Origin of the sequence: Stenotrophomonas maltophilia (genome assembly GCF_004920835.1) — a bacterium.
Classification (GTDB): Bacteria; Pseudomonadota; Gammaproteobacteria; order Xanthomonadales; family Xanthomonadaceae; genus Stenotrophomonas; species Stenotrophomonas maltophilia_AQ.
The window spans coordinates 171,750-337,677 of the sequence record NZ_QFHO01000001.1 but is presented as its reverse complement, the minus strand read 5'-3'; the positions used below and the strand labels follow the sequence as shown (position 1 = coordinate 337,677).

The 165,928-nt window shown below is 66.9% G+C and carries 149 protein-coding genes and 1 pseudogene (1 of these 150 running past the window's edge); 91 read left to right on the top strand and 59 right to left on the bottom strand.

The window, feature by feature from the left end:
• Positions 1-87: 87 nt before the first annotated feature.
• The gene (locus DI041_RS01495) at positions 88-1,032 is read right to left on the bottom strand and encodes a FecR family protein (protein WP_136637853.1); all 945 of its coding nucleotides are present in this window, start codon (positions 1,030-1,032) and stop codon (positions 88-90) included.
• Complete coding sequence (locus tag DI041_RS01490) at positions 1,029-1,547, bottom strand: sigma-70 family RNA polymerase sigma factor (RefSeq protein WP_136637854.1); 519 nt, start codon at positions 1,545-1,547, stop codon at positions 1,029-1,031. The genes DI041_RS01495 and DI041_RS01490 overlap by 4 nt, the downstream gene beginning before the upstream one ends.
• Before the next feature lie 145 nt (positions 1,548-1,692).
• Here DI041_RS01490 and DI041_RS01485 point away from each other — a divergent pair, with 145 nt between their 5' ends.
• Positions 1,693-2,073: a VOC family protein gene (locus tag DI041_RS01485; protein ID WP_006372781.1), complete on the top strand. Its 381-nt coding sequence runs from the start codon at positions 1,693-1,695 to the stop codon at positions 2,071-2,073.
• Between the two features lie 195 nt (positions 2,074-2,268).
• Positions 2,269-4,248 carry a choline BCCT transporter BetT gene (gene betT, locus DI041_RS01480; protein WP_046987060.1) on the top strand — a complete coding sequence of 660 codons (1,980 nt, stop codon included), beginning with the start codon at positions 2,269-2,271 and terminating at the stop codon, positions 4,246-4,248.
• An 80-nt stretch (positions 4,249-4,328) separates the two neighbouring features.
• Here betT and DI041_RS01475 read toward each other — a convergent pair whose 3' ends face one another.
• Positions 4,329-6,953 (bottom strand): TonB-dependent receptor, encoded by a 2,625-nt coding sequence (locus DI041_RS01475; RefSeq protein ID WP_046987061.1) that lies wholly within the window; start codon positions 6,951-6,953, stop codon positions 4,329-4,331.
• A 223-nt stretch (positions 6,954-7,176) separates the two neighbouring features.
• Positions 7,177-8,154 (bottom strand): zinc-binding dehydrogenase, encoded by a 978-nt coding sequence (locus tag DI041_RS01470; RefSeq protein ID WP_136637855.1) that lies wholly within the window; start codon positions 8,152-8,154, stop codon positions 7,177-7,179.
• Positions 8,155-8,636: 482 nt separating this feature from the next.
• Here DI041_RS01470 and DI041_RS01465 point away from each other — a divergent pair, with 482 nt between their 5' ends.
• The 4 genes from DI041_RS01465 to DI041_RS01450 all read left to right on the top strand — a co-directional run bounded on the left by DI041_RS01465 (position 8,637) and on the right by DI041_RS01450 (position 12,855).
• Positions 8,637-10,949, top strand: coding sequence for a ribonucleoside-diphosphate reductase subunit alpha (locus DI041_RS01465; protein ID WP_248298409.1), 2,313 nt, complete (start codon positions 8,637-8,639; stop codon positions 10,947-10,949).
• Between the two features lie 74 nt (positions 10,950-11,023).
• Entirely contained in the window at positions 11,024-12,064 is a 1,041-nt protein-coding gene (locus tag DI041_RS01460; RefSeq protein ID WP_046987064.1) for a ribonucleotide-diphosphate reductase subunit beta, read from the top strand.
• Between the two features lie 13 nt (positions 12,065-12,077).
• Positions 12,078-12,557: a flavodoxin gene (locus DI041_RS01455; RefSeq protein ID WP_046987068.1), complete on the top strand. Its 480-nt coding sequence runs from the start codon at positions 12,078-12,080 to the stop codon at positions 12,555-12,557.
• The gene (locus DI041_RS01450; protein WP_136637857.1) at positions 12,529-12,855 is read left to right on the top strand and encodes a thioredoxin family protein; all 327 of its coding nucleotides are present in this window, start codon (positions 12,529-12,531) and stop codon (positions 12,853-12,855) included. The genes DI041_RS01455 and DI041_RS01450 overlap by 29 nt, the downstream gene beginning before the upstream one ends.
• Before the next feature lie 93 nt (positions 12,856-12,948).
• On the opposite strand, the gene DI041_RS01445 is transcribed toward DI041_RS01450, so the two are convergent.
• Positions 12,949-14,280 (bottom strand): Nramp family divalent metal transporter, encoded by a 1,332-nt coding sequence (locus DI041_RS01445; RefSeq protein WP_046987065.1) that lies wholly within the window; start codon positions 14,278-14,280, stop codon positions 12,949-12,951.
• Positions 14,281-14,396: 116 nt separating this feature from the next.
• Here DI041_RS01445 and mntR point away from each other — a divergent pair, with 116 nt between their 5' ends.
• Complete coding sequence (gene mntR / locus DI041_RS01440) at positions 14,397-14,867, top strand: manganese-binding transcriptional regulator MntR (RefSeq protein ID WP_014037494.1); 471 nt, start codon at positions 14,397-14,399, stop codon at positions 14,865-14,867.
• A gap of 68 nt (positions 14,868-14,935) precedes the next feature.
• Here mntR and DI041_RS01435 read toward each other — a convergent pair whose 3' ends face one another.
• From DI041_RS01435 to fabR, 3 genes are all read right to left on the bottom strand, one after another.
• Positions 14,936-15,496: a thioredoxin-like domain-containing protein gene (locus tag DI041_RS01435; RefSeq protein WP_136637858.1), complete on the bottom strand. Its 561-nt coding sequence runs from the start codon at positions 15,494-15,496 to the stop codon at positions 14,936-14,938.
• Positions 15,486-17,636, bottom strand: a complete 2,151-nt coding sequence (locus DI041_RS01430) for a TonB-dependent receptor plug domain-containing protein (RefSeq protein ID WP_136637859.1) — start codon at positions 17,634-17,636, stop codon at positions 15,486-15,488. Before DI041_RS01430 ends, DI041_RS01435 begins: the two co-directional genes overlap by 11 nt.
• 276 nt (positions 17,637-17,912) lie before the next feature.
• Positions 17,913-18,569: an HTH-type transcriptional repressor FabR gene (fabR, locus tag DI041_RS01425; protein ID WP_005409961.1), complete on the bottom strand. Its 657-nt coding sequence runs from the start codon at positions 18,567-18,569 to the stop codon at positions 17,913-17,915.
• A gap of 92 nt (positions 18,570-18,661) precedes the next feature.
• On the opposite strand from fabR, the gene DI041_RS01420 reads away from it, so the two are divergent.
• On the top strand, positions 18,662-19,732 hold the full coding sequence (locus DI041_RS01420; protein WP_046986156.1) for a ferredoxin reductase: 1,071 nt from the start codon (positions 18,662-18,664) through the stop codon (positions 19,730-19,732).
• A gap of 12 nt (positions 19,733-19,744) precedes the next feature.
• On the top strand, positions 19,745-20,893 hold the full coding sequence (locus DI041_RS01415; protein WP_046986157.1) for a fatty acid desaturase family protein: 1,149 nt from the start codon (positions 19,745-19,747) through the stop codon (positions 20,891-20,893).
• 5 nt (positions 20,894-20,898) lie between these two features.
• Here the strand turns inward: DI041_RS01415 and DI041_RS01410 are convergent, their stop codons facing one another.
• The 5 genes from DI041_RS01410 to DI041_RS01390 form a co-directional block, all read right to left on the bottom strand.
• A complete protein-coding gene (locus DI041_RS01410; RefSeq protein WP_046986158.1) occupies positions 20,899-21,234 on the bottom strand; it encodes a tetratricopeptide repeat protein in 336 nt (111 codons plus the stop codon).
• Entirely contained in the window at positions 21,234-21,809 is a 576-nt protein-coding gene (locus DI041_RS01405; protein WP_136637861.1) for a flavin reductase family protein, read from the bottom strand. Before DI041_RS01405 ends, DI041_RS01410 begins: the two co-directional genes overlap by 1 nt.
• Complete coding sequence (locus DI041_RS01400; RefSeq protein ID WP_136637862.1) at positions 21,806-22,435, bottom strand: superoxide dismutase; 630 nt, start codon at positions 22,433-22,435, stop codon at positions 21,806-21,808. The genes DI041_RS01405 and DI041_RS01400 overlap by 4 nt, the downstream gene beginning before the upstream one ends.
• Positions 22,436-22,785: 350 nt before the next feature.
• Positions 22,786-24,297 (bottom strand): thioredoxin family protein, encoded by a 1,512-nt coding sequence (locus tag DI041_RS01395; protein WP_136637863.1) that lies wholly within the window; start codon positions 24,295-24,297, stop codon positions 22,786-22,788.
• 147 nt (positions 24,298-24,444) lie between these two features.
• A complete protein-coding gene (locus DI041_RS01390; RefSeq protein ID WP_046986162.1) occupies positions 24,445-24,894 on the bottom strand; it encodes a GNAT family N-acetyltransferase in 450 nt (149 codons plus the stop codon).
• Between the two features lie 66 nt (positions 24,895-24,960).
• On the opposite strand from DI041_RS01390, the gene DI041_RS01385 reads away from it, so the two are divergent.
• From DI041_RS01385 to DI041_RS01340, 10 genes are all read left to right on the top strand, one after another.
• Complete coding sequence (locus DI041_RS01385) at positions 24,961-25,896, top strand: TIGR03571 family LLM class oxidoreductase (protein WP_136637864.1); 936 nt, start codon at positions 24,961-24,963, stop codon at positions 25,894-25,896.
• Between the two features lie 153 nt (positions 25,897-26,049).
• Positions 26,050-26,361: a DUF3817 domain-containing protein gene (locus tag DI041_RS01380; protein WP_136638053.1), complete on the top strand. Its 312-nt coding sequence runs from the start codon at positions 26,050-26,052 to the stop codon at positions 26,359-26,361.
• Positions 26,362-26,514: 153 nt separating this feature from the next.
• Positions 26,515-27,711 (top strand): MFS transporter, encoded by a 1,197-nt coding sequence (locus tag DI041_RS01375; protein ID WP_136637865.1) that lies wholly within the window; start codon positions 26,515-26,517, stop codon positions 27,709-27,711.
• The gene (locus DI041_RS01370) at positions 27,708-28,901 is read left to right on the top strand and encodes an isochorismate synthase (RefSeq protein WP_136637866.1); all 1,194 of its coding nucleotides are present in this window, start codon (positions 27,708-27,710) and stop codon (positions 28,899-28,901) included. The genes DI041_RS01375 and DI041_RS01370 overlap by 4 nt, the downstream gene beginning before the upstream one ends.
• On the top strand, positions 28,898-30,550 hold the full coding sequence (locus DI041_RS01365) for a (2,3-dihydroxybenzoyl)adenylate synthase (RefSeq protein ID WP_136637867.1): 1,653 nt from the start codon (positions 28,898-28,900) through the stop codon (positions 30,548-30,550). The genes DI041_RS01370 and DI041_RS01365 overlap by 4 nt, the downstream gene beginning before the upstream one ends.
• The gene (locus tag DI041_RS01360) at positions 30,550-31,182 is read left to right on the top strand and encodes an isochorismatase family protein (protein ID WP_136637868.1); all 633 of its coding nucleotides are present in this window, start codon (positions 30,550-30,552) and stop codon (positions 31,180-31,182) included. Before DI041_RS01365 ends, DI041_RS01360 begins: the two co-directional genes overlap by 1 nt.
• Positions 31,182-31,439, top strand: a complete 258-nt coding sequence (locus DI041_RS01355; protein WP_010485231.1) for a phosphopantetheine-binding protein — start codon at positions 31,182-31,184, stop codon at positions 31,437-31,439. Before DI041_RS01360 ends, DI041_RS01355 begins: the two co-directional genes overlap by 1 nt.
• Positions 31,436-35,326 carry an enterobactin synthase subunit F gene (locus tag DI041_RS01350; RefSeq protein ID WP_136637869.1) on the top strand — a complete coding sequence of 1,297 codons (3,891 nt, stop codon included), beginning with the start codon at positions 31,436-31,438 and terminating at the stop codon, positions 35,324-35,326. Before DI041_RS01355 ends, DI041_RS01350 begins: the two co-directional genes overlap by 4 nt.
• Entirely contained in the window at positions 35,317-36,075 is a 759-nt protein-coding gene (locus DI041_RS01345; protein ID WP_046986171.1) for a 2,3-dihydro-2,3-dihydroxybenzoate dehydrogenase, read from the top strand. The genes DI041_RS01350 and DI041_RS01345 overlap by 10 nt, the downstream gene beginning before the upstream one ends.
• Before the next feature lie 150 nt (positions 36,076-36,225).
• Positions 36,226-36,672 (top strand): REP-associated tyrosine transposase, encoded by a 447-nt coding sequence (locus tag DI041_RS01340; RefSeq protein WP_046986172.1) that lies wholly within the window; start codon positions 36,226-36,228, stop codon positions 36,670-36,672.
• Between the two features lie 64 nt (positions 36,673-36,736).
• On the opposite strand, the gene DI041_RS01335 is transcribed toward DI041_RS01340, so the two are convergent.
• From DI041_RS01335 to DI041_RS01310, 6 genes are all read right to left on the bottom strand, one after another.
• Positions 36,737-38,197 (bottom strand): esterase-like activity of phytase family protein, encoded by a 1,461-nt coding sequence (locus DI041_RS01335; RefSeq protein ID WP_136637870.1) that lies wholly within the window; start codon positions 38,195-38,197, stop codon positions 36,737-36,739.
• 21 nt (positions 38,198-38,218) lie between these two features.
• A complete protein-coding gene (locus DI041_RS01330; protein ID WP_136637871.1) occupies positions 38,219-40,537 on the bottom strand; it encodes a TonB-dependent receptor in 2,319 nt (772 codons plus the stop codon).
• 330 nt (positions 40,538-40,867) lie between these two features.
• Complete coding sequence (locus DI041_RS01325) at positions 40,868-41,305, bottom strand: DUF2894 domain-containing protein (RefSeq protein WP_136637872.1); 438 nt, start codon at positions 41,303-41,305, stop codon at positions 40,868-40,870.
• Positions 41,235-41,873: an OmpA family protein gene (locus DI041_RS01320; RefSeq protein WP_136637873.1), complete on the bottom strand. Its 639-nt coding sequence runs from the start codon at positions 41,871-41,873 to the stop codon at positions 41,235-41,237. The genes DI041_RS01325 and DI041_RS01320 overlap by 71 nt, the downstream gene beginning before the upstream one ends.
• Complete coding sequence (locus DI041_RS01315; RefSeq protein WP_136637874.1) at positions 41,870-44,134, bottom strand: DUF802 domain-containing protein; 2,265 nt, start codon at positions 44,132-44,134, stop codon at positions 41,870-41,872. Before DI041_RS01315 ends, DI041_RS01320 begins: the two co-directional genes overlap by 4 nt.
• 10 nt (positions 44,135-44,144) lie before the next feature.
• A complete protein-coding gene (locus DI041_RS01310; protein ID WP_136637875.1) occupies positions 44,145-44,798 on the bottom strand; it encodes a DUF3348 family protein in 654 nt (217 codons plus the stop codon).
• A gap of 145 nt (positions 44,799-44,943) precedes the next feature.
• Between DI041_RS01310 and DI041_RS01305 the strand changes: the two genes are divergently transcribed.
• Complete coding sequence (locus tag DI041_RS01305; protein WP_136637876.1) at positions 44,944-45,864, top strand: M14 family metallopeptidase; 921 nt, start codon at positions 44,944-44,946, stop codon at positions 45,862-45,864.
• A 40-nt stretch (positions 45,865-45,904) separates the two neighbouring features.
• On the opposite strand, the gene DI041_RS01300 is transcribed toward DI041_RS01305, so the two are convergent.
• The 10 genes from DI041_RS01300 to DI041_RS01245 all read right to left on the bottom strand — a co-directional run bounded on the left by DI041_RS01300 (position 45,905) and on the right by DI041_RS01245 (position 54,094).
• Positions 45,905-46,297 carry a diacylglycerol kinase gene (locus DI041_RS01300; protein WP_046986180.1) on the bottom strand — a complete coding sequence of 131 codons (393 nt, stop codon included), beginning with the start codon at positions 46,295-46,297 and terminating at the stop codon, positions 45,905-45,907.
• Positions 46,298-46,379: 82 nt separating this feature from the next.
• Positions 46,380-47,006: a hypothetical protein gene (locus tag DI041_RS01295; protein WP_136637877.1), complete on the bottom strand. Its 627-nt coding sequence runs from the start codon at positions 47,004-47,006 to the stop codon at positions 46,380-46,382.
• Between the two features lie 50 nt (positions 47,007-47,056).
• A complete protein-coding gene (locus DI041_RS01290) occupies positions 47,057-47,587 on the bottom strand; it encodes a Cif family virulence factor (protein WP_136637878.1) in 531 nt (176 codons plus the stop codon).
• Between the two features lie 35 nt (positions 47,588-47,622).
• Positions 47,623-47,991 carry a YbbD-related protein gene (locus DI041_RS01285; protein WP_248298387.1) on the bottom strand — a complete coding sequence of 123 codons (369 nt, stop codon included), beginning with the start codon at positions 47,989-47,991 and terminating at the stop codon, positions 47,623-47,625.
• A 70-nt stretch (positions 47,992-48,061) separates the two neighbouring features.
• Positions 48,062-48,256 (bottom strand): hypothetical protein, encoded by a 195-nt coding sequence (locus DI041_RS01280; protein ID WP_136637880.1) that lies wholly within the window; start codon positions 48,254-48,256, stop codon positions 48,062-48,064.
• Between the two features lie 862 nt (positions 48,257-49,118).
• Positions 49,119-49,466 carry an RcnB family protein gene (locus DI041_RS01265; protein ID WP_136637881.1) on the bottom strand — a complete coding sequence of 116 codons (348 nt, stop codon included), beginning with the start codon at positions 49,464-49,466 and terminating at the stop codon, positions 49,119-49,121.
• A 133-nt stretch (positions 49,467-49,599) separates the two neighbouring features.
• Entirely contained in the window at positions 49,600-51,036 is a 1,437-nt protein-coding gene (locus DI041_RS01260) for an efflux transporter outer membrane subunit (protein ID WP_136637882.1), read from the bottom strand.
• Complete coding sequence (locus DI041_RS01255) at positions 51,033-51,917, bottom strand: HlyD family secretion protein (protein WP_136637883.1); 885 nt, start codon at positions 51,915-51,917, stop codon at positions 51,033-51,035. Before DI041_RS01255 ends, DI041_RS01260 begins: the two co-directional genes overlap by 4 nt.
• Position 51,918: 1 nt before the next feature.
• Positions 51,919-52,128 (bottom strand): DUF1656 domain-containing protein, encoded by a 210-nt coding sequence (locus tag DI041_RS01250; protein ID WP_136637884.1) that lies wholly within the window; start codon positions 52,126-52,128, stop codon positions 51,919-51,921.
• Positions 52,129-52,132: 4 nt separating this feature from the next.
• Complete coding sequence (locus tag DI041_RS01245) at positions 52,133-54,094, bottom strand: FUSC family protein (protein WP_248298544.1); 1,962 nt, start codon at positions 54,092-54,094, stop codon at positions 52,133-52,135.
• A gap of 79 nt (positions 54,095-54,173) precedes the next feature.
• Between DI041_RS01245 and DI041_RS01240 the strand changes: the two genes are divergently transcribed.
• Positions 54,174-54,968, top strand: a complete 795-nt coding sequence (locus tag DI041_RS01240) for an AraC family transcriptional regulator (protein ID WP_136638054.1) — start codon at positions 54,174-54,176, stop codon at positions 54,966-54,968.
• Positions 54,969-55,003: 35 nt separating this feature from the next.
• Here the strand turns inward: DI041_RS01240 and DI041_RS01235 are convergent.
• Positions 55,004-55,389 (bottom strand): annotated as a pseudogene (locus tag DI041_RS01235) (alpha/beta fold hydrolase); the annotation flags it as partial.
• Positions 55,390-55,477: 88 nt separating this feature from the next.
• Here DI041_RS01235 and DI041_RS01230 point away from each other — a divergent pair.
• A complete protein-coding gene (locus DI041_RS01230; protein ID WP_136637886.1) occupies positions 55,478-56,488 on the top strand; it encodes an alpha/beta hydrolase family protein in 1,011 nt (336 codons plus the stop codon).
• 94 nt (positions 56,489-56,582) lie between these two features.
• Here DI041_RS01230 and DI041_RS01225 read toward each other — a convergent pair whose 3' ends face one another.
• The gene (locus DI041_RS01225; protein WP_136637887.1) at positions 56,583-56,957 is read right to left on the bottom strand and encodes a hypothetical protein; all 375 of its coding nucleotides are present in this window, start codon (positions 56,955-56,957) and stop codon (positions 56,583-56,585) included.
• Between the two features lie 578 nt (positions 56,958-57,535).
• On the opposite strand from DI041_RS01225, the gene DI041_RS01220 reads away from it, so the two are divergent.
• Positions 57,536-57,865: a hypothetical protein gene (locus DI041_RS01220; RefSeq protein ID WP_065723468.1), complete on the top strand. Its 330-nt coding sequence runs from the start codon at positions 57,536-57,538 to the stop codon at positions 57,863-57,865.
• Here DI041_RS01220 and DI041_RS01215 read toward each other — a convergent pair.
• Complete coding sequence (locus DI041_RS01215) at positions 57,859-58,263, bottom strand: ribonucleotide reductase subunit alpha (RefSeq protein ID WP_136638055.1); 405 nt, start codon at positions 58,261-58,263, stop codon at positions 57,859-57,861. The genes DI041_RS01220 and DI041_RS01215 overlap by 7 nt on opposite strands.
• 194 nt (positions 58,264-58,457) lie before the next feature.
• Between DI041_RS01215 and moaA the strand changes: the two genes are divergently transcribed.
• The 19 genes from moaA (at position 58,458) to DI041_RS01120 (ending at position 78,257) form a co-directional block, all read left to right on the top strand.
• Entirely contained in the window at positions 58,458-59,438 is a 981-nt protein-coding gene (moaA, locus tag DI041_RS01210) for a GTP 3',8-cyclase MoaA (RefSeq protein WP_008265266.1), read from the top strand.
• Between the two features lie 8 nt (positions 59,439-59,446).
• Positions 59,447-60,445 (top strand): bifunctional molybdenum cofactor biosynthesis protein MoaC/MoaB, encoded by a 999-nt coding sequence (gene moaCB / locus DI041_RS01205; protein WP_136637888.1) that lies wholly within the window; start codon positions 59,447-59,449, stop codon positions 60,443-60,445.
• A complete protein-coding gene (locus DI041_RS01200; RefSeq protein WP_136637889.1) occupies positions 60,442-61,695 on the top strand; it encodes a molybdopterin molybdotransferase MoeA in 1,254 nt (417 codons plus the stop codon). Before moaCB ends, DI041_RS01200 begins: the two co-directional genes overlap by 4 nt.
• Complete coding sequence (locus tag DI041_RS01195; protein ID WP_005416856.1) at positions 61,695-61,955, top strand: MoaD/ThiS family protein; 261 nt, start codon at positions 61,695-61,697, stop codon at positions 61,953-61,955. Before DI041_RS01200 ends, DI041_RS01195 begins: the two co-directional genes overlap by 1 nt.
• Positions 61,956-61,958: 3 nt before the next feature.
• The gene (locus DI041_RS01190) at positions 61,959-62,459 is read left to right on the top strand and encodes a molybdenum cofactor biosynthesis protein MoaE (protein WP_125895830.1); all 501 of its coding nucleotides are present in this window, start codon (positions 61,959-61,961) and stop codon (positions 62,457-62,459) included.
• Between the two features lie 33 nt (positions 62,460-62,492).
• A complete protein-coding gene (gene mobA / locus DI041_RS01185) occupies positions 62,493-63,041 on the top strand; it encodes a molybdenum cofactor guanylyltransferase (protein WP_136637890.1) in 549 nt (182 codons plus the stop codon).
• On the top strand, positions 63,038-63,403 hold the full coding sequence (locus tag DI041_RS01180) for a DUF7009 family protein (RefSeq protein ID WP_136637891.1): 366 nt from the start codon (positions 63,038-63,040) through the stop codon (positions 63,401-63,403). The genes mobA and DI041_RS01180 overlap by 4 nt, the downstream gene beginning before the upstream one ends.
• 144 nt (positions 63,404-63,547) lie before the next feature.
• The gene (locus tag DI041_RS01175) at positions 63,548-64,966 is read left to right on the top strand and encodes a NarK family nitrate/nitrite MFS transporter (RefSeq protein ID WP_136637892.1); all 1,419 of its coding nucleotides are present in this window, start codon (positions 63,548-63,550) and stop codon (positions 64,964-64,966) included.
• A gap of 72 nt (positions 64,967-65,038) precedes the next feature.
• A complete protein-coding gene (locus DI041_RS01170; protein ID WP_136637893.1) occupies positions 65,039-68,833 on the top strand; it encodes a nitrate reductase subunit alpha in 3,795 nt (1,264 codons plus the stop codon).
• Entirely contained in the window at positions 68,833-70,377 is a 1,545-nt protein-coding gene (gene narH, locus DI041_RS01165) for a nitrate reductase subunit beta (RefSeq protein WP_006371184.1), read from the top strand. Before DI041_RS01170 ends, narH begins: the two co-directional genes overlap by 1 nt.
• Positions 70,377-71,057, top strand: coding sequence for a nitrate reductase molybdenum cofactor assembly chaperone (gene narJ, locus DI041_RS01160; RefSeq protein WP_136637894.1), 681 nt, complete (start codon positions 70,377-70,379; stop codon positions 71,055-71,057). Before narH ends, narJ begins: the two co-directional genes overlap by 1 nt.
• On the top strand, positions 71,054-71,761 hold the full coding sequence (narI, locus tag DI041_RS01155; RefSeq protein ID WP_136637895.1) for a respiratory nitrate reductase subunit gamma: 708 nt from the start codon (positions 71,054-71,056) through the stop codon (positions 71,759-71,761). The genes narJ and narI overlap by 4 nt, the downstream gene beginning before the upstream one ends.
• Before the next feature lie 3 nt (positions 71,762-71,764).
• Positions 71,765-72,664, top strand: a complete 900-nt coding sequence (locus tag DI041_RS01150; RefSeq protein WP_136637896.1) for a peptidylprolyl isomerase — start codon at positions 71,765-71,767, stop codon at positions 72,662-72,664.
• Positions 72,665-72,687: 23 nt separating this feature from the next.
• Complete coding sequence (locus tag DI041_RS01145) at positions 72,688-74,019, top strand: MFS transporter (protein ID WP_136637897.1); 1,332 nt, start codon at positions 72,688-72,690, stop codon at positions 74,017-74,019.
• A gap of 127 nt (positions 74,020-74,146) precedes the next feature.
• Positions 74,147-75,361, top strand: a complete 1,215-nt coding sequence (locus tag DI041_RS01140; RefSeq protein ID WP_136637898.1) for an oxygen-independent coproporphyrinogen III oxidase — start codon at positions 74,147-74,149, stop codon at positions 75,359-75,361.
• An 11-nt stretch (positions 75,362-75,372) separates the two neighbouring features.
• Entirely contained in the window at positions 75,373-76,149 is a 777-nt protein-coding gene (locus tag DI041_RS01135) for a helix-turn-helix domain-containing protein (protein ID WP_012511268.1), read from the top strand.
• Positions 76,150-76,168: 19 nt separating this feature from the next.
• Positions 76,169-76,912 carry a molybdate ABC transporter substrate-binding protein gene (gene modA / locus DI041_RS01130; RefSeq protein WP_136637899.1) on the top strand — a complete coding sequence of 248 codons (744 nt, stop codon included), beginning with the start codon at positions 76,169-76,171 and terminating at the stop codon, positions 76,910-76,912.
• Between the two features lie 3 nt (positions 76,913-76,915).
• On the top strand, positions 76,916-77,599 hold the full coding sequence (modB, locus tag DI041_RS01125) for a molybdate ABC transporter permease subunit (RefSeq protein ID WP_049459011.1): 684 nt from the start codon (positions 76,916-76,918) through the stop codon (positions 77,597-77,599).
• Entirely contained in the window at positions 77,589-78,257 is a 669-nt protein-coding gene (locus DI041_RS01120) for a sulfate/molybdate ABC transporter ATP-binding protein (RefSeq protein WP_136637900.1), read from the top strand. The genes modB and DI041_RS01120 overlap by 11 nt, the downstream gene beginning before the upstream one ends.
• 138 nt (positions 78,258-78,395) lie before the next feature.
• Here DI041_RS01120 and DI041_RS01115 read toward each other — a convergent pair whose 3' ends face one another.
• From DI041_RS01115 to DI041_RS01090, 6 genes are all read right to left on the bottom strand, one after another.
• The gene (locus tag DI041_RS01115) at positions 78,396-79,925 is read right to left on the bottom strand and encodes a diflavin oxidoreductase (RefSeq protein WP_136637901.1); all 1,530 of its coding nucleotides are present in this window, start codon (positions 79,923-79,925) and stop codon (positions 78,396-78,398) included.
• Entirely contained in the window at positions 79,922-80,350 is a 429-nt protein-coding gene (locus tag DI041_RS01110; RefSeq protein WP_005409905.1) for a PAS domain-containing protein, read from the bottom strand. Before DI041_RS01110 ends, DI041_RS01115 begins: the two co-directional genes overlap by 4 nt.
• A gap of 134 nt (positions 80,351-80,484) precedes the next feature.
• Positions 80,485-80,958, bottom strand: coding sequence for a hypothetical protein (locus DI041_RS01105; protein ID WP_046986200.1), 474 nt, complete (start codon positions 80,956-80,958; stop codon positions 80,485-80,487).
• A gap of 380 nt (positions 80,959-81,338) precedes the next feature.
• Positions 81,339-81,920 (bottom strand): hypothetical protein, encoded by a 582-nt coding sequence (locus DI041_RS01100; protein WP_136637902.1) that lies wholly within the window; start codon positions 81,918-81,920, stop codon positions 81,339-81,341.
• 220 nt (positions 81,921-82,140) lie between these two features.
• Positions 82,141-82,455: an AzlD family protein gene (locus DI041_RS01095; RefSeq protein ID WP_005409898.1), complete on the bottom strand. Its 315-nt coding sequence runs from the start codon at positions 82,453-82,455 to the stop codon at positions 82,141-82,143.
• Positions 82,452-83,183, bottom strand: coding sequence for an AzlC family ABC transporter permease (locus DI041_RS01090; protein WP_136637903.1), 732 nt, complete (start codon positions 83,181-83,183; stop codon positions 82,452-82,454). The genes DI041_RS01095 and DI041_RS01090 overlap by 4 nt, the downstream gene beginning before the upstream one ends.
• A gap of 127 nt (positions 83,184-83,310) precedes the next feature.
• Between DI041_RS01090 and DI041_RS01085 the strand changes: the two genes are divergently transcribed.
• The 16 genes from DI041_RS01085 to DI041_RS01010 all read left to right on the top strand — a co-directional run bounded on the left by DI041_RS01085 (position 83,311) and on the right by DI041_RS01010 (position 111,377).
• Positions 83,311-83,775, top strand: coding sequence for an Lrp/AsnC family transcriptional regulator (locus DI041_RS01085; RefSeq protein WP_005409896.1), 465 nt, complete (start codon positions 83,311-83,313; stop codon positions 83,773-83,775).
• A gap of 564 nt (positions 83,776-84,339) precedes the next feature.
• Complete coding sequence (locus tag DI041_RS01080) at positions 84,340-85,020, top strand: STN domain-containing protein (protein ID WP_136637904.1); 681 nt, start codon at positions 84,340-84,342, stop codon at positions 85,018-85,020.
• A 16-nt stretch (positions 85,021-85,036) separates the two neighbouring features.
• Positions 85,037-85,567: an RNA polymerase sigma factor gene (locus DI041_RS01075; RefSeq protein ID WP_006370838.1), complete on the top strand. Its 531-nt coding sequence runs from the start codon at positions 85,037-85,039 to the stop codon at positions 85,565-85,567.
• 69 nt (positions 85,568-85,636) lie between these two features.
• Positions 85,637-86,617 (top strand): FecR family protein, encoded by a 981-nt coding sequence (locus tag DI041_RS01070; protein ID WP_136637905.1) that lies wholly within the window; start codon positions 85,637-85,639, stop codon positions 86,615-86,617.
• A 58-nt stretch (positions 86,618-86,675) separates the two neighbouring features.
• Positions 86,676-87,227, top strand: coding sequence for a hypothetical protein (locus DI041_RS01065; protein ID WP_136637906.1), 552 nt, complete (start codon positions 86,676-86,678; stop codon positions 87,225-87,227).
• Between the two features lie 120 nt (positions 87,228-87,347).
• Complete coding sequence (locus DI041_RS01060; RefSeq protein ID WP_136637907.1) at positions 87,348-87,932, top strand: hypothetical protein; 585 nt, start codon at positions 87,348-87,350, stop codon at positions 87,930-87,932.
• A gap of 57 nt (positions 87,933-87,989) precedes the next feature.
• Positions 87,990-88,427 carry a type II secretion system major pseudopilin GspG gene (gene gspG, locus DI041_RS01055; protein WP_136637908.1) on the top strand — a complete coding sequence of 146 codons (438 nt, stop codon included), beginning with the start codon at positions 87,990-87,992 and terminating at the stop codon, positions 88,425-88,427.
• A gap of 9 nt (positions 88,428-88,436) precedes the next feature.
• Positions 88,437-89,342, top strand: coding sequence for a type II secretion system minor pseudopilin GspK (gene gspK, locus DI041_RS01050; protein WP_136637909.1), 906 nt, complete (start codon positions 88,437-88,439; stop codon positions 89,340-89,342).
• Complete coding sequence (gspL, locus tag DI041_RS01045; RefSeq protein WP_136637910.1) at positions 89,339-90,502, top strand: type II secretion system protein GspL; 1,164 nt, start codon at positions 89,339-89,341, stop codon at positions 90,500-90,502. Before gspK ends, gspL begins: the two co-directional genes overlap by 4 nt.
• Positions 90,499-91,026 carry a type II secretion system protein M gene (gspM, locus tag DI041_RS01040; RefSeq protein ID WP_136637911.1) on the top strand — a complete coding sequence of 176 codons (528 nt, stop codon included), beginning with the start codon at positions 90,499-90,501 and terminating at the stop codon, positions 91,024-91,026. Before gspL ends, gspM begins: the two co-directional genes overlap by 4 nt.
• The gene (gspD, locus tag DI041_RS01035) at positions 91,023-93,404 is read left to right on the top strand and encodes a type II secretion system secretin GspD (protein WP_136637912.1); all 2,382 of its coding nucleotides are present in this window, start codon (positions 91,023-91,025) and stop codon (positions 93,402-93,404) included. The genes gspM and gspD overlap by 4 nt, the downstream gene beginning before the upstream one ends.
• On the top strand, positions 93,401-94,834 hold the full coding sequence (gspE, locus tag DI041_RS01030) for a type II secretion system ATPase GspE (protein ID WP_136637913.1): 1,434 nt from the start codon (positions 93,401-93,403) through the stop codon (positions 94,832-94,834). Before gspD ends, gspE begins: the two co-directional genes overlap by 4 nt.
• 7 nt (positions 94,835-94,841) lie before the next feature.
• Entirely contained in the window at positions 94,842-96,041 is a 1,200-nt protein-coding gene (gspF, locus tag DI041_RS01025) for a type II secretion system inner membrane protein GspF (RefSeq protein WP_107379712.1), read from the top strand.
• 254 nt (positions 96,042-96,295) lie between these two features.
• A complete protein-coding gene (locus tag DI041_RS01020) occupies positions 96,296-97,489 on the top strand; it encodes a substrate-binding domain-containing protein (protein WP_049403384.1) in 1,194 nt (397 codons plus the stop codon).
• A gap of 98 nt (positions 97,490-97,587) precedes the next feature.
• Positions 97,588-98,775: a substrate-binding domain-containing protein gene (locus DI041_RS01015; protein WP_136638056.1), complete on the top strand. Its 1,188-nt coding sequence runs from the start codon at positions 97,588-97,590 to the stop codon at positions 98,773-98,775.
• 206 nt (positions 98,776-98,981) lie between these two features.
• The gene (locus tag DI041_RS01010; protein ID WP_136637914.1) at positions 98,982-111,377 is read left to right on the top strand and encodes a filamentous hemagglutinin family protein; all 12,396 of its coding nucleotides are present in this window, start codon (positions 98,982-98,984) and stop codon (positions 111,375-111,377) included.
• 393 nt (positions 111,378-111,770) lie between these two features.
• Here DI041_RS01010 and DI041_RS01005 read toward each other — a convergent pair whose 3' ends face one another.
• Genes DI041_RS01005 through gspH form a run of 3 tightly spaced genes read right to left on the bottom strand, consistent with a single transcriptional unit; the run spans position 111,771 to position 113,187 of the window.
• Complete coding sequence (locus DI041_RS01005) at positions 111,771-112,385, bottom strand: prepilin-type N-terminal cleavage/methylation domain-containing protein (RefSeq protein ID WP_136637915.1); 615 nt, start codon at positions 112,383-112,385, stop codon at positions 111,771-111,773.
• Entirely contained in the window at positions 112,382-112,732 is a 351-nt protein-coding gene (gspI, locus tag DI041_RS01000) for a type II secretion system minor pseudopilin GspI (RefSeq protein ID WP_248298391.1), read from the bottom strand. Before gspI ends, DI041_RS01005 begins: the two co-directional genes overlap by 4 nt.
• An 8-nt stretch (positions 112,733-112,740) precedes the next feature.
• The gene (gspH, locus tag DI041_RS00995) at positions 112,741-113,187 is read right to left on the bottom strand and encodes a type II secretion system minor pseudopilin GspH (RefSeq protein WP_136638057.1); all 447 of its coding nucleotides are present in this window, start codon (positions 113,185-113,187) and stop codon (positions 112,741-112,743) included.
• A 115-nt stretch (positions 113,188-113,302) separates the two neighbouring features.
• On the opposite strand from gspH, the gene DI041_RS00990 reads away from it, so the two are divergent.
• On the top strand, positions 113,303-113,755 hold the full coding sequence (locus DI041_RS00990; protein WP_136637917.1) for a general secretion pathway protein: 453 nt from the start codon (positions 113,303-113,305) through the stop codon (positions 113,753-113,755).
• A 91-nt stretch (positions 113,756-113,846) separates the two neighbouring features.
• Here DI041_RS00990 and DI041_RS00985 read toward each other — a convergent pair whose 3' ends face one another.
• Positions 113,847-114,182, bottom strand: coding sequence for a hypothetical protein (locus DI041_RS00985; RefSeq protein ID WP_136637918.1), 336 nt, complete (start codon positions 114,180-114,182; stop codon positions 113,847-113,849).
• 201 nt (positions 114,183-114,383) lie between these two features.
• Between DI041_RS00985 and DI041_RS00980 the strand changes: the two genes are divergently transcribed.
• The 6 genes from DI041_RS00980 (at position 114,384) to DI041_RS00955 (ending at position 121,167) form a co-directional block, all read left to right on the top strand.
• Entirely contained in the window at positions 114,384-116,000 is a 1,617-nt protein-coding gene (locus DI041_RS00980) for a ShlB/FhaC/HecB family hemolysin secretion/activation protein (RefSeq protein ID WP_136637919.1), read from the top strand.
• Between the two features lie 38 nt (positions 116,001-116,038).
• Positions 116,039-117,823 carry a DUF2341 domain-containing protein gene (locus tag DI041_RS00975; RefSeq protein ID WP_136637920.1) on the top strand — a complete coding sequence of 595 codons (1,785 nt, stop codon included), beginning with the start codon at positions 116,039-116,041 and terminating at the stop codon, positions 117,821-117,823.
• A gap of 10 nt (positions 117,824-117,833) precedes the next feature.
• Positions 117,834-118,247 (top strand): ExbD/TolR family protein, encoded by a 414-nt coding sequence (locus DI041_RS00970; RefSeq protein WP_005409874.1) that lies wholly within the window; start codon positions 117,834-117,836, stop codon positions 118,245-118,247.
• Positions 118,248-118,286: 39 nt separating this feature from the next.
• Positions 118,287-118,952, top strand: coding sequence for a TonB family protein (locus DI041_RS00965; protein ID WP_136637921.1), 666 nt, complete (start codon positions 118,287-118,289; stop codon positions 118,950-118,952).
• Positions 118,953-118,994: 42 nt separating this feature from the next.
• Entirely contained in the window at positions 118,995-120,740 is a 1,746-nt protein-coding gene (locus DI041_RS00960; protein ID WP_136637922.1) for a putative porin, read from the top strand.
• Between the two features lie 97 nt (positions 120,741-120,837).
• The gene (locus DI041_RS00955; protein WP_005409871.1) at positions 120,838-121,167 is read left to right on the top strand and encodes a hypothetical protein; all 330 of its coding nucleotides are present in this window, start codon (positions 120,838-120,840) and stop codon (positions 121,165-121,167) included.
• Positions 121,168-121,298: 131 nt separating this feature from the next.
• On the opposite strand, the gene DI041_RS21500 is transcribed toward DI041_RS00955, so the two are convergent.
• From DI041_RS21500 to DI041_RS00930, 5 genes are all read right to left on the bottom strand, one after another.
• Positions 121,299-122,693 carry an ABC-F family ATP-binding cassette domain-containing protein gene (locus DI041_RS21500; protein WP_136637923.1) on the bottom strand — a complete coding sequence of 465 codons (1,395 nt, stop codon included), beginning with the start codon at positions 122,691-122,693 and terminating at the stop codon, positions 121,299-121,301.
• A gap of 126 nt (positions 122,694-122,819) precedes the next feature.
• Complete coding sequence (locus tag DI041_RS00945; RefSeq protein WP_032129425.1) at positions 122,820-123,209, bottom strand: OsmC family protein; 390 nt, start codon at positions 123,207-123,209, stop codon at positions 122,820-122,822.
• 116 nt (positions 123,210-123,325) lie between these two features.
• A complete protein-coding gene (locus DI041_RS00940; protein ID WP_136637924.1) occupies positions 123,326-123,967 on the bottom strand; it encodes a hydrolase in 642 nt (213 codons plus the stop codon).
• A gap of 54 nt (positions 123,968-124,021) precedes the next feature.
• Positions 124,022-124,702 (bottom strand): hydrolase, encoded by a 681-nt coding sequence (locus DI041_RS00935; protein WP_005409868.1) that lies wholly within the window; start codon positions 124,700-124,702, stop codon positions 124,022-124,024.
• A 71-nt stretch (positions 124,703-124,773) separates the two neighbouring features.
• Positions 124,774-125,640, bottom strand: coding sequence for a pirin family protein (locus DI041_RS00930; RefSeq protein WP_046986974.1), 867 nt, complete (start codon positions 125,638-125,640; stop codon positions 124,774-124,776).
• Between the two features lie 151 nt (positions 125,641-125,791).
• On the opposite strand from DI041_RS00930, the gene DI041_RS00925 reads away from it, so the two are divergent.
• The 11 genes from DI041_RS00925 to DI041_RS00875 all read left to right on the top strand — a co-directional run bounded on the left by DI041_RS00925 (position 125,792) and on the right by DI041_RS00875 (position 137,942).
• Positions 125,792-126,718, top strand: coding sequence for a LysR family transcriptional regulator (locus DI041_RS00925; RefSeq protein WP_136637925.1), 927 nt, complete (start codon positions 125,792-125,794; stop codon positions 126,716-126,718).
• A gap of 133 nt (positions 126,719-126,851) precedes the next feature.
• A complete protein-coding gene (locus DI041_RS00920; protein ID WP_006370408.1) occupies positions 126,852-127,355 on the top strand; it encodes an RNA polymerase sigma factor in 504 nt (167 codons plus the stop codon).
• 82 nt (positions 127,356-127,437) lie between these two features.
• On the top strand, positions 127,438-128,394 hold the full coding sequence (locus DI041_RS00915; protein WP_136637926.1) for a FecR family protein: 957 nt from the start codon (positions 127,438-127,440) through the stop codon (positions 128,392-128,394).
• 182 nt (positions 128,395-128,576) lie between these two features.
• A complete protein-coding gene (locus DI041_RS00910) occupies positions 128,577-131,699 on the top strand; it encodes a TonB-dependent receptor (protein ID WP_136637927.1) in 3,123 nt (1,040 codons plus the stop codon).
• 54 nt (positions 131,700-131,753) lie between these two features.
• A complete protein-coding gene (locus DI041_RS00905; RefSeq protein ID WP_046984627.1) occupies positions 131,754-132,518 on the top strand; it encodes a Slam-dependent surface lipoprotein in 765 nt (254 codons plus the stop codon).
• A 90-nt stretch (positions 132,519-132,608) separates the two neighbouring features.
• Complete coding sequence (locus DI041_RS00900; protein WP_136637928.1) at positions 132,609-134,063, top strand: surface lipoprotein assembly modifier; 1,455 nt, start codon at positions 132,609-132,611, stop codon at positions 134,061-134,063.
• Between the two features lie 136 nt (positions 134,064-134,199).
• The gene (locus tag DI041_RS00895) at positions 134,200-134,604 is read left to right on the top strand and encodes a response regulator (RefSeq protein ID WP_046984629.1); all 405 of its coding nucleotides are present in this window, start codon (positions 134,200-134,202) and stop codon (positions 134,602-134,604) included.
• A gap of 9 nt (positions 134,605-134,613) precedes the next feature.
• The gene (locus tag DI041_RS00890) at positions 134,614-136,200 is read left to right on the top strand and encodes a sensor histidine kinase (RefSeq protein ID WP_136637929.1); all 1,587 of its coding nucleotides are present in this window, start codon (positions 134,614-134,616) and stop codon (positions 136,198-136,200) included.
• Between the two features lie 70 nt (positions 136,201-136,270).
• Positions 136,271-136,612 carry a type II toxin-antitoxin system prevent-host-death family antitoxin gene (locus DI041_RS00885; RefSeq protein WP_136637930.1) on the top strand — a complete coding sequence of 114 codons (342 nt, stop codon included), beginning with the start codon at positions 136,271-136,273 and terminating at the stop codon, positions 136,610-136,612.
• Between the two features lie 3 nt (positions 136,613-136,615).
• Complete coding sequence (locus DI041_RS00880; protein WP_136637931.1) at positions 136,616-137,236, top strand: ATPase; 621 nt, start codon at positions 136,616-136,618, stop codon at positions 137,234-137,236.
• 79 nt (positions 137,237-137,315) lie between these two features.
• Positions 137,316-137,942 carry a hypothetical protein gene (locus DI041_RS00875; RefSeq protein WP_046984633.1) on the top strand — a complete coding sequence of 209 codons (627 nt, stop codon included), beginning with the start codon at positions 137,316-137,318 and terminating at the stop codon, positions 137,940-137,942.
• 84 nt (positions 137,943-138,026) lie between these two features.
• On the opposite strand, the gene proP is transcribed toward DI041_RS00875, so the two are convergent.
• The 3 genes from proP to DI041_RS00865 all read right to left on the bottom strand — a co-directional run bounded on the left by proP (position 138,027) and on the right by DI041_RS00865 (position 140,216).
• Positions 138,027-139,514, bottom strand: coding sequence for a glycine betaine/L-proline transporter ProP (gene proP / locus DI041_RS00870; protein ID WP_136637932.1), 1,488 nt, complete (start codon positions 139,512-139,514; stop codon positions 138,027-138,029).
• Positions 139,515-139,774: 260 nt separating this feature from the next.
• Positions 139,775-139,903: a hypothetical protein gene (locus DI041_RS21495; RefSeq protein ID WP_282567735.1), complete on the bottom strand. Its 129-nt coding sequence runs from the start codon at positions 139,901-139,903 to the stop codon at positions 139,775-139,777.
• 85 nt (positions 139,904-139,988) lie between these two features.
• Positions 139,989-140,216, bottom strand: coding sequence for a hypothetical protein (locus DI041_RS00865; protein ID WP_046984635.1), 228 nt, complete (start codon positions 140,214-140,216; stop codon positions 139,989-139,991).
• Positions 140,217-140,379: 163 nt separating this feature from the next.
• On the opposite strand from DI041_RS00865, the gene DI041_RS00860 reads away from it, so the two are divergent.
• From DI041_RS00860 to DI041_RS00850, 3 genes are all read left to right on the top strand, one after another.
• A complete protein-coding gene (locus DI041_RS00860; protein WP_136637933.1) occupies positions 140,380-140,796 on the top strand; it encodes a baeRF12 domain-containing protein in 417 nt (138 codons plus the stop codon).
• A 5-nt stretch (positions 140,797-140,801) separates the two neighbouring features.
• Positions 140,802-141,125, top strand: a complete 324-nt coding sequence (locus DI041_RS00855; RefSeq protein ID WP_136637934.1) for a thioredoxin family protein — start codon at positions 140,802-140,804, stop codon at positions 141,123-141,125.
• A gap of 103 nt (positions 141,126-141,228) precedes the next feature.
• Positions 141,229-143,580, top strand: a complete 2,352-nt coding sequence (locus tag DI041_RS00850) for a GH92 family glycosyl hydrolase (RefSeq protein ID WP_136637935.1) — start codon at positions 141,229-141,231, stop codon at positions 143,578-143,580.
• Between the two features lie 38 nt (positions 143,581-143,618).
• On the opposite strand, the gene DI041_RS00845 is transcribed toward DI041_RS00850, so the two are convergent.
• Complete coding sequence (locus tag DI041_RS00845; protein ID WP_136637936.1) at positions 143,619-144,998, bottom strand: sensor histidine kinase; 1,380 nt, start codon at positions 144,996-144,998, stop codon at positions 143,619-143,621.
• Positions 144,991-145,665 carry a response regulator gene (locus DI041_RS00840; RefSeq protein WP_049399744.1) on the bottom strand — a complete coding sequence of 225 codons (675 nt, stop codon included), beginning with the start codon at positions 145,663-145,665 and terminating at the stop codon, positions 144,991-144,993. The genes DI041_RS00845 and DI041_RS00840 overlap by 8 nt, the downstream gene beginning before the upstream one ends.
• 62 nt (positions 145,666-145,727) lie before the next feature.
• Between DI041_RS00840 and DI041_RS00835 the strand changes: the two genes are divergently transcribed.
• From DI041_RS00835 to DI041_RS00825, 3 genes are read left to right on the top strand one after another with little or no spacing between them, the layout of a single operon-like run.
• Positions 145,728-146,975, top strand: a complete 1,248-nt coding sequence (locus tag DI041_RS00835) for a TolC family protein (RefSeq protein WP_136637937.1) — start codon at positions 145,728-145,730, stop codon at positions 146,973-146,975.
• On the top strand, positions 146,972-148,144 hold the full coding sequence (locus DI041_RS00830; protein ID WP_136637938.1) for an efflux RND transporter periplasmic adaptor subunit: 1,173 nt from the start codon (positions 146,972-146,974) through the stop codon (positions 148,142-148,144). Before DI041_RS00835 ends, DI041_RS00830 begins: the two co-directional genes overlap by 4 nt.
• A complete protein-coding gene (locus tag DI041_RS00825; RefSeq protein WP_046984643.1) occupies positions 148,141-151,215 on the top strand; it encodes an efflux RND transporter permease subunit in 3,075 nt (1,024 codons plus the stop codon). Before DI041_RS00830 ends, DI041_RS00825 begins: the two co-directional genes overlap by 4 nt.
• 141 nt (positions 151,216-151,356) lie before the next feature.
• On the opposite strand, the gene DI041_RS00820 is transcribed toward DI041_RS00825, so the two are convergent.
• Positions 151,357-152,100 carry an SDR family oxidoreductase gene (locus tag DI041_RS00820; RefSeq protein ID WP_136637939.1) on the bottom strand — a complete coding sequence of 248 codons (744 nt, stop codon included), beginning with the start codon at positions 152,098-152,100 and terminating at the stop codon, positions 151,357-151,359.
• A 106-nt stretch (positions 152,101-152,206) separates the two neighbouring features.
• Here DI041_RS00820 and DI041_RS00815 point away from each other — a divergent pair, with 106 nt between their 5' ends.
• Positions 152,207-153,145 carry a LysR family transcriptional regulator gene (locus DI041_RS00815; RefSeq protein WP_136637940.1) on the top strand — a complete coding sequence of 313 codons (939 nt, stop codon included), beginning with the start codon at positions 152,207-152,209 and terminating at the stop codon, positions 153,143-153,145.
• 65 nt (positions 153,146-153,210) lie between these two features.
• On the opposite strand, the gene DI041_RS00810 is transcribed toward DI041_RS00815, so the two are convergent.
• The 5 genes from DI041_RS00810 to DI041_RS00790 all read right to left on the bottom strand — a co-directional run bounded on the left by DI041_RS00810 (position 153,211) and on the right by DI041_RS00790 (position 157,557).
• On the bottom strand, positions 153,211-154,578 hold the full coding sequence (locus DI041_RS00810; RefSeq protein ID WP_046982525.1) for a heavy metal sensor histidine kinase: 1,368 nt from the start codon (positions 154,576-154,578) through the stop codon (positions 153,211-153,213).
• Positions 154,575-155,273 (bottom strand): heavy metal response regulator transcription factor, encoded by a 699-nt coding sequence (locus DI041_RS00805; protein ID WP_136637941.1) that lies wholly within the window; start codon positions 155,271-155,273, stop codon positions 154,575-154,577. The genes DI041_RS00810 and DI041_RS00805 overlap by 4 nt, the downstream gene beginning before the upstream one ends.
• Positions 155,274-155,318: 45 nt before the next feature.
• On the bottom strand, positions 155,319-156,203 hold the full coding sequence (copD, locus tag DI041_RS00800; RefSeq protein WP_046982527.1) for a copper homeostasis membrane protein CopD: 885 nt from the start codon (positions 156,201-156,203) through the stop codon (positions 155,319-155,321).
• A gap of 10 nt (positions 156,204-156,213) precedes the next feature.
• The gene (gene copC / locus DI041_RS00795) at positions 156,214-156,591 is read right to left on the bottom strand and encodes a copper homeostasis periplasmic binding protein CopC (protein WP_046982528.1); all 378 of its coding nucleotides are present in this window, start codon (positions 156,589-156,591) and stop codon (positions 156,214-156,216) included.
• Between the two features lie 111 nt (positions 156,592-156,702).
• Positions 156,703-157,557, bottom strand: a complete 855-nt coding sequence (locus DI041_RS00790) for a helix-turn-helix domain-containing protein (protein ID WP_046982529.1) — start codon at positions 157,555-157,557, stop codon at positions 156,703-156,705.
• 187 nt (positions 157,558-157,744) lie between these two features.
• Here DI041_RS00790 and DI041_RS00785 point away from each other — a divergent pair, with 187 nt between their 5' ends.
• Positions 157,745-159,877, top strand: a complete 2,133-nt coding sequence (locus DI041_RS00785) for a TonB-dependent receptor (protein ID WP_136637942.1) — start codon at positions 157,745-157,747, stop codon at positions 159,875-159,877.
• A 57-nt stretch (positions 159,878-159,934) separates the two neighbouring features.
• On the opposite strand, the gene DI041_RS00780 is transcribed toward DI041_RS00785, so the two are convergent.
• Positions 159,935-160,411: a MerC domain-containing protein gene (locus tag DI041_RS00780; RefSeq protein ID WP_136637943.1), complete on the bottom strand. Its 477-nt coding sequence runs from the start codon at positions 160,409-160,411 to the stop codon at positions 159,935-159,937.
• A gap of 32 nt (positions 160,412-160,443) precedes the next feature.
• Here DI041_RS00780 and DI041_RS00775 point away from each other — a divergent pair, with 32 nt between their 5' ends.
• The 7 genes from DI041_RS00775 to DI041_RS00745 form a co-directional block, all read left to right on the top strand.
• On the top strand, positions 160,444-160,977 hold the full coding sequence (locus DI041_RS00775; protein WP_136637944.1) for a ZrgA family zinc uptake protein: 534 nt from the start codon (positions 160,444-160,446) through the stop codon (positions 160,975-160,977).
• Positions 160,974-161,669 (top strand): ATP-binding cassette domain-containing protein, encoded by a 696-nt coding sequence (locus tag DI041_RS00770; protein WP_046982533.1) that lies wholly within the window; start codon positions 160,974-160,976, stop codon positions 161,667-161,669. The genes DI041_RS00775 and DI041_RS00770 overlap by 4 nt, the downstream gene beginning before the upstream one ends.
• Positions 161,662-162,915, top strand: a complete 1,254-nt coding sequence (locus tag DI041_RS00765) for an ABC transporter permease (protein WP_136637945.1) — start codon at positions 161,662-161,664, stop codon at positions 162,913-162,915. Before DI041_RS00770 ends, DI041_RS00765 begins: the two co-directional genes overlap by 8 nt.
• A gap of 53 nt (positions 162,916-162,968) precedes the next feature.
• Positions 162,969-163,496 carry a DUF3299 domain-containing protein gene (locus DI041_RS00760; protein ID WP_136638058.1) on the top strand — a complete coding sequence of 176 codons (528 nt, stop codon included), beginning with the start codon at positions 162,969-162,971 and terminating at the stop codon, positions 163,494-163,496.
• The gene (locus tag DI041_RS00755; RefSeq protein ID WP_136637946.1) at positions 163,486-164,106 is read left to right on the top strand and encodes a DUF3299 domain-containing protein; all 621 of its coding nucleotides are present in this window, start codon (positions 163,486-163,488) and stop codon (positions 164,104-164,106) included. The genes DI041_RS00760 and DI041_RS00755 overlap by 11 nt, the downstream gene beginning before the upstream one ends.
• Positions 164,106-164,855: a hypothetical protein gene (locus DI041_RS00750; RefSeq protein WP_136637947.1), complete on the top strand. Its 750-nt coding sequence runs from the start codon at positions 164,106-164,108 to the stop codon at positions 164,853-164,855. The genes DI041_RS00755 and DI041_RS00750 overlap by 1 nt, the downstream gene beginning before the upstream one ends.
• 182 nt (positions 164,856-165,037) lie before the next feature.
• Positions 165,038-165,928 carry the 5' portion of an MFS transporter gene (locus DI041_RS00745; RefSeq protein ID WP_136637948.1) on the top strand. The gene runs 642 nt beyond the window's last position, so 891 of the gene's 1,533 nt are visible here — the first part of the coding sequence; its start codon is at positions 165,038-165,040; the stop codon falls past the right edge of the window.

The window sequence follows — 165,928 nt, the reverse complement described above, 5'->3', positions numbered from 1 at the left end:
GGGGCAGGGCAGTTTCATGGGGGCGGCAACATCCGCAATGGGTTCCCTTGTATTGCCCGGTGAGCGCACAGAAAGGGAACCGCGATTTCAAAGCGGACGCACGACGGTCCACCACGGCCAGCGCTGCTCGATGCGGATCGGCAGGGCGCGGGCCAACAGTTGCAGTGCCTGCATGCTGTCGAGTCGCGGCAGCACCGCCGTGGCTTTCAATGCAGCAAGCGCCGGATCACAACCGAGATAGCCCTGATGGTGACGGGCCAGCTCATCGATGATCCGTATCATGGGTGTGTCCTGCACCTGCAGGCGTCCCTCCTGCCAGTCACCGCGCAACGGATCCGCAGCCACCGGGGAGAGTCCACCCATCGGGCCGATCTGCACGGCACCGCCAGCACGTATGTTCAGCGCCGCGCCGAACAGCGGCAGGCAGCGCACGGCACCTTCAAATACATCCAAGCGGCTGCCCTGCGCCTCGCGACCGACCGCGAAGCGGGTGCCGATCGGCTGCAGGCGTGCGCCCGGCACATGCACGCTCAAGGGCATGTCGGCGAAGGCGGGGTGATGGCCGGTCTGCAGCAGCAGTTCGCCACGCAGCAGATGCAGGGCGCGGCGGTCGCTGCCGATGTCGATCGTGACTTCACTGTCGGCGTTGAGCCACAGCTGGCTGCCGTCTGCCAGTATCCAGTGCCCGGTATGTCCGGCGGCGGTGCGTTGTGTCTGCAGGCCACGTTGTGCCTGCAGGCCATGCAGGCCCAGCAGCGAGACCGCGCCGATGCCAAGTGCACCTCCGAGGCCGCGCAGAGCCTGCCGGCGGCGACGGCCTGCGGCATCCAGCGCTGTGGCAGCGGCTGCTGCTGACAGGGGGGCAAAGGACTGCCAGACCGACTCGACCCGACGCCACGCATCGGCGTGGCCGGCATCAGCCTGCAGCCATGCGCGCCAGCGGTACTGCTCGTCATCACTCCAGCCCTGCTCGCGCAGCGCGAACCATTCGGCGGCTTGCTCCAGTGCTGGGCTGGCCAGCGCGGTGCTCATGCTGTTGCGCCGCCGGACAGGCGCAGGCAATGCAGCATCGCCTGCGCCATGTATTTCTTGACCATGCGTTCGGACACGCCCAGCTGTTGGCCGATCTCCGCATAGCCCAGGCCGGACAGTCGTGCCATCAGGAACGCACGGCGTGGCCGCTCGGCCAGGCCGGACAGCATGTCGGCGATGGCATGCAGCAGTTGCAGTGCCTGCGTGCGTTCTTCGGCCGATGGATGCACCGGCTCTGGCTGCGCGGCCAAGGCCGTCAGGTAGGCGCGCTCCAGATCCGCACGCTGCCAGTGGTTGACCAGCAGCGCGTGCGCGATGGTGCTGAGATAGGCACGCGGCAGGCGCAGTTCGGTCGGATCGACGCGACGGCTGAGCAGGCGCACGAAGGTGTCCTGGGTCAGGTCGGCGGCGCAATCGGCGTTGTGGGTGCGGCGCCGCAGCCAGCCCAGCAGCCAGCCATGGTGTTCGCGGTAGAACCCCGCCAGCGCGGTGCTGGAGGCGGCGGGCACGGCCATCGGCATCGATCATTAATGAGAATGATTCCTATTATAGTGTGATCGAGCGGTGTACGACAAACCCTGCGCAGGGGGCAATGGCCAGGGCGTTTGCGATGACCGCCGGGCTCGCCGACACTGCGGTCTTTCCGCAGGGAGTGCCCGCATGTTCAGCCACATCACCGTTGGAACCAACGACATGGACGTCGCCCATCGCTTTTACGATGCATTGTTCACCGCCTTGGGCGCACGACCGGGCGTCTTCGATGACAAGGGCCGGCTGGTGTACTTCAAGGATGGCCGCATGTTCATCGTCACCGCACCGATCGATGGCGAGCCGGCCTGCCACGCCAATGGCGGCACCATCGGCTTCACCCTGGACAGTGCCGATGCCGTGCGTGGCTGGCAGGACGCAGGCGTAAGCCACGGTGGCACCGCCATCGAAGACCCGGCCGGTATCCGCAACATGGCCGGGCGGCAGCTGTTCCTGGCCTACCTGCGCGATCCGGATGGCAACAAGCTGTGCGCGGTGCATGTGATGTCGTGATTGGACAGTACGCGCGTGGCCGCGATGCACGCGGTCCGCGCGCGGCTGCGCTTGCAGGCGCGCTTCGGCGCGCGCGTGATAGCACGGAATGGTGGACCGGGCCTGTGACCGCAGGCTGCAACTTCATGCTCTGTCCACTGCGGTTCAGCCACAATCGGTCGGCTAACCCTTTGATCTACCGGAGAACGCCGCCCCATGGAAGTACTGGAGCCGCAACAATCCCCGGTGCGCACCCTTCGACCTGTGTTCGCCTTCGCGGCGATCGTTGTCGTGGCGTTCGCGCTGTTCGTCAGCCTGTTCCCGCTCGGTGCGGGCCGCCTTCTGGTCAAGGCGCAGGACTGGGCCGCCCTCAATGTCGGCTGGTACTACCTGCTGGCAATGACCCTGTACCTGGTGTTCGTGGTCGGCGTGGCGCTGTCCAAGTATGGCGGCATCAAGCTCGGCGCGGACCATGACGAGCCGGAGTTCAGCTATCTCTCCTGGGCCGGCATGCTGTTTGCCGCCGGCATCAGCATTACGCTGTTCTTCTTCTGCGTCTCCGAACCTCTGACCCATTACATGCAGCCGCCGCAAGGCGATCCGGCGGCCGGTGAGGCCGGTGCGCGCCAGGCCATGCAGCTGCTGTTCCTGCACTGGGGCCTGCATGGCTGGGGCGTGTTCGCGCTGGCGGCGATGGCGATGGCCTACTTCGCCTACCGGCACAATCTGCCGCTGGCACTGCGTTCGGCCCTCTACCCGCTGATCGGCAAGCGCATCAATGGCCCGATCGGCTACACCGTGGACGCGCTGGGCATTGTCGCCACCGTGTTCGGCATTGGCGCCGACATGGGCTTCGGCGTGCTGCACCTCAACGCAGGCCTGTCGCACCTGTTCAACATCCCGCACTCCAACCTGGTGCAGATCATCCTGGTGGTCGCCATGATGGGCGCAGCGGTGGCGGTGGCCGTTTCCGGGGTGGAAAAGGGCGTGCGCTGGATGGCCAACATCAACATGCTGCTGGCGATCGCGCTGGTGCTGTTCATGCTGTGCGCCGGCCCCACCCAGTACCTGCTCAGCACGCTGATGCAGAACCTGGGCGACTACCTCGGTAGCGTGGTGGGCAAGAGTTTCGATGTGTACGCCTATGGCGGCCGTCCCGAATGGCTGGGCGGCTGGACGGTGTTCTACTGGGCCTGGTGGATCGGCTGGGCGCCGTTCGTCGGCCTGTTCATCGCCCGCATCTCGCGTGGCCGCACCATCCGCGAGTTCGTGTTCGGCGTGCTGCTGATCCCGCTCGGCTTCACCCTGGCGTGGCTGTCGATCTTCGGCAACAGTGCACTGGACCAGGTGCTGCACCATGGCCAGCAGCAGTTGGCACAGCTGGCGGTGGATGACCCACCCACCGTGCTGTATGCCCTGCTGGATGGGTATCCGTGGAGCAAGGCGGTGATCGCGGTGACCGTGCTGATCAGCTTCATCTTCTTCGTGACGTCGGCGGATTCGGGGGCGGTGGTGTTGTCCACGCTGTCCTCGCATGGCGGTGCGCCCGAGGACGATGGCCCACGCTGGCTGCGTGTGTTCTGGGGCACGGTGATCGCGGTGCTGACCGCTGGCCTGCTGTTGGCCGGCAGCATCGATGCATTGAAATCGGCGGTGGTGCTGGCGTCGCTGCCGTTCTCGGCGGTGCTGTTGCTGATGATGTGGGGCCTGACCCGCGCCTTCAGCGATGAGTCGCATCGCAAACGCGCGCAGCAATACCGGCCTTCGCCGCTGATCGGCGACGACCGCCACCACCAGGGCTGGCGCCAGCGCCTGACCCAGGCCATGCATTTCCCGGTGCGCGACCAGGTCTACCGCTTCATGGACGACACCGTGAAGCCGGCGATGGAGGCGGTGGCCGAGCAGCTGCGAGGGCAGGGTTGGGATGTGGCCACGCGCTTCGAGGCCGGTGACATGGAGCTGTCGGTGAATCACGGCGAGCAGCAGGATTTCCAGTACCGGGTAATCCTCAGTGGCTACCTGACCCCGTCGTTCGCCGCACAGCAGCTGCGCAACCAGCGCTATTACCGCGCCGAAGTGCATCTGTACGAAGGCAGCCAGGATTACGATCTGGTGGGCTACAGCCGCAAGCAGATCATCAACGACATCATCAGCCAGTACGAACGGCACCTGCAGTTCCTGCATCTGAGCCGCTGATGCGGTGGGTGCGGTGGTAGTGCCGGCCGCTGGCCGGCAACGCGAACGGGGCGGCGCATCACCGCCGCCCCGTTACCGCTTCAGAACCGGTAGCGAGCGCCGAGCGAGACGAACTGCCCGCGCAGGTTGTACTGGCTGATGTCGAAGCCATTGGAGCCGCCGGCCGGATCGAACGGCGGGTCCTTGTCGGTCAGGTTCAGCACCGACAGCGACAGCGTGGTGTTGGCAATGCCTTCGTACGCCACGTAAAGATCCAGTTGGTGATAGGGCTTGATGCGGTCGCGCAATCCCGGGTTGCTGGTCGCCGTCGCTACGCGCTGGTCGTAGCCGCTCACGTACTGCAGGCTCAGCGTACTGCTCCAGTCGCCCACCGCCCAGTTCAGCGAGGTCGTGCCGCGCGTACGCGGCAGTGCGCCGTGGCGGTTGTTGCCGGCCCCTTCGTACGGCGCCTGGCCGGCCACCAGCGGTTGCTTGAAGCTGAGCAGATGGGTCCAGCTGCCGGCCACGGTGAAGTTGCCCCAGCCGTCGGTGCGGAAGGTGCGGCTGGCGTCCAGGTCCAGCCCCGAGGTGGTCAGCTCACCCTGGTTGGCGTACTGGTTGGTGATGAACTGGATGCGGCCGTTCTCGCGCTGCACCCGGCCCGGGAACAACTCTGGGTGATCGACGATGTATTGCGCGCTGTCCGGCTTGACCAGGTTGTCCTGCTCGATGCGGTACCAGTCCAGGCCGATGCTGGTATCGCCATCCGGCGACCACACGGCACCCACGTTGAAATTGCGCGAGCGCTCGGCCTTCAGGTCCGGGTTGCCGGTGCGGATGTTGGTCACGCCACGGCTGCCGCCGGGCTGCAGCGGATCCAGCGGATCGATCACCGAGCCGTAGCTGACGGTCTGGCCCGGCGCGATCTCCGGCAGCGACGGCGCGCGGAAGCCGCGTGAGAACGAGCCGCGCAGCAGCAGGCTGTCCAGCGGCTGCCAGCGCAGCGCCACCTTCGGCGAGAACGCCTTGCCGAAGTCATCGTAGCGGTCGCCGCGACCGGCCAGCTGCAGTTCCAGCGTGCGGTGCAACGGCACGCTCAGTTCGGCGTAGGCGGCACTGACCTGGCGCTCGCCGTTGACCACGTTGATGGCCGGGCGCAGTTCGGTGCCCGACAGCACCTGCGCACTGGTACGCGCATCCAGCGATTCCTTGCGGAACTCGGCGCCCCAGGCGAAGCCGACTGCACCGGCCGGCAGCTCCCACAGCGAGGTCGAGGCCTTCACGTTCAACGCGTGCAGCTTGTACCAGCCCGGGCGCTTGGTCTGCAGGCGCAGTGCATCCAGCGCCCCCGGCGTGCTGGACGGGTTGAGGAAGTTGTAGCTGCCATCGCGCAGGATCTGCTCGAACGCGTAGCGGTTGACGAAGTTATCGACGTACTCGCGCTGCGCGCTCTGCGAGGTCAGCGCTGCCACTTCCCAGTCCCAGCGCTCGCCGCTGCCGCGCACGCCGGCCAGGGCACGGTAGAACACCTGGGTGTTGTCCTTCAGTCGCGGGCCGAGATCGAAGAAGGTGTACTCGAACGGCAGCGGCGTGTTGCCCGGATTGTTCGGATGACCGACCGGCAGCACCGCCGGAACGTCGATCAGGGTGCCGGTGGCCGGGTTGTAGGCGCGCAGGCCGGGGCCAACGGTCAGCGGCGCGCTGAAGATCTGGTCGGCCTTGTTGTGGCTGTACAGGACGTCGGCGAACGCTTCGATGCTGTCATTGAAGCGGTAGGTCGCGCTCAACGAAGCCTGCAGGCGCTCGGCGCCGGGCTGCAGGGTCTTGAACGGCTGGGCATTGAAGGCGCAGGCCTGGCCGGGCAGGGTGCTACCGAAGTCGCTGTACGGACGCAGCTGGCTGCCGTCGGGGCAGTTGGCGAACGGCTGCGGTGCACGGGGGTTGCTCAGCCAGTTGCCACCGGCAGTGGACCAGCCGGCCAGGCGGCCACCGGGCTTGTCGCGGAAGTCACCACTGCGGGTATAGGCGCGGTCATCGCCATCGAGGCGGTCGCGCTTGAGCAGGTCCAGCCCGAACAGCACGTTCCAGCCCTGCTGTTCCAGATCACCGAAGCCGGCCAGCAGGTTGGCCTTGCGCTCGTCCAGTCCACCCTGGGTGGCGGTACCGAAACCACCGCCGACTTCCACGCCCTGGAAGTTCTTTCGCAGGATGATGTTGATGACGCCAGCGATGGCATCTGAGCCGTACACTGCCGAAGCGCCATCCTTCAGCACTTCGATGCGCTCGACCGCGCTGATCGGCAGTGCGTTGAGGTCGACGAAGGTGTCCTGGGTATTGAGTGCAAAGCCGAAGTTGGAGACGCGATAGCCGTTGACCAGCACCAGCGTGTTCTTCGGCGACAGGCCGCGCAGGCCGATCGACGCCGAGCCCGCGGCGAAGCTGCCGGTGTACTGCTCGTCGAAACTGTTGCCGGCGTTGGCCGACAGGTTGCGCAGCACGTCGGTGAGGGTGGAGCGGCCGGTCTGCTCGATCTGTTCGCGGCTGACGATCTGCACCGGGTTGGGCCCAGCGGTATCGCTGCGCTTGATGTTGGAGCCGGTCACAAGCACGGTGCCTAGGGTGGTGCTGTCCTTGCCGGAGTCGGCGGTTTCAGCGGCGCCGGCAGCGCCGGCGATGAGGCCCAGCGCGATGGCGCTGGCAAGCAGGTTCAGGGTGGTGCGGTACATGGAAGCGACAACGCCGAACGGGGGAGGAGCCGTCAGTACCGCACGCAGCCACGTGCGCCTTCCAATGACGAAAGCGCATTCAGTTATACATCACAGGTTCTTAACGAAAGTCTGCACCCTCGATGGGGCGGTCTGCGCTTCGGTGGGTGAGGACCGCTCTTTGGTGGGTGCGGACCGTTGGTCCGCACTCCTCCCAGGGATCTGACCCCGGTTGTCCAGCCCATCAAGGCCGCAGCAACACCTTGCCGTTACGGCCCGAACCCGCGCCGGCCTTCGCTGCCTGGGTGATGTCGTCCAGCGCGAAGATCTGCTCCACCGGCAGGGTCAGTTCGCCGCTCGCCGCACGCTTCAGCAGTTCGCCAACCAACCGCCGCTTGTCTTCCACCGCCATTGCCTGGCTGACCTTGCTGCCCCAGAAGCCCTTCACCGTGGCTTCCTTGTAGATCAGGCCGCCGGCGGGAATGCGCATCGGTTCGCCGCTCATCACACCGAAAGAGACCAGGGTGCCGTGGTGGCCGAGCAGGTCGACCAGGTCGCCGCTGGCATCGCCACCGATGGAGTCGACTGCAGCAGCGGCCTGCGCTTCGCCGGTGGCTTCGCGCACGCGGTCCTTCCAGCCGTCCACCGAGGTATCGAACGCGTGATCGATGCCCAGTGCCTGCAGTTGCGCCACGGCCTCGGCATTGCGCACCAGGTTGGCCACGTGCACGCCGCGCGCCTTTGCGAGCATCGCCAGCGATTTGCCGACGGCACCGTTGGCGGTGTTCTGCACGATCCACTGGCCCTGCTCGACGTGCAGGAATTCCAGCAGCATCAACGCGCTCAGCGGCATGGCGATCAGCTGTGCGGCCATTTCATCGGCGATCGCGTCCGGCATCGGGATCACCATCCGCGCCGGTGCGATGAACGCTTCGGCCCAGGTGCCGTGCACCGAGGCGGCGGCAACCCGCTGGCCGATCTGCAGGCCGTCGACGCCTTCGCCGAGCGCATCGACCACGCCCAGTGCTTCGCTGCCGCCGATCGCCGGCAGCGTCGGCTTGTAGCCATACAGGCCACGCACGGTCAGCAGATCGTGGTTGTGGATCGAGGCCAGCACGGTGCGGATGCGTACTTCGCCGGGACCGGGTTCGGGCAGGGGGGCATCGGCAACGGCGAGGACCTGGGCTGGATCGCCGAAGGAGGAGTACAGGGCAGCGCGCATGGGCGGTGTTCCAATGAAAGTTGAAGTTGTACCGAACTGGGGATGCGCTCAGCGTCGACAAGGCCGCGCACGTGCAACACGGCATCCTGCGACCGATGGTCGCGTTGGCGCGCGATCACCGCATCTTGTGTTGACGGCTCGGAACATCCCCACTATGTTGTGTCCGTCACTCCCGGTCAGCCGCCGCCGCCGGACATGCAGCAAACGTCCCGCGGCCCGCCCCTGAAGGCTTGCCGTGTCGACGCGGCCGCCACCGTGCGGACGCAGGTCGCCCCCACGGCCCGGATACCGGCCGCAGGCGCAGGCAGATGCCGACGACCTGTGTTCCCGCCCCTTGGCACTTCACCCGTTCGCCCCGTGCGCCGGTATCGCGTGCAGGGCCGCCATGGCATCGGGCGCCGACGCGCGCACGAGCCTGGAGTTCCACCACCATGACCGACAGTACCTTCCGCGTGGCCGACCTGGCCGGCGCCGGCGACGCCATGCGCGCCAGCGGCGAGCGCGTGCCGACCTGGATCACCAAGGAAGCCGGCAATCGTCGCCTGCCGTTCGATGCGGCGCGCCTGCTGCGCAGCATCGACACCATCCACGCCGAGCTGCCGCAGCTGGATGTGGCCGACTATCGCCGCGTGGTGCTGGCGATGGTCGAACGCAAGCCCAGCATCAGTGCCGATGATCTGGTGGATCTGCTGATCCGCGAAGCGGAATCGCGCGTGGACCTTGTCGCGCCGCAGTGGGAACAGTTCGCTGCACGCCTGTACCTGCGCCGGCTGTACAAGCGCGCCAGCCGCAACCGCTTCTACGATGTCAGCCTGAAGTACGGTTCCTACGTGGGCCTGCAGGAAAGCCTGGCCGACCGCGGCATCTACAGCAACGACATCCTGCGCTGCTATTCGAAGGAAGAGCTGCAGCAGGCCGGCGAGATGATCGACCCCGAACGCGATCGTCTGTTCGCCTACAACGGGCTGTACCTGCTGGCCACGCGCTACCTGGCTACCGATCGCAGCCGCGAGGTGTATGAGCTGCCGCAGGAGCGTTGGCTGACCATTGCCCTGTACCTGATGCAGGAGGAAAAGCCGCGTGAGCGGCGCATGCAGTTGGTCGGCGAGGCGTATTGGGCGCTGTCCAATCTGTACATGACGGTAGCTACGCCGACGTTGGCCAATGCCGGCAAGGTGGGCGGGCAGCTGTCGAGCTGCTTCATCGACACGGTGGACGACAGCCTGCAGGGCATCTATGACTCCAATACCGATATCGCGCGCGTGTCCAAGCACGGCGGCGGCGTCGGCGCCTACCTGGGCTACGTACGCAGCAGCGGTGCGCCGATCCGTGGCGTGGCCAACTCCTCCGGCGGCGTGGTGCCGTGGATCAAGCAGCTCAACAACACGGCGGTGTCGGTCGACCAGCTCGGCCAGCGCAAGGGCGCGGTGGCGGTGTATCTGGACATCTGGCACCGCGACATTGAAGCGTTCATGGACCTGCGCCTGAACAACGGCGACCAGCGCCTGCGTGCGCATGATGTGTTCACCGCCATCTGCGTGCCGGATCTTTTCATGGAGGCCGTCGAGCGCCGTGCCGACTGGTACCTGTTCGATCCGCACGAGGTGAAGCAGGCCAAGGGCTGGTACCTGCAGGATTTCTACGACGAGAAGCGAGGGCAGGGCAGCTTCCGTGACCGCTACGCCGAGCTGGTGGCCGACGAGCGCATCAGCCGTCGCACGGTGAAAGCGATCGACCTGTTCAAGCGGATCATGCTCAGCCAGCTGGAAACCGGCAACCCGTTCCTGTTCTACCGCGACGAAGTGAACCGCAAGAACCCGAACAAGCATGCGGGCATGGTCTATTCCAGCAACCTGTGCACCGAGATCCTGCAGAACATGAGCCCGACGCGGATGATCCAGGAGATCGTCAGCGGCGACCAGATCGTCACGACGCGTCGTGCCGGTGACTTCGTGGTCTGCAACCTGTCTTCGATCAACCTCGGCCGTGCGATCAGTGCACCGGATGACCTGTTGGCCACCGACGTGCTGGAACGCCTGATCCCGATCCAGGTGCGCATGCTCGACAACGTGATCGACCTCAACGCACTGCCGGTGCCGCAGGCCACGATCACCAACCGCAAGTACCGCGCCATCGGCCTGGGTACGTTCGGCTGGCACCACCTGCTGGCGCAGCAGTCGATCCAGTGGGAGTCGCAGGATGCCGAAGAGCTGGCCGACCGCCTGTACGAGCGCATCAACTTCCTGACCATCCAGGCCAGCGCGCAGCTGGCCAAGGAGAAGGGCAGCTATCCGATGTTCGCCGGCAGCGACTGGCACAACGGCAACTATTTCCGTGACCGCGATTACAGTGGCGCGGCCTGGGACAGTCTTGCGCGCGAGGTGGCCACCAACGGCCTGCGCAACGGCTGGCTGCTGGCGGTGGCGCCGAACATGAGTACGGCACAGATCGCGGGTTCCACCGCCTCGATCGACCCGATCTACAGCGCGTTCTACTACGAGGAAAAGAAGGACTTCCGGCGTCCGGTGGCCGCACCGGGCCTGTCGCTGGAGACCTGGCCGTACTACGAGAAGGGTGCCTACAAGGTCGACCAGTTCGCCAGTGTTCGCCAGAACGCGCGCCGCCAGCGCCATGTCGATCAGTCGATCAGCTTCAACCTGTACGTGCCCAGCACCATCCGCGCCAGCACGCTGCTGGAGCTGCACCTGAGCGCCTGGCGCGAAGGCCTGAAGACCACCTACTACGTGCGCTCCAACGACATCGATATCAGCGAATGCGAGTGGTGCTCGAGCTGACCAGCCCGACCCCTCGGTGGTAGTGCCGGCCGCTGGCCGGCAACCCGTCAGCAACAGAACGAAGGCAGAAGACCATGGCAACACCCCTGGACCGCATCAAGATCCTCGAACCGCGCCACCCCAACCGCAGCACCGGCATCATCAACGGCCGCACCAGCGGCATCCTGAACTGGAACGACATTCCGTACCCGTCGTTCTATCGCGCCTACAAGGAGCTGTCGACCAACTTCTGGATCCCCGACGAAGTGGACATGAAGGTGGATGCACGCCAGTACGGCGAGCTCAACGCGCGCGAGAAGAACGCCTACGATTCCATCATCGGCCTGCTGGCCACGCTGGATTCGCCGCAGACGCGCTTCATCTACAACGTCGCCGAGTACATCACCGATCCGGCCGCGCACGCCAACGCGGCGATCATCGGCCAGCAGGAGGTGATCCACAACGAGAGCTACAGCTACGTGCTGGCCTCGATCACCGACCTGCCCAACCAGAACCGCATCTTCGAGATCGCCCGCACCCATCCCACCATCATCAAGCGCAACGCGCCGATCATGGGGGCCTATGACGATTTCATGCGCGAGAAGACTGCCGAAACGCTGCTGAAGTCGCTGATCCAGTCCTCGATCCTGGAAGGCATCAACTTCTATTCCGGGTTTGCGTACTTCTACAACATGGTGCGGCAGAACCGCATGAATGGCACCGGCAAGATCATCAGCTTCATCAACCGCGACGAGCTGGCGCATACCAAGTTCATCAGCGAGCTGATCCGCGCCATCATCGGTGAGAACCCGGAGCTGCAGACCAACGAGTTGACCGCCTACGTGCACCAGTCATTCGAGCATGCCATCGAGCTGGAGACGCAGTGGTCGTCGGAGGTGCTGGATGGTATTGATGGCATCGACGTGGACGAGATGGTGCGCTACGTGAAGTACCGCGCCAACAAGATGGCCGGCATGCTCGGCATCGAGCGCCTGTACAGCGACACCACCGACAACGTGATGCCGTGGATCAAGGCCTACGCCGACAACTTCACCGAGACCAAGACCGACTTCTTCGAGATGCGCAATGCAAGCTACAAGAAGACCAACGTCGACAACGGCTTCGACGACCTCTGAGGGCGGCCCGGCGCTGCGCATCCTGATCGTGGTGGCGTCGCTCAGCGGCAACACCCGTGAGCTCGGCCGCCACATCGCCGCGCGTTGCCGGGCCGCAGGCCACGCCGTGCACTGGCAGGAGGCCGACGACCTGCGCCAGGGCCCGCCGTTGCCGGTGGATGAGGCCGACCTGGTGCTGCTGGGCTGCTGGACCGACAACGCCGGGCGCACGCCATCGGAGATGAAGGCCTGGGTGGCAGGCATCGCCGAGCGCGGCCAGCGGCCGCGGCAGGTGGCGGTGTTCGGCACCGGTGAAACGCAGTGGGGGCAGGAGTACTACTGCGGTGCGGTGCACCGGCTGATCCGCTATTTCCACAGTGGCTACCCGCCGCTGGAGATCGAACAGATGCCACATGGCCGGCGGCATGCCGCGGCCATCGATACCTGGACCGATGCGGTCCTGGATCACTACTGGAGTACCACCGATGCAGATCATCGACGCCACCACGCCTGAGCAGTTCCAGCAGTTGCTGGCCGACCATCCACGCGTGCTGGTGGACTTCCACAAGGACCAGTGCCCGGGCTGCCGGATGCTGGACATGTCGCTGCAGCGGGTGGCCAGCGGCACTGCAGGCCAGGGCACGACCCTGCTGCGGGTGCAGCTGGAGGTGGTGGGCGAGGCGTTCTTCCGCGAGCTGGGCCTGCGGCAGACCCCTACGTTGTCGCTGTTCCTGGACGGTGACGAGCGCATGCGCATGCCGGGTTTCCAGTCGCCGCACCAGATCGAAGCGGCCATCGCGGAGTTCCTGTAGCGCCGGTCATGCCACATCCACGCGTGGCGTGGATCTACTGCAGGTCGCCAGCGGTAGCGCCGGGCCATGCCCGGCGGATTCCCACCGCGCGGATCAACCAGCTGCGAACGTATCCACCAGCAGCTTCACGTTCAGCACCACGATCACCAGCGCGATCACCCACGCAATGCCGCCCAGCCAGCGCGGTGCCACCAGCGCGCCCATCGTCACTTTGTCGGTCACGATGCGTACCAGCGGGATGATCGCGAAGGGCAGCTGCATGGACAGCACCACCTGGCTCAGCACCAGCAGCTTCACCGCGCCCTGGTCGCCGAACAGCATGATGACCACCACCACCGGAATGATCGCCAGTGCGCGGGTGATCAGCCGCCGCAGCCACGGTGGCAGGCGCAGGCGCAGGAATCCTTCCATCACGATCTGCCCGGCCAGTGTCGCGGTCACCGTGGAGTTCAGGCCGGAGGCGAGCAGTGCCACCGCGAACAATGTCGAGGCCAGGCCGACGCCCAGCATCGGTGCCAGCAACTGGTGCGCCTGCTCGATGTCTTCCACGTCGAAACGGCCATTGGCATGGAACACCGCCGCTGCCAGGATCAGGATGCTGGCATTGATGAAGAGGGCCAGAGTCAGTGCAATGGTGCTGTCGGTAACCGCCCAGCGAAGCGCACTGCGGCGGCCCTCATCGGTGCGTGGGTAGGCGCGGGTCTGCACGATCGACGAATGCAGATACAGGTTATGCGGCATCACCGTGGCACCAATGATGCCGATGGCGATGTACAGCGCATGCGGATCGGTCACCACCTGCGCGCGCGGAATGAAGCCGCCCAGCACTGCCATCACCGGCGGCGCGGCCATCGCGATCTGCACCACGAAGCAGGCGAAGATCACCATCAGCAGCGCGATCACGAAGGCTTCCAGTGCACGGAAGCCGCGGTTCATCAGCAGCAGCACCAGCAGCGTGTCCAAGGCCGTGATCACCGCGCCCCACAGCAGCGGCAGGTCGAACAGCAGCTTCAGTGCGATCGCGGTGCCGATCACCTCGGCCAGATCGCAGGCGATGATCGCCGCCTCGCATAGCGCCCACAGCGCCAGGTTCACCGGCTTCGGGTAACGCGCGCGGCAGGCCTGCGCCAGGTCCATGCCGGTGGCGATGCCCAGCCGCGCCGACAGCGCCTGCAGGATCACCGCCATCAGGTTGGAAATGAGGATGACCGACAGCAGCAGGTAGCCGAAGCGCGAACCGCCGGCGAGGTCGGTGGCCCAGTTGCCCGGGTCCATGTAGCCGACCGAGATCATGTAGCCCGGGCCGAGGAAGGCCAGCAGGCGGAACCACCAGTGGCCCTTGTCGGGCACCGCCACCGAGGCGTTGAGCGCACCCAGGCTGGCCGCAGTGGAGGCCGAAGGGTCGCGGGGTGCCAGGGTGCTCATGGGTTCGAATATAGCTCCTGCTATAGTCATTAGCAATGTGAAACAATCGTCTTTATCGCGTTACTGGTCCAGAATTCAGGTTCAACACCGGAACTACCGGAAGGACAGGCGCAGGCGTGGGCAAGACCGACGATTCGACATCGCTGAAAAGCACCCCCTTGATCGAGGCCGAGCGCCAGGTCGAAAGCTTCCGGCAAGTGCGTGAGGCGCACCGTATGGAGCTGGTGGAGGACTATGTCGAGCTGATTTCGGACCTGCTGGCCGACGGCGGCGAGGCCCGCCAGGTCGACATCGCCACCCGCTTGGGAGTGGCTCAGCCCACCGTGGCGAAGATGCTGCGGCGCCTGGCCCGCGATGGCTGGGTGGTGCAGCGTCCGTATCGTGGCGTGTTCCTGACCCCGGAAGGCGAGGCGCTGGCGCATGCCAGTCGCCAGCGTCATCAGACCGTGGAGCGTTTCCTGCTGGCGCTGGGCGTGGACCCGGATACCGCCCGACGCGACGCCGAGGGTATCGAACACCATGTCAGCGAGCAGACGTTGGCGTTGTTCGAGGCGTTCGTGCGCAAGGCCGAGGGCGGGGCGCCGTAACGGCAGCGCCGGGCCATGCCTGGCGGCCGTAATGTGGCGTCACGCATTTCGCCGGGCATGGCCCGGCGCTACCGCGATTGGGTGCCGGCGTTGGGACAATGGGCCTGCTGCTGCGCGCACGCCCGGTTCGTCCATTCTTTCAACACAGGCTGCAGGCCTTGATAGCGTCGCCCGTGCCAGCCATTGGCCAGCACTTTGCCGTCGGCATCGATCAGCACCAGATTCGGCGGTGCCAGCCCGGCCAATGCCTGCAGTGCCGGCATGCGCGCGGCGCGGCGCGGGTCCAGCACCGGCCACGGCATGTCCTGCGCGTGCATGTAGCGGCGCAGCGCGCTGTCGCTCTCATCCAGGCTGACGTAGACCACTTCGGTATCGGCGCCGGCCTCGCGCAACGCGTCACGCACGCTGCGAAGGGTCGGTACGAAGGCATGGCAGGGCGCGCACCAGTCGGCACCGAAGTACAGCGCCACCAGTTTCGGCGGCGGTGACCACTGCATCGGCCGCAATGATCGCTGTTCCGGCCGCATCAACGAGGCCGAGACCTGAGCATGCAGGTCCGCGGCTATCGCCGGTGTGGCCAGCAGCACGGCACAGGCCAGCAACAGCGCTCGTAGTGGATCAGAACGCATAGCGCAGGTTGACGTACCACGAGCGCGCGAAACGCGGCCCGTAGACATAGTCGCTGTCACGCAGCGCGCCCACTTCCAGATCCTTCTGGCGCTGGTCGAATACGTTCTTGACGCCTGCGGCTACCGACACTTCCTGCTGCGCCTGCGCGCCCAGGTGACGGTGCCAACGCGCCCCGAGGTCGGTGACCAGGAACGAGCGCGTGCGGTGCAGTTCGCCCAGCCGGTTGTTCAGCACCGACATCGGGCCGGTGTGGCGCAGCGCGACGAAGGTTTCCCACGGTTCGGCCGGCATCCAGCTGAGCTGGGCCAGGCCGGTCCAGCGCGGCGTCTTCAGGTAGTCGCGGCTTTCGATGACGGTGTCGCCACCGTCGCCAGTGTCATCGAAGATGCGCTGCGGTTCGCGGAAGCGCGAGCGGTACCATGAGGCGCCTGCGGTCAGGCGCCACTGTGGCGATGGCTGCCAGCCGAGGTTGGTTTCCGCGCCCAGCACGTTGGAGCCGGAAGCGTTGTAGCGCAGCTGGCTCAATTGTCCGTCATCGCCGCGCTGGATCTCGCCCAGCGCGAAGGTGTCGCGGATGCGCGCATAGGAGGCAGTGGCATCCCAGCTCCAGACCGGATTCGCCGGGTCCGAGCGCCAGTCGAAGCCGAACAGCGTTGTCAACGCACGCTCTTCCTTCAAGCCGTCGGTATTGCGCACGCGCACCTGTTCCCCGCCAAGGGTATCGACATGCACGTCCTCGACGAAAATCTCCGGCGCACGGAAGCCGGTGGCAATGCCTGCCCGCCATTTCAGGTTCGGCGTGGCCTGCCAGGCCAGCGCGATGCGCGGCGAGAACACCGCGTTGTCCAGCTCCGAGCTCTTGTCCACGCGCGCACCCAATACCAGGTCGACGTTGTCGCGCAGGCTCCATTCGTCCTGGATGAAGGCCCCCAGGTTGTGGAAGGTAGCGTCCTCCAGAACCGCAAGGCGCTGGCCGTCACCGGTGCGGTTGTCGTCGCGCAGCGCCTCGTGCTTGTACTGCACGCCAAAGGCCAGCGCGTGCGCGCCCAAGCGCCAGTTCAACTGGCTGTCGATGTAGTGCAGCGGGTTGTGGGTGCGGCCGTACTGGCGCCACGAACGCGAGGCCGCGCTGCCGGTCACGTTCGGGTCCAGCTGCGACGGGTCATAGCCGGGCACCGACGGATCGGTGACGACGTCACCCAGACCGCCATAGAAACTGTCGCGGTCGATGTCAGCGAAGGCGTAGGCCAGGCGGAAATCGAGGTCGGCATTGATCTCCTGGTCCCACGACACGCTGCCTCGGCGGTACTTCGTATCCAGCGATTCGGCGATGTTGGCCAGATACTCGGGCTGGTCCAGGCGGTTGCCGCCGCGGCGGGTTTCATCGGTTACCTGCAGGTCCAGGCGCAGCCGCGTGCCCGGCGTGGGCGCGTACCAGGCCTGCAGCCCGCCGACCTTGAGGTTCTTGCGGGTGATTTCGGTATAGCCATCACCGTTGTAGTCGATGCCGCTGTTCCAGTTGCGCTGGGCAATCACCGATAGGCCGGCGTCTGCTTCCTTGGCCACCAGGTCCAGTCGCACGTCGGCATTCTTCTGCGGTGTGCCCTTCAGCACATCCACACCGGCCTGCACATGGCCACCGCTGCGCGCCGGCAGCGGGGGAATCAGGTTGATCACACCGGCCACCGCGCCCGGCCCATAGAGTGCCGAGCCGCCGCCCTTGACCACTTCGATGCGGTCGACGAAGCCGGCCGGAATCTGTTCCAGGCCGTACACGCTGCCCAGCGTGGACAGCAGCGGAATGCCATCGAACAACAGCTGGTTGTAGGCGCCGGGCAGGCCCAGCAGCTGTACTTCGCTGGTGTTGCAGTTCTGGCAGTTGCTCTCCACGCGCAGGCCGTTGATCAGCTCGGCGGCGCGCGAGAAGTCGGTAGCCGCGCGCAGCGCGATGTCTTCCTTGCGCAGCACCTCGGTGCGGATCGGCACGTCCGACAGCAGGCGTTCGCTGCGGGTGGCGGTGCTGACTTTGACCTGCACGCGGTCCAGCTCGGTCGGCTTCGGAGTGGCCGCCAGCGCGGGCAGGGGCAGGGAAATGGCGGCGGCCAGTGGCAAGCGGCGGAGGATGAGAGAAGCGGGCATGACGCGTCGTCCTTGGGGAGGGAGGGCGGCGAGGGCGACCTGGCTGGTGCATATGAAAGCAGTGGCTTATAGATATAGCAAGTGCTATATAACGAAGTCGCAGCAAACCGGTGCGCCGCACAAGTCCAGAGGGATCATGTGGTGTTATAACATTACATTCAGCGCCTGCAACCCTGCCGGTGGTCATGCACGGGGGATGGCGTTGCTGCGTGGGGCAGGGTGGCTGGGGTCAGAGTCCTTTCCTGAGGAAAGGGATCCGACCCCGGAGCCCTAACGTCAGCCGCGGCGGAATGCGGCCGGGGTGCGGGCGCCGACGATGATCATGCGGATCATCGTGGAGATCTGTTCGACCAGCTCCGGATCCTTCTCCGGCGGCAGGTCCATGGCGGTGGCGCCCATCGCGAACACCAGCCGGGTGATGGCCTTGGCCACCAGCTCCGGGGCGTGCAGCACCGCGCCATCCAATGCGGCCAGGCGCACCAGATCGTGCTGCAGCTCTTCCTCGAAGTAGTGCAGCTCGCGTTCGACCGCGTGCTTGAAGTCGTCCGAGCCGACCGCGCCTTCGCGCAGCAGCACATGCAGCAGCTTGTCGTCGGCGCGCAGCTGCTCCATGAAGGTCTCCACCGAGACCCGCACCACGCTGGTGGCGGTGGAGGTGGCGCGCTGCCGGGCCTCGCCGATGATGGTGCGCAGCGAACGGCCAGCCGCGTCGATCAGCGCCACGGCCAGCTCGTCCATGTCGCGGAACTGCCGGTAGAAGCTGTTCGGGGCAATGCCGGCTTCACGTGCCACTTCGCGCAGGCTGAGCGTGGACAGGCTGCGGTGCGGCCCGATCAGTTTCAGGGCGGCGGCCAGCAGATCCTCACGGCTCACCGTACGGCGGGCCGGGCTGTTGGCATCTTCGGGCGTCGACAAAGCGGTGGCGGCGGCCATGGGGGTTCCGGTGGGGCGAGGCTGAATCATACCCAATCCGGTTCAATATACACATGTATACACAGGTGTATGTGCGCCCGTATAGTGCGCCCATGAGCGCTGTCGTCCGTCCGTCCCTGTTCTCTCCATACCGCTGGGTCTCGCCGTCGCTGTTCGATTTCTGGGCGGGCCAGCTCAATCCCCTGTGGACCCTGCGCGAGCCGATGGCCCGCCTGGTCCGGCGCGAGCCGGCCGGCGAGGGCGCGGCGACCCTGGTCCTGCGCACCAACCGGCACTGGGCCGGCATGCGTGCCGGCCAGCACGTCACCCTGGGCGTCGAGATTGAAGGGCGCCTGTGGCAGCGCAGCTACAGCCCCACCGCACTGGGTCGGCGCGAGCTGGCGATCACCGTCAAGGCGATCGACGGTGGCCGGGTCAGCCAGCATCTGGTCAACCATGCGCAGCCGGGCGAACTGTTCCGCCTCGATGCCGCCTTCGGCGAGTTCCATATGCCGGCCGCGGCGCCGGTGCTGCTGCTGGCGGCCGGCAGTGGCATCACGCCGATGCGCAGCCTGTTGCGCGAGGCCTGCCAGCGCCCGCTTGCGGCGCCGGTGGACCTGTTCTACTGGGAGCGCACCGCTGCCCATCTGCAGTTCCGTGATGAACTGCAGGCGCTGGCCGCAGCGCATCCGAACCTGCGCGTGCATCTGCTGACCACCCGCGAGGGTGAAGCGCCGGCCGCGCGTATCGATACCCATGAACTGCAGGTGGCCGGCGATGACACGCCGTTGGTGCAGCGCCATGTGCTGGCCTGCGGCCCGGATGGCTTCGTTGCCGCCGCGCGTGAACGCCTGGCGCACCAGGTGGCCGGTTTCCAGGCCGAAGCCTTCACTCCGCCGGCGCCGCTGCGCGATGCCAGCAGCGAAGGCGAGGTGTCGCTGACCCTTGCGCGCAGTGGCCGCCAGCTGAGCGTGCCGCGTGGCCGCTCGCTGCTGGAAAGCCTCGAAGCCCACGGCATCAAGCCCAAGCATGGCTGCCGCATGGGTATCTGCAACAGTTGTAGTTGTGATCGCGTCAGTGGTGCCACCCGCCACCTGCGCACCGGCGACCTGCAGTCTGAATCGGCGCAGCCGGTGCGGATCTGCGTGAGCGCGCCGACCACCGACCTGACCCTGGATCTCTGAGGACCCGTTGCCATGACCCGCGCTACCGACCGTGCTCTGAGCACCACCGAGATGCAAGCCTTCGGCCAGGAACTCGATGCGATCCGCGACCGCGTGATCGGCAGCCTTGGCGCTTCCGATACCCGCTACATCCGCCGCGTGGCCGCCGCAGTGCGCTGGTTTGGCGTGGGTGGCCGTGGCCTGCTGTTCCTGGCGGCGTTCTCGCCGTTGTTCTGGATGCCGCTGCTGTGGCCGGCCGCGATCACTGGCACGCTGCTGCTGGCGCTGTCGAAGATCCTGGAGAACATGGAGCTGGGCCACAACGTCATGCACGGCCAGTTCGACTGGACCGGCGACCCCAAGCTCAACGGCAACACCTACGAGTGGGACATCGTTGCCACCGCCGACAACTGGCGCAAGACCCACAATTTCCGCCACCACACCTACACCAACGTGCGTGGCATGGACGATGACATCGGCTACGGCCTGCTGCGCATCTTCCCGGAACAGCGCTGGAAGCCGTTCTACCTGCTGCAGCCGATCATCGCGCCGATCTTCGCGCTGCTGTTCCAGTGGGGCGTGGCCGCGCAGGACCTGCGCCTGGGTCGTTGGCTGAAGGGCCGCATCAGTGGCCGTGCGATGTGGATGCAGACCCGCCCGGTGGCGCGGAAAATGGCCCGTCAGGTGCTGAAGGACTACGTGTTCTTCCCGCTGCTGGCCGGCCCGTTCTTCCTCACCGTGATGCTGGGCAACATGGTGGCCAACGGCCTGCGCAACATCTGGACCTACGTGATCATCTTCTGCGGCCACTTCACTGCCGAGTCGGAAACCTTCCCGAAGGAGTGCCTGCGCAATGAGTCGCGCGGCCATTGGTACCTGCGCCAGCTGCGCGGTTCTTCCAATATCAGCGGCGGCTTCCTGATCAACGTGCTCTCGGGCAACCTCAGCCACCAGATCGAGCACCACTTCTACCCCGACCTGCCGGCCAACCGCTATGCGGCCATCGCCAAGGAAGTGAAGGACATCTGCCGCCGTTACGGCCAGCACTACAACAACGGTTCGCTGCCGCGCCAGTTCGGCCAGGTGGTCTGGCGCATCCTGCGCCACGCGTTCCCGAGCAAGCCGCGCCGCCTGCCGATGTCGGACATCATGTCCGCACCGGCATCGGCCAACGCGGGCTGATCAACTCAGCCCGTTTTTGCCAGGGCCGCTTGATCGCGGTCCAGGCGCCGCAGGAACACCTGCATTTCCTTGCGTGCCTGCTGGTCGCCCTTGCTGCCGGCCACGCTCAAGCCGCGTTGCCATGCTTCGCGCGCCGCCTGCGGTTGGCCACTGGCCAGCCAGGCTTTGCCAAGCAGCTTCCAGGCCGCCGAGTACTGCGGATCAAGCACCACACAGCGGCCCAGATGAGTCGCCGCACGCACCGGGTTGCCGGCATCCAGCCAGCCCTTGCCCAGGCCGAAGCGCAGCAGCGCGCCGTCCTTGCCGGTGGCGAGCATGCATTCCAGAGCCTCGATGTTCATCAGCGCACCTCCACCAGCAGCTCGGCCGGTCCCGGCTGGAAGCGGCCCCGATGGAACAGCAGCGGCGCACCACCATTCTCGTGTACCTCGATGATGCGGCCAGCCAGCAGCAGGTGATCGCCGACCGGCCACTGCGCGTGGCGGGTACAGGTGAGGTGCGCTACCGCACCGGCGATGCACGGTGGGGCGTCCTCTTCGTCATCCAGCAATGCCAGACCGTCGAAGCGGTTGCGTACCTGCGGATCGGCAAAGCGCCGGGCCAGTGCTTCCTGGTCGGCCGCCAGCACGCTGATCGCAAAGCGGGTGGCGCGCTGGAAGGCGGACAGGCTCTGCGCGTGCAACGCCAGGTTCCACAGCACCAGTGGCGGCTGCAATGACACCGGCACGAACGAATTGATGGTCAGGCCGATGGGCTTGCCCTGCGCATCGCGCGCGCAGACGATGGCCACGCCGGTAGGAAAGTGGCCGAGCAGCCGACGCAGTGCCCGCGGCGGCATCTCGACCGACGGCACCGGGGCCGGGGCGGGGAAGACCCCCGCCCACGGCCCGGCGTACGGCAGTGTCTCGCCGCTCATGAGGCCTGGGCCTGGCGGTAGCGCCGGCCGACTTCGGCCCAGTTGATGATGTTGAAGAACGCACCGATGTAGTCCGGGCGACGGTTCTGGTAGTGCAGATAGTAGGCGTGCTCCCAGACGTCCAGCGCCAGGATCGGGGTATTGCCGGACAGGCCGACCGTAGCGCCCATCAAAGGGCTGTCCTGGTTGGCGCTGCTTTCAACCTTCAGGCGGCCGTCGCGATCACTGGTCAGCCAGGCCCAGCCACTGCCGAAGCGGGTCTGCGCGGCCTTGGTGAAGGCATCCTTGAAGGCGTCGAAGCCGCCGAGGTCGCGGTCGATGGCGGCGGCCAGTTCATCATCGGGTGCACCACCGTTGGCGCTGAGTACGGTCCAGAACAGGCTGTGGTTGGCATGGCCACCTCCGTTGTTGCGGACCGCGCCACGCTGCGCCTCGGGCACGGCATCGATGTTGGCGATCAGCGCCTCGACCGGCTGTTCGGCAAGGCCGGCCTGCTCGAGGGCGGCATTGAGGTTGTTGACGTAGGTCTGATGGTGCTTGCTGTGGTGGATCTCCATCGTGCGCGCATCGAAGTGCGGCTCGAGGGCGTCGTAGGCATAGGGGAGCGGGGGAAGCGAGTACGACATCGAAGCAATCTCCGTGGGGAAGGCCAGGTGGCTGGCCGTGGGGAGATCGTTATCGCACCTCAACATTGGTTTAGGTCAAGGGGCGGGATTGAAATGGGTGCGCTGACGGCGCCTTGATTCATTCCGTGTTGCAGGTGCGGAGACGGCGTCAAAGGCAAGCGCAGGAGCGACGTGGTAGTGCCGGCCGCTGGCCGGCAATCAGTGAAGGTCGGGTTGCCGGCCAGCGGCCGGCACTACCAGAACCCGCTTTTCGAACGCTCACCGGCGTGCTGATGTACTGCCCCCGCCCCCTCCCGCACGTATCAACAAAAGCGCCGGCAGGTGAACCAGCCGCCAGCGCTTTCATCAACTCAACTCAACCAATCCTTGCATGCACCATCCACCTGCTCGCCGCACGCCTGCTGCATCCGCTGCTGCAGTCGCGCCAGTGTCTCCGCGCCCTGGTGCTTGCCGCTCCACGCCTTCAACTGCCCGGCCAGGCGCTCGAAGCGCTGGCGGGTGCGCTGGTGGTAGCCCGAAGGCTGCGCCTCCAGCTCGGCGATCAATGAGGCGGTCGCCTGCTCGATGCGTGGCGCATCGTCCGGGGCCAGCCGCAGCAGGCCTTCCACGTACAGCACGCCCCACTGCACACGGGTCGCCGGGCCCTGCGCGCCATCGTAGGCACGCTTCAGCCACTCCAGCGCGCCGGCGGTGTCGCCGCGCTGCTCCGCCAGTTCAGCCAGCTCGGGCATGTAGTAGTACGGCTGCTCGCTGCGCTTCAGCTCGGCCAGCAGCAGCGCCTCGGCACCGGCATCATCGCCGACCTCGCGCAGTGCATAGACTGCGCTGCTGATCGTGGCCTGGCGCGCATGGGCATCGGTGGCGGCGGCATCGGCGGCGGCCGTGCGTTGCTTGACCCGCTCCACCAGCGCCGCCGGAAGCGCGCCCTTCGGCTGCTGCTGGCGGACCAGCGAAACTTCGGTCAGGGCCCGCGACAGGGCATCGTCGGCGCGGTCACCACGCTCGGCGTCGGCGCGTTCCAATGCCACCAGCAATTGCTGGCCCAGGGTGGTGGACGTGGCCGGCCCTGCGCTGGCCTGCTTCACCAGCTTGGCGCCTGCATAGCCCAGCAGCTCGCGGTTGCGGCGCACTTCGACAGGCTGTGCCAATACTGCCTGCAGCAGCTCGCGCACTTCGGTGGGTGCCGCGCTGGGCGTGTCGGTGGTGGCCAGCGCCAGCAGCGCGAAGCGGTGTTGCAGGGCCGCATCCGGTGCGGACCTGGACAGCTGGCGAAGAACGTCTTCACTCTTGCGCTCACCGGCCAGGCGGTTGGCATCCACCTCCCAACCGTAGTCGCCCAGCACCTGCCAGTCTTCCGCCGCCAACCTGTCCGGTGTGGCCAGGGCGGTGGCCAGCGTGGCGGCAACCGCACTGCGGCGGCCCGCCGCCACTGTCAGGGCGCGGGTCAGTTGGGCGGCATCGTTGCCACCGGCGACGCGGGTGATCTCGTTGCGTTGTGGGTCGAGCACGATCAGGGTCGGGTAGCCGCGCACGCCGAAGCGTTCGCCCCAGGCCTGCGCACCTTCCTCGTCGCCATCCAGGTAGACGGGAACGAACTTGCTGGTCAACGCGATGAAGGCCGGGTCCTTGAACAGGCCGGCCTTGAGCTGGTTGCATGGCGGGCACCAGACCGCACCCCAGTACAGCAGCACCGGCTTGCCGCTGTCGGCGGCTTCGGCAAAGGCGTCGTCGACGTCGCCCTGGCGCCAGGCAATGGCAGTGGCCGGCGCGGGCGCCTCGGCGGAGTTGGCGGTGGACACCGGGGCCGGGGAGCAGGCGCTCAGCGCCGAAGCCAGCAGCAACATGGAAAGCGCGACGCGCATCGGCACATCTCGAAGGACAGGGTGATGGACCATTGTAGGAACGACCGGGCCGCTGACTGATGCAGTTTGCTTATGACGGGCATGCGCGAGGGCATGACGCCTTTATTGCACTGCCAGGTAGCGACGGACCGTGCCCGGCGGATGCCGTCAGGGCGCTGCCCGCAGCATCTGCTGGTACACCAGTCCGTTGAACTCGCCGACCTCGCCGTCCAGCACGAAGCCGTAGCGCTCATAGACTGGCACGGCGTTGAGCGAGGCGCGCACGGTCAGCACCGGCTCGCGCACCCGCAGCAGCACTGCCTCGAACAAGGCATGGCCGATGCCCCGGCCCTGGCAGGCGGGGTCGACGAACAGCATGGCCAGATGGCGGCCTTCTTTCAGTTCAACAACGCCGACCACGCGCGCATCCTGCTCGGCCACCAGGATGTGGTTGTCACCTTGCAGGCGCGCGGCGAACGCATCGGCGGCGGCGACGCTGCCGAATGTGGCGATGCCGGCCGCGCTGAGCGAAGGCGCCACGGCTTCGTTGAAGGCGGCCATGCACAGCGCACTGATCGCAGGCACGTCGTCGATGTGGGCGGGGCGGATCTTCGGCATGCAGCGTTCTTTCCTTGGTGGGCGGCGCGTCATCGCAGCCGCATGCCTGCACGCTAAGCTGAGGGCATGAGTGATTTCAATCCCGCGTACGCTTCGTTGTTTCCGCAACAAGGGCTCAGCCTGGGCCTGATGACGCCTGTCGCCGCACATGGACTGGCCGATCCACGCGAAGCGCGGCGCATCGCGCGGCTGGCCGACGATCTCGGCTTTGCCGCGCTTTGGGCGCGCGATGTGCCGTTGATGGTGCCGCAGGGCCCGGATGCGACAGCGAGCGCGCTGGACGATCCGTTCCTGTGGCTGGGCATGCTTGCCGCAGCGACCGAGCGCATCGTGGTCGGCAGCGCGGCCATTGTGTTGCCGCTGCGGCAGCCGTTGCAGGTCGCGAAGTCCGCGTTGAGCCTGGACCGGATCAGCGACGGGCGTTTCGTGCTCGGCCTGGGTTCGGGTGACCGCCCGGAGGAATTCGCCGCGTTCGGTGAGGATCTGGAGGGCAGGGCGGCGACGTTCCGTGAGCGCTGGTCGCTACTGCGTGCCGCGTTGTCCCTCGACACCGACGAGCGCGCTGAGGTCCTGGATGCCACCGGCGGCTTCGAGGTGCTGCCGGCACCGTCCGCGCGCATTCCGATGCTGGTGGTGGGCACCGCGCGGCAGAGCCTGCAGTGGATCGCGCGCGAAGCCGAAGGTTGGGCTACCTATCACCGCGAGGAGGTCGCTCAGGAAGGGCGCATCGGCCTGTGGCAGCAAGCGCTGGCGCAGCGTGGTGGATCGGCAAAACCCTTCGTGCAGTCGATGCTGCTGGACCTGCAGGCGGATCCGCAGGCGCCGCCCGAGCCCTTGCCGTTGGGCCTGAAGGTTGGCCGCGATGGCCTGCGTGATTATCTGCTGCGTGTGCATGCGCAGGGTGTGGCGCACGTGATGTTCAATCTGGTCGAGAACGGGCGGGCAATGGATGAAGTGCTGCGCGAGATTGGTGAGCAGGTGTTGCCGCAGACGCTCCGGTAGGTGTCCACCTGGGTGGACACGCCATATCGCTGCCCCGCTGCGCGCGACGGGCATGGCCCGGCGCTACCCGCCGGTGTCCGGAACGTCCGCATCTGCGTATCATTCGCATTTGATATCCCGATGCCGGAGCTCCGCGTGACCGAACGTTCCCCCATGCACCCGACCGGACGCCTGTTCGCCGCAGTCGCTTTCATCGAGGCTGTGACCTGGGCCGGCCTGCTCATCGGCATGTGGATGAAGTACGGCCCGATGGCCAATGTGGCGCTGGTGAAGCTGTTTGGGCCGCTGCACGGCGTGGCGTTCCTGGTCTATGTGGCAGTCACCCTGTTTGCGGCAGTGCACCTGCGCTGGCCATGGTGGGCGAGCGCGCTGGCCTTGCTGGCAGCGATCCCGCCGCTGGTCACGCTGCCGCTGGAGTGGTGGTTCAAGCGCCGTGGTCTGCTGGGCCTGCGTGCAATGCGCTGAACCCACTGTTGCATGCCCATTCAAGAGAATGGGTATCAAATGCAAATACGAGCCGTTATCATTTAAGGGTGGCATCTGGTCCTGAGCAGGGTCGGTGCCGGGTGGGGCGTGTAGACGCGCCCGGCCATCCTTTCCTGTTACGGCTGGTGTTCCATGCACGCACGTCCCGTCGTTCCCGGCTTGCCGGCGCTGGTGTTGGCTGCCCTGATCGGCACCATGGCGATGATGTCCTTCGTCGCCGTGATCGGCCCGGTGGTTCGCATGCTCGGTTTGTCCGAGTGGCATGCCGGCCTGTCAGTCACCGCCGCCGGCGTGTTGTGGATGCTGGCCGCGCGCCCCTGGGGCCAGCTCAGCGACCGCGTCGGCCGCAAGCGCGTGCTGATGCTGGCGATGAGCGCCTACACCCTGGTCTACATCGCGCTGGCGGTGTTCATCGACGTTGCCCTGCAGGCAGTGCCGCCTGTGTTGGTATCGGTGCTGGTGCTGGTCGGCGCGCGTGGCCTGATCGGCCTGTTCTACGCCGCCGTGCCCCCTACCGCTGCCGCGCTGATCGCCGACAAGGCACCGACCGGCCAACGTGCCAAATTCCTCGCTCGCCTGGGCAGCGCCAACGCGCTGGGGATGGTGCTGGGGCCGGCGGCCGCTGGCTGGCTGGCCTATACGAATCTGTCACTGGCGCTGTATGTGGCCGCATTGTTGCCGCTGCTTGCGCTGGCATTGCTGGCCTGGCGGCTGCCGGCCACACCGCCAGTGGAGAGCGCCTCTGCACAACGCCGCCATCCGATAAGCCGTCTCGACCCGCGCCTGCGCCTGCCACAGCTGGCGGCGTTCATTGCGATGGTCTCGGTGACCATCGCGCAGGTGACGGTCGGCTTCTTCGCGATCGATCGCCTCGGCCTGGATGCAGCGGCGGGCGCACGCATGGCGGGTATCGCGCTCACTGCGGTCGGCGTCGGCCTGATCCTGGCGCAGGCGCTGGTGATGAAGCTGGAGGTGCATCCGCGGCGCTGGATCATCCTGGGCGCATTGATTTCGGGCATCGGCTTCGCTTCGGTGGCCGGCGTTCAGCAGGCCTGGCAGTTGCCGGCAGCCTATGCGCTGGCCGCGTTCGGCATGGGTTTCGTGTTCCCCTCGTTCCAGGCGCTGGCTGCCGACGCGGTGGAAGCACACGAGCAGGGTGCTGCCGCCGGCACCGTTGCTGCCGCGCAGGGGCTGGGCATGGTGGCCGGACCGATGCTCGGCACGCTGTTGTATCGCGGTGGGCCCAGCCTGCCTTATCTGCTGGTGGGTGCGCTGCTGCTGTTGCTGTGCGCGTTGGCCGCCGCGTATCGGATGAAGGAGACCTCATGAACGATTCCCTGATGCAGGGCGCGTGGCCGGAGGCTGCGCCGCCGGCCCTGGATACCATCGACGACGCCGCACTGTTCCTGTTGCAGCATGCGGGTCAGCATGTGCATGCGCGCGGTTGCCGGGCCGCGCTGCCGAGTGGTGCGCTGGGAACCCTGGCTGAGCGCGTTGCGGATTTCTTCGCCCAGCAGCGTGGCGGCCCCGGCCTGCTGGTCGGCGCGGTGCCGTTCGAGCCGCGTGCTGATGATGCGATGTACCAGCCCGAGCGGCTGCTGCCGCCATTGCCGTTGCAGCCGCAGGCGGCGCCGCCGCTGGAGGGTGAGCTGCGTGCAGAGCCCGCAGCGGTGGACTATGCCGCCGCCGTGGCCACTGCGGTGCAGGCCCTGCGCGCGCCCGAACAGGATCTGCATAAAGTGGTGCTGGCGCGCAGCCTGCTGGCCCGCACCCGGCAAGCGCTTTCGCCGGATGTACTGCTGGCACGGCTGGGTGCGGACCCCTCGGTGGCCACCTATGCGGTGCCGCTGCCGGTCGAACTGGGGCGGGCCCCGGCCTGGCTGGTTGGCGCAACGCCGGAGCTGTTGCTGCGCAAGCGTGGTGTGCAGCTGCTGTCGCACCCGCTGGCCGGGTCCGCACGCCGCAGCGCCGATGCCACCGAGGACGAGTGTGCCGCGCAGGCGCTGCTGGCCTCGCGCAAGGACCATGACGAGCATCGCCACGTGGTCGAAGCCATCGTCGATGGCCTGGCGCCGTACTGCAGCCACATCGATGCACAGCCGCGGCCGGCGCTGCATGCGACTGCCAGCATGTGGCATCTGGGAACCCGCATCCACGCCACCCTGAAGGATCCGCAGACGTCTGCAGCCGAACTGTTGGCACAGCTGCACCCCACGCCGGCAGTCTGCGGTACGCCACGGCTGGCGGCACTGCAGCGCATCCGTGAGCTGGAACCGGTGCCGCGCGGTTTCTATGCCGGTGCAGTCGGCTGGTTGGACGCGCAGGGGGATGGCGACTGGTACGTGGCGATCCGCTGCGCGCGACTGCAGGGCACGCAGCTGCGCCTGTACGCAGGCGCCGGCATCGTCGCCGATTCGCAGCCCGAGGCTGAAGTGGCTGAAACCGCAGCCAAGTTCGCTGCCCTGTTGAACGCGCTGGGTGTCCATGAATCGGCGCCCGCCATCGAGCCTGCCGCATGAATACCTCCGCTGATTCTTCCCGCCTGCCACTGCAGCAGGTATGGCCTGATGAACTGATGGCGCGCTATCGCGAGGCCGGTCACTGGCGTGGCGAGACCTTCCCGGCGTTCCTGCGCGAGCGCGCGGAACACTATGCGGATGACATCGCGGTGGTGGCTGGTGACGTCCGCCTGAGCTATGCGCAGCTGTGGCACGAAGCCGGTCGCATCGGTGCCGGCCTGCTGGCACTCGGCCTGCAGCCCGGTGAGCGGGTGCTGGTGCAGCTGGGCAACACCGCTGGCTTCATCACTACGATCTGTGGCCTGTTCCGGGCCGGACTGGTGCCGGTGTACGCACTGCCTGCGCATCGCATCACCGAGCTGGTGCACTTCGCGAACAAGGCCGAGGCCAGTGCCTACATCACTGCCGACCTGCACGACGGCTTCGATCATCGCGGACTCGCGCGGGCGCTGCAGGCCGACGGACCTGCGGTGCGCCACGTGGTCATCGATGGCGATGCAGCGGAGTTCACCGCGCTGGAGTCGCTGCAGGGCGACCGCAGCCAGCTGCCGGCCGACCCGGATCCGCAGTCGGTGGCGTTCCTGCAGATCTCCGGTGGCAGCACCGGCCTGTCCAAGCTGATCCCGCGCACGCACGACGACTACATCTATTCGTTCCGCGCCAGCAATGACATCTGCGGCATCGACCGCGACAGCGTGTATCTGGTCGCGCTGCCGGCCGCGCACAACTTCCCGATGAGTTCGCCCGGCTTCTTCGGTGCGCTGTATGCCGGCGCCCGCGTGGTGCTCAGCCCCGGCCCCGGCCCGGATGCAGCGTTCCCGCTGATCGCCCGCGAGCGCGTGACGTGCTGTGGCCTGGTGCCGCCGCTGGCGCTGCTGTGGGCGCAGGCGGCCGCCAGCAGCAAGCATGACCTGTCCAGCCTGCAGGTACTGCAGGTAGGCGGCGCCAAACTGGTGCCGGAAGCCGCACGGCGCGTGATCGATGGCTTGCGCTGCACCTTGCAGCAGGTGTTCGGCATGGCCGAGGGACTGGTCAACTACACCCGCCTGGATGATCCGGAGGAACTGATCGTGGCCTGCCAGGGCCGCCCGATCAGCCCGGATGACGAAGTGCGCGTCGTCGATGACCATGACCAGTCGGTAGCCGAAGGCGAAGTGGGCCATCTGCTGACCCGTGGCCCGTACACCATCCGTGGCTACCATAACGATGCGGTGGCCAACGCGCGCTCGTTCACCGACGATGGGTTCTACCGCACCGGTGATCGTGTGCAGCAGTTGCCGGGCGGCTACCTGGTGGTGCAGGGCCGCGCCGGTGACCACATCAACCGTGCCGGCGAGAAGATCTCCGCCGAAGAGATTGAAGATCACCTGCTGGCCCATCCGGGCGTGTTCGACGCCGCCGTTGTCTCCATTCCTGACGAGTACCTGGGCGAGCGCAGCTGCGCGTTCGTGATCCAGCAGGGTGAGCCGATCAAGGCGCCGGCACTGAAGGCCTGGATGCGTACGCGCGGCCTGGCTGCCTTCAAGGTGCCGGACCAGGTCGTGTTCGTTGACAGTTTCGATACCACTGCGGTCGGCAAGATCAGCCGCCGCGAACTGCGCGCGCAACTGCGTGCGCGTCATCTGCAACAGACAGGAGGAACGCGCTGATGGCGCTGCCCCGTATCACCGATTACCCTTTGCCGACCGCCGCCGAGCTGCCGCAGGCCCGTGGCCCGTGGCGCCCGCAGCGTGATCGTGTCGCGCTGCTGGTGCATGACATGCAGCGTTACTTCCTGGCGGCGTTCGACGCTGGCAGTGCGCCGCTGCGGCCGGCGGTGGACAATATCGTGCGCCTGCTGGCGCATTGCCGCGCGCACGGCATTCCGGTGTTCTACACCGCCCAGCATGGTGACCAGGACCGTCGCGACCGTGGCCTGCAGGCCGACCTGTGGGGGCCGGGCATGCGCCGCAGCGCCGACCACGAACCGATCATCGAAGCACTGGCACCGCAGCCGGGTGAGCACGTGCTGGTGAAGCACCGCTACAGCGCGTTCCAGCGCAGCAACCTGGAGACGCTGATGCGGGTACGTGGGCGCGACCAGCTGCTGGTGACCGGCGTGTACGCCCATATCGGCTGCACCGCGACCGTGGTGGAGGCGTTCCAGCGTGATATCGAGGCCTTCATCGCCGCTGACGCGGTGGCGGACTTCTCGCGTGCCGATCACGATCAGGCGCTGCACTGGATCGCACGCACCAGCGGGGTGCCGATGACCACCGACCAGCTGCTGGAGGTGCTGTGATGGCCGCCACGGGTGAGGTGCTGGATCTGGAGCGGATGCGTGCCGATGTGGCGCGCGTGCTGGAGTGCACACCGGCCGAGATCGGTGACGACGACAACCTGATCGACCTGGACCTGGATTCGATGCGCATGCTCGGCCTGGTCCTGGCCTGGGGCAACACCGGCCTGCCGCTGGAGTTCTCGCAGTTGGCCGAACACACCACGCTGCGCCAGTGGTGGAACGTGGTGCAGACGCTGCAGGCCGCGCAGAGCGCATGAACGCCGTCGCGCTGGCCACGCCGGTGGCATTGACCGAGGCCCAGGCGGGACTGTGGTTCGCACAGCGGCTGGCACCGGACAACCCGTCATTCAATACCGCGCACGCGGTGTGGATCGATGGCCCGCTGGACGTGGCCGCGTTCGTCGCAGCGGCAGACCAGGCTGCAGGCGAGGCCCAGGCCTTAGCACTGCGCTTTGCCGAAGGGGCCGATGGCCAGCCGCTGCAGTGGCATGACCCCGCACACGTGCCGTTGCTTTCGGTGCGGGATGTGTCCACTGAGGCGGATCCCGCCGCTGCGGCACGCAACCTGATGCACGCCGACCGGCTGAGCCCGGTCGATCCCACCCGCGACCGGATCAGTCAGCAGGTGCTGCTTGAGCTGGGCGGGCAGCGCTGGGTCTGGTACCTGCGCGTGCATCACCTGGCGGCCGACGGATACGGCATGGCGCTGTTCACTGATCGCGTGTGCGCGTTGTATGCCGGTCGTACCGGTGAGCCACTGCCGGGGCTGACTGGCGTGCTGGCCGATGATGCCGCCTATCGTGCCGATCCGCGCCGCACGCAGGCCGGGCAGTGGTGGCGCGAGCACATGCAGGGGGCACCGGCGGGCGTCGGCCTGGCCGGTACGCTCGCGGCCAGTGACGACGCGCTGCGCTGGGTGCAGCCGCTCGATGCGGCATTCCGTGAGCAGTTGCTGCAGGCATCGGTACGTTGGTTGCAGCCCTGGCCGGACGTGCTGGCCGCGTTGTCGGCCGAGTACCTGCGGCGGATGAGCGCGGCCGATGAAGTGGTGCTGGGCGTGCCCTACATGGGCCGGCTTGGCAACGCGTCGGCACGGGTACCGGCGATGGTGATGAATGTGTTGCCGCTGCGCGTGGCCGCCGGCGAGGGCAGCGTCGAAACGTTTACCCGCAGCCTGGGCCGGCAGCTCAGCCAAGGGCGCAAGCACGGCCGTTACCGAGGCGAGCAACTGCGCCGGGATCTGGGTCTGGTGGGCGCGCAGCAGCGCCTGCACGGTCCCATGGTGAATGTGCAGCCGTTCTACAAGCCGCTGGCGCTGACGGGCGTGCAGACGACGCTGGAGGTGCTGTGCACCGGGCCGGTGGATGACCTGACGCTGGGCTTCCGTGGCGATGGCCAGCGTCTGCTGGATCTGGAGATCGAGGCCAATCCCGCGCTGTACAGTCGCGAGGATGTCGAGGCACACGCGGCACGGTTGCTGCATTTTGTGTCGGCGGCACTGCAGGCTGACGATATCGCAGCCGTACCTCTGGCGACGACCGACGAGGTGCAGCAGGTGCTGCACGGTTTCAATGCCACCGCGCACGCGCTTCCTGAGACCACACTGGTTGAATTGCTGCAGCAGGGCATGGATCGGGATCCGCACACTCCAGCGCTGGTGTTCGGCGACACTACGCTGGACTACGTAACGCTGGAAGCGCGCAGTTTCGCGCTGGCGGCACAGCTGCGGGCGATGGATGTCGGCCCGGGCAGCGTGGTGGCGGTGGCATTGCCGCGCTCGCTGGAGCTGGTGCTCGCGTTGCTGGCGGTGCTGCGCGCGGGTGCGGCCTATCTTCCGCTGGACCTTGCCCATCCCGACGAGCGGCTGGCACGTATTCTCGCCTCGGCGCAGCCGGTGTGCGTTCTGGCTGCGACGGACGTATCGGCGCGCATGGCCGGCGTGCCAGTGCTTGCGCCAGAGCAGTGGACCGCGCTGAGCTTCGCTGCACCGTGGGCCGATCCTGCACCCGGCGATGCGGCCTATGTGATCTATACCTCCGGTTCGACCGGCGAGCCCAAGGGTGTGGTGGTCGAACACCGCGCCATCGTCAACCGTCTGCTGTGGATGCGCGAGCACTACGGCATTCGTGCCGATGACCGTGTTCTGCAGAAGACTCCGGCCACGTTCGACGTCTCGGTCTGGGAGTTTTTCCTGCCGCTGCTGTGCGGCGCGACGCTGGTGGTGGCGAGCCCGGATGCGCATCGCGATCCGACCGAGCTGGCGCGGCTGATCCGCGCGCATGGCATCACCACCGCACATTTCGTGCCGTCGATGCTCGATGCGTTCCTTGCCGCGCCGGCCTCCGAAGGCCTGCAGCTGCGCCGCGTGTTCACCAGTGGCGAAGCGCTGGACGCGTCGTTGCGTGATCGTTTCCATGCGCGCGTGCAGGCCGAACTGCACAACCTGTATGGCCCGACCGAAGCGGCAGTGGACGTGAGCTACTGGCCGGCTTCGGCGCAGGATCGCTCACGGCCGGTACCGATCGGCTTCCCGGTCTGGAATACCCGCCTGTACGTGCTGGACGCGCGGATGCAGCCGCTGCCGGTGGGTGTGCCGGGCGACCTGTATCTGGGGGGCGTGCAGCTGGCGCGTGGCTACCTCGGCCGCGATGATCTGACCGCCGAGCGCTTCCTGGCCGATCCCTTCCTGCCAGGGGAGCGCATCTACCGCACCGGCGACGTGGCGCGCTGGCGGAGCGACGGCGCAGTCGAATACCTGGGCCGCAGCGACCATCAGGTAAAACTGCGCGGCCTGCGCATCGAACTGGGCGAGATCGAGGCGGCATTGCGCGAGCTGCCGGGCATGGATCGGGTGGAGGTGCTGCTGCGCCAGGACGCTCCTGGCGACGCCCGGCTGGTGGCCTATGTGCCTTCCGCCCTTGCCGAGGCGACGACGCTGCGCAGCCATCTGGCCACGCGCGTGCCGGACTACATGGTGCCGTCGGCCTTCGTCGGCGTGGAGCACTGGCCGGTGACCGCCAACGGCAAGCTCGACCGCAACGCGTTGCCGAAACCACCACAGCATGACGTCGCTGGATTGGCACCGCGCACGCCGCTGGAACAGGAGCTGGCGGTGCTGTTTGCCCAGGCACTCGGGCGTGAAGCGCCAGTGGCGGTGGATGCGGACTTCTTCAGTCTCGGCGGCGACTCGCTGTCGGCGGTGCACCTGCTGCTGGCGATCGAGCAGCGCTGGCGCTGTGACCTCGGCTTGGGTGCCTTGTTTGCGCAGCCCACCGTGGCCGCGCTGGCGATACGCATTGCCGAGCCGCCCGCGCTGGCTGATCACGCGCTGGGGCCGGTAATCGCGCTGGCCGCGACCGAAGCTGCCGGACCCACGCCTCTGTTCGTACTGCACCCGGCCGGTGGCATCGCCTGGAACTACCGCACCCTGGCCCGGGCACTGCAGCCGGCCCGCCCGGTGTACGGCCTGCAGTCGCCGGCACTGGACGCGCGGCAGCCGCTGCCGAGCAGCATCGAGGCGATGGCCAACGACTACGTACAGCGGGTGGTCGCATTGCATCCGAAGGGGCCGGTGCATCTGCTGGGCTGGTCGGTGGGGGGCATCCTCGCCCAGGCGATGGCGGTGCGCCTGCATGAGATCGGTCGCGAAGTCGGCGAGCTGGTGCTGCTGGATGCCTACCCCAGCGAATGCTGGCGCGCCGAGCCGGAACCCGATCCGATTGCGGCGCTGCGTGCGCTGCTGGCCATTGCCGGGCACGATCCGGATGCGCATCCGGAGCTGGACAGCCGTGAGCGCATCCTTGGTTTCCTGCGTCGTGGCGGCAGCGCGCTGGGCAGCCTGCCGGACGTGGTGCTGGATGGTGTAGTGCGTGCGGTGACCGGCACCAATCGCTTGATACGCGAGCATCATCATCGGCCGTTCGTGGGCACGCTGGTGCATGTGCGCGCGGGTCGAGACCATCAGGCACGGCCGCAGCTGCAATCGGCGTTGTGGCGTGCACACGCACTCAAGGTGCAGGCACTTGAACTGCCGTTCCTGCATGCTGAGCTGACCGGCCGCGATGCGGTGGCGCAGCTGGCGCCATGGTTGTCGGCGCGCCTGCGCCATTGGGATGAGCAACAGGAGATCGCAACATGCAGTTGACCGGTTTTGAAGGCCGCGTGGCCCTGGTGACCGGCGCCGCCGGTGGCATCGGTGAGGCCCTGGTGCGGTTGCTGGCCGAGGCTGGCTGCACGGTGGTGGCGACCGATCGCGATGCGCCCGTGGTCGCGGATGCACGTGTGCAGGCGTTTGCCCTTGATGTGACCGACACTGCGGCGGTGGATGCGCTGGTGGATCGTGTAGAAGCCAGCATCGGGCCGATCGGCCTCGCCGCCAGCGTGGCCGGGGTGCTGCACGTGGGCGAGGTGACCGGCACCACCGATGACGATTGGCGCCGGGTTTTCGCAGTCAATGCGGATGGCGTGTTCCATGTGGGGCGTGCGCTGGCGCGGGTGATGTCACCACGTCGGCAGGGTGCGATCGTCACCGTCAGCTCGAACGCGGCGGGCGTGCCTCGGCACGGCATGGCCGCCTACGCGGCATCCAAGGCAGCCGCTACGATGTTCACCCGCTGCCTTGGGTTGGAGCTGGCACCGCTCGGCATCCGCTGCAACATCGTCGCCCCGGGCTCAACGCTGACCCCGATGCAGACCGGCATGTGGCAGGACAAGCACGGCGCCGAGCGCGTGATCGCCGGCAGCCTGGAGACCTACAAGGCCGGCATTCCACTGCGCAAGCTGGCGAGCCCGGAAGACGTCGCCCATTCGGTGATGTTCCTGCTCTCCGAGCAGGCCGGACACGTGGCGATGAGTGACCTGTACGTCGACGGCGGCGCCACCCTGCGCGGGTGATTCCTGCTAATGCCGGCCGCTGGCCGGCAACCCATAGTCCCCGGTAGTGCCGTCCACCGGCCGGCAACCTCATTCAACTTCAGACATCTCCGAACATCCATCGAGGCATGGCCTGACGTTCAACGCCCAATGATCGCTCCACGATGAGGCATGAGCAGCCACCGCCTCCGCCTGGGCCGGCGTTCCATTGTCGGTCAGGTCTACGTTCTGACAACGACCACACATCAGCGCCGCCGGCTCTTTGAAAGCGAAGCTGCAGTGGCATGTGTAATCGACCCGTTTCATTACATCGAGCGGCGGGGGCTGGTGCAGTCACTCGCATGGGTCGTCATGCCGGATCACGTCCACTGGATGTTCGAGCTGCGTGCAGCTCACCTTCCAGACATTGCGCGCCGAATGAAGTCGTCGAGCGCGCTTGCCCTGAATCGCCTGGCGGGTCGTCGAAGTACGGTGTGGCAGCCTGGCTACTTCGACCACGCCGTGAGGGCTGAGGAGTCGCTGGCGCGGCCAGCCCTATACATCCAGGGGAACCCGGTACGCGCCGGTATTGCCGAGCAGATTGGCGAGTATCTGCATGCGTGGTCGGTCTGGGCGTGATGCCGGCCAGCGGCCGGCACTACCAGGCTTTCGAGCGAGACGGTTGCGGCACTACCCGTTGCGGTCAGGGAAGGGTCAGTCGGTACACCAGCACGCGGTTGTCGTTGTCGTACGGGCTATCGCAGGGCTGGCCCTGCATGCGGCAGTGACGGGCGATGAAGTCGTTGTCATTGCCGATCAACAACAGCACGTCGTTCGGATGCTGCGGGTCCAGCGCCGGCAGCACGTCCATGGCTTCCCACTTTTCCGAGAGCAGCCCGGCATGTGGGCCGCGCATCGTGTCCAGATCCAGCCCGGCACGCGCGAGCTGCGGGCGGTCGAGCAGGTTCAGCAGTTCGTCGCTGCGTGCGGGCACGATGCCTGCCTTCAACGTGGTACCGGTGGGATCAGCCAGTACCGAGGTCGTGCCGGTTTCGTAGGTGCTGCCGGCCAGATTGCTGGCATCGGCCACATCCACGAGCAACACCGACTTGTAGACGATCGGGTCGTCGACGTCCTTGCCCAGGCCATTGCCATCCCGGGCCAGCAGCAGGAAGCGATGGTCGTCCAGCACGCGGAGCTCGCTCTGCGCGGCGGTGCGGTCCAGTTTGCCCTTGCCGTCGTGCGCGTAGGCGGGCAGGGCCATCACGTAATGGCCGATAGGTTGCTGTGGCGTCGGCGAGGCCGTCACGTCGTAGACCAGTACGCGGGTGTTGATACGGCCCGCCGCGTTGCCCTGCGCGCTGTCCTGCAGTGTGGCGCTCTGCAGGGCGACGAACAGGCGGGTGCCGTCGGGTGACAGGCCCATGCCTTCCACGCCTTGGTTGTTGCGGCGGCCGGTCTGCGGTGGCGCCAGCGAGCCGAACGCCGGCTTGCCCTCGCGCTGCGGCCTGATCGCAGGGGGCGCCACGATCACGCCCTGCAGCTGACCCTGCGCATCGAAGTAATAGACGTTGGCGGTGTACTCGTCGCCGATGTAGAAATGGCCATCGGCGGTGAACTGCAGCGACTCCGCATCCAGCGAAACCTTGCCGGCGCCCGCGCCGCTGGCCGGCGAGGGCAGCACCACATCGCGTTGGGTGATCGTGTGCTCACCCGGGTCGGCACCGGTGAACGGCTGCCCGTTGAAGTCCTTCAGCACCACGCCCTTGTCCGGGACCATCGACAGCGTACCGAGCGCACCGGGCTTGCCTCGCGTAACGTCGATGCGCAGCTGCATGCGCTCCACGCGTCCAGTGTAGTCGTAGAACAGGCCGGCCTCGGGATCGTTGCGGCCGCGGTCGGGCAGTGTCCACAGCACGCCTTCGTAGCCGCTGGCGGTGCGCTTCCAGGTGCCAGGCTGTACCGCCAGCGACGAGAACGAGCCCAGCGTGTCGCCGAGGAAGTCCACCGTGCCTGCCGGCAGCCGCCCGGCGGCGACCAGGCCTTTATCCACGTAAGTACGACCGCCCAACTGCAGGGTGCGTGGCGGTGCGCCAGCGGCCTCGTGTGGAGCGGAGTATCCGCCGGCGGAGAGGGTGGCCAGCAGCAGGGCGGTCGCGAGCATCGGTGGACTCCGGGTGGTCGATCAGAAGCGAAGGTCGATCGTACCGAACACCTGGCGCGGTGCCGAAGCATGGAACACGTACAGCTTGCCGGCCGGGTCGCTCGGCGCGAATACGCTCGAATCCAGGTTGCTGGCGTAGCGCTTGTTGGTCAGGTTGGTCACGTTGAACGACAGGCGCATGCCCTTGGCGAAGCCAATCTGGCCGAAGTCGTAGCCGCCGGCCAGGTCGAACACGGTGAAGCCGCCGAAGCCCTGGTCGTTGGTGTAGGTGTAGAAGCGTTCGCCGGTGTACTTGCCGCGCAGGCTGGCGAACCAGCCGTTGTCACGCCAGGTGATCTCGGTGGCCAGCAGCTGCTTGGGTGTATCGGTCTGGATCTTGCCCTTGATCTGCTGCTCGACACCGGCCTGCACGTAGTTGGAGGCGTAGGTCGAACGGTTCAGCGAGGCCGAGGTGTACCAGCTGAAGTGCTCGTTCGGGGTCCACAGCACGGTCAGCTCGGCACCGCGGCTGTCGACGCCGCCGACGTTGTAGAAGCGGTTGCCGCAGGTCGGGCCGACCGGCTGCCGCGAATCGCAGGGATTGTACTGCAGCAGGCGGTTGTCGAAGCGCACGCTGTAGGCTGCGATCGAGGCCTGCAGGGTATCGGTGACGAAGCGGTAGCCGGCTTCCAGCGAGCGCGACTCTTCCGGCTTCAGGTTGCCCTGGGCGTTCCAGGTGGCCTGGCTGACCGCCTGCGGGCCCAGCTTGAAGCCGCCCTGGAACATGGCGATGTTTTCGGCGTAGCTGGCAAAGATCTCGTGATGCTCGGCCAGGCGGAAGTTGGCGCCGATGCTGGGCAGGAAATTCCTGCTGGCCTTCAACGAGCCGGTGGCGAACTGGTTGTTGGAGGTCGGCGAGATCGGCGTCTTCGCATCGCCCGGCAGCGCCTGTGCATCGGAGGTGGCGTGCGGGCTCTTGGCGCCGAACTCCAGGGTCAGGCGGTCATCAAGCAGGCGCCAGGTGTCCTTCAGGAAGAACTGGTGGGTCTTCCAGCGCGTGCGCTGGGCGAACACGCCGACATCGGAGGGCAGGGTGTTCATGCCACTCAGGTCACGCGGGCCGTCCACGGCGGTCTGGTAGCGTTCGGCGCTGCTGGTGTTGCGTTCGTACCAGACGCCGCCTTCGATGCGATGTGCACCCAGCTCCCAGTCGAACGACAGCGTGCCGCCATCGCGGTCGATGGTGTAGATGGTGTTGCGGAAGATGATCGGAATCTCCTGCGCCGTACCCTTGTTCGACCAGGCGCCGCTGTTCCAGTTGTGGCCTTCGCCGCGGTCATCGTGGTGGTAGGCCAGGGCACGCAGGCTGAAGCCATCGGCCAGGAAGAAGTCGCCGGCCAGGTAGTAGAGGTTGTCATCGCGCAGGATCTGCCCGGCAGTGAATGCACCATCGGCGTCCTTGTCCGGGCCGCTGTTGTCGCACTTCTTCGCGTTGAGGCTGGCGGTATTGCAGTAGGCCTTGGCCACCGCCTTGTTCCAGTCCGGCGCATAGCCACCCCAGTCCCAACCAAGGCCGCGCGACATCTCGTCCTTGGACAGGTAGAAGTAGTCCGCCTGGGTGGTGCGCGAGGTATCGACGAAACCGGTGATCTGGCCGCGGCCGAAGTTCCACACGCCCTTGGCATTGAACTGCTTGGTGGTGGACGTGTCGTAGGCGGTCTGGTCGTTCCACAGATCAGAGACGGCGTTCATGCCGGAAACGTAGCCGGAGAAGCCGTTGTACTCGCCGCTGTCGACGCGCACGAAAGTGCGGCGGTTGGCATCGCTGCCGAAGGTCTGCACCACGCGGCCCCCCAGCTCCTGGGCTGGGCGGTCGGAGGTGTAGGAAATGGTGCCGCCGAGGTTGCTGGTGGACGGCGTGCCGAGGCTGCCGATGCCCACCGCCAGTTCGGCGCCGGCCATGTTCTCGCTGATCAGCGCACGGTTGATGGTCAGGCCGTTGTAGTTGTTGTACGCACCGTCGCCCAGCGGCACGCCGTCCAGTGTGTAGCCGAGGCGAGTGGAGTTGAAGCCGCGCAGGCCCAGGGTCATCGACTGTTCGTTGGTGCCCAGCGCATCGGCCGACTGCGCGTTGACGCCCGGCAGCAGGTTCAGGGTCTTCTGCAGGCTGGTGCCCGGCGGCAGGATGTCGAGGTTCTCGCGGGTGATGCGCTGCACCTGGCGCGCTTCACCGCTGCCGATCACCGAAACCGCATCGAGGTTGGTGGCGGAGGGCGTGCTGGAGGTCGGGGCAGCATCCTGCGCCCAGGCCGCGGGAGCGAGCGCCAGGGACAGCGCAGCGGCCAACAAAGTCTTCGTCATGTTACGGACACTCAGGCAGGCACGAGCCACCGCATGGGCGCGGAGCTCATGGAGTTCGAAAGGAGGGACAGCTGATGCGACCGCGGGCGCTGCGGATGCCGTGGGTCAACGTGAAAATGGTGCGCTAGACAGATGACTGTCTGGTGACACCGCTATGCGCGTGGCATGCCGATGCATGCATTGGTAGATGCCAACCTTGGTTGGCATGCGCGGCGTCGAACAGACGCTGCGCTGCTCTGTCGCAGGAGCGCCAACCAAGGTTGGCATCTACCGGGGCAGGTCAGGTTTGTCGGGTCAGGAGCGCCGAATGAGGTCGGCGTCAATGTGCGATCAACCCGTGTTGCGCGGCTTGCGCGTGCGCTTTGGCTTTGCAGTATCACCGCCGCTGGCGGCGCCATCCTGCAGCGCCTGCAGCCAGGACAGGGTGTCCACGTAGTCGATGAAGTGGCGCAGGTAACCGGGGCTGGTCGACTGCATCGTGTCCAGCATGCGTTGCACCAGCACCGCCGAGTTCAACGGGCCGCCATCGGCCGGGGCCTCGGTGCGCAGCGAACGGCGTACCTGCAGTTCGCTGCGCAGCTCCGACCACTCGCGCTGCACCTGCTGCAGCATCGGCACCTGCGGGTAATGCGGCAGCGAACGCGATTCCGCATCGAGATCGCGCACCAGCGCGCGCAGCGCATCCAATGCTGGCGGCTTACTTGGCATCCGCGGCCTTGGGCTTGGGAATCGGTGCGATTTCCACGCGGCGGTTGCGCGCGCGGCCATCTTCGCTGGCATTGGAGCTGACCGGTTGCTCGCTGCCGAAGGCAGCGGCGAATACGGCGTCGGCCGGTACGCCGTCGGCGATCAGGGTGCGGGTCACGGTCAGCGACCGCTGCGCCGACAGCTCCCAGTTGTCGGCGAAGCGGCGGTTGCCTTCCCGCACCGGTGCGTCATCGGTGAAACCGCTGACCATCAGGATCTCTTCGCGCGTGCCGAGATAGGCCGCCAGCGGCGCGGCCAGGCTGCGCAGCAGTTCCTGGCCTTCCGGCTGCAGCTGGTCGGAGTTCAGCGCGAACAGCACGCTGCCGCTGATGCCGATGCGGCCATCGACCAGGGTCACGCGACCGGCGGCCAACGGGCCGGCCAGCGCCTGTTCCAGGGTCTGCAGGCGCTTGGCTTCGGCCTGGCGCTGCTTCACTTCCTGGTCCAGCCGCTGCGACAGCTCCAGCTGCACCGCGACCACACCGACCAGGATCAGCACGAACGCGCCCAGCAGCACCGACATCAGGTCGCCAAAGGCGGCCCAGATCGGGCCGTGTGAGCCGCCGTCGACCTCCAGCTCGTCGCTCATGCGCTGCCGGCCTTGCCGCGGCGCGCGGCCAGCTGCTGCAGTTCTTCCATCACCTGCTTCTGTGACAGCAGGCTGAGGTCGACCACCTCGCGCGCCTGCGCTACGTAGTAGGCCAGCTGCTCATCGCTGCGGGCCAGCGAGGCATCCAGTGCGCCGCCGATCTGTTCCAGGCGGCCGGACAGCTCGGTGGAGGCGCGGCCGAACTGCGCGACCGCTTCGCCGAAGGTGCCGGCCAACTGGCCAACGTCGCCCGCGCTGCCGCTGAGTGCTGCGGCAATGCCATCCAGCTTGCCGGTCTCGGCGGCGATACGGTCGGTGAAACGGTTGCCGACGCGTTCCAGCAGCTCGGCCGAACCGCCGACCAGCGCGTCCACCGCGGTGCGCTGCTCGTGCGAGGCGTGATTGATCGCATCCAGCAGGGTCTGCACGGTGGCCAGCAGGCGGCCGCGCTCTTCCAGCATCGCGTTGTCGCGCACCAGGCTCTCGGAGAGCGTGCTGCGCAGCTCGGTGATGACGTCGGCAGCAGCCTTCGGCGCAGCGGCCGCAGTCTGCAGCAGGGTGGACACTTCGGCCAGCGTGGCGCTGGCCTGGGCACGGCCGTTCTCGCCAATCTGCTGCGCGGTCTGTGCCAGCGTGTCGCAGACCTGCTGCTGCTGGGCGGCCAGGCGTTCGCCGTTGGCCTGCAGGCGTTCGGCCAGCTCCGTGGAAACGTGCTGCAGGGCATCGCTCCAGCGCTGCAGGCGCTGTTCGTCGCCGGCCTGTAGCTGGGTCTGCAGCGCGGCGTGGGCCTGCTGCAGTTCGGCGCTGACCGCGTCCCAGCGCGCCTGGCGCTGCTGCTCGCGGCTGTCCAGGCTGGCCTGCAGTTCGGCGTGCGCGGTCGCAGCGGCGGCCTGCGCGGCCTGCCACTGCTGCGAGCGCTGCTCTTCATGATCCTGCAGCAGCGACTGGCTGGCGCTGTGGTGCTGTTCAAGTGCCTGCAGCAGCGCCTGCGCACGCGCGTCCAGATGCTCGCTGGCGGCCAGCAACGCCTGCTGCTGGCGTTCGACCAGCGCAGTATTCAATGCCTGCTGCTGTTCGGCGGCGGCGCGCCAGGCCTCGGCATTGCCGTTGGCATCGGCCTGCAGGCGCTCGCCGATGCGCGTGACCAGTGCTTCGGCCTGCGTGCCTTGGCCGTCGCTGAAGGCCTGCAGGTGCTGGCGAAGATCGCTCACCAGTGCCTGTTGTACCTGGGTCTGCTCGCTCACTACCTTGGCCCAGCTGGCTTCCGTCGCCACGCGGCTGCGTTCGAAACCGACGCTCAGTCCGGACAACTGCTGCTGCACGGCCTGTTCGACACGGGCGTGCAGCGCTTCACCATGGTGCGCCAGGCCAGCCAGCGTGGTCTCGGCCATCGGCTGCAGCGCACCACCAATCGCGGCGGCACTGGCTTCGGCACCTTCGCGCAGCGACTGCTGCAGCGAGATGGCCAGGCGTTCCTGCAGCGCTTGGCTCTGGGTCAGGAACTCGGCCTGGCCGGCCAGCAGGCGCTCATTGGCGGCCGAACTATGCTGTTCAAAGGTGCTGGTCATCGCCTGCAGGCGGTCGACCAGCGCAGGCAGCGCGGCGGACTGTGCCTGCAGCAGGCGCAACGATTCGGCGCGCTGCCAGGCCTGCGAGTACGGGTGCAGGTCGCCGGCAATGGCGCGATCCAGCTGCTGTACGGCCTGCAGGCGGTCACGGCGCAGCAGCGCGGCCAGAAGGCCGAGCATGGCCGAGCTGGCCACACCAGCGATAGAGGTGCCGAATGCCACCGCCAGTCCCTGCACCGGCGACGCCAGCGAGCCGCGGATGGCGGCCATGTCGGTTGCGCTCTGCAGGGCCAGGCCGGTGCCACGCAGCGTGTCCATCATGCCCAGCAGAGTGCCGAGCATGCCCAGCAGCACCAGCAGGCCAACCAGGTACGGGGTCAGCACCGGCGCGGGCAGGGCGGTGCGCTCGCCTTCCACGCGCAGGCGCACGGCGTTGCGCAGGCCCATCGGCACGCGCTCCAGCCAGGGGGCAAGGCTTTCCTTCGCGCTGGACAGGTCACTCAGTGCGCTGCGCAGGCCGTTGCTGGCCTGGCGGTAGCGGTACAGCTCCACGCCACCGGCGATGTAGCAGGCCGCGATGATTGCCGCCACCGCTGCACCCAGCGGATGCACCGAAACGTAGCCAATGCCGATCCAGCACACGGCCAGCAGGCCGACAAGGAAAACAACGACATGGAAAGCAGTTCTGGACATGGTGTTCCGGTCAGTGGGAGCGCAGGGCGTCTTGCAGCCCTTCGATCGGGTGGAAGCGCAGCTGCAGCTCGGCAAGCAGCAGGGTGCGCATGTCATGGCGGAAGGCCGCGCGCCAGCCGGGCTGGCCGTGCACGCGTTCAAAACGGGCGCCGAGCACCGCCGGCGCGGTGGCCAGCAGGCTGTGCTCGCGCGGGGTGAGGGTCTGTTCCATCACCGCATCGACCTCGGCCAGCCGCGCCAGCTCAGGCGAAACCTGCACGAGTTGGTCGCGCAGGCGCCCACGCAGGCCCCCGGTGGCGGTCTGGATTGCCTGCTGCAGCACCCGGTAGCGCTGGCGCAGCGAGGCAAAGTTGGGCGCAGCGGCAGCTTCGGCCAGGTCCAGCAGACGCTCGGCCTCGGCATCCTCACTGATCGAGGTCAGCAGGCTGGCGTGGGCCTGGGCGCAGTCGGCCAGTACATCCTCGACTGCTTCGGCGGCCTCGCCGGGCTCGGGCAGGCGTCCGCCCAGCGCTCCGGACAGGGCCACGGCACGGCTCCAGTCCACCCACTGGCCGAGGCGATCGGTCAGGGCGGGACTGCTGGCCGGCATCGCGCCGTCGCTGAGACGGGCGAGCAGGCGGAGGAATTCCGGTCCACCCAGGACCGGCTGCGCTGCTTTCGCCATCAAGGGGTGAGGGGCCAAAAACCGTTGATTTTACAGCCAGATGACCCGGCCTGGATGAAGGCGGGGCGGGGGGAGGGGACCCGCAGGCGCGACAAGGCTTAGAATGACCGGCTGCACCCATTCCGTTCGACCCTTGGAGTACCCAATGACTGTTGCGCAGTTCTACCCGATCGGCACCCCCGGACAGCCCTGGGGCGACGCGGAACGCGCACAGTGGCGGGCCCGCCAGCAGCGTCAGCGCAGCTACCACGACGACGTGGTGGCCGCCCTTGAGCGCCTGGACGACAGCTTCGACGTGATCCAGTACGGCCAACTCGACTACGCCCCGGACCATTACCCGCTGTTCGCCGTGGTCAACCACAACTGGAATCCGGCGCTGCCGACCGCGCTGATCACCGGCGGCGTGCATGGCTACGAGACCAGCGGCGTGCATGGCGCCCTGCAGTTCCTGGAGCAGCAGGCCGAGCGTTACCTGGGCCGGCTGAACCTGATCGTGGCGCCGTGCGTCAGCCCGTGGGGCTACGAGCGCATCCAGCGCTGGAACCCGGATGCCATCGACCCGAACCGCAGCTTCCGTGACGGCGGCCAGATCGAGGAAGCCGCCGCGCTGATGCGCTGGGTGGCCGAGCGCAAGCCGAACCTGCTGGTGCACCTGGACCTGCACGAGACCACCGACAGCGACCTGCACGAGTTCGATCCGGCGCGCTGTGCCCGCGACGGCAAGCCGTTCGAGCGCGACACCATTCCGGATGGCTTCTATGTGATCGGCAACAGCGAAGATCCGCAGGCCGAGTTCCAGAAGGCGCTGATCGCTGCCGTCGCCCCGGTTACCCACATCGCCCCGGCCGACGCCGAAGGCAACCTGGTTGGCCTGCCGCTGCAGTCGCCGGGCGTGGTCTGGGGCGAATCGCGCTCGATCGGCGCCTGCGCCGGTTTCACCGATGCACGCTTTGCCACCACCACCGAGGTCTACCCGGACAGCCCGCGCACCAACCCGCAGGAATGCAACGACGCCCAGGTGGCGGCGGTGTGCGCGGGTCTGGATTTCGCCCTGGCGGCGCAGTAACGCATCAGCGCAGGGTCATACCCGGCGGGTTGGGCGGGGGCTAGCCCAGCAGGATCACGCCCCACACCGTGCCGACCATCAGCAGCGCGGTGGTCTGGGCGGCGCTGCCCATGTCCTTGGCGTTCTTGGAAAGCGGGTGGTGCTCCAGCGAGATGCGGTCGACCACCGCTTCGATGGCCGAGTTGAGCAGTTCCACCAGCAGGCTGATGAAGCAGACGGCCAGCACCACGGCCCGTTCGATCGTGCTGATGTCCAGCACGAAGGCCGCTGTCATCAGTAGTGCGTGCAGCAGCAATAGCTGCCGGAAGGCCGCTTCGCCACGGAAGGTAGCGATGAAGCCGTCGCGCGAATGGAGCAGCGTGTGGAAGATGCGGCGCAGGCCGGTCTTGCCATGCGGATATTTGCCGCTGTTCTTGGGGGGAGGTGGCTGCATGCCGGTCCTGCCATGAAGTGATCTCTTGGCAGCATGTGCAGGCGCGCGTCGGGAAAGCGTCGGACGCCCGTTGGATTTTCCTTCAACCGCCCTGGCGCTGCGCCTGGATGGCCTGATCAAGCGCATCCAGATCGTCGGTCGGCGAGGCCAGCCATGCCGGGTACGCCTCGGTCTCGACGAAGGCGGAGGATCGCAGCACGTCATCGAATGCCGGATTGTCCTTCTCCGCATGGCGCAGCAGGCCGGACATCAGCCCGCAGATGCGGACGGCCGCCTGGTAGGCACCCTGCAGCGATCCGGCCGGCTCGGTGACCGTGTTGAGGAAGGCCGCATAGGCCGGCCCATCGAAGACGAAGTCCTCGCGCAGCTGGAAGGCATCGCCGTTGAGGTTGGCTTCGCCGGAGACGTGCCGTGAGAATCCCCAGGACCAGATGTCGAGGAAACGCAGGTCATCCAGCATCCGGCGCGCATCGTCATTCAGCGCGACCGCGCCGGACAGAGCGTGCTCCAGCGTGGCCGCTGCGAACGGTTCGGTGCCCTCGTGGGCCAGGAAATCGGTCAGGCAGCGCAGGGCGCCGGAATGGTCTGGATCCAGCTGCAACGCCCGGTAGATCACGCGGGCGCCTTCCACATGGCGGCCTTGGGCGATGAAGATGTTGAGCGCGTGGTGGGCGAGCTGGTCGGCGTTGAGGTCGGCAATCCGGGTCATCGGGGTCTGGCTGGCGTGGACGGACGGTGTGCACAAGTCTGCCAGATCACTCATTCGGCCGGGCTGCGTGAATCGCGCATCGAGTAGATCACCGAGAAGATCTTCCAACCCCGCTCGGTGCGGACCAGCTGCCACATTTCCTTGCCCCAGTTCGTCTTCACACCATCGTCGTGGAAACTGTAGTCAAACGACACCGAGGCCACATCACCATCGGTCTCGATCTTCGTGTTGGAGAATTTCTCCTCCGTCGGTTTCGGCGAGGCAACGGCCCCGTCGATCAGCGCGATGAAGTTGTTGGCGGGAATCTGCCGTGCCTTGATCGCATCGGGTCTGGTCTTGCGGATGTCCTGCAGGCGCACGTCCTCGGAAACGACCTGCCAGCCGATGTCTTCCGCCTTGTCCGAGAAGAACAGGCCCATGTAGGTCGGCTTGTCCTTGTTGATCAGCGAGGTGCGGAATGATTCGACCACCTGCTCGATCGCCTTGACGTCTGCACGGGCGTTCTGCGCGGCGTAGACCGGCAGCCACGCCGGGAGCAGAAGGGCGAGGGCGGCGAATCGTGCACGTGCGTTGGGCATCATAGGATCCTGAGGAAGAGTGAGGTGGCGCTGGCGCATCACCGCGCGTAGGTTCGCCAGAAAAGCACGCGGTCTCCGGTCCTGTTCATGGCGACGAAGACCGATTTTCCGGATTCGGGCGTGCAGCGAAAGACGTGGTACGACGCGCTGAGCGTCGCGTCGCCAGGCCACCAGTATCGATTGAACGCAACAGGATCACTGTTGTCGAATGGGGTCGCCTGGCAATCCGCAGGCAGCTGCAGCGGCAACGCAGGGGGCTTGGTGAAGGCCAGCGCGCTGGTGTTGGAGTCGAGGTCGTGCACCTCGCGCAGGTCGGTCGCCTCGTGGGGCACCCAGCCGGGAATCCACCCCTTGTTCACCATGTCGGAGTCAAGCGCCTCCTGTAGGGTCTCGAACGAACTTTCCATCACTAGGCCGCAGGCGCATAGCGCGCTACAGAATGTCACGACAATGGCGCGCCTGGCCATTCCACCGGGGCTAGTCATCGTCGTCCTCCTCTGCGGAAAGCAGCCTACCCAGTTCTTCCGGCGGCAAGCGCTTGAGCCGCGCTTCCAGTTTCCGATCGTACGGCCGGTCATTGGGTTCGGTATGGCGCTGCGCCTTGCGCGCGTACTGCTGCATGAACAGACCGATCTCCTGCGCGATCCTGTCCTTCCGGCTCTTGCCTGCCATCGACGGGCGTCCCTGTGTTCATCCTGAATCATCGGTCGGCGCACGCTAGCACGGATGCCGGGCGCCACAACAGGCCGGTTTGACGTTGAAGAGTATCTGCGCGGATGACGCGCGGGCGCGCGGCGCGGGAGGGGATCTGCCAATGAGGACGCCGATTTGGGGGCTTGCCGGCCTGTCCGTGGCGTACGTTGCCGGTTGCTCGGCGATCTCAGTGTGGCATTCCCGCGCGCTTGCCTCGGTCCCGGTCGAGGCGAGCAGGGTCGAGGTACTCCGGGCGCTGGGGCAACCTGACGTGGTGGAGCACGCCGGTGTTCCCTTTGCCCGCTATGCCAGCAGTGGATGTAGTGGCCGCTGTGCGCAGCGATGGTGGTATGAGAACCGGTTGGGCCTGGATACCGAAGCCTGGTCGGTGGAGATGGAATGCTTCCGATTACGTACTCGTAAAGTCGCGCGTGACATCACCGTAGAAGACCGCAGCAAGCGCATGCGTATCCATCGTCTCTTCATCGCAAGCCTGGCCCTGATGGCGTGGTGTACGTTGATGGGCGTGCTGGTGCTCATCTACGGCTTCAACGAGCAGGGCCTGCGCTGCGGCAGGCTGTGCTCACTGGAGGTTTCCATCAGCCAGATCTTTGGTGTTCGGGGATTCGAAATACTGGTGGTGATGGGGCTCTTTGCCAGAGCGCTGATGTGCGGGAGCGCTAATGTGCGGGTATGTCGCACTGCGGGAGGGCATGCATGCCGGGCGGCCGCGGAGGCAGGCGGGGCGCCGTGGACGCAAACACCGCCGACTGGGGCGACCCCGGTCGTAAGGTGTCTGCATCGAGGTAAATCGCTCCGTGTGGGGACGCTGCAGGTCGCTTCAGCGATGCAGGGCGTCGACGATCAGCCCGGTGGCGATCTCCACCAACAAGTACTCGTTGTCGGACTGGCGCACCCAGCGCCGGTCGCGGCCCGGCTCACGCAGGTGATAACGCGCATAGTCGTCCACCCAGTAACGGCGATCCACTTCGGCCCAAGGCAGGCGCTCACCACGTCGCCAGGCTTTGTTCTGCCAGCCCGGCGGCGGCGCATCACGGTTGTGTGGGCCGCCTGCATGCGGTGGCGGGCCGTTGCCGCGCGCGTGGTGCGGCGGATCGGCGAAGGCGGGAGCCGCGGCGAGTGCAGCGGCCGTGCTCACGGCAATGGCAAGCAGACGTATGGATGTCATCGGGATGCCTCCGTCATGGCCGCGTTATGCGGCGCTGTGAGCGCGAATGTACGGCAGGCCGTGTGAATGAATACGGGCGTGGGCATGGCTTTCATGAACAGATCGCGTTGCGGCTGCTGCTGCGAAGACGACCTCAGCGGACCGCGCCATTGGCCGCGTCGCCCGCAGCCCAGCCACCACCCAAGGACAGGAAAAGATCCATCTGGCGGTCAATGCGCTGCGCGCGCGAGGCGGCCAACGCGGACTCCGCATCTGCCAGCGCGGCCTGGGCCGAAAGCACATCGAGAAAATCGATCCTGCCGAAACGGTAGAGTTGCTGTGCCTGCCCGGCGGCCCGCGCTGCGTCCCCACGCGCCTGCGCCAGGCTGCGCTCGCGGTCGAGCTCCTGCGCGCAGGCAGAAAGCGCGGTCTCGGTCTGGCGCAGTGCCTGCAGCACGATGCCGTCAAAGGATGCGAGAGCGGTATCTGCATTGGCACCGGCCGCTGCGATGCGGGCCTTGGCTACGCGGCGGTTGGGCCAGTGCCATGACAGCACGGGACCGATGCTCGCACCGAAGCCGTCGGCCGACAGCAGATGCGCCGGCGCGCCAGCCACGCCCGAAGAAGCGCCCAGGATGATCTGCGGATAGAGGCTCGCGGTCTCGGCGCCGATCATTGCAGTTGCGGCGGCCAGGCTGCGTTCGGCTGCGCGTATGTCAGGGCGCCGCTGGAGCAGCTGCCAGCCGTCACCGACCGGCAGCGCCTGCTCCAGCTCAGGGGGCCGAGGGCAAGCTTCGGCCTCCTTGGGATAGTCCGCCGGGAGCCTGCCCATCAGTGTGGCCAGTTCGAACAGTGCGGCCTGGCGTTCCGCCAGCAGGTGCGGTACCCCCGCCGCGCTGCGGTTGACGGCGGCACCGGCACGGCTGACATCGAAGCCCGTTCCGCGCCCGCCTGCAGCCAGGCGACGGGTTGCCTCCAGCGTGGCGTGCTGTATCGCCAGCACCCGCTGGGTTGCAGTGAGCGTGTGATTGCTGGTGCACACCTGGAGATAGGCACGGGTGACGGCAGCAGCGACGACCACGCGGACCTGGTCCCGTGCCGCAGCGACGGCCTCCGCGTCCGCGTTGGCGGCTTCGATGCCGCGGCGGATGCCGCCTGCAAGATCCAGCGGGAAGGAGAGGTTAACGCCCAGCGCATAGGACTGCGGTGCGGCCGACGCCTGGGTGTAACCACCGGCATGGGTGAGCGTGCCCGATGCATCCACTTCGGCCTGCACGGAACCGCGCGCACTGTACTCCAGCACGGTTGCGCTGGCGCGCCGAAGGTTGGCATCGGCGGCGCGGAGGTCGGTATTGGCCGCCAGTGCTTCGCGTACGTAGGCGTCAAGCCGGGGGTCACCATACAGTTGCCACCATCGATCCGGTGGCGCGTCGTGGCTGAACGATGCCTCCTGCGCCGAGATAAACGTCCGCGACGCCCGGGGGGAGGCAGCGACCGCACTCGCAGGCAGGTGATAGTCGGGGCCGGACACGCAGGCCGTCATCGGCAGCAGCAGGGCAAGCAGCCCACCACGTACTGTTCGCAAACTCACTTGCAGGCTCCCTGTGCCGAGGGCGTGATGGTCACGTTCGCAGTGCGGCCGACGATCAGACGCGTATCCGACGGAGCATCATCGATACGGATGCGTACCGGGATGCGCTGTGCCAGTCTCACCCAGGTGTAGGTCGGCGCCACGGCCGGCAGCAGGTTGTGCGTGTTCGAGCGCTGATCGTCGGCAATACCAGCGGCGATGGTGTCCACGTGTCCGCGGACGTCGTGGTCGTCGCCCATCAGGCGGGCCACGGCGGCATCGCCTTCGGTGATGCAGCCCAGTTTGGTTTCCTCGAAGTAGCCCTCGATACGCAGGCTGCGGGTGTCGATCAGCGCCAGCGCCTGCGCACCGGGTTGCAGGTAGTCGCCCGCGTGCAGGTCGAGGTTGGTGATGATGCCATCGGTGGTCGCGCGCACCTCGGTGCGTTGCACGTTGAGCTGGGCAACGCGCTGTTCGGCCCGTGCCTGCGCCAGGGCGGCCAGCTCGGTATCGACCTTGGCGGCATTGCGTTCGCGGATTTCCGACGCGACCAGGTTGCCAAGTGCGTTGTCCCGCGACGATTCGCGGCGGGCCAGCGCCAGCGTGGCGCGTGCGCTGCTGACCGCTGCGTCGGCCTTCTCAAGCGTGGCAGCGAAGCGCGGTTGATCCAGCACCAGCAGCAGTTGACCTGCGCTGACCTGCTGGTTGTCGTGCACCAGTACCTGGGTGACCAGTCCACCTATGTCCGACGCAACGCGCACCACATCGGCGCTTACCCGTCCATCCCGTGTCCACGGGCGCGTTTCGTAACGTTTCCAGATGGACAGGGAGGCGACGACGGCGATCGCAAACACAATCAGCGTTGCACTCCAGCGCCCGATGACAGCAAGCGTGTGTTTCATTTCATTTCTCGAACAGGGGCGTGAGCCGGATCATCAGCTCTGCCAGGATCACGAACAGGGACAGGCCCACCAATGGCCGCCAGGCGAACAACCGGTACAGACCGAGGCTGGCGAGCAGGCGTGAGGCCAGCACCGACAACGCCAGCGCGGCGACGGCTACGGCGAGCAGGCCGGGAATGAGCACGCCATCAATGGAAAAATCAGAAAACATGTGGTCAGTGCCGATGGGTAAGCGGGGATGCCAGCAGGTCGCGGCGCAACCCGCAGAGCAGGTGCGACAGATGCCCCTGATCAGCCCCGCTGCTGGCCGCCGCTGCCTCGCGCATGCGGTCCAGCAGTTCCAGAAGATGGATGTCGACACTGCGTGCCGAGTGGGCGCGAACCCTGAAATGTGCAGCGACGCGTTCGATCAGCGCCGCATGAAGCGCCCGGACCTGCGGGTTGTGCAGGCACTTGTCCAGTGCGCGGAGTTGGTTGGATGCACGTGCCGCACGAACGTCCGCAAACAACGCTCGCAGGTCGTGTGCTGCGCTGGAATGGCCCTGCAACCTGGGAGCGAGCAGCCCGACTCGATCCAGCACGCGGCTGAGCCAGGCGCGGGTCACACCGCCTTGTCCGGCGGCGTGTCGTGCGATGTCCCGACGGATCGAATGCTCCAGCCGTGCGCGGTTGCGGCCCGCATCGGCGGTCTGGAACAGCTGCATGCTGCACAGTGCCACCGCCGTACCCACGAACAACGCAACGCTGCTGTTGAGTGCGCCGACGATGTTGACCGTATTGGTCGCGCCCAGGCCTGCGATGAGCGGGAAGGTCAGCACCACGCCCAAGGCGGCCATGATGAAGGGCGGCCGGGCCAGGAACGATCCGCACAGCAGCAGCACCGGCGCCAGCGCGACAATCAGGCCGACAATATCGGACAGCGTGGGGAAGATCAGCAGACCGTAGAGCAGGCCGACGGCAACGCCGATGCACGATCCCACCAGGTAGCGCATGACATGCGGTGCCGGCGCTTCGAGGGTGCCGAACAGAACGCATGCAGTGCCGATGATGGACACCGCCGTGGCGCCGTCAGACCAGCCCGTAATGATCCACAGCACGCAGCTTAGCAGGATGCCCACGAACGCCCCCAGCGCGCTGCGCGCGGCGATCCTGTGGTCCCGGTGAATCATTGCGCCCTGCGCATTCCGCGAAAGACGGTCAGGCACCTGCAGGCGCCAGTCGGGGCGCGCAGTGTGCAGTTGTGCCTGCAGCACGCGGCAGTCGGCGTGGGCAAGGTCGAGTTCGGCCCGTTGCGCGGTGAGGCTGGCCTGCAGCAGATCGCGCCAGCCCGTTGCATCCATTGCGCCGGCCTGCGGTGAACGCAGCCGGGCGACGGAATCTTCCACCGCGCTGGACAGCATCAGTACGTCCAGCATCCGGTCATGCAGGGCGCGCAGGATCTGTACCTGGGCCACGCCGTGGGCGCTGTCGAAGGGCAGGTGGATCGACAGCACATGCAGCTCGAGCAGGTCGGCAGCCACTTTCGAACGGTCCGTTGCCAGCACCGTGTTCGATGCACCGGCGCGCATGTCGCGCGTCCATCGTTCCGCATCATCGAGCACGGCAGCAACCCGCGCGTGCACGCGCATCGAGACCCGGCGCGGCAGCACCAGCCCATGTACCAGCGTTGCGGCCAGGATGCCGATGGAGATTTCCTGCACCCGCGTGATGGCAATGGTGAACACATCTCCCGGCACCATCACCGCAGGAAAACCAATCAGGCTGGTGGTATAGCCGGCCAGCAGGAACGCGTACGCACGTGGCGTGCGGTCGAGCATCGCCAGATACAGGCACAGTGCCATCCAGGTGGCGAGCGCGGCGCTCAGCACCAACGGGGCATTGGCGAAGCGTGGCACCAGCGCGACGGTGGCGATGGCCCCACCCACGGTACCGAGCAGGCGGAACAGACCTCGGCTGAGGGTTGCGCCGGACAGTGGCTGCGACACCAGATAGACCGTGCCGATCACCCAGAACGGGCGGTTCAGGCCGATTCGCAGAGAGACATACAACCCCAGCGACGCGGCGAGCAGGCATTTGAGCGAGAACAGTACCGCCTCCTGGTCGGTCCTGAGGGCAGGGCTCTTCAACCGTGCAAATGCCTGGAGCACGTGGGGGAGGAACGGGGTGGGAGAGTGCATGCGGCTCATGCTAGTGATCGGCCGCCATGGCGAATTTCGCTACAATGACAACCAATCGCTAAAACCGGTCAATGTGAGAATGGCTCGCATTTCGCTCCCTGGCTTTGACCTGGACCCGGACGAGACCGATCGCCCGGCGGTCGCCAGCCGCCTCCAGGTGGCCGAGCACGACGCGGAAATTCCCGTGCATGAGCACCGCAAGGGCCAGCTCATTCTTGCGCTGCATGGGGCGGTGACCTGCGAAGTGGCCAATGCGCTGTGGATCGTGCCGCCCCAGTGTGGCGTCTGGATTCCGGGTGGCATGCCGCACAGCAACCGCGCCACCGCCAACGCGCGCCTGTGCTACCTATTCGTCGAGCCCGGCATCGTCGAACTGCCAGCGCAGTGCGTGACGCTGGCGATCTCCCCGATGCTGCGCGAGATGATCCTGCACCTGGCCGACGCGCCACTGGACTATCCGCATGGCAGTCACGCCGATCGGCTGGCGCGGGTGCTGCTGGACGAACTGGTGCAGATGCCGGCCGAGCACCTCTCGCTACCGGTCAGTAATCACCCGAAGGTGCGGGCGTTGGCTGCGGCGCTGTCGGCTGATCCGGCAGACCGCAGCACCATCAGTCAGTGGTCCATGCGCCTGGCCCTGGGCGAGCGCACGTTGACCCGGCTCATCGAACGGGAAACGGGATTGTCCTTCGGGCGCTGGCGGCAGCAGCTGCATCTGCTCATCGCCATTCGTGAACTCGCCGGCGGTGCACCAGTGCAACGCGTTTCCGAGACGCTGGGCTATGAGTCGGTGACAGCCTTCATCACGATGTTCAAGAAGGCGCTTGGTCTTTCCCCGACACGGTATTTTGCGGTGCGCCTGCGGGGGCAGTAGCCGGAGACAATCCGGAAAGCCATTGCCTGGAACAACTACTTCAGGATGCCGATGACCGATTGAATCGCGGCCACGACCGCAGCAGGGTCCTCGCGCTGGAGGGTGTGTCCGGTCGACAGATAGCGATGCGTACCGCGCGTGAACCCGAGAAGAGCAGGGCGTGCTGTGCCTTTCAGAGTGCTTTGCCCGCTGCGGTTTCTTCGAAGAACAGCGGTTCAGCCGCGAGCTTCGTTGCAGTCAGCAGCACCACCGGCACGTCCGGCATTGAGCGTGGGGTCTCCGCACCGGGCGCATCCAGTTGTTCGGTCAGCACCGCGTAGTCGGCAACCATGGCCGGCGGCAGCATTGCCCGCAGCTGGGCATCGTCTGCCTGCACGCGTGCACTGTCGGCCTGCTTGAACGCGTGGCGCTGTCCCATCGTGGTATGCATGGATACGTTCTGCACTTGTGGCCTGGCAACCCAGTGTGCAATTTGCGGGAATGTTCCATAAGCAGATCAGGGGGAAGACATGCAGTTGATCCTGGCGGTGGCTCTGGCTGTGCTGGCAATGCCGGCTGCTGCGCTGGAGGCGGCAACGCCTGCGCAGTTCGATAGCCATGTGGTACATGACCCGGCCCTGGGTGACATTGGCTGGCACATCGACAACCTCAACCCGGAGGAAAAGGGACCGCTCGTGGTATGGCTGCCAGGCTCAGGTGCCTTCCCGCACTTCCAGCGTTTCAGCGACGGCAGCCAGGGAACCAGTTTTCCCCGCGATCTCTTCGCATTTCGCGACCGCGCGCACTTCCTGCTGGTGGACAAGCCCGGGATCCCGTTCTCTGCTGATATGCGGCTGGACGAGGCAACAGGAAGACCTGTGCAGCTGGATGGGCCCATCTATCGAGCGGGGCTTGCGCGCGACAATCTGATCGCGCGCACGGTGAAGGCCATTGCAGCCGCACGCCGCACGCTGGGGGCCAGGGTCGATCAGGTCGTGATCATGGGCGGATCCGAGGGAGCGCAGTATGTCTTTGCTGTGGCAGGCCAGGCACACGCGGACAAGGCCATGGGATGGGGCGGACTGGCCTTGCCGCAGTACCACGACTTCATCATCGAGCAACGGCTGCGTGCCGAACGGGGCGAGATCACCCGCGCCGAAGCGCAGGCCGCCGTCGAGGAGGTCTTCGCGGCCATCAAGGCTATCCATGCCAATCCGCTCGGCCTGGAGCAACAGTTCATGGGCGAGACCAACCGGCGCTGGTCCGGGTTCGGTGCGCATGCCGTGGTGGACGACATGCTGGCACTGAAGATTCCGCTGCTGTTGGTGCAGGGCGGTGACGATGACAAGGCCCCAATCATCAACACCGATTTTGCGATGGTGGCGTTCCTGTCCCGTGGTCGTAGCAACCTTGACTACTGGGTCTATCCGGAGGCCGACCACGGGATGCGGGTGACTGATCCCGCGCGTCCGGGCAAGCGCATCTCGATCGCACCGGAGATTTGGACACGTGTCTGGGCGTGGGTGACGAAGCAGCCCTGAGCGGGTGATGGTGGCGGCTCCCTCACGGACAGTAGATGAACGGGGGACGAGGCAGCCTGACACTTCTGCCCGTCGACCGGCGCGTCGCACGACGTCACACCTCCACCTGCAACCGCCCCACCGCCTGCGCGCACAACGACTGGCTGGCCAGTACCAACCCCTCCATCACCCGGTCGCCCACGTACTCTTCCGGTTCGCCGTTCTGGCGGGTGCGTTCGGCCGCCAGCAGCATTTCCAGCAGCACCCGCAATCCATTCAACGCACAATCGGCATCGGCCAGGGCCAGGCAGCGCCCGGGCAGCTGGTGACGCTCCGGCCAGGGTTGCCCGTCAGCCGCCGCACCGGAGCCGATACGGTTGAGGTTGGTAATGAAGGTGTTCCTGTCCACTGCGGGCGCAGTCTGCGGCGAACCGTCATCGTGGGCGGTGCTGCGGTAGGCGTGCAGGTGGGGGAAGTCCGATTCGTTCATGGCAAGGCTCCGTGCAGGGCAATCGGTAGCCGCCACCCGAAAGGTGGCGGGCGGTACGTGGTTCGAATCCGGGTTGGCCTCAAGCCGGCGGGCGCGAACGCCCCCAACGCACCGCCCGCCATAGCCGGCAGACGGATTGCCAGCCGGCGCCACGGAATGTGGACGCCGACTGGCAAGCGCAATCACTCAGGACCAACTCGGGATTCGAAACCCGGCCACCCTTTTTCCGGTGGCACGCCATCTGAGCCCCTGGCGCTGTGCAATGCCAATCAGAAGAATTGCAAACATCACTCGATTGCAGACGCTTTCGGCATTCTCCCACGCTGTTAAGCACCGCCAGCGCTGGCTGGCGCGGTGATCCGCCCGCACCGTGCAATCTGCGACAGATGTCGAGGTTGGGAAGCGGGAGGGAGCGAGTGGGGAGGGGCGATGGCGACAGGCGCTGCAGGGAGGGCGCCTGAGTCGAGCATGGCTGACCTCTACAGACGTCAAAGCGTGACGTGCGACTCGGGTTGACGTTCCCAGCCACCAAGCGCAGGCTGGTCCGGCACGTTTCCTGACTAGCTAGAAGGAGACTTATGACCGCCACCGCTTCCTTGCACCCAACCCCCGACGCCCAGGGTCGTTCCCGCCTCTGGAGCGTGTTCTGGCTGCAGGGCGTCATTCCCAGCAACATTCTGTGGGCCGTGGCCCTCTGGGCGCTGGCCAACCAGCGCACGCCGCTGCTGCTGGGGGTATTTGCCGTGCTGCTGCTCTATACCGGCTGGATCATCCCGGCGGTCTGGCGGGCGGCGCCCACCGCGCACAACCCGAACCTGGGCGTGGCCGCGCGCGGGCTGACCGTGGCCTGGGGGCTGAACACCGTGCTGGTGATCTTCTTCCTGACCCTGCAGCTGGTGGCTCAATAGAACTGAACAGGCTCGCCGCCCCGGTCGAAGGCGGCGAAGCGGCCGATCTGACCGTCATGGATGGCGTTGACCATCAGCTTCAACGGGCGGGCGGCCTCATCGCTGTTGGGTGCGAAACCGGCGCGACCGTCCAGCGCCGCCACGAACACCAGGTCCCAGTCGATGCCGGTGGTGGTCGACTCGGCCGCCAGCGCCTGGAAGCTGGGCACCTCGGCCGGCAGCTTGTCCACGCACAGCACCGGCGACAGGGTGCCGCCCTCGCGGCGGTCATGCCGGTCGCGCTGGTCACCGGTGGGCGATTCGGGCAGCTCGGCGCGCACGAATACGAACAGCAAGCGTTGCGGTTCAGCCTGCTGGCCTGCGGCGTGCAGCAACTGCTGGAAATCGTTCATCATCATGAGGGTTGTCACACGCCCGCTGCACCGAAAGCCGCATGCTGCCACAACGCCTGCCGCGCGGGGCCGAAGGCGATTGATTTAAGTCATGCCCATGGAACTGACTGCCGCGTACTCTGGCAATCGTTCCAGCAGACGAGGGTTTCCGGGCCGTTCCGGGCACAGGCAAGACGGTGGAGCAACTAGGTGGACCAGCCATGAGCCAACTCACCGACGGTTTTGGACGCAGCTTTCCATACCTGCGCCTGTCGTTGACCGAAGCCTGCAACTTCCGTTGCAGCTACTGCCTGCCCGACGGTTACCAGGCCGATGGCCGCCCGCGCTTCCTGCAGGTGGATGAAATCGCGCGCCTGGTGCGCGCGTTCGCCGCGCTGGGCATGAGCAAGATCCGCCTGACTGGTGGCGAACCCAGCCTGCGCAAGGACCTGGACGAGATCATCGCCACCGTGGCGGCGGTACCGGGCATCCGCAAGGTGGCCATCACCACCAACGGCACGCTGCTGCCGCGTCGCCTGCCGGGTTGGCACCGGGCCGGCCTGACCGCGCTGAACGTGAGCATGGACAGCCTGCAGCGCGAACGCTTCAGGACCATCACCGGGCATGACCGCCTGCCGGAGATCGAACAGGGCCTGGCCCTGGCGCAGGCTTTGGGCCTGCCGGCGATCAAGCTCAACGCGGTGCTGCTGCGCGGCTTGAATGATGACGAGCTGCCGCAGTGGATGGATTACCTGCGCGACCGTCCCTTCAGCGTGCGCTTCATCGAACTGATGCGCACCGGCGACAACGAAGCCTATTTCCAGCGCCACCACCTGCGCGCCGACGTGGTGATCGAGCAGCTGCTCGCCGCTGGCTGGCACGAGCGTCCGCGCGCGGCCGATGCCGGCCCGGCGCGTGAGTTCGGTCACCCCGACCATCGCGGCAGCATCGGCATCATCGCCCCGTATTCGCGTGACTTCTGCAAGGGCTGCAACCGCCTGCGGGTGACCGCCAAGGGCGACCTGCGGCTGTGCCTGTTCGGCGAGTTCGGCGTGCCGCTGCGCCCGCTGCTGCAGAGCGACGATGACCACGACGCCCTGCTGGCACGCATCACCACACAGCTTGGCCTGAAAGCGGCCGGGCATGGACTGCACCAGGGCCAGACCGGGCTGACCCCGCACCTGGCCTCCATCGGAGGATGAGCAACACGATGAGTGGGGAATTGAATGCGGCCTTCCATATGGCCGATGTCCGCGACAAGCGCATCACCCGCCGCCGCGCGGTGGCGGTGGGCGAGCTGCATGCCGGGCCGGTGGCCTATCCGCTGATCGTCGAGCGCCGCCTGCCCAAGGGCGATGCGCTGGTGATGGCCGAGATTGCCGGCCTGCAGGGCGCCAAGATGGCCTCGATGCTGATGCCGCTGTGCCACCCGCTGCCGCTGGAACTGGTGCAGGTGTTCTGCGCGCCGGTGCCGGAGCGGCAGGCGATTCGCGTGTGGTGCGAGTGCGCCAGCGAGGCGCGCACCGGCGTGGAGATGGAGGCACTGGCTGGCGTCAACGCGGCGCTGCTGACCCTGTACGACCTGAGCAAGCCGGTGGAACCCGCGCTGCGCATCGAAGGCATCCGCCTGCTGTTCAAGGAAGGTGGCAAGCGCGGCGTGTGGCTGCACCCGGACGGCATGGATGATGCCGAGCGCGCGCGCTTCAAGCCGCGTGCGCCGAAGGGCCTGGAGGGCGCGGCCTGCGCGGTGATCACGCTGAGCGATCGCGCCAGCGACGGCACCTACGAAGATATCTCTGGCCCGACCCTGGTTGCCGGCGTGAAAAAGCTGGGCGGTGAGGTCGTGGCCGCCGAGGTGTTGCCCGATGGCATCGAGCCGTTGGCGGGCCGCCTGCAGGCGTTGGCCGCCGACGGTGTGCGCTTGTGCCTGTGCACTGGCGGTACCGGGCTGGGCCCGCGTGACCTGACCCCGGAGGCGCTGCGTTCCTTGAACGTGCGGCCGGTGCATGGCCTGGCGCAGATGGTGCGGGCGCTGAGCGCGCAGCACACGCCGATGGCCTGGCTGAGCCGTGCCGAGGTGGTGCAGCTGGGCAACATGCTGGTGTTTGCATTGCCGGGCAGCCCGAAGGCCGCAGCGCAGTGCCTGGATATCCTGGCGCCGGTACTGGGCCATGCCCTGGCGATGGTCGAGGGAGATGGCCACTCATGATTCCCTACGGCGAAGCCTTGCAGCACCTGCTGGACGCGGCCATGTCGCTGCCGGCCGAGCGCCTGCCGCTGCATGAGGCCGCTGGCCGCACTCTGGCCAGTGACATCATCAGCGGGCAGTCGCTGCCACCGTTCGACAACTCGGCGATGGACGGCTTCGCGCTGCGCGCCAACGGCGCGACGTTCGAGGCCGGTACCGAATTCGCGGTGCAGGGTTGGCAGGCGGCCGGCGATGCTGGCGCCGAAGGCGGCGAGGGTGCCTGGGAAATCATGACCGGTGCGCGCATGCCGGTTGGGCTGGATACGGTGGTGCCGGTCGAGAACGTGGACATCCTCGCCAGCGAGGATGGACGCCCGACCCGCATCGCCTTGAAGGGCACGGTGAAGCCGGGCCAGAACGTGCGCCTGCGCGGCCAGGATGTGAGCGACGGGGAACGTGTGCTGCAGGCCGGGCAGGTGCTGGACATCAATGCGCGCACCCTGCTGCATGCCATCGGCGTGGGCCAGGTGGCGGTGGTGGCGCGGCCGAAGGCGGCGGTGATCGCCACCGGCAAGGAGCTGGTGACCGAGGCGGCGCAGACGCTGGAATCCGGCCAGATCCGTGACAGCAACCGGCCGTATCTGGTGGGTCGCCTGCAGGCCGCCGGTGCCGAAGTGGTCTGGCAGGGCACCGTGGGCGATGACGTGGCCGCGTTCAATGCGGTGCTGGATGATGCGCTGGCTGCCGGCGCGCAGCTGCTGATCAGCACCGGCGCGGTGTCGGCCGGCCGCTACGATTTCGTTCCCGATGCACTGCGTGGCCGTGGTGCGCGCATCGTCTTCCACAAGGTGGCGATCCGCCCGGGCAAGCCGCTGCTGTTCGCGGTGCTGCCCAATGGCGCGCTGTATTTCGGCCTGCCTGGCAACCCGGTCTCGGCCGCCGTGGGCCAGCGCTTCTTCGTGGAGCCGGTGCTGCGCCGCCTGCTGGGACTGGCACCGGAAGCCGTGTTGCAGCTGCCACTGCGGGCCGACGTGCGCAAGCCGCCGGGCCTGCGCTTCCACGCGCGGGCGCGGGTGGAAGTGGACGGTCAGGGGCGCCTGAGTGCGCGCGTGCTGTCCGGGCAGGAGTCGTTCCGTTTGATGTCCATGCTGCAGGCCAACGCCTGGGTGGTGCTGGAGGCCGAGGGCGACCTGGCCACCGCTGGCACGCCGGTGCGGGTACAGGGCTGGGGTCACCATGACCCGGTGCAGCTGGCGAGCCAGGAGTCATGATGAAACAGGTGAATCTGCAGTTGTTTGGCGCGTTTTCCGATCTGGATGCCAGCCGCGAGATCGCGGTGGAGGTGGCCGGTGGCACCGTGGCCGACCTGCGCCAGGCGCTGCGCGAGCTGCTGCCGCTGCGCTGGCCAGGTTTCCGCGCGGGCCTGCTGGACTACTCGGCATTTGCCGACCAGCAACGCGTGCTGCGTGACCACGAGGCGCTGCCCGACGATGGCCGGGTGGCGATCCTGCCGCCGGTGAGCGGGGGCTGAGCGATGAGCGAGAAGATCATCGCCAAGGTGGTGGACCGCGCGCAGGCGGCGATCGATCCGGCCGAGGGCATCGCGGCGGTGTCCGATCCGGGGTTCGGTGGCATCGATGTGTTCATCGGCAAGGTGCGTGATGTCAATATCGGTCGGCCGGTGAACGGGATCACCTACGACCTGTTCGAACCGTTGGTGCTGAACGAGTTCAAGCGCTTGGCTGCCGAGGTCGAGGCCACGTTTGGTCCGAAGCTGAAGCTGTATGTGGCCCACGCCAAGGGCCGCCTGGGTATCGGCGATGTGGCGGTGGTGGTGGCGGCCGGCAGCCCGCACCGGGACGAGGCGTTCCGGGCCTGCCGGCAGTTGATCGAGGTGGTGAAGCACCAGTGCCCGATCTGGAAGCAGGAGCATTACGAGGACGGTGACAGCGAGTGGAGCGAGGGTTGCAGCCTGTGCCATGCGGACAGCGAGCCCGCACATGCCCATGACCATGCGCACGACCACCACCATTGAGTCCGCTGCAGCCACGCATGGCGTGGCTCTACCATGAATGGAACCATCAACGGCATCGTGCTGGCCGGTGGCCTGTCCAGCCGGATGGGGCGCGACAAGGCGCTGCTGCCGTGGAAGGGGCGCACCCTGCTGGAACATATGCGTGGCCTGCTGCTGCAGGCCGGCGCCGAACGGGTGTGGGTGAGCGGCGACTATCCGGCCTTCGGCGGCATCCCCGATCAGGTGGCGCGCTGCGGTCCCCTGGGTGGACTGCACAGCGTGATGCAGCAGATGCCCGACAGCCCGGCCTGGGTGGTAGCGGTGGATACGCCGTTGCTGGCGCCACGGCTGCTGCAACGGCTGGCTGCCGAGGGGCGGGGCGCGTGCACGATCTTTGACGGGCATCCCTTTCCCATGCGGTTGAATGTGGACAATGCCACTCGTAGCGTGCTGGCCACGATGCTGGATGATGCGCAGGGGCCGCGCTCGGTACAGGCCTTCCAGCGCCGCCTGCAGATGCACGCGCTGCTGCTGGAAAGCGTTGACGAAGCCTGCCTGGTCAACTGCAATACCCCCGAACAATGGGAGGATGTTGCGTCATGAAAGTGCAGTTGCAGGATCAATCAGTACGGCTTCGCCTGGACGAGGCCGAACTGGCGCGCCTGCTGGCCGGTGAATCGGTCGAGAACATGACCCGTTTTGGCGGGATCGAGGGCTGGGGTATGGCGGTGTCGCTGCATGGCGGCGAGCAGCCCGTGTTGCTGGACGCAGGCACCTTCTGCCGCCTGGTGTTGCCGCGCCCGGCCGTTGAGGCCTTGGCTGCACGGCTGCCTTGCCGTGACGGCCTTCCGTTCGACATTGCCCTGGAAGATGGCGGCCAGCTTCAGCTGCAGTTCGATGTGGACGTGCGCGACAGCGTACGCCAGCGCGGGGTGACCCGCCGCACCACCGCGCCTTCGGTTTGACATTTGTCAGGGGCAGGGTGGAAACCGCCCCCTGATTGATCCAGATCAACCCCGTCGTTGTTGCTGCGCGGCCTAATGGCTGCATGACGACGGGTCACAACTTGAAAGCAGTACCCACGTCATTCCACAGCCTTGGAGCCATGTATGACCGTCGGTAGCGATCCTGTTGTCCGCAGCACTGCCCGTCCCGGTCGCGTCATCAGCGACTGGACGCCGGAAGACCCCGGCTATTGGGAGCGCACCGGCAAGCGGGTCGCCACCCGCAACCTGGTCATCTCGATCCCCTCGCTGCTGCTCGCCTTCTCGGTCTGGGTGCTGTTCTCAGCGGTGTCGATCAGCCTGCCGAAGATCGGCTTCAACTTCAGCACCGACCAGCTGTTCTGGCTGGTGGCGCTGCCCAGCCTGTCCGGCGCCACCCTGCGCATCTTCTATTCATTCGTGATCCCGATCTTCGGTGGCCGCCGCTGGACCGCGCTGTCCACGGCCTCGCTGCTGGCGCCGACGCTCTGGCTCGGCTTTGCGGTACAGAATCCGGCCACGCCGTACTGGGTGTTCGTGGCCATTGCGATCCTGTGTGGGTTCGGTGGCGCGAACTTCTCCTCGTCGATGTCCAACATCTCCTTCTTCTACCCCAAGCAGAAGCAGGGCCTTGCGCTGGGCCTGAACGCCGGCCTCGGCAACGTGGGCGTGTCGGTGGCGCAGGCGGTGATTCCGCTGGTCATCACCGTGGGCGTGTTCGGTGCGCTGGGTGGTGCACCGCAGCCCGCGGTGGAGGGTGGGGCACCACTGTTCCTGCAGAACGCAGGCTTCATCTGGGTGCCGGCCATCGCGCTGTGCGCCATCGCGGCCTGGTTCGGCATGAACGACCTGACCAGTGCGCGTTCGTCGTTCTCCGAGCAGGCGGTGATCTTCCGCCGCAAGCACAACTGGCTGATGTGCTGGTTGTACATCGGCACCTTCGGTTCCTACATCGGCTTCTCGGCCGGCTTCCCGATGCTGGTGAAAAGCCAGTTCCCGGACGTGAACCCGCTGGCCTACGCCTTCATCGGCCCGCTGCTGGGTGCATTGATGCGTTCGGTGGGCGGCAGCATGGCGGACCGCTGGGGCGGCGCACGCCTGACCTTCTGGGTGTTCGCGCTGATGATCGCGGCAGTGTTCGGCGTACTGCACTTCCTGCCCAGTCACGGCCAGGGCGGCAACTTCTACGGTTTCCTGCTCAGCTTCATGGCGCTGTTCGTGCTCAGTGGCATCGGCAACGGCACCACCTTCCGCATGATCCCGGTGATCTTCCGCACCCTGCATGAGCGCTGGTCGGCCAGCGACAACGCCGAGGGCAAGGCTGCTGCTGCCCACCGGGCCAGCATCGAATCGGCGGCGGTGGTCGGTTTCTCCGGTGCGATCGGTGCCTATGGCGGTTTCTTCATTCCCAAGAGCTACGGCTCGTCCATCACCTTGACCGGCAGCCCCGACATGGCGCTGTACGGATTCGTTGTTTTCTATGTCACCTGCCTGGCCGTGACCTGGTGGTGGTACTACCGGCGCGGTGCCGAGACACCCTGCTGACGACATGAAAACGCACCGCAGCCAGATGACACACACAGCCACGATGCCGATGTCCGCAAAGGGAGACCCCCGATGAGTTATTTCCTCGATCGCTTGCAGTTCTTCAAGCGTGACCCCCAGACCTTTGCCGATGGCCACGGATTCGCCAAGAGCGAAGGCCGTGACTGGGAGAACAGCTACCGCGCGCGCTGGCAGTACGACAAGATCGTACGCTCCACCCACGGCGTGAACTGCACCGGCTCCTGCAGCTGGAAGATCTACGTCAAGAACGGCCTGGTCACCTGGGAGACCCAGCAGACCGACTACCCGCGCACGCGCCCGGACCTGCCCAACCATGAACCGCGTGGCTGCCCGCGTGGCGCCAGCTATTCCTGGTACCTGTACAGCGCCAACCGGCTGAAGTACCCGCTGATCCGCGGCACTTTGCTGCGCCTGTGGCGCGAGGCGCGCAAGAGCAAGGGCCCGGTCGATGCCTGGGCCAGCATCGTGGAGGACAAGGAGAAGGCGCGTTCGTACAAGACCCGCCGTGGCATGGGTGGCTTCGTGCGCCTGCAGTGGGAAGAGGCCAACGAGATCATCGCCGCCTCCAACCTGTACACGGTGAAGCAGTACGGCCCGGATCGCGTGGTCGGCTTCTCGCCGATTCCGGCGATGTCGATGGTGTCCTACGCCGCCGGCGCGCGCTACCTGTCGCTGCTGGGCGGCGCCTGCCTGTCCTTCTATGACTGGTACTGCGACCTGCCGCCGGCCTCGCCGCAGATCTGGGGCGAGCAGACCGACGTGCCCGAATCGGCCGACTGGTACAACAGCCGTTACATCATCGCCTGGGGCTCGAACGTGCCGCAGACGCGCACGCCCGATGCGCATTTCTTCACCGAGGCGCGCTACAACGGCACCAAGACGGTGGCGATCTGCCCGGACTATTCCGAGCTGGCCAAGCTGACCGATCACTGGCTGCACCCCAAGCAGGGCACCGATGCGGCGCTGGCATTCGCCTTCGGCCATGTGATCCTGCGCGAGTTCCACGTCGATTCGCCCTCGCAGTACTTCCAGGACTACTGCCGACAGTACTCGGACATGCCGATGCTGGTGCGACTGGAGCGCCGCGACGATGGCCGTCTGGTGGCGGGCCGGTTCCTGCGTGCGAGCGAGCTGGGTGGCCTGGGTGAAGCCAATAATCCGGACTGGAAGACGCTGGCTTTGGACGAGACCAGCGGCCAGATCGTGGTGCCCAACGGTTCGATCGGTTTCCGCTGGGGCGAGAAGGGCAAGTGGAACATCGAGGAGAAGGAAAGCAATGGCGCCCATACGCGCCTGCGCCTGAGCCTGGCCGACGCCCATGAGGGCATCGAGGCGGTCAGCTTCCCGTACTTCGGTGGCATCGAGTCGGAAGGTTGGACCGCCGCACCGGCCGACGAGGTACTGGAACGCAACATCCCGGTGCGTCGCCTGGCGCTGGCCGACGGTGACGAGACCCTTGTGGCCACGGTCTACGACCTGCTGCTGGCCCAGTACGGCGTGGACCGTGGCTTTGGCGGCGGCAACGTGGCATCGAGCTTCGATGACATGGTGCCGGGCACACCGGCGTGGCAGGAGCGCATCACCGGCGTGTCGCGCGCCGAGGTGATCGAGATCGCCCGCGAGTTCGCGCGCACCGCCGACAAGACCCATGGCCGTTCGATGATCATCGTCGGCGCCGGGATGAACCATTGGTTCCACAACGACATGAACTACCGCGGCCTGATCAACATGCTGATCATGTGCGGTTGCGTGGGCCAGACCGGTGGCGGCTGGGCGCATTACGTGGGCCAGGAAAAGCTGCGCCCGCAGACCGGCTGGCAGCCGCTGGCCTTCGGCCTGGACTGGAGCCGCCCGCCGCGCCACATGAACGGCACCTCGTTCTTCTACTTCAACACCGGGCAGTGGCGCTACGAGAAGCTGCAGGTGGATGAGCTGCTGTCGCCGCTGGCCGACGCCAGCAAGTACAGCGGCAGCCTGGCCGACCTGAACCTGCGTGCGGTGCGCATGGGCTGGCTGCCGAGCGCACCGCAGCTGGACCGCAACCCGCTGCAGTTGGTGCGCGAGGCCGAAGCGGCCGGCGTGGCCCCGGCCGACTATGCGCTGGGCAAGTTCAAAGATGGTTCGCTGGACTTCGCCTTTGCCGATCCGGACGCGCAGCAGAACCACCCGCGCATGATGTTCATCTGGCGCTCGAACCTGCTCGGTTCCTCGGGCAAGGGCCACGAATACATGCTGCGGCACCTGCTGGGTACGCGCCACGGCCTGCAGGGCAAGGACCTGGGCGAGATGGGCGCGGTCAAGCCGGAGGAAGTGAAGTGGCGCGACGAAGCGCCGGAAGGAAAGCTCGACCTGCTGGTGACGCTGGACTTCCGCATGTGCACCACCGCGCTGTACTCGGACATCGTGCTGCCAACGGCCACCTGGTACGAGAAGGACGATCTCAACACGTCGGACATGCACCCGTTCATCCACCCGCTGTCGAAGGCGGTGGATCCTGCGTGGGAATCGCGCAGTGATTGGGAGATCTTCAAGGAAGTTGCCCGCACCGTAAGCGAGATGGCGCCCGGTGTGCTGGGCGTGGAGAAGGACCTGGTGCTGGTGCCGACCCTACATGACACCCCCAACGAGCTGGGCATGCCGTTCGGCGTGGCTGATTGGAAGAAGGGCGAGTGCGAGGCCATTCCGGGCCAGACCATGCCGTCGATGACAGTGGTGGAGCGCGACTACCCCAACCTGTACCGCAAGTTCACCTCGCTGGGCCCGCTGCTGGACAAGCTGGGCAACGGCGGCAAGGGCATGAGCTGGGACACGAAGCACGAAGTCGAATTCCTCGGCAAACTCAACCACACCGTGCACGACGAGGGTGTGAGCCAGGGCCGTCCGGCCATCTCGACCGCGATCGACGCGGCCGAGGTGATCCTGCACCTGGCACCGGAGACCAACGGCCATGTGGCGGTGAAGGCCTGGGAATCGCTGGGCACCTTCACTGGTCGCGAGCACACTCATCTGGCGGTGGGCAAGGAGCACGAGGCGATCCGCTTCCGTGACATCCAGGCGCAGCCGCGCAAGATCATCTCCTCGCCGATCTGGTCGGGCCTGGAAGACGACAACGTCAGCTACAACGCCGGCTATACCAACGTGCACGAGCTGATTCCGTGGCGCACGGTGACCGGTCGCCAGCAGTTCTACCAGGACCATGAGTGGATGATCGACTTCGGCGAGGCCTTCATGGGCTACCGGCCGCCGGTCAATACGCGCACGGTGGAGCCGCTGCTGAACCAGCGCCCGAACGGCAACAAGGAGATCGTGCTGAACTGGATCACCCCGCACCAGAAGTGGGGCATCCACAGCACCTACAGCGACAACCTGATCATGCAGACGCTGTCGCGCGGTGGCCCGATCGTGTGGATCAGCGAGGACGACGCGCGCAGTGCCGGCATCGTCGACAACGACTGGATCGAGCTGTTCAACGTCAACGGTGCGATCGCCGCGCGTGCGGTGGTCAGCCAGCGCGTGATGCCAGGCATGGCGATGATGTACCACGCCCAGGAACGCATCATCAACGTGCCGGGTTCGGAGATTTCCGGCACCCGCGGCGGCATCCACAACTCGGTGACCCGCATCGTGCTCAAGCCCACCCACATGATCGGCGGTTACGCGCAGTTGGCCTACGGCTTCAACTACTACGGCACCTGCGGCACCAACCGCGACGAGTTCGTGATCGTGCGCAAGATGGACAAGATCGATTGGCTTGACGATGAACAAGGAAGTTCGAGTGTCGCGGGCGCAGGACGCGCAGGAGCGACGGGCGAGGCTGTACCGGCCGCCGCCAAGGAGGTGGTGTGATGAAGGTCCGTGCACAGATCGCGATGGTGCTGAACCTGGACAAGTGCATCGGCTGCCATACCTGCTCGATCACCTGCAAGAACGTCTGGACCTCGCGCGAGGGCGTCGAATACGCCTGGTTCAATAACGTGGAAACCAAGCCGGGCATCGGCTACCCGAAGGAATGGGAAAACCAGGACAAGTGGAACGGCGGCTGGGTGCGTACCCGCGCCGGCAAGCTGGTACCGCGTGCAGGTGGCCGTTGGCGCATGCTGGCCAAGATCTTCGCCAACCCGGACCTGCCGCAGATCGACGACTACTACGAGCCGTTCGATTTCGACTATCAGAACCTGCACACCGCCAAGGACAGCCAGCACCAGCCCACCGCGCGGCCGCGTTCGCTGATCAGTGGCGAGCGCATGCAGAAGATCGAGTGGGGCCCGAACTGGGAGGAGATCCTGGGTTCGGAGTTCAGCAAGCGCTCGCGCGACTACAACTTCGACCAGGTGCAGAAGGAGATCTACGGCGCCTTCGAGAAGACCTTCATGATGTACCTGCCGCGTCTGTGCGAGCACTGCCTGAACCCGGCTTGCGTGTCGGCGTGCCCGTCGGGTGCGATCTACAAGCGCGAGGAAGACGGCATCGTGCTGATCGACCAGGACAAGTGCCGTGGCTGGCGCATGTGCGTGTCGGCCTGTCCGTACAAGAAGATCTACTACAACTGGAAGAGCGGCAAGTCGGAGAAGTGCATCTTCTGCTACCCGCGCATCGAGATGGGTGAGCCGACCGTATGTTCGGAAACCTGCGTGGGCCGCATCCGCTACCTGGGCGTGATGCTGTACGACGCCGACCGCATCGCTGAGGCCGCCTCGGTGGCCGCCGAGAAGGACCTGTACCAGGCCCACCTGGATATCTTCCTGGACCCGAATGACCCGGAGGTGATCGCTGCCGCGCGCAAGGAGGGCATCCCGGACAGCTGGCTGGATGCAGCCAAGCAGTCGCCGGTGTACAAGCTGGCGATCGACTGGAAGCTGGCGCTCCCGCTGCACCCGGAATACCGGACGTTGCCGATGGTCTGGTACGTACCGCCGCTGTCTCCGATCCAGTCCGCTGCCGAGCGTGGCCGCGTGGGCATGAGCGGTGAGCTGCCGGACGTGGCCTCGCTGCGCATCCCGATGCGCTACTTGGCCAACCTGCTGACGGCCGGTGACGAGGCGCCGGTGGTGCGCGCGCTGGAACGGCTGATGGCCATGCGTGCCTGGCGCCGTGCCAAGAACGTGGACGGCGTGGAAGACACCGCAGTGCTGGAGCAGACCGGGCTGAGCATCGCCCAGGTGGAAGAGATGTATCGCTACCTGGCCATCGCCAACTACGAGGACCGTTTCGTGATTCCGACCGGCCACCGCGAGTATGCCAACGATGCCTTCGGCGAGCGCGGCGGCTGCGGCTTCACCTTCGGCAACGGCTGCAACGGTGATAGCCCGGCCGACCTGTTCGGCCAGCGCAAGAGCACCACCTTCGTGGTGGACAAGGGTCCGAACCACCGCCGCAAGGAGGTGGTGTGATGAGCGTGCTCAAGCTGGTCGGGGTGCTGCTGGATTACCCCCGTGAAGAACTGTGGCAGCACGGCGAGGAACTGCTCGCCGCCTGCGACGACACGGCGCTGAACACCGCCCGCCGCCAGCAGCTGCGCAGCTTCGTGCAGCAACTGCTGGATACCGACGCGCTGGATGCGCAGGCGGCATGGCTGGCCAGTTTCGACCGCGGCCGTTCGATGAGCCTGCTGCTGTTCGAACACATCCATGGCGAGTCGCGCGACCGTGGCCAGGCCATGGTCGATCTGGTCGAAACCTACCGCCGCAACGGCTTCGAACTGGATGCGCGCGAGCTCCCGGACTACCTGCCACTGCTGCTGGAGTTCCTGGCCCATCGCCCCGGCAGCGAGGCCCGCGAGTGGCTGCACCACATCGGCCATATCGCCGGGATGCTGGCGGCGCGTGCCGCCGAGCGCGAGCTGCCGCACCGGGTGCTGTTCGAGATCCTGGTCGAAGCCGGCAACGGCAAGGCCGATCTGCAGGCGCTGCGCCAGCGTGCCAGCGAGGAAGTCCGCGACGATACCGCCGAGGCCATGGACCGCTTGTGGGAGGAGGAGGCGGTGCGCTTCGGCGCCGAGGCACCCTCCGAAGACTGCAAGCCACCCGTGCGTTCGCCGGCCCGTCCTTCGCATCGAGAGGTCCAGCCATGAGTTACTCCCTGCATCAATTCGCCTTCCAGTACTACCCGTACATCGCCGTGGCGGTGCTGCTGATCGGCAGCTGGGCGCGCTACGACAAGGCCATGTACACCTGGCGCACCGGCTCCAGCCAGATGCTGTCGGACAAGGGCATGCGGATCGGCAGCAACTGCTTCCACATCGGCATCCTGGCCATCCTCGGTGGCCACCTGGTCGGCCTGCTGACCCCGCACGCGGTGTACGAGCACTTCATCACCTCGTCGCAGAAGCAGATGCTGGCGATGGTGGTGGGCGGCGTGTTCGGCGCACTGTGCTTCATCGGCATCAGCATCCTGCTGGTACGCCGCCTCTTCAATGCGCGCGTGCGTGCCACTGGCAGCTTCGGCGACACCGTGGTGCTGGTGCTGCTGTTCGCCCAGCTGTGCCTGGGCCTGTACAGCATCCGCATCTCATCCGGTCACCTGGACGGTGGGGTGATGGTGCAGCTGGCCGAGTGGGCGCAGCACATCGTGACCTTCCGCGCCGGTGCCGCCGACTATATCGAGGGCGTCAGCTGGGTCTACAAGATGCATATCTTCCTGGGCCTGACCCTGTTCCTGATCGCGCCGTTCACCCGCCTGGTGCACGTGTGGAGCATTCCTATCAGCTACCTGTGGAGGCCATACCAGGTGGTGCGCCGTCGCCAGGCCACGCTGCGCTATGGTCCGCGGGAGTAGTTCATGGGCAGCCTGCCGAAATTCCTGCCGATCACCGTGATCGACTCCAATGCCCCGGTTCCGTCCGAGGCCCATTCGCACCACCACGACCCGGCGGAGCAGGGAACGCGCTCGCTCGGGCAGCCGGCACCGTGCCGGCTGTTCGTGGACGAGACCGCGATCAGTGAGGCCGACATCGCTCGCGAGATGCAGCACCACCGGGCGATGCGCCCGGAACAGTCACGTGCCGAAGCGGCACGTGCTCTGGTGGTGCGCGAGCTGCTGCGCCTGGAAGCGCAGCGGCTGGGCCTGCAGGCACCGGAGGGCAATCGGGTCAGCGACGAGGAAGTGCTGATCCAGCAACTGCTGGAAGACGCGATCGAAGACCGCGTACCGACCGACGAGGACTGCCGCCGCTATTTCGAGCAGAACCCGGAGCGCTTCCGCTCGCCCGATCGCGTGCGCCTGCGCCATATCCTGCTGGCCGCGCCGGCCGACGACGTGGCCGGGCGCTTCGCCGCACGCACCGAAGGCGAGCGGCTGGTCGGGCTGCTGAAGGAGTCGCCACACCTGTTCGCCGATTTCGCCCTGCGCCATTCGCGCTGCCCGTCCAGCAGCGAGGGCGGCGACCTGGGCTGGCTGCAGCGCGGACAGACCACGCCGGAGTTCGACCGCCAGGTGTTCCGCCTGCGCGAGGGCCTGGCCGGCTTCCCGGTGGAATCGCGCTGGGGCTACCACGTGGTCTGCGTCGATGCCCGCGAGGAAGGCCAGCCGCAACCGTTCGAGGCCGTGTTGCCGCAGCTGCGTGACTACCTGGAATTGCAGGTACGGCAGCGCGAGGTGCAGGCCTACCTGCTGCAACTGCAGGAGCGCTACCCGGTGCGCGGGCTGGATGAGATCGAAGCCGAAGCGGATATCGGCTGAACCCCCTTGAACGAGGAGAATTCATGAACCAGGCCCTTGCCCCCGCCAGTGCCGGGCAGCAGCAGCGTGCGCTGTGGCTGAGCACGTTCGCCTTCACCGTGTGCTTTGCGGTGTGGATGATCTTTTCGATCATCGGCATCCAGATCAGTCAACAGCTCGGCTTGAATGACACCCAGTTCGGCCTGCTGATCGCCACGCCGGTGCTGACCGGCTCGGTCAGCCGCGTCTTCCTCGGCATCTGGTCCGACCAGTTCGGTGGCCGCAAGGTGATGGTGCTGGTGATGCTGTGTGGCGCCGTGGCCACCTGGATGCTGACCTACGCGCAGACCTACACCCAGTTCCTGATCGCCGCGCTGTGCGTGGGCATCGCCGGCGGCAACTTCTCGGTGGGCGTGGCCTACGTGTCGAAGTGGTTCCCGGCCAGCAAGCAGGGCACCGCCCTGGGCATCTTCGGTGCCGGCAACATCGGCTCGGCGGTGACCAAGCTGCTGGCGCCGTTGGTGATGGTGGCCGCCGGCTGGACCATGGTCGCCAAGGTCTGGGCGGTCGCGCTGGCGATCACGGCGGTGCTGTTCTTCCTGTTCAGCAAGGAAGATCCGTCGCTGGAACAGCGCCGCCGTGATGACGTCAAGCCGGTGCCGTTCGCCGAGCAGATGGCACCGCTGAAGAACCTGCAGGTGTGGCGGTTCTCGCTGTACTACTTCTTCGTGTTCGGTGGCTTCGTGGCGCTGGCGCTGTGGCTGCCGCACTACCTGGTGGGCGCCTACGGCATGGACGTGGGGCACGCCGGCATGCTGGCGGCGTGCTATTCGATCCCGGCCAGCCTGTTCCGCGTGGTCGGTGGCTGGATGTCGGACCGGATGGGTGCGCGCCGGGTGATGTACTGGACCTTCGGTGTGTCGGCCATCTGCACCTTCCTGCTGGCCTATCCGGATACCGAATATGTGGTGAAAGGCATCCACGGCCCGATCCACTTCCATCTGGCGATCGGCGTGGTGATGTTCACCGTGCTGGTGTTCGTGCTGGGCTTCTTCATGTCGCTGGGCAAGGCCGCGGTCTACAAGCACATTCCGGTGTACTACCCAAAGCATGTGGGCGCGGTGGGCGGTGTGGTCGGCATGATCGGCGGCCTGGGTGGCTTCATCCTGCCGATCGTGTTCGGGGCATTGAACGATGCCGTGGGCATCTGGAGCAGCTGTTTCATGCTGCTGTTCGTGCTGGTTGCGGCTGCACTGGCGTGGATGCATTTTGCTATTCGCCGCATGGAGCGCCGCCACTTCCCGCAGATCGACCGCGAAACCGATCTGCCCGAAGCCATCGATGCGGCCGCCGCCGAGCGGGTGCGCGGCGGGTGAGGGGTGCTGCCGGCCAGCGGCGTGGGTGAAGGGGTAGTGCCGGCCGCTGGCCGGCAGCACCCCTCAGATGCGCCACGCTTGATTTCAATCAGGGCCACGCGAAGAGGAACGCCCGAAGATGTTTGTCATGAGCTTCCACGTCGACGAGAGTGAGGACACTGCGCTGCAGGCGGCATTGCTGCGGCAGCCCCGGCACGTGCTGTTCCCGCCTGCGGACCAGTTCAGCACCGGCTTTGGTGAAAGCGGCTGGCGCGCCGCCGTGCGCGCCAGCAACGAGCACCTCATCCCGCGCGGCCTAACGCTCGGCTTCCAGGCCGGTCGTGGTGGACGCGATGCGCCACCGCAGGCATACCTGGACACGCTGCTGCTGGCGCTGCGTCTGCAGGCCGTCGCGCTCGCCGAGGATCGTGAAGTGGTGGCGATGGTGCTGCAGTTGGGGCTGGCCGAGACGCTGCCACCGCCACAGCTGGGCCAGCTGCTGGACGCCGTGCCGCAGCACCTGCGCACCGTGGCACGGCCCCAGGTTGAGGTGCGGCTGGATGCGGGCAGCGCGTTGGCACCGGCACAGCTGCGTGCGGTGGGCTGTACCCGCCTGAACGTGATCGATCGCGCCGACGCGCCGGGGCCGACCCTGCTGGCACAGGCGCGACAGGTGGGCTTCACCGCGCGCTACTACCAGTTGCGGGTGCCCGGCAGCGAGGACACCGGCTTCATCGAACGACTGCATGAGGTGCTGGCCGAAGCGCCCGAGCGCATCCTGCTGCCGGCGCCTTGCGCGCTGCCAGAGCATCCCTCAGCCGCACGATGGCTGCAGAGCTGGCGGCTGCTGCGCGCAGCGGGCTATGAACCGATCGGTGGCGATCACTATCAACGCGGCGACCTGCCCAACCCGCATGGTCCGGGCGATGGCCAGCGCCATTGCGACCTGGCCGGCGTGCCACGCCGCGACCGCAGCGATTTCATCGGCCTCGGCCTGTCCGCCTGCAGCCAGATCGGCGAGGTGTTCTACCGCCTGGAGGACGAACTGGGCGAATGGCGTGCGCGGCTGCAGGCCGGGCATATGGGCGTGTCTGCCGGATTGATCCTGTCCGAAGACGAGCGACTGGCGGCCGAGGTGGCGCAGAGCATCGCCTGCGATCACGCCCTCGATGCGGCCGCCTTCGAATGGCGCAACGATGAACCGTTCGAAGAATGCTTCGCCGAGCAGCTGCCGGCGTTGTCGCCATTGCTGGCACGTGGCTGGGCGCAGTGGGATGCACGTGTGCTGCGCCTGGCCGAAGAAGGGCGGTTGCTGTGGCGTATGATGGCCGCATGCTTCCGGCCGGCGGCCGCCATCGCTTGAGTCCTGCCCCGATGTCTTCAACTCCGCCTTCCCAGGGTCGCCTCGGCCGGGCCACGCCGAACCCCGCCGCCGCCGATGATGGCGACGCGCTGCACTTCTGCAGCACCTGTGCGTTTTCCGATGCCTGCATGTCGCAGGGCTATGACAAGACCGCGCTGGGCGACCTGCACGTGCTGGTCGACCACGTCGGCCCGTTCCATGCGGGTGACTACATCTTCCGCGCCGGTGAATCGTTCGATTCGATTGCTGCGGTGCGCGCCGGCATGGTCAAGACCTTCGTCGATGACAGCCAGGGCAACGAGCAGGTGCTGGGCTTCAGCCTGCCGGGCGAAGTGATCGGCCTGAATGCGATCCACGGTTCGCGCTTCCCCTGCAATGCGGTGGCGCTGGACACCGTGCACCTGTGCCGTATCTCGTTCCCCAAGTTGAGCCTGCTGGCCACGCGCATGCCGGGGCTGCAGGCCAAGCTGTTCAGCCTGCTCAGCGCGGAGATCGGCAAGGTCGCGACTCTGGCCGCCAATCACCGTACCGAAGAGCGCATGGCCGCCTTCCTGCTGGACATGTCCGAGCGTTACGCGCGGCGCGGCTTTTCCGCCACGCGCTTCAACCTGACCATGGCACGCACCGAGATCGCCAATTACCTGCGGATGGCGCCGGAAACCGCCAGCCGCGTGCTGCGCCGCCTGAGCGATGATGGGATCATCGCGGTGAAACAGCGTGAGATCCTGCTGCTGCAGCCCGAGCGCCTGGCGGCGCTGGCGGTGGCCGACGAATCCGATCCGAACTGAACCTGGCCGGGAGCCGACGATGAAGCGCGCTGGACTGTTGTTGCTGGGACTGCTGGCCACGGTGCCGGCCTGGGCGGCCGACCTGACGGTGTCGGCGGCGTCGAGCCTGACCGAGAGCTTCCGTGAACTAGGCGCGGCCTACGAGAAGGCGCACCCGGGCACCAAGGTCGATTTCAACTTCGCTGCGTCTGGCGTACTGCTGCAGCAGATCAGCCGTGGCGCGCCGGTGGACGTGTTCGCCTCGGCCGATGAAACCACGATGGACCAGGCACAGCAGCAGGGCCTGTTGGCGGCGGGCACCCGCGAGGTATTCGCGGTGAACGCGCTGTGGGTGGTGGTGCCGCCGCAGGCCAAGGTCGCGCCGCGTAGCTTGAAGGACCTGACCGGTGCCGGCGTGCAGCGCATCGCACTGGGCAACCCGGACAGTGTTCCGGTCGGCCGCTACGCCAAGGGCGCGCTGGAAGCGGCGGGCCTGTGGCCGTCGGTGCAGGGCAGGGTCATCACCACCCAGAACGTGCGCCAGTCGCTGGACTACGTGGCGCGCGGTGAAGTGGATGCCGGTTTCGTCTATGCCACCGATGCGCAAGCCATGCCCGACCGCGTGCGTCGTGCCTTCGCGGTGCCGGTGGCCGGGCGCATCGCCTATCCGCTGGCGGTGACCAAGGCCAGCGCGCAGCCGGCCGAGGCCAAACGCTTCGCCACCTTCGTGCGTTCGACCCAGGGCCAGGCGATCCTGGCCAGGCACGGGTTCGGCAAGCCCTGAGGCATGGATCTCGACTGGAGCGCGCTGGGGTTGTCGCTGAAGGTGGCCGGCTGGGCCACCGCGATCAATCTTGTAGTGGGCGTGGCGCTGGGCGCACTACTGGCGCGGCGGCGCTTTCCCGGCCGCGAGCTGCTGGATTCGCTGCTGACCTTGCCGATGGTGTTGCCGCCAACAGTGCTGGGCTATTACCTGCTGGTGCTGATCGGCCGTAACGGACCGATCGGCGCCTGGCTGCAGTCGTGGTTTGGCATCAACCTGGTGTTTACCTGGCAGGCTGCAGTGATCGCCGCCGCAGTGGCCTCGCTGCCGCTGGTGTTCAAGCCGGCACGCGCGGCGTTCGAGGAAGTGGACGGACAGCTGGAACAGGCCGCACGCACGCTCGGTGTGTCCGAAGCGGCGGTGTTCTTCCGCATCACGCTGCCGCTGGCCTGGCGCGGCATCCTCGCCGGCCTGCTGCTGGCGTTTGCCCGTGCGATGGGTGAGTTCGGTGCCACGCTGATGGTGGCCGGCAGCATTCCGGGCCGCACGCAGACGCTGTCGATCGCCATCTACGAAGCGGTGCAGGCCGGTCAGGACGGCAAGGCCAATGCGCTGGTGATCCTGACCTCGGTGGTGTGCATCGTGATCCTGCTGCTGGCCGCACGGCTGGTGGGCGGGCGTCGCCGGGAGCTGCGTGATGTGGCTTGACCTGCAGGTGCAGCGTCGGCTGCAGGCGGCCGGCCAGGATTTCGTGTTGGACGTATCGCTGCAGTGCACGCAGCGGCAGGTGGTGCTGTTCGGGCCCTCGGGCGCGGGCAAGAGCCTGACGCTGAAGGCGGTGGCCGGGCTGCTGCGGCCGGGGCAGGGCCATGTGCGCCTGCAGGGGCAGACCCTGTTCGATGCGGCCACCGGCGTGGATCTGCCGCCGCAGCGCCGCCGGTTGGGTTATGTCTTCCAGGATTACGCGTTGTTCCCGCACCTGAGCGTGCGCCAGAACGTGGCGTTCGGATTGCAGAAGGGGTGGTTGAATCCGCGGACTGGCCAGCGCTTCGATGCGGTGGAGCAGTGGTTGCACGCATTCCGCATCGACACGGTGGGCGATCTGCTGCCCTCGCAGGTATCCGGTGGACAGCGCCAGCGTACCGCGCTTGCACGCGCCTTGGTGACGCAGCCGCAGGCACTGCTGCTCGATGAGCCGTTCTCCGCGCTGGACCATGATCTTCGCCAGCACCTGCGGCAGGAACTTGAGACGGTACTGGACAAAACCGGCATTCCGCTGCTGTTGATCAGCCACGACCCGCAGGATGTGGCCATGTTCGGCCAGCAGGTGGCACGCGTCGTCGACGGCCGCATCGTCGGCGATTGATCCGTGATGGACGCACGGGCGATGGTTGTCTACAGCTGATGGTAGTGCCGGCCGCTGGCCGGCACCCATGGAATCCAGAGCAGCCGGCCAGCGGCCGGCTCTATCGAGCCGAGGTCCATGCAGTCCAGTGGTTGTGGATCAATACAACTCACAGTGCGTGCGGCCTTCGCCCCGCAGCGTGTCCCAGTGCCCCTCGCCACCGATCGCATCGATGGCCTCGCGCACCGCACCTTCCAGGTGGCTCTTGTTGCCGCACAGGTACAGATGCCCGCCACGGGCCAGCACATCGCGCACTTCGTCGGCGCGCTGCTGCAGCACATGCTGCACATAGACCTTTTCGGCGCCATCGCGCGAGAACGCGGTATGCAGGCCGGCCAGCACACCGCGCGCGCGCCAGTCCTGCAGCTGTTCGCGGTACAGGTAATCGTGCTGGCTGTGCTTCTCGCCGAACACGAGGTGCACCTCGCGTTCGCAGGCGTTGGCCTGCAGTTCCTGCATCAGGCCCATCAACGGTGCGATGCCGGTGCCGGTGCCGACCAGCAGCAGCGGTGCATCGCCCGCGTCGGTCAGATGGAAGCCGGGATTGGAACGGCAGTACACCCGAGCGGTATCGCCGCCGTGCAGCAGACTGCCGGTGGCAGTGCCGAAGCGCTCGCGACCGCGCAGGGTGTAGCGCACTTCGCGCACGCACAGGCTCAGCTGGTCGTGATACGGGTGCGAGGCGATGGAATAGGAACGCGGCAGGCGTGGTGACAGCAGCTCGCGAAGGCGGGCCAGCGGGATGCTGTCGGGGGTGGCGTGGTCCTGCAGTATGTCCAGCAGGTCCAGGCCGTGCAGGTAGGCTTCCAGCTCGCGCTTCTGGCTGACCTTCAACAGGCCCTTCAGTACGTCGCTGCCACCGAGCTTGGCCAGTTCGCGCAGCACGCCCTTGCTCAGCAGGCGCAGCTCCCGATCATGCAGCGCAGCCACAGCGGCGGTGTCGCCGTACCAGGTGGCCAATGCCTGCAGCAGGGCAGGGTCGTTCTCGGGTACCACGTGCAGGGTGTCGCCGGCGCGGTAGGCCATGCCACTGCCGGCAATGTCCAGTTGCAGGTGCCAGGCAGCCGGATCGCTGCTGTTCAAGCGGCGGCGTTCGAGAATGGGGGCGGCAAAGGCATTGTCTTCGCCATAGGCAGTGACCTGCAGGTGCAGGTCCTGGCCAGCGTTCGCGTCGCCATCCAGCACCTGGCCCAGCACCGGCCGCCATTGCTGGAAGAACTGCTCGTAGCCCAGGTCGGCATCCACGCGGTGCAGCAGCGGCTGCGCCTGGCGATCGCTCAGCGCGGCATCCAGCGCCTTGGTGAAGCCGCAGAAGCTGGGGTAGCCGGTGTCACCGAGGCCGAACACCGCATAGCGCAGGCCGCTCAGTGTCGGAGTCTGGCGCAGGGTTTCAAAGAACTGTTCGCCGTTGGCCGGCGGTTCGCCGTCACCGAACGAGCTGGAGATCGCCAGCAGCACATCGCCGTGGCCGAGGCTGGCCACGTCGATATCGTTGAACGGGAGCACCTGCGGCGCGTGCGGCTGCAGGTCCGCGCCCAGGCGCTGGGCCAGGGCGCGGGCATTGCCCGACTCGGACGCGAAACCCACCAGCAGGCGGCTGAAGGGCGTACTGGTCGGGAGAGCGTTCACGCGGCCTCGTAGAAGTCGTCGAACTTTTCCTTGCTGAACTCGACCAGGTCGTAGTTCTGCATCAGGTCGTTCACCACGCGGCGGATGCTGATGTACGAGGTGATGTTGCCGTCGGCGTCGAACAGCGGCTGCACGGTGGTGTCGACCACGTAGAGCACGCCACCCTTGCCAAGGTTGGGCACGATGCCGGTCCAGGTTTTGCCGGCTTTGATGGTGTCCCACATGTCCTTGTAGACCGCCTTGGGCACATCAGGATGGCGCACGATGCTGTGCGGCTGGCCGATAAGTTCCTCGCGCGCGAACCCGGTGAGCGTGCAGAACAGGTCGTTGGCGTAGGTGATGTTGCCCTGCAGGTCGGTGGTGGAGATCACCATGACGTTCTGCATGGCATTCAGCAGCTGGGCGTTGTCGGGGGTGTAGCTCATCGCAGGTCCTTTGGATGCCGGTGACGCCGGCGTATTGGGTTCCCGCATAGAGATACGCCCGCGCGGCGGCGGGCGGTTTGACATTGATCAAGCGGGTGGCGGGATGGCCTGCGACCGGGTGTCGCAGGGAGCGTTCACTGCTGCAGGGGAAAGCCGATCGTCTCGTGGCAATGCCGCATCAGGTGGCGGCCTCCCTCATTGATGTGCAAGGTGTCCGCGTCACCGAAGAACTGCAGCAGCGCTCCCCCGGTCGTACTGCCTGCATGCGCGGAGCGCCTGGCTGCCGATGGCAGAAACGGATCAGCTCGCGGATCGTGTCCGCCAGGCAGATCCGCACGTGCAACGGCGCCTTCGATCATCAGCTGGGCGCATGCGCCTGCCAGATAGGCGTCTTGCTCCCGCTGCCCGCCGCGCCGATGCTGTCCTGCCAATGCGGTGGCGATATGCTGGAACTCATGGGCGGTGGTGGCGATCACGCGCCTGCGCAGCGAGTCGGTGTCGGGACCGGAGGGAAACCAGAAGCTGACCATCTGGCCCGGCGGCTCTGGTCCCGGCAGCTGTCGCCAGATGCCGCCTCCGTCACTTACGATCGTCAACTGATAGCGCATAGGCGTCCGTTCCTGCCCATTGGCCTGGAGCGGCAGTCCAGCGGATCGTGCGGCGGCATCGCAGAGCCGTGACGCCTGCATGGCCGAAAGCGCTCGATCTGCCCAGAGAACTCGAGTTGCGACGGATGACCACCCGCACTCGATGGACCGATTGGGGAACTCCGAGCTTTCCGGGCCGGGAAGCATCGACACTGTGCTGATCTTCAGATGTGAGGAAGGGCCTCGCAGCAGGGTGGCATACCCTCCATCGGTACTGACCAGGTTTCGGGGAGGCAGCTGGATGGATTGGCACGCACTTGTGGCCAGAAGGATTGCCGCCAGCCCAGCATAGAGCCCGAGGGGGAGGCCCGGTTGGGCACGCCTGGACTGACGGCGCTGCATCAGGGGGTCAGCCCGCATTGATACGGCGATGGATACTTCGTACAGACTTGAAAGTCCGAGACTGAGGCCGCCTTGGTGGCTCCGCCGTATCGTGAGGCCGCCGCGATGGTGTTTGGTCCAGGGGCTGCATTTACATCGAATGTTGCGAGGTCGTACCTCAACTCGGTCGCAGGACCGGACGAAGCTGCGGCCCATGCGTTCACTCCATCCGGATCGACAAGCCGGAGGATGGTTCCTGTTCGATGCCATTGGAACTGCTTGGCGGCGATGGTGGCTCCTTGCCGACCATCAAACAGCAGCAGGGTTACAGACCCATTGGCCGGGAAGGCTATGGATGAACCCGAGACGTCGATTTCGAACTGCGCGGCGTCTGGTACTTCTGATGTCGACGCCAGCAGAATCCGCTCGAACCAAGGTAGGCCGTCGCGTTCGCCTCCGCCGATCTTGCCTCCAATCCTGCCTTCCATCCGGCACTTCTTGGTTTCTTCGCACGATGCGCTCAACTGCCACTCCATTGGCCCGCAGCCAGTAGAGGTGAGGGTGATACCGACAGCTGCCACGATAAATCGTAGATTGCTCATTGGTATCCTCCATGTTGGACTTCGATTGACCGATCAGCTCAACCTGCTGTTTCGGCAGTCAATCCGTATCGGCTCAGGCTCGATCAGGCAATCAGAATTGTTTCAAATACCTCCAGTAGTTGGTTCGGAGCCACATTTGACGCGCCAGACAAATGCACAGGTCGTGCCAATGGCGACACTTGTGTCTCCAGCCGCACCACGTGGTGGAGGCGCTTCTGCGTCAGCCCATCAGATAGCGCAGCACACCCGCTGAGACCACGCCGATCAGTACTGTCGGCAGCATCGACAACCGCGTGGCGGCCAGCAGGGTGATCGCCAGCGCGGCGAGGTCAGCCGGCTTGTCGGCGACGAAGTCCGGGGCGATCACCGAGATCAGCACGCAGCCCGGCGCGGCTTCCATCACTGTCACCGCGCGCTTGCTCAACGTGCGGTTGCGCAGCGCGAGGAAGCCGACGATGCGGGTCAGGTAGGTGGCAGCGGCCATCAGCACGATGGTCAGCACCGAGGTCCAGTGGATCAGTCCGTTGAAGATCATGCCGCGTCCTCCGCCAGCAGCCAGGCTGCCGCCAGGCCGGCCAATGCGCCGCTGGCCACGTACCATGCGCCCGGGATCAGCAGGTAGGTGGCCGCGGCCACCACCAGGCTGACCAGCCACGGACGCGCCGCTTTCATGCCCTGCCACATGCCGCGCAGCAGCACCAGGAACACGGCGGGGAAGGCCATGTCGAAACCATAAGCGTGGATGTCGCCCAGCATCGGGCCGACGATCGCGCCGAGTGCCGTACAGGCCACCCAGACCGTGTACAGGCCGGCCGAGACGCCCAGGTAGTAGGAAAGGCTGAAGCCGAGCGCACGGCGGCGGGCGTCGGCCACGCCCATCGCCCAGCTTTCGTCGCACATGAAGAACAGGGCCGGCAGCACGCGGCGGCGCGGCAGGTGCTGCAGCAACGGGGCCAGGCTGGCGCCCATCAGCAGGTGGCGGCTGTTGACCAGCGCGGTGATCGCCACGATCAGCGCGATGTGCGGCGGCGAGCTCCACAGTTCGACGGCGGCGAATTCCGAGCCACCGGCGAAGTTGAGGCCGGTCATCAGCGGCACTTCCAGTGCGCTCAGGCCCTTCTGTGCGGCCTGGGCGCCGAGCACCAGGGCGAACGGAATGAAGCCGATCATCACCGGCACGGCAGCGCGAAGGCCGCGCAGGAATTCGGCACGCGGCGCGGTATCGCAGGTGTCGGGCAGGGGGAGGGTGGTACGGGCGTCCATGGAACGGCACAACGAGGTGGGGGTGGCCCATGCTAGCGGCCCAATCGCGAAATCGGGTTGCGTTGATGCCATCCGATTCGGGAATATTGAGATTCCATGCGGCCAAGGTCGCCAAAGGTGAAATCCAATGCAGTACCAGCTCGACAACCTCGATCGCCGCATCCTCGACGCCCTGCAGCGTGACGGCCGCCTGCAGAACCTGGAGCTGGCACGGCAGGTGGGCCTTTCGCCCTCGGCCTGCCTGCGCCGGGTGCGATTGCTGGAGGAGGGCGGCTACATCGACCGCTACGTGGCCTTGTTGAACGAGGCCAAGGTGGGCCGTGGTTTTACGGTGTTCGTGCGGGTGTGGCTGCGCGGACAGGACGAGGACACCACCAATCACTTCATCAACAGCATCAAGTCTTTCCCGGAAGTGCTTGAATGCCATCTGATGGCGGGTGACTGCGACTTCCTGCTGCGGGTGGCGGTGGCCGATCTTGATGCCTACCGGCAGTTCCAGATGCAGCACCTGAACCGGATTGCCGGGGTGCAGAACACCAAGACCGAGATTCCGATGCAGCGGATCAAGCAGACCACCCAGCTGCCGCTTTGAGGAATGGGTGGTTCCCGGCCGGGTTGCACCCGGCACCCGCGGTAGTGCCGGTCGCTGGCCGGCAACCTCAGAAGCAACAGCCGAAGCAACAGCGTGTATTCCGTGGGATGGCGGGGCGGGTCCGGTTGCAGGGGACGCCGTAAACCCCCAGGCCGGCCCAACCGCTGGCGGCTGGGCGTTCGGGCGCTTGCGAAGCAGTGCTTCGCAAGCAAAGCGCCCTCACCCATGGGGGCTTGGCCGCGGCATCCATGCCGCGGACACCCCTGCAACCGGACCCACCCCGCCTTCGACAGTTCCCCGCGATCTTTCGGGGTCGGATCCCGTTGCTGCGCAACGGGCTCTGACCCCAGGAGCAGATGAAGCAGATGAAAATGTCTGTTCAATTCATTGATGCCTGATGCGTGACTGGCTTCTTGGAGCCCGGCCCGACGTTGGTCGGAGGCAGCAGTCATCGCAATGACATCTGGCACCGGTACGGTTTGAGCCCGCTTGCTGGTCGCGCGCGGGCCGGGGTTCCGGTCGTGGCGCGCGTCCACTGCAGCTGCTGTCGCTGCCGAGGGTCATGTGTTCTACGTCAGGGGGCTGAATGGACACCATGCGGTCAGAACTTGGAAGGTGGCCATCGCCGCATGGCTGCTGCTGTCCTTTGCCGCTGCCGGGCACGACGGTGTTCATGCCTACGACATCCCTGCGCAGCCGCTGGAACAGGCGGTCGAACGCTTCAGTGTCATCAGTGGGTGGTCGGTGATGTACCCGGGTGACCTTGCCGCCGGGCGCAGCAGCCACGCGCTGAGGGCCAACCTGCCGCCACTCCCCGCGTTGCAGGCGCTGCTGCAGGACACCGGCATCGAGGCCGAGATGATCGGCGAGCAGCGCGTGGTGCTGCGCCGGGGCACGCCCTCGGTCGCCGAACCAGGTGTTGGCACCGGCCTTCCCGAGGCCGAGCGTCGGCGTCGCTATGGTGGGCTGCAGCAGCGCCTGCGTGCGGCGTTCTGTGACGACCCCGAGATCGCGCCCGGCCGCTACGCCGCGACGCTGCGCTTCCACGTCGACAGCGAAGGCCAGGTGCATGCGCCCGAGCTGCTCTCAGGCAGTGGCAGCGCCCGCCGCGATGCACGCCTGTTGCAGGCGTTGCAGGGCCTGGTGCTGGCGGCCGAGGCCGCTGCGCTGCCGCAGCCGGTAACGCTGCAGATCCGACCTTCCGGTACCGACCACGACTGTGGCCGGCGCTCGCCCCTTCCATGACTTCAAGGATTCGAACATGAGCAACGGTACGGCTGGGGCAGTAGACCTGATGGACCACCTTCTGGGGGCCTACGACGAGCTGAAGCGCCGTCTGGTGCGCAAGCTCGGCTCGGAAGAACTGGCCGGTGACGCGCTGCAGGACACCTGGATGCGTCTAAGTGCTCGTCGTGACCGGTTGGATGCGGTGCAGAACCCGGCGGCCTACCTGTTGCGCATGGCGATGAACACGGTGATTGATCGCCAGCGGGCCGATCATCGCCTGCTGAGCCTGGAAGAAGTGGATACGCTGATGGACATGGCCGACCCAGGCCCGGGCCCGGCACAGGCCGCCGAGCTCGAGTTCGCGCTGGAGGACATGGTTGGCCTGCTGCAGCGCATGCCCGAGCGCCGCCGTCGCATCCTGCTGGCGATCCGCGTTGATGGCCTGCAGCAGCGTGATGTGGCCGATCACCTCGGCGTGTCGCTGCGGCTGGTGCAGCGTGAACTGAAGGCGGCACAGGACTACCTGGCCGAGCGCAGCGGGCAGGGGCGCCAGGTGCGGTTCTGAGCGGCGGCATCCGTCTACACTTTGACGCCGAGCAGAACCCCGCAGCGTGCGGGTCCGGCATGAGCCCCCATGGATCCTGACGATCGCCCGCAACGCCCGCTGGATGCCGTCGAGCGTCAGGCCCACGCGTGGGTGGTGCGCCTGACCTCGGGCGAAGCCACCGCCGCCGACGGGCGCAGGTTCCGGGCGTGGTGCGAGGCCGATCCTCTCCATCGTGAAGCATTCGGCCGTGCGCGCCGGCAATGGGAGCAGGTGCGCCTGGCCGGCGAGCAGCTGCCCGCCGCTGCGCGCCAGCCAATTGCCGCGAGTCCGGCGCAGCGCTGGAGCCGTCGTGCCTTCCTCGGTGCAGCGATTGCCGCCCCGGCCAGTCTGGTAGTGGTGGCGGCGATCCGCCCACCGCTGGGGCTGTGGCCATCGGTGACGTCGATGGCGGCCGACTTCCATACCGGCACCGGTGAGCGGCTGCAGATCACGCCTTCGCCACAGCTGAAGATCGAGCTGGACACCCAGAGCAGCCTGCGCCGCCGTGCGGATGCGCAGGGCGAAGGCTTCGAGCTCGTACAGGGCCAGGCCGCGATCGAAACCCAGCCTGGCCTGCGCCTTGCATTGTTCGCTGGACCGGGCTGCGTGATCGCTGATGAAGGTGCGGTGCGCCTCGACGTACGCAACACCCATGGCCAGGTGCGGGTGACCTGCCTGCATGGCAGCGCCCGCATCGAGCATCCGCAGGGCCGGCTGCAGCTGCAGGCGGGCCAGCAGACCCAGTACGACGAGCGCCTCAGTGGCGTGGTGGCCGAGGCCGTGGCCTCGGACGTGAGCGCCTGGACCGAAGGCATGCTGGTGTTTCGCCGCGCGCCGCTGCACGAGGTGGTGGACGAGATCAACCGCTATCGCCGTGGCAAGGTAATACTGGGCGAATCAGCATTGGCCCGCGCGCCGGTCAGCGGCCGCTTCCGCATCGATGATCCCGATGCAGCGCTGGAGCAGCTGCGACTGACGATGTCACTGGATCTGCGTCGCTTTCCGGGTGGCATTGCCGTCCTTGGTTAGATGAAGACGCTGCCCGTGCGCGCCGCGCGGGGCTGTTGCAAGCAAGGAGAAGCCAAGGATGCGCAACGAGACCATCGGTGTGCTGGATCTGCGTCGCAACCTGTCGGCGTTGCTGGAAACCACGCAGCGGCGGCCGTTGATGGTGCATCGCTATGGATCGCCCTGGGTGTGCGTGGTGTCCGATGCGCACTGGCAACAACAAGCAGTGCTGCTGGAGTTCGATCCGCAGTCCCACCCGTTGGCGATGCTGCTGCGCCTGCAACAGCAGGCTGTGCCCTTGCCCGAAAGTGGCGTGTTGCCGCCGGCGGCGATCGCCCGTGCGCTGCTGCTGGCGCACATGCATGGCATCGATGATCTTCCGCAGCTGCACGAGCAGGTTCAGCAGCAGCGCCTGTGGCACTGGTTCGTGGCCGGCGGCCATGGCGTGATGGACGGCTGGCAGCTGCTAGCGCTGCGTGTCGCGATGGCGTCATGGCTGGATGACGCAGGCATGACCGATGTGCTGGCAGCGTTCGCGCAGCGCAGCGACGTGGCGGTGCTGGCGCGGCGATGCGGTGGCGACGCACCACGGCTGGACGGCGAAACCTGCAGGCGGATGACGTTGCTGTGACGCTGCGGATGAAGCGCCACCCAGTGCACAGAGATGCATTCGCGTTGTCGCTTCACCTGCCTTGTCGACGTCTTCTCCAGAGTACGACGCACCACGCGTCGCGGAGCACAGGCGGCGCTGATGGCAGACAGTCGCAGGATCAACATGCTGGAACTGGATCGCCACCTGAGCCAGTCGCTGGAACAGGCGCGGCATGCACCATTGAACGTGCAGCGCTACGGGCATTCATGGGTCTGGGTGCTGTCCAGCGACGCCTGGGCCGACGCCGCGCGCTGGGCTGCACTGGACAGTTCGTCGCATCCGCTGCTGGCATTGCGCAGGGCGCTCGACCCGCAACTGCGGCCCTGGCCCGAATGTGCGGCGGCGCTGCTGCCGCTTGAGGCCGGTGATGTACGCGTGCTGCAACGCGCGGCATTGCTGGTGGTGATGCGCGGCCTGAACAGCGCGCAGCGCGTGTACGACGACCTGCGCTACCACCAGGCCTACCGGCAGTTCATCGGCCTCGACCACGGCACGGCCTGGTCGCCGATGCAGTGCGTACGCCTGTTGCAGGCCTGCGCACATCCACTGCTGCGGGCCTGTATCGACGGCACGCTGGGCAGCCTTCCATCTCCGTTGCTTGAAGCGGCGTGTGCGCCAGCAGTACGTGCTGCACCGCTGCAGGCACAGCCGCAGCGAATAGCAGGCGGATGTTTATCGTACTGACACATGCACCGCTGACCATGGCGCAGCGGTCTCTTCCAGGATGATGAGGGCGGAACAATGGCAAGGCAGGTGGGTGGTCGCAGGGCTCGGCAGCAGGGTTTCAGCCTGATCGAGATCATGGTGGTGGTAGTGATCATCGGCATCCTTGCCGCATTGATCGTGCCGCGTTTGATGGATCGCCCGGACCAGGCGCGCGTGGTTGCGGCGCGCCAGGATATCGCCGCGCTGATGCAGGCCTTGAAGCTGTTCAAGCTGGACAATGGCCGCTACCCCAATGCCGAGCAGGGCCTGCAGGCACTGGTGAAGCCACCGCAGGGCAGCGGCACGATGCCGGTCACGCCGTACCTGGACCGGCTGCCGAATGATCCGTGGGGTCACCCGTACCAGTACCAGATTCCCGGCACCCATGGCGACATCGATGTGTTCTCGCTGGGTGCGGACAGCAAGCCCGGCGGTGACGCCGGGAACGCGGACGTCGGTTCCTGGCAGCTCTGAGGCGCGCCGATGGCAGCCCGGAAGTGTTCGGTTTCGTGCGCCCGCCAGCGTGGCATGGCGGTGATCGTGGCGATGCTGGTGGTGGCGTTGGTGGCCGTGATCGCTACCGCGCTGCTGACCCGGCAGTCGGCGCAGCTGCGCGCGCTGCGTGGCGACCAGCTGCGCGCCCAGGTGCGCATTGCCGTGGATGCCACGCTGGAGCGTGCCGCGCAGCAGCTGCGTGAGGACGTGCGGGAACAGTTGACCACGGTCCGCAACGGGCGCTGGGCGCGGCCATTGCAGCTGCAGGCGCCGTTGCCAGTGCAGCTGCAGCTGGTCGATGCGCAGTCCATGTTCAACCTGCGCAACCTGCTGGCCTACGGCAAGCCGGACCCGGAAGCGCGGCGCGCGTTCATCGCGTTGTGCTCCGGACAGGGCCTGGGGCAGGGTGTCTGTGCGTCGGCGGCGGACCACATCCAGGCGCGCCTGCGCGATGGCGATGTCCAGGCGCAGGCCCCGCTGCCGCGTGAATCACTGATCGAGCAGGCCTTCGCGGGTTCCGATCCAGTGGCCGTACAGGCGTTGGCACGGCGCACCGTGGTGTTGCCTGCGCAGACCCTGGTCAACGCCAATACCAGTGATCTCAGCGTCCTGCAGGCGGTCGTACCCAGTGTCGAGCCAGGGCGCCTGCAGGCGCTGCTCGGTGAGCGCGATGGTGGCCATTGGCTGCTCAACCGCGGCGACATCGCCAATCGGCTTCAACTGAGCAACGCGCAGATGGCGGTGGTACCGCTTGGCATCCATAGCGAGTGGTTCCTCGCCGTCGGCCAGGTGCAGGCCGATGGCAGTGTGGTCGACTTCCGCGCGCTGATCTGGCGCGAGTATCGCGACGACAGTGTGCGCGTGCAGCGTGTGTGGACGAGGATCGGTGCATGAGCGTGCAGCTGAGGGTGCGCCTGCCGGCGCTGGAACGCCTGCGTGCCGACAGTGCGGTTGAGTGGGCGCAGTTGCACAAGGGTGTGGTGCTGGCCAAGGGCCGCGACGCATTGGCCGTGCTGGGTCAGCGTCATCCGCAGGCAGGGGTGCTGGCCTGCCTCGACCCGCAGGATCTGATCCTGCTGGAGCTGCAGCTGCCGCCGCTGTCGGGCCGCAGGCTGCAGGCCGCGCTGCAGGGTGAAGTGGAGGCGATGCTGCTGGATGACCTGCAGGAGGTCGCGCTGGCGCATGGTGCCCAGGCGGCCGATGGCAGCGTGCCGGTGGCCTGGCTCGGGCAGCAGGCGATCATGCAGGCGCAGCATCTGCTGGCGTCGTGCGGCCTGCAGCTGCAGGCGCTGTATCCGACGCCGCTGCTGCTGCCGTGGAAGGAGGCCCAGGCCACGCTGCAGGCCTGCGGCGAGCACCTGCTGGTGCGCAGCGGGCGCGATCGTGGCTTTGTGCAGTGGTGCGGTGGGCGCGACGTGGGGGCGGTGCTGCAGTCGCTCGCGGCGCGCCTGCAGCAATCCGGGGTGCAGGCCGTGCAATGGATCGACAGCGTGCCGTCGGCGTGGCCGGAGAGTCTGCCGGCAACCGTGGTCGCACATGAACTGCAGGCGTGCGGCCCCCTGCCAGCGTGGTCGTTGCCACTGCCGGGTCGCAGCAGGCAGGCACCGCGGTTGGCAATCGGCCTGGCAGTGGCGGCGCTGGTGCTGGCGGCGCTGGGCCTGCAGCTGCAGGTCTCGCGCTGGCGCAGCGAGGGCGAGGCGCTGCAGCAGGACATGGCGCGGCAGTTCAGTGCGCGCTTCCCGGAGATCACCGATGTGGTGGACCCGGTACTACAGGCGCGGCGCGCGCTGGCGGTGCCGTTGCCGGCGCCGCCGTTGCCACCGGTGCAGCGGCAGGTTGCCACCACTCTGCAGGCAGTGCCCGAGCTGGGTGGTCAGGTGCGTGGTCTGCGTTACACGCCGGGCCAGCTGGAACTGGAGCTGGATGACAACGCACGGATATTGGCCGATGACGCACAACGGCTGGAGCAATGGCAGCAGGCCGTACAGGCGCAGGGTCTGCAACTGGTGCGGGACGCGGGCGGACGCCTGCGCGTGAGCGGGGGCGGGCAGTGACTGCCAGGACGCTGCGCCTGGGCGAAGGTCTGGCCGGCCTGCAGCAGCGCTGGCAGCGCCTGCCGCCGCGCGACCGGCTGATGCTGTGGGTGATGGTGGTGGCGCTGCTGGCGGCGGGTCTGTGGATGTTGTGGCTGGAGCCACTGCTGAAGCAGCGCACGCATTGGCAGGCCGAACTGCCACGGCTGCAGGCGCAGGCGCGCGTATTGGCGCCGCTGCTGCATGCCCGCGAACGCCAGCAACTGGCGCAGGGGCATCAGCCGACGCTGGCTGGGCTGCGCGGACAGATCAAGACCGCCGGCCTTGCCGACGGACTGCATATCGACGCACGCGACGGGCGCTGGCACCTGCAGGTGCAGGCGGTGCCCGCTGACGCGCTGTGGAACTGGCTGCTGCCCGTGCTGGCCGATCCGGCCATCGAACTGCAGCAGCTGCAATTGACACGCACAGGGGACGCGAACATGCCGGCGGCACGGATTTCCGGAGACATCGTGATGGTACCCACCGTGGGTGACCATCCATGAGGGTGATGCACAGCCTTGCCTGCAGCACCGCGCTGGCCCTGGTGGTGGGCATGGCCCACGTTCCGGCGCCGGTGCTGGCGCAGGACGCCCGGGATGAGCCGGTGCAGTTGAATCTGGTGGAGACCGATATCGGTGGTGTACTGCGCATGGCGGCGCGCTTCACCGGTCGCCAGTTCCTGGTCGACCCGCGGGTGACCGGCAAGATGACCGTGGTCTCTGATGGCCCGGTCAGCCGTACCCAGGCGTACCAGTTGCTGCTGGGCGCACTGCGCATGCGTGGCTTTGCTGTGGTCGAGAACGGCGGTGTCAGCCGGGTGGTGCCGCAGGCCGACGCCAAGCTGCTCGGTGGCCGTGTGGGCGCCGGCGGGGCCGGCGGCGAGGTGGCCACGCGCACCTTCGCGCTGAGCTACGAGAATGCCGCCGCGCTGGTAGCGGTGCTGCGGCCGATGATCAGCCCGGACAATCCGATCACTGCCAACCCGGGCAACAACACCCTGGTGATCACCGACTACGCCGACAACCTGGAACGCATCGCGCGGGTGATTTCCAGCGTGGACACACCGGCAGGCATGGACACCGACGTGGTCAAGCTGCAGCAGGGCATCGCTGTCGACGTGGCGGCGATGGTCGCGCCGCTGCTGGATGCGCAGGGTGCCGAACCCAGCCAGAAGGTGGTGGTGATGGCCGACCCGCGCAGCAACAGCGTGCTGCTGCGCTCCAGCAGCCCCGGCCGTACCCGCCTGGCGCGGCAGCTGGTGGAGAAGCTGGACAAGGCGCAGGACGAGTCCGGCAATCTGCATGTGGTCTACCTGCGCAATGCCCAGGCCAACCAGCTGGCCGGTGTGCTGCGCGGTGTGGTGGCCGGGCAGAGCGATGCACCGGCAATGGGCAGCAACGAAGGCGTCACGCCGCTGCCCGGCGACGCCAACCGCGCCACGCCGGCGCAGCCATCGCAGCCACAGCAGGCCAAGACCGGTGGCAATGCACTGGAATCACAACGGCTGGATCCGAATCGCCGTGATCCAATCGACGCTGGCAGTACCGGTTTCAGCCAGAACGGCATCTCGGTGCAGGCCGACGTGGCGACCAACACGCTGCTGATCTCGGCGCCCGAGCCGGTGTACCGCAACCTGCGGCGGGTGATCGACCAGCTCGACCAGCGCCGTGCACAGGTGCTGGTGGAAAGCCTGATCGTGGAAGTCAACCAGACCGACGCGGCCGAGCTGGGCGTGCAGTGGATGTTGGGTAATGGCCGCACCTTCGGCGGCACCCATTTCGGTGGTACAACCGGCGGCAGCGGCCTGAACACCGCCGCGCGCACCACTCTGGACGTGCTGCCCAAGGACGGCCTGAAGATCGGCGTGATCGACGGCACCATCAACCTGCCCGGCGTCGGTCAGATCCTCAACATGAAGGCGCTGGCCAACGCGCTGCAGAGCAAGGGCGGTGCCAACATCCTGTCCACGCCGAACCTGATGACGCTGGACAACGAAGCGGCCAGCATCATGGTCGGCCAGACCGTACCGTTTGTCAGCGGGCGCTACGTGACCGACGGTGGTGGCGGCAGCAACAACCCGTTCCAGACCATCGTGCGCGAGGACGTGGGCCTGAAGCTGCGGGTGCGCCCGCAGATCTCCGAGGGCGGCACGGTAAAGCTGGACATCTACCAGGAAGTCAGCAGCATCGACGCGCAGAGTGCGAACAGCACGGCCGGCATCATCACCAACAAACGCGCCCTGGATACCAGCGTGCTGCTGGACGATGGCCAGATCATGGTGCTCGGTGGGCTGCTGGAAGACAGCGTCAGTCATGGCCGTGATGCGGTGCCGGGCCTGGGCAAGATTCCAGTGCTGGGCGCACTGTTCCGCAGTGACACCCGCAAGCGCGCCAAGACCAACCTGATGGTGTTCCTGCGCCCGCACGTGGTGCGTGACCCGGCTGCCGGCCAGCGCCTGACCCGCGACCGCTACGACTACATGCGCAATGCACAGGCCGGCGCGCAGCCGGTGCAGAGCTGGGCATTGCCGGCGCTGTCGGCGCCGCAGCTGCCACCTCAGGACCTGTCTGTGCTCGGCCAGGGCAATGCGCGCGATGGACAGGGCCAGCCGCTGCAGAACACCAGCCTGGCGGCGTTGTATCCGGCCGGTGAGGGCGATGCCCAGCTGGTGCAGTTCGCACAGGGGCTGGACCCGGCGCGTGCCAGCCAGGGCGTGGCGCAGGTGCGTGCACTGGGCCTGCAGGCCTATGCCGAAGCGGCGCCCGGCGAGAGCGGGCAACGCCTGCGCGTGCGATTGCCACGCGATCCGGCGACGCTGGACCCGGCACTGCAGCAGCTGCGCGGGCTGGGCTACACGCCGGAACTGGTGATCGGGCCGTGAGCGCCGCCGCACCGCTGCCGTATGCCTGGGTGCGCAGCCATGGCGTGATGCTGTCCGAGGCCAGCGGCGAACCCGTGTTGCTGGGCACCGCCGAAACTGCGGCGTGGGCCGTGGCAGAACTGCGGCGCCGGCATGGTCCGCTGCCGTTCCAGGCGCTGGATGCTGCGACCTGGCAGCAGCGGTTGGGTGAGCAGTACCGTGATGGCGGCGATGCCGCTGCCGTGGTCGGGGCTGCTGAAAGTGAAGTGGATCTGGACCGGCTGATGCAGGACATGCCGGAGGTCACCGATCTGCTGGATGCGCAGGACGATGCACCGGTGATCCGCATGATCAACGCGCTGCTGGCACAGGCCGCACGCGATGGCGCCAGCGATCTGCACATCGAGCCGTTCGAGACCCACTCGGTGGTGCGCTACCGGGTGGACGGCACCCTGCGCGACATGGTGCAGCCGCGGCGCGCACTGCACGCGGCGCTGGTATCGCGCATCAAGATCATGGCCCACCTGGATATCGCCGAGAAGCGCCTGCCGCAGGACGGGCGCATCGCGATCCGCGTGGGTGGGCGGCCGCTGGACATCCGCGTCTCCACCGTGCCGACCGGGCATGGCGAGCGCGCCGTGCTGCGACTGCTGGAGAAGGATGCCGGGCGCCTGCAGCTGCAGCGCCTGGGCATGGCCGATGACACCCTGGCCACGTTCACCGGATTGATCCGGCAGCCGCACGGCATCGTGCTGGTCACCGGGCCGACCGGCAGCGGCAAGACCACCTCGCTGTACGCGGCGCTGGGCCAGCTCGACAGCAGCACCAGCAACATCCTCACCGTGGAAGACCCGGTGGAGTACGACTTCGCTGGTATCGGCCAGATCCAGGTCAACGCGCGCATCGGCATGAGTTTCGGTACCGCGTTGCGTGCGATCCTGCGCCAGGATCCGGACACCATCATGATCGGTGAGATCCGCGATCTCGAGACCGCGCAGATTGCCGTGCAGTCGTCGCTGACCGGCCATGGCGTACTGGCCTCCCTGCACACCAACGACGCGATCTCGGCGGTGACCCGCCTGGCCGACATGGGCGTGGAACCGTTCCTGCTGGCCTCGTCGCTGCGCGGCGTGCTGGCGCAGCGGCTGGTGCGGCGGCTGTGCACGCAGTGCCGGCGCGCCGAGGTGGACGACGAGGGCCGTACCGTGTGGCTTGCAGTGGGCTGCGCGGCCTGCGCCAACAGCGGCTATCGCGGGCGAACCGGTATCCACGAACTGTTCGTGGTCGATGACCGGGTACGCGCGTTGATCCATGAAGGGCAGGGTGAGCCCCCGCTGCGCGAGGCGGCACGGCGTGCCGGCATGCGCACGTTGCGGCAGGATGGCCAGCGCTGGGTCGACAGCGGGGTGACCACGCTGGAAGAGATCCTGCGCGTTACCGGCGACGATTGAGGCCTGCATGGCACTGTTCGACTACCAGGCTGCCAACGCGCAGGGCCGCATCGAGAAGGGGCAGTTGGATGCCGACAGCCCGCGCGGTGCGCGCCAGCTGTTGCGCGGGCGCGGGCTGACCCCTGTGCAGGTAAGCGCCGCGCGCAGTGCCGGCAGTGGCTGGGGCGCTCGCCGGCTGTCTGCCAGCGAGCTGGCCTGGGCTACGCGCCAGCTGGCCAGCCTGCTGGCAGCCAGCCTGCCGTTGGAAGGCGCATTGAGCGCGGTGATCGAGCAGGCCGAACGCCCCCATGTTGCGCAGGCGCTCACCGCGGTACGCGCCGACGTGCGCGCCGGCCAGCGCCTGACCGTGGCGCTGGCAGCGCGGCCACGCGATTTTCCGCCGATCTATCGGGCGCTGGTAGGAGCAGGCGAAGACTCCGGCGATCTGGCACGGGTGATGGAGCGCCTGGCCGACTACATCGAAGAACGCAATGCGCTGCAGGCCAAGGTACTGACCGCCTTCATCTATCCAGCGGCGATCAGCCTGGTATCGGTGGCGATCGTGATCTTCCTGCTCAGCTACGTGGTGCCGCAGGTCGTGACTGCGTTCGTACAGGCGCGGCAGACGCTGCCGATGCTCACGCAAGTGATGCTGGCCGCCAGCGCGTTCGTACGCAGCTGGGGCGTGTGGGCGGGGCTGGGCATCGCTGCGCTGGTGGTGGCCTGGCGGTTGGCCCTGCGCAAGCCCGAGCTGCGCCTGCGATGGGACGCGATGCTGCTGCGGGTGCCGATGGTCGGGCGCTTCGTGCTGGGCGTGAACAGTGCGCGCTTCGCCTCGACATTGGCGATCCTGCTGGATGCTGGCGTGCCGCTGCTGCGTGCGCTTGAAGCTGCCCGGCAGACCCTGGGCAATGCGTTGCTGGCGCGTTGTGCAGATGATGTGTCCGCGCGAGTGCGCGAAGGTGCCGCGCTTGGCTCTGCGCTGAAGGTGCAGAAGGTGTATCCGCCGATCCTGGTGCACCTGGTGGCCAGTGGCGAGAAGACCGGTTCGCTGGCGCCTCTGCTGGATCGCGCCGCGCAGACGATCTCGCGCGAGATCGAGCGTCGCGCGATGGCACTGACTGCGTTGCTGGAGCCGACGATGATCCTGGTGATGGGCGGCGTGGTGTTGACGATCGTGCTGGCGGTGCTGATGCCGATCATGGAAATGAACCAATTGGTGCAGTGATGCGCGACGCCCATCACGGGTAGCACCGGGCCATGCCCGGCGAGCGCGCAGCGCGGGACGCTTTCGATTCTCCACACAATCCTCCACACCTTTTTTCGATCTTCCACAGGTTTCTTAAGCGGCCTGTCATCGGCGCAGACCAGCATGGACACGTCGCCGCAGAGTGGGCTGGGAGGCCCTCGGCGGCAGCAGGCGTGTAGTGACCGTTCCTCCCTTGGTGTTTCCCTTCGCAGTAAACCCTTCAGGAGAAGATCATGAACAAGTACAAGACCCTGGCCGCGCTGGTTGCTACCGCGCTGCTGGCCACCGCCGGTGCCGCTTCGGCGCAGACCGCCGTCACCGGTGGCGGTGCCTCGCTGCCGGCCGACCTCTACAAGGGTTCGGCTGACAGCATCCTGCCGGCCAACTTCAGCTACGCCGTGACCGGCTCGGGTACCGGCAAGAAGGCCTTCCTGGAAAACAACTCGGCGCTGTTCTCCACCACCGGCACCGTGCACTTCGCCGGTAGCGATTCGGTGCTGAGCAGCACCGAACTGAACACCTACAACAGCACTTACAACGTGTCCGGCGATGCCAACCGCTACGGCGCCCTGGTGCAGATTCCGTCGGTGGCCACCTCGGTCACGATTCCGTTCAACAAGGCCGGTTCGGCCGTTGACCTGTCGGTGACCCAGATCTGCGGCATCTTCTCCGGCAAGATCACCAGCTGGAGCCAGCTGGCGGGCCTGGGCCGTACCGGTGACATCCAGGTCGTCTACCGTGGCGAAAGCAGCGGCACCAGCGAACTGCTGACCCGCTTCCTGACCAGCGCCTGCCAGCCGGCTGACGTGTCGGGCAGCAACCTGAAGTTGACCAACGGCGTGCCGGCGTTCTCGGTGCAGTCGACCTTCGCCAACCTGTTCACCACCGTGCCGTCGAACTTCATCGCCGCACCGGCCACCGGTGGCACCGCGCTGTACAACGCCGTCTATGCCGTTGACGGCCGCGTTGGCTATGTCGGCCCGGACGTCATCCCGAGCCTGACCGACGCCACCAAGGTCGCCAAGGTCAAGGGCTTCTCGCCGGATGAAGTGAGCGTGCAGGCCACGCTGGAAACCGCTGCGCCGCCGACCGGTGCCGCTGCCGAGAACCCGGCGAACTGGGTGCCGGTGTTCGGCAACCCGAGCGCGGGCTATCCGATCGCTGGCTACACCAACTTCGTGTTCGGCCAGTGCTACAAGAACGCCACCGTGGGGGCCAACGTGCGCGGCTTCCTGACCCGCCATTACGGCAGCACCGTGGTCAACGGTGTCGAGCAGGGCCCGAACGACGTCGCCATCCGCGCGCACAAGTTCATCCCGCTGACCAAGGCCTGGCGCGATGCGGTCCGTGCTCGCTTCGCCACCGCCACCAACGCCGGTGCGGTGAACAATCCGAGCACCTGCTCGGGCATCGGCCGTCCGCTGTAACTGCGACATAGAAGTGTTCTCCGCGTGCGCCGGCCGTCAGGCCGGCGCACTGCGGTATGAACGACCGTATCCAGACAAGGCATGGAGTTGCCAATCTCATGAACTTGCTATTGAAGGCTTTCTGGCTCGCCAGTTGCGTGTTGGTCGGAACGCTAGAAGCAGATGCCCAAATTCTTGTCCAGGGCGGTGGCGCGACAATGCCCGCAGCTCTGTACCAAGGCAGTCCGGACAGCATTCTTCCGACCTCGTTCAGCTACGTCCCTACCAGCTCGGGCGTCGGCAAGCGGGCATTCCTGAGCAATGAGCCATCACTGTTTTCGACGACGGGGACTGTCCACTTTGCTGGCAGCGATGCGGTACTGAGCAGCACCGAGTTGTACAGCTACAACAGCACCTTCAACCGGGCTGGTGATCCCACCCGTTATGGGGCATTGATCCAGATTCCGGTTGCGCTGGCTCCGGTGATTATTCCCTTCAACAAGCCTGGTTCAGCAATTGACCTGTCGGTCACCCGGATCTGCGGGATATTCTCCGGCAAGATCAACAACTGGTCGACCATCGACAGCGCCCGCACCGGCACCATTCGGGTTGTCTACCGTGGCGAGAGCAGCGGCGCCACTGAATTGCTGGCCCGTTTCCTGACCAGCGCCTGCCAGCCGGCCGATGTCTCAGGCACCACGCTGAAGCTGACCAACGGCGTGCCGGCGTTTTCGGTGCAGTCGACCTTCGCCAATCTGTTCACTAGTGTTCCCGAGAACTTTGTTGCAGCTCCGGCGTCCGGTGACGCGGCGGTGTACGCCGCCATTTTTACGACCGTCGGAACAATGGGATACACAGGTCCAGACCTGTCTCTTGATCTCTCGGATGCTACTCGAGTTGCACAGGTCAAGGGCTTCTCTCCAAAGGACGTGAGTACTCAAGCGACACTGGACAACGTGCCACCGCCGGCCGGTGCCGCTGCCGAGAACCCAGCGAACTGGGTGCCGTGGTTCGGCAACCCGAGCTCAGGATATCCAATCGTGGGTACCACCAATCTCCTGTTTGGGCAGTGCTACAAGGATGTACTGTTGGCCGCAAGAGTCCGCGGAGCGCTTTCGCGACTCTACGGCAGTGTCGTGGTCAACGGCGTCGAGCAGGGCCCGAACGATGCCGCCATCGGCGCGCACAATTTCATTCCGCTTAACAAGGCCTGGCGTGATGCGATCCGTATGCGTTTCGTGGCCGCGAGCAACCCCGCTGCTTTGAACAATCCCGGCACCTGCTCGGGCATCGGCCGTCCGCTGTAACTGCAATTGCTTTGGTAGTTGCAGGAAGTGCACAAGGGCGCCGGCAGCAATGCCGGCGCCTTCTGCGTATGTCCGCTGCATGACCGTGATGCGCCTGTCGTCTTCACGCCGCCGCCACCGTCTATGAGGTGCAGGGCGTGCCTCGCGCAGGCCCATCCGTACACACGCCGCCGCCGACGCGGCCCATCAGGTTGACGAGGTCCCCGATGTCGCACCCGCATTCGCCCACCGCCCGTTTCCCTGCTGCCCTGTGGCGCAGCCACCCGATGGCCTGGGCCGTCGCCGTGGCCCTGGGCAGCGTGGTGGCTCCGGCCACTCAGGCCCAACAGGCGTTCAGCCCCGGCTGGTTCGCCGAGCGCGGTGCGGCGCAGGGCGCGGCGGCACAGAGCGGGCGCATGCCCAATGGCGTGCCGATCCAGTTCCAACTACCCGCGCAGCAGCAGGATGCGGCACGGCAGAAGCTGCAGCAGTCGATCGACAACCTTGGTACGGCCGCGCAGGCCATCGCCCTGCAGCAGCGCCTGCAGGAACAGGCACGGCAGGCGCGCCGCGAGGCGGGCTTCGTGATCGCCGATGGGCTGGGCAAGGATGGCCTGAAGGTCGACGAGAATCCGCTGACCCGCGGCTGGATCAACGCCCGCGAGGCGATCCAGTCGCAGGCCGCCGACGGGCGGGTGCTGGTCAACATCGAGCAGACCGCCGACCGGGCGATCCTGAACTGGGAAACCTTCAACATTGGTGGCAACACCACACTGAATTTCCTGCAGAACCCCGACTGGGCCGTGTTGAACCGGGTCAATGATCCCGCCGCAAGGCCCAGCCAGATCCTTGGCCAGCTGAAGGCCAATGGCACGGTGTTCGTGGCCAACCGCAACGGTGTGGTGTTCGGCAACAACAGCCAGGTCAATGTCCGCAACCTGGTGGCGGCGGCCGCGCGCATCAGCGACGCGCAGTTCCGTGAGCAGGGTCTGTACAGTGCCGAGGCGAACACCTCGGCGCTGACCGACGCCGTAGGCAAAGTCATGGTCGAACGCGGTGCACGCATCACCACGCACGAACCGACCACGGCAACGCGGGGCGGTGGCTATGTGCTGCTGGCTGGGCACAGCGTGGAGAACGCGGGCCAGATCGAGACGCGCAAAGGTCAGACCCAGCTTGCCGCCGGCGACAGTTTCGTGATCCGCCGTGGCGTGGGCACGGCGCAGAACACTGCATCGACCACCCGTGGCAACGAGATCGCACCGCGCTTCGTCGCTGACAGCACGGCCGGCAGCGTTCGCAACAGCGGTCTGATCCAGGCACGCGAGGGCGACATCACCCTGGCCGGCCGCACGGTCGAACAGGCCGGCGTTGCGGTTGCGACCACCACGCTGAATCAGCGCGGCACCGTACACCTGCTGAATTCGGCGTCCGATGCGGCGGGCAGTGTGACCCTGGCCTCCGGCTCGACCACTGCAGTACTGCTGGAAGACGATGGCAAGAGCACGGCGCTGGACAGCCAGCGCGATGCCCTCATCAGGGAATCGGCCGAGCAGGACAAGCTTCGCGGTGGCAGCAACAGTGGCACCTTCGACAATCTCTCGCGCCTGCAGGACCGCCGCGAGCAATCGCGCATCGAAGTCGTCTCCGGCGGCGATGTGAACTTCCAGGCCGGCGCGCTGGCGGTAGCCACCGGCGGCCAGGTAATCGCCGACGCCAGCCGACGCAGCTATCTGGATGATGGCGCGCGCGTGGACGTCTCCGGTGCGGTGGGCGTGCAGGTGGCGATGGAAAGCAACAACGTCAAGGTGAAGGTGCAGGGTAACGAGCTGCGCGATTCACCGGACAACCGTGACAGCGGCAAGCTGATCAGTAGCGAGGTGTGGATCGACCGCCGCCAGTTGATCGAAGTCGCCGCCGGTACCGGTGGCTATGACGGCACGCGCTGGTATGCCGGCGGCGGCCTGCTGGAAGTGGGTGGCTACCTGGACAATCAGGGGCATTCGATCAGCGAATGGGCGGCGCAGGGCGGCACCGTCCAGCTGGCAGGCAAGGAAGTGGTGAGCCACGCCGGTTCGCGCATCAATCTGGCCGGCGGCAGCCTGGATGTGCAGTCCGGCGTGGTGCAGCAGAGCTGGCTGCGTGGCCGCGATGGCCAGTTGTACCGGCTTGACGATGCACCGGCCGAGATGCTGTACGACAGTCTGTACCAGGGCTATGAAGTGAAGCAGGAACGGTGGGGAGTGACCGAATCGTTCCGCAATCCGCTGGTGGCACCCACCCAGCGTTTCGACAATGGCTATACCGTGGGACGCGATGCTGGCCGTCTGCTGATCTCGGCGCCCACGGCTGTCCTGCAGGGCCAGGTGGATACGGTGGCCTTTCAGGGCCTGCAGCAGACGCGCCGCCCCGACCAGGGGCAGGACGGATACGCGCAGGCACAGACGGCGGCGGCCCGCAACGCCCAGCTCTGGCTGGGGCGTTTCGACAACAACGGCCGAAGTGCAGTGTTCGATTCGCAGATCCGCATCGGAGCGCTCCAGGCCGACACCCGGTCATGGACGTTGCAGGCGCCGATCGGGGAAACACAGCGCAATACCGTGTGGTTGGACAGTGAGGTCCTGAGCGCTCAGCGTTGGGGGCAGGTGGACCTCGCTTCTGCGGGCCGTATCGACCTGGATGGCACGCTCAGGTTGCAGGAGGGCGGTCGGCTTGGGCTCACTGCAAGCCGCGTCGGCTTCGGCGGAACGGTGCAGATTGCCGGCGGGCAGGTGGAGGCCGGCAACCTGCTTCCGGCGCTCGGCGGGCCCTCGGCCCTGCTGAGGTCCGGACGCGGCGCGGTGGATGTTGCGGCGGGCGCGCGGATCGATCTTGGCGGTGGCTGGAGCAACGCGCTTGCAGCGCCGGAGGGCGGTCCGGCACAGGCGTGGATCGACGGCGGGCAGGTGCGCTTCAACAGCAGCCACGACATCGCTGTGGGCGAGGGAGCGACGATTCTGGTCGATGCCGGCGGCGCGATCGATGCCAGTGGCAAAGGGCGCGTAGGCAAGGGCGGCAGTGTCAGCCTGCTCGCGGCCAGCACCGAGGTTGCCACCGACGGCAGCGGGCGGATCCGTATCGGCGATGGCGCACGCTTCAGCGCGCTCGGCAATGGCAGCGGCAACTTCACGTTGGCAACAGGCGGTGCGGTGTCTATCGGCGCGCCTGGCACGGATGCATCGGCGGCGTCGTTGCAACTGCAGCCAGCACTGTTCAGGAGTGGCTTCGCCGGCTATGACATCGCCGGGCACAACGGTTTGACGGTTGAAGAAGGTACCCGGCTGCAGGTGGAACGACCGGCGCTGCGCCTGGCCGAGGGCGCACAGCAGGCACTGGCCCGCGAGCAGGGCGTGCAGACCTGGACGCCATCGTTGTATGAGGCGGATCCGGCCAGCGGGCGTGTATCGCAGCGCGGCGGCGCGAGCCTGGCACTGCGCGCAGGGCATCTGCTGTCCACGGCCGATCTGCGCGTTGGCAAGGGCGCAAGGATCGAGGTCGATGCCGGCCAGTCGATCGAACTGTTCAGCGCCGGCAACCTGGACGTGGCTGGCAGTCTGAAGGCGGCCGGCGGCCGAATCCGCCTGGACGAGGCATTCGACCCGACCGGTGTGCGTGGCGATCAACGCCGCGAACGTCGCTGGACGATTGCCGAGGGCGCCCTGCTGGACGTGAGCGGCGATAGCGTTTCCCTGCCCGACGCGCGCGGGACATTGCGCGGACAGGTGCGCAAGGGCGGAACGATCGAGATCGGGGGGGCGTTGGACTGGGAAGACCAGGACAACGTACGCCACTTGCCGCCCGATACCTTCGTGGTGGTGGAGCGCGGTGCGCGGCTGGACGCGTCCGGTGCTTCGGCGCTGCTGGACATTGATGGCAGCGGGCGCACCCGGGTGGACAGCGACGGCGGCAGCATCGTGCTGCGCGCCGGCAATGCGCTGTACCTGCAGGGCGACCTGGACGCAGCAGCGGGCGGCGACGGCGCGCGCGGCGGCACCCTGGGGGTTGCCTTCGGTGGTGGCACCTACGGCAGAACGGCAGACGGCAAGGAGGTGCTGGCACCGCGGGTGATCTCGTTGACCCAGCACGCCGCGCAGACGGCGGACCTGCCTGCACGCCTTGAGTACGGCCATGCGGCACTGTCGATGGGGCAGATCGAGGCCGGTGGTTTCGATCATCTGGCCCTGTTCGGCGACATCCGCGCCCTGGGAGATGTCAATCTGCGCATGGACCAGAGCCTGCGCATCCAGGGCTTGAATGAGCGTTACCTCGGCCTCGTCCCGGGCAACAGCGAGGGCGGCCGCCTGCAACTGGCCGCGCCATATGTCCGCCTTGCGCAGGGGCGCTGGTGGCAGCCGGCCGGGGAAGGCACGTTGCGCCCACTGGAGGCAGCGTTCGACAGCGGCCGGCAGCATCGCCTGGACGTGAGCGCCGATCTGATCGATCTGCGAGACGTCACCTGGCTGGCGGGATTTGACCAGGTCGCGCTGCGCAGCCGCGGTGACATCCGCATGCTGGCCCCGGTCGCCAGCAGTTCACTCGTCTCCACGCTGGCAAGCCCGGGTTCGATCGATATCAGCGCCGCACGTATGTATCCGGCGGCCCGGGCCAAGGGACGCATCGTGGCGGGCGTCCCCGACATCGGTCCTTCAGGCCTGTCCTGGCAGAACCCCGACGCCGTACTGCGCATCCATGGCATTGCAGGCGGCGCGCAACCGGCACCGGACTCTGCGTTCGGAAGCCTGGAGCTGGTGGCGGCGACGGTGGTGCAGGGCGGCAATGTGCAGGCGCCGTGGGGCCATGTACAGCTGGGTGGCAGGGAATTCAACGCCGATGCGGCCAGCCGCGTCGACCTGCTTGCAGGCAGCGTGACGTCGGTGAGCGGTGCCGGCCTGCAGCTGCCGTTTGGCGGCACCGTGGATGGTGTGGGCTGGCGCCGTAACGGTGCCGACTTCGATGTGCTGGGCCCCGGCTCGACCAACATCCCGATCGGTATCGACATCGTCGCCAACGCTTTCAATGGCGTGGCGGGCAGCGTGCTGGACGTCTCCGGCGGAGGCGAGCTGTCCGGTGCCGCATTCGTGGCGGGGCGCGGCGGCTCGGTGGACATCCTGAGGCACGCGCTGGCGGATGCGAACCCGCGCTACCGCTTCAGCGGCAGTGACAATGCGGTGTACGCGATCATGCCGGGACGCTCTGGCACGCAGGCGCCACAGGCGGTTGCTGATGGCAGCGCCGATCCGCGCATCGGCCAGCAGATCGTCATACCTGCGGGGGTCCCCGGCCTCCCGGCCGGAACCTACACGCTGCTGCCGGCAAGCTACGCACTGCAGAAGGGCGCATTCCGCGTCGAAGTCGGCGCCGAAAGCGCCGTCGGCAGCCGCCAGGCAGTGGCGACCGGCACGGGTTCCTGGCGCGTCAGTGGACACCAGGCGCAGAGCCTGGGCGGTGGAGTCTCATCGCTGCTCACCGATCTGGTGCTGACGCCGGCGGATGTGGTGCGCCGCCATGCCAGCTACAACGAGACCTCCTACAGCACGTTCGTACAGGGCGTGGCCGAACGGCGTGGCGAAGCGCTGCGCTGGCGGCCTACGGACGCCGGCAACCTCAACCTGGCACTGGGTGAGGGCGCCGGACGTTCGAGTGTGCCAGCCGCGATCTTCCAAGGCGTGTCGCGCTTCAACGCCGGCAGCAATGACGGACGCGGGGGCACGCTTTCGGTCAATCTGCTCACCTCCAATGACGCGATGTTGGAGATTGTCACCGAAGGCGGCAGCGCCGGCAGCGGTAGCGGCGCCACCGTCTTCGACTCGGCGCTCAATGCGTTCCGCCCGGAGACGATGCTGATCGGCGGCGTGCTGCGGCGTGACGCGACGACCCATTCGCTGGAGGGCAGGGCGCAGCACATCGTGGTGCGCAACGGCGTCAACCTGACGGCGCAGGAAGTGCTGCTGTCGGCCGCGTTCGGAGGCAAGGGAATCCTGGTGGAGCAGGGCGCTTCGATCGATACCTTGACCGGGGCAAATACCTCGCGCGTGGCACAGCCCACGGCGCCCTATCTGGTGTCGGGCGGCCTGCTTGCCGTGTCCAACCAGCGCTTGACGGCGCTCAGTGCGCAGGGCGGCAGTGCCGGCGGTCCGGTGGCGATCGACATCGGCGGATGCGTGGTGGACTGCAATGGCCAGACCCGGTTGCTGTCGGCAGGCAGCATCAACGTGGTCACCGACGGCGCGCTGAGCATTGGCGACGCGGTGAGCTACGGCACGCGCCAGCTCGGCCTGGGCATGTCGGCGCTCAATCTCGGCAGCGCCGAAGCCATTGCGGTGGCAGCGGCAGCCGGCGGCCTGCCGGCGGGCATGACCATGAACCAGGAGGTCCTGCAGCGATTGCTGCGTGGAAACACCGCCACCGGCGCGCCGGCGCTGGAGGCGCTGAGCCTGACCGCGCGCGATGCCATCAATGTGTTCGGCAGCGTGGACCTGGATACGCGTGACAGTGCGACCGGCCGCAGCAGTCTACGCAGTCTGGTGCTGGGTGCCCCTGCCATTCATGGTTACGGCACTGCGACCGACCGCGCCCGCATCTTCGCCGATACGCTGATCTGGGACGGTACGCTGGCCGGCACCACGTTGCCCGGCGGTGAGCAGACCCAGCCGGCCGGCGAGGCGATGGTGGGTCGGCTTGGCCAAGGGCAGCTGGAAATCAATACGCGGGTGCTGGAACTGGGGCGTGCGCCCTTCACCCGGCCCAGTTCGTCGGTGGCCGCGGATCGCCAGGTGCTTGGCTTCGCCGGCGCTACCCTGGCAGCGTCGGATCGCATGTTGTTCTCCGGCAAGGGCAGCCTGGATGTCTTCCAGCGCCAGGGCGACTACGTGGCAGGCAGCGGCTGGCAGTTCAGCGGCGGCGCGCTGGATATCGTTACCCCGCTGCTGACCGGCAGCGCGGGCGCGCAGCTGGCAATCCGCAATGGCGGTACGGTGCAGGTGCGCGGTGCTGCGGCAACCGCGGGCAGCGATGCGTTGGGTGCGGAGTTGTCCATCACGGCCGAACGCGTTGTGATCGACAGCCGGGTGGCGCTGGCGTCCGGCCGGTTCGAAGCCAATGCCCGCCAGGGCATGGCGCTTGGCAGCAATGCAATGCTGGACATGGCGGGGCGGAAGGTAAGCCTGTTCGACGTGGACAAGTACAGTTGGGGCGGCGACGTAGCGCTGTCGAGCCGTGACGGTGACATCGTTGCCGACGCGGCGTCGCGCATCGATCTTTCCGCCCGCAACAACCGCGGCGGCCGCTTGACGGTCGCTGCGCTGGGCCCGCAGGGCGGCCGTGTAGATCTGGCAGGTACGTTGCTTGGCGGAGCCAGCGGCCGCTACGACGCCGGTGGCACTGAAGTGCCCTACGACGGCGGCGAGCTGGTAGTGCGTGCACGCCAGTTGCAGGACTTCTCCGGCCTGAACACCCGGCTTACCGCCGGTGGCATTACCGGTGGCCGGACGTTCCAGTTGAGCGAAGGCGACCTGGTGATCGGCGATGAAGTGAAGGCGCGCAACGTTGATATCAGCGTCGATGGTGGCAGCCTGCTCGTCAATGGCCGCATTGATGCCAGTGGCGAACAGGTCGGCAGCATCCGCCTGTCCGCCCGCGATGTGTTGCGTATCGACGGAGCATTGGACGCGCATGGCAGCGCCTTGCGCGTCGATAGTTACGGCAAGATCATCGACAGCCCGAACCGGGCGATGATCGAACTGACCTCGGCCAGTGGCAGCCTGCAGCTGGGCGCGATCTCATCGATGGACCTGCGCGCCGGCACCTCGGTGGCCACGGGTAGCAGCCCGGGCCAGAACGATGGCCGCGCACGCGGCAGCGTCAAGCTCAACGTGCCACGCGTGGGCAGCAACGACGCCGCGATCGACGTGGCCAGCGGCATCCGTATCGCCGGTGCCGCCGACGTCCAGGTCAACGCCTTCCGCAGCTATGATTCGGCGCCATTGGCCAGCGCTCCGGACGTGCATGGCCATCGTCCGCAGGTGATCAACCAACACTGGCTGGACACGGTTGTGGACCCGGACAACAGCCAGTGGATGAACGCCGCGCTGACCAATACGGTACTGCAGCAGCGTACTGCCGCACTGGGCAGCTATCGCCTGCGCCCCGGCGTGCAGATCGTGGCGCGGACCAGCAGTGACAACCCGCGTGGCGATCTGGTCGTGGCCGGCGATATCGATCTGTCCGGCTACCGCTACGGACCGCAGTCGAACCGGACCGATCCAGCGCGCCGTGGCTTTGGTGAATCGGCAGCGCTGGTGCTGCGCGCCGAAGGCGATATCAACGTCTACGGCAGCATCAACGATGGATTCGCGCCGCCGCCTGCCAATCCCGATGAGGACGGCTGGGTGCTGCTGGAAGGGCGCAGTGCCGGTACGCCCAACACGGCGTTCGGTGGCGACCTGATCGTGCCCGGCGAAGGTGTACAGCTGCAGCGCGGCACCGAATTCCGTGCTGGCGCGACGCTGAACTATGCACTGCCCTTCGAGGCCGTGACCCTGCCGGCCGGAACCGTGCTGCCCGCGGAAATGCGGTTGTCGGGACCGCTGCTGCTGCCGGCCGGCACCGTGCTGGGCGCAGCAGTGACGACGGCGGGTGGCGAGGTGGTAGCGGCTGGAACCGTGCTGGCCCAGGCATTGACGTTGCAGGCGGGTGCGCGCCTGGGCGCCGGCTTCCGGCTGCGCGCGCCGGCGCCGGTGGCCGCACAGGTGTGGCCGGCCGGCGTCGCGCTGCCGATGGCGATGAAGCTGTCAGGCGCGCTGGACCTGCATGCCGGCGCGATCATCCCGTCGATGACCAAGGTGGAGCTGGCCGGCGATGCGCCGGTGAAACTGCGGCCTGCCGACGCCAGCGGGCGCCAGGGACGCAACTGGGCGCTGGCGGCGATGCTGCCCGAAGGGACCACCTCGTGGGATCTGACTGCAGTGGCCGGTGCCGATACGACCGCTGCCGATCCGCGTACCCGCAGCTGGGGAAGTGACGGCAGCATCGTGCTGGCCGACAGCCACTACAGCACCATCGGGACGGTGACCACGACGACGGAATGGAAGGGTGATCGCGTGATCACCCTGGACGGCTCGCTGAATCTGTGGGGTGACGAATCGTGGGTCGGGAAGCCCGTGGCTGATCTGGCCCGGGAGCTGGGTTTGACCGAGAACGAAGTCTGTGAGTCCGGACCCAATTGCGGCCCCGCCCCGCGACTGGTGGACAAGGAAGGCTCGCTGGCATGGTGGGGCGATGAATCCTGGGTCGGCCGCCCGGCTACGGAACTGGGTGCCGAGATGGGCATGTCGGAGGAAGAGATCTGCGCGGCAATGGGCTACTGCTACGGCGGCGGTACGCTTACCGAAGTCACCACCTACGGCAAGCGCCTTGGCTCGCCGGCCTGGAGCGTGCTGCGTACCGGCAAGGGTGATCTGGCACTGCTGGCCGCGCAGGACGTGCGCATGAAGTCCGGCTTCGGCGTGTACACCGCAGGTGCGCCGACGCTACTGGGCGATGGCAGCGACCCCCAGTTCAATCCGGTGCGTACGGCTGCGCCCTGGCACACCTCGCTGCTGGGCAGGAACCAGGTCTCGGGCAACTATGATGCGGCGCTGGCCAGTTACCGTGCGTGGTATCCCGACCATGGCGGCGATGTCAGGGTTGAAGCTGGACGCGACATCATCGGCGACGCCTGGACCGCCCGGTCCGAATCCGGTACGGCGCAGCGCGACCAGGCCGGGCATTCAAGCGCAGCCGTGGGCGGCTGGTTGTGGCGGCAGGGTACGGGCACCACCGAAGGCGTCCAGGCAACACCCACGAGCTGGTGGATCAACTTCGGCACGTACAGCACCGTGGGCGCCGAAGCGGACGCAGCTCCCCGCATGGTCGGGTTCACCGGCTTCGGCACGTTGGGAGGCGGCAATCTTTCACTGGAAGCGGGCCGCCACGCGGGCGTGCTCGACCCGATGGGCAATGCCCTGGGTCTGTTGACCGCGCCTCATTCCAGCGCGATTGTTGCTGCGGTCGGGTCGACCGGGCGCGTCAGCAACGGTGAGCTGCATCTGACCGGTGGCGGCGACCTGACGCTGCGAAGCGGCGGAGCGCTCAACCCCGGCCTGCGCGCCAGCGCGCAGCAGCCCGAAGGGTTCCTGCAGGATCTGGATCTCAATGGCGCGGTGACCAACCTGCGCGGCAGCACCCTGCTGCAGGCGGCGCGCATCGGTGGCCTCAGCGCGATACAGAGCAGCTACGGAATGCTGGGCCTGAAGGATCCGTTCGTGGCCGACGCCCCGGTGGCGATGGCGGGGCCCCTGCTCATTCTGGGTGATTCCACTGCCCGGCTGCAGGCCCGTGGTGACATTGTTCTCGGTGGCGCCGCAGATGCAGGGCGTGTGCCGACGGCCAACTACAACGACGTGGTTCTGGGCGATGGCCAGCATGCAGCTGGCACGACGTGGTTCTCGCTCTGGACCCGAGGCACGGCACTGGACCTGTTCTCGGTAGGCGGAAATCTCGCACCCAGCCTGGCCGGAAGTCTGCATGCAACCGGTAGCAACATGTTCGCTGAAGGCGTCGCGCTGCGCGAGCAATCCGTTCCCGCCAGCATCAATTACTGGCTGTATCCGTCCAGGTTCAGTGCGGTGGCTGCGAGTGGTGACATCATCAGCGCCACGCTTCGAGGCCTCGGACCGGGGGCGACCACGGGTGATGTGATCCTGCTCGCGCCTTCGGCCAGCGGCCGGCTCGATGTTCTGGCCGGGGGCTCGATCCATGCCGCGACCAATGCCACCGGCATTGCACGTTCCGGTAGCGACGCCCGCCTGCCTGGCCCGCTTGATCCTGCATTCATGGCCCAGCAGGGCGTCAGCCGGACCCGGGTCAGCCACAATCTATCGAACGATGGGGTGCAGGGTCCAGACCCGGCGGCGATGCTGCCATTGTTCGCGTTCGGCCCCAGTACCCCGACTACCGGTGCGCTGACGTCCCGGCCCACATCACCGAGCCGCTTCTATGCCGTTGCCGGTGACATCATCGGCTTGGGCAGCGGCGGGCGCAGGCAATTGAGGCGGAACATCGGCGAGGAGAGCAGGACACTGTTCGACTGGTACGAAGCGGGCTCGGCCGTACAGCTGCGCGCCGGTCGCGACGTGATCAATGCGAACGTCACAGCGCTCAACACCAGCGGTACCGATATCAGCGGGATCGAGGCGGGCCGGGACATCATCCGCAGCAACCTGACGGTGGCCGGCCCCGGCAACGTTGAAGTGAGTGCGGGCCGGCAGCTGCGCCAGGAAGAGGCCGGAAGCATCGTGAGCCTGGGTGGCGTCGTCCAGGGCGATGCCCGTCCCGGTGCCAGCATCGCAGTGACTGCCGGCAATCAGGGCATTGACTTCGATGCACTGCGCACGCGCTACCTGGATCCGGCCAACCTGGCCGATCCGGCGCAGTCGCTGGCATCGCAGCCCGGCAAGGCGGTGAAGATCTATGACCAGGAGTTGAAGCAGTGGCTGCAGCAGCGCTTCGGCCTGACCGTCGACGGCGCCGAGGCGCTGGCTGCGTTCGACCGGTTGCCGAGCGAACAGCAACGGATCTTCCTGCGCCAGGTCTACTACGCCGAACTGCGCGAAGGTGGCCGCGAGTACAACGATCGGAATGGGCCACGCGTTGGTTCTTACCTGCGCGGCCGCGAGGCCATCGCCACGCTGATGCCGGACAAGGATGCAGCGGGTGCGACGATCCAACGCACTGGCGATATCCTGATGTATGGCGGCTCCGGCGTGCGTACCGAAGCCGGCGGCAACATCGAGCTGATGGCACCGGGCGGACAGATCGTGGTGGGTGTGCAGGGCGTGGTGCCGCCGGCCAGTGCCGGGCTGGTGACCCAAGGGCAGGGTGACATCCGGCTGTTCAGCCAGGACAGCGTGCTGCTCGGCCTGTCGCGGGTGATGACGACGTTCGGCGGTGACATCCTGGCCTGGTCGGAGCAGGGTGACATCAATGCCGGACGCGGTTCGCAGACTACGCTGCTGTATACGCCACCGCGTCGCGTCTATGACGGCTGGGGTAATGTGATCCTGTCGCCGCAGGCTCCCGCCAGTGGCGCAGGCATCGCCACCTTGAACCCCATCGCCGAAGTGCCGCCGGGCGACGTCGACCTGATCGCGCCGCTGGGCACCATCGATGCAGGCGAGGCCGGTATTCGCGTCTCGGGCAACATCAACCTTGCCGCGCTGCAGGTGCTCAACGCGGCCAACATCCAGGTGCAGGGTGAGAGCAAGGGCCTGCCGGTGTTGGCCACGGTGAACGTCAATGCGCTGGCGTCGGCCAGTGCGGCAGCGAACAGTGCCAGCCAGGCCGCACAGGACGTGATGCGCAAGAGCCAGGACGACGCACGGCGTAACCAGCCGTCGGTGATCAGCGTGCAGATCCTCGGTTTCGGCAGTGGCACCAGCAGCATTGCGCCGCCGGCGCGCGGCACGACCGCCAACAGCGGCTACGACGCCAACAGCGCCTTCCAGTTCCCGCAGGCAAGCCACGACGATGGCACGCAGCGCCGATAGGCATTGCATGCCCCGGTAGGTGCCGACCTTGGTCGGCACGCATTGCCCGATGCACCGCATCGGGCTGCAGCATCGGGCCAGCCGCCAGGGAGCGGTGGCGGCCCCAGCCAGGACGGCACGGAGGGCAGGGAGCGGCCATCAGCGGTGAGGACCACCGACACAGCGCCGCCGGGTGCAGGAGAGCACCCGGCGGCAGGAGGGTAGTAGACCTACGCCATGCGTGGATGCCTGGGCCAGCATCAGTGCCGACCAACGGTCGGCACCCACCAGAGGAGGCTCGGGGGTAGATCCCCGCCATCACCAGAGCAGGCTCAGCAGTAGATCCCAGCCACCAGCGGAGCAGGCTCTGCAGTAGATCTACGCCATGCGTGGATGCGGTGCCACGAACGAATCCTACAACTCCAGCACCCGCCGGTAGCTCAATGGCCCACGCCCATCGCGCAGGCCCAGCCGCAGCTCCAGTCCGGTGGCTGGCAGCATCTCGCCCTTGCTCGGCAACACGGCCCATCCCGCGCCGGGCTGCCACGCCCGCAGCTCGAACCGCTGCACATCGCGCGCCACCGCGATGCCCTTCGACTGTTCCGGCGCAGGCAATGGATACCGGTCCGTGGCCGCGCCGCTGGCCCGCCACAGTGTGCTGCCCTGACGCCACCAGCGCACCCGCTGCCAGTGCAGCCCATCGCTGCCCACGCTGCGGGTGATCTCCAGCGCGAAGCTTCCATCCGGGTGCCGTTCACTCACCAGCGACGGAGGCAGCAATCGCTGCGGACGATCAGCCGGACGCACCGCGCCATTCATCAGCGCATCATCCGCACGCATCTCGATATCCCGCTGGAACTGCTGCAGCACGCGCAGTGCGGTGGTGGTCTCGGCATCTGCCTGTCGCAGGCGCTGGTCGCTGCTGGCCACGCTGTCGAGCGCACGCCAGCAGATCAGCGCCAGCACGCCCATGATGGTGATCGCGATCATCACCTCGATCAGGGTGAAACCGCCCACGGCGCGCTTCATGGCGCGGCCGTCCACGGCAGCTGCATCCGCGCCAGCGACTGCCGCGGTGCATCCTCGGCGACCACGCTCAGTTCCAGCTGCGGCTGGCCGTCGCTGCCCGTGCCCAGGTGCTGCAGCACCAGGAAGGTTCCGCGTCCCTGCACGCAGCGTTGCCGTGCATCCTGGGGTGCCTGCCCGGCCAAACGAAGCTCCTGCCAGCGGTCCTGCGCGCACATCAGTGCCAAGCGGCGATCACGCAGCCGTGACTGATCGTCGGTGGCCACCGCCACCGAGCGCATCACCGCCGCCAGCGCAATCGAAACGATCGCCAGTGCGATCAGCACCTCGATCAAGGTGAATCCGCGCATGTTCCGCTTCACTGCACGACCTGCAATTGTCCGCTGCCATCATCACGAAGACGCAGTGTGCGGCCCTCCAGCGACAGCCCCAGCTCCCAGGCGGTACCGATCCATTCCGGGCTTAGTTCGATGGCATTGGCGGGCTGCACCGCGATACCCGTTGCCTGCCACCGCTGCGGCCGCAACAGGTCGTCGCGCTGTACGGTCACCCATTGGCTGCCCTCGCGGCGGCTGAAGCGATAGCCGCTGGCGTCGGCCTGCCAGCGGATGCTGCGGCCGTCGATGCGGGCCTCGTCCCGTGCCGCCTGCAGGCGCTGCGCCAGCCGCTCGGCTTCCTGCCGCAGCTGCCGGCCGGGGTCGAGCAGGCTGCCCAGGCCCAGGCCGATCCCGGCCGTGCAGATGCCGATGATGACCAGCACCACCATCAGTTCGATCAGGGTGAAGCCATGCGGAATGCGTTGCATCGACATCGCCTCCTGTCCTTGCCGATGCCTGCCAGCGTAAGCGCGGATGATGAAACAAAAGCGTCAGCGACGGCTGCTAGCGTGGGCGGACACGAACGTGGCAATGGTGCGGAACATGGATGGCAGGCGCTGGGATCGCAATCAGGTGTTGACCCTGCTGGCGGCGACGCTGCTGCTGGCGGTGGTGGCCTATTGGGGCGTGACCCTTGTCGGCCAAATACCCTCGGTGGCCGCCAGTGAGGCACAGCCGAATGTGCCTGTGCGGCCCGTGTTCGACGCAGCGGCGAGTCTGCCGCTGGTGCGGCTGCTTTCACCCGGTGCGGTGCAGACAGAAGTGGTCGTGCTGGGCGTGATGGCCGGTGACCACGCGCCACTGGCCCTGCTCTCGGTGGATGGCCGCCCAGCGGAAGCCTATGCCCCCGGTCAGCGGCTGGGTCCATCCACGGTATTGGCCGGCATCAGTGCCAGCGCGGTGGAGCTGCAGCAGGCAGGCCAGTCGCGCAGCCTGCCGGTGCCGGAGCTGCCACCGGTGCCGACCGATGGCATCGTGCCCGCCAGCCCCCTGTAGAGCCGAGCCCACGCTCGGCTGTCTTCGCATTCATCGGCGATGCCACACAGAAGCAGCCGAGCGTGGGCTCGGCATCTACAGATGCGCAGGATCAGCGCGCCGGACGCTGGGGTACCACCGAACGACCAAGGGCATCGCCCATGCGCTGTCGCGTGCCTTCCAGGTTGTACTGCATCAGCTGGTTGCCGGGCTGCCGCATCAGCCGTTCGGCTTCGGGCAATGCCGGTGACTTCGCAGATTTCGCCGGCGGCGCCAGCTTGCGCTGCAGGCACTCCCAGGCGGGAATCCGTTCGCCGTTGACCTGTACTTCAATACACGGTGCAGCGTCCTCCTGTGTTTTTTGTTCGCCGGCCTGCACCGAGGGCAGCACCAGCAACACGACGAAGGCGAGCGCCGGACGACGCCATGTGATCAACAGTCCGCTCATTTCCGATCTCCCGCAGCAGCAAGGGCTCTGCAATGCAGACGTATGGCGTGCGCAGTGTCCGCCTGCGCGCGTTGGCGGACCGTCAAAAGATGACAGTGCTGTCACAAAACTGTTGGCGGCTTTGACGCGACCTACACGTCCTGTTGGTAGACCCACGCGCCGCTCCATGGCCACTTCCTTCGATACGACGCGATGCTTTCGATGACTCCTGTTCCGTGCCGAGCCGTCCGCCTTCCGCTGCGCCTGCATCCGCTGGTGCTGGCCCTGGCAACCCTGCCGCTGCCGCTGTTTGCGCAGGAGGCGGCACCTGCGCCCAGCGTGAACATCAATGAGTACATCGTGCGTGGCAACACCGTGCTCGATCCGCGCCAGATTGAACGCGCGGTGGAGCCGTTCCTCGGCCCGGGCAAGACCCTGGCCGATGTCGAAAAGGCACGCGACGCGGTGAATGCGCTGTATCAGCAGGCGGGCTACCAGTCGGTCTATGTCGAGCTGCCCGAACAACAGGTCAGTGCTGGTGTGGTACTGCTGAAAGTGCAGCAGACGCCGATCGGCCAGCTGCGGGTCGTAGGCACGAAGCACGAATCGCCCGAACGCATCCGTGAGCGCGTGCCGGCACTGGCCGAGGGCAAGGTGCCTGATTTCGACCAGGCACAGAAGGAATTGACCGCGCTCAACGAAGGTGGCCGTCGCCAGGTGATGCCGCTGGTGCGCGAAGGCCAGGTGCCGGGCACGATGGATGTGGACCTGCAGGTGGAGGAAAAGTCGCCGTGGCGGGCCAGCGTGGCGGTCAACAACGACCACAGCGCTGATACCGAGAAGCTGCGAATGAGTGCGTCGCTGGCCTACGACAATCTGTGGAAGCGCGGGCACAGCGCCAACATTGGCGTGTATCTGGCCCCGGAAGATGCCAAGCAGGCCAAGGTGTTTTCGGCCTCGTACATGATGCCGTTCGAAGGCACGCCGTGGAGCCTGGAAGCGTCCGGCTACAAGTCCGACAGCCGCGTACTGAACGCAGGCGGACAGGTCGGTACCGGCACCGGTACCAACGTGATCGGCAACGGCCATTCGATCGGCGTCAAGCTCAACTATCGACTGGCCGGCAGCAGCCAGTGGTGGCGCCAGCTCAGCCTCGGTGTGGACTTCAAGGACACCGAGGAAGACACGCAGATGGGCAAGGAGAGCCTGAAAACGCCGCTGAAGTACGCGCCGATCAGCCTGGCATTCGTCGGAGTGCGTCAGGGTGAGCAGGACCAGCTGAGCATCAACACCCAGTTGGTCGCCGGCACCCGTCGCCTGTTCGGCTATGGCAGCGATGCCATCGGCTTCGGGCAGAAGCGCTACTGGGCCGATCCGAGTTTCGTGGCCTTCAAGGCCGATGTGGCCAACACCCACACCTTCGGCAGCGATTGGCAGTGGTACGCGCGCGGCTCGCTGCAGGTAACCGATGCGCCGCTGGTGTCGGCCGAGCAGTTCGCCGCCGGTGGCATGTACACCGTGCGCGGCTATCTCTCGGCTGAGGCGATCGGCGACTACGGCGGCCTGGCCAGCCTGGAGTGGCGTACCCCGGCATGGTCGCTGTGGAGCGGCACCGATCTGCGCGTCTACAGCTTTGCCGACGCGGCCTACCTGCGCCTGCGCCAGCCGCTGCCCGAGCAGCGTGACAAGTACAACCTGGCTTCGGTCGGCCTGGGTGCGCAGCTGCGCCTGGGCGAACACCTGCAACTGCGCCTGGACTACGCCTGGCCCTATGCCGATGGCCCGGTCACGCGCAAGGACGACCCGCGCCTGCATTTCAACATCAGCACCAGTTACTGATCCTTTCCTTGAACATGCGTTCTCCGGAGACCCTTCGCATGGACCGTTTGCTTTCCCGAGTGTTGCTGCTGCTGGCCGCGCTGGTTGCGCTGCCCGCCGCTGCGGCCGATGCCAATTGGTGGCAGGCCGAATGGAAGTACCGCAAGCCGATTACCGTCGACGCCGGCCCGCAGGGTGCGGGCCTGGCCGGTGACCCGGGCCGTACGCCGCTGCTGCTGCGCCTGCATACCGGCAACTTCGGTTTCGACGGCACCCAGGATGCGGGCAATGACCTGCGTTTCGTCTCGGGTGATGGCCGCACCGTGCTGGCCCACCAGATCGAGCAGTTCGATCCCAAGCTGGGCCTGGCCCTGATCTGGGTGGACGTACCGGCGGTCAGCGCCGCCGCGCCGCAGACGATCTGGATGTACTACGGCAACGAGAAGGCCCCGGCCAGCGGCAACGGCCAGCAGGTGTTCGACCCGGACTACACGCTGGTCTACCACTTCGCCGAAGCCAATGCGCCGGCACGCGACACCACCGCCTACGGCAACAATGCCGGCGCTGTGGTACCGCCGTTCGAAGGTTCGGTGATCGGCCGTGGCGTGCAGCTGGGCGCAGGCCCGCTGCCGTTGCCGGCCAGCGCCTCGCTGGCACAGGAAGCGGGTACGCCGTTGACCCTCTCGGCCTGGATCAAGCCGGGCAGCAACAATGCGGCGCAGGCGATCTACGCCCGTCGCGATGGCGCCTCCGAGCTGGTGGTCGGTATCGAGAACCGCGTGCCTTTCGTACAGCTCAATGGCCAGCGCAGCACGCCGGCACAGCCGATTCCGGAAGGGCAGTGGGCGCACGTGGCACTGACTGCGGAGAAGGGCGCACTGCAGCTGTACCTCAATGGTCGCGTGGTCGCGCAATTGAGCGGCGAGCTGCCGGCGCTGGGTACCGCCCCGGTAGTGGGCGCCGATGCACCGGGCGCGGTACAGCCTCTGGCCAACTTCGAAGGCGCACTGGATGAACTGCGCATCTCGCGTGTGGCACGTCCGGCGGCGCTGCTGCTGGCCGATGCCACTGCGCAGGGTGCCGACTCGCGCCTGATCAGCTACGGCGCCGATGAGCAGTCGGCCGGCCAGAGCCACTTCGGCTTCATTCTCAAGGCGATGCCGTTCGATGCCTGGGTGGTGGTCGCCATCCTCGGCCTGATGATGCTGATGTCATGGGCGATCATGATCGCCAAGAGCCGCCACTTCGGCCGCACCAGCAAGGCCAACGCGGTATTCACCGAAAGCTTCGGCAAGTTGTCCGGTGTGCCGCTGCGCACTCTGTCCGAGATGGACCGCCAGGGCAAGGCGCCGACCGCGATGCATGACGGCTCGCTGTGGCGCATCTACCAGGTGGCCATCGATGAAATGCAGCAGCGCCACCAGCGTGATGGCAACAGTGGCTACCTGAGCGGCGCCACCATCGCCGCGATCCGTGCCTCGATGGATGCGGTGATGGTGCGCGAGCAGGAAGCGATGGCACGGCGCATGAACTGGCTGTCGACAACCATCGAAGGTGCGCCCTACGTGGGCCTGTTCGGCACCGTGATCGGCATCATGCTGGTGTTCGTGGTGGCGGCGATGGCCGGCGCGGTGGACATCAACTCGGTGGCGCCGGGCATGGCTGCAGCGCTGCTGTGTACCGCAGCCGGCCTCGGCGTCGCGATCCCGGCGCTGTTCGGCTACAACTACCTGGGCGCACGCGCCGAGGCGATCGGCGCAGACATGGCGGTGTTCATCGACGAGTTCGCCGCGCGACTGGCCGAAGAGCAGGACGGGCGCGGCCCGGCCGCGGTCCAGGGCTGAGGGGCGCGCCATGGGCCAGAAGGCGAAGTTCGGCATCAAGAAGCGCGAGAAGGGCATCAACGTGACGCCCTTCGTGGACGTGCTGCTGGTGGTGCTGGTGATCTTCATCCTGACCAGCAACGCCTCCATTCCCGGCATCGAGGTCAACCTGCCGAAGGCCAGCAACAGCGTGGCCCTGGAAAAGCCGAAGACCAAGGCGATCACCATCGACCCCAGTGGCCAGGTGTTCCTGGATGCCTACCCGGTGACGATGGCCGAGCTGGAAGACCGGCTGCGTACCGAACGCGCGACCACGCCAGATTTTCCGGTGATCGTACGCGGTGATGCGCAGGTGCAGTACGCCCGCGTGGTCGAGGTGCTGGACCTGCTGCGGCGGCTGGAGCTGGCCCAGGTCGGCCTGGTCACCGGCAAGGCGCAGGGCTGAGGCATGACGGCCCATCAACCCCCTCGGCCGGAGCCCGGCATGCGCGGTCGCCAGTTGCTGGTGACCGTCGCGCTGGTGCTGGCCGCCTTGCTGGTGCTAGGCATCGCGGTGTGGTGGCTGCTGTTCAAGGACACCGCCAGCACCCGTCGGCCGGTGGTGCAGCCGCCGATGCTGGCACTGCCACCGCCGCCTCCGCCGCCACCCCCGCCGCCGGAAAAGCCGCCAGAGCCGGAAACGCCGCCGGAAGAAACGATGCCCGAGCCGGAGCCGCTGGATCAGCCGACGCCCGCTGAAGAGCCGACGCCGACCCCGGACAACGCTGACCCGGTGACGATGAATGCCGATGCCCAGGCTGGCGGTGACAACTTCGGCATCCAGTCCGGCAGTGGCGGTGGCTCGTCGGGCGTCGGCCGTGGCGGCGCCGGCAATGCCACCTACGGTCGCTACCTCGGCTACCTGATGCAGCAAGCGATCTCGCGCGACGACAAGGTCAAGCGCCTGGCGTTCCAGCTGCAGGTGAATGTGTGGCTGGCCACGGACGGTCGGCTGGAGAAGGTCGAGCTGGTGCGTGGCAGCGGTAACGAGGAGGCCGACGCGGCCGTGCTCGACGCGCTGCGACGCATCGGCAAGGTCGACCAGGCACCGCCGCCGTCACTCGATTTCCCCGCCCGCGTCCTGATCCAGGGCCGCCGGCCCGGGGCCTGATTCCCGACTTCCATGATTCCCCTTCTTTCGATGAGAACCGTGATGAACGACCACGTCCGCGCACGAACCGACTCCCGCCGCCCGCGGCCGGCCCGACGGGCGCTGCTGTGCTGCGCCGTGCTGCTCAGCCTGGCCGCACCGGCCGGTGCGATGGCCGCCGAAACCACCATGGTCAAGCTGATCAAGGGCCTGATCGCCAGTGGTGCACTGAAGCCCGAAGACGGCCAGGCGTTGTTGGTGCAGGCCGAAGCCGAAGCGGTGGCCGCACAACGCACCGCAGCCAGCGGCAGCACGGCCGCCAGCGGTGGCGTGGCCCTGGAAGCCGGCGACGTGCGCGTGCCCTACGTGCCGCAGAGCGTACGCGACGGCATTCGTGACGAGGTGCGCCAGGACGTGATGGCGCAGGCCAAGGCGGAAGGCTGGGCGGCACCCAACGAAGTGGCCGAATGGACCAAGCGCATCAAGGTCACCGGTGACATGCGCGTACGCAGCGAGTCGCGCTTCTACTCCGAGCGCAACAGCGACATCGTGAGCAACTGGGCGTCGATCAATTCCGGCAACGGCTTCGATACGAACACCAACACCAACCTGCAGCTGCCACCGCTGCTCAACACCCGCCAGGACCGCCGCAACCTGTGGCGCATCCGTGCCCGTCTCGGCATCGAAGCGACCATCGGCCAGCACACTACCGCCGGCGTACGCCTGGCCAGTGGCAGCAGCAATGGCCCGGTGTCGACCACCGAGCAGCTGGGTGGCGGCCTGAGCAAGAAGGATGTATGGCTTGACCAGGCCTGGCTGGCCTACAGCCCGGCCGACTGGGTGACCGTGCGCGGTGGCCGCTTCGGCAACCCGTTCTGGACCAGTGACACGCTGTTCTCCAACGACCTCAACTTCGACGGCCTGGCCGCCAATCTGAAGTACGACCTCGATGGCGGCGACGTCGGTCTGTTCGCCAATCTGGCGGTGGTGCCGTTGGAATACACCTCCGACAGCTCGCCCAGCCAGAGCCGGGTCAAGACCCCGAACGAGAACAAGTGGCTGTCCGGTGCGCAGGTGGGTGTGAACTGGCACTTCAACGACGACAATGCGCTGCGCGCCGCGCTGGGCTACTACGATTTCAAGAACATCAGTGGTCGCCTGTCCTCACCGTGTGCGCTGTATGCGGGTGCGGTGGGCTGCGACACCGACTGGTCGCGCCCGGTGTTCATGCAGAAGGGCAACACCCTGATGCTGATCCGCGACATCGCCCGCAATCCGCTGGATCCGGCCAACACGCCAACCCCGCAGTATGTCGGCCTGGCGTCGGAATTCCGCCTGGCCACAATGAACCTGCGCTGGGATACGCAGCTGGCGCAGGACATCGGCATGCGCCTGGAAGGCGACTTCATCCGCAACCTGGCTTACGACAAGCAGGCGATGTTCCGCCGAGCCAACAGCGGCATCGTCAACAACTACGGCGCCGGCGGTACTGCCAGCATCGATACCTTCCGCAGCGGCGACACCGCCTGGATGCTGCAGGCCACCTTCGGTGCTACCGAGCTGAAGGAGAAGGGCCAGTGGCAGGCACTGCTGGGCTATAAGCATATCGAGGCCGACGCGCTGCCCGACGCCTACAACGATCCGAACTTCCACCTGGGTGGCACCAATGCCCGCGGCTACTACGTGGGCGGTGCCTACGCGCTCGACGCGCGCAGCTGGATCAGCGGCAAGTGGATGGCGGCCAAGGAAGTGTCCGGCGCGCCGCTGTCGATCGACGTGTTTCAGCTGGAGTTCAACACCGGCTTCTAAGCGGATGGCGTGATGGGCATCACGCGAAGCGTGGCGGGGGCGCAGCGATGCACCCGTCTAAGGAAAGGAGACCACGCGTTGCACAAAGGAGGAATGGATGAGCCGTCGCAAGCTGTTCGAAAGTCCCGAACCGTCCAGCCAGATGCTGGGTGTTGGACCGGCCTATGTTTCAGTGGAGGGCCTGCGCCAGCACCTGGCCGAGTTCCTGCTGTACGCAGGCCGGCCGGTGGTGATCATGCGCGGGCGCAGCGAAGTGGGCTACTTCCTGCCGGCGCGCTGTTGGCGCCAGCGCGACGATGACCCGCTGGCGGCGGCTGCCGCCGACCAGCTGCTGGATGCGGCCGGTTTCCAGGCCGAGGACATCCAGCAGGTGGAGCAGGAGTTCAACGCCATGCGCCAGCGCACCGTGCTGCATTCGCGGCGCTGAGCCTTACGTAGAGCCGAGCCCATGCTCGGCTTTTCGGGTGGTTGCACGCGAGGTTGGCAACAGCCCCTGCCGTTGCCTTCGGCTCTACAGTAGATCCACGCGGTATGTGGATAGGCCACACCCGGCCGCAGCTACAACGCCAGCACCTGTCCCGGTTCCAGCGCCTGCAGAAACGCGTCGTCATGCGACACCACCACCAACGTGCCCGGGAACACCCGCAGCACCTGCATCAGGTGCATCCGCAGCGTCATGTCCAGGTTGTTGGTTGGTTCGTCCAGAACCAGCAGCGCTGGGGGCTTGGCCGCCATCAATGCCATTGAAAGGCGCGCCCGTTCGCCACCGGACAATGCGGACACGGGCGTCTGCGCCGTGGCATCGCCGCGGAACAGGAAGTCGGCCAGGTGCAGCCGGCACTGGGTCTGGCTCCAGTCCGGCATCTGGGCAGACAGCGCCTGGAGAGGCGTGGCCTGCATCGGCAGGTCCCGGTAGTGCTGGTCGAGCAGGGCGATCTGATCAGCTGGCGGCAGCAACCAGTCACCATCACGGTGGATGCTTGGGTCGCCGCACAGCGCGCGTGCCAGCGTGGACTTTCCGCTGCCGTTGTCACCGGTGATCGCCAGGCGATCGCCGACATCCAGGCGCAGGTGCAGTCCACCCAGCACCGTTTCCGTGGCATGCGCCACGCTGGCGTCGGTCAGCTGCACCACCACTCCTTCACGTCGCCAGCCGGCCGGCAACGCGAAGGCAGGCTCGATGATGGTCTCCCGCTGCAGGTCATTGCGACGAGCCTCGATGTCTTCCTGCTGCTCACGGATCAGCAGTTGCTTGCTGCCGGCGGTGGTATTGCCACGGCCGAGCTTGGTGGCTGAACGCACGCCGCCCCACTTGCGCTGTTCCACCTTGCGCACACCGCGTTCCCGCGAGCTCGCGGCGCGCTGCTGTTCGCGCATCAACGCCTCATGGGCCTGGCCGCGCTCCTGATCCAGCTGGCGCAGCTGCCGGTCGCTGGCCTCGCGTCGCTGCTGCAGGTCCGCCTGATAGTCGCGGTAGCGGCCGCCGAAGTGGCTCACGCGCCCGCCACGTATGTGCCAGAGGTCATTACAGAGCGCATCGATCAGGGCTTCATCGTGGGTGGCCACCAACAGCGCGCCATGGAACTGGCGCAGGCGCGCGATCAGCGAGCGGCGTGCACTGCGGTCCAGGTGATTGCTGGGTTCATCCAGTAGCAGTACGTCGGGGTCGGCATCAAGCGCGCGGGCGAGCGCATGGCGCATCTGCTCGCCGCCGCTACGAGAGGAGTCATCGAGCACGTGCTGCGGCACGTAGGCGATGCGTGCGCCATTGCGCCGGATGATGGTCCCGCCACTGGGCACCAGAGTACCGGCCAACATCTGCAACAGGCAGCTCTTGCCGCTGCCGTTGTCGCCGATCAGGGCGATGCGGGCACCTGAGGGCAGGTGCAGGTTGATATCGGCCAGCAGGGTGCGGCCGTTGAAATCCAGATCCAAAGCATGGGCACGTAACATCGCGTGCGGTCCTCCTGTTGCTGCGCGCTCACTGCATCCGAACGCGGACGCGCAGCTTGGAACAGGGGCGAGGCCGGAACAAGCGAGGAACCGGCCAAGATCCGCCGCAGGTGGGCCAGACCTGCTTCAGCCGCGCTCGCTGGTGATCCGTGCGCCCTCGCGCATCACCAGGGTCACCGGGGTCTTCTCCACCACTTCCAGCAGACGCTGCCACTGTGCATCGCTCAGTTCAGCGCTGGCGTGCAGCACGCGATGTACGTGGAAGCGCCCATCCTCGTCACGCTCAGAGCGCAGCTCGGCATGAAACTCGCCCAGTTCCCAGCCCTTGCGTTGTGCATACATGCGCAGGGTGATGGCGGTGCAGGCCGCCAGCGAGGCAAGGTACAGATCGAACGGCGCGAAGCCCTTGCCCTGGCCGCCGAGCGATGCCGGCTCGTCCGCGTCCACATCAAAGCTGCCATTGCTGATGTGGTGCAGGTAGTTGTCGCCGGTCGAAACAATGCGTGCGTAGGCCATCGGAGTCTCCATCTGTCTATAGCGTCGAGCCATGCTCGACCAATCCACTGTAGAGTCGAGCCGTGCTCGACTGCTCCAAAAAGGCGGCGCCAGGCAAGGCCAGCGCCGCCACGAAATCACTCGGTACGATCGTACGAGAACTGGATACCCGCCGTACCACCGGTTTCGATGAAGAGGTTCATGAACGCCGGCACCGTTTCCGAACGGGCCCAGTCGCGCTGCAGCTCGCAGAACAGCTGCGGCACGCTGATCAGCTGGCCCCCGGCCTGTTCGATGCGGCGCAGCGCGGCATCGTGCGCGGCCAGCGAAGTGCCGCCGACGGCGTCGACCACCACGTACACTTCATAGCCTTCCTTCAACGCATCCAGGGCCGGGAAAGTCAGGCAGGCCTCGGTCCACAGCGCGGTCATGATCAGCTTGCGGCGGCCGGTGGCTTCCACCGCCCTGCGGAACTCGATGTCTTCCCAGGAATTGATGGTGGTGCGGTCGTAGGTGGGGTAGTCACCCAGCACCTTGCGCAGCTGCGGAATCGGCGGCTTGTTCAGGCCGGTCTTGACGTTGACCGTCGAATGCACGATCGGAAGACCGTAAGCCACTGCGGCCTTGGCGGTGCCGACGATGTTGTTGACCAGCAGCTGGCGGTCCATCGAGGCGATGGAGTTCACCTGCACCGGCTGGTAGTCGATGATGATGAAGGCGGAATTCTGCGGGGTCAGCAGGTGGTCGCTGGCCGGGTCGCGGATGGGTTCACTGGACATGGTGGGTCTCCGGTTGGTAGGGGGCCGGCGGCTGGCCGGCACCCCGGGGGCAGCTCAGCTGCGCTGCGAATCCAGCTGCTCGTGGTTCTTCTGAACGTCCTGCGCCTTCAGGTAGCTCTCGATCAACAGCTGGTAATTCGGGAAGATCTTCGTGTAGACCTCGGCCCACTGCTGGGCATCGTCGCGGTTCCAGGTGCGCTGGATCTCCGAGGCCACCGCGGCGGTGTCCATCGGCACCACGCCGGCCTGCACTACGCGGGCCAGGGTGATCTCTTCGGCCATCTTCGAATAGGTGCCCGAGGCATCGATCACAGCGAACACCTGGTAGCCATCGGCCACGGCGGCGATCGACGGGAAGGCCATGCACACGCTGGTGATGGTGCCGGCGATGATCAGCTGCTTGCGGCCGGTGGCCTTCACTGCAGCAACGAATTCCGGGTTGTCCCAGGCGTTGATCTCACCCTTGCGCGCCACGTACTGCGCATGCGGGGCCGCGTCGTGGATCTCCGGGATCAGCGGACCGTTCGGGCCCTGTGGAACCGAGGCGGTGGTGATCACCGGCATCTTCGCCAGCGTGGCCATCTTCGCTAGCGCAGTGGCGTGGGCGCGCACGCTGGTGAATGGCATGTCACCGATGGTCTGGAACAGGCCGCTCTGGTGGTCGATCAGCAGCATCGCGGCGTTGTCCGGATCGATCACCGGGCGGGCACCGTTGAAGTTGGCGGGGGTACTCATGGTCAGTCTCCTGGGGACGGTGGGCGATGGCCCGCTGGCGCGACGGGTCATCACCCGCCGCGCGGAAGCGCTCAGTGCGCGATCTGGCCGAAGCGGCCGCTGTTGAAATCGTTGACCGCCTGGCTGATCTCGGCCTGGCTGTTCATCACGAACGGGCCGTAGCCCACCACCGGCTCGTCGATCGGCTCGCCGCTGAGCAGCAGCAGGGTGGCGTCGCTGTCGGCGTCGACGAACACGTCCTCGCCGCTGCGGTCGAAGGTGACCAGCTGGGCTTCGCCGACCGGCTGGCCGCCGTTGACCCTGACCGAACCCTTCAGCACCACCAGCGCCAGCGTGCGGCCATCGGCCACCGGCAGTTCGGCGTGTTGGCCCTGCTGCAGGCGGATGTCCCAGACATCCATCGGCGTGTGGGTACGTGCTGGACCGGCGTGGCCGTCGAAGCGGCCGGCGATGACACGGACGCGGCCGGCGCCATCGGGCAGCTCCACCGAAGGGATCTGCGCATCGAGCAGGGTCTGGTAGCCCGGTGCGCCCATCTTGTCGCGGGCCGGCAGGTTCACCCACAGCTGCACCATGTCCAGGGTGCCGCCGCGCTTGCTGAATTCCGGCGTATGGAATTCCTCGTGGAGAATGCCGGAGGCAGCGGTCATCCACTGCACGTCGCCCGGGCCGATGGTGCCGCCGGCGCCAGTCGAGTCGCGGTGGGCGACCTCGCCCTCATAGACGATGGTGACGGTCTCGAAACCGCGATGCGGATGCTGGCCGACCCCGCGCGGGGTATCACTGGGGGCGAAGGTGTAGGGGCCGGCATAGTCCAGCAGCAGGAACGGGCTCAGGTGCTGGCCGTGGGTGTTGTAGGAAAACATCGAGCGGGCGGGGAATCCGTCGCCCACCCAGTGCGGGCGGGGCGCGCTGTAGGTACCGGTGACACGCTTCATGGCGATCTCCTGGCCGGGGCTGCCGGCCGCTGTTCTTCGTTGACGGAGACGATATCGCCGCGACAATAGGGTCGGTAGATGCCAATATTTGCCGTCATAGTCCTATCTGGTGAACAATGGGTGCGCGCCTTGCGTCACAGGAGATCGCCCCGTGTTCATTGCTGATATCCGCCGCTGCGACCTCAACGACCTGTTCTACTTCGCGATGGTGGTCGAGCACGGTGGCTTCTCGCAGGCCGGCCGGGCGCTGGCCATGCCGAAGTCGAAACTGAGCCGGCGCATCGCGCTGCTGGAGGAGCGTCTGGGCGTGCGGCTGATCCAGCGTTCGACCCGGCGCTTTTCAGTGACCGAAGTCGGCCAGGACTACTACCGCCATTGCAAGGCGATGCTGGTCGAGGCCGAAGCGGCCGAAGAAGCGATTGCGATGTCACGTGCCGAGCCGCGCGGCACGATCCGTCTGGCGTGCCCGATCGCGATCCTGCATGCGCGCATCGGCACGATGCTGGCCGATTTCCTCGCCCTGCACCCGCAGGTGACGGTGCAGCTGGATGCCACCAACCGGCGCGTCGACGTGGTGGGCGAGGGCGTGGATGTGGCGATAAGGGTGCGGCCGCCGCCGCTGGAGGACAGCGACCTGGTGGTGCGCGTGCTGGCACGCCGGGTCTGGTGTACCAGCGCCAGCCCGACACTGCTGGAACAGTTGGGCACACCGCAGGTGCCGGCCGATCTTGCGGTGATGCCGACGGTGGACCTCGCTTCGGCCAGCCAGCAGCACGCCTGGGAGTACACCGGGCCCGACGATGTGCTGGCCAGCGTGCACCATCGCCCGCGCCTGGTCAGCGATGACATGATCGCGCTGCGTGCGGCGGCGGTGGCCGGGGTCGGGTTGCTGATGCTGCCGCGGATGATGATCACCGATGAGCTGGACAGTGGCGCGCTGGTGCCGGTGTTGACGGAGTGGGTGCCGAAGCACGGCATCGTGCACGCGGTGTTTCCGTCGCGACGTGGCTTGTTGCCGGCGGTGCGAGCGTTGATCGATTACCTCGCCGAACGCTTCGAGGCGCTGGACGAACCGTAGGCCCTTCATCCACGCATGCACGCATGGCGTGGCTCTAAAAGGCTTTGCTTGCCGCCTGCGGCCGCGCGGCCCACAATCCACGTCCGGACCGTCGCCATCACGCCCATCATTCCCCGGTCCGGCCTTGGCACCTATGTCTCCCAATGCCCTGGCGCTGGTCGAGCTGTTGATCCGCGAGCGCCGTGCGTTGTCTCGCTTCATCGCGCGCTATCTCGACCCGGCCAGTACCGAGGACACCCTGCAGAACCTGTACCTGAAGGCCAGCAGCGTGCCCGGTGATCCACCGATCCTGGAGCCGCGTGGCTATCTGTACCGGATGGCCTATCACCATGCGCTCAACCGCAGCCAGGCCGACGCCCGCGAGCGGCGCGCGATGGCCGAGTACGCCGCCGACATGGCCGAGGCCGGCCACGATGGCGAGGCGCAGGCGTTGGACCAGGCACAACTGCGCGAGATCACCCAGACCATCCTCGCGCTGCCGGCGCAGGTACGCGAGTGCTTCGTGCTCAACCGCTACCTGGGCCTGAGCGAGCGGGAAATCGCCACTCGGCTCGGCATTTCCAAGAGCCTGGTCGGCAAGCATGTGCTGCGCGCGGCGCTGCTGATCCAGCAGCATCAACAGGGAACGCGCCGATGACCGGCGATTGCCGTGGGCAGATCGCGCCCGCCGTTGTCACAACAGGAAAGCGCACCCGTTCGCGGTGCGGCAGGCCACAACCATGACCACGTCCGAACCCTCGCCGCGTCAGGCCAGGCAGGCGTTGCGCTGGGTGATCCGGTGCAGTGCAGGCCCGCTGCCGGAACGCCAGCAACGAATTCTGCAGCGCTGGCTGCAGGCCGACCCCCGCCATGCGCTGGCCTGGCGCCAGCAGCAAGCCTTCTGGCAGGGGTTGGATGCCGCCGGGCCCGAAGTGCTGGCGGCGCTGCCTGAACTGACCGCCGACCGCCAGGGGTTGCGGCCGATCGCACCGCGTCGCCGCCTGCCTTGGCTGCTGGCCAGTGCAGCCGCAGTGGTGCTGATGGTTGCCGCTGCGCCGCAGGCGCTGCTGCTGGCACGCAGTGACCTGCGTAGTGGCGATGCGCCACGCGTGGTGCAGCTGGAAGACGGCAGCACCGCCGTGCTCGATGCGGGCACCGCGCTGGCGCTCGAGTTCGACGGCCAGCAGCGTCGCCTGCGCCTGCTGCGCGGGCAGGCCTGGTTCCAGGTGGCGCACGAGGCTCGTCCGTTCCAGGTCGAGGCCGGGGGCGGCCGGGTCCGTGATATCGGCACCGCCTTCAGCGTGTCGATGCAGGACACCACGGTCACCACCCAGGTCAGCGAGGGTGCGGTCGACGTGCGTCCGGGCGATGGCAGCGTACAGCGCCTGCATGCGGGGCAGTCGCGGGCGTTCCGTGACGGCCGCTGGCTGCAGCCGGTGCGGCTGGAAGATGCCGAGGCCATGGCGCCGTGGCGGCGTGGTGAGGTCGCGATCGACAATCTGCCGGCCGCGCAGGCCATCGCCGATCTGGCGCGCTATCGGCGTGCACCGGTATGGGTACTGGGCGGGCAGGGCGCGAACGTGCGGGTCAGTGGCCTGTTCCACCTGCAGCAGCCGGAGACCGCTATTGATGCCGTGGCCACACAGGCGGGACTGCGCGTGCAGCGCTTGCCCGGTGGCGCGTTGGTGCTGTGGTGAGGTGCAGCAGGTTCATGGCGGAATACACGGCATGAAAAAAACATGAAAAAACCGTGGGCAGTCGCCACACGCGGCTGTCTATAGAGGTATAGCCAGAGCGAAACACCGTTTCTTCTCAAGCCAGACACACCACCGGCACCGGATGTGCCCGTGGTCCAGCCACGCTTGAGGAGTTCCTGTCCATGCCGTCCACGGCATCTGCCTGTCATCGCCGCGCCACCGTCCTGGCTCTGGCCATCTCTACTGCATTGCTGCCGCTGGCCTGGGTCCCGGTCGTGCAGGCGCAACCGGCGGTCGTCGCGCCGTTGCGCCAGTACACCATTCCGGAACAACCCCTGGCCGACGCCGTGCGTGCCTTTGGCCGCCAGGCCGATGTGCAGGTGGTGTTCCGCAGCGATCTGGTGGAAGGCCGGCGCTCCAGTGCTGTGCAGGGTGAGTACAGCCAGATGCAGGCCCTGCAGCAGCTGCTGCGCGGCAGCGGCGTACGTGCGCAGCGTGGCATGGACGGCACCTGGAGCCTGCGTGCCGCAGCGGAGGCGGGTGAGGGGGAAGGGGTACGGGTGACCGAAACACTGGACGTGGCCGGTCGCCTGCAGTCGGAAGGGGGCGAGGCCCGCGATCGGCGCGGCTACGATGATGTGTTCGCGCTGGACCTGACCACGGCGTATTCGGGGCGCGACCGGGTGGAGCGCTATCGCGGTTCCAATCCGGCCGACGTGGTCAAGGATCTGGTCGGTGTGTTCAGTGGAGACGCCCGCAACAGCGGTGCGCTGGACGTCAACATCCGTGGCATCCAGGGGCCGGGGCGGGTGCCGGTCAGCATCGACGGTGGCGAACAGGCGCTTACGGTCTGGCGCGGCTACAACGGCGTCAGCAACCGCAACTACATCGATCCCAACCTGATCGGTGGCATCCAGGTCATCAAGGGGCCAGGGCTGGTGCGCGATGTGCACAGCGGGATCGGTGGCGCGCTGGTGATCAAGACCATCGACGTTGACGACATTGTTGCTGCCGGCGAACGCTTCGGCGGGGAGCTGAAGATCGAAGGCAGCAGCAATGCGGTGGCGCCACGCCTGCCTCGCCTGCACACCGGCGAGGACTACCGAACCGTAACGGGCTTCCCGCAGGGCTCGCCGAACTCGCCCTATGACGACCGCACCCTGGTGGTGCCGGTGAAGTCGCGCAGTGGCAACAACCCCTTCGATGGCGAGGACCAGGCCTGGCGCCTGGCGCTGGGCGTGCGTGGCGACAACGTCGACCTGATGGCCGCCTACGCCTGGCGCAAGCGCGGCAACTACTTCTCCGGGACCAAGGGCAGCGCCTACTACGACCAGGACCGCCGCGAGCAGTACGAGTACCAGGGCATCGACTACATCACCACGCTGGCGCGCTATTTCAAGCCCGGCGATGAGGTGCCCAACACCTCCAGCGAACAGGAGTCGTGGCTGGTCAAGGGAACTTGGCAGATCAATGACGAGCAGCAGCTGAAGGCCACCTGGCGGCGCACGCTGTCGCACTATGGCGAGATCATGCCGTCGCGGATACTGTCCGCGCCGGACTACGGACGAATCCAGTGGCCGCTAAGTCGGGTTGCGTCCGATGCCTGGAACCTGGAGTACCGCTTCCAGCCGGCCGGCAGCCGCTGGCTGGACCTCTACGCCAACCTGTGGCGCACTGAGACGGACAGCGATACCTACACCGCAGGCGGCTTCCCGAACTTCGCTCCCGGCAATCCGGACTGGAATGCCGGGGCCAGCCCGATCCTGCGCAACACCGCGCTGGCGAATGCGAGCAACGACCGAACCGGCCTGACCCTGAGCAACCGCTTCGCCCTGCATTCCACGCTGGACCTGACCGTGGGCGGCAACTGGCAGTACGAGAAGCTGGGTTCGCGTGACCCGTATTTCGGCCCGTCCGATGGCTGGCGCATGTACCCGCGCGCTGGCCGTCGCCAGGAAGGCGAGGGTTACCTCAATCTGGAATGGCGTCCGGTCGACTTCCTTGCTTTCAACGCCGGCGTGCGCTACAGCCGCTACTGGGCCTTCGATGATTTCCTGCAGGCGCATCCAGAGCTGCTGACCAAGGGCGTGGGCAGCAAGGAGGCGACCTACCGGACGAATGAGCTGCCCGAGCGGCCGGCCAGCCTGCAAGCGCAGATCGATGCACTGGAGGCCGAACGCGAGTTCTGGGAGAGCATCGGCATGGGTTCGGTGGTTGACGATGCACTGCATGGTCTGCTGGCGTACTACGAGACGCCGCAGGCGGTGGAACATCGGCTTCCGTGGTTGCCCGATGGCAACGGCAACTATGCCCGTGCGACCAACCCCTGTCTCAACGGCCAGGTGGCGGTCATACCCGGCGTGCTGCCGATCTACCCCGGCAGCGACCTGGTCTGCAATATCGGCAACACCATGCAGTCGCGGCCGGTGGACGGGCGCAATGACCGCCGCCGCGATCACGCGTGGTTGCCTACTTTCTCGGCCACCGTGAACCTGTCCAAGGCCGCGCGCGTCTACCTGCGCTACAGCGAAGCAGTGCGCTTCCCCAGCATGTTCGAAAGCACCATCGCTTTCTCCAGCAGCCTCAACCCGCTGTACACGCTCAAGCCCGAGCATGCCTACAACTACGAGCTGGGCTACGTGCACAACCTGTCGGGCCTGTTCGGCAACACGGCCGATGCCGACGTCAAGCTGGCCTATTACGTGCACAAGACCCGCAACGTGATCGAGCGCGACGCCTACTTCCTGTTCGACAATATCGACAAGCAGACCATCCGCGGCATCGAGCTGCAGGCACGCTTCGACAACCGGCGCTTCTTCACCGACCTGGGTATTTCGCGCACGCTGGAAAACGAGGTGTGCGACGAAAGCACGGCAGTGCTGCTGGATGCCAACCGTGGCCTGGTTCCGAACTGCGTGCAGGACGGTTTCGTCAGCGGCTACCTGTTGACCCAGGCGATTCCGAAGTTGTCGGTGAACCTGTCGCTCGGTACGCGCCTGTTCGATGAACGGTTGGAACTGGGCAGCCGCACCGTGCACTACCAGCGCCACGAAAACCCGGATCTACAGGCCTATCGCGACCGGTTGCTGGCCGGTGGCAGCAGCCTGCTGTGGCAGAACGTGCCGTTCACCTGGGGCAACATCACCACCGTCGATGCATACGCGCGCTGGCGCTTCAACGAGCACGCCAGCGTCGAGCTGGTGGGCAGCAACCTCGGCAACCGCTACTACGTCGACCCGGCCACGCGCTCCACGCTGCCGGCGCCGGGCCGCACCCTCAAGCTCGGCTTCACCGCGCGCTTCTGACCTCCCGCTTTCAAGCGTTGTACCCGTAGTTCCCACAACCCAAGGAGCAATACCATGAAGATGATCTCCCGTTCGGTTCTCGCCGTTGCTGCCACCTTTGCCCTGGCCGGCGCCGCGCATGCCGCTGACATCGTCGGTGCGGCCAGCCCGGTGACCGACGCCGAACTGTACGTCGCCGTCGGCGAATCGCAGGTCAACGGTGGCCCGCACAAGGCAGGCAAGGCCGGTATCGGCGTCGGCACCGTCTCCAACGCCAAGCCGGTCGATTTCCAGGGCCTGAGCCTGTACTCGGGCACCACCACCGTCAATGGTACCGCTGTGCGCACGCTGGCCATGCCGATCACCGGCGCACCGGGCAGCCATGCCGGCATGGGCCACTTCAACTTCGTCAAGGTTGGCAGCGGCGATGTGTGGTTTGGCGAGTGGTCCAAGGATGGCGCCGCTGGTGGCTTCAACAACCGCCAGGTCTACTTCGTCGGTGACCGTGCCGGCACCACGCTTCCGGCCGGTGTGGCCACCTACAGCGTTGCGGGCCTGAACAAGTTCAACGGCAGCAACCTGCTGTCGGGCACCTTCCGTGCGGACTTCGGCAGCGGCAAGCTGCTCGGCGGCCTGACCGGTGGCGGCCTGGCGATCAACGTCAACGCCAACATCAACAGCGCCAATGCGTCGTTCGCCGGTTCGGCCACTGCCAACGGCAGCGTTGCCGGCACCACCCAGGGGCAGTTCTTCGGCGCCAACGCGGCCGCCCTGGCCGGTATCGCCACCTTCAGTGGCAACAGCCAGTACGACACCGCCTTCGGCGGCAGCAAGAACTGATTGCCACGCCCCTGACGGGGCAGGGCAGGGGCAAGCCGCGATCCGCCAGTCCCTGCTTCGGCCCGCTGCATGCACCACCACGGATCGACCATGCGCCACTCCATCTTCCTTGTCGTTCTGCTGCTGGCGGCCGCCGATGTGCGCGCACAGCAGGACGATCTTCGCCGCGTGCTCGAACAGGGCACCGACCTGCGTCACCAGCAGCAGGACCAGCAGCGCCTGCAGCAGGCCGAGTCGGAGCGGCCGACCATCACCATCGACGGCCAGACGCTGCGCGTGGAGCGCACCGTCGATGATCTTGGCCAGGCTCTCTACCTGTCACTGCAGCATCAGCAATGGCAGGCCGCCGCTGCGTTCCTCGATGAGTACATCGAACTGCCCGGCCATGACCCACTGCTGCGCCACTATGCGCAGGGGGCGCTGGCGCGGGTGGCGGGCGACCATCGCCGCGCGGCGAAGGAGTACGAAGCACTGCTGGTGGCGCAGCCGGACTTCCTGCCGGCGCGCCTTGAACTGGCGCGTGTCTACGCAGAAGACCAGCGCGATCGCGATGCGGTCGCGTTGTTCACGGCCATCGCTGCGGGCATCAATGCCGATGATCCGGCCACGGCCGGCGTCCGCGCTCGCGTGGACGGCTACCTGAGTGCCCTGCAGGCGCGCCAGCGCTGGAAAGGCGCGCTGTCCGCCGGCCCGGCATGGAGTGACAACATCAACCGCAGCTCGGCCAGTCGCACCTGCCTGTTCGGCGTGGGCGACGCCTGCATCATCGAACGGAAACTGCCCGACGCCCAGCGCGCGGCGGGCCTGGACTACGACGCCAGCCTGGAACGGCGCTGGGTGCTCGGCGGGCATCATGGGCTGTACGTGCGCGGTCTCGCCTTCGGTCAGACATGGCGCGGGCAAAGTGCGTACAACGAGCTCAATGCCAACGTGCAGGCGGGTTACAGCTGGCGTAGTGCACGGCAGACCGTGCTGCTTGCCCCCAGCTATGACTACCAGGGCCTGGGCAACCATGCGCTGCAGGGGGGCAGTGGCGTGCACGGGGAATGGCAGTACGCCCTGGATGCACGCAGCCTGCTCAAGCTGGAGGCCGACTGGAAGCGCCAGCGGTATCGACAGCAGGGCCTGGCCAGCAACTACGACGGCGAGCTGGCATCGTTGTATGCCACCTGGTTCCGCGCGCTCAACCCGCGCTGGACGGTTTTCGCCGGGCTGGATGTCACCGACAGCAGCGCAGCCGACCCGGCCAACGGCTACCGCCAGCGCGGCGTGCGGCTGGGCGCGGCGCGGCAGTGGATCGGCACCACGGCCACCGTATTCGTGTCGCTGCGCCATCGCGACTACGACACCTGGAGTCCGCTGCTGGAAGCACGGCGTGAGGACAGCGAACAGAACCTGATCGCCATCGTCCGCAGCGAGCGCCTGGCCGTGGCCGGGCTGGTGCCCAGCCTGAGCCTGCGTTATGCCCGCATCGACAGCAATGTCGACTGGCTGTACAGCCACGACCGCAGCCTGCTCAGCCTGAAGTGGGAGCGGGCCTTCTGAACGCGCCGCTGCAATGCCGCGGTGAACGCGCCGTGGCCGCGACCTTCATCCATCATCACGCGCCCTTGTAGCCCGGTTCGCGCATCCTGCGGGCGTTGCGGCAGAGGTGGGCCGCGTGTATCGAGGAGCGCCGGTCGTGCTGGAAGCGGGCAACAAACCAGAGGGCCTGAAAGGGCTGCGTGTACTGGTGGCGGAGGATGAATTCGCCATCGCGATGTTCCTGGTCGACTATCTGGAGCTGAAAGGCGCACAGGTGGTGGGGCCGGCGGGTAACCTGCAGGCGCTGGGGCAGCTGGTCGATGCCCATCCGATCGACGTGGCCCTTCTGGACATCAACCTCGGTGGCGAACAGGTCTATCCGTTGGCGGACCGCCTGGCCGAGGCCGGTACCCCGTTCCTGCTGACCTCCGGCTACGACGACAACCTGCCCAGCCGCTTCGCCAGCGCGCCGCGCTGTACCAAGCCTTATCACATCGAAGCCCTGGTGCAGCAGCTGGCCGGGCTGGTGGCGACGCCGCAGGTCCCTGCGGGCATCGCCTGATTGCGCGGCATGTCGCGCCGTCCTGAAGGCATTCACGCCGCCGAGCTGCGTGGCGGAATGCCACCCACGCCGCGCCCGCACGCGCGCCACGATGGCATGGCCGCGCGTATCGCCCGCCATGACTGGTCACGCAGCCCGTTGGGCGCGATCGAGCAATGGCCGCCGCACCTGCGCGCCACCGTAGATCTGATGCTGGCCCACGGCTTCCCGATGATCGTGTTGTGGGGCGAGCAGCTGGTACAGCTCTACAACGATGGTTACGCCGAGATCCTGGCCGACAAGCATCCTGGCGGGCTTGGGCAGCCGACCCGTGAATGCTGGCCCGAGGTCTGGCACATCAACGGTCCGCTCTACACCCGTGTATGGCAGGGCGAGACGCTCACCTTCGAAGACAAACTGTACCCGCTGGTCCGCCATGGGCGCCTGGAAGACGTCTGGTTCACCATCACCTACAGCCCCATCCGTGGCGAAGAGGGGCGGATCAACGGGGTGCTGGTGACCATGTTCGAGACCACCGCGGCACACATGGCGCTGGCCGCGCGTGAGCGTGAGGAGCTGCGGCGGCGCGAGAGCGAACGGCGCCTGGAACTGGCCTTCAGGATGCTGCCGGTGGGCCTGTGCATCGTCGATCTGCAGGGCCGCATGCTGCTGTCCAATGATCAGATGCGCGCCTACCTGCCCACCGGCAAGGTGCCTTCCAGGGACGCGGACAACCAGCATCGCTGGCACGGCTGCCATTCCGATGGCACCCCCATTGCGCCGGACGACTTCGCCATTGCACGGGCGATGCGCGGCGAGACCGTGGTGCCGGGGCTGGAATTCCAGTACCTGCACGATGATGGCCGCGCGCGCTGGACGCGGGTCGCGGCCGCTCCGTTGCGTGACGCCGACGGTGAGGTCAGCGGCGTGTTCGCCATCGCCGTGGACATCGATGATCTCAAGCGTGCGACCGAGCGCCAATCGGTGCTGTTGGCCGAACTGCAGCACCGGGTGCGCAACATCATGTCGACCATCCATGCCATCGCCTGGCGTACCCGCGAGTCGGTCGGCAGCGTGGATGAGTATGCCGAGCGCTTGTGCGGGCGGCTGATGTCACTGGCGCGGACGCAGAGCCTGCTGACCCGTGGCGCCAATGCAGGGGTCTGCCTGCGCGGCATGCTGGATGAGGAGATCGCGGCGCAGTCCCCGCCTGCCGCGGTCTACAGCCTGCACGGCGAGGACGTGCTGCTGCCGCCGAAGGCCGCCGAAGTGCTGTCGCTGGCCATCCATGAATTGGCCACCAATGCGCTGCGGCATGGTGCGCTGACCCATGAGGATGGGCATATCGACGTGTCCTGGCACCTGCAGGTGCAGGAAGGGCAGCCGTGGCTGGGCCTGCACTGGTGCGAACGGCATGCCGAGGTGGAGGACTGGGAGCTGCCCCGGCAGCGGGGTCTTGGCCGGTCCCTGATCGAGCAGCGCGTGACCTATGAACTGGCCGGCACTGGCGAGCTGCGCTTTGGTGCACAGGGCCTGGACGCCTGGATCCGCTTCCCGCTGCGCGAGCGCGACAGCCTGTTGCAGACCGACGCTCCCCAGGCCGGAACCGGCAGGTGAATGCCATTAATCCCCAATTTGGCCAAATTGGGTATAGTGGCCATAGTCCACTTCTGCCTGGAGCCGTGCCATGACCTTGCCGCTGGATCTGCCTGGCCTTGAGAGGGCCCCGGCCTCGTCGGTGAAGACCCGGGGCTGGCCGAGCCTGATGCGCACCGTGCGCGAGAAGCAGGCGCTGGTCATCACCAACCACAATCATCCCGAAGCGGTGATCGTGGATATCCGCACTTACCAGGAGCTGCTGGCCAAAGCCGCCGGCGGTGATGCGGGTGAGCGCAGCGAGGAGCTGCTGCGCCTGCGCGGTGAGTTTGACCAGACCCTGGCCAGCCTGCAGCGCGGCGAAGGGCTGGGCAAGGTGCTGGGCCAGCCGATCCGTCGCGGCCGCAAGGTCACCCTCGGCCGTCCGCTCTGATCTATGGGGCGGATCCTGGTGCTGGCCGGCGTCAACGGCGCCGGCAAGAGTTCGTTGTTGGGAACCTGGCTGGAAGCGGAGGGCCTGGGCTGGTTCAATCCCGATTCTTTCACCCGGCGCCTGGTCGAGGCCGGCTGGCCGCTGCCCGAGGCCAATGCCGAGGCCTGGCAGGAAGGTACCCGCCGGTTGCGCCAGGCCATGGCCGACGGCACGGACTTCGCCTTCGAGACCACGCTGGGTGGCAACACCATTCCACGCCTGCTGCGTGAGGCCTGCGAACACCATCACGTTGCGATCTGGTTCTGTGGCTTGGCCACGGTCGAGCTGCATATCGCCCGCGTTGCGGCGCGGGTGGCGGCTGGTGGTCACGACATTCCAGTGGAGAAGATCCACGCCCGTTTCGATTCGGCACGCGAGAACCTGCTGGAACTGCTGCCACACCTGGCCGAGCTGCATGTCTACGACAACAGCGCACCGGCTGATGCCGAGGGCTGCGTCGAGCCGCTGCCGGTGCTGGCGATGGAGCGCGGCCAGCTGCAATACCCGGTCTCGGTGGCTGAACTGCTGCATACGCCTGACTGGGCCAAGCCGATCGTGATGCGTGCGATGGAGTTGAACGGATAGGGCCAGTACTTCCTGGCAGAGGGTCACAACAGGGCTGGTACGATTTCGCTACGCTGTTCGCACATTCAAGGAGGATGTCATGCAGGGATCCGCAACGTTCCGCTCGACCCCGATCCGCCTGACGCTTGCAGCGCTGGCGCTGGCGCTGGCGCTGTCCTGCATGCCGGCGATGGCCGCGTCGCCCGCCGCCAAGCGACCATCGCCGCCCAGCCTGGTGCAGGCCTTCCACGCCGCCGAAGCCAACTTGCGGCTGATTCCCGGCGACGACATTGAATCCGATTTCCGTCCGGTGTGGAGCGCTGTTGCCGACCTCGATGGCGATGGCCGTGCCGAGGTCGTGTATTTCTACACGTCCGACTACAGTGGCGGCAGCTTCGCGCAACGCAATGTGGTGGCGGTGATGACGGTGCTGACGGCGAACGATCCGCGCGGCCAGGAGAACCCGAACAGCCTGTCGCCGGTGGAAGCAGAGGACTATGCCGCCATCCGCAGGTATGGCTATGGTGACGACGCGGCTGAACAGATTCCAGGCGCCATCCGCGCGATCCGCATCCAGGGTGATCGCATCATTGTCGATTTCACCGTCAGTGCCGGGGCGACGGTCTGCGAATGGAAGAGCCCGAATCGCCACGTCTGTCCGCCGGATGGAAACTACACATGGACGCTGCGTTGGACGCCGGGGAAGCTGACCCGCATCAAGAAGTAGCGCCAGGTAGCGCCGGGTGTACGCGCCCGGCGCCACTGGCCCCTTAGATCCACGCCAAGCGAGGATCGCGTTCTGCGCCCAGCCTCAGGCCGGTTTTACCTGCTCAGGCTCTGCAGACTCCGGCAGCGGCGGCAAGGTCGGGTCCACCGTCACCGGCACATCGCTCTTCAGCAGCGCAGCTGCTTCGCTATCGCTGCCCACCGCCGGCGGTGAGCCGCGCAGCGGCAGGCCGGCGGTTTCCTTCACGAACAGCATCGTGACAAGGCCGATCACCGCCGCGCCCATCAGGTAGTAGGCCGGCACCAGCGGGTCGCCGGTACGTTCCACCAGCCATGCGGTGACCAACGGCGTGGTGCCGCCGAACAGCGACACCGAGACGTTGAAGGCGATCGACAGCGCGCTGTAGCGCACCGGTGTGTAGAACAGTGCCGGCAGCGTGGACGGCATCGAGCTGGTGAAGCACACCAAGGCCAGGCCCAGCAGCATCAGGCCGAGGAAGATCATCCAGTCGTTGCCGCTGCCGACCAGCAGCAGGCACGGAATGGCCAGCACCAGCAGCGCGATGCAGGCGCCGATGATCATCGGCCGGCGGCCGAGCCTGTCACTGAACAATCCGCCGACGATGTTCAGCGGCATCATCACCAGCATCACGATGATGATCAGCAGCAGGCCTTTGCTCTCGGCGTAGCCCATGGTCACGCTGAGGTAGCTGGGCATGTAGGTCAGCAGCATGTAGTCGGTGACGTTGAACACCAGCACCAGGCCCATGCACACCAGCAGCTGGCGGCCGTGTACCTGGAACAGTGCAGCCAGCCCGGGGCGATCATGCTCGCGTTTCTCGGCTTCCTCGGCAAAGGCGCGGAACGCTGGGGTCTCTTCCAGCTTCATGCGCATGTACAGGCCGAGCAGGCCCAGCGGGCCGGCCACCAGGAACGGAATACGCCAGCCCCAGTCCAGCATCTGCTCGCTGCTCAGCAGCATGTGCAGTGCAGTGACCGTACCGGCGCCGGCGATGTAGCCGCCCAGCGTGCCGAACTCCAGCCAGCTGCCCATCAACCCGCGGTTGCGGTCGGTGGAATACTCGGCGATGAAGGTGGCCGCGCCGCCATATTCGCCACCGGTGGAAAAGCCCTGCACCACGCGCGCCAGCAGCAACAGCACCGGCGCCCAGATGCCGATGCGCTCATAGGAGGGAATCAGGCCGATCGAGAACGTGCCCAGCGCCATCAGGATCATGGTGAACGCCAGCACTTTCTGGCGCCCGTAGCGGTCGCCGAGCGGGCCGAACACCAGGCCGCCCAGCGGGCGCACCAGGAACGCCACGGTGAAGGTGGCGAACGCGGCGATTACCTGTGCGGTGGGGTTGCTGGACGGGAAGAACACCTGGCCGATGGTGACGGCCAGATAGCCGTAGACACCGAAGTCGAACCATTCCATCGCGTTGCCGAGTGCGGCGGCACCGACGGCACGCTTGAGCATGGGCTTGTCGACGACGGTGATCTCATCGACCTTGAGGTGGCGGCGGCGTTTGAACCAGCCAAAATGGGCATGGGAATCAGGCGTGTCCTGCATGGGGGCTCCCTTGTAGGTATGGAATAGGGGATGGGCGATGTGATGTGTCCCGGAAATCGGAAACGGCGATGCAGGCGCAAGTGGCGCAGGGGCATCGGAGCGCGGCGTGGGGGCCGGGGAATGTGTGCAGGCACAACGCCACGCGCACGGCAAAGCACCGCCGCAGGGGCGGAAACGCAGCAACGGGATCACACCGGCAGCGCAGTCAGCGGCCGGGTGTCACAGCAGCGTGGGGGATGCAGGCAGGGGGCCTGCGGGCGTCAGCCGCCGGGATCCAGCGCGAGGCGATGGAAATTCAGGGCGGGAGCAATCGTGGCAAGCGAAACGCCGGTCGGCAGTGCTTTCCACGTAACAGGTTCGCCCGTCACGTAGTGGGTCGTGTCGATCATCCGTTCATGATAGCGGCATCGGCGTGAGCGTGCAGCGAAGCGGGCTGATCTGCACGCTGTGTTCCACGTCGCCTGTTCAGATGGCTCAAGCCGACTTTGCCATCAATCCAAGCACGGTGCAGACCACCGCCACCGCACCCGGCAACGCCAGCCGCCGCGTAATCAGTGCGGCACCAACCACCGTCAACACCGAGAACATGATGGCGAGTGAGAACAGCGGTTGGCCCTGCAGGAACTGATGGATGCACCCTGCGCAGCCGAGGATGGCCAGGCTGGTGGCGAAGTAGACGTGGAACAGTGAGCCAGCGTGCACAGAGGTTCCTCGCGATGATGGAGGCCATAGCGGCAGGCCGCTGGACAAATTTAGGGGGGATTGCAGATTGCGATGACCGGATCACATCCTGTAGGCGCGCCGGTGACATCGATGTGCATAGGGTGGAGCACACAGCAACTTTTTCTGACTGATGGAGGGTGCAATGGCGCGTACGATTCCCGAAGGAACGTTGATCGTGGTGGCCGATGGTGGTTCGGCAAGGGTGTTCACCAACGTGGGTAGCGCGCACCAGCTTGCGTTGAAGCAGGAAGGCGAGCTGCGCCTGCAGGACATCAGCGAGCAGGGCGTGTCCGGGCAGGGCCCGGCCGGTGCTGTGCCCAAGGACATGTCGATCTCGCAGCTCAATGAAGCGACGTTTGCCAAGCAGGTGGCCGAACAGCTCAACGAAGATGCGTTGAAGAACCGGTATGCGCACCTGGTGTTGATCGCCGACCCGACCACGCTGGGCCGCATCCGCCCGCTGCTGCACAAGGAAGTCCAGGCGCGATTGCTGGGCGACATCGCCAAGGATCTGACCAACGCGCCGCTGGAAGACATCCAGAAGGTACTGGCGGCGTAGCGCTCATGCCGTTCATGCGTGATCACCTGCTGACCGAGCCCACCTCTGCGGAGGTGGAGGCGCAGGCGGGCTGGCAGCTGCTGGAATTCGGGACGGCCTGGTGCGGTCATTGCCAGGCTGCACAGCCGGCGTTGCGAGCCTTCGTCGATGCGAACGATCTTCCGCACCGGAAGATCGAAGATGGCAAGGGCAAGCCATTGGGCCGCGCGTTCAAGGTGAAGCTGTGGCCGACGGTGGTGCTGTTGCGCGATGGCCTGGAAGTGGCGCGGGTGGTGCGCCCGGTCGACAGCGCAGACCTGGCAACGCTGCAGGGCGTGCTGCCGGAGTGATGCCTATGCAGCATTAAGACGGCCAATGGACGGACGCCCGCACTGCAGCATGCGGCGCAGCAAACCCGGTGCTAGCATCCGGCAACCACCTGAATCGATCCAAATGCCGATGCCCACGCTGGACCGTCGTCTCCTGATCGTTGTCGCCGCCACGGCGATGCTCGCTTCCGGCCTGGCGTCGGCCGCTCCTGCCAGACCGGCCGCCGACAAGGCCTACGCTTCGGTTGACCCCTTCATTGGTACCGGCGGCGAAGGCCACACCTATCCCGGTGCGACGGTACCGTTCGGCATGGTCCAGCTCAGCCCGGATACGCGCATCCAGCCGCGTGAGAAGGCCTACGGCTGGGCGGCCGGCTATCGCTACGACGACAGCAGCATCGTCGGCTTCTCGCACACCCATTTTTCCGGCACCGGCCATTCGGATCTGGGCGACATCCTGCTGATGCCGTTCACCGGCAATCCGGGCCTGGAGCGTGGCGATCCCGAGAAGCCGCGCAGCGGCTACGCCTCGCGCTTCCGTCACGACGACGAGAAGGCCGAGCCGGGCTACTACGCGGTCACCCTGGACGATTACAAGGTACGCGCCGAGCTGACCACCAGTGCGCGCGTGGGCGTGCACCGCTATGCCTTCCCCAAGGGCGCCGATGCCAAGGTGCTGCTGGACATGCGCACCAGCATGTACGACTACCCGGGCAAGGTACTGTGGTCGCGGGTGCGGGTGCGTGCCGATGGCACGGTAACCGGCTTCCGCGAAACCCGTGGCTGGGCGCCGGGCCGCCAGCTGTACTTCGCGATGCGTTTCTCGCGCCCGCTGTCGGGGCATGAGTTGCACAACACCGAGCAGGACGTCGTCTACAAGGGCTTCCCGCCGCCGGGCGAGAAGGATCCATCGCAGCGTGCACAGATCGAGGGGCGTCAGCTGGTCGGCACCTTCAACTTCGGCAAGCTGGACGCGCCGCTGGTGGTGAAGGTGGCCATTTCTCCGGTCAGCGAAGCCGGCGCCATCGCCAACCTTGACGCGGAAGTGGCCGACTTCGATTTCGACCGCGTGCGCGCGCAGGCCAAGCAGGAGTGGACGCAGGCGCTGTCGGTGCTCGATATCGACGCCCCCGAACACGCCCGGCGCAGTGCCTATACCGCGCTATACCACACCCTGCTGGGGCCGACGCTGTTCATGGATGCCGACGGCCAGTACCGCAGCTCGGACAACGCGGTGCACAAGGCGGACGGCTACACCAACTACTCCACGTTCTCGCTGTGGGATACCTACCGGGCGCTGCACCCGCTGTTGACCCTGGTGCAGTCGGAAAAACGCAACAGCGATTTCGTCAACTCGATGCTTGCCCATCACGAACACAGCCCGTACGGCATGCTGCCGGTGTGGTCGTTCCACGGCCTGGAAGACTGGTGCATGATCGGCTACCACGCGGTGCCGGTCATCGCCGATGCGTACGTCAAGGGCATCCGCGGTTTCGACGCCGACAAGGCGTTGAAGGCGATGGTCGAGACCGCCAACTACGGTCCCTACGACGGCATCGCGCAGTACCGCGAGCTGGGTTATGTGCCGATCGACGAGGAAGGCGAGGCCGCCAGCAAGACGCTGGAGTACGCCTTCGATGATTGGACCATCGCTCGCATGGCGCAGGCCATGGGCAAGGCTGATGTTGCCGCTACCTTCGACAAGCGCGCCGGCAACTGGCGCAATGCTTTCGACAAGGACACCGGCTTCATGCGCGCGCGCAAGCGTGATGGCAGCTTCCGCACCCCGTTCGATCCCAGCGCCAGCGGCTATGGCACTGACTACACCGAAGGCAACGCCTGGCAATACTCCTGGTACGTGCCGCAGGACGTGGCCGGACTGGCCGCAGCGCACGGTGGCAGTGACAAGCTGCTCGCGCGCCTTGACGAGGTGTTCAACGCCAAGGTCGATCCGTCCATCTTCGAGCACATGGAAGACATCACCGGCCTGATCGGCTGGTATGCGCATGGCAACGAACCCAGCCACCACGTCGCCTACCTGTATTCGTACGCCGGCCAGCCGTGGCGCACCCAGGCACGCCTGAAGCAGATCATGGACACTCAGTATGCCGACCGCCCCGATGGCCTGGCCGGCAATGATGACGTCGGCCAGATGTCGGCCTGGTACGTGTTCACCGCGTTGGGCTTCTACCCGGTTGCACCGGGCTCGGGCGAGTACATCCTGGGCCGTCCGTTCCTGCCGAAAACCGCGATGCGCCTGCCCAACGGCAAGACCTTCACCATCGTGGCTGATGGTCTGGACGACAAGCACACCTACGTCGGCAGCGTGAGCCTCAACGGCAAGCCGTTGCAGCGCACCTTCCTGCGCCATGACGAGATCCTGGCCGGCGGCGAGCTGCGCTTCAGCATGCAGGCCGAGCCGAACAAGGCGTGGCCGGGGCAGGACGCGCAGGCGCCGTATTCGATGAGCAGATGACGATTGGTAGGTGCCGACCTTGGTTGGCACGCAGGACGTCAGCGGGAACGAAACCGCAGCCCGACCCGCGCGCCACCGATCGGGGCGGTATCGATCACCAGCGCCGCATCATGCCGTTGCGCGATCTCGGCCACGATCGCCAGCCCCAGCCCGCAGCCGTCGCCTTCTGTGCTGGCTCGGTAGAAGCGTTCCGTGACGCGCGCGCGCTCGGCTTCGGCGATGCCGGCGCCGTTATCGTCCACCCACACCCGCACGCCACCGGCATCGTGCTGCAGACCCAGGGTGATCACGCCGCGCACGCCGCCATAGCGCAGCGCGTTGTCCAGAAGGTTGCCCAGTGCCTCGCGCAGCAGCTGCGGATCGCCCTGTACCTGCAGGCCATCGTCGGGCCCGTCATAGCCAAGATCGACGCCTGCAGTCAATGCACGGTCGGCATAGCGCTCCACCACGCCGCGCGCCAACGCGGCCAGGTCCACAGGCTGCAGCGGCAGTGCGCTGCCATGCGGATCTTCGGAGCGGCTGAGCATCAGCAGCTGGTTGACCAGATGCTGCAAGCGGGCCAGCCCGGCCAGCGTGCCGGACAATGCCAGCTGCTGGGCCTGCGGATCATGCTGGCGCAATGAACTCTCCAGCTCCACCTGCATCGCTGCCAACGGTGTGCGCAGCTGATGTGCAGCGTTGCTGACGAAGCGGCGCTGCGCGGCCTGCATCGCGTCCAGCCGCTGCAGCAGCGCGTTGTAAGCCTCCACCGCCGGCCACAGTTCGCGCGGCGCTTCCTGCGCAGGATCCAGCGGTGCCAAAGGATCCGGCCGCGGACTGGCCAACTTCCGCGCGACCAGGTTGGCATGGCGTGCGGCAGCGCCTGTACCGGACCAGGCCAGCCACGCCGCCAGTGCCAGGATCGCAGCCTGGAACGGAACGCTGGTCAGCAACAGCTTGCGCTCCAGCCGATGGCGCTTGCGCAGTGTCTCGGCCACGCGCAGCCGGATGTCATGGCCCTGGCCGGCGCTGACCACCACTTCAACCATGCGCACGGCCTGCCCGTGTAGCCGCGCGTCGTAGTACACCGCGTCGTCATTCCCAGCGGCGGCCATGGGGCGAGGTAGTGCCTCGGGCAGGTCGCCATACAGGCGCCCGCCATCCGCATCGACCACCTCGCCATGCACTTCGTCGGCGGTGTCCCAGGTGAACATGCGTGATACCGCCGGGGTGATTTCGATGGATGCGCGGCCGTCCTGCACCGTCACCAGTTCGGACAACGACATCGCTGAATCCAGCAGCCAGCGGTCGTAGACCTGGCCGGCATAGAAGCGCGCCAAGGCGAATGAACCCACCGCACTGCACAGCAGCAGCACCAGCAGAGGCAGCCACAGACGCCGCAGCAGCAGGCCGCGCAGGCTGTGCACGCGCTCAGTCACCCATGGCCTCCAACCGGTAGCCGAGGCCGCGCAACATGCGGATGCCGACGCCGGCGTGGGCCTGCTCCAGCTTGCGGCGCAGGCGGCTGACGTGCACCTCGATGACCGACAGGTTGGCCTCGTGATCCCAGCTGTACAACGCATCGAACAGGCGCTGCTTGGTCACGGTGCGCCCCGGGTGCTGCATCAATGCCTCGACCAGCGACAGCTCGCGTGCGGTCAGCTCGATGCGCTGGCCGTCCACCTGCACTTCGTTGCGGATGCTGTCGAAGCACAGCCGGCCCAATCGCTTCTGTGCTGGTGCGTCACTGCGGCGGCGCGACAATGCACGCAGGCGCGCTTCCAGCTCACCCAGCGCGAATGGTTTTGCCAGATAGTCATCACCGCCACGGTCGAGGCCGAGGATGCGATCCTCAACGCCATCGCGCGCGGTCAGGATCAGCACCGGCAATGTGGCGCCATCGTTGCGCAGGCGCGAAAGCAGGTCGAGGCCATCCACGTCCGGCAAGGAAAGGTCGAGCACCATCACGTCATAGGGTGCGCTGGCCAGCGCCGCAGGCGCGTGCAGTCCGCGCGAGAGGTGGTCGCACAGATGGCCGGCACCCTGCAGGGCGCGGATCAGTCCATCGGCCAGGGCGGCATCGTCTTCGATCAGCAGGATTCGCATTGCAAGCTTCGTGCAAGGTTGGGGCAAGTTTGGCGCAAGTCCGTCACCTTACCGTGACGTGCATGAATTTCTCCCCTCGTCTTGCGGCGGTGCTGGCCGCTCTATTGTGCGCGCCTGCGGCTTCGGCGCTGTCCCTTGCAGAAGCGCAGCGTGCAATGGAAGCGCACAACCCGGACCTGCGCGCGGCGGCACTGGAGCTGCGAGGTGTGCAGGGTGATGCGCAGACAGCGGCGCTTCGCCCGGCCACCGAGCTGTCGATCGGCACCAGCAAGATCAGCCCCAAGCATGGCATCGGCCCCGGGCGCTGGCAGGACAAGCGCGTGGACAGCACCGTGGGCCTGGGCTGGACCTGGGAACGCGGTGGCAAGCGTGCATTGCGCATCCGCCAGGCCGACGCGCTGCTGGAAGTGGCCGGGCTGGAGATGCTCGATACCCGGCGCCGCCAGCAGGTGGCGCTGCATGAAGCCTATTTCGGCCTGAAAGGCGCACAGGAGCGGGCGCAGATTGCCGACGCCAACCGGCAGAGCTCGGCCGAGCAGATGGCGGCGGCGGCCAAGCAGGTTGCGACAGGGGCGATGGCGCCGGTGGATCGCGCGCGGCTGGCGGTGGACGACCTCGCTGTGGCGGACGCGGCGCGCGAGGCAGCATTGGATCTGCGTGACGCGCGGCATGCGCTGGGCCTGCTGCTTGGACGTGACGACAGCCATGACATCAGCGCCGATGATCCGTGGCCGGCTGCCAGCAGCGTGGCCAGCGTGCGTGTGTCCGACCCGCAGCAGCGCGCGGATCTGCGCGCCGCACGCTCGCGCCTGGCGGCTGCTGATGCCGGCGTGGCACTGGCTCGCAGCGAGCGCCACCGCGACATCCAGCTGGGCGTGGAGGCGGAGCGTGAGCCGACCGACATCAGCGGCGTCACCTGGGGCGTGTCATTGAGCATTCCGCTCGGCGGCCCGTCGCGTGCACGCGGCGCGATCCAGCGTGCCGAGGCTGACCGTGACAATGCCGCGCTTGAGCTGCAGGTGCTGCAGCGCGAAGCACGCGCCGAACTGGACCAGCTGCAGGCCAGTGCGCAGTCCGCCGCACAGCGTCGCACCGAGTACGAGGGGCTGCAGTCAGACGCCGCACGCAAGGCCGTGCAGGGCATCGAGCTGGCCTACCGGCGTGGTGCTGCCAGCCTGACCGATCTGCTGGATGCGCGCCGCAGCTGGCGCGAGTTCGAGGCCGCGCTGATTGAAGCGCGTGCCGACCATGCCATTGCCCTGGCGCGCTGGGAAGCGGCCACATCCGTTGCTGAAGGAGAGTCCCGATGAAGTCCACCGTCACTTATCGCCCGCAGGCGCGACACGCCGTGCTGCCGGCCTTGCTGGCGCTGGCCCTGCTGGGCGGCTGCGGTCGAGAGCCAGCATCCTATCTTGAGGATGCGCCGCAGGTCAGCGCCGGCCAGATCCAGTTTCCCGCCGACAGCCGCCAGCTGGACGTGCTGCGCAGCGAGGCGGTGAGTGTCGGCGCAAGCGCCAGCCTGCAGTTGCCGGGCCGGGTGGTCTGGGATGAGACGCGCTCCAGCGCACTCCACACGCCGCTGCCGGGGCAGGTGGCGCGCATCGAGGCACAGCCGGGGCAGAAGGTGAAGGCTGGCCAGGTGATCGCCTGGATCACCTCGCCCGAGTTCGGCCAGGCCCAGGCTGAAGGTGCGCGTGGCCGCGCCGAGCTGCAGCAGGCACGCAAGGAACTGGACCGTACCCGCGAACTGTATGCGGCGGGAGTGGCGTCGGGTCGTGAACTGGACGAGGCCGAGGCCAACTTCGCTGGCAGCCAGGCCGATCATGCGCGCACGACTGCCTTCGCCAAGGCCTATGGCAACGGCCAGCGCGTCGATCAGCGCCTGCCGCTGCGCGCGCCCATCGATGGCGTGCTGGTGGAGCGGCGAATGAGCCCGGGAATGTCGGTCAGCCCGGACAGTGAACAGCCGTTGGCAGTGATCGGCGATCCGGACCGCCTGTGGCTGTTGCTGGACATCCCCGAAAGCCTCGCCGGACGCTTGAAGGCGGGCATGCAGGTGAGCGTGCCCGGCGCCGATGGGCAACCACTGCAGGCGACCCTCCAGCACGTGGATGACTTCGTCGATAGCGAACGCCGCGTGGTGCAGGCACGCGCCGAGCTGGACAATCGTGCACGCGGCTTCAAGGCCGGACAATATGTGCGCGCCCAGGTGGCGTTGCCGGCCGAGGGCGGTGTCTCGTTGCCCGATGCGGCGGTGCTGCTGATCGACGGCAAGCAGGTGGTGTTCGTGGAAGAGGGCAAGGGCCGCTTCGTGCGTCGCGCCGTGCACGCGGAGGAGCTGGGTGACGGCCGGCTGTGGGTACGTGAGGGCCTCGCCGCCGGCAGCCGGGTGGTGGTCGAAGGCGGCCTGCTGCTGCAGCAGCTGGTCGACAGCGCGCCGGCAGCCGTCAGCACCGGTAGCGGGCACGCTGCGCCATGATCGATCGCCTGATTGCCTACTGCCTGCGCCAGCCATTGATGGTGATGCTGGCACTGCTGCTGTTCATCGGCGCTGGCATTGCCGCGTTCCGCGTACTGCCGGTGGAAGCCTTCCCGGATGTGTCGGACACCCAGGTAACGGTGGTGTCGCTGCACCCGGGCCGCGCCGCCGAAGAGGTGGAGCGCGAAGTGACAATGCCGCTGGAAGTGGCGCTGTCCGGCATCCCGCATTCGGTGCGGGTGTTCTCGCATACCCAGTTCGGCCTGTCGATGATCATCCTGACCTTCGACGACAAGGCCGACGACTATTTCGCGCGCCAGCAGGTGCTGGAGCGCTTGCAGGGTGTGGAGCTGCCAGAAGGGGTGACCCCGGAGCTGGAGGCGATGAGCTCTGCGGTGGGCGAGATCTACCGCTACGTGCTCAAGGGCCCGCACATGACGCCGACCCAGCTGCGCACCGTGCAGGAATGGACGATGGAGCGCAGCTTGCGCACCGTGCCGGGGGTGGCCGATGTGATCAGCTTCGGTGGCTTCGCGCGCACCTTCCAGGTCAAGCCGGACCTGGACAAGCTGCGCGACCGCGGCATCAGCCTGGGTGAGTTCGCTGAGGCACTGGAAAAGGGCAGCTCCAACGCCGGCGGCGGCTACGTGGAGCGCGGGCAGCAGCAGTTCCTGATCCGCGGCGTGGGCCTGATGCGTTCGCCGGCCGACATCGGCAACGTGGTGGTGGCGCAGCGTGGGGGCACGCCGATCCTGGTGCGCGACCTCGCCGGCATCGCCGATACCGGCCTGCCACGGCAGGGCCTGGTCGGCCAGGACGACAATGACGATGCGGTGTTCGGCATGGTGCTGATGCGCAAGGGCGAGAATCCGTCCGACGTGCTCGACGCTCTGCATGCGCGCATCGCCGAGATCGAGGCGAACCAGCTGCCGGCTGGGGTCAGCATCGAGCCGTTCTACGACCGCTCGTGGCTGGTCACGACCACGCTGAAGACGGTCTTCCGCAACCTGCTGGAAGGTGCGGTGCTGGTGTTCCTGGTGCTGTGGCTGTTCCTGTACAACGCCCGCGCCGCGCTGATCGTGGCGGCGATGATGCCGCTGGCGCTGCTGTCGACCTTCCTCGGCCTGCACCTGTGGGGCGTGCCGGCCAACCTGCTGTCCTTGGGTGCGATGGACTTCGGCATCATCATCGATGGCGCGGTGATCGTCACCGAGCACATCGTCTCGCGATTGTCGAAGCTGCCACCTACGGCTGATCGGAAGACGCGGTTCTCGACCATTCTTTCGGCCGCATCGGAAGTGGGCCGACCGACGTTCTTCTCGATGCTGATCATCATCGCCGCGCACATCCCGATCTTCACCCTGCAGCGCCAGGAAGGCCGCATGTTCGCGCCGATGGCGTACTCGGTGACCTCTGCGCTGATCGGTGCGTTGATCCTGGCGCTGACCGTGGTGCCGCTGCTCTGCTACTGGTGGCTGCGACGGGACCGCATGCGCGATGGCAACCCGCTGATGGACCGCCTGACCGACTGGTACCGGCCGATCCTGGAGCGCGCACTGGCCCGGCCACGTGCGGTGGTGCTGACCGCAGTTGCGTTGCTGGTGGGTACGTTGGCACTGGGCACTCGCCTGGGCTCGGAGTTCCTGCCCGAGCTGGACGAAGGGTCGATCTGGTTGACCGCCACACTCGACCCCAGCACCAGCCTGGCCGAAGCGCAGCAACAGTCGCGGCGCATCCGTGAGCTGGTCGGCAGCTTCCCGCAGGTGTCGACGGTGGTGGCCAAGCTGGGGCGCCCGGAAGACGGGTCCGATGCCAAGGGTGCCAACCAGATCGAGGCGCTGGTGGCGTTGAAGCCGGAGAAGGAATGGCCGAAGGGCGTGGACAAGCGGCAGCTGGTGAGCGACCTGCAGCGCACGCTGGAGCAGCGCATTCCGGGGCCGGAGTTCTCGATCTCGCAGCCGGTGCGCGACAACATCCTGGAGAGCATCTCGCAGATCAAGGGCCAGGTGGTGATCAAGGTCAGCGGTTCGGATCTGGACGTGCTGAACCAGCACGCACAGGCCATCCTGGGCCAGGTGCGCGGGGTGGAGGGCGTGGAGAGCGCCTTCATCGACCGCGATGGTTCGTTGCCGCAGCTGCAGATCGAGATCGACCGCGACCGTGCAGCACGCTATGGCCTGAACGTGCGCGACATCGACGAAGTGATCGAGACCGCGCTGGGCGGGCGCCAGGTAGGCGAGCTGTGGGAGGGCGATCGCAAGTTCCCGATCTCGCTGCGCCTGGACGATGCCGACCGCGACCTGCAACGGCTGCGCACGGTGCCAGTGGGTATCGGCGATGGCCACACGGTGACGCTGTCCGACGTGGCCGACTTCCGCATGGCCAGCGGCGCGATCAACATCTCGCGCGAGAACGCGCAGCGGGTGAAGGCGGTCAGCATCTTCATCGCAGGGCGTGACATGGGCAGCGTGGTGGCCGACATGCGCAAGCGCGTGGATGCCAGTGTGCAGCTGCCGGAAGGCTACCGGCTGGAATGGTCCGGCGAGTTCGAGAACCAGCAGCGTGCGATGAAGCGGCTGGGCTGGGTGATTCCGCTGTCGGTGCTGCTCATCTTCGTACTGCTGTTCGATGCCTTCAAGGACATCAGCAGCGCGGCGCTGATCCTGGCCAACGTACCGCTGGCGATGATCGGCGGCATCCTGGCCCTGTGGTTGACCGGCATTCCTCTATCGGTGTCGGCGGCGATCGGATTCATTGCGTTGTTCGGACAAGCGGTGCTGAACGGGGTGGTGATGCTCAGTCGATTCGCCCAGCTGCGCGAGCAGGGCATGGACCTGCTGCAGTCGGTGGTGCAGGGCTCGCTGCAGCGCCTGCGCACGGTGCTGATGACCGCGCTGCTGGCGATGTTCGGCCTCCTGCCGATGGCGACCTCGCATGCGATCGGTGCCGAGACCCAGAAGCCGCTGGCGGTGGTGGTGATCGGTGGCCTGCTGTCGGCGATGCTGCTGACCCTGCTGGTGCTACCGACGCTGTACTACTGGGTGCACCGGCGCCGCGCCATGGCCCGGTAGATGCCAACCTTGGTTGGCATGCGGTGAAGCGCCCACCAAGGTGGGCGACTACCGATGTGGCGTGATCTGGTAGATGCCAACCTTGGTTGGCTCGCGGTGAAGCGCCCACCAAGGTGGGCGACTACCGGGGTTGGCGCGTGGTCACACCATCCCGCCATTGGCGCGCAGCACCTGGCCGTTGATCCACCCGCCATCGGCACCGGCCAGGAAGGCCACCGCTCCGGCGATGTCCTCCGACGTGCCCAGTCGCTCCAGGGGATTCATCTTTGCCAGCCGCTCGATCAGCTCCGGTGCCTTGCCATCCAGGAACAGGTCGGTGGCGGTCGGGCCGGGCGCCACCGCGTTCACGGTGATGTTGCGCCCGCGCAGCTCCTTGCTGAGGATCGCGCCCATCGTCTCCACCGCGGCCTTGCTGGCCGCGTACACGCTGTAGTTCTCCAGCTTGATGCCGACCACGCTGGTGGACAGGCTGATCAGGCGGCCGCCGTCACGCACCCGTCGCGCGCTCTCGCGCAGCACGTTGAAGGCGCCCTTCAGGTTGATGCCGATGACCCGTTCGAACAGTGCGTCGTCGCTGTCGGCCAGCGGCGCCAGCTGCAGTACGCCAGCACTGTTCACCACCACGTCGATGCCGCCGAAGCAGGTCTCGATGGCGTCGAACAGCTGGCGCACCGCCTGCGGGTCTGCCACATCGGCCTGCAGCGCGATGGCCTGTGCGCCAGTGGCCGTGAGTTCGGCGGCCAGTGCCTCGGCATCATCGCGGCGGCCGGCGTAGTTGATCGCCACGGCGTGGCCGTCGGCGGCCAGGCGGCGCGAAATGGCAGCGCCGATGCCACGGGAACCACCGGTGACCAGGGCGACGCGGCGGGCGGAAGATGTGGGCATGGTCGGTTCCAGCAGGGCGCGCCGGACTGGCGCAGTGCCATCTTCGTCATCTCATCGATCCGGATAATCATGCATAATCCGTCAACATAATCCGGGTAGCCGAACAATGGACCGTTTCACGGCCATGCGCGCCTTCGTCCGTATCGTCGAGCGCCGCAGCTTCACCCGTGCCTCCGGGGACCTCGGCTTGCCGCGGGCCACGGTGACCGATGCGATCAAGGCGCTGGAGAATCGGCTGGGCGTGCGCCTGCTGCACCGGACCACGCGGCTGGTGGTGCCGACGCTGGAAGGCGAGGCCTTCTATGGCCGTTGCCTGCGCCTGATCGCCGACATGGACGACGCTGAAGCCGCGTTCCGTGACGTGCCACCACGCGGCCCGCTGCGGATTGAAGTGCATGGCACGCTGGGCCGGCACCTGCTGTTTCCACACCTTCCAGACTTTCTGCAGCGCTACCCTGAGATCGAACTGGAGGTCAGCGAGGGCGATCGCTATGTCGATCTTCTGCGCGAAGGCGTGGATGCGGCGATGCGGGTGGGGACGCTGGCCGACAGCGATCTGGCGGCGCGCCGGTTGACGATGCTGCGCGAGGTCACGGCGGCCTCGCCAAGCTACGTGCAGGCCAGAGGCGTGCCGGGCAGCATCGATGCCCTGCAGGACGGCCACCAGATGGTCGGTTACCGCTCAAGTGCCACCGGCCAGCTGATACCACTGGAGTTCCAGCAGGCTGGCCAGATCCGCTATGTCCCGCTGCCCGCGCGGGTGACGGTTTCCGGCGCCGATGCCTTCCTCGGTGCCGCGCTGGCAGGGCTGGGCATCATCCAGGCGCCGCGCTACCGGATGGCCCCCTACATTGCGCGCGGGCAGCTGGTCGAGCTGTTGCCGGACGCACCGCCGACGCCGAGCCCGTTGAATCTGGTCTACCCGCGCAACCGCACGCCGTCGCCGCGGCTGCGGGTGTTCATCGATTGGGTAGCCGGGATGTTCGACCCGGCCGGGGTTGCCGGCCAGCGGCCGGCACTACCAACCGCTGGCCATGCTGGGTAGTGCCGGCCGCTGGCCGGCAACTGCAATACGCTGGGTGTGCCAAGGCTGCCGGCCAGCGGCCGGTATTACGGCGCTGCGGCGCTCGGCAGCACCAGCTCGAACACGGTGCCGGTTTCATCGGAGGTCACGCTTACCGTTCCGCCATGGGCCTGTGCAATTGCGCGGGTGATCGCCAGGCCCAGTCCAGCACCTTCGTGGCGGCCACGCTCGCCGCGATAGAAGCGATCGAACAGGCGCGGCAGTGCTGCTTCGGCAATCGGCGGGCCGAGGTTGTGCACGCTGACCCTGCACATGCCATCGCCCTCGACCAGCTCCACCCGCACCTCGCTGCCCACGGCTGCGTGCTTCAACGCGTTGGACAGCAGATTGGCGATCGCCCGGTGCAGCATCAAACGGTTGCCTTCCACGCTCGCCACGCCGTCGCGGCACAGGGTCAATTGCCGGTCCTCAGCCAGCAGTTCGTAAAACTCCAGCAGCGAATCCACCACCGCATCCAGCGCCACCGGCTCGCGCGAAGGCAGTGCCCCCGGCGCCTCGGCCTGCGCCAGGTACAGCAGGTCACCCACGGTCTGCGCCAACTGCTGCAGTTCTTCGGCGCACGAGGCCAGCGTCTCGCGATAGGCCTCGTTGCTGCGCGGGTGGGCCAGCACCACCTGTACCTGGGTCAGCATGTTGGTGATAGGCGTGCGCAGCTCGTGGGCCAGATCACCGGAGAATTCGGTCAGGCGCGCGAAGTCCTGCTGTAATCGCGCCAGCATGCCGTTGAGGGTCTGCGCCAGCTGTTCCAGCTCAGCCGGCGCGCTGCGGGCGTTCAAACGCCGCTGCAGGCGCCCTGCGGTGATCTGACGGGCTTCATCGGCCAGCGTCCGCAGCGGTCGCAGCGTGCGTCGTACCACATAGCCACCCAGCAGGCTGCTGGCCACGGCGGCACCGATGATGGCGATCGCCAGCAGGTGGCGGAAGCGCTGCAGGAAGTCGGCATGGCGGGCATCGTCGATGGCCAGCAGGATCAGCAGCTGGCTGCCGTCGGCCAGGGTCTGGCGCAGGTGCAGCGCATGCATGCACGTTCCGTCGGCAAGGATCCAGTCGTGCCGCCGGAAGGCACTATCGATAGGCTGGCTGCGTGCGTGTTCGCGCAGCAGCGCCGGCGCGGTGGAGAACAGCACGGTGCCGCGCGCATCCACAATATGGAAGGCGATGTCGGGATGGTGGCTCAGCGCCTCTGCCAGTCGTTGCCCGCGAACGGACGCAGGCCCATTGCCGGCCAGGTCACTGATCAACGCGACCTTGTTCTCCAGCTCGGTGAAATCCTGTGCGACCAGATCGTGACGGGCGCTGATATAGATCGCCACGCCGAGTGCCGCCAGCACCAGCGTTGCCACGGTGGCGAACAGCAGCGTCAGCCGCACCGCGATGGAGCGGCGCAGGCTCATCCGTTGCGCGCGGCGCCGTCGTCCGGCGCCTCCAGCACATAGCCCATGCCGCGCACGGTGACGATCAGCTTCTCGGCGAAATCATCGTCGATCTTCGCGCGCAGGCGGCGGATCGCCACGTCGATCACATTGGTGTCGCTGTCGAAGTTCATGTCCCACACCTGCGAGGCGATCAGCGAGCGCGGCAGCACTTCGCCACGGCGCCGTGCCAGCAGCTCCAGCAGGGTGTACTCCTTCTGGCTGAGCGCGATGCGCTGGCCGCCACGCTCCACCCGGCGGCGCAGGGTATCCACCACCAGGTCGGCAATGACGATGCGTTCAACCTGCGGCACGGCCTGGCCACGGCGCAGCAGCGTGCGCACGCGCGCCAGCAGCTCGGCGAAAGCGAAGGGCTTGGCCAGGTAGTCATCGGCGCCCAGCTCCAGGCCCTGCACGCGGTCGGCGATGCTGCTGCGCGCGGTCAGGAACAGCACCGGCAGCGGCCAGCCGGCTCCACGCAGCCGCGACAGCACGGTCCAGCCATCCAGGCCGGGCAGCATCACATCGAGGATGACCAGCTGGTACTCGCCGCTCCCGGCCAGGTGCAGCCCGTCGATGCCGTTGCTGGCGAGATCGACCACATAGCCGGCCTCGATCAGGCCCTGGCGCAGGTAGTTGCCGGTCTTGGGTTCGTCTTCGACGATCAGCAGTTTCATGGTGCGGCCATCATCGCAGCTTGCGGGTGGGTCGGCAGCGGCGGTTCATGCCACCGGGTCCAGGGTGCCGAGTACCGCTACACAGGCCAGCACCAGCAGCGCCAGCACCGCTTCGCAGGCCAGGCTGTGGCGCAGCGAACGCAGTGGCCTGGGTTGCCAGCCGCCGCGGATGGAAACGGCCAGCGCCGGTACCAGCCGCCAGCGATGCAGCGCGGCCAGCCCCAGCATGCCGCCGACCAGGGCCAGTTTGAGCAGCAGCCAGCGCCCATGTGCGGTTTCGGCCAGGGTGTGCAGCGAGCCGCCGAGATCGACATAGGTATAGGTGCCGGTCATCGCCAGCAGGGCGACGATGATCGTGCCGGGCACAGCGAAGCTGTGCGCGGCCTGCCACAGCTCGCGGGTGCGTTCGCGCAGACGCAGGCCCTGCGGTCGCAGCGCCAGCTGCAGGATGGCGGCGATCGCCCCGACCCAGGCGCCGGCGGCCAGCAGATGCAGCATGCCGGCGCCGAGCCGAAGCGTGCCGCCGAACCCGTCGCCGGCGGCGGCATGGCCATTCCAGGAAAGGCTGGCCAATGCGCTGGCAGACAGTGCCAGCAGTGCGAGGCGGCGCAGGCCCTGTACGGGGCGGTTGATGGCCAGCAGCGGCAACATTGCCAGTATGGCCAGGAGGCGCAGCAGGCCCGCTTCCCCCACTGGCGTACCGGCAAGAAACCAGCGCGCGGTCTCGCCGTCGATGTCGGCCGGCGATATGCCAAGCACGCCGGACAACCGGGTCACCGCGTCGGTGATGACCAGTACCAACGCGATCACGGTGAGCGTCAGCGAGACGCCGTGCGGCAGCCCGGGCCGGACGAACAGCATCCGCCCGAACAGCAGCATCAACACGGCATACAGCGAAAGCCGCAGCGCATACGGCGAAAGCTCGGCCACAGCAGCGGCCTTACTTCACGGTGAAGCGGTAGTTGCCGGTGATCGGATGGCTGTCCTGGCCGACCGCGCGCCACTGCAGGGCGTAAGTGCCGGCAGGCAGCGGCTTGGCGAAGCGCGCGCGCAGGGTGTGGCCGTCCTCGGAGATCTCCTGCGCAGTGGTCGGCATCGCCATCTTCATGCGGCCATGGTCCATGCTCAGTTCGATGCGGGTGGCACGCGGCATCACCTTTTCACTGAACTGCAGTTCGATCTGGCTGGCCGGGGCCACGGTGGCGTCGGCGGCCGGCGTTGCACGCACCAGGCTGGGATGGGCCAGCGCCAGCGGTGCGACCGCAAGGCCGGACAGCAGCAGGGCGAGCGAGGTGGGGCGGAGCAGGGCGCGGGTCATGTGCGGGAACGCCTGTCGGGAAGTTGCGCTCAGGGTGGTGCAGCGCGCCTTTCGCTGCCCTGACGCGAACATTACCGGTCTGTAATGTTGGCTGCCGGCCCGCGGCCGGCGCTACCGGGCCCGTGACTGCGCGATCCAGGCCGAAGGCGAACAACCGACCACACGCCGGAAGGCTGCGCTGAACTTGCTGGGATTGGCGTAGCCACTGGCCAGCGCAACCTCGGTGACGCTGCATCCCTGGGCCAGTGCCCCGCGCGCCCATTGCATGCGGCGTCGGGTCAGGAACGCATAGGGCGGCAGACCGGTGGCGGCGCGCAGCGCACGACCGAACGTGGACGGGTCCATCTGCACCGCAGCGGCCAACTGTGCGACTTCAAGAGGCTGGCCGTGCTGTGCATCGATGTAGGCCTCCAGCTGCTGCAGCCGCCGCGTGGACAGTGCCGTGTCCCTGCCGCGTTCCGTGCAGGCAAGCCCGGCAAGCTGGCCCAGGCGGTGGAGCAGGACCTGGGCGCCATGCTCCAGGAAGCCTGGCAGGCAGACATCGGCCTGCGCGCTGCACCACAACGCCTGCAGTACCGAAGTGATCACCGGGTCGTGGTGCAGCCGCGCCGCCAGCGGCTGCAGGTGTTGCAACCGCTGCGGATCCTGCGGATGCAGGCGGGTATCGATGGCGATGCCGAGCAGATCGACTGCGGGGCTGGCATAGGTGCCGGTGTCTCCCGGCAGCACCAGATTGAACTGGCCGGGCCGCCACGGCGCCTGCAGCAGGCCGTTGAGGGTGCGCTGCTGCAGCCGTCCGCCGCCGCCCACGGCCAGGCCCAGGCGAAGCTGGTGCGGATGGCCCATCTCGCCTTCGCTGGCCTCGAAGCGATGGCGCAGCAGCACCACCGCCCCGTCATCGCTGGCGTAGGCAGCAGGGGCCTGCGACCGGGTTTCCTGCAGCAACTGGTCGGTGAGGGCGGGCATCACGGATCCGGGAATGGAGCGGCGCTGCCGGAAATGGAGTGGCGGCAGGGCGCGAATGTTACAGGATAACACTCTTGCCCGCGCTGCCGCCGCTCGCGCTTCCGTCACTCCATCCGTCGAGGTTCCCGCTTTGAAGTCGTCCACGCCTGCTGCCGCGCTCATCGCAGCATCCCTGCTCGTTCCTGCCTTGCCCGCCCTTGCCCAGCAGGCCGACCCGACCACGCTCGACGGTGTCCGCGTCACCGGTTCCAAGCGCGATACGCCTTACCTGAAGAGCGATCTGTCGGTGACGGTGCTCGACAGGCAGGCCCTGAAGGAAGCGGGCGTCACCGAGTTCCGTGACCTCGACAAGCTCGCGCCGAACGTCAAGTTCAATGCGATGGGCCAGCTCAGCAACATGTTCATCTCGATCCGCGGCATCGAGTCCAATCCGTTCCTGGTCAACCGCGCCTCGGTCTACATCGACGGCATTCCGTTCCGCGAACTGAGCAATGCCGTGCTCAACCAGGTCGAGTCGGTGGAGGTGCTGCGCGGTCCGCAGGGCACGTTGTATGGCGCCAACAGCGAATCCGGCCTGGTGCTGGTGCGTACGCGTGGTCCTGCGGACAAGCGCGAAGGCGAGGTCAACCTGCGCAGCACCTGGTTCGGCAACGGCAATGGCACCGCTCTCGATGGCTTCCTGGCAGGGCCGCTGAACAAGACGGGCAGCCTGTCCGGCTCGGTGGCGTTCATGGGCTCCGATGAGGACGCCTACCTGAAGAACCTCACGCCTTCCGGTGCGCGCGGCAAGGTCGGCGAAGGCTACCTCCAGGGCAAGCTGCGCTGGCGGCCGAGCGACTACGTTTCGGTGAACGCGCTGGCCTATCACCTGCGCACCCGCGCGCCGGGCATGTTCGAGTATGAATACCTGCCGCTGGATACCGGCCTCTACAACCGCACCTACGGCACATCGCTCAATGGCGGCCGCCGTGCCGGTGACTTCACCTACATCAACGACGCGCCCAAGCGCACCGAAAAGGACGAAACGGTGGCTGGCCTCAGTGCGCAATGGCAGCTGCAGGCCGGCACGCTGGACGTGGCCGCTTCCTGGCGGGACGAGGAGGTGACCTCGGCCGGCTACGACTTCGACATGACCAACAGCCCGGCATTGGCCGGTCGCATCTACGACAGGAAGAAGGAATGGACGGCCGAGGCGCGCTTCAGCTCGCCCAGCGACCAGGCGCTGACCTGGATGGCGGGTGTGTCGACCTACCGCAACAGCAAGGATTCGATCCTCGGCACCTTCGTCGGCCCGGCGCTGCATGGGCTGGACAGCTACAACCTGGCCCCGCGGCAGACCTCCAAGGGCGAGGACTACAGCGTCTTCGCCACCGCAAGCTACACCTTCCCGGCGGTGCCGAAGCTGACCGCCAGCGCCGGCCTGCGCCATGAGCAGGCACGGCGCTCCACCGAACAGCGTGCCGGTGCGCTGGATCTGGGCGCCGGTGGCCGCGTGCTGTACCGCGATGCCGCGCTGGCGCATACCTTCTCGGCCACGCTGCCGCGGGTGTCGCTGCGCTACGACGCCACTGACGACCTTTCCTTCTACGCGGCCTCGGCCAAGGGCTACATTCCGGGTGGCTTCAATCTGGCTGCGGCGCAGAGCGATGTGGTCAACGACAAGGTGCTGCGCTACGAGTCCGAACGCATGTGGAGCCATGAGCTGGGCTTCAAGATGAACCTGGCCGGCGGGCGTGGCCACATCGGTGGTGCGCTGTTCCACATCACCTCGGACAACTGGCAGGAGATCCAGGTGGCCACCGATGCCAACGGCCGCCCGATCTCGTCGGACTACGTAGGTTCGGATGCCTCGATCCGTTCGCGTGGTGCCGAGCTGGAGGGCGTGTTCGAAGTGCTGCCGGGCTTCACCCTGATGGCGAATGTGGGCTACGTCGATGCGAAGTACACCAAGCTGTGGGTCAGCGTGGACCAGAACCTGGATGGCAAGCGGGTCAAGCTGACCCCTCACTACACTGGCTATCTGGCGGCGCGCTATCAGTTCGACTCGGGCATCTATGCTCGGCTGGAATCGCAGTTCACCGGCTCCAGTGCACTGGATGAACGCAACCGCGCGTTCCAGCCCGCAGTGGCCGTGCTCGGTGCGCAGCTGGGCTACGAGACCGGGCCGTGGAGCGCGCGGGTGTTCGTGCAGAACCTGACCAACAAGCGCCGCATCAATGGCCTGATCTTCGACAACCTGGCCTTCGGCCGCGACGGCAACTACTACGGCCCGGTCGACAGCCCGCGCATCTTCGGCGCGGAAGTGGGTTACCGCTTCTGAGCAAAGGTAGTGCCGGCCGCTGGCCGGCATCTGCGGGGCGCCGGCCAGTGGCCGGCGCTACCGGTGGACGTGCAATGCCCGCCGGTTGCCGATGTGCGCGCATGCCAGCAGCACGCCACCGCAGGCGGTGGCCACGCCATGCCAGAGCAGCGATTCCTTCAACGGCAGGTACAGCGACGCTGACACCAGCAGGATCGCGCCAACCACGGCCAGCCGCACCGGCAGCCAGCGCCAATGCCGGTACAGCCCGGCCGTGGTACTGGCCAGCGCCAGTGTCGAGGCCATCAATGCGAACAACCATTCCCAGCGCGACATCATCAACAGCAGCGTCATCACGCCGTGGCCGGGGTGCTGGAACGAGCGCAGCGCCATCATTGCCGCCGGCACGAAGGCCAGCAGCAGTGGCAGGGCGATGCAATGGGCGGCGCAGGCCAGCGACAGCCAGGCACCGGCCAGATCGAAACGGGGATGCCAGCGTGCCGAAGTTGGCGGCTGGGCCAGAGCCCTTGCGGGGGTCGGGGGGATGTGGTCCATTATGTTACATAGTAACAATTGGAGTCTCCCCCATGAAGCTTCCTGCTGCTCTTTTCCTGCTGCTGGCTGCCAACGCGGCGCAGGCACACGATGTCCGCCAGCATGCACCGCACGTGCACGGCCAGGCCACCGTCGATCTCGCACTCGACCAGGGAACGCTGGAGTTCGCCCTGCAGGCGCCGGGTATCGGCATTCTTGATTTCGAGCGACCGCCCGCCAACGCGACCGAGCAGGCGGCACTGTCGCGCGCCACGGCATTGCTGAAGGGCGGCAGCTGGGTCACCCTGCCCACCGCCGCCAACTGCCGCCTGGCCAGCAGTGACGCCAGTGCCGAAGGCTTCGCTGCGACCGCCGCTGTGCCAGCGGCCGGGCAACATCGCCACGCCGGTTTCAGTGCCAACCTGCAGTATCGCTGCACGAATCCGAGTACCCTGCGCGCCCTGGTCGTGCGCCTGCCGGTGCTGTTCCCCGGGTTGCACGAAGTCATCGTCAACAGTGCGACCGCCAACGGCCAGGACCGCAGCGTGCTGAGTGCCGACAACCTGCGCGTGGTGCTGGCGCCGTGAGCACGCCAGCGGTGATCGCCCTGGAGGATGTGCAGTTCGGCTACGCAACACGCCTGGTGCTGGATATCCCGCAGCTGCTGATAGAGCAGGGCAGCAGCGTGCTGTTGCGTGGAGTGAGCGGTGGCGGCAAGAGCACCTTGCTCGGCCTGCTGGCCGGCGTCCTGCTTCCCGGCAGGGGGCGGGTCGAAGTGGCGGGTCACGCGCTGCAGATGATGCGGGGTGCCGCGCGTGATCGCTTCCGTGCCGATCAGCTGGGCGTGATCTTCCAGCAGTTCAACCTGCTGCCGTTCCTCAGCGTGCGCGACAACATCGCGCTGGGCCTGCGCTTTTCTCCGGTGCGCAGTGAGCGCATCAGCGGGCCGCTGGACGACGAGATCCTGCGTCTGCTGGAAGCGCTGCAGCTGGATCCGGCGTTGTCCAAGCGTGCGGCCGGTACCCTGAGTGTCGGCCAGCAGCAACGCGTGGCCGCCGCACGCGCCTTGATAGGCCGCCCCGCAGTGCTGCTGGCCGACGAGCCGACCTCGGCGCTGGATCGCCAAGCCGCGACCGCCTTCCTGCAGCTGATGTCCGCACAGTGCCGGGCCGCCGGTACCACGGTTCTGGTGGTCAGCCACGATGAAAGCCTGCAGCCCTTGTTCGACCGCACCATCGCGTTGTCGCAGATCAATCACGCAGGTGGCACCCATGCTTGAACTTGCCTGGGCCAGCCTGCGCAGCCGCGCATTGAGCGTCAGCCTCACCGTGCTGGTGATCACCCTCAGCGTGGTGCTGCTGCTCGGTGTTGAGCGCGTACGCATGCAGGCGCACGAAGGTTTCGCCAGCACCGTCTCAGGCACTGACCTGATCGTCGGTGCCCGCTCCGGGCCGGTGAACCTGCTGCTGTATTCGGTGTTCCACATCGGTGACCCGACCAACAACGTGTCCTGGCAGTCCTACCAGGAGCTGTCCTCGCTGCCGCAGGTGAAGTGGGCGGTGCCATTGTCGCTGGGCGATTCGTGGCGCGGCTACCGGGTGATCGGCACCAGTGGCGGCTACTTCGAGCACTACCGCTACAGCGCGGGGCATGCGCTGGCGTTTGCACAGGGGCGGCCGTTCGACGACCTGTACGACGCCGTGATCGGCGCAGAGGTGGCGCGCGCGCAGAAGGTCGGCCTCGGCGACGAGATCGTGCTGGCCCATGGCACCGGCGCGGTCACGTTGGCCACGCATGCCGACAAGCCGTTCCGTGTGGCTGGCATCCTGCAGCGCACCGGCACGCCGGTTGATTCCTCGGTGCTGGTCTCGCTGCAGGCCATCGAGGCGATCCATGTCGACTGGCGCTCCGGCGTGCAGCTGCGCAGCCAGAGCGTCAGCGCCGAGCAGGCGCGCCACCTGGACCTGACCCCGACCAGCATCACCGCTTTCATGCTCGGGCTGAACTCGCGCATTGCCACGTTCTCGGTACAGCGCAGGATCAACGAGTATCCGGACGAAGCGATGCTGGCGATCCTGCCCGGCGTAACCCTGCAGCAGCTGTGGCAATCACTGGGCACCGCCGAGCGGGCACTGCAGCTGATCAGTGCGATGGTGGTGCTGCTGGGCATGGTCTCGCTGGTGGCGCTGCTGGTCTCGACCCTGCAGGAGCGACGGCGCGAGATGGCGGTGCTGCGTGCCATCGGTGCACGCCCGGGCTATATCGCCAGCCTGCTGGTGGTGGAGGCGGTGGCGACCAGCGCGCTTGCCTGCGTGCTCGCACTGGCCGCACTGGTGGTGGCCAGCCTGGCCGGGCGTGGCTGGGCGCTGGCCAACTTTGGCCTATCGATCACCCACATCTGGCCGGATGGCCGCGAACTGGCGTGGGTCGCGGGTGTGCTGGCGATCAGCGCGGTGGCCGGCCTGGTGCCGGCGCTGCTGGCCTATCGGCGCACGCTGGCCGATGGCCTGTCACCCGGGGGCTGAGCATGCGCTGGTTGCCACTGTTGCCACTGTTGCCACTGTTGCCACTGTTGCCAATGTTACTGGTGCTGACCGCCTGCGAACGCCCGGTCGATACCGGCGTGCAGGCGCTGCCACCGTCACCGGTGGTCGATCGCGATGCCCCGGCAGCTGCCGAGGAACAGGAACTGGACTGGTTGCAGATGATGCCGAAGGAAGAACTGGCGGCGCTGGAGCGCGGCGAGGGCCCGGAGGTCGAGCACAACGGCAACCGGCGCATGCCGCAGTTCGGTACGTTCCGCACCGTGGAGACCGTACTGCAGCGGCCGGTGCGCTTGCAGGGCTACGTGGTGCCGCTGGCCAACGCGCAGGACGGGCGGCTGACCGAATTCCTGTTCGTGCCGTACTACGGCGCCTGCATCCATGTGCCGCCGCCACCGCCGAACCAGATCGTGCACGTGGTGCTGCCGCGCCCGATCGAGATGCCGGACATGTATTCGCCGTTCTTCCTGGCCGGTACCCTGCGCGCCGAACGGCTGGACGATGATCTGGCCGGCTCCGCCTACACCATGCGCGATGCGCAGCTGAGGCCGTATGAACCGTAGCGTCCTGATCGGATTGGCGTGTTGCCTGGGCTTGCTGGGGTGTACGCAGGCGGGTGGGGGCGCCACCACCGTCGCCGCAGCACCGGCAGCGGCGCAGCCGGCCACGACCGAAGCGCCCATCGACCGTTGGGATGCACTGCGGCCCGACGAAGTGACCTACCAGCGTCCGCCGCCGCAGATCGGCCTGTCACGCAATGGCATGGACGGGGTGGGCGGGCTGATCGACGACACAGGCTCTGGCACGCCACCGGGGCAGGAGATCGACCATTCCAGCCCGGACCGCGCCAAGCAGTTCGGTTCATCGCAGGTGGTCGAAACTGCCGATGGCCGCGCCGTTGACCTGGATGGCTACGTGGTGCCGCTGGGCACCAACGACGCAGGACTGGTCGACGAACTGTTGTTCGTGCCGTTCTACGGGGCCTGCATCCATGTGCCGCCACCGCCGCCGAACCAGATCATCCATGTGACCCTGGCCACGCCGATCGCGCTGGGCGACCTGTGGGATCCGTACCGGTTGGCCGGTCGCCTGCAGGTCAAGCGCTTCGATGCGGATATCGCCAGCGCGTCCTACGACGCCGCAGCGGCGTCGCTGACGGCGATCCACAACTGATGCGCGCGCGCTGGATCATCGCTGCGGTGGTGTTGGCGGGAGCAGGCGTAGCGTTGGCGGTGTGCTGGCAGCGGCGCGCCGTAGTCCCAGAGCCTCCGGCGGTCGCGTTTCCGGCACCGGCAGCCGATGCCAGCCAGCGCATCGAGCAACGCCTGGGCGAAGACCACGCCTTTCGCAATGATGTGCTGTTCCTGCTGGCGGCCACGTTGCGCGACCGCTGCCAGCCGGCACAGACGGGGCTGCTGGCGCGCATGGCCAATCGTGCATCGTTGCCGGTGCTGGCGGCGGTCAGTGCGGTGACCCAGCAGGATCCAACGCTGGACCGGCCGATCTACCAGTACATCCAGCATCGTGCAGACGCCACGCGTTGTGGCCAGCCGCTGCAGATGCCGTTGGCCGGTGGGCGCAGCATGCAGGTGGACATCGAACAGTACGCGCGCACCTTCCCGGACAGCTATTTCGATCCGCAGCGCAGCAGCGAACCGCGTGATTTCGGCGGCCTGTCGCTGCAGCAGCGGGCAGGCAACGCCTGCAACAGCGTGGTGTATTCGGTGCTGCCGCTGGGGGGCACCGATTGGCGTTGCAGCAGCCTGCGCGCCAATGCGCGTGCGCGGGTGCGCGGCCTGTGCGAGGACGAGCTGCGGCGCCAACATGGGGCAACGGGCGGGGAGCTGGACATGGCCGTGGGGCAGGGCATGCAGGCAGCGGTGGTGTCGGCGATTGCCGCGTTGCCGGAAGACTGCCGGTAGAGCGGGGCCATACCCGGCGGCCTTGTTGCGGGTACCCCGTTCGCCGGACACGGCCCGGCGCTACCGTTCTCCGGAACATGAACATTACCCGGGACGAAATCTGAACGTCTGGCGACCTTCTCATAACTATACAGGACATCCTGTATAGTTATGATGGTACTCCACCCCCATCAGGTTTCCCCATGGCTTTGTCCCAGCCCTTGGCCGGCGCTCCGGCCCTGTCGCGTGCCCGTCGCTGGGCACTGTTGTTCACTGTCGCCGCCGGCCTGCTGCTGGTCACCCTCGACAACTCCGTGCTGTACACCGCACTGCCCACCCTCACCGAGGAACTCTCGGCCAGTGCCGGCCAGGCGCTGTGGATCATCAACGCCTATCCGCTGGTGATGGCCGGCCTGCTTCTGGGCGCCGGTACGCTTGGTGACCGCATCGGTCACCGCCGCATGTTCCTGATCGGCCTGGTGGTGTTCGGCACCGCCTCGCTGGCGGCGGCCTTCGCTGACAGCGCCGCGCAGCTGATCGCCGCCCGTGCGTTCCTGGCGGTCGGTGCGGCGGCGATGATGCCGGCCACGCTGGCGCTGATCGGCCTGAGCTTCCACGAAGAGCGCGAGCGCAACATTGCCATCGCCATCTGGGGCTCGGTGGCCATCGTCGGTGCGGGACTGGGTCCGATCATCGGAGGCTGGCTGCTGCAGCACTTCTGGTGGGGCTCGGTGTTCCTGATCAACGTGCCGGTGGTGGTGGTGGCCTTCGTTGCAACCCTGCTGCTGGCACCGGAAGGCCAGCGCGATACCTCGCGGCCGTGGGACCTGGTGTCTTCGTTGCTGGCATTGGCGGCGCTGTCCGGCCTGGTGCTGGCCATCAAGTCGCTGATCGCCACGCCGCCGTCGTATGCGCTGGGTGCCGGTGCACTGCTGCTGGCCGTCATCAGCGGCGCGGCGTTTGCACGTCGCCAGCGGCAGTTGCCGTACCCGTTGCTGGACTTCGCGATCTTCCGCAATCCGGCGTTCCTGGCCGGCACGCTGTCGGCGGTATTCACCTTGTTCGCGATGGCTGGCCTGCAGCTGGTTACCACC

Excerpts from the sequence above, each read along its gene's own strand:
- DI041_RS01495 (WP_136637853.1), bottom strand. The coding sequence starts at position 1,032 with ATGAGCACCGCGCTGGCCAGCCCAGCACTGGAGCAAGCCGCCGAATGG.
- DI041_RS01490 (WP_136637854.1), bottom strand. The coding sequence starts at position 1,547 with ATGGCCGTGCCCGCCGCCTCCAGCACCGCGCTGGCGGGGTTCTACCGC.
- DI041_RS01485 (WP_006372781.1), top strand. The coding sequence starts at position 1,693 with ATGTTCAGCCACATCACCGTTGGAACCAACGACATGGACGTCGCCCAT.
- betT (WP_046987060.1), top strand. The coding sequence starts at position 2,269 with ATGGAAGTACTGGAGCCGCAACAATCCCCGGTGCGCACCCTTCGACCT.
- DI041_RS01475 (WP_046987061.1), bottom strand. The coding sequence starts at position 6,953 with ATGTACCGCACCACCCTGAACCTGCTTGCCAGCGCCATCGCGCTGGGC.
- DI041_RS01470 (WP_136637855.1), bottom strand. The coding sequence starts at position 8,154 with ATGCGCGCTGCCCTGTACTCCTCCTTCGGCGATCCAGCCCAGGTCCTC.
- DI041_RS01465 (WP_248298409.1), top strand. The coding sequence starts at position 8,637 with ATGCGCGCCAGCGGCGAGCGCGTGCCGACCTGGATCACCAAGGAAGCC.
- DI041_RS01460 (WP_046987064.1), top strand. The coding sequence starts at position 11,024 with ATGGCAACACCCCTGGACCGCATCAAGATCCTCGAACCGCGCCACCCC.
- DI041_RS01450 (WP_136637857.1), top strand. The coding sequence starts at position 12,529 with ATGCAGATCATCGACGCCACCACGCCTGAGCAGTTCCAGCAGTTGCTG.
- DI041_RS01445 (WP_046987065.1), bottom strand. The coding sequence starts at position 14,280 with ATGAGCACCCTGGCACCCCGCGACCCTTCGGCCTCCACTGCGGCCAGC.
- DI041_RS01435 (WP_136637858.1), bottom strand. The coding sequence starts at position 15,496 with ATGCGTTCTGATCCACTACGAGCGCTGTTGCTGGCCTGTGCCGTGCTG.
- DI041_RS01430 (WP_136637859.1), bottom strand. The coding sequence starts at position 17,636 with ATGCCCGCTTCTCTCATCCTCCGCCGCTTGCCACTGGCCGCCGCCATT.
- fabR (WP_005409961.1), bottom strand. The coding sequence starts at position 18,569 with ATGGCCGCCGCCACCGCTTTGTCGACGCCCGAAGATGCCAACAGCCCG.
- DI041_RS01420 (WP_046986156.1), top strand. The coding sequence starts at position 18,662 with ATGAGCGCTGTCGTCCGTCCGTCCCTGTTCTCTCCATACCGCTGGGTC.
- DI041_RS01415 (WP_046986157.1), top strand. The coding sequence starts at position 19,745 with ATGACCCGCGCTACCGACCGTGCTCTGAGCACCACCGAGATGCAAGCC.
- DI041_RS01410 (WP_046986158.1), bottom strand. The coding sequence starts at position 21,234 with ATGAACATCGAGGCTCTGGAATGCATGCTCGCCACCGGCAAGGACGGC.
- DI041_RS01405 (WP_136637861.1), bottom strand. The coding sequence starts at position 21,809 with ATGAGCGGCGAGACACTGCCGTACGCCGGGCCGTGGGCGGGGGTCTTC.
- DI041_RS01400 (WP_136637862.1), bottom strand. The coding sequence starts at position 22,435 with ATGTCGTACTCGCTTCCCCCGCTCCCCTATGCCTACGACGCCCTCGAG.
- DI041_RS01395 (WP_136637863.1), bottom strand. The coding sequence starts at position 24,297 with ATGCGCGTCGCGCTTTCCATGTTGCTGCTGGCTTCGGCGCTGAGCGCC.
- DI041_RS01390 (WP_046986162.1), bottom strand. The coding sequence starts at position 24,894 with ATGCCGAAGATCCGCCCCGCCCACATCGACGACGTGCCTGCGATCAGT.
- DI041_RS01385 (WP_136637864.1), top strand. The coding sequence starts at position 24,961 with ATGAGTGATTTCAATCCCGCGTACGCTTCGTTGTTTCCGCAACAAGGG.
- DI041_RS01380 (WP_136638053.1), top strand. The coding sequence starts at position 26,050 with ATGCACCCGACCGGACGCCTGTTCGCCGCAGTCGCTTTCATCGAGGCT.
- DI041_RS01375 (WP_136637865.1), top strand. The coding sequence starts at position 26,515 with ATGCACGCACGTCCCGTCGTTCCCGGCTTGCCGGCGCTGGTGTTGGCT.
- DI041_RS01370 (WP_136637866.1), top strand. The coding sequence starts at position 27,708 with ATGAACGATTCCCTGATGCAGGGCGCGTGGCCGGAGGCTGCGCCGCCG.
- DI041_RS01365 (WP_136637867.1), top strand. The coding sequence starts at position 28,898 with ATGAATACCTCCGCTGATTCTTCCCGCCTGCCACTGCAGCAGGTATGG.
- DI041_RS01360 (WP_136637868.1), top strand. The coding sequence starts at position 30,550 with ATGGCGCTGCCCCGTATCACCGATTACCCTTTGCCGACCGCCGCCGAG.
- DI041_RS01355 (WP_010485231.1), top strand. The coding sequence starts at position 31,182 with ATGGCCGCCACGGGTGAGGTGCTGGATCTGGAGCGGATGCGTGCCGAT.
- DI041_RS01350 (WP_136637869.1), top strand. The coding sequence starts at position 31,436 with ATGAACGCCGTCGCGCTGGCCACGCCGGTGGCATTGACCGAGGCCCAG.
- DI041_RS01345 (WP_046986171.1), top strand. The coding sequence starts at position 35,317 with ATGCAGTTGACCGGTTTTGAAGGCCGCGTGGCCCTGGTGACCGGCGCC.
- DI041_RS01340 (WP_046986172.1), top strand. The coding sequence starts at position 36,226 with ATGAGCAGCCACCGCCTCCGCCTGGGCCGGCGTTCCATTGTCGGTCAG.
- DI041_RS01335 (WP_136637870.1), bottom strand. The coding sequence starts at position 38,197 with ATGCTCGCGACCGCCCTGCTGCTGGCCACCCTCTCCGCCGGCGGATAC.
- DI041_RS01330 (WP_136637871.1), bottom strand. The coding sequence starts at position 40,537 with ATGACGAAGACTTTGTTGGCCGCTGCGCTGTCCCTGGCGCTCGCTCCC.
- DI041_RS01325 (WP_136637872.1), bottom strand. The coding sequence starts at position 41,305 with ATGGCCGCGCGCGCAACCGCCGCGTGGAAATCGCACCGATTCCCAAGC.
- DI041_RS01320 (WP_136637873.1), bottom strand. The coding sequence starts at position 41,873 with ATGAGCGACGAGCTGGAGGTCGACGGCGGCTCACACGGCCCGATCTGG.
- DI041_RS01315 (WP_136637874.1), bottom strand. The coding sequence starts at position 44,134 with ATGTCCAGAACTGCTTTCCATGTCGTTGTTTTCCTTGTCGGCCTGCTG.
- DI041_RS01310 (WP_136637875.1), bottom strand. The coding sequence starts at position 44,798 with ATGGCGAAAGCAGCGCAGCCGGTCCTGGGTGGACCGGAATTCCTCCGC.
- DI041_RS01305 (WP_136637876.1), top strand. The coding sequence starts at position 44,944 with ATGACTGTTGCGCAGTTCTACCCGATCGGCACCCCCGGACAGCCCTGG.
- DI041_RS01300 (WP_046986180.1), bottom strand. The coding sequence starts at position 46,297 with ATGCAGCCACCTCCCCCCAAGAACAGCGGCAAATATCCGCATGGCAAG.
- DI041_RS01295 (WP_136637877.1), bottom strand. The coding sequence starts at position 47,006 with ATGACCCGGATTGCCGACCTCAACGCCGACCAGCTCGCCCACCACGCG.
- DI041_RS01290 (WP_136637878.1), bottom strand. The coding sequence starts at position 47,587 with ATGATGCCCAACGCACGTGCACGATTCGCCGCCCTCGCCCTTCTGCTC.
- DI041_RS01285 (WP_248298387.1), bottom strand. The coding sequence starts at position 47,991 with ATGGAAAGTTCGTTCGAGACCCTACAGGAGGCGCTTGACTCCGACATG.
- DI041_RS01280 (WP_136637880.1), bottom strand. The coding sequence starts at position 48,256 with ATGGCAGGCAAGAGCCGGAAGGACAGGATCGCGCAGGAGATCGGTCTG.
- DI041_RS01265 (WP_136637881.1), bottom strand. The coding sequence starts at position 49,466 with ATGACATCCATACGTCTGCTTGCCATTGCCGTGAGCACGGCCGCTGCA.
- DI041_RS01255 (WP_136637883.1), bottom strand. The coding sequence starts at position 51,917 with ATGAAACACACGCTTGCTGTCATCGGGCGCTGGAGTGCAACGCTGATT.
- DI041_RS01250 (WP_136637884.1), bottom strand. The coding sequence starts at position 52,128 with ATGTTTTCTGATTTTTCCATTGATGGCGTGCTCATTCCCGGCCTGCTC.
- DI041_RS01245 (WP_248298544.1), bottom strand. The coding sequence starts at position 54,094 with ATGCACTCTCCCACCCCGTTCCTCCCCCACGTGCTCCAGGCATTTGCA.
- DI041_RS01240 (WP_136638054.1), top strand. The coding sequence starts at position 54,174 with ATGGCTCGCATTTCGCTCCCTGGCTTTGACCTGGACCCGGACGAGACC.
- DI041_RS01230 (WP_136637886.1), top strand. The coding sequence starts at position 55,478 with ATGCAGTTGATCCTGGCGGTGGCTCTGGCTGTGCTGGCAATGCCGGCT.
- DI041_RS01225 (WP_136637887.1), bottom strand. The coding sequence starts at position 56,957 with ATGAACGAATCGGACTTCCCCCACCTGCACGCCTACCGCAGCACCGCC.
- DI041_RS01220 (WP_065723468.1), top strand. The coding sequence starts at position 57,536 with ATGACCGCCACCGCTTCCTTGCACCCAACCCCCGACGCCCAGGGTCGT.
- DI041_RS01215 (WP_136638055.1), bottom strand. The coding sequence starts at position 58,263 with ATGATGATGAACGATTTCCAGCAGTTGCTGCACGCCGCAGGCCAGCAG.
- moaA (WP_008265266.1), top strand. The coding sequence starts at position 58,458 with ATGAGCCAACTCACCGACGGTTTTGGACGCAGCTTTCCATACCTGCGC.
- moaCB (WP_136637888.1), top strand. The coding sequence starts at position 59,447 with ATGAGTGGGGAATTGAATGCGGCCTTCCATATGGCCGATGTCCGCGAC.
- DI041_RS01200 (WP_136637889.1), top strand. The coding sequence starts at position 60,442 with ATGATTCCCTACGGCGAAGCCTTGCAGCACCTGCTGGACGCGGCCATG.
- DI041_RS01195 (WP_005416856.1), top strand. The coding sequence starts at position 61,695 with ATGAAACAGGTGAATCTGCAGTTGTTTGGCGCGTTTTCCGATCTGGAT.
- DI041_RS01190 (WP_125895830.1), top strand. The coding sequence starts at position 61,959 with ATGAGCGAGAAGATCATCGCCAAGGTGGTGGACCGCGCGCAGGCGGCG.
- mobA (WP_136637890.1), top strand. The coding sequence starts at position 62,493 with ATGAATGGAACCATCAACGGCATCGTGCTGGCCGGTGGCCTGTCCAGC.
- DI041_RS01180 (WP_136637891.1), top strand. The coding sequence starts at position 63,038 with ATGAAAGTGCAGTTGCAGGATCAATCAGTACGGCTTCGCCTGGACGAG.
- DI041_RS01175 (WP_136637892.1), top strand. The coding sequence starts at position 63,548 with ATGACCGTCGGTAGCGATCCTGTTGTCCGCAGCACTGCCCGTCCCGGT.
- DI041_RS01170 (WP_136637893.1), top strand. The coding sequence starts at position 65,039 with ATGAGTTATTTCCTCGATCGCTTGCAGTTCTTCAAGCGTGACCCCCAG.
- narH (WP_006371184.1), top strand. The coding sequence starts at position 68,833 with ATGAAGGTCCGTGCACAGATCGCGATGGTGCTGAACCTGGACAAGTGC.
- narJ (WP_136637894.1), top strand. The coding sequence starts at position 70,377 with ATGAGCGTGCTCAAGCTGGTCGGGGTGCTGCTGGATTACCCCCGTGAA.
- narI (WP_136637895.1), top strand. The coding sequence starts at position 71,054 with ATGAGTTACTCCCTGCATCAATTCGCCTTCCAGTACTACCCGTACATC.
- DI041_RS01150 (WP_136637896.1), top strand. The coding sequence starts at position 71,765 with ATGGGCAGCCTGCCGAAATTCCTGCCGATCACCGTGATCGACTCCAAT.
- DI041_RS01145 (WP_136637897.1), top strand. The coding sequence starts at position 72,688 with ATGAACCAGGCCCTTGCCCCCGCCAGTGCCGGGCAGCAGCAGCGTGCG.
- DI041_RS01140 (WP_136637898.1), top strand. The coding sequence starts at position 74,147 with ATGAGCTTCCACGTCGACGAGAGTGAGGACACTGCGCTGCAGGCGGCA.
- DI041_RS01135 (WP_012511268.1), top strand. The coding sequence starts at position 75,373 with ATGTCTTCAACTCCGCCTTCCCAGGGTCGCCTCGGCCGGGCCACGCCG.
- modA (WP_136637899.1), top strand. The coding sequence starts at position 76,169 with ATGAAGCGCGCTGGACTGTTGTTGCTGGGACTGCTGGCCACGGTGCCG.
- modB (WP_049459011.1), top strand. The coding sequence starts at position 76,916 with ATGGATCTCGACTGGAGCGCGCTGGGGTTGTCGCTGAAGGTGGCCGGC.
- DI041_RS01120 (WP_136637900.1), top strand. The coding sequence starts at position 77,589 with ATGTGGCTTGACCTGCAGGTGCAGCGTCGGCTGCAGGCGGCCGGCCAG.
- DI041_RS01110 (WP_005409905.1), bottom strand. The coding sequence starts at position 80,350 with ATGAGCTACACCCCCGACAACGCCCAGCTGCTGAATGCCATGCAGAAC.
- DI041_RS01105 (WP_046986200.1), bottom strand. The coding sequence starts at position 80,958 with ATGCGCTATCAGTTGACGATCGTAAGTGACGGAGGCGGCATCTGGCGA.
- DI041_RS01100 (WP_136637902.1), bottom strand. The coding sequence starts at position 81,920 with ATGAGCAATCTACGATTTATCGTGGCAGCTGTCGGTATCACCCTCACC.
- DI041_RS01095 (WP_005409898.1), bottom strand. The coding sequence starts at position 82,455 with ATGATCTTCAACGGACTGATCCACTGGACCTCGGTGCTGACCATCGTG.
- DI041_RS01090 (WP_136637903.1), bottom strand. The coding sequence starts at position 83,183 with ATGGACGCCCGTACCACCCTCCCCCTGCCCGACACCTGCGATACCGCG.
- DI041_RS01085 (WP_005409896.1), top strand. The coding sequence starts at position 83,311 with ATGCAGTACCAGCTCGACAACCTCGATCGCCGCATCCTCGACGCCCTG.
- DI041_RS01075 (WP_006370838.1), top strand. The coding sequence starts at position 85,037 with ATGAGCAACGGTACGGCTGGGGCAGTAGACCTGATGGACCACCTTCTG.
- DI041_RS01070 (WP_136637905.1), top strand. The coding sequence starts at position 85,637 with ATGGATCCTGACGATCGCCCGCAACGCCCGCTGGATGCCGTCGAGCGT.
- DI041_RS01065 (WP_136637906.1), top strand. The coding sequence starts at position 86,676 with ATGCGCAACGAGACCATCGGTGTGCTGGATCTGCGTCGCAACCTGTCG.
- DI041_RS01060 (WP_136637907.1), top strand. The coding sequence starts at position 87,348 with ATGGCAGACAGTCGCAGGATCAACATGCTGGAACTGGATCGCCACCTG.
- gspG (WP_136637908.1), top strand. The coding sequence starts at position 87,990 with ATGGCAAGGCAGGTGGGTGGTCGCAGGGCTCGGCAGCAGGGTTTCAGC.
- gspK (WP_136637909.1), top strand. The coding sequence starts at position 88,437 with ATGGCAGCCCGGAAGTGTTCGGTTTCGTGCGCCCGCCAGCGTGGCATG.
- gspL (WP_136637910.1), top strand. The coding sequence starts at position 89,339 with ATGAGCGTGCAGCTGAGGGTGCGCCTGCCGGCGCTGGAACGCCTGCGT.
- gspD (WP_136637912.1), top strand. The coding sequence starts at position 91,023 with ATGAGGGTGATGCACAGCCTTGCCTGCAGCACCGCGCTGGCCCTGGTG.
- gspF (WP_107379712.1), top strand. The coding sequence starts at position 94,842 with ATGGCACTGTTCGACTACCAGGCTGCCAACGCGCAGGGCCGCATCGAG.
- DI041_RS01020 (WP_049403384.1), top strand. The coding sequence starts at position 96,296 with ATGAACAAGTACAAGACCCTGGCCGCGCTGGTTGCTACCGCGCTGCTG.
- DI041_RS01015 (WP_136638056.1), top strand. The coding sequence starts at position 97,588 with ATGAACTTGCTATTGAAGGCTTTCTGGCTCGCCAGTTGCGTGTTGGTC.
- DI041_RS01010 (WP_136637914.1), top strand. The coding sequence starts at position 98,982 with ATGTCGCACCCGCATTCGCCCACCGCCCGTTTCCCTGCTGCCCTGTGG.
- DI041_RS01005 (WP_136637915.1), bottom strand. The coding sequence starts at position 112,385 with ATGAAGCGCGCCGTGGGCGGTTTCACCCTGATCGAGGTGATGATCGCG.
- gspI (WP_248298391.1), bottom strand. The coding sequence starts at position 112,732 with ATGCGCGGATTCACCTTGATCGAGGTGCTGATCGCACTGGCGATCGTT.
- gspH (WP_136638057.1), bottom strand. The coding sequence starts at position 113,187 with ATGCAACGCATTCCGCATGGCTTCACCCTGATCGAACTGATGGTGGTG.
- DI041_RS00990 (WP_136637917.1), top strand. The coding sequence starts at position 113,303 with ATGGATGGCAGGCGCTGGGATCGCAATCAGGTGTTGACCCTGCTGGCG.
- DI041_RS00985 (WP_136637918.1), bottom strand. The coding sequence starts at position 114,182 with ATGAGCGGACTGTTGATCACATGGCGTCGTCCGGCGCTCGCCTTCGTC.
- DI041_RS00980 (WP_136637919.1), top strand. The coding sequence starts at position 114,384 with ATGACTCCTGTTCCGTGCCGAGCCGTCCGCCTTCCGCTGCGCCTGCAT.
- DI041_RS00975 (WP_136637920.1), top strand. The coding sequence starts at position 116,039 with ATGGACCGTTTGCTTTCCCGAGTGTTGCTGCTGCTGGCCGCGCTGGTT.
- DI041_RS00970 (WP_005409874.1), top strand. The coding sequence starts at position 117,834 with ATGGGCCAGAAGGCGAAGTTCGGCATCAAGAAGCGCGAGAAGGGCATC.
- DI041_RS00965 (WP_136637921.1), top strand. The coding sequence starts at position 118,287 with ATGCGCGGTCGCCAGTTGCTGGTGACCGTCGCGCTGGTGCTGGCCGCC.
- DI041_RS00960 (WP_136637922.1), top strand. The coding sequence starts at position 118,995 with ATGAACGACCACGTCCGCGCACGAACCGACTCCCGCCGCCCGCGGCCG.
- DI041_RS00955 (WP_005409871.1), top strand. The coding sequence starts at position 120,838 with ATGAGCCGTCGCAAGCTGTTCGAAAGTCCCGAACCGTCCAGCCAGATG.
- DI041_RS21500 (WP_136637923.1), bottom strand. The coding sequence starts at position 122,693 with ATGTTACGTGCCCATGCTTTGGATCTGGATTTCAACGGCCGCACCCTG.
- DI041_RS00945 (WP_032129425.1), bottom strand. The coding sequence starts at position 123,209 with ATGGCCTACGCACGCATTGTTTCGACCGGCGACAACTACCTGCACCAC.
- DI041_RS00940 (WP_136637924.1), bottom strand. The coding sequence starts at position 123,967 with ATGTCCAGTGAACCCATCCGCGACCCGGCCAGCGACCACCTGCTGACC.
- DI041_RS00935 (WP_005409868.1), bottom strand. The coding sequence starts at position 124,702 with ATGAGTACCCCCGCCAACTTCAACGGTGCCCGCCCGGTGATCGATCCG.
- DI041_RS00930 (WP_046986974.1), bottom strand. The coding sequence starts at position 125,640 with ATGAAGCGTGTCACCGGTACCTACAGCGCGCCCCGCCCGCACTGGGTG.
- DI041_RS00920 (WP_006370408.1), top strand. The coding sequence starts at position 126,852 with ATGTCTCCCAATGCCCTGGCGCTGGTCGAGCTGTTGATCCGCGAGCGC.
- DI041_RS00915 (WP_136637926.1), top strand. The coding sequence starts at position 127,438 with ATGACCACGTCCGAACCCTCGCCGCGTCAGGCCAGGCAGGCGTTGCGC.
- DI041_RS00910 (WP_136637927.1), top strand. The coding sequence starts at position 128,577 with ATGCCGTCCACGGCATCTGCCTGTCATCGCCGCGCCACCGTCCTGGCT.
- DI041_RS00905 (WP_046984627.1), top strand. The coding sequence starts at position 131,754 with ATGAAGATGATCTCCCGTTCGGTTCTCGCCGTTGCTGCCACCTTTGCC.
- DI041_RS00900 (WP_136637928.1), top strand. The coding sequence starts at position 132,609 with ATGCGCCACTCCATCTTCCTTGTCGTTCTGCTGCTGGCGGCCGCCGAT.
- DI041_RS00890 (WP_136637929.1), top strand. The coding sequence starts at position 134,614 with ATGTCGCGCCGTCCTGAAGGCATTCACGCCGCCGAGCTGCGTGGCGGA.
- DI041_RS00885 (WP_136637930.1), top strand. The coding sequence starts at position 136,271 with ATGACCTTGCCGCTGGATCTGCCTGGCCTTGAGAGGGCCCCGGCCTCG.
- DI041_RS00880 (WP_136637931.1), top strand. The coding sequence starts at position 136,616 with ATGGGGCGGATCCTGGTGCTGGCCGGCGTCAACGGCGCCGGCAAGAGT.
- DI041_RS00875 (WP_046984633.1), top strand. The coding sequence starts at position 137,316 with ATGCAGGGATCCGCAACGTTCCGCTCGACCCCGATCCGCCTGACGCTT.
- proP (WP_136637932.1), bottom strand. The coding sequence starts at position 139,514 with ATGCAGGACACGCCTGATTCCCATGCCCATTTTGGCTGGTTCAAACGC.
- DI041_RS21495 (WP_282567735.1), bottom strand. The coding sequence starts at position 139,903 with ATGATCGACACGACCCACTACGTGACGGGCGAACCTGTTACGTGGAAA.
- DI041_RS00860 (WP_136637933.1), top strand. The coding sequence starts at position 140,380 with ATGGCGCGTACGATTCCCGAAGGAACGTTGATCGTGGTGGCCGATGGT.
- DI041_RS00855 (WP_136637934.1), top strand. The coding sequence starts at position 140,802 with ATGCCGTTCATGCGTGATCACCTGCTGACCGAGCCCACCTCTGCGGAG.
- DI041_RS00850 (WP_136637935.1), top strand. The coding sequence starts at position 141,229 with ATGCCGATGCCCACGCTGGACCGTCGTCTCCTGATCGTTGTCGCCGCC.
- DI041_RS00840 (WP_049399744.1), bottom strand. The coding sequence starts at position 145,665 with ATGCGAATCCTGCTGATCGAAGACGATGCCGCCCTGGCCGATGGACTG.
- DI041_RS00835 (WP_136637937.1), top strand. The coding sequence starts at position 145,728 with ATGAATTTCTCCCCTCGTCTTGCGGCGGTGCTGGCCGCTCTATTGTGC.
- DI041_RS00830 (WP_136637938.1), top strand. The coding sequence starts at position 146,972 with ATGAAGTCCACCGTCACTTATCGCCCGCAGGCGCGACACGCCGTGCTG.
- DI041_RS00825 (WP_046984643.1), top strand. The coding sequence starts at position 148,141 with ATGATCGATCGCCTGATTGCCTACTGCCTGCGCCAGCCATTGATGGTG.
- DI041_RS00820 (WP_136637939.1), bottom strand. The coding sequence starts at position 152,100 with ATGCCCACATCTTCCGCCCGCCGCGTCGCCCTGGTCACCGGTGGTTCC.
- DI041_RS00815 (WP_136637940.1), top strand. The coding sequence starts at position 152,207 with ATGGACCGTTTCACGGCCATGCGCGCCTTCGTCCGTATCGTCGAGCGC.
- DI041_RS00810 (WP_046982525.1), bottom strand. The coding sequence starts at position 154,578 with ATGAGCCTGCGCCGCTCCATCGCGGTGCGGCTGACGCTGCTGTTCGCC.
- DI041_RS00805 (WP_136637941.1), bottom strand. The coding sequence starts at position 155,273 with ATGAAACTGCTGATCGTCGAAGACGAACCCAAGACCGGCAACTACCTG.
- copC (WP_046982528.1), bottom strand. The coding sequence starts at position 156,591 with ATGACCCGCGCCCTGCTCCGCCCCACCTCGCTCGCCCTGCTGCTGTCC.
- DI041_RS00790 (WP_046982529.1), bottom strand. The coding sequence starts at position 157,557 with ATGCCCGCCCTCACCGACCAGTTGCTGCAGGAAACCCGGTCGCAGGCC.
- DI041_RS00780 (WP_136637943.1), bottom strand. The coding sequence starts at position 160,411 with ATGGACCACATCCCCCCGACCCCCGCAAGGGCTCTGGCCCAGCCGCCA.
- DI041_RS00775 (WP_136637944.1), top strand. The coding sequence starts at position 160,444 with ATGAAGCTTCCTGCTGCTCTTTTCCTGCTGCTGGCTGCCAACGCGGCG.
- DI041_RS00765 (WP_136637945.1), top strand. The coding sequence starts at position 161,662 with ATGCTTGAACTTGCCTGGGCCAGCCTGCGCAGCCGCGCATTGAGCGTC.
- DI041_RS00760 (WP_136638058.1), top strand. The coding sequence starts at position 162,969 with ATGTTACTGGTGCTGACCGCCTGCGAACGCCCGGTCGATACCGGCGTG.
- DI041_RS00755 (WP_136637946.1), top strand. The coding sequence starts at position 163,486 with ATGAACCGTAGCGTCCTGATCGGATTGGCGTGTTGCCTGGGCTTGCTG.
- DI041_RS00750 (WP_136637947.1), top strand. The coding sequence starts at position 164,106 with ATGCGCGCGCGCTGGATCATCGCTGCGGTGGTGTTGGCGGGAGCAGGC.